This window comes from Streptomyces fagopyri (assembly GCF_009498275.1).
GTDB lineage: Bacteria > Actinomycetota > Actinomycetes > Streptomycetales > Streptomycetaceae > Streptomyces > Streptomyces fagopyri.
In genome coordinates this window covers 57,672-286,731 of record NZ_CP045643.1, presented here as the reverse complement: position 1 = coordinate 286,731, position 229,060 = coordinate 57,672, and the positions used below count along the sequence as shown (strand labels likewise).

General features: G+C 68.0%; 196 protein-coding genes and 16 pseudogenes (2 of these 212 only partly in view). 98 read left to right on the top strand and 114 right to left on the bottom strand.

What is annotated here, in order from left to right:
* The 4 genes in view from GFH48_RS01310 to GFH48_RS01295 are tightly spaced (at most 20 nt apart) and all read left to right on the top strand, a layout consistent with a single transcriptional unit that may run on beyond the window.
* Positions 1-456, top strand: partial view of an LLM class flavin-dependent oxidoreductase gene (locus GFH48_RS01310; protein ID WP_153286453.1) — the end only. Its footprint begins 762 nt before the window's first position; 456 of the gene's 1,218 nt are visible here — the last part of the coding sequence; its start codon lies beyond the left edge, outside the window; it ends in the stop codon at positions 454-456.
* Between the two features lie 20 nt (positions 457-476).
* A complete protein-coding gene (locus GFH48_RS01305) occupies positions 477-1,853 on the top strand; it encodes an NtaA/DmoA family FMN-dependent monooxygenase (protein ID WP_153286452.1) in 1,377 nt (458 codons plus the stop codon).
* The gene (locus GFH48_RS01300) at positions 1,850-2,941 is read left to right on the top strand and encodes an LLM class flavin-dependent oxidoreductase (protein ID WP_153286451.1); all 1,092 of its coding nucleotides are present in this window, start codon (positions 1,850-1,852) and stop codon (positions 2,939-2,941) included. Before GFH48_RS01305 ends, GFH48_RS01300 begins: the two co-directional genes overlap by 4 nt.
* A complete protein-coding gene (locus tag GFH48_RS01295) occupies positions 2,934-4,082 on the top strand; it encodes an LLM class flavin-dependent oxidoreductase (protein ID WP_153286450.1) in 1,149 nt (382 codons plus the stop codon). The genes GFH48_RS01300 and GFH48_RS01295 overlap by 8 nt, the downstream gene beginning before the upstream one ends.
* 166 nt (positions 4,083-4,248) lie before the next feature.
* Here the strand turns inward: GFH48_RS01295 and GFH48_RS01290 are convergent, their stop codons facing one another.
* The 5 genes from GFH48_RS01290 to GFH48_RS01270 all read right to left on the bottom strand — a co-directional run bounded on the left by GFH48_RS01290 (position 4,249) and on the right by GFH48_RS01270 (position 8,310).
* Positions 4,249-4,686, bottom strand: coding sequence for an AAA family ATPase (locus GFH48_RS01290; RefSeq protein WP_228120246.1), 438 nt, complete (start codon positions 4,684-4,686; stop codon positions 4,249-4,251).
* A gap of 398 nt (positions 4,687-5,084) precedes the next feature.
* Positions 5,085-5,411 (bottom strand): hypothetical protein, encoded by a 327-nt coding sequence (locus GFH48_RS01285; RefSeq protein ID WP_153286449.1) that lies wholly within the window; start codon positions 5,409-5,411, stop codon positions 5,085-5,087.
* Positions 5,412-5,804: 393 nt separating this feature from the next.
* Positions 5,805-6,248 carry a hypothetical protein gene (locus GFH48_RS01280; protein ID WP_153286448.1) on the bottom strand — a complete coding sequence of 148 codons (444 nt, stop codon included), beginning with the start codon at positions 6,246-6,248 and terminating at the stop codon, positions 5,805-5,807.
* A 7-nt stretch (positions 6,249-6,255) separates the two neighbouring features.
* Positions 6,256-6,867, bottom strand: coding sequence for a DUF6461 domain-containing protein (locus GFH48_RS01275; RefSeq protein ID WP_153286447.1), 612 nt, complete (start codon positions 6,865-6,867; stop codon positions 6,256-6,258).
* An 873-nt stretch (positions 6,868-7,740) separates the two neighbouring features.
* Complete coding sequence (locus GFH48_RS01270; protein ID WP_153286446.1) at positions 7,741-8,310, bottom strand: hypothetical protein; 570 nt, start codon at positions 8,308-8,310, stop codon at positions 7,741-7,743.
* Positions 8,311-8,860: 550 nt separating this feature from the next.
* Here GFH48_RS01270 and GFH48_RS01265 point away from each other — a divergent pair.
* The 3 genes from GFH48_RS01265 to GFH48_RS38875 all read left to right on the top strand — a co-directional run bounded on the left by GFH48_RS01265 (position 8,861) and on the right by GFH48_RS38875 (position 13,847).
* The gene (locus GFH48_RS01265; protein WP_228120244.1) at positions 8,861-12,496 is read left to right on the top strand and encodes a S8 family serine peptidase; all 3,636 of its coding nucleotides are present in this window, start codon (positions 8,861-8,863) and stop codon (positions 12,494-12,496) included.
* Between the two features lie 86 nt (positions 12,497-12,582).
* On the top strand, positions 12,583-12,867 hold the full coding sequence (locus tag GFH48_RS01260) for a hypothetical protein (RefSeq protein ID WP_153286444.1): 285 nt from the start codon (positions 12,583-12,585) through the stop codon (positions 12,865-12,867).
* Between the two features lie 608 nt (positions 12,868-13,475).
* On the top strand, positions 13,476-13,847 hold the full coding sequence (locus GFH48_RS38875; protein WP_228120242.1) for a hypothetical protein: 372 nt from the start codon (positions 13,476-13,478) through the stop codon (positions 13,845-13,847).
* Positions 13,848-14,325: 478 nt separating this feature from the next.
* Here the strand turns inward: GFH48_RS38875 and GFH48_RS38870 are convergent.
* The 3 genes and pseudogenes from GFH48_RS38870 to GFH48_RS01250 all read right to left on the bottom strand — a co-directional run.
* A pseudogene (locus GFH48_RS38870) lies at positions 14,326-14,720 on the bottom strand (transposase family protein); the annotation flags it as partial.
* Between the two features lie 125 nt (positions 14,721-14,845).
* Positions 14,846-15,640 (bottom strand): hypothetical protein, encoded by a 795-nt coding sequence (locus tag GFH48_RS01255; RefSeq protein ID WP_153286443.1) that lies wholly within the window; start codon positions 15,638-15,640, stop codon positions 14,846-14,848.
* Positions 15,641-15,795: 155 nt separating this feature from the next.
* Positions 15,796-15,999, bottom strand: a pseudogene (locus GFH48_RS01250) (transposase); the annotation flags it as partial.
* A gap of 56 nt (positions 16,000-16,055) precedes the next feature.
* Between GFH48_RS01250 and GFH48_RS01245 the strand changes: the two are divergent.
* Positions 16,056-16,430 (top strand): fic family toxin-antitoxin system, toxin component, encoded by a 375-nt coding sequence (locus GFH48_RS01245; protein ID WP_153286442.1) that lies wholly within the window; start codon positions 16,056-16,058, stop codon positions 16,428-16,430.
* 732 nt (positions 16,431-17,162) lie between these two features.
* On the opposite strand, the gene GFH48_RS01240 is transcribed toward GFH48_RS01245, so the two are convergent.
* A complete protein-coding gene (locus GFH48_RS01240) occupies positions 17,163-18,530 on the bottom strand; it encodes an MFS transporter (protein ID WP_228121252.1) in 1,368 nt (455 codons plus the stop codon).
* A gap of 395 nt (positions 18,531-18,925) precedes the next feature.
* Entirely contained in the window at positions 18,926-20,536 is a 1,611-nt protein-coding gene (locus tag GFH48_RS01235; RefSeq protein WP_194280451.1) for a M48 family metallopeptidase, read from the bottom strand.
* A 586-nt stretch (positions 20,537-21,122) separates the two neighbouring features.
* On the opposite strand from GFH48_RS01235, the gene GFH48_RS01230 reads away from it, so the two are divergent.
* A complete protein-coding gene (locus GFH48_RS01230; RefSeq protein WP_153286440.1) occupies positions 21,123-21,752 on the top strand; it encodes a hypothetical protein in 630 nt (209 codons plus the stop codon).
* Between the two features lie 217 nt (positions 21,753-21,969).
* On the opposite strand, the gene GFH48_RS01225 is transcribed toward GFH48_RS01230, so the two are convergent.
* On the bottom strand, positions 21,970-22,536 hold the full coding sequence (locus tag GFH48_RS01225) for a dihydrofolate reductase family protein (protein ID WP_153286439.1): 567 nt from the start codon (positions 22,534-22,536) through the stop codon (positions 21,970-21,972).
* A 1,369-nt stretch (positions 22,537-23,905) separates the two neighbouring features.
* Between GFH48_RS01225 and GFH48_RS01220 the strand changes: the two genes are divergently transcribed.
* The 3 genes from GFH48_RS01220 (at position 23,906) to GFH48_RS01210 (ending at position 31,048) form a co-directional block, all read left to right on the top strand.
* The gene (locus tag GFH48_RS01220; protein ID WP_153286438.1) at positions 23,906-26,164 is read left to right on the top strand and encodes a M4 family metallopeptidase; all 2,259 of its coding nucleotides are present in this window, start codon (positions 23,906-23,908) and stop codon (positions 26,162-26,164) included.
* A gap of 76 nt (positions 26,165-26,240) precedes the next feature.
* Positions 26,241-30,107, top strand: coding sequence for a S8 family serine peptidase (locus tag GFH48_RS01215; RefSeq protein WP_153286437.1), 3,867 nt, complete (start codon positions 26,241-26,243; stop codon positions 30,105-30,107).
* A 146-nt stretch (positions 30,108-30,253) separates the two neighbouring features.
* Positions 30,254-31,048: a hypothetical protein gene (locus GFH48_RS01210; RefSeq protein ID WP_153286436.1), complete on the top strand. Its 795-nt coding sequence runs from the start codon at positions 30,254-30,256 to the stop codon at positions 31,046-31,048.
* Positions 31,049-31,080: 32 nt separating this feature from the next.
* On the opposite strand, the gene GFH48_RS01205 is transcribed toward GFH48_RS01210, so the two are convergent.
* A complete protein-coding gene (locus tag GFH48_RS01205) occupies positions 31,081-32,544 on the bottom strand; it encodes a dihydrolipoyl dehydrogenase family protein (protein WP_153286435.1) in 1,464 nt (487 codons plus the stop codon).
* Positions 32,545-32,855: 311 nt separating this feature from the next.
* Positions 32,856-33,326, bottom strand: a complete 471-nt coding sequence (locus GFH48_RS01200; RefSeq protein WP_153286434.1) for a VOC family protein — start codon at positions 33,324-33,326, stop codon at positions 32,856-32,858.
* 704 nt (positions 33,327-34,030) lie between these two features.
* Here GFH48_RS01200 and GFH48_RS01195 point away from each other — a divergent pair.
* Complete coding sequence (locus GFH48_RS01195; protein ID WP_153286433.1) at positions 34,031-34,930, top strand: helix-turn-helix transcriptional regulator; 900 nt, start codon at positions 34,031-34,033, stop codon at positions 34,928-34,930.
* A gap of 81 nt (positions 34,931-35,011) precedes the next feature.
* Here GFH48_RS01195 and GFH48_RS01190 read toward each other — a convergent pair.
* The 4 genes and pseudogenes from GFH48_RS01190 to GFH48_RS01175 all read right to left on the bottom strand — a co-directional run.
* Positions 35,012-35,525, bottom strand: a pseudogene (locus GFH48_RS01190) (IS5 family transposase); the annotation flags it as partial.
* 39 nt (positions 35,526-35,564) lie between these two features.
* Complete coding sequence (locus tag GFH48_RS40025) at positions 35,565-35,879, bottom strand: transposase family protein (RefSeq protein ID WP_407698694.1); 315 nt, start codon at positions 35,877-35,879, stop codon at positions 35,565-35,567.
* Positions 35,880-36,151: 272 nt separating this feature from the next.
* The gene (locus GFH48_RS01180; protein WP_153286431.1) at positions 36,152-36,826 is read right to left on the bottom strand and encodes a hypothetical protein; all 675 of its coding nucleotides are present in this window, start codon (positions 36,824-36,826) and stop codon (positions 36,152-36,154) included.
* A gap of 1,147 nt (positions 36,827-37,973) precedes the next feature.
* Positions 37,974-38,195: pseudogene (locus GFH48_RS01175) on the bottom strand (ATP-binding protein); the annotation flags it as partial.
* Here GFH48_RS01175 and GFH48_RS40270 point away from each other — a divergent pair.
* A pseudogene (locus GFH48_RS40270) lies at positions 38,187-38,509 on the top strand (IS630 family transposase); the annotation flags it as partial. The pseudogenes GFH48_RS01175 and GFH48_RS40270 overlap by 9 nt on opposite strands.
* Positions 38,510-38,585: 76 nt before the next feature.
* Positions 38,586-39,221 carry an SMI1/KNR4 family protein gene (locus tag GFH48_RS01165; protein WP_153286430.1) on the top strand — a complete coding sequence of 212 codons (636 nt, stop codon included), beginning with the start codon at positions 38,586-38,588 and terminating at the stop codon, positions 39,219-39,221.
* A gap of 581 nt (positions 39,222-39,802) precedes the next feature.
* Here the strand turns inward: GFH48_RS01165 and GFH48_RS01160 are convergent.
* Positions 39,803-40,567 (bottom strand): MerR family transcriptional regulator, encoded by a 765-nt coding sequence (locus tag GFH48_RS01160; protein WP_228120240.1) that lies wholly within the window; start codon positions 40,565-40,567, stop codon positions 39,803-39,805.
* A gap of 338 nt (positions 40,568-40,905) precedes the next feature.
* Between GFH48_RS01160 and GFH48_RS40010 the strand changes: the two are divergent.
* Positions 40,906-41,061, top strand: a pseudogene (locus GFH48_RS40010) (fic family toxin-antitoxin system, toxin component); the annotation flags it as partial.
* 584 nt (positions 41,062-41,645) lie between these two features.
* A complete protein-coding gene (locus GFH48_RS01155) occupies positions 41,646-43,079 on the top strand; it encodes an FG-GAP repeat protein (RefSeq protein WP_153286429.1) in 1,434 nt (477 codons plus the stop codon).
* A 796-nt stretch (positions 43,080-43,875) separates the two neighbouring features.
* Here the strand turns inward: GFH48_RS01155 and GFH48_RS39670 are convergent.
* Entirely contained in the window at positions 43,876-44,004 is a 129-nt protein-coding gene (locus GFH48_RS39670; protein WP_265590166.1) for a hypothetical protein, read from the bottom strand.
* A gap of 370 nt (positions 44,005-44,374) precedes the next feature.
* A complete protein-coding gene (locus GFH48_RS01145; RefSeq protein WP_228120238.1) occupies positions 44,375-45,955 on the bottom strand; it encodes an ISL3 family transposase in 1,581 nt (526 codons plus the stop codon).
* A gap of 178 nt (positions 45,956-46,133) precedes the next feature.
* Here GFH48_RS01145 and GFH48_RS01140 point away from each other — a divergent pair.
* Positions 46,134-46,277 (top strand): annotated as a pseudogene (locus tag GFH48_RS01140) (ATP-binding protein); the annotation flags it as partial.
* 706 nt (positions 46,278-46,983) lie between these two features.
* Here GFH48_RS01140 and GFH48_RS01135 read toward each other — a convergent pair.
* The gene (locus tag GFH48_RS01135; protein ID WP_228120231.1) at positions 46,984-47,889 is read right to left on the bottom strand and encodes a helix-turn-helix domain-containing protein; all 906 of its coding nucleotides are present in this window, start codon (positions 47,887-47,889) and stop codon (positions 46,984-46,986) included.
* Positions 47,890-48,043: 154 nt separating this feature from the next.
* Between GFH48_RS01135 and GFH48_RS01130 the strand changes: the two genes are divergently transcribed.
* The 6 genes and pseudogenes from GFH48_RS01130 to GFH48_RS01105 all read left to right on the top strand — a co-directional run.
* Positions 48,044-48,784, top strand: coding sequence for an SDR family oxidoreductase (locus GFH48_RS01130; protein ID WP_153286426.1), 741 nt, complete (start codon positions 48,044-48,046; stop codon positions 48,782-48,784).
* A gap of 169 nt (positions 48,785-48,953) precedes the next feature.
* A complete protein-coding gene (locus GFH48_RS01125) occupies positions 48,954-49,112 on the top strand; it encodes an NAD(P)-binding domain-containing protein (RefSeq protein WP_153286425.1) in 159 nt (52 codons plus the stop codon).
* Between the two features lie 14 nt (positions 49,113-49,126).
* Positions 49,127-50,044 carry an alpha/beta fold hydrolase gene (locus tag GFH48_RS01120; protein WP_153286424.1) on the top strand — a complete coding sequence of 306 codons (918 nt, stop codon included), beginning with the start codon at positions 49,127-49,129 and terminating at the stop codon, positions 50,042-50,044.
* On the top strand, positions 49,930-50,304 hold the full coding sequence (locus GFH48_RS01115) for a TetR-like C-terminal domain-containing protein (RefSeq protein ID WP_153286423.1): 375 nt from the start codon (positions 49,930-49,932) through the stop codon (positions 50,302-50,304). The genes GFH48_RS01120 and GFH48_RS01115 overlap by 115 nt, the downstream gene beginning before the upstream one ends.
* Positions 50,301-50,669, top strand: a complete 369-nt coding sequence (locus GFH48_RS01110; protein ID WP_153286422.1) for a hypothetical protein — start codon at positions 50,301-50,303, stop codon at positions 50,667-50,669. Before GFH48_RS01115 ends, GFH48_RS01110 begins: the two co-directional genes overlap by 4 nt.
* Before the next feature lie 86 nt (positions 50,670-50,755).
* Positions 50,756-51,085, top strand: a pseudogene (locus GFH48_RS01105) (transposase); the annotation flags it as partial.
* A gap of 141 nt (positions 51,086-51,226) precedes the next feature.
* On the opposite strand, the gene GFH48_RS01100 reads toward GFH48_RS01105, so the two are convergent.
* Positions 51,227-52,090: a TetR/AcrR family transcriptional regulator gene (locus tag GFH48_RS01100; RefSeq protein WP_228120229.1), complete on the bottom strand. Its 864-nt coding sequence runs from the start codon at positions 52,088-52,090 to the stop codon at positions 51,227-51,229.
* 772 nt (positions 52,091-52,862) lie between these two features.
* Between GFH48_RS01100 and GFH48_RS01095 the strand changes: the two genes are divergently transcribed.
* Both GFH48_RS01095 and GFH48_RS01090 read left to right on the top strand, forming a co-directional pair.
* The gene (locus GFH48_RS01095) at positions 52,863-53,579 is read left to right on the top strand and encodes an MBL fold metallo-hydrolase (RefSeq protein ID WP_194280450.1); all 717 of its coding nucleotides are present in this window, start codon (positions 52,863-52,865) and stop codon (positions 53,577-53,579) included.
* A 152-nt stretch (positions 53,580-53,731) separates the two neighbouring features.
* Complete coding sequence (locus GFH48_RS01090) at positions 53,732-54,532, top strand: SDR family NAD(P)-dependent oxidoreductase (protein ID WP_153286420.1); 801 nt, start codon at positions 53,732-53,734, stop codon at positions 54,530-54,532.
* A 276-nt stretch (positions 54,533-54,808) separates the two neighbouring features.
* On the opposite strand, the pseudogene GFH48_RS40005 reads toward GFH48_RS01090, so the two are convergent.
* Positions 54,809-54,979, bottom strand: a pseudogene (locus GFH48_RS40005) (transposase); the annotation flags it as partial.
* A gap of 607 nt (positions 54,980-55,586) precedes the next feature.
* Between GFH48_RS40005 and GFH48_RS01080 the strand changes: the two are divergent.
* Positions 55,587-56,036: a peptidoglycan-binding domain-containing protein gene (locus GFH48_RS01080; RefSeq protein ID WP_153286419.1), complete on the top strand. Its 450-nt coding sequence runs from the start codon at positions 55,587-55,589 to the stop codon at positions 56,034-56,036.
* A 587-nt stretch (positions 56,037-56,623) separates the two neighbouring features.
* Here the strand turns inward: GFH48_RS01080 and GFH48_RS01075 are convergent.
* Positions 56,624-57,241, bottom strand: coding sequence for an ABATE domain-containing protein (locus tag GFH48_RS01075; protein WP_407698601.1), 618 nt, complete (start codon positions 57,239-57,241; stop codon positions 56,624-56,626).
* A gap of 87 nt (positions 57,242-57,328) precedes the next feature.
* Between GFH48_RS01075 and GFH48_RS01070 the strand changes: the two genes are divergently transcribed.
* Positions 57,329-58,117 (top strand): MBL fold metallo-hydrolase, encoded by a 789-nt coding sequence (locus GFH48_RS01070; RefSeq protein ID WP_153292657.1) that lies wholly within the window; start codon positions 57,329-57,331, stop codon positions 58,115-58,117.
* 73 nt (positions 58,118-58,190) lie between these two features.
* Here the strand turns inward: GFH48_RS01070 and GFH48_RS01065 are convergent, their stop codons facing one another.
* From GFH48_RS01065 to GFH48_RS01025, 9 genes are all read right to left on the bottom strand, one after another.
* On the bottom strand, positions 58,191-58,394 hold the full coding sequence (locus GFH48_RS01065) for a hypothetical protein (protein ID WP_153286417.1): 204 nt from the start codon (positions 58,392-58,394) through the stop codon (positions 58,191-58,193).
* A gap of 282 nt (positions 58,395-58,676) precedes the next feature.
* Positions 58,677-59,081, bottom strand: coding sequence for a hypothetical protein (locus GFH48_RS01060; RefSeq protein WP_153286416.1), 405 nt, complete (start codon positions 59,079-59,081; stop codon positions 58,677-58,679).
* Positions 59,082-59,265: 184 nt separating this feature from the next.
* Positions 59,266-59,931, bottom strand: coding sequence for a hypothetical protein (locus GFH48_RS01055; RefSeq protein WP_153286415.1), 666 nt, complete (start codon positions 59,929-59,931; stop codon positions 59,266-59,268).
* Positions 59,932-60,386: 455 nt separating this feature from the next.
* Positions 60,387-61,952: a carboxylesterase/lipase family protein gene (locus tag GFH48_RS01050; protein WP_153286414.1), complete on the bottom strand. Its 1,566-nt coding sequence runs from the start codon at positions 61,950-61,952 to the stop codon at positions 60,387-60,389.
* A 14-nt stretch (positions 61,953-61,966) separates the two neighbouring features.
* Complete coding sequence (locus tag GFH48_RS01045) at positions 61,967-62,602, bottom strand: GOLPH3/VPS74 family protein (protein ID WP_153286413.1); 636 nt, start codon at positions 62,600-62,602, stop codon at positions 61,967-61,969.
* A 112-nt stretch (positions 62,603-62,714) separates the two neighbouring features.
* A complete protein-coding gene (locus GFH48_RS01040; RefSeq protein ID WP_153286412.1) occupies positions 62,715-63,374 on the bottom strand; it encodes a response regulator in 660 nt (219 codons plus the stop codon).
* A complete protein-coding gene (locus GFH48_RS01035) occupies positions 63,371-64,540 on the bottom strand; it encodes a sensor histidine kinase (RefSeq protein WP_194280449.1) in 1,170 nt (389 codons plus the stop codon). The genes GFH48_RS01040 and GFH48_RS01035 overlap by 4 nt, the downstream gene beginning before the upstream one ends.
* Before the next feature lie 304 nt (positions 64,541-64,844).
* On the bottom strand, positions 64,845-65,645 hold the full coding sequence (locus GFH48_RS01030) for an alpha/beta hydrolase (RefSeq protein ID WP_153286411.1): 801 nt from the start codon (positions 65,643-65,645) through the stop codon (positions 64,845-64,847).
* The gene (locus tag GFH48_RS01025) at positions 65,642-66,502 is read right to left on the bottom strand and encodes an alpha/beta fold hydrolase (RefSeq protein WP_194280448.1); all 861 of its coding nucleotides are present in this window, start codon (positions 66,500-66,502) and stop codon (positions 65,642-65,644) included. Before GFH48_RS01025 ends, GFH48_RS01030 begins: the two co-directional genes overlap by 4 nt.
* Positions 66,503-66,648: 146 nt before the next feature.
* Here GFH48_RS01025 and GFH48_RS01020 point away from each other — a divergent pair, with 146 nt between their 5' ends.
* Positions 66,649-67,224, top strand: coding sequence for a TetR/AcrR family transcriptional regulator (locus GFH48_RS01020; RefSeq protein ID WP_153286410.1), 576 nt, complete (start codon positions 66,649-66,651; stop codon positions 67,222-67,224).
* Positions 67,225-67,482: 258 nt separating this feature from the next.
* Here GFH48_RS01020 and GFH48_RS01015 read toward each other — a convergent pair whose 3' ends face one another.
* From GFH48_RS01015 to GFH48_RS01005, 3 genes are all read right to left on the bottom strand, one after another.
* Positions 67,483-67,632 (bottom strand): hypothetical protein, encoded by a 150-nt coding sequence (locus GFH48_RS01015; protein ID WP_153286409.1) that lies wholly within the window; start codon positions 67,630-67,632, stop codon positions 67,483-67,485.
* 892 nt (positions 67,633-68,524) lie between these two features.
* Positions 68,525-68,821 (bottom strand): hypothetical protein, encoded by a 297-nt coding sequence (locus GFH48_RS01010; RefSeq protein WP_153286408.1) that lies wholly within the window; start codon positions 68,819-68,821, stop codon positions 68,525-68,527.
* A gap of 52 nt (positions 68,822-68,873) precedes the next feature.
* A complete protein-coding gene (locus GFH48_RS01005) occupies positions 68,874-69,491 on the bottom strand; it encodes a TetR/AcrR family transcriptional regulator (RefSeq protein ID WP_153286407.1) in 618 nt (205 codons plus the stop codon).
* 73 nt (positions 69,492-69,564) lie between these two features.
* Between GFH48_RS01005 and GFH48_RS01000 the strand changes: the two genes are divergently transcribed.
* The 3 genes from GFH48_RS01000 (at position 69,565) to GFH48_RS00990 (ending at position 71,837) form a co-directional block, all read left to right on the top strand.
* Complete coding sequence (locus GFH48_RS01000) at positions 69,565-70,212, top strand: hemerythrin domain-containing protein (protein ID WP_153286406.1); 648 nt, start codon at positions 69,565-69,567, stop codon at positions 70,210-70,212.
* Complete coding sequence (locus tag GFH48_RS00995; RefSeq protein ID WP_228120225.1) at positions 70,209-71,201, top strand: hypothetical protein; 993 nt, start codon at positions 70,209-70,211, stop codon at positions 71,199-71,201. The genes GFH48_RS01000 and GFH48_RS00995 overlap by 4 nt, the downstream gene beginning before the upstream one ends.
* Before the next feature lie 276 nt (positions 71,202-71,477).
* Positions 71,478-71,837, top strand: a complete 360-nt coding sequence (locus GFH48_RS00990) for a winged helix-turn-helix transcriptional regulator (RefSeq protein ID WP_153286405.1) — start codon at positions 71,478-71,480, stop codon at positions 71,835-71,837.
* A gap of 223 nt (positions 71,838-72,060) precedes the next feature.
* Here the strand turns inward: GFH48_RS00990 and GFH48_RS00985 are convergent, their stop codons facing one another.
* Positions 72,061-72,258, bottom strand: coding sequence for a hypothetical protein (locus GFH48_RS00985; RefSeq protein ID WP_153286404.1), 198 nt, complete (start codon positions 72,256-72,258; stop codon positions 72,061-72,063).
* A gap of 765 nt (positions 72,259-73,023) precedes the next feature.
* Positions 73,024-73,593, bottom strand: coding sequence for a hypothetical protein (locus GFH48_RS00980; protein ID WP_153286403.1), 570 nt, complete (start codon positions 73,591-73,593; stop codon positions 73,024-73,026).
* Positions 73,594-73,907: 314 nt separating this feature from the next.
* Here GFH48_RS00980 and GFH48_RS00975 point away from each other — a divergent pair, with 314 nt between their 5' ends.
* Entirely contained in the window at positions 73,908-74,735 is an 828-nt protein-coding gene (locus GFH48_RS00975) for an LLM class F420-dependent oxidoreductase (protein WP_153286402.1), read from the top strand.
* 163 nt (positions 74,736-74,898) lie between these two features.
* Here the strand turns inward: GFH48_RS00975 and GFH48_RS00970 are convergent, their stop codons facing one another.
* Positions 74,899-75,492: an AAA family ATPase gene (locus GFH48_RS00970; protein ID WP_153286401.1), complete on the bottom strand. Its 594-nt coding sequence runs from the start codon at positions 75,490-75,492 to the stop codon at positions 74,899-74,901.
* Between the two features lie 253 nt (positions 75,493-75,745).
* Here GFH48_RS00970 and GFH48_RS39665 point away from each other — a divergent pair, with 253 nt between their 5' ends.
* The gene (locus tag GFH48_RS39665; RefSeq protein WP_265590165.1) at positions 75,746-75,871 is read left to right on the top strand and encodes a hypothetical protein; all 126 of its coding nucleotides are present in this window, start codon (positions 75,746-75,748) and stop codon (positions 75,869-75,871) included.
* Positions 75,872-76,046: 175 nt separating this feature from the next.
* On the opposite strand, the gene GFH48_RS00965 is transcribed toward GFH48_RS39665, so the two are convergent.
* The 3 genes from GFH48_RS00965 to GFH48_RS00955 form a co-directional block, all read right to left on the bottom strand.
* Positions 76,047-76,358, bottom strand: coding sequence for a dihydrofolate reductase family protein (locus GFH48_RS00965; protein ID WP_228120223.1), 312 nt, complete (start codon positions 76,356-76,358; stop codon positions 76,047-76,049).
* Positions 76,359-76,463: 105 nt separating this feature from the next.
* Entirely contained in the window at positions 76,464-76,982 is a 519-nt protein-coding gene (locus GFH48_RS00960; RefSeq protein WP_228120221.1) for an SRPBCC family protein, read from the bottom strand.
* A complete protein-coding gene (locus GFH48_RS00955) occupies positions 76,969-77,280 on the bottom strand; it encodes an ArsR/SmtB family transcription factor (RefSeq protein WP_228120219.1) in 312 nt (103 codons plus the stop codon). The genes GFH48_RS00960 and GFH48_RS00955 overlap by 14 nt, the downstream gene beginning before the upstream one ends.
* Positions 77,281-77,579: 299 nt before the next feature.
* Between GFH48_RS00955 and GFH48_RS39855 the strand changes: the two genes are divergently transcribed.
* Together GFH48_RS39855 and GFH48_RS00945 are read left to right on the top strand one after the other, a co-directional pair.
* On the top strand, positions 77,580-77,858 hold the full coding sequence (locus tag GFH48_RS39855) for a hypothetical protein (protein ID WP_153286400.1): 279 nt from the start codon (positions 77,580-77,582) through the stop codon (positions 77,856-77,858).
* A 296-nt stretch (positions 77,859-78,154) separates the two neighbouring features.
* Positions 78,155-78,592 (top strand): hypothetical protein, encoded by a 438-nt coding sequence (locus GFH48_RS00945; protein ID WP_228120217.1) that lies wholly within the window; start codon positions 78,155-78,157, stop codon positions 78,590-78,592.
* A gap of 588 nt (positions 78,593-79,180) precedes the next feature.
* Here the strand turns inward: GFH48_RS00945 and GFH48_RS00940 are convergent.
* Positions 79,181-80,086 carry a S41 family peptidase gene (locus tag GFH48_RS00940; RefSeq protein ID WP_153286399.1) on the bottom strand — a complete coding sequence of 302 codons (906 nt, stop codon included), beginning with the start codon at positions 80,084-80,086 and terminating at the stop codon, positions 79,181-79,183.
* Between the two features lie 57 nt (positions 80,087-80,143).
* Between GFH48_RS00940 and GFH48_RS00935 the strand changes: the two genes are divergently transcribed.
* The 6 genes from GFH48_RS00935 to GFH48_RS00910 all read left to right on the top strand — a co-directional run bounded on the left by GFH48_RS00935 (position 80,144) and on the right by GFH48_RS00910 (position 84,442).
* Entirely contained in the window at positions 80,144-80,686 is a 543-nt protein-coding gene (locus GFH48_RS00935) for an ArsR/SmtB family transcription factor (protein WP_153286398.1), read from the top strand.
* A gap of 116 nt (positions 80,687-80,802) precedes the next feature.
* Positions 80,803-81,420 (top strand): nitroreductase/quinone reductase family protein, encoded by a 618-nt coding sequence (locus GFH48_RS40000; protein WP_153286397.1) that lies wholly within the window; start codon positions 80,803-80,805, stop codon positions 81,418-81,420.
* A gap of 135 nt (positions 81,421-81,555) precedes the next feature.
* Complete coding sequence (locus tag GFH48_RS00925) at positions 81,556-82,164, top strand: flavodoxin family protein (RefSeq protein ID WP_153286396.1); 609 nt, start codon at positions 81,556-81,558, stop codon at positions 82,162-82,164.
* A 96-nt stretch (positions 82,165-82,260) separates the two neighbouring features.
* The gene (locus GFH48_RS00920; RefSeq protein WP_153286395.1) at positions 82,261-82,707 is read left to right on the top strand and encodes a nitroreductase family deazaflavin-dependent oxidoreductase; all 447 of its coding nucleotides are present in this window, start codon (positions 82,261-82,263) and stop codon (positions 82,705-82,707) included.
* A gap of 560 nt (positions 82,708-83,267) precedes the next feature.
* Positions 83,268-83,918 (top strand): NADPH-dependent F420 reductase, encoded by a 651-nt coding sequence (gene npdG, locus GFH48_RS00915; protein ID WP_228121251.1) that lies wholly within the window; start codon positions 83,268-83,270, stop codon positions 83,916-83,918.
* Between the two features lie 110 nt (positions 83,919-84,028).
* A complete protein-coding gene (locus tag GFH48_RS00910) occupies positions 84,029-84,442 on the top strand; it encodes an SRPBCC family protein (RefSeq protein WP_194280446.1) in 414 nt (137 codons plus the stop codon).
* 42 nt (positions 84,443-84,484) lie between these two features.
* Here GFH48_RS00910 and GFH48_RS00905 read toward each other — a convergent pair whose 3' ends face one another.
* Entirely contained in the window at positions 84,485-84,916 is a 432-nt protein-coding gene (locus tag GFH48_RS00905; RefSeq protein WP_228120215.1) for a winged helix-turn-helix transcriptional regulator, read from the bottom strand.
* 127 nt (positions 84,917-85,043) lie between these two features.
* Here GFH48_RS00905 and GFH48_RS00900 point away from each other — a divergent pair, with 127 nt between their 5' ends.
* Positions 85,044-85,442 carry a ribosomal maturation YjgA family protein gene (locus GFH48_RS00900; protein ID WP_153286392.1) on the top strand — a complete coding sequence of 133 codons (399 nt, stop codon included), beginning with the start codon at positions 85,044-85,046 and terminating at the stop codon, positions 85,440-85,442.
* A gap of 284 nt (positions 85,443-85,726) precedes the next feature.
* Here GFH48_RS00900 and GFH48_RS00895 read toward each other — a convergent pair whose 3' ends face one another.
* Positions 85,727-86,569: a helix-turn-helix transcriptional regulator gene (locus GFH48_RS00895; protein WP_153286391.1), complete on the bottom strand. Its 843-nt coding sequence runs from the start codon at positions 86,567-86,569 to the stop codon at positions 85,727-85,729.
* A 142-nt stretch (positions 86,570-86,711) separates the two neighbouring features.
* Here GFH48_RS00895 and GFH48_RS00890 point away from each other — a divergent pair, with 142 nt between their 5' ends.
* Both GFH48_RS00890 and GFH48_RS00885 read left to right on the top strand, forming a co-directional pair.
* On the top strand, positions 86,712-87,560 hold the full coding sequence (locus tag GFH48_RS00890; protein ID WP_153286390.1) for an SDR family NAD(P)-dependent oxidoreductase: 849 nt from the start codon (positions 86,712-86,714) through the stop codon (positions 87,558-87,560).
* 120 nt (positions 87,561-87,680) lie between these two features.
* Positions 87,681-88,532 (top strand): IS5 family transposase, encoded by an 852-nt coding sequence (locus GFH48_RS00885; RefSeq protein WP_153286389.1) that lies wholly within the window; start codon positions 87,681-87,683, stop codon positions 88,530-88,532.
* 62 nt (positions 88,533-88,594) lie between these two features.
* Here the strand turns inward: GFH48_RS00885 and GFH48_RS38420 are convergent.
* The 3 genes and pseudogenes from GFH48_RS38420 to GFH48_RS00875 form a co-directional block, all read right to left on the bottom strand.
* Positions 88,595-88,836: pseudogene (locus GFH48_RS38420) on the bottom strand (HU family DNA-binding protein).
* A 79-nt stretch (positions 88,837-88,915) separates the two neighbouring features.
* Positions 88,916-89,623, bottom strand: a complete 708-nt coding sequence (locus GFH48_RS00880) for a SecDF P1 head subdomain-containing protein (protein WP_153286388.1) — start codon at positions 89,621-89,623, stop codon at positions 88,916-88,918.
* Complete coding sequence (locus GFH48_RS00875; protein WP_153286387.1) at positions 89,620-90,168, bottom strand: SigE family RNA polymerase sigma factor; 549 nt, start codon at positions 90,166-90,168, stop codon at positions 89,620-89,622. Before GFH48_RS00875 ends, GFH48_RS00880 begins: the two co-directional genes overlap by 4 nt.
* A 548-nt stretch (positions 90,169-90,716) precedes the next feature.
* On the opposite strand from GFH48_RS00875, the gene GFH48_RS00870 reads away from it, so the two are divergent.
* Positions 90,717-92,210, top strand: a complete 1,494-nt coding sequence (locus GFH48_RS00870) for an IMP dehydrogenase (RefSeq protein ID WP_153286386.1) — start codon at positions 90,717-90,719, stop codon at positions 92,208-92,210.
* A gap of 214 nt (positions 92,211-92,424) precedes the next feature.
* Positions 92,425-92,652, top strand: a complete 228-nt coding sequence (locus GFH48_RS00865) for a hypothetical protein (RefSeq protein ID WP_153286385.1) — start codon at positions 92,425-92,427, stop codon at positions 92,650-92,652.
* Between the two features lie 181 nt (positions 92,653-92,833).
* On the opposite strand, the gene GFH48_RS00860 is transcribed toward GFH48_RS00865, so the two are convergent.
* On the bottom strand, positions 92,834-93,685 hold the full coding sequence (locus GFH48_RS00860) for a hypothetical protein (RefSeq protein WP_153286384.1): 852 nt from the start codon (positions 93,683-93,685) through the stop codon (positions 92,834-92,836).
* A 433-nt stretch (positions 93,686-94,118) separates the two neighbouring features.
* Positions 94,119-95,486 (bottom strand): MFS transporter, encoded by a 1,368-nt coding sequence (locus GFH48_RS00855; RefSeq protein ID WP_265590164.1) that lies wholly within the window; start codon positions 95,484-95,486, stop codon positions 94,119-94,121.
* 99 nt (positions 95,487-95,585) lie between these two features.
* Here GFH48_RS00855 and GFH48_RS38850 point away from each other — a divergent pair.
* Both GFH48_RS38850 and GFH48_RS00850 read left to right on the top strand, forming a co-directional pair.
* Positions 95,586-95,803 (top strand): annotated as a pseudogene (locus tag GFH48_RS38850) (pyridoxamine 5'-phosphate oxidase family protein); the annotation flags it as partial.
* 830 nt (positions 95,804-96,633) lie between these two features.
* Positions 96,634-97,647: an eCIS core domain-containing protein gene (locus tag GFH48_RS00850; RefSeq protein ID WP_265590163.1), complete on the top strand. Its 1,014-nt coding sequence runs from the start codon at positions 96,634-96,636 to the stop codon at positions 97,645-97,647.
* A gap of 891 nt (positions 97,648-98,538) precedes the next feature.
* Here the strand turns inward: GFH48_RS00850 and mihF are convergent.
* Positions 98,539-98,853, bottom strand: coding sequence for an integration host factor, actinobacterial type (gene mihF / locus GFH48_RS00845; protein ID WP_153286382.1), 315 nt, complete (start codon positions 98,851-98,853; stop codon positions 98,539-98,541).
* 834 nt (positions 98,854-99,687) lie between these two features.
* On the opposite strand from mihF, the gene GFH48_RS38845 reads away from it, so the two are divergent.
* On the top strand, positions 99,688-100,107 hold the full coding sequence (locus GFH48_RS38845; protein WP_228120211.1) for a hypothetical protein: 420 nt from the start codon (positions 99,688-99,690) through the stop codon (positions 100,105-100,107).
* Between the two features lie 497 nt (positions 100,108-100,604).
* On the opposite strand, the gene GFH48_RS00835 is transcribed toward GFH48_RS38845, so the two are convergent.
* Both GFH48_RS00835 and GFH48_RS00830 read right to left on the bottom strand, forming a co-directional pair.
* The gene (locus GFH48_RS00835; RefSeq protein ID WP_153286381.1) at positions 100,605-101,267 is read right to left on the bottom strand and encodes a deoxynucleoside kinase; all 663 of its coding nucleotides are present in this window, start codon (positions 101,265-101,267) and stop codon (positions 100,605-100,607) included.
* 870 nt (positions 101,268-102,137) lie between these two features.
* Entirely contained in the window at positions 102,138-102,830 is a 693-nt protein-coding gene (locus GFH48_RS00830; RefSeq protein WP_153286380.1) for a TetR/AcrR family transcriptional regulator, read from the bottom strand.
* 53 nt (positions 102,831-102,883) lie between these two features.
* On the opposite strand from GFH48_RS00830, the gene GFH48_RS00825 reads away from it, so the two are divergent.
* Together GFH48_RS00825 and GFH48_RS00820 are read left to right on the top strand one after the other, a co-directional pair.
* Positions 102,884-104,002 carry an FAD-dependent oxidoreductase gene (locus GFH48_RS00825; RefSeq protein ID WP_153286379.1) on the top strand — a complete coding sequence of 373 codons (1,119 nt, stop codon included), beginning with the start codon at positions 102,884-102,886 and terminating at the stop codon, positions 104,000-104,002.
* A 267-nt stretch (positions 104,003-104,269) separates the two neighbouring features.
* The gene (locus tag GFH48_RS00820; protein WP_153286378.1) at positions 104,270-104,929 is read left to right on the top strand and encodes an MSMEG_1061 family FMN-dependent PPOX-type flavoprotein; all 660 of its coding nucleotides are present in this window, start codon (positions 104,270-104,272) and stop codon (positions 104,927-104,929) included.
* A 149-nt stretch (positions 104,930-105,078) separates the two neighbouring features.
* Here the strand turns inward: GFH48_RS00820 and GFH48_RS00815 are convergent, their stop codons facing one another.
* Positions 105,079-105,309 carry a DUF6479 family protein gene (locus tag GFH48_RS00815; protein WP_153286377.1) on the bottom strand — a complete coding sequence of 77 codons (231 nt, stop codon included), beginning with the start codon at positions 105,307-105,309 and terminating at the stop codon, positions 105,079-105,081.
* A 338-nt stretch (positions 105,310-105,647) separates the two neighbouring features.
* A complete protein-coding gene (locus GFH48_RS00810) occupies positions 105,648-108,251 on the bottom strand; it encodes a PA14 domain-containing protein (RefSeq protein ID WP_153286376.1) in 2,604 nt (867 codons plus the stop codon).
* A gap of 159 nt (positions 108,252-108,410) precedes the next feature.
* On the opposite strand from GFH48_RS00810, the gene GFH48_RS00805 reads away from it, so the two are divergent.
* From GFH48_RS00805 to GFH48_RS00785, 5 genes are all read left to right on the top strand, one after another.
* Complete coding sequence (locus GFH48_RS00805; RefSeq protein ID WP_153286375.1) at positions 108,411-109,424, top strand: LacI family DNA-binding transcriptional regulator; 1,014 nt, start codon at positions 108,411-108,413, stop codon at positions 109,422-109,424.
* 144 nt (positions 109,425-109,568) lie between these two features.
* Entirely contained in the window at positions 109,569-110,669 is a 1,101-nt protein-coding gene (locus GFH48_RS00800) for an ABC transporter substrate-binding protein (RefSeq protein WP_153286374.1), read from the top strand.
* A gap of 1 nt (position 110,670) precedes the next feature.
* The gene (locus GFH48_RS00795) at positions 110,671-112,212 is read left to right on the top strand and encodes a sugar ABC transporter ATP-binding protein (RefSeq protein WP_153286373.1); all 1,542 of its coding nucleotides are present in this window, start codon (positions 110,671-110,673) and stop codon (positions 112,210-112,212) included.
* Positions 112,205-113,167, top strand: coding sequence for an ABC transporter permease (locus GFH48_RS00790; protein ID WP_153286372.1), 963 nt, complete (start codon positions 112,205-112,207; stop codon positions 113,165-113,167). Before GFH48_RS00795 ends, GFH48_RS00790 begins: the two co-directional genes overlap by 8 nt.
* Positions 113,164-114,186 (top strand): ABC transporter permease, encoded by a 1,023-nt coding sequence (locus GFH48_RS00785; RefSeq protein ID WP_153286371.1) that lies wholly within the window; start codon positions 113,164-113,166, stop codon positions 114,184-114,186. The genes GFH48_RS00790 and GFH48_RS00785 overlap by 4 nt, the downstream gene beginning before the upstream one ends.
* Before the next feature lie 120 nt (positions 114,187-114,306).
* Here GFH48_RS00785 and GFH48_RS00780 read toward each other — a convergent pair whose 3' ends face one another.
* The 4 genes from GFH48_RS00780 to GFH48_RS00770 form a co-directional block, all read right to left on the bottom strand.
* Positions 114,307-115,182 (bottom strand): NmrA family NAD(P)-binding protein, encoded by an 876-nt coding sequence (locus tag GFH48_RS00780; protein WP_153286370.1) that lies wholly within the window; start codon positions 115,180-115,182, stop codon positions 114,307-114,309.
* A 232-nt stretch (positions 115,183-115,414) separates the two neighbouring features.
* Positions 115,415-116,080, bottom strand: a complete 666-nt coding sequence (locus GFH48_RS00775) for a winged helix-turn-helix transcriptional regulator (protein WP_194280444.1) — start codon at positions 116,078-116,080, stop codon at positions 115,415-115,417.
* Positions 116,077-116,385, bottom strand: coding sequence for a hypothetical protein (locus tag GFH48_RS38410; RefSeq protein ID WP_194280443.1), 309 nt, complete (start codon positions 116,383-116,385; stop codon positions 116,077-116,079). The genes GFH48_RS00775 and GFH48_RS38410 overlap by 4 nt, the downstream gene beginning before the upstream one ends.
* Positions 116,386-117,043: 658 nt before the next feature.
* On the bottom strand, positions 117,044-117,514 hold the full coding sequence (locus GFH48_RS00770; RefSeq protein ID WP_153286368.1) for a winged helix-turn-helix transcriptional regulator: 471 nt from the start codon (positions 117,512-117,514) through the stop codon (positions 117,044-117,046).
* Positions 117,515-117,743: 229 nt separating this feature from the next.
* On the opposite strand from GFH48_RS00770, the gene GFH48_RS00765 reads away from it, so the two are divergent.
* A complete protein-coding gene (locus GFH48_RS00765) occupies positions 117,744-118,724 on the top strand; it encodes a nitrilase-related carbon-nitrogen hydrolase (RefSeq protein ID WP_153286367.1) in 981 nt (326 codons plus the stop codon).
* A 149-nt stretch (positions 118,725-118,873) separates the two neighbouring features.
* On the opposite strand, the gene GFH48_RS00760 is transcribed toward GFH48_RS00765, so the two are convergent.
* The gene (locus tag GFH48_RS00760) at positions 118,874-119,722 is read right to left on the bottom strand and encodes a PIG-L deacetylase family protein (RefSeq protein WP_228121250.1); all 849 of its coding nucleotides are present in this window, start codon (positions 119,720-119,722) and stop codon (positions 118,874-118,876) included.
* Positions 119,723-120,060: 338 nt separating this feature from the next.
* Here GFH48_RS00760 and GFH48_RS00755 point away from each other — a divergent pair, with 338 nt between their 5' ends.
* On the top strand, positions 120,061-121,518 hold the full coding sequence (locus tag GFH48_RS00755) for an MFS transporter (protein WP_153286365.1): 1,458 nt from the start codon (positions 120,061-120,063) through the stop codon (positions 121,516-121,518).
* Between the two features lie 101 nt (positions 121,519-121,619).
* On the opposite strand, the gene GFH48_RS00750 is transcribed toward GFH48_RS00755, so the two are convergent.
* Complete coding sequence (locus tag GFH48_RS00750) at positions 121,620-122,036, bottom strand: VOC family protein (RefSeq protein WP_153286364.1); 417 nt, start codon at positions 122,034-122,036, stop codon at positions 121,620-121,622.
* 184 nt (positions 122,037-122,220) lie between these two features.
* Here GFH48_RS00750 and GFH48_RS00745 point away from each other — a divergent pair, with 184 nt between their 5' ends.
* Entirely contained in the window at positions 122,221-122,679 is a 459-nt protein-coding gene (locus GFH48_RS00745) for a winged helix-turn-helix transcriptional regulator (RefSeq protein WP_153286363.1), read from the top strand.
* Positions 122,680-123,090: 411 nt separating this feature from the next.
* Complete coding sequence (locus GFH48_RS00740; RefSeq protein ID WP_153286362.1) at positions 123,091-124,743, top strand: alpha-keto acid decarboxylase family protein; 1,653 nt, start codon at positions 123,091-123,093, stop codon at positions 124,741-124,743.
* A 68-nt stretch (positions 124,744-124,811) separates the two neighbouring features.
* On the opposite strand, the gene GFH48_RS00735 is transcribed toward GFH48_RS00740, so the two are convergent.
* From GFH48_RS00735 to GFH48_RS00715, 4 genes are all read right to left on the bottom strand, one after another.
* Entirely contained in the window at positions 124,812-125,636 is an 825-nt protein-coding gene (locus tag GFH48_RS00735; RefSeq protein WP_153286361.1) for a DUF1684 domain-containing protein, read from the bottom strand.
* Between the two features lie 899 nt (positions 125,637-126,535).
* Positions 126,536-127,072 (bottom strand): RICIN domain-containing protein, encoded by a 537-nt coding sequence (locus GFH48_RS00730; protein WP_153286360.1) that lies wholly within the window; start codon positions 127,070-127,072, stop codon positions 126,536-126,538.
* 447 nt (positions 127,073-127,519) lie between these two features.
* On the bottom strand, positions 127,520-129,193 hold the full coding sequence (locus tag GFH48_RS00720; RefSeq protein ID WP_153286358.1) for an outer membrane protein assembly factor BamB family protein: 1,674 nt from the start codon (positions 129,191-129,193) through the stop codon (positions 127,520-127,522).
* Between the two features lie 115 nt (positions 129,194-129,308).
* On the bottom strand, positions 129,309-130,313 hold the full coding sequence (locus GFH48_RS00715) for a glycoside hydrolase family 26 protein (protein ID WP_153286357.1): 1,005 nt from the start codon (positions 130,311-130,313) through the stop codon (positions 129,309-129,311).
* 217 nt (positions 130,314-130,530) lie between these two features.
* Between GFH48_RS00715 and GFH48_RS00710 the strand changes: the two genes are divergently transcribed.
* Genes GFH48_RS00710 through GFH48_RS00700 form a run of 3 tightly spaced genes read left to right on the top strand, consistent with a single transcriptional unit; the run spans position 130,531 to position 134,361 of the window.
* Positions 130,531-130,896: a hypothetical protein gene (locus tag GFH48_RS00710; protein WP_153286356.1), complete on the top strand. Its 366-nt coding sequence runs from the start codon at positions 130,531-130,533 to the stop codon at positions 130,894-130,896.
* 25 nt (positions 130,897-130,921) lie between these two features.
* Positions 130,922-133,096 (top strand): glycosyltransferase, encoded by a 2,175-nt coding sequence (locus GFH48_RS00705; protein ID WP_194280442.1) that lies wholly within the window; start codon positions 130,922-130,924, stop codon positions 133,094-133,096.
* Positions 133,093-134,361: an acyltransferase family protein gene (locus GFH48_RS00700; RefSeq protein ID WP_153286355.1), complete on the top strand. Its 1,269-nt coding sequence runs from the start codon at positions 133,093-133,095 to the stop codon at positions 134,359-134,361. Before GFH48_RS00705 ends, GFH48_RS00700 begins: the two co-directional genes overlap by 4 nt.
* A gap of 133 nt (positions 134,362-134,494) precedes the next feature.
* On the opposite strand, the gene GFH48_RS00695 is transcribed toward GFH48_RS00700, so the two are convergent.
* From GFH48_RS00695 to GFH48_RS00670, 6 genes are all read right to left on the bottom strand, one after another.
* Positions 134,495-135,703, bottom strand: a complete 1,209-nt coding sequence (locus tag GFH48_RS00695; protein WP_153286354.1) for an acyltransferase family protein — start codon at positions 135,701-135,703, stop codon at positions 134,495-134,497.
* Positions 135,704-136,210: 507 nt separating this feature from the next.
* Positions 136,211-136,561 carry a DUF1330 domain-containing protein gene (locus GFH48_RS00690; RefSeq protein WP_153292647.1) on the bottom strand — a complete coding sequence of 117 codons (351 nt, stop codon included), beginning with the start codon at positions 136,559-136,561 and terminating at the stop codon, positions 136,211-136,213.
* 492 nt (positions 136,562-137,053) lie between these two features.
* Entirely contained in the window at positions 137,054-139,312 is a 2,259-nt protein-coding gene (locus tag GFH48_RS00685) for a tectonin domain-containing protein (protein WP_194280441.1), read from the bottom strand.
* A 711-nt stretch (positions 139,313-140,023) separates the two neighbouring features.
* A complete protein-coding gene (locus GFH48_RS00680; RefSeq protein WP_153286352.1) occupies positions 140,024-140,569 on the bottom strand; it encodes a GNAT family N-acetyltransferase in 546 nt (181 codons plus the stop codon).
* Positions 140,570-140,741: 172 nt separating this feature from the next.
* Complete coding sequence (locus GFH48_RS00675; protein WP_153286351.1) at positions 140,742-140,963, bottom strand: helix-turn-helix domain-containing protein; 222 nt, start codon at positions 140,961-140,963, stop codon at positions 140,742-140,744.
* Positions 140,963-141,454 carry a DUF2975 domain-containing protein gene (locus GFH48_RS00670; RefSeq protein ID WP_153286350.1) on the bottom strand — a complete coding sequence of 164 codons (492 nt, stop codon included), beginning with the start codon at positions 141,452-141,454 and terminating at the stop codon, positions 140,963-140,965. Before GFH48_RS00670 ends, GFH48_RS00675 begins: the two co-directional genes overlap by 1 nt.
* Positions 141,455-141,893: 439 nt before the next feature.
* On the opposite strand from GFH48_RS00670, the gene GFH48_RS00665 reads away from it, so the two are divergent.
* Positions 141,894-142,217, top strand: coding sequence for a hypothetical protein (locus GFH48_RS00665; RefSeq protein WP_153286349.1), 324 nt, complete (start codon positions 141,894-141,896; stop codon positions 142,215-142,217).
* 366 nt (positions 142,218-142,583) lie between these two features.
* Here GFH48_RS00665 and GFH48_RS00660 read toward each other — a convergent pair whose 3' ends face one another.
* Positions 142,584-142,907 (bottom strand): TetR/AcrR family transcriptional regulator, encoded by a 324-nt coding sequence (locus GFH48_RS00660; protein ID WP_153286348.1) that lies wholly within the window; start codon positions 142,905-142,907, stop codon positions 142,584-142,586.
* A gap of 262 nt (positions 142,908-143,169) precedes the next feature.
* Here GFH48_RS00660 and GFH48_RS00655 point away from each other — a divergent pair, with 262 nt between their 5' ends.
* From GFH48_RS00655 to GFH48_RS00635, 5 genes are all read left to right on the top strand, one after another.
* Positions 143,170-143,586, top strand: a complete 417-nt coding sequence (locus tag GFH48_RS00655; protein WP_153286347.1) for a hypothetical protein — start codon at positions 143,170-143,172, stop codon at positions 143,584-143,586.
* Positions 143,587-144,466: 880 nt separating this feature from the next.
* Positions 144,467-144,913, top strand: a complete 447-nt coding sequence (locus tag GFH48_RS38840) for a phosphatase domain-containing protein (RefSeq protein ID WP_153286346.1) — start codon at positions 144,467-144,469, stop codon at positions 144,911-144,913.
* Positions 144,914-145,441: 528 nt separating this feature from the next.
* The gene (locus GFH48_RS00645; protein WP_407698600.1) at positions 145,442-146,098 is read left to right on the top strand and encodes an RNA polymerase sigma factor; all 657 of its coding nucleotides are present in this window, start codon (positions 145,442-145,444) and stop codon (positions 146,096-146,098) included.
* Complete coding sequence (locus GFH48_RS00640; protein ID WP_153286345.1) at positions 146,091-147,032, top strand: CU044_5270 family protein; 942 nt, start codon at positions 146,091-146,093, stop codon at positions 147,030-147,032. The genes GFH48_RS00645 and GFH48_RS00640 overlap by 8 nt, the downstream gene beginning before the upstream one ends.
* 87 nt (positions 147,033-147,119) lie before the next feature.
* A complete protein-coding gene (locus GFH48_RS00635) occupies positions 147,120-147,467 on the top strand; it encodes a VOC family protein (protein ID WP_153286344.1) in 348 nt (115 codons plus the stop codon).
* A 24-nt stretch (positions 147,468-147,491) separates the two neighbouring features.
* On the opposite strand, the gene GFH48_RS00630 is transcribed toward GFH48_RS00635, so the two are convergent.
* The 7 genes from GFH48_RS00630 to GFH48_RS00600 form a co-directional block, all read right to left on the bottom strand.
* Entirely contained in the window at positions 147,492-147,869 is a 378-nt protein-coding gene (locus tag GFH48_RS00630; RefSeq protein ID WP_153286343.1) for a toxin Doc, read from the bottom strand.
* 4 nt (positions 147,870-147,873) lie between these two features.
* Positions 147,874-148,125: a hypothetical protein gene (locus GFH48_RS00625; protein WP_228120210.1), complete on the bottom strand. Its 252-nt coding sequence runs from the start codon at positions 148,123-148,125 to the stop codon at positions 147,874-147,876.
* Positions 148,126-148,243: 118 nt separating this feature from the next.
* Complete coding sequence (locus GFH48_RS00620; protein WP_153286342.1) at positions 148,244-148,783, bottom strand: class I SAM-dependent methyltransferase; 540 nt, start codon at positions 148,781-148,783, stop codon at positions 148,244-148,246.
* 479 nt (positions 148,784-149,262) lie between these two features.
* Positions 149,263-149,529 carry a DUF4235 domain-containing protein gene (locus GFH48_RS00615; RefSeq protein WP_153286341.1) on the bottom strand — a complete coding sequence of 89 codons (267 nt, stop codon included), beginning with the start codon at positions 149,527-149,529 and terminating at the stop codon, positions 149,263-149,265.
* A gap of 5 nt (positions 149,530-149,534) precedes the next feature.
* On the bottom strand, positions 149,535-149,984 hold the full coding sequence (locus GFH48_RS00610) for a DUF3618 domain-containing protein (RefSeq protein ID WP_153286340.1): 450 nt from the start codon (positions 149,982-149,984) through the stop codon (positions 149,535-149,537).
* A complete protein-coding gene (locus GFH48_RS00605) occupies positions 149,981-150,352 on the bottom strand; it encodes a phage holin family protein (RefSeq protein ID WP_153286339.1) in 372 nt (123 codons plus the stop codon). The genes GFH48_RS00610 and GFH48_RS00605 overlap by 4 nt, the downstream gene beginning before the upstream one ends.
* 239 nt (positions 150,353-150,591) lie before the next feature.
* Positions 150,592-151,641 (bottom strand): YihY/virulence factor BrkB family protein, encoded by a 1,050-nt coding sequence (locus GFH48_RS00600; RefSeq protein WP_153286338.1) that lies wholly within the window; start codon positions 151,639-151,641, stop codon positions 150,592-150,594.
* A 158-nt stretch (positions 151,642-151,799) separates the two neighbouring features.
* On the opposite strand from GFH48_RS00600, the gene GFH48_RS00595 reads away from it, so the two are divergent.
* Positions 151,800-152,642, top strand: coding sequence for a DUF427 domain-containing protein (locus GFH48_RS00595; RefSeq protein ID WP_153286337.1), 843 nt, complete (start codon positions 151,800-151,802; stop codon positions 152,640-152,642).
* A 72-nt stretch (positions 152,643-152,714) separates the two neighbouring features.
* Here the strand turns inward: GFH48_RS00595 and GFH48_RS00590 are convergent, their stop codons facing one another.
* Complete coding sequence (locus tag GFH48_RS00590; protein ID WP_153286336.1) at positions 152,715-154,322, bottom strand: sensor histidine kinase; 1,608 nt, start codon at positions 154,320-154,322, stop codon at positions 152,715-152,717.
* Positions 154,323-154,434: 112 nt separating this feature from the next.
* Between GFH48_RS00590 and GFH48_RS00585 the strand changes: the two genes are divergently transcribed.
* Positions 154,435-155,211, top strand: a complete 777-nt coding sequence (locus tag GFH48_RS00585) for a response regulator (RefSeq protein WP_153286335.1) — start codon at positions 154,435-154,437, stop codon at positions 155,209-155,211.
* A gap of 583 nt (positions 155,212-155,794) precedes the next feature.
* On the opposite strand, the gene GFH48_RS00580 is transcribed toward GFH48_RS00585, so the two are convergent.
* On the bottom strand, positions 155,795-157,018 hold the full coding sequence (locus GFH48_RS00580; RefSeq protein ID WP_153286334.1) for a phospholipase D-like domain-containing protein: 1,224 nt from the start codon (positions 157,016-157,018) through the stop codon (positions 155,795-155,797).
* Between the two features lie 425 nt (positions 157,019-157,443).
* On the opposite strand from GFH48_RS00580, the gene GFH48_RS00575 reads away from it, so the two are divergent.
* The gene (locus GFH48_RS00575; protein ID WP_153286333.1) at positions 157,444-158,775 is read left to right on the top strand and encodes an epoxide hydrolase family protein; all 1,332 of its coding nucleotides are present in this window, start codon (positions 157,444-157,446) and stop codon (positions 158,773-158,775) included.
* Here GFH48_RS00575 and GFH48_RS00570 read toward each other — a convergent pair.
* From GFH48_RS00570 to GFH48_RS00560, 3 genes are all read right to left on the bottom strand, one after another.
* On the bottom strand, positions 158,711-159,148 hold the full coding sequence (locus GFH48_RS00570; RefSeq protein ID WP_153286332.1) for an enoyl-CoA hydratase-related protein: 438 nt from the start codon (positions 159,146-159,148) through the stop codon (positions 158,711-158,713). The genes GFH48_RS00575 and GFH48_RS00570 overlap by 65 nt on opposite strands.
* Positions 159,149-159,401: 253 nt before the next feature.
* Positions 159,402-160,520 carry a fatty acid desaturase family protein gene (locus tag GFH48_RS00565; RefSeq protein ID WP_153286331.1) on the bottom strand — a complete coding sequence of 373 codons (1,119 nt, stop codon included), beginning with the start codon at positions 160,518-160,520 and terminating at the stop codon, positions 159,402-159,404.
* Between the two features lie 7 nt (positions 160,521-160,527).
* Entirely contained in the window at positions 160,528-161,583 is a 1,056-nt protein-coding gene (locus tag GFH48_RS00560; protein WP_153286330.1) for a ferredoxin reductase, read from the bottom strand.
* An 86-nt stretch (positions 161,584-161,669) separates the two neighbouring features.
* Here GFH48_RS00560 and GFH48_RS00555 point away from each other — a divergent pair, with 86 nt between their 5' ends.
* Positions 161,670-162,809 (top strand): PucR family transcriptional regulator, encoded by a 1,140-nt coding sequence (locus GFH48_RS00555; protein WP_153286329.1) that lies wholly within the window; start codon positions 161,670-161,672, stop codon positions 162,807-162,809.
* Positions 162,810-163,147: 338 nt separating this feature from the next.
* Here the strand turns inward: GFH48_RS00555 and GFH48_RS00550 are convergent, their stop codons facing one another.
* Positions 163,148-163,435: a hypothetical protein gene (locus tag GFH48_RS00550; RefSeq protein WP_153286328.1), complete on the bottom strand. Its 288-nt coding sequence runs from the start codon at positions 163,433-163,435 to the stop codon at positions 163,148-163,150.
* Positions 163,436-163,756: 321 nt separating this feature from the next.
* Here GFH48_RS00550 and GFH48_RS00545 point away from each other — a divergent pair, with 321 nt between their 5' ends.
* The gene (locus GFH48_RS00545) at positions 163,757-164,122 is read left to right on the top strand and encodes a hypothetical protein (RefSeq protein WP_153286327.1); all 366 of its coding nucleotides are present in this window, start codon (positions 163,757-163,759) and stop codon (positions 164,120-164,122) included.
* A 120-nt stretch (positions 164,123-164,242) separates the two neighbouring features.
* Here the strand turns inward: GFH48_RS00545 and GFH48_RS00540 are convergent, their stop codons facing one another.
* The 3 genes from GFH48_RS00540 to GFH48_RS00530 form a co-directional block, all read right to left on the bottom strand.
* Positions 164,243-164,674, bottom strand: coding sequence for a peptidoglycan-binding domain-containing protein (locus tag GFH48_RS00540; protein ID WP_194280440.1), 432 nt, complete (start codon positions 164,672-164,674; stop codon positions 164,243-164,245).
* 657 nt (positions 164,675-165,331) lie between these two features.
* A complete protein-coding gene (locus GFH48_RS00535; protein ID WP_153286325.1) occupies positions 165,332-166,444 on the bottom strand; it encodes an SGNH/GDSL hydrolase family protein in 1,113 nt (370 codons plus the stop codon).
* A gap of 165 nt (positions 166,445-166,609) precedes the next feature.
* A complete protein-coding gene (locus GFH48_RS00530; protein WP_265590162.1) occupies positions 166,610-168,031 on the bottom strand; it encodes an MDR family MFS transporter in 1,422 nt (473 codons plus the stop codon).
* A 167-nt stretch (positions 168,032-168,198) separates the two neighbouring features.
* Here GFH48_RS00530 and GFH48_RS00525 point away from each other — a divergent pair, with 167 nt between their 5' ends.
* Positions 168,199-168,774 carry a TetR/AcrR family transcriptional regulator gene (locus GFH48_RS00525; protein ID WP_153286323.1) on the top strand — a complete coding sequence of 192 codons (576 nt, stop codon included), beginning with the start codon at positions 168,199-168,201 and terminating at the stop codon, positions 168,772-168,774.
* A 439-nt stretch (positions 168,775-169,213) separates the two neighbouring features.
* Entirely contained in the window at positions 169,214-170,431 is a 1,218-nt protein-coding gene (locus GFH48_RS00520; RefSeq protein ID WP_153286322.1) for a hypothetical protein, read from the top strand.
* A gap of 102 nt (positions 170,432-170,533) precedes the next feature.
* Here GFH48_RS00520 and GFH48_RS00515 read toward each other — a convergent pair whose 3' ends face one another.
* The 4 genes and pseudogenes from GFH48_RS00515 to GFH48_RS00495 form a co-directional block, all read right to left on the bottom strand.
* Positions 170,534-172,108: a COG1361 family protein gene (locus GFH48_RS00515; RefSeq protein WP_194280439.1), complete on the bottom strand. Its 1,575-nt coding sequence runs from the start codon at positions 172,106-172,108 to the stop codon at positions 170,534-170,536.
* 215 nt (positions 172,109-172,323) lie between these two features.
* Positions 172,324-172,611, bottom strand: a complete 288-nt coding sequence (locus GFH48_RS00505) for a DDE-type integrase/transposase/recombinase (protein WP_153286319.1) — start codon at positions 172,609-172,611, stop codon at positions 172,324-172,326.
* A gap of 13 nt (positions 172,612-172,624) precedes the next feature.
* Positions 172,625-172,711, bottom strand: a pseudogene (locus GFH48_RS00500) (IS5/IS1182 family transposase); the annotation flags it as partial.
* A gap of 430 nt (positions 172,712-173,141) precedes the next feature.
* Entirely contained in the window at positions 173,142-174,662 is a 1,521-nt protein-coding gene (locus tag GFH48_RS00495; RefSeq protein WP_407698693.1) for a dolichyl-phosphate-mannose--protein mannosyltransferase, read from the bottom strand.
* A 372-nt stretch (positions 174,663-175,034) separates the two neighbouring features.
* Here GFH48_RS00495 and GFH48_RS00490 point away from each other — a divergent pair.
* A pseudogene (locus GFH48_RS00490) lies at positions 175,035-175,178 on the top strand (IS701 family transposase); the annotation flags it as partial.
* A 142-nt stretch (positions 175,179-175,320) separates the two neighbouring features.
* Here GFH48_RS00490 and GFH48_RS00485 read toward each other — a convergent pair.
* Both GFH48_RS00485 and GFH48_RS00480 read right to left on the bottom strand, forming a co-directional pair.
* Positions 175,321-175,926: a GNAT family N-acetyltransferase gene (locus GFH48_RS00485; RefSeq protein ID WP_228120206.1), complete on the bottom strand. Its 606-nt coding sequence runs from the start codon at positions 175,924-175,926 to the stop codon at positions 175,321-175,323.
* 320 nt (positions 175,927-176,246) lie between these two features.
* A complete protein-coding gene (locus GFH48_RS00480; protein ID WP_228120204.1) occupies positions 176,247-177,467 on the bottom strand; it encodes a LysR family transcriptional regulator in 1,221 nt (406 codons plus the stop codon).
* On the opposite strand from GFH48_RS00480, the gene GFH48_RS00475 reads away from it, so the two are divergent.
* Entirely contained in the window at positions 177,348-178,430 is a 1,083-nt protein-coding gene (locus tag GFH48_RS00475; RefSeq protein WP_228121246.1) for a tartrate dehydrogenase, read from the top strand. The two genes, GFH48_RS00480 and GFH48_RS00475, sit on opposite strands and share 120 nt — an antisense overlap.
* Positions 178,405-179,373: an NAD(P)-dependent oxidoreductase gene (locus GFH48_RS00470; protein ID WP_153286316.1), complete on the top strand. Its 969-nt coding sequence runs from the start codon at positions 178,405-178,407 to the stop codon at positions 179,371-179,373. The genes GFH48_RS00475 and GFH48_RS00470 overlap by 26 nt, the downstream gene beginning before the upstream one ends.
* A gap of 68 nt (positions 179,374-179,441) precedes the next feature.
* On the opposite strand, the gene GFH48_RS00465 is transcribed toward GFH48_RS00470, so the two are convergent.
* The 7 genes from GFH48_RS00465 to GFH48_RS00435 all read right to left on the bottom strand — a co-directional run bounded on the left by GFH48_RS00465 (position 179,442) and on the right by GFH48_RS00435 (position 187,465).
* Positions 179,442-180,233, bottom strand: a complete 792-nt coding sequence (locus GFH48_RS00465; RefSeq protein ID WP_153292642.1) for a class II aldolase/adducin family protein — start codon at positions 180,231-180,233, stop codon at positions 179,442-179,444.
* A gap of 299 nt (positions 180,234-180,532) precedes the next feature.
* Positions 180,533-180,898: a DUF4387 domain-containing protein gene (locus GFH48_RS00460; RefSeq protein ID WP_153286315.1), complete on the bottom strand. Its 366-nt coding sequence runs from the start codon at positions 180,896-180,898 to the stop codon at positions 180,533-180,535.
* Entirely contained in the window at positions 180,891-182,282 is a 1,392-nt protein-coding gene (locus GFH48_RS00455; RefSeq protein ID WP_153286314.1) for an acyclic terpene utilization AtuA family protein, read from the bottom strand. Before GFH48_RS00455 ends, GFH48_RS00460 begins: the two co-directional genes overlap by 8 nt.
* A complete protein-coding gene (locus GFH48_RS00450; protein WP_153286313.1) occupies positions 182,266-183,378 on the bottom strand; it encodes an ABC transporter ATP-binding protein in 1,113 nt (370 codons plus the stop codon). Before GFH48_RS00450 ends, GFH48_RS00455 begins: the two co-directional genes overlap by 17 nt.
* Positions 183,371-185,110 (bottom strand): ABC transporter permease, encoded by a 1,740-nt coding sequence (locus tag GFH48_RS00445; protein ID WP_153286312.1) that lies wholly within the window; start codon positions 185,108-185,110, stop codon positions 183,371-183,373. The genes GFH48_RS00450 and GFH48_RS00445 overlap by 8 nt, the downstream gene beginning before the upstream one ends.
* A complete protein-coding gene (locus tag GFH48_RS00440) occupies positions 185,107-186,228 on the bottom strand; it encodes an ABC transporter substrate-binding protein (protein WP_194280438.1) in 1,122 nt (373 codons plus the stop codon). The genes GFH48_RS00445 and GFH48_RS00440 overlap by 4 nt, the downstream gene beginning before the upstream one ends.
* A 289-nt stretch (positions 186,229-186,517) precedes the next feature.
* Positions 186,518-187,465: an alpha/beta hydrolase gene (locus tag GFH48_RS00435; RefSeq protein WP_228120202.1), complete on the bottom strand. Its 948-nt coding sequence runs from the start codon at positions 187,463-187,465 to the stop codon at positions 186,518-186,520.
* Between the two features lie 391 nt (positions 187,466-187,856).
* Between GFH48_RS00435 and GFH48_RS00430 the strand changes: the two genes are divergently transcribed.
* The 3 genes from GFH48_RS00430 (at position 187,857) to GFH48_RS00420 (ending at position 190,949) form a co-directional block, all read left to right on the top strand.
* Positions 187,857-188,576, top strand: a complete 720-nt coding sequence (locus tag GFH48_RS00430) for a GntR family transcriptional regulator (protein ID WP_153286309.1) — start codon at positions 187,857-187,859, stop codon at positions 188,574-188,576.
* A gap of 71 nt (positions 188,577-188,647) precedes the next feature.
* Positions 188,648-190,102 carry an alpha/beta hydrolase family protein gene (locus tag GFH48_RS00425; protein WP_153286308.1) on the top strand — a complete coding sequence of 485 codons (1,455 nt, stop codon included), beginning with the start codon at positions 188,648-188,650 and terminating at the stop codon, positions 190,100-190,102.
* 334 nt (positions 190,103-190,436) lie between these two features.
* Positions 190,437-190,949, top strand: a complete 513-nt coding sequence (locus tag GFH48_RS00420; RefSeq protein WP_194280810.1) for a DUF6328 family protein — start codon at positions 190,437-190,439, stop codon at positions 190,947-190,949.
* A gap of 380 nt (positions 190,950-191,329) precedes the next feature.
* Here GFH48_RS00420 and GFH48_RS00415 read toward each other — a convergent pair whose 3' ends face one another.
* A complete protein-coding gene (locus tag GFH48_RS00415) occupies positions 191,330-191,890 on the bottom strand; it encodes a TetR/AcrR family transcriptional regulator C-terminal domain-containing protein (RefSeq protein ID WP_194280809.1) in 561 nt (186 codons plus the stop codon).
* Positions 191,891-191,962: 72 nt separating this feature from the next.
* On the opposite strand from GFH48_RS00415, the gene GFH48_RS00410 reads away from it, so the two are divergent.
* From GFH48_RS00410 to GFH48_RS38835, 4 genes and pseudogenes are all read left to right on the top strand, one after another.
* On the top strand, positions 191,963-193,219 hold the full coding sequence (locus GFH48_RS00410; protein ID WP_322746971.1) for an FAD-dependent monooxygenase: 1,257 nt from the start codon (positions 191,963-191,965) through the stop codon (positions 193,217-193,219).
* A gap of 957 nt (positions 193,220-194,176) precedes the next feature.
* Positions 194,177-195,274, top strand: coding sequence for a multiple monosaccharide ABC transporter substrate-binding protein (gene chvE / locus GFH48_RS00405; RefSeq protein WP_153286305.1), 1,098 nt, complete (start codon positions 194,177-194,179; stop codon positions 195,272-195,274).
* 141 nt (positions 195,275-195,415) lie between these two features.
* The gene (locus GFH48_RS00400; RefSeq protein ID WP_153286304.1) at positions 195,416-197,152 is read left to right on the top strand and encodes an IlvD/Edd family dehydratase; all 1,737 of its coding nucleotides are present in this window, start codon (positions 195,416-195,418) and stop codon (positions 197,150-197,152) included.
* Between the two features lie 46 nt (positions 197,153-197,198).
* Positions 197,199-197,563, top strand: a pseudogene (locus GFH48_RS38835) (fumarylacetoacetate hydrolase); the annotation flags it as partial.
* Between the two features lie 157 nt (positions 197,564-197,720).
* Here the strand turns inward: GFH48_RS38835 and GFH48_RS00390 are convergent.
* Positions 197,721-198,365 carry a LuxR C-terminal-related transcriptional regulator gene (locus GFH48_RS00390; RefSeq protein WP_153286303.1) on the bottom strand — a complete coding sequence of 215 codons (645 nt, stop codon included), beginning with the start codon at positions 198,363-198,365 and terminating at the stop codon, positions 197,721-197,723.
* Positions 198,350-199,687 (bottom strand): sensor histidine kinase, encoded by a 1,338-nt coding sequence (locus GFH48_RS00385; protein WP_153286302.1) that lies wholly within the window; start codon positions 199,685-199,687, stop codon positions 198,350-198,352. The genes GFH48_RS00390 and GFH48_RS00385 overlap by 16 nt, the downstream gene beginning before the upstream one ends.
* Before the next feature lie 394 nt (positions 199,688-200,081).
* Here GFH48_RS00385 and GFH48_RS00380 point away from each other — a divergent pair, with 394 nt between their 5' ends.
* The 3 genes from GFH48_RS00380 (at position 200,082) to GFH48_RS00370 (ending at position 204,586) form a co-directional block, all read left to right on the top strand.
* The gene (locus GFH48_RS00380; protein ID WP_153286301.1) at positions 200,082-202,715 is read left to right on the top strand and encodes an MMPL family transporter; all 2,634 of its coding nucleotides are present in this window, start codon (positions 200,082-200,084) and stop codon (positions 202,713-202,715) included.
* Positions 202,716-202,800: 85 nt separating this feature from the next.
* The gene (locus GFH48_RS00375; protein ID WP_228120201.1) at positions 202,801-203,148 is read left to right on the top strand and encodes a hypothetical protein; all 348 of its coding nucleotides are present in this window, start codon (positions 202,801-202,803) and stop codon (positions 203,146-203,148) included.
* Positions 203,149-203,716: 568 nt separating this feature from the next.
* Complete coding sequence (locus GFH48_RS00370) at positions 203,717-204,586, top strand: alpha/beta fold hydrolase (RefSeq protein WP_228120200.1); 870 nt, start codon at positions 203,717-203,719, stop codon at positions 204,584-204,586.
* A gap of 377 nt (positions 204,587-204,963) precedes the next feature.
* Here the strand turns inward: GFH48_RS00370 and GFH48_RS00365 are convergent, their stop codons facing one another.
* The 3 genes from GFH48_RS00365 to GFH48_RS00355 all read right to left on the bottom strand — a co-directional run bounded on the left by GFH48_RS00365 (position 204,964) and on the right by GFH48_RS00355 (position 212,178).
* Positions 204,964-208,260: a TIM-barrel domain-containing protein gene (locus GFH48_RS00365; protein ID WP_153286299.1), complete on the bottom strand. Its 3,297-nt coding sequence runs from the start codon at positions 208,258-208,260 to the stop codon at positions 204,964-204,966.
* A gap of 1,887 nt (positions 208,261-210,147) precedes the next feature.
* Positions 210,148-210,918 carry a crotonase/enoyl-CoA hydratase family protein gene (locus GFH48_RS00360; RefSeq protein WP_153286298.1) on the bottom strand — a complete coding sequence of 257 codons (771 nt, stop codon included), beginning with the start codon at positions 210,916-210,918 and terminating at the stop codon, positions 210,148-210,150.
* Positions 210,919-210,969: 51 nt separating this feature from the next.
* A complete protein-coding gene (locus tag GFH48_RS00355) occupies positions 210,970-212,178 on the bottom strand; it encodes a cytochrome P450 family protein (protein ID WP_194280437.1) in 1,209 nt (402 codons plus the stop codon).
* Positions 212,179-212,706: 528 nt separating this feature from the next.
* Between GFH48_RS00355 and GFH48_RS00350 the strand changes: the two genes are divergently transcribed.
* Entirely contained in the window at positions 212,707-212,916 is a 210-nt protein-coding gene (locus GFH48_RS00350; RefSeq protein WP_153286296.1) for a hypothetical protein, read from the top strand.
* A gap of 813 nt (positions 212,917-213,729) precedes the next feature.
* Here the strand turns inward: GFH48_RS00350 and GFH48_RS00340 are convergent.
* The 3 genes from GFH48_RS00340 to GFH48_RS00330 all read right to left on the bottom strand — a co-directional run bounded on the left by GFH48_RS00340 (position 213,730) and on the right by GFH48_RS00330 (position 217,057).
* Positions 213,730-214,059, bottom strand: a complete 330-nt coding sequence (locus GFH48_RS00340) for a hypothetical protein (RefSeq protein WP_153286295.1) — start codon at positions 214,057-214,059, stop codon at positions 213,730-213,732.
* Positions 214,060-214,310: 251 nt separating this feature from the next.
* Positions 214,311-215,798: an FAD-binding oxidoreductase gene (locus GFH48_RS00335; protein WP_153286294.1), complete on the bottom strand. Its 1,488-nt coding sequence runs from the start codon at positions 215,796-215,798 to the stop codon at positions 214,311-214,313.
* A gap of 227 nt (positions 215,799-216,025) precedes the next feature.
* Positions 216,026-217,057 (bottom strand): hypothetical protein, encoded by a 1,032-nt coding sequence (locus tag GFH48_RS00330; protein WP_153286293.1) that lies wholly within the window; start codon positions 217,055-217,057, stop codon positions 216,026-216,028.
* Positions 217,058-217,252: 195 nt separating this feature from the next.
* On the opposite strand from GFH48_RS00330, the gene GFH48_RS00325 reads away from it, so the two are divergent.
* Both GFH48_RS00325 and GFH48_RS40265 read left to right on the top strand, forming a co-directional pair.
* Entirely contained in the window at positions 217,253-218,320 is a 1,068-nt protein-coding gene (locus GFH48_RS00325) for a methyltransferase (protein ID WP_153286292.1), read from the top strand.
* Between the two features lie 299 nt (positions 218,321-218,619).
* Positions 218,620-218,715 (top strand): annotated as a pseudogene (locus tag GFH48_RS40265) (IS5 family transposase); the annotation flags it as partial.
* Between the two features lie 10 nt (positions 218,716-218,725).
* Here the strand turns inward: GFH48_RS40265 and GFH48_RS00315 are convergent.
* Positions 218,726-219,247 (bottom strand): hypothetical protein, encoded by a 522-nt coding sequence (locus GFH48_RS00315; protein WP_153286290.1) that lies wholly within the window; start codon positions 219,245-219,247, stop codon positions 218,726-218,728.
* 304 nt (positions 219,248-219,551) lie between these two features.
* Between GFH48_RS00315 and GFH48_RS00310 the strand changes: the two are divergent.
* Positions 219,552-219,743 (top strand): annotated as a pseudogene (locus GFH48_RS00310) (hypothetical protein); the annotation flags it as partial.
* Positions 219,744-220,114: 371 nt separating this feature from the next.
* On the opposite strand, the gene GFH48_RS40260 reads toward GFH48_RS00310, so the two are convergent.
* Positions 220,115-221,208 (bottom strand): IS630 family transposase gene (locus tag GFH48_RS40260; RefSeq protein ID WP_456114881.1). Its coding sequence is split into 2 segments (ribosomal slippage): positions 220,115-220,741 and positions 220,744-221,208, totalling 1,092 coding nucleotides; the frame shifts between segments, so codons are not numbered across the junction.
* A 77-nt stretch (positions 221,209-221,285) separates the two neighbouring features.
* On the opposite strand from GFH48_RS40260, the gene GFH48_RS00295 reads away from it, so the two are divergent.
* From GFH48_RS00295 to GFH48_RS00285, 3 genes are all read left to right on the top strand, one after another.
* Positions 221,286-222,053 carry a hypothetical protein gene (locus GFH48_RS00295; RefSeq protein ID WP_153286287.1) on the top strand — a complete coding sequence of 256 codons (768 nt, stop codon included), beginning with the start codon at positions 221,286-221,288 and terminating at the stop codon, positions 222,051-222,053.
* Positions 222,054-222,428: 375 nt separating this feature from the next.
* A complete protein-coding gene (locus tag GFH48_RS00290; protein ID WP_153286286.1) occupies positions 222,429-222,584 on the top strand; it encodes a hypothetical protein in 156 nt (51 codons plus the stop codon).
* A gap of 410 nt (positions 222,585-222,994) precedes the next feature.
* Positions 222,995-224,515 (top strand): integrin alpha, encoded by a 1,521-nt coding sequence (locus tag GFH48_RS00285; protein ID WP_153286285.1) that lies wholly within the window; start codon positions 222,995-222,997, stop codon positions 224,513-224,515.
* 412 nt (positions 224,516-224,927) lie between these two features.
* On the opposite strand, the gene GFH48_RS00280 is transcribed toward GFH48_RS00285, so the two are convergent.
* On the bottom strand, positions 224,928-225,356 hold the full coding sequence (locus tag GFH48_RS00280; protein ID WP_265590161.1) for an IS30 family transposase: 429 nt from the start codon (positions 225,354-225,356) through the stop codon (positions 224,928-224,930).
* Between the two features lie 245 nt (positions 225,357-225,601).
* On the opposite strand from GFH48_RS00280, the gene GFH48_RS00275 reads away from it, so the two are divergent.
* Complete coding sequence (locus GFH48_RS00275) at positions 225,602-228,508, top strand: AfsR/SARP family transcriptional regulator (RefSeq protein ID WP_153286284.1); 2,907 nt, start codon at positions 225,602-225,604, stop codon at positions 228,506-228,508.
* Positions 228,509-228,560: 52 nt separating this feature from the next.
* Here GFH48_RS00275 and GFH48_RS00270 read toward each other — a convergent pair whose 3' ends face one another.
* Positions 228,561-229,060, bottom strand: the 3' portion of a protein-coding gene (locus tag GFH48_RS00270) for a sigma-70 family RNA polymerase sigma factor (protein ID WP_153286283.1). 97 nt of this gene lie beyond the right edge of the window; only the last 500 of its 597 coding nucleotides appear in the window; its start codon lies beyond the right edge, outside the window — the gene reads right to left on this strand; the stop codon is at positions 228,561-228,563.

The following is a 229,060-nucleotide window of genomic DNA, read 5'->3' as shown; positions in this document are numbered from 1 at the left end:
GACATCGGCTACGTCACCCCGCACGACGCCGACCAGGCCCGCGCGATCGTCTCGGAGATCCGTGCCGAGCAGACGGCGGCCGGGCGGTCCGGCGAACTCCTGCACGTCTTCGGTGACTTGGTGGTCTTCCTCGACGACGACCAGGGCGCCGCCGAAGACCGGCGGGCACGGCTGGATGCTCTCGCCGGCGAGGCGTACACGAGTGACGCACGCATCTTCACCGGCACGCCCACCCAACTCGCCGATGTGCTTCATGAGTTGGGCGAAGCCGGCTTGAGCGGCTTCCGATTGCGCCCCGCGGTCGCAGGCCACGACCTGCCCGCCATCACCCGGGGCCTGGTCCCCGAGCTCCAGCGCCGGGGCGCCTTCCGCACCGCCTACGAAGCCGACACCCTGCGCGGCCTGCTGGGCCTGCACCGTCCCGCCAACCGCTACGCCGCAGCCGCCACCGCCTGAAGCGAAGGACCGCACCCACCATGAGCAAGCCCCTGAAGCAGATTCATCTGGCCGCGCACTTCCCGGGCGTCAACAACACGACTGTGTGGAGCGACCCGAAGGCCGGCAGCCACATCGAGTTCAGCTCCTTCGTGCACTTCGCGCGGACCGCCGAACGCGCCAAGTTCGACTTCCTGTTCCTCGCCGAGGGCCTGCGCCTGCGCGAGCAGGGCGGGAAGATCTACGACCTGGATGTCGTCGGACGGCCCGACACCTTCACGATCCTCACCGCCCTCGCCGCCGTCACCGAACACCTGGGTCTGACCGGCACCATCAACTCCACCTTCAACGAGCCCTACGAGGTGGCCCGCCAGTTCGCCAGCCTCGACCACCTCTCCGGCGGACGAGCCGCCTGGAACGTCGTCACCTCCTGGGACGCCTTCACCGGCGAGAACTTCCGCCGCGGCGGCTTCCTGCCACAGGAGGAGCGCTACTCCCGTGCCAAGGAATTCCTCGCCACCGCGAACGAACTCTTCGACTCCTGGCACGGCGACGAGATCGTCGCCGACCAGGCGGCCGGTGCGTTCCTGCGCGACACGAAGGCCGGCTCCTTCGTCCATCATGGGCAACACTTCGACATCCACGGCCAGTTCGATGTCCCACGCTCCCCGCAGGGCCGCCCGGTGATCTTCCAGGCCGGCGACTCCGACGAAGGCCGCGAGTTCGCCGCCTCCAGCGCCGACGCCATCTTCAGCCGGTACGCCACCCTGGAGGGAGGACGGGCCTTCTACAGGGATGTCAAGCAGCGCCTCGCCAAATACGGCCGCCGCCACGACGAACTGCTCATCCTGCCCGCCGCGAGCTTCGTCCTCGCCGACACGGACGAAGAGGCCGGGGAACTGGCCAAGGACGTGCGCCGCCTGCAGGTCAGCGGGGCCACCGCCATCAAGCACCTGGAGTTCGTCTGGAACCGGGACCTGTCCTCCTACGATCCCGAAGGTCCACTGCCCGACGTCGACCCGGATGTCAGCGCCGACCACATCTCCCAGGGCCGCGCCCAGGCCCGCATGTACCGCGACCCGATCGCCACTGCCCGCGAGTGGCGTGAGCTGGCCGCCGCCCACAACTGGTCCATCCGCGACCTGGTCATCGAGACGGGCAACCGCCAGAACTTCATCGGTTCGCCTGCGACCGTCGCCCACACCATCAACGAGTACGTCCAGGCCGACGCGAGTGACGGCTTCATCCTCGTCCCGCACATCACCCCCACCGGCCTGGACGACTTCGCCGACAAGGTCGTACCGCTCCTGCAGGAACGGGGTGTCTTCCGCACCGACTACGAGGGCCCGACCCTCCGCCACAACCTGGGCCTCGCCCTCCCTGACGATCTGCGGCGCGAGGAGCGGGTGGCGTCGTGAAATTCCTTGCCATCACACTCATCGTGCACCGCCCGGATCCCGTCACCGGAGTGCAGAAGCCGACCCACGCCCGTTTCCGCGAGGTCCTCGACAACGCCCTGTTCGCAGAGGAGTTGGGCTTCGACGGCTTCGGCGTGGGGGAGCGCCACGAGCGGCCGTTCATCTCCTCCTCACCGACCGTCGTACTGAGCCATGTGGCTGCCCTGACGAAGCGCATCCGCCTGTTCACTGCCGTCACCACGCTCAGCCTGCTGGACCCGGTCCGGGCGTACGAGGACTACGCCACCCTCGACCACCTGTCCAACGGGCGCCTCGACCTGATCATCGGCAAGGGCAACGGCGCTGCTCAGCGGGACCTGTTCCACGTCACGCCCGAGGACCAGTGGGACCGCAACGCCGAGAGCTACGAGGTCTTCCGAAAGATCTGGCGGCAGGACAAGGTCACGGCCGACACCCGCTTTCGTCCCCCGCTGACCGACGCCGAGGTGTGGCCGCGTCCGTATCAGCAGCCGGCCCGGGTCTGGCACGGCAGTGCGACCAGCAAGGAGTCCGTCGACCTGGCCGCCCGCTACGGCGACCCGCTCTTCTCCGCCAACGTCACCAACCCCATAGAGCCATATGCCGAGTTGATCCGCTACTACCGCGAGCGGTGGGAGCACTACGGGCACGACCCGGCGCAGATCGCCGTCGGCGCAGGCACCGCGGGCATCTACGTCGCCCCCACCTCGCAGGAGGCGCTGGCAGCCTATCGGCCGGTCTTCGAGTCCAACCTGGCGTTCTTCAAGAAGGCCGGCCTGCCGGTCGTCTTCGAGACCTTGGAGGACTTCGCCGAACACAGCTCCGCTCTGATCGGCAGCCCGCAACAGGTCATCGACAAGGTGCACCGGTACCACGAACAGTTCGGGCACACCGTGCTCCACCTGCACGCCGACGCCGGCGGGCTGACGGAGTCCCAGCACCGTGCTTCGCTCGAGCTGTTCCAGTCGAAGGCTGCCCCCGTACTGCGGCGCGAGATCCCGGACCCGCCGTTCGTGTGGGGACCCGTGCTTGCGGCGCCACCGCTCACCCAGGAGTCCGTCCATGTCTGATACGGCCCTCGGCGTGCTCGACCTGGTCCCGATCCCCTCCGGTTCGACGGCAGCCGATGCCCTGCGCAACTCCATCGACCTCGCACAGCAGGCCGAGCGCTTCGGATATGCCCGCTACTGGTTCGCCGAGCACCACCTCAATCCAGGTGTGGCCGGAACATCACCCGCGGTCGTCCTGGCCCTGACAGCATCCGCCACCTCCACCATCCGGCTCGGTTCCGGGGCCGTACAGCTCGGGCACCGCACAGCGCTGTCCACGGTGGAGGAGTTCGGCCTGCTCGACGCGCTGCACCCGGGCCGCTTCGATCTGGGCCTGGGCCGCTCGGGCGGCCGTCCGCCGGGACAGCTCGCCGCACCGCTGCCGACAGCGACCCCGGTCGTCGACGGCCGCACCCCGAACGGCGTGTTGATCCCGCCCCGCTTCTCCTTCGAGCATCTGCTCGGGTCACCCCGCATCGCGCTGCAGCGCAAGCTGCTCATGCTGCCGGGCGCCGAATCACAGGACTACGCCGAGCAGGTCGACGACATCCTCGCCCTGCTCGCCGGCACCTACCGCTCTCCGGAGGGCGTCGAGGCCCGCGTCGTGCCGGGGGAAGGTGCCGACGTAGAGGTATGGATCCTGGGTAGCAGCGGGGGGCAGAGTGCCGCTGTCGCGGGCCGCAACGGTCTGCGGTTCGCGGCGAACTACCACGTCAGCCCGGCGACGGTCCTGGAGGCGGTGGAAGGTTACCGGTCCTCCTTCCAGCCTTCCGAGTTCCGGGACAAGCCGTACATCAGCGTCTCGGCGGACGTCGTCGTCGCCGAGAATGACGACGCCGCCCGCGTACTCGCCACTGGATACGGCCCGTGGGTCCGCAGCATCCGCACAGCCGAGGGCGCCATCGAGTACCCGACGCCGGAGGAAGCACGCGCGCACCCATGGACGGACGAGGACCGGGCCCTCGTCCAGGACCGCCTCGACACCCAGTTCGTCGGCTCGCCGGGCCGGGTGGCCGACCAGTTGGAACAGCTCCAGGAGGCGACGGGCGCGGACGAGTTGCTCATCACGACGATCACCCACGACCACAAGGACCGGGTCCGCTCGTACGAACTCCTCGCGGGGGAATGGCGCCGACGGGATCACTCCTTCCAACGGAGCTGAAACTCGGGGGAACCTCATCGGCCGGCATCAGGCGACCGCTTCGGCGCGGTCCGCGGCCTCCCCGACGTCGGCCCCGGAGTCGGCCCCGGCGTCGAGGTGCTCGAACGCCGGACGTACGCGACGACTCGGCCGAGCCGGGCGGTTGCACGGTCGCCCGGCCTACCCGTCAGCCCGATGCCAGGCCGCGGTGGAGCGGAGCCAGTGACTGTTGTGGGCTCTGTCCCGCGGTATCGATGACGACGCGCTCGCGGATCCAAGGCTCGCGCTCCCGCTCCCGGGAGATGACCTGCTGCCAGTCCTGCAGTGGGAGGCCTGGAGTGTCGGTCGACCGCGAGGTCACGCGGCGTCGGTGCTCCGCCCGATCGGAGCACACCACCTCCACCTCGACGACACGCAAGCGCGCCTCGACGGCCGTTCTCCGCCAGGCGTCACGCGTCACACCCGGCGGATTGACCGATTCCGCGATCACGGTCAGCTCCTGCCGCAAATGCCCCCCGGCCAGGGCATATCCAACGACATAGCCCACGGGACCAACCGGATGCCGGGCCACCCCGGAACGGACGATCGCCTGCGCGATGGTGTCGACCCGCAGGTGCTTGTCCATCTCCGCGCCGTCGGTGGAGTGCGAGAAGGGCCCAGTCCGGCCGCGGAGCAGCCGGTGCAGGAAACGCTACAGCCGGAGCGCATCAGACCAGCGGCTCGGCCAGGATGCTGTCCGCGTCCCCCGCATCCACGGCCGCCAGCCGAGAAGGCTCCACGCCGACCCGCGCCTGATTCCCACGTCAGCACCACATCCCGGCCGTGCCGAAGCCGTCGCGAGCCGTCGCCCCCGAATGCCTGCGACGGAGCACCCCGGGGAGACGCATGTGCGCCATACCCCCGACAGCCCTGCCGACCTTCCGGAACAGGATCGGTTGTGACGCGCGCAGCGGCTACTACGCCGCGCCGAGGCGCTACCGACTTCACCCTCTTCTCGCCCGGCGCCGGCAAGGTGGCCCACCACTACGGCGACACCCGAACCAGCCTGGACTGGTCCCACGTCACCAACGACAAGACGAACTCGTCAACGTAGGCATCGAGGCTGCTTTCCAAGAAAGCGGGCCGGATATCGACGTGGATGTCGCTGACAATGGCGACTTTCAAGCCGGCCGCCTTGACCGCTGCGAGTGTGGGTTCGACATCGGAGGCAAGGGCGTTTCCGCGTGCATCGGACAGTGCCGTGTACATCTCGTCGGCCAGGACCGCGTCCGCTCCTGCGGCGTCGATCCACCGGTCGTAGCTGTCACGGTGTGCTGCGGCCGACAGGTCCGCTCCAGCCCAAACCTCCACGACGTGAGGGAGCTTGCCGGCTACGCTCAGGGCTGCGCTGATCCGCCCGCGCTTCCACATCGGACGAGTCGCGCTCGAGTTGCCGCAATGAGCGTCGGATCCACGAAGCACCCCTGGATGTCGTCTGGGCAGAACCCCACTTGGGGGCGGTGAGTGTTCCAACCCAGTCGAACAGAGCGGCCTTGAAGAGGGACATGTCTCCTCCGTGATCGTGGAGTTCACGATCGCTGGCGGGATGTCACCCGCCGATGGCCGTATTCCTCTCGCGAAGTCGCCTACAGCACACCGGTAATGATCTTGATTGAGGGAATGAGTGCTACGGACAAGGTCCGCGACATCGCCTGACAACGCCGAAGTAATCGTCGCCGCGGTCGCCGGCTCCCCGCATCCGCGTCACTCGCGGCAGCGGAACCGGTGACGGGGTTGTCCAGGTGTGTCCGTCAGCCCGAGCGCGACGCCATAGAACGCGATGCTGTCCTCCGGACCGTTGCGGAACCGTTTGATCACGCGCTGGACGGGCCAGATGATCGAACCGTCCGGCAGGTGGAGGGCGATGTTCATCTCGGCAGTCGGGCCGTCGCCGTCCGCCCCCCATGTACCGCCGCGGGTGCGTCGGACGGTCTCGCCGACGTAGGTGCCCAGAGCGAACAGTCTTGGCCCCACCTCTGTTGCGAGGAGTCCGCCGGCCAACGCAACCCCACGGTCGCTGTGCTCCACCATGAACCGCTCGACGTCTCGGAGGCTTCCGGGGGTGAAGTCGGCAGTGTATCCCGAGCTGTTGAGGGCGCAGGCGATCCACCGGGCGCTGGTCAGGATGTCGTCGAGGAGTGAGGTCATCACGCGCTCACCCGATCTTCGCGCTGCCGCAGACAAAGACGGTGTCCCGTAGAAGTCCCGGCGTGATGCGCACACCCGTCAGGTGGTCGGCAAGGGCGAATGCTGCCCCCGTGGCCAGGCATTCCGCGGTGTCGGAGGCCTCGTCCCAGAACTGGAAGCCGCTCTGGTGCATGGCGTCCAGAAGTTCGTCAGGAGTGGTTCCCCATCGGTGGTCGGGCAGCCCAGGCTCGAACGTCAGGCGCTTGACGCCGTCTTGGGCCCAGAGGAAACCGCTGATGCCGTTGATGTCGGCGAAATGCGAGACCCAGCGTGTTCCTGCGGATGTCGGCAGAGCGTTCTCTTCGGTGGCGCCGAGACAGCCCATGGGCTCAATCAGCAAAGTCCAGTCGCCAACGGTGGTCATGGCCATGAATCGCCGAGCGCGGTCGGAACGCGCCCAGAGGTCGACAGCCGCGTCGACTATCGCCGCCGTCCCCGTACGGGAGAGTTCGACCTGACCTCCAAGACGGGCCAGGAGCTCTGACGGCGACACCTGGTACACCAGAGTGAAGCAATACGCCTCCGCGAGGTCAGGGAAAAGCTTTTCGAGCCACACGTAATCGGCAGCAGTCGCAGTCATGGTCGAGATACTCGCCCACACCACTGACATCGGCCGGAACCATCCCTCATCTCATCGCGGCTCCGTCGGCAGCTCCGGGAATCTCCAGGTCAGAGGAGTGAACGAGAGATCGTTTCGGCAGAGTATGCCCCGGCAGGGTGAGCAAGACGGCACATACGTCAGCACCAGGACGGCTGGCGACCCGCCAGGCAAGGTGCTGCTTCCCTGCGCCCCGGGGGCCGGCACGGGCCGGATATCGTTCCACGACATGAAGATCGTGATCTGGTCCTTCCTCACGCTGGCTCTCATCGTCGGCGCCATCGGTGGCGTGCTCAGCGCCGCAAATGGACACGACACCCCAGGTATCGTCCGCGCCCTGGCCGCCAGTGCGTGGTTCTCCTGGGGAGCCTGGGGCAGTTGGAAGCGAGCATCACGTCCCCGGGCCCCGAAATTCTCCCCCGCTCGTGGACCGCGCCAGAGACTTTGGCGGCGACCATGATCCCCTCCCGCCCCGCACTGTCGTGGCATCCTCGGGTGCCATGTGATGTGCGTCCCAGGAAGGAGGATGGCTGACAGCACGAAGTCGGATTGTCACGCGGCCCAGACAGTACTTGCCCGAACAGCCGGTCATGCCCGGGCAGAAACCGGCTGGTCCAGCGGCTCCCTCCTCATCGATCTGCACCGGCCGCGAGAGGAAAGCCGTGCAGCGCGGTCCCTTCTTCCCTCCCGCCTGCCGGCGGGCTCGTGCGCCCGTGGGCCAGTCGGCTGCGCAGGTCGGTTCCGCGCTGGAGAAGGGCAGCGGAGTCGGCCACGAGGTGCGTCTTCCATAGGACTTGACCGGCCGATGACGTGACAGAGGCAGAGGGAGACAGCAGCCCTGCCTGTGCTGAGAGGTTACAGAGGCGCCAGCTCCACCCTTCCTGTGAATCGGCCACCCACTTGGCCGGCCAGCCAATGGACGCGGTCGATCTGGTCGCCGTTCCGGTTCCGCACGTGCACGTGGACGGTGTGGTCCTGCGACGGCTCATCCTGGTAGAGGTCCCGGGAGTTCACGGTCAGCGTGAGGTACGCGTACTTCTGCGAGATCGCCTCCAGTCCCGCTTCGGGAACCGCAGGCCATGCGTCCAGATCCCACCGAACTGCCGCGGAATCCGGCCCCAGGGCAGCGATGAAGGGCTCAGCGCGGTCCACCGGACGACACCAGTCGAACACTCGGATCGGCAGGCAGTCCGCAGGATCGTCGCCGGACTTCGACGAACCGTGCTCCTCGCCGGCCGACGCCCACCACTCGAGCCTGGGCAACACATGGCGTACGTGCGCCAGGACATCCTGCGACCTGATCACGGCTTCGAAGTCGACCTCGCCCTGCTCGATGTCTGCCAAGGCCACCAAAGTACGCACCGCACGTATCGCTTCAGACAGATCGCTGGTTGTGAGGACAGCAGCCGCAGCGGAGTTACTCATCCCCGAACCATAGGACGGCACTCCCAGAGTGTGCCGCGCGGGATCCACTACGCCGACGGCCACTGTTTCAACTGATCCTCCGATGAGGAAAAACGCCAGCTTTTCGAGGACGCTCCGACTCCCGAGAGCGGTCGCGCGCTCGACGTCTGCTGCGGCACCGGAGAACCTCGCTCCTCGCAACCAGCCTCAAATAGGCTCTCCATGATGGTTGTTCAGTGGGCTGCTGGTCGGCGACGGCAGGAGGTGTTCGCACCTACAGGCAGGTAGTCGGGAATTCAAGTACTTACATTTCTTCTGCAGAGGTGGTCGGATTCAGTCGATCACTGACTCTGGAGGGAATGTGCTGCACCCATTTGCCCGAAGATCTGCAGCGTCCGTCGCCGCAGTTCTTGTTGCCACACTGGCGACCCCAACGACGGCCCACGGCGCCACTCCTTTACGGCCGCCGCACGCCACGCCGGGCGAACACAGCAGTGCGCGGCGCGCGCCCGTCACGCTGACGCTGATCACCGGTGACAAGGTGACGGCAACTCAGGAACCGGATGGAACGGTGTCCGTCGACGATGTCACGCGTGCGCCGGGAGCCGAGGGATCGGTACGCGTTGCCATCGAGGGCCGGGACACCTTCGTGTACCCCGACAGCACCCTGCCCTACGTGGCGACCGGGCGGCTCGACAAACAGCTCTTCAACATCACCCAGTTGATGGCCCAGGGGTACGATGACGCCCACAAGAGCGCGCTCCCTTTGATCATCACTCGCTCTCCAGCCCTCTCCGCTCTCAAGAGCGGTGCCTCCGACGACGCGCTGCCGCCCAACTCGGCGCTGCCCGGGGCGAAGACCACGCTGGGCCTTCCGTCCGTCCACGGTGAGGCCGTCGAGACCCGGCGGTCGAAGGCCTCCGCGTTCTGGTCCGCCCTGACCCGCACCGACGGGATGGACCTCTCGCGGTCCACGGCAAGTGTCGGTACAAGCCGGAACGAGGTGACGGGTCCTTCCTTCGCAGCCGGTGTCGACAAGGTGTGGCTCGATGGCAAGGCGCAGGCGGACTTGGCGGACACCACGGCGCAGATCGGCGCCCCCAAGGCTTGGAAAGCAGGGGGCACCGGCGCAGGTGTTCGCGTCGCGGTACTCGATTCCGGAGCGGACACCACTCATCCGGATCTGGCCGGCCGCATCGTGGAGTCCCGCAGTTTCGTCGCGGGGGAGGGCGTCATCGACCGCAACGGACATGGGACGCACACCGCGTCCACCGTAGCCGGAACCGGCGCCGCCTCTGACGGAAAGGAACGGGGAGTCGCACCTGGCGCTGATCTGATCGTGGGCAAGGTTCTCGGTGACAACGGCTCCGGTCCGATATCCGGGATCATCGCGGGCATGGAGTGGGCGGCGCGGACCGAGCATGCCAAGGTGATCAACATGAGCCTGGGTACGCCCGCGTGGCACACCCAGGACGATCCTCTGAGCCAGGCGGTCAACCAACTGAGTGCGGAGACGGGCGCGCTCTTCGTCATCGCCGCGGGTAACGCGGGCAACAGCCCGTACAGCGTCAGTGCGCCGGGAACCGCGGACGCCGCTTTGACCGTAGGCGCGGTGGACGCCTCCGACCGCCTCGCCGACTTCTCCAGCGCCGGGCCGAGGATGAACGACGACGCCCTCAAGCCCGACTTGACCGCTCCGGGCGTGGACGTCCTGGCCGCGCGATCGCAGCAGATGAGCTGGGGCGAGGGCTATTACCGCTCGGACAGCGGCACGTCGATGGCTGCGCCACATGTCACGGGGGCGGCGGTGCTTTTGGCGCAGAAGCATCCGACGTGGACCGGGCAGCGCATCAAGGACGCCTTGATGAGCACCAGCGTCCTGACCCCGGACTACAGTCCCTACCAGGCCGGTGCCGGCCGGCTGGACGTGGGCGCCGCTTACCTCCAGGACCAGGTCGTCGCGACAGGGTCGGTGGACGCGGGGCTCGTCCCCTGGCCGAGCGGCCGTAAGCCGAAGCCGGTCACACGGCAAATCGTCTACACCAACACGACCGCCCGCCCGATCACGTTGGATCTCTCGGTTGATCGCGGCGGATCGCCCGCGGGGGTGTTCGCCCTGGCGGTCGACCATGTCACGGTGCCGGCGCGCGGAACCTCGTCGGTCGGGCTCGTGGCCGACCCGAAGAGCCTGGCGGCGGGTCAGTATGCCGCCCAGGTCGTCGCCCGCTCCGCAGTCGGCGCCGTGCACACTGCCGTGGGCCTGTCCGTCGAATCCGAGAAGTACGCTCTGACAGTCCGCCTGAAGGACCGGGCGGGCAAGCCCGTCAGCGGTGAGGTCGAGATCACCGGCGCCGACGGGAGGACCACCGTCATGTGGGTCCCGGACGGCACACTCACCAGCCGCTGGGCACCCGGCTCCTACACCGTCGTGTCCACACTGGACGTGGAAGGCCGCCACGGCCCGCACTCCCTGGGCTTCGCGGTCCTCACCGTTCCTGAACTCGAGCTGACATCGGACACGGACGTCGACCTGGACGCCTCGCGCATACGCCAGGTCAAGGTGGCCACTCCCAAGCCTTCGTCCGTCACCACCAGCAGAATCGACCTCTACCGCTCCTTCACCTCCAGCGAGCCCACGCCCGCCGACGGACAGGCACTGCACGAGATCCTCATGCCCTCCGCCGCTTACGACAGCCTGTGGGCCCTTCCCACCAAGGGGAAGGTGACCAAGGGCAGTTTTGTCTTCACCACCCGGATCCGTGCCAAGCAGACTCCGCTGGAGATCACCTACAGCGGGCACGAACTCGACGACACGCTGCTGGTGCAGCCAGGATCCGCTCACTTCCACGACGGCAGTACGCGCGTCGACGCAGTCTTCGCCGGAAGTGGTGCACCCGCCGACTACTCGGGCCTCAACGCCGCTGGCAGAGCGGTGATCGTCCGCAGTACGGCAAGTGTGTCCCCGGCGGACCAGGTGGCCGCGGCGCACGCCGCGTCGGCGGCCATGCTCCTGGTCGTCAACGACGGCGACGGGCGAAGGAACGACTGGTACGGCGACCCGGACGAGAAGACGACCGGGCCCCTCCCGGTCGCGTCGGTCACCAGGGACGACGGCGAGGCACTCATCAGGGCCATCGGGGCCGCGGGCAAGACCAGAGTCAAGTTGGCAGTCGAGGCCCATCCGGCGCCGGAGTACTTGTACGACCTGGCCGATTACCACCAGGGAGGGGTGCCGGCGGACCCGTCCGCGGCAACGGATCCCGGCAGCCTTGCCCGCATCGACAACACCTTCGCTCCGCCCGCCGGCAAGCAGATCCTCGAAAGCCGGGAGGACAGCCCGTCGTACGAGTACTGGCCGGCCGCCTACCCGTACTCCGTGTACGGCGGGACGCGTGTTCCCCCGTTCCCGAGAGAGCCCGTCACCCCCGGGCACCGCACCGACTGGGTCTCCGCCGGGAACGGCGTCAAGTGGCAGCAGTACGCGACCATCGACGGATGGTCGACCTTCACCGACATCGCGAGTCACCCGCCGCGCAGCGTGCAGAACGAACACTGGTTCGGCCCCATCACCCGCCCGCGCATGCTCAGCTTCGAGGTGCCGCACCGTGTCGGCAACGCCATGGGCGGAACCCTCGCGGGCTTCGGCGACGGAGGGTCCGCACACAGCGGTGACACCGGCCTGATGTCCCGGAGCTTCTCCCTCTACCAGGGTGACCGACTCCTGATGCGGAACGGCCCGCGACCCGACTTCGGTGTCGGCGACCTGGCCTCACAGAAGCTCCCCTACCGACTGGTCGCCGACACGAAGGGCAACACAGACCTCACCCCCTACTCCACCACCACGCACACCGAGTGGAGGTTCATCTCCGGCGACGTAGAGGATCAGGCCATCCCGCTGGTCCAACTCGACTACGGAACCGATCTGGACCTCGCCGGGCGCGCAGAGCGCGCGTCAGGTTTCTCGGTCAGGCCCGTAGTCGTCGGCAGCGACGCCGCTCAGGACGTGGTCACCTCGGTCGAGCTGGAGGTCTCCTACGACGACGGCGCGTCCTGGCACCGGCAGGCCCTGAAGGAGGACAAGGGCAACTGGCGGACGCAGCTCCACGCGCCGGTCCGCGCGAGCTACGTATCCCTCCGGGTCACCGTGGGGCAGCGCAACGGCGGCGGCATCAGCCAGACCATCCGCCGCGCCTTCGGACTCAAGTAGTCCTCACGAGTGGCCGGAGCCCACGCCTCTGACGGCAGCGGACTCCGGCCACTGTGGCCTGGCCGCAGCGTGGTACCCGACGACGTGTGCGGCGACGGCGTGGCCCACGACGCCACCACGACCACCCGCACCTTCACCGTGACCATGAACCCGAGGTCGACCACCAGGACAACACCACGGCCGGAACCTGGAAGGTGCAAGCCAGTGCGAGCGGCAACGACTGGGACTACGTCAGCAAGGACGTTGCCGCCACGGTGCAGGTCAAGCGTTACGCCAAGCTGACGGTCAACGCCTCGCAGGAGCCGGTCAAGAAGGGCAAGACCCTCACCGTCGGAAGCCACCTGACCCGCGCTACGTCGGCCAGCCGGTGAAATTGCGCTTCCGCAAGAAGGGCACCAGCGGCCGGTGTTCCGTGGCGGGACGTCCCCGTCGGGTTACGGGCCGTGGGTCCTACGAAACCGACGAGCGCGAGCAACTGTGCGCATCCCGGATGCAGTTGGTCGACGGCATACCCAGAACCCTCGTGGAGGCGGGAGACCGGACGAGGACCAGGTGCTCGACGACTCCGCCGCCGAGGAGCGCGGGCGCGCGAGCCCGCTGGCCTTGACCAGTGAAGAACCAGGTCAACAAGATCAGTGGCGTCAGCGCCAGTGCCGTCCCGTCGCCTGGCTCCGTCGCGGGCCCGTTCGTCGAGAGAGTCGCGCAGGACAACGTCGATCTACCGGTCATAGCCGAGCAGTTGGCGGCTTGGGTTCCCGTTTCCTGACGTTCGGCGTCATGGGGTCCGGGGCTGGACGAGGTCCGGAGGGCGAATGCCGACTCCCGGCCGTTCGCCTGAGGCCGTGTTCGAAGGCGCTCGCCGGATGTGGCGCGGTGAGTGTGGGCCGCCGAGGGTCGCTGCTGCCGAGGCTGTCGGCCGGCAGCGCGTGTGCCGGTCGATGACGGCGTGCACGCGGCGGCGGACGGGCAGGATGGGAACATGAGAAAAAGAACCTCCGCCGGATCCCAGCCGGACTCGCTGGGATCCGTGCTGTCTCTGTGGTCGAAGGACTCCATCCTGTCCATCGGTTCAGTGGGATCCGTGCTGTCCATCGGCTCCGTCGGTTCCGCTCTTTCAGTCGGGTCGATCGGAAGTTCCCTGTCCGTCGGTTCGATCGGATCATCACTGTCTCTGCTCTCGGCCGGATCGTGGCTGAGTACGGGATCGGTGCTCTCAGCTCAGTCGAAGTGGTCCGTGCTGTCTTGGCGCTCCACCCGGGCGTTCCTGTCCGTGGGGGCCGCTGCCTGCCTCGTCGGAGCGACCGTCGTGCACATCAGGGAATCCAAGGGTGCGGGCGACGTCGCGGCGTGAGCGACACTGTGGGGAGATCGGGCTGCCGTCGAGCACGGCTGCACTCGAACGCAGAGCGCGAACCGGCCCGGGACTGGGCCCGTCAGCGCTCCCGGGCGGCGGGCGGTCAGGTCATGAGGTTGCCGGATCTTCCGTCGGGCCGCACAGCCTTCGTGGGCTCGGCTGAAGGTGCAGCGAGCCGAACGAGTCGGGCGTCGTCGCGGTGGGCGGGTCAACGGACCGATACTCCGGGGGACTGATTCCGCGGCACGCAGAGGTAGACGTTCCTCATGTAGCCGCCGTACGACGGAAGATGGGCCCGCCCAGACGTTGACGTGGGGTTCCCGGTCGGAGAGATCCGCTGAGGTGGCGGAGCCGATACCCGCGCAAGGTGCCCACCTCTCCTTCGTATGCCACCTCACGCGGCCCCATCGAGACCGAAGCAGCCCGCCCTCCGCCTTCGATGCAGCAGCCGGCGAGGAAGACGTACCCACCCGAACCCGGCGTGTGCGGGCGAGGCCCACCGCAGCCGGCCGAACGAATCGGCGATGACCCGCACGTCCATGCCGTGCTTCTTTTGCTTGCCACGGTAATGGGGCCGGTCGGCGGCGATCCGCTCGATCGGCAGGAGTGTCCCGTCGAGCAACGTACGCCTTCGCTGATGTAGCGATGGGCCGTGCTCGTTCCGACCTCGAAACCTGCTGCGAGTTGGGCGTACGTGGCCCCAATACGCGGATGCGGCGGCGCCAGCCAAGCTCGACGGCCGGCAGAGGGCCGGCGCCTGTGGCTTCCCACCCGACGACGGTGTTCATGCGGGCGGGCGGCAAGGAAGGACAGGGAAGTGACTGGACACGTCCGTGGTCCTTGTTCTTCGAGACCGAACCTCTCCGGCAGGGGTCAGAGGCACGGATGGCCGGCCGCCGTGACCCAGTGCGTTGCTCGGCCATGCCGGCCAAGCAACGCACTGCTGCGCGGCATGCGTCGTCATCATGCGAGGGAAAGCGGTCCGGGCGCGTCGTCTACTTCACGGCGACGTAGTCTCCGGTCGAAGACTTCGCTCCGGAGGTGGAGTTCCCGTAGTACGTCCAGCGCCAGGTTCCCGGCTTGGTGGCCTTCACCGTGGTCTTGAGTGACCCGGTGCTGCTCGACGTCGTCTTCTTGACGGTCGTGTACGAGGAGGCGCCCGACGCCTTGAACTGCAGGCTCACCGTGCGGCCGCCGTACCCCTGGTACGTGTGGGTGTCCCAGTTCGCCCGTTCCACCCGCCCGGTGACGGTGATCGTTTTGCCTGCCGCCACCGGCTCCGGCGAGGCGTTGACGGTGACAGTGGTCGCCCGCTTGACCTGCAACGGAAGGTTCTTGTCGTCGGTGTCGTAGGCGTCACCGGCAAGAAAGACCCGCGCGGCCGTCTTCCAGGTACCGGCGTACGCGTTCCCGAAGTCGGAGTACCGCGGGTCGATGTACAGCCACTCCTCGAAGTCGCAGACACCCTTGGCCTTGTCCACCACCTGGCAGTCGGAAGTGATGACGGAACTGTGCAGCGTGTCCCCCGAGTCCGGCTTACCCCGGTAGGGGAACACGGTCGGCCCGTAGTCGTACTTGAGCTTGGTCGTCATCCGGAAGGACGCGGGCACGACGACCTCCTTGGTGGTTCCGATGACAATCGGCTTCCCGCTGTTCACCGTGACTCGACTGAAGGAGACCCCTCCCTCCGCCGCCCCGGCCGGCACTGCCGTCACCCCGGTGAACACGGCCACCGCTCCCGCGGCCACCGCCGTGCTCCTCATCGCCCAGCCCATCGTCGTCTTCTCCATCTACAAGCCGTCCTCTCCGCGCACCCCCGACGGGACGTATGCGCACCGGCCAGAGGATCATCCTCAGCGGCCAACTGTCGGACAGCGGAGAGCCCTACGCGGTTGTACGCGGTGCGGCAACGGTTTGATCACCACGGCACCGCCCCGACCCGGCTCTTGAGGACCTGGTCGGTGGTGGTGGAGATGGTCTGCCGGGTGATCTCGGCGCCATGGACCTCGGCCAGGTGTGCCCGGACCTCGCCGGTGGTCAGGCCCTTCGCGGCCAGCGAGATCGCCATCTGGTCGACGCCTGTCAGGCGCTTGTGCCTCTTGACGATCTTCGGCTCGAACGAGCCGTCCCGGTCACGAGGCACCGCAATCCCTTCACCGAGGAATTCGGGAGCGCGGCCGCCAACCGTGGGCCGGCGACCGCCGCGTGATCGTCCGCATCGACCGCGCCTGGCTCCTCGACCTCGCGCACCGCCACATCCCCGGAGACCCGGACGTCTCCGATTTCGGCACACTCGCGGCCGCGGCCGCACGGCACGCCGACACGGTCATGGACACGCTCGTCTACGCCGAGTCCCACCACCGGGCAGCGGCGCTCATGCACCAGCTCCTCCGCTGCCCGGCCCTCGACCACTCCAACGAATTGTTCAGCGCGGTCGTCGCCGCCTCCTACCTCTCGGTCAGCGGCGAGATCCTGGACGTCCAGCCCAAGCAGGCCGCCGGTCTTGCGACCCGTGTCAGTCGCGACGGTCTGGACGTGCGAAGCATCGCCTCCGAGATCAAGACGTGGATCGCCCACTGAGCCGAGGCAGCACCCTCACGGCCTGACCCCAACCACGGTCGTCCTCCGCCGCGGGTGCGCCAGGCCAGGGTGAGTCAGGGCAGGGTGAGTCCGGGGCCGTGCGCAGCCGTCCGGAGCGGAGTGGGTCGACGGCCACGCGCGGCTGGAAGCGTCCCGGGGTGGACAGGACACCGCTACGGATGCTGGCACACGGGACGGACCACCAGCTTGCGACGCCCGGCACCGACCTCCGTACCGAACGACGATGCACGGCGTGCCTGTCGCTGGCCGGCAGCCCGGAGAATTGCTCGCTGCCCGTGACGGGCTCGCGGGGAGAGCAGCAGCCTGGTGCGGATTCACCAGCCCACAGGACTTCCTCCCGTGTCCCTGGCAGCCCCGTCACGGGCAGCCAGTACGGGAGCCGACGCGCGACCAGAGACAGGCCGGGCCCGAGTGCGCTGGCCACCGCCTCCTGGCCGGCGTGCGCGGCGAGGGACGCCCGCGACCGCGTCCAGCACGTCCTCGGGCATCCCGCCGACGGTACGGGCCCGGTGGACGGCTTACTCCAGCAGGCAGCCCGGCGCCCGACGCTGCTCGGATCCGATCCGATCCGAGCAGCGTCGGCGCCTCCCCCGCGGGTCTCCAAGCAGCGGCGCGCCCGGGCCGCAGGTCGGGGCAGCGGAGGCGGCGGTCCCGTCCTTCGTCTCCGCGGCGGGCGGGCGGCGGGTCGCCGGTAACCCCCGGCGAGCGGCCTCACCCGATTTTCGGGCGGAGCCGTACCGCGACGCCGACGCCCGCGAGGGCAAGCGCGGCCAGCGGGAGGAGGACGGCCGCAAAGGCACCCTTGGCCCCGCCGAGGGCGGCGAAGACGGTACCCGCGGCAGCGACGAGGACAACGCTGGACAGAGCGTCGGAGACCTGGAGGGCGGCGGAGTTGGCGCCGGCCTCGGAGGGCGGCGAAAGCTTGAAGAGGATGACGCCCAGGGAGGAGATGACCAGGCCCGCGCCGAGCCCGCCCACGGCCCACGCGGCGGCCGCGCTCCAGGCGGGGGCGGCGTCCAGGAGCGGCAGGGCGGCGCCGGCGATCGCGGCAGCCATGAGGAATATGCCGAGGACGACCAGGCGCTCGCGGTGGGGCTCGAAGCGGGGCCGGCCCTGGATCCAGGAACCGATGCCCCAGGTGACGCCGCCGCTGGCCAGGGAGAACCCGGCGAGGGTCGGGGACATGTGCCGCTGAGTGACGAGCATCAGCGGGACGAAGCTCTCGGCGCCCAGGAACGTGCCGGAGGCCACACCGCGCAGCAGCACCACGGACGGCAGCCCGCGGGCCGCGCGGAAGGTGCCGGGGGGCAGCAGTCGCAGCGCGGCCGGGACGACGAGCGCGGCGCCCGCCGCCGCGAAGACCAGCGACAGCGGACGCAGGTCCTGTCCGGCGTACTGGAGCAGCCCGGCGCCGGCGGAGACGGCGAGCGCCAGGCCCAGCCGGCGGCGGTCGGGGGCCACACGGTCCTCCGGAGGCCGCTGCAGGGACGTGCGGCGCAGCGCGGGCACGCCGATCAGAAGGGGGAGCACGACGAGCACGGGGGTGGCGAGGAAGACCCAGCGCCAGCCGAACTGCTCGGTGACCGTGCCGGCCACGAGCGGGCCGACGATGGAGGGCAGCACCCAGGACGCGGCGAAGGCGGCCATCACGGCGGGCCGCAGGCGTTCGGGGTAGGCGAGGCCGACGACGACGTACAGGGCGACGATGACGAGCCCGCCGCCGATGCCCTGCACGGCACGGCCCAGCACGAACGGCCACATGGACTGGGCGGTGCCGGAGACGACCAGCCCGGCCGCGAAGGCGCCGATGCCGGTGACCAGCGGCGCCAGCGGGCCTGCGCGGTCGGACCACTGGCCGCTGACGACCATCGCGAAGAGCGAGGTGGTGAAGTACCCGGAGAAGGCGAAGGCGTACAGCGGCAGCCCGTCCAGCTCACGCGCGGCGACGGGCATGGCCGTGCCGACGGCGGTGGCTTCGAAGGCGATGAGCAGGACGACGGAGACCATCGCGAGGGTCAGCGCGCGGTAGCGGCTGCCCAGAACGGTGTCGGTTCCGGTGTCCTGCGCGGCGAGGGGCATGCCTGCATGGCCGGAAACCGGCTCGGTGTCTACGGTGGTCACCAGGAAAGGGTAAGGGGTCAATCAGGCCCTTACCCCTGGCAGGCCCGGTCGGCCTCTCGGCCTTGAGGGCCGGGAGAAGCCGGCCCGGGGCGCTTGCGGGATCGGGACGCAGCCGCTTGGTGTTGCGCGTGCCGGTCGGGCTCTCCGTAGCCCGCGCGATGCCGCTGCCGGCTTTCACCATCAGGTGCGCCGCGCGGGCGGGTCGTCGAGCGCACCATTTCCTGGTCGACCGGCTACCGCGTGCTCAACCATCGCTACCAAGGTCCTCCCCGTAAGGACCTGGCCTTGCTCGGACCGGCGGCCGAGCTCCGCCGCTACGAACGAATCCTCAAACTGACCGTGTGGGCAACCGTCTATGCGGAAGCGTGGTTGGGGCCGGCGAGCAGGGCACGCAGTGGTGTGGTGTCGGGCTGGTCGGCGATGGCGGCGTCGATGGCGTCGTCCATGGCCTTCTCCCATGCTTCGGGCAGAGCGAGTCCGGGCCGGCCCGACCAGGCGATGTCTGGTGTGGCGTCTCCGGTTTCGGCGAGGCGCAGGTGGACCATGCCCGCGAGTGCGTCGAAGACTTTGGGCCGAATGAAGTTGCGGGCTGAGGGCCCGGTCAGCCGTGCTGCCTGATCCGGCTTGGGTATGCGGTCGGCGATCGCCGTCCACAGCAGACCGCGGTCGAACGCGTCGAGGACCTCTTCCAGGGAGGGCAGCTCCTTGGCGGCCTGGGTCTCGGTGGCGACGGTCGGGTGTGCGGGCGTGGGGTTGTCTGCCTCTTGCGTCGTCGAGCGGAGCGTCCTTGCGACGGCGACCCGCAACGGCCGGGACCAGTTTTCGGCGTCGGCGGTCGCGCGGGCCATGACGAGGTCCTCCCAACTCATGCGCCGCCATCGCGCTGCCTCCATCGACAGGGTGCGTGCCTCCAACGCGGCGAACACGAGGTCCGCGTCACGCAGCAGGGTCAGCGCTGCCGGCTCGTCCACCGTCCCGTCCGGGCGTCCATCGGTGGGCAGTTCCTCTATCAGGGCGATGCGTTCGGCTGTCGGTGGGTGCGAGTCATAGGGGTGTGGCCGCGGTGGACGCTGCCCGGAGGAGACAAGAGCGAGCTGCTCGCCGGTCCGGGCGGCCAGTAGCCGACGGAAGCCTTGGTGCACCTCACCATGAGGCGGCAGTGCCTCCAGCGGACTGCCCATTGCGGGATACGTCTCGAGGTAGTAGGCGTGCGCGGCGGTGAGGACCGGGAGAGCGCGCAGTGCGGCGGCTGTTGCGTCACGGCCCGCGTGCCGGGCGGCCGTCCGATCCGCGGCGAGCTCTTGGTGGCGGGCCACGGACTGCGAGGTGCGGAGGTAGATCCGGGCGTAGCCGACGTACAGTGCGCCGATGGTGTGGTGCAGCGGGGTGCTGCCCTTCCCGAAGACCTCGACCGTGTGCAGGAGGGCCTGTCGTCCACGCATCGTGACAGCGCCGAACCGGGTGTCGAGGTTGGCGTAGTGCCCGAACTCGTGGGCGAGGACGGCACGCAGCCGCGGGACTGTCAGGCCGTCGAGCAGTGGCAGCCCCAGGAGCATGCGCCGCCGTCCGGGCAGGAGTCCCAGGAGACGGCTGTGTTCGGCGACCCCTGCGTTGACCTCGGCGACCAGGTAGAGCTCGTCCGGTGGCCGTTGCCCGGCAACTTTCGCGGCTGCTTGTATCTGCCCCCAGAGCTCGGGCTGGTCCTGTGGTGTGACGGGCACTCCGTGAGGCACAGGGCTGAGACGCCCGGCCCGCACGAAGGCGAAGAGACCCCGCACGATCGCGACCGCCAGCAGGACGCTGACGGTCAGGATCATGCCTTCGAACGAGGCCGCTCTCGCGCTGAACAGTCGTGTCACGAGCAGCCAGTCGACCGCCGCGATGGCCGACAGGAGAACGACTCCCATCAGATGGAAGCCAACCAGCAGCAGGAACGCGCGGATCGCGCGCAGCCGGAACGACATCAAGAATCTTCCCCACGGTGTTTGACCAGCCCGAACGGGCGAATGGCGTTGGCGGATAGTACCCCCGCAGATCAACTTCCGGGGCGGGAGCGGTTGATGGCTTGAGCATTGTCTCGGCGCGAGCTGAGACGTCATCCGCTGTCCGAACGTGATCGTTTGGTGACGCCGCGTCCCTCGGCGACGTCCTCTCCCGCGTCAACCGTCTGCTCACCGACCTCGACCCGGGCCTGTTCACCAACTGCCCTACGGCTCGCGTTGGCAGTGCCCGATGGCAGCATGCGTGGTTTGGCCCGCCGCACAAGGCAGATCGGGACGATTCAGGAACGAAGGTCTCGGCCGGCTCGAAGCTCAAGGAACCCGCCAAGGGCAAGTAAGCCCGCGGTACGCGGTGACCAGCGCACAGCTGACTGTCGGGCCGCTGGCGGGGTAGAACGGACGGCGGGCGCCGCGTCTCGACAGTTCAAGTGAATGATCTCCGCCCAGAGCTTGGCGTTGGTGTCAGCTCCTGACCAGCTGATCAGCACCCCCGCACGCCGGGGGAACCTCAACCCCGAAATCGATTGACGGCGGTTGCAGAATCTCTGTCATGGGGACGGACATCAGCGGGTTTGTCGAGTGCCGAGCATGGCACCTCAACGAGGAGGACGAGGGCTCGGTTTGGCGAGCGGCCATCGACCTCTTCTTCCTCAACATCACCCGGAACTATGACGCGTTCGGCTGCCTCTTTGGCGTCCGCAACCACGCGAACTTCCGACCGCTGGCCGCAGACCGAGGACTCCCAGTCGATGCGTCGGAGACTGTTCGTGCCGAACTCGATCAACTTGCCCAGTGGCCTGACCAGGCATACGGAACCACCTGGATCACCTGGACCGAGATCATGGAGGTCGATTGGGGTGAGCCAACTGCGAGTGCCGACAGCCGACTCCACCGATACCGGCGGACTCCGGATGGGCTCAGGTTGACGGGCAAGTTCACTTGGAGCTCTCGCTTCGCACAAACCGTCGGCCTCCCCGCACAAGTGCCGGGCGAGGCTCAAGAGTGGCCCGAGGGGAGCGAATGGGTCATCGGCGACAATCTCTACCGATCTGAGAAACTGCGCCGTCGAGATGCCGTTCCGGAGACCGGCGAGTGGAAACCGGTCTGGACGGTCATGGAGGCGCTCGCATCGCAGCACGGCGATGACAACGTGCGACTCGTCGTCTGGTTCGGCAACTGAGTGGGACCACCAGGCACGAACTCCAGCCGCGGCTCTCGCTGAGAAATGCCACCCGTCTTGAGACACGAGTGGTCGGCCACGTTCTGAGACAGCCGGAGAACTCACTGGTCAGCGCGATGCCCTGGGACATGAGCCGCGAGATCGTACACCTTGTGTGGGGTCTCGCGGCTCATGTCGTGTATGACACCACTGTGAGACAGCGTGTGGGTGCTGCTGCTCAGCGACTAGTCTCGTACCTGGTCAGGACCACGCCGCCGGGAAACGTCCGCGTCTCCACCAGGTTCAGGTTCACCCAGCTGTCCACCGCGGTGAAGAACGGTGTGCCGCTGCCCACCAGGACCGGATGGGCGACGACCGCGTACTCGTCGATCAGCCCGGCGCGCATGGCCGCCCCGGCGAGCGTTGCGCCGCCGATGTTCATCGGGCCGCCGCCCTCGGCCTTGAGCCGGGTGATCTCGGCGATCGCGTCGCCGGTGACCAGGCGGGTGTTCCAGTCGACCTTGTCGATCGTCGAGGAGAACACCACCTTCGGCGTGTCCCGCCAGTTCCGCGCGAACTCGATCTCCGCCGGGGTGGCGCCCGGCCGCTGGTCGCCGGTCGGCCAGTAGGAGCTCATCGCCTCCCACAGCTTGCGCCCGTACAGCGACAGGCCGCTGGTCTGCTCGTGGTCGAGCCACCACTGGAACAGCTCGTCGCTCGGTGGTCCGCTCCAGCCGATGTCGTCGCCGGCCGTGGCGATGTAGCCGTCCAGGGTCAGGTTCATGCCGTAGACCAGTTTCCGCATGGCGCAGCCTTCCGTCCGTGGGTGTCCGGCGTATAGACCAGCGCGGCGCGGGAAACTCATCGGTGCACGATCTGAGCTCGCCGGTAGTCCTCGTGCTCGGGGCTCAGCGTGGTGTACTCGGCCGATTCGGGCAAGCCGCCTGATCTCGCCCTCGCCCTCGCGAGGAAATGTCGCGGATCTGAGACTGATCATGGGTGACATGCCGTGAGACAGCCAAGAACGCCCAGGTCACGCACGATCGACAGGTCACGGGCGGCGAGACCCTGCATCTTGCGCCGCGATGCACCCGCAGAGTGCACCGAGTGTCCAGCAGAGCACGGATCGCCGGTCCGCGGCTGCCCGTTCCCTAATCCGGGCGGCTAAGACCGTGTCCTTCGAGGGCAACTTCCCCTGGGCTGCCCGGTGATCCAAACGAACCCGCCGCCCGTTCGCTGCGCGACGCAAGACGCACCAGCCGTGACAGTGCGGCGAAACCGGCGGGGAACACCAAGTCGTGCTCGAGGACCAGCCGGTACCCCAGTTCGTCCCACGCCTCCGCGCCTTCCTCGCGCTCGACCCGCAGCAGGAGCTCGGGGACAGTGGACGTCTCCGTGGCGGTCAAACATCCGCTCCCAGTTCACCACCCGAGCATTGAACCACCCGGGACCACCGACGACGAGCCCCATCCATTCAGGCCAGGACTCGACCGCTTCGCGAAGGACCCGCCCACGCGACCCTCAACTCTGCAATCCTGTAGGACAGTTGCTGGCCAAACTTGGCCCGGCGACGACGCTATTCAGTTCCTACGACATCGCAGCAAGCCGCCGAGAATCAGGTACGGGTAATTCCGAAATCACTACCAGCCCGACCAACGCGCTACGCCAACGGCCTGTATAGGTGCGGTGGTTTCGGGATCACGGTCCCGTCGGCCAGAGCATCTGTGTCAGCGAGGCATCGGGTCGTACGGAGACGCAGGCCCGTGACCCGGACCAGGCCGGATCAGGTGCCGGTCAGGTGGGGGCGGATCGCACCGGCGGGCGAGCCGAGCCCAGTCCGCCAGGACAGCTTCCTTCGGGAAGCGCCGCACGTATTCCTGACGGTCCGCGTCGCACGGGCGGCGATGCCGCAGCGTGCGGGCGACGCGTGTCGCCAATGCGACATGTCGCAGGTACGACACCTGATGCTAGTGACGCTTCAGGTTCTATTGGCCAATCCTTTCGAAGGGTTTCACCTCCAGCTGTGCGCACGGTGTTTTACAGCGCAGTAATCGCCTCCACAGCGGCCACAGACGGCGTATCCACGCCGCCAGTTCCAACCGGGCGGCGCCGCAAGCTCCCTGCCCGGGTTGTCCGTCGGCCGTCATCCACCGGCAGCCGCAGAAGGAGTCCGAGTGAGACGATCCCCTCGCAAGTCGGTCGCAGGCGCGCTGATAGCCGGCGCCACGGTGCTCGCCGTCACCGCCTCGTCCGGCACCGCGATGGCCCGTACGTCCCCGACACACGCCAGCGCGGTCCAGACGCAGCCGCGGGCGGGCGCTCTGCCCGTCCAGCTCTCCGCCGCGGAGCAGGCGAAGCTCCTCAAAGCGGCTCTGGCGGGCCGAGCGGCCACCGCCCGGTCACTGCGGCTGGGAGTCCAGGAGCAGTTGGTCCCCAAGTCGGTCGTCAAGGACGCCGACGGCTCCGTGCACACCCGCTACGAGCGCACCTTCGCGGGACTGCCCGTACTCGGTGGCGACTTGGTCGTGCACACTGCTGCCGACGGGGCCTCGGCAGGGGTCGACAAGGCCACGACCGCGCGCATCACCGTGCCGAGCACCACCGCGACCCGCTCCGCCGCCTCGGCGAGAACCCTCGCGATCGGCCGCGCCAAGGCCCAAGGGGCCACCGGCGCGACGGTGGACGGCTCCCGCAAGGTGGTCTGGGCGGCCTCCGGAGCCCCGGTCCTGGCCTGGGAGTCCGTGGTCGGCGGCCTGCAGGACGACGGCACCCCGAGCCGACTGCACGTCATCTCGGACGCGAGGACCGGCGCCAGGCTGTTCGAGTACCAGGGGATCGATACCGGCATCGGAAACAGTGAGTACAGCGGCAAGGTCACCCTGGGAACAAAGGTGTCCGGCTCGACCTACACCATGACCGACGACACCCGAGGCGGCCACAAGACGTACGACCTGAACCACGGCGACTCGGGTACCGGCACGCTGTTCACCAACTCCACCGACAGTTGGGGCGACGGCTCGCCGACCAACGCGGAGACCGCCGGTGTCGACGCCGCCTACGGCGCCCAGGTCACCTGGGACTTCTACAAGAACGTGATGGGGCGCAACGGAATCCGCAACGACGGTGTCGCTGCCTACTCCCGCACCCACTACGGCGTCGCCTACGACAACGCCTTCTGGGACGACGAGTGCTTCTGCATGACCTACGGCGACGGTGACGGCGACAAACACCCGCTGACCTCCGTCGACGTCGCCGGCCACGAGATGAGTCACGGCGTCACCGCCGCCACCGCGGGTCTGGTCTACGGGGACGAGTCCGGCGGCCTCAACGAGGCGACCTCGGACATCTTCGGCACATCGGTCGAGTTCTACGCCGACAACGCGAGCGACGTCGGCGACTACCTCATCGGCGAGAAGATCGACCTCTACGGTGACGGCACCCCGCTGCGCTACCAGGACAAGCCCTCGCGGGACGGCATCTCGCCCGACAACTGGTCCCCCGGCCTCGGCAATCTGGACGTGCACTACTCCTCCGGCCCGGCGAACCACTTCTTCTACCTGCTGTCCGAGGGAAGCGGCGCGAAGGTCATCAACGGCGTCAGCTACAACAGCCCCACCGCCGACGGAGTGGCGGTCCCCGGCATCGGCCGGGAGAACGCCGCCAAACTCTGGTACAAGGCCCTGACCGAGCGCTTCACCTCCACCACCGACTACCAGAGCGCCCGGACCCAGACCCTTCAGGCCGCCGCCGACCTCTGGGGCGCAGGCAGCACCACCTACAACACGGTCGCCAAGACCTGGGCCGCCATCGGCGTCGTCGCCCGCGTCACGGTCACCAAACCGGCTGACCAGAACACGGTCATCAAGACCCCCGTACGCGTGCAGGTCCAGGCCGGCAGCAACAACCCGGGAGCGCTCACCTACTCCGCCACCGGCCTGCCCGCGGGTCTGTCGATCAACGCGACCACGGGGCTGATCTCCGGCACCCCGACCGCCGTCGGTCTCAGCACCGTGACCGTCAAGGCCAAGGACTCCTCCAAGGTCACCGGTTCGGCGACCTTCGGCTGGGGCGTCATCAAGACCGGCGGCAACGTCTTCACCAACACCGCCGACGTATCCGTGCCGGACGCCGGCGCGGCCGTGTACTCACCCATCAAGGTCACTGGTCGCGCGGGCAACGCGCCCAGCACCCTGGCGGTCGGTGTCAACATCGTGCACCCCTACCGCGGTGACCTGGTCGTCGACCTCGTCGCCCCGGACGGCACCCTCTACCACCTGAAGAAGTCCAACGGCTTCGACTCCGCGGCCGACGTCATCGCCACCTACACCGTCGACGCCTCCGGTGAAACCGCCGCCGGCACCTGGAAGTTGAAGGTCCGGGACGCCTACCACCTGGACAGCGGCCACATCAACAGCTGGAAGCTCACCTTCTGACCGATGCCCCGTCCCGGCCGGACAGTGCGCGCTATCGCAGCCCGGCCACGCCAGCCCTACGAGAGGTATCTGACTGATGTCCACCATCCGCCCGGCGGCGGCGATAACCGCGGGCTTGATGCTGGTTGCCGTAGCCGTGCCCGCCGCGTTCGCGGCGCAGCCGGACCGAACCGAGCCCGCCACCCCGCCCGCCGCCGCTCGCCCGGCCCACTCCGCGACCGTACGGCTGGTGACCGGTGATCAGGTGACGGTGACGACGCTGCCCGGCGGCCGCCACACCGCGTCGGTTCAGCCCGCCCCAGGACGCGAGCACATTCCCTTCCGCACACTGGAGGGCGACGACAAGGCACTGACCGTGATGCCGTTCGACGCCCAGGGGCTGGTGTCCGCCGGCACCCTGGACCGGCGGCTGTTCGACGTGACGGCCCTGATCGCCGATGGCTATGACGAGGCCCACACCTCCGCGCTGCCTCTGATCATCTCCTCGCAGCCGGAGCCCTCACGGGCCGGAGCCAGGGTCACAGCGCAGGCGTCGAAGGCCGCCGCGGCCACCGCCGACCGGCTCGTGGCACTCAAGGCGGCCGGGACGTCCTCCCGTGAACTCAAGAGCGTCCACGCGCGATCGATGCGTGTCGCCGACCACGACCTCGGCAAATTCTGGAAGACGCTCACTCCCGGCGCGTCGTCGGACGCCGCCCGCGCGGCGGTCACTCCCCGGATCTCACTCGACGGCAAGGTCAAGGCGCTGCTGGACCGCAGCACCGCCCAGATCAACGCCCCCACCGCATGGAAGGCGGGCTACGAGGGCCAGGGCGTCAAGGTGGCCGTGCTGGACACCGGTGTCGACGCAAGCCATCCCGACCTCGCCGGGCGCATCGCGGAAGCCAAGGACTTCTCCGGCAGCGGGAACACCGGTGACCACTTCGGACACGGCACGCATGTCGCCTCGATCGTCGGCGGCAGCGGCGCGGCGTCCGGCGGGACCCGCCGCGGTGTCGCGCCCAAGGCCGACCTGCTGATCGGCAAGGTGCTGGACGACAGTGGTTACGGCGACGAGTCGGGCATCATCGCCGGCATGGAGTGGGCCACCGGCGAGCACGCCAAGGTCGTCAACATGAGCCTCGGCGCGTCCATCGAGACCGACGGCACCGACCCGCTGAGCGAGGCCGTCAACACCCTGACCGCCACCACCGGCACGCTGTTCGTCGTCGCGGCGGGCAACGACGGCCCGGGCACCTCCACCGTCGGCACGCCGGGAGCGGCCGATGCCGCACTGACCGTGGGGGCCGTCGACCGCGACGACTCCCTCGCTCCCTTCTCCAGCCGCGGCCCGCGCTTCGGGGACGGGGCGGTCAAGCCGGACGTGACAGCCCCCGGGGTCGGCATCGTCGCCGCCCGCGCCGCCGGTACCAGCCTGGGCGACCCGGTCGACGCCAACTACATCTCCCTGTCCGGGACCTCCATGGCCACCCCGCACGTCGCCGGAGCAGCCGCCCTACTGGCCCAGCAGCACCCCGACTGGCAGGCCCAGCAGCTCAAGGACGCCCTGACCAGCACCGCACACACGGTGCCCGGAACCAGGGTGACCGAGCAGGGCGGCGGCCGCATCGACCTGGCCACCGCCACCGGCCCGGTCACGGCCACCGGCTCCGTCACCCTCGCCCCGCTCCAGATCGGCGGGGCGGCGGGGCAGCGGCAGACGGCCACCGTCCACTACACCAACACAGGTGACCGCCCGATCACCCTCTCGCTGACGGCCGGCCTGGCCACCGACACCGGGAAGGCGCTCCCGGCCGGAGTGGTCAGCCTGGCCTCCGACACCGTGCAACTGGCCGCCGGAGCCACCGCCGACGTGCCGCTGCGCACCGACGCGGCGAAGGCCTTCCGCGGCAACTTCTACGGGTACGTCACCGCGAAGTCCTCGGCCGGCACCGTGGTGGCGCACACCACGGTCTCACTCGTCGTACACGCCCCGCAGCACCGGCTGACCGTCGTCTACCGAGACCGCAACGGCCAGGTCGTGCCGGGCGCGCTGCCGAACATCTGGGGTGCCGACGGCTGGGTGCAGTACACGGACAGGGACGCGGCCGTCGCCGTCGTGGAAGAGGGCACGTACTACCTCAACTCCGGCTTCTACGCCACCACATCGGACGGTGACCAGGTCGGCGACATCGTCGTCCCCGAGGTGAAGGTCACCAAGGACACGACGGTGACGCTCAACGCCGCCCATGTCACCGAGGTGAAGGTCCACACACCCCGCCCCGCCGAGCAGCACGGTGTCATCAGCACCATGCTGCACCGCCAGATCGACGGCCACGGCCTGCTCCAGGGTGCCCTGTACTTCGACACCGTCAATCATCTCTACATCAGCCCCACCGCTCCGGTCACCGACGGCTCCTTCGAATACCACTCGCGCTGGCAGATGGTGGCCCCGCAACTGCGCGCGAAGGTCTCCGGAACCTCGCAGGCGTTCACTCCGTACTACGAACCGCTCTCCCCGGTCTTCGGGGACCAGGGCGCACGGCTGACCGCCGTGGACGCCGGGTCCGTGACCGAGCCGAAACTGGGCAAGGTGCGCGGCAAGCTGGCCGTCGCCCGCTACGCCTGGCCCACCGGTGACTACGCCGGCTTCTCGCGGCTCGCCGCGGCGGCCGGGGCCAAGGCGGTGCTCTTCGCCTGGGAGCCGGCCGGGGGCGCCGCCTGGACCCGGTGGCAGCCGGACGGTGCCCGGTTGGCGCTGCCGTCGATGCGGACCAACTGGAAGAACGGGGGCGCCCTGCTGGACCGCATCGAGAAGGGCACCACGTCGCTGGAGTTCTCCGGCACGATCAACAGCCCGTACCTGTATGACGTGATGCCGGTCTCGAAGGGCTCCATCCCTCAGCAGATGGTCTACACCGTCTCGGATCGCAACACCGCGCGGGTCGACGCCACGTACACACGCACCGGTGCCTCCACCTGGGCCAGCGAGCAGCGGTTCGCATGGCGGCCCTACGAGGACACGGCGTGGAACCAGTACAGCCGGTACGTGCCGGTGGGCCGGGAACGCGTCGAGTACGTGAGCAGCGCCGAGGACACCCTGTGGAACCACGTCGTGCATCACAACGTGGTCTGGATCCCCGACTTCGCCCTGCAGGCCGGATCGCAGGACGCCCCGCACACCTACCGGCCCGGCCAGCACGCCACGGAGCAGTGGTTCAAAGCAGTGGTCCGGCCGTCGATCCCACGCGGCTTCGCCAAGAAGTCGGTACGCAACGGCGACACCCTGTCGGTGTACGTCCCGGAGTTCAACGACTCCGGCACCGGCCACTGGTCGTTCTCCGAACTGCCGGCCTTCGGCGGCGGTGTCGGTGGCGCCTCCGCGAAGGACAGCGGGCCCTTTCCCGTGCCGGACACGGCCACGGCGGTGCTGTACCGCAACGGCAAGCAGATCGCCGCGTCCGACAACGGCGCCTGGGGCAACCTGGAGGTGCCCCCGGGCAAGGCCACCTACGCTCTGGACCTGACGACGGCCCGCGATTCGGACGACTGGCGCTTCGGCACCGACACGCACACGTCGTGGACGTTCCACTCGGACACCACGACCGGCTCGACCATGCTGCCGCTGCTCCAGGTCGACTACAACGTACCGGTCGACGCCCAGAACCAGATGGGCCGGGAACGCGTGCACACCGTCGGCCTCAACGTCCGTATGCAGGACGGCATGCCCGCACCGCGCGGGGTGAAGCTGAAGGTCGAGGCGTCCTACGAGGACGGGAAGAACTGGATGACGGTGCATTCGGCCCGGTACCGCAACGACGGGCAGTTCATCGCCAGCCTGGCCCGGCCGTCATACATACACGGCGACGCGTACGTGACACTGCGCGTGACCGCGACGGACGCGGCCGGCGACAGCGTCCAGCAGACCGTGGTCCGCGCGTTCCTCCAGCGCGGGCCCAAGTGAGTCGCAGGCGGCCACCGGTGACGTAACCCGTCCCGGGCAAAGCGCGGCGGGTGCCAGGGCCTTCGGACCCTGGCACCCGTTCGGGTGCATCATCCGAGGTCATGGCCGTACTATCCCCTCTCACAGGTGCGATCCAGGAGTGGGCAGTGAAGAACGTCGTCATACGAAGATGGGCCGTCGTCGCCGCGGGCATGGTCCTGGGCCTCGGAGCGGTCGGCTGCGGTGCCGAGAAGAGCGGGGGCTCCACCGCGGACCACGCGCCGGGCGCCGAGATCGCCGCGCGAACGGCTTCGGCCGCGACGCCGACGCCGAAAAGCCCGGCACAGAGCCCCCTGACGCAGAATCAGCTCGAACGCGCGGTGGTCGACGAGCGGGACGTTCCGGGGTGGACCATCTCCAGGCTCGGCGACGGCACTGACGGCTTCGGCGACGGCACCGTCAGTGCCCTGCGCGAGGAGGCCACGCGCCCCGTGTCGTGCGCGCCGGTCGGCTCCGCCTTGTCGGGCGCCAGCAAGTACACCCCACTCGGCAGCGTGACGCGCATGGCCCAGAACGAGGACGGAATATCCGGCCTCCACCTCGTGTCCTATCGTGCGGCCGACGCCGCGCGGGTGATGGACGAACTGCGGTCGGCTCTGGCTGCCTGCACCGCCTACACGATGACGTTTCCGGCGGATACGACCTTCGAGAAGCTGCGTCGCACCGGCGATCCCCACCAGGGCGACGAGGGAGTCTCCTTCCGGCTCGACGTCGTGTCGCGCTCTCCCAGCGGTGACAGCGATCCCTACCGGTCGCTCCAGAGTTTCCAGGTCATTCGCTCGGGTTCCACCGTGGCCGTCTTCGACGCGGTCGACCTGGACGCCTACAGGGTCAAGAAGATCCCCGCCGCCCTCGTCACCGCCCAGATGAAGGTCCTGGAAACCGGCGGCCATCGGCGGTAGCGCCGGGGCCCCGTATGTGGGGTGGGGCGTGCTCAGCCGCGGTGGGTCTCGAGTAGTCGCAGCCAGACTTCGCCGAGGGTGGGGAAGGCGGGGACGGCGTGCCAGAGGCGGTCGAGGGGGACTTCGCCGGCGATCGCGATGGTGGCCGAGTGGACCAGTTCGCTGACGCCGGGGCCGGCGAAGGTGACGCCCACCACGGTGTTGCGGTCGGTGTCGACGAGCATGCGGGCCCGGCCGCGGTAGTCCTTGCCGTACTGGTGGGCGCCGGCGACCTGGGCGAGGTCGTAGTCGACGACTTCGATGCGGCGCTCGCTCCGCTCGGCCTCGCGGCTGGTGAGGCCGACGGAGGCGATCTCGGGGATGGTGAAGACGACCTGGGGGACGGCTGTGTGGTCGGCGGTGGCGACATGCGTGCCCCAGGGGGCGTCGTGGACGGGTTCTTCCTTGGCGCGGGCGCCGATGACGGTGCCGGCGATCCGGGCCTGGTACTTGCCCTGGTGTGTCATCAGGGCGCGGCGGTTGACGTCGCCGACGGCGTAGAGCCAGCCGTCGTCGATCCCGGTGACTTGGAAGGTGTCGTCGACGTTCAGCCAGTCGCCGGGGGTGAGTCCGACCGTTTGCAGGCCGATGTCCCGGGTCTGTGGGGTGCGGCCGGTCGCGAACAGGATCTCGTCCGCGGCCAGTTGTGTACCGTCGGAGAGGGTGATCCGCACCTCGCCGCCGTCGCGGTGCACGGAGGTGGCGGTGGTGTCGAAGCGGATGTCGACGCCTGCTTCGCGCAAGGCGTCGGTGACCAGTTCGCCGGCGAAGGGTTCCATCCGTTCGAGGAGACCGTTCTCGAGGACGAGCATGGTGACCTGGGAGCCGAGGGCTTGCCAGGCGGTGGCCATCTCGACAGCGACCACACCGCCTCCGACGACGGTGAGCCGGCCGGGTACCTTGCGGGCGGTGGTGGCCTCGCGGCTGGTCCAGGGGTGGACGGTGTCGAGTCCGGGGATGGGGGGCAGGGCGGCGCGGGTGCCGGTGGAGAGGGCGACGGCATGTCGGGCGGCCAGGGTGATGGTGTCGCCGTCGGGGGTTTGCACGGCCACCTGTCGGGGGCCGGTGAGGCGGCCGTGGCCGCGTAGGAGGTCGACGGAGACCGAGTTCAGCCAGTCGGCCTGGTCTTCGTCCTTCCAGTACGAGGACATCCTGTCGCGGTGTGCGAAGACCCGCTCGACGTCCAGCGGGCCGGCCACCGCCGGGTCGAGTCCGGGGACGCGGCTGGCGTCGGCACGTGCCACCACGGGTCGTAGCAGTGCCTTGCTCGGGTCGCAGGCCCAGAACGAGCATTCGCCGCCGAGGAGTTCGCGTTCCACGATCACGGTGCTGAGTCCTGCGGCGCGGGTGCGTTCGGCGACGTTCTCGCCGACCGGGCCCCCGCCGATGACGATCACGTCGTAGGTGCGGGTCGTCTCGTTCGTCACTGCTGTGTTCCTCACTGTCTCGTTCCTCATTGCTTCCGTGACCGGGTCGCGCGCTTCGGCGACCGCGGTCCGTTGCCGGCCGCGTCGGCCGATACCCGCAGCCGGACGGTGCCAGGGCGGCGGCACCGCGCATGGGTCGATCGGGCGGGGTCACGGGATGGGACGGCTCTTGTGGCAAGACCGGCTCTTGGCGCCGCATCGGCCGCCAAAGTTGTTGTGGCAGGGCGACGGCCGGGTGGCGGGGAGCACCCCTGTGTCGTCTGGTGGTCCGGCGCGGGCGCTCGTCCCGGGTGCGACCGTCGCTGGGCTGGAGCGGACGCCAGCTCTCGGGCGGTGGGTTGTCAGCGGCCGGGCTGGCGCTGCGTTATTTCCTGGAGCACCCAGCCGTTGCCGTCGGGGTCGCTGAAGGTGAGGAAGGAGCCGTAGGAGGCGCGCTCGGGGTGCGGGCCGGCCAGACGCTCCTGGCCGGGGGAGTGGTGGGTGACGTCCCCGTCCTGGTGGCCGTGGAAGAAGAGGTTGGCGTCGTGGAATATCTCGCTGACCTCGATGCCGCGGCCGACGAGTTCCGCGTGGGCCTTCTGGATGTCGGAGACGATGAGGTACAGGCCCTGGAGCGTGCCGGGTGCGATGGGTGTCATCCCCTCGCCGAAGATGATCGAGCACTCGGAGCCGGGCGGTGTGAAGTGCACGGCCCGGAAGTCGTCGCTGGCCGTGTGGTCGACGTCCAGGCGGAATCCGACCTTCTCGTAGAAGGCCTTCGCCCGGTCGATGTCGGAGACGGGCATCACGATCATTTCGAGCTTCAGTTCCATGGGGCTGTCCTTGTTTCTTGACTTCGGTGGAATGTTCCCCATGCGTCATCGGAGTGGCGAACGGGGTTTCGTGCCTTGGTCGGCGAGGTCGGTGAGGCCCGCGGGCTTCGTGGTGACCTGAGATCCAGAGAACCAGTCGGAAAGGCGCCCGTGGGTGGTCAAACAGGCCTATCTCGGTCATGGTCTGCTGGTACAGGTACTGGCAGCCCCCCCTTCCCTGTCACTGAGCAACCGCCCGTGCGTCAGGCATTTTGATCCTCGGCGGCGGAAACGACGAAAAGTCGTCGACGCGGCCACGGGCCGATGCCTGGAGGACAGCAAGGAATTCGGATCCAACGCGGGCCCCGCCTGCGTGGCCATACGGGCCCGCTACGTGCGCCCTGCGCGCAGAAGGTCTGGGGCCCCGCGCGTGTGGCCGGTACGGCAGCCCGCGGCGGCAGCAGTTGTCCGGTCGACAGTTCGGCCGTGACGGTAGATGCAGCCTCGGCCGACGCATTTCGGCATGTCCGGGAAGCGTGATCACATCCCGCGTAAATTAGGTATGGGCAGGTCACGGCCTGCCGGAAAGCGAGACGGTTCCGATTTCGCTTTTCTGAGGAACTGTTTCAGAGATCACCCTTTGTCGATGACACGGTTTGCTTAGGTGGTGTTATTGATCCACTGTGCGTTTGCCGGGGTGGTGCGTTGAGGGCTAGCCTCAATATATGGGCACAATGTCGTCCGGTTCAGATGACAACAAAGAGCTGAGTGATTTTCTGCGCTCGCGGCGAGCCCGGGTGACTCCTGAGGAGGTCGGGGTCACACCGGGGGCGAGTCGTCGTGTTCCGGGACTGCGGCGTGAGGAGGTTGCGCTCCTGGCCGGATTGAGCGCCGACTACTACATCCGCATGGAACGCGGGCGGGTGGCCAACGCATCGGAAGCGGTACTGGAGGCCGTAGCCCGTGCACTGAGGCTGGACGATGTCGAGCGTGCACATCTGTTCGCCCTGGCCAGGCCGCAGTCCGTGGCCAGAGTGAGCAGGCCCGCGGTTCCGTGGCGAGTGCGTCCAGGGGCACATGCGCTGCTTGAGGTTCTTCGGGACGTTCCCGCCATGATTCTGGACGGCCGCATGGACGTCCTTGCCGTGAACCGAATGGCTTGCGCGATGTATGTTGATTTCGATGCCCTGCCGGCCCGCAAGCGTAATCTGGCGCGTTTTATATTTCTCGACCCTACTGCGCGTGAGCTGTTTATTGAATGGGAAATGGCCGCGCGCATGGTCGTCACAGGTTTGCACCTGTATGCGGGTCGGCATCCGAACGATCCGCAACTGGCCGATCTGATTGATCAGCTGTCGGCCCTAGATGAAGACTTTCGCCGATGGTGGGCCGCGCAGGATGTGGAGGAATTCTCCCATGGCACGAGGAATTATCGGCATCCCCTGATTGGTGAAGTCACCTTGGACTATGAGTCCCTTGCTTTTCCCGGTGATCCGGACCAGTGGTTGTTCGTGAGTACAGCTCAAGCCGGCTCCCGGTCTTCTGAAGCCTTGAGGACCCTTGCCGACCGGATCGGTGTCCTGGACACCGCAGGAAAACCAGGTTCTGTGGGCAACCCTGAGTAACTGTCTGATCGGCATTTTGCGGAACGTGCAGGTGGCCGAGTTTGCCGGGCCGCGCGCGACGGGTTCAGCTGAGAAGTCATCTCATTTGGCGAGTCTGCGGTAGCAGATGAGGGTGCAGGCGATGCTCGTGAAGGCAAGGAAGCGCTCGGCCTTGCGCTCGTAGCGGCGGTGCGGCCGCCGGCATTCGGCGAGCCAGGACATCGTGCGCTCGATGGTCCACCGGTGACGGCCCAGGCGGGTCGATGACTCGACGCCCCTGCGGGCGATGCGGTGCCTGATGCCACGCTCGCGCAACCATCGCCGCAGGTGGTCGTAGCCGTATCCCTTGTCGGCGTGGAGCTTTGCCGGTCTGCGTCGCCGGCGTCCACGCCGCGAGCGGATCGGCGGTATCCCCTTCACCAGCGGGATCAGCGCCTGACTGTCGTGGAGGTTCGCCCCTGAGACTGCGACGGACAGGGGAAGATTGGTGCGCTCCGTGAGCAGGTGGATCTTCGAGCCGTACTTGCCCCTCTCGACAGGATTCGGACCGCGGTCATGCCTCTCTGTTCAGGGCCTGCGTGTTCACCGAGTCGATCGCGCACCGGGACCGGTCCAGCAGAGTGTTCCGGCTGACGGGTACCCCCCAAGACGTCCGTCATCTGGGCGCCAGCCCGACCCGGGAGCGAGAGACCGACGGGGACCAACGTCGATCGCAGCCGCTCGGTGCGTCGGCCGAACCGGCGAGTGAACCCCGGAACCTGTCGGCAAAGGTCTTGCGAGGACAGGAGCTCTCAGCGCAGACGAACCGTCGCACCCTTAACGACACCACGACGAACGTGCCAGCCGCCGGCAGATCACGAGGAAAGCGTAGACAGGAACCATGCTTTCGCCCCGACCACCGCCCGCAGCCCGGACAGGACGCCTGCCTGGCCGTGCTCCGGGCCTCGACTTGTACAACCGCGCTGGCCATGTCGACGGGCTCCACGGACAGGCCTTCCACTGAGGAGAACAACAGTCGTGCAGCTGCGGCCGTCTTCGTTCACAGCGCAGCGCTGTCGACCACGCGGCATTCCGGCCGGGCGATTTTCGGGCGATCTCAACTTCCGTCACACGAAGATCGACAGTCACCCTGTGTACACGACCACCACAACAAGTGGACCAGAGCCGAGGCTCATCGACAGACGTTATTGCTGAACGTGAACGAAGCCAGTCGATGAACTCGACGGAAGGTGTCGACGCAGGTCAACGGTCGGGCTCTGAGGACAAAGAGGGAAGGGTCTTCGACTTCGGGGGCGCTGAGATCGTCGGAACGACATCGTAGTCCTCCCACGTCGTGGTGAAGGATTGTTTCCCCGCGCGGCCCACCACCCGCAGGGGCACCGGTTCGCCGGTGGTGGCGAGGTACACGGTGCTCTTCACATCGCCCTGCTCTGCGTTCACCGCGAGAACCGGCCGCCCGTCCATGCGGGACTCGGCGCCCCTCGTGACGACGACGTGCTGCTCTTTCAGTGTGGAGAAACGCATATGGCAGCCCGCGCTGGTGTGTTGGGCCAGCGTGCCCGCGAATCCGGGCGAGCTGACCTCCACCGGCAGGTACCGGCCAGGCTCCACCTGCGCGCCTGTGCGGTCGGCCAGCTTCGCGCTGCTCCGCTGAGGAGTGACCCAGATCCGTTCGCCGAGGGTGGTGAAGTGCCAGGCGTAGCCGTCGTCATCGGTGAGGAGGCCCGTGCACCGGTCGCCGCCGTGAACCGCGTGGACGTCGCTGAGCTTGCGGCCGCCCGACACCTGCACGGTGTGCACCGACGTCGCGTCCAGCGCCTTGTCCACGCGGGTGAAGACGCGGTCGACCGACTGCCCCTCGATACCGTTGGGCTTGCCGGCCGAGCCGTCGCCGTGCGACGAGCAGCCGGCCGCCATCCCCAAAGCGGCCAGGCCGGCTCCGAGCCTCCACCACACGCGTCTGCCACGCCTCGACTCCGTCATAGCCCCCACCGTCCCCATGAATGTCCTACGACCTCCGCAGAGACTACAAGAGCGCCCGCTCATGGAAGATCACGCCGGCGGACCGGGGCTGACCTGGGCACCTGTGCCGTTCGCCCGACTCAGCCGTGCCCGCTGTCCGGACGTGGCCGGCCGACCGATGAGGGCTCGGTGAGAGCTCCATTTGAGAACCCGGACACGCGAGCTGTCCACTGCCGCATGGCCAGTGTCCAGCTGACCGGCCACCCGCAATTCCACAAGAAGGACGTCGCCGTGGGTGGCGCCGGTGAGCGGTCAGACCGCGGCCAGCGCGGCGAGGAGTCCGTTGCGCAGAGTATGTGTGGGCATGGATGGTCCCCTGGGTTTCCTGGATCGTCCCGCTGCGACGAGGTGTGCCGCGGTGGTCCGTACGAGCTGACGCGCGGCACCGTACGTCCGACGGGCGGGCGGCCATGCACGTTTCGAAGGGGATCGAAACGTGGGTGGCCGCGGGCGTCCTCGCGCCGCGAGGAATAGCGGAATAGCCGGGGTCCGGCTCCATGTTGCCGCTCGCATGACGAGGAGTGCGGCGGGGCCGTAGGTGTTGCCGTATACCGCTTTCTCGGGATTCCAGGACCGACCGAAATACGTGCGTTCGATATCCCGCCGGGGTCGTTGAGCCGCACAACCTCGATGGTCCTCAGTAGACGCGCTCCGCAGCCAGGTCAGGGTTCATGTACTGCGGATGGCTCGGATCACCGTCGCCTACGCGGGGACCACTTCTCGGGGCAGCCGACCGTCCGTCCTGATCACCCTCGCTGCGTGGGGAGCACGTTTTGCTCCTCCTCACGCCCCTCGCGATCCGTCTTCACATCACTTCGTGGACAGCGGGGTGGCGGCCGTCCTGCTGGACTCCATTGCCATGATGGCCCTGGGGGTCTCGTTGAACGCCTCACCACTGCGAATGCCTGGTCGACGCTCGCTGATGATCTGCAGCCCTGACTCCCCACTGCCTGAAGAGCCTGCTCGATCAGCTTGTCCAGGTCTTGATTTGAGCGGCGACCTCCCGGACCGGGAGTCCGTCGCGAGCCGCGCGGGCCAGTGGGAGAACGAACAGTCCGCGCCCGCCTTCGTCGAAGGTGCGGGCCCGGCGCAGGTGAGGGGCGGTGGTGGAGCCGTCGGACACCTCGCAGATCAGGGTGTCGTGCCGGATCAGGCGCAGCTGTACGAGGCTGGAGCCGTAGCGGATGGCGTTGGTAACCAGCTCGCTGACTACGAGTTCCGCGAGGAATGCCGCTTCCGGCAGCCCCCAGCGAGCCAGCTCGTCAAAGCGCCGATCGTGCCGGTGTGGGACCGCCTGAACACCCCCGTCTCCCACGCCATGCGTGAGCTGGTCGCCGAGCGCGAATGGCTGACGGGTTTCCTGCTACCCGCCTACCCGCCTACTCGTCCGACCTCAACCCCGTGGAGGGGGTATGGGCGCACGTCAAGCGCAGTCTGGCCAACCTCGCCGTGGTCGCCCTAGACCGGCTCGAGGCCCTCGTCCGAAACTGCCTCAAGCGACTTCAGTACCGGCACGGCACCCTCGACGGCTTCATAGCGGGCAACGGCCTGATCTCCGACAATCCAACGTCCACCTGACGAGCCGAATCCAGTATCGCCATCCGCAGGCGTCATCAGTGCATGACAGCGCCACCGTTACTCGTAGCGTTGTCGTATGACCGACGACCTTCATGTTGTCCTCGCCCGGATCGATGCCTGGCTGGAGGCCAACGCGCCTGCGGACCACGCCGCCCTGAACCCACCCGCCGCGCAGGACGACATCGACGCCATCGCCGACCGTCGGTTCCCTCTGCACCCTGATCTGGTGACGTGGCTGGGGCGTCACGACGGGGTCACCGCCACGAAGGGGCATGGCGGTCCGGGCGTGATCCTTTCCGCAGGGTTCATCCTGAGTGGCGCCGAGGGAATGCGTGCCGGTCAACGAACGATGGAGGAAGCAATAGCCGAGTGGGTCGACGAGAACGAGTCGGAAGACCCCGCCCTGCGGGACGTCTACGACGGAGTGTATGGGTACCTGTTCCACGTCCGATGGGTCCCGATCGCCACGGACATCACCGGAGGCAAGCTCATCCTCGACCACCGTGATGGAGAACGATTCGGGAACGTGCTGTACGGCCTGCATGCCGGGGACACGGAGGGTCCGGTGAAGGTGTGGGACAGCCTGTCGCACATGTTCCGGGACCTTCTCGTCGCCCTGAGTGCGGGGACGCAGATCCGCTTGCCTTATGCCGATCCGGTGACACCACATCTGGCCGTCACCGGCAGCGATGCCTTCGTGAGGTGGGAGTAGCGCAGAGCTGCGGTCCGAAGCGTGACGCGTCGGATCGCAGCTCTGCCGAGCGGGTCAGGAATCGCACCGCTCGCACGAAGCCGACATCAGGAAGTCCAGCGAAAGTCGCCCTAACGAGCCGAAGTCAGTAACGGCACTGGTGACACGCTCGGATTCCTCGTGTCGGCGAGCTACGGACCGGCCGGCGGACAGGGACGCGTCGTCTACTCCGACGGCACCAGTCAGAAGTACAGCCTGAGCGGCCCCGACTGATTCGGCGGTGACGGTGACGGTGACGCTTCCGGCGTTCCACGCGGAAGGCGAGGCGGTATCCGAAGCGGACACGTCGGTCGGCCCGGCCCCCACTCTGCGGAAGGCCGGGCCGGTCGGGGCGGCGGCCTGACCCAAGTACTGGTCAGATCAGGCCCGTTCAGCGGTGCCGATGTGCAGTGGGCTTCCCGGCTGGGCGGTGTCCATCTGGTCGACGGCCCGCAGCTGAGCCGGTGGGCGAGCGGTGATTCTCTGGACGACCTCGGCCTCCCCGGATGACGCTCCTCCGACTCCCTGTGCAGTTGGAGATGGAGACGCCGGTGAAAAGCGAGTCAGTGAGTGTCGCGGCGAGCCTGGTCCAGGTAGTCGGCGAGCTCGCGCCAGTCGTCGACCGGAGCGCCCGGGTCTCCGGACATGGCGGCTGGATCGTCGTGCCAGGCAGCTCGTACCCTGGCGGCGACACCGGCGTCACCGCCGGAGAACATCGCGCTGAGCTCATCCATGCGGGCCACCAGCCGACGGACCTCTTGATGTGTGGCGGGAGTTCCGGCCGTACGGAGCCGTTCGGCCCTGCGATACAGCTCAGGCCACTCGACCTCGATCAGGTAGTGCGTCGCAGGTCCCAGGGCGGCGGCACGACTTCGCAGTGCGCGTATCTGGTCGTCGTCCAAGTGGCGGCCCAGCGTGCGCAGTCCCCGGTCCCCTGCGCCGATCGCCCGCAGCGCGTCGAGCAGGGCTGGGGCGGTCGGGGTCTGTTCGGCGGACAGCTCGTCACCGAGTCGCACGAGCCGGTCTCGTAGGACACCGAGCGCGGCGATGGACGCCTCCACACCGGCCAGGTGGTCCCGTACCAGCCGCGCCGGGTCGACCCCGGCATCGAGGCAGGCGGCGACGGTGTCCAGGGCCAGCCCCAGATTGCGGAGCGCCAGCACCTGATACAGGCGGACGAGGTCGCCCTCGGTGTACTCTCGGTGCCCTCCCGCGGTGCGCTGCGAGGGGCTGAGCAGACCGATGGTGTCCCAGTGGTGGAGCGTGCGTACGGTCAGCCCACTTGCCTCGGCGAGCCGGCCAACCTTCCAGGTCGCAGAAGTGGTCATGGAGCAACGATGCATCCTCACACCGCGTGAGGTTCAAGACGTGGTACCACCCGACATCGCTGCGTGGGACCGTGGGCGGAGTGACTCGGCCGCGTCGGTGCGGTGACCGCTCCTGGTCCGTGGAACGGAGAGGGAGGCCCGAGGCGGTCGTGGAATCGTCCTCATGGGCCCGTCGATCGACCGTGCCCAGGGCTTCAGGTCCGGATCGCCCGCGCGGAGTCGCTTGCGGCGTCGTTCTCCGAAGAGGCCGGCGCGGCCGCCCCCGGTGCGGAGCAGCCCTCTGCGGAGTTGGAGGCGCGGCAGGACCTTGAGGAGCAGCAGAAGCGGGGCCACACCGCGTGACGTCGAACGAGCCGCCCCAGCCGCTTGAGGTGACGTTCTTGCTGCGCGCCGCGCAGTTGTTGCCTGGTGATCCGCAGGTTGACGACTACGGTCCGCTCTACGCAGCAGAATCCCGGGGCAACGCGCGGGCCATGGGCGTGGGACTGATCGGCCGGCACCTACGTGCTTGGAGTACTGCCCCCTGACCTCTCTGTGTGCCGAAAAGGACCCCCTCGCCGACGGCGAACCCGTCATCTCCGGCTGCTCCTCGCGCGCAGGCGCTCCCTCGACCGGACGCCCGATATCAGCAGGCCGAGACGGTGTCCTCGGTGGCCACGAACCAAGATCATTTCCCGGCCGGAATCCATGCCCTGATACACGCTTGGCGTGGAACCAGTCCACGGATACCGGACCGGCAGGCGCTGCGCCGATTCACGCCGGGACCGATTGCCCCAGAGGATGATCGAGGAGCCCGCCGAAGTGGCGAGAATGCTTCTTGAGGAGCAGGCTCACTGGAGACCGGCGGACGGCGCCTGGATCAACGACGGTGGGCAGTTCAGAGGTGGTTGCCCTACTTGGTCGGCATGACCGTCACCCAGGCCGTCCACCACACCCTGCAAGTCTCCCGCTTCCCTTTCGAGTGCCGCGGCCCAGGGGTGGAACCCCTGGGCTCCACCCCCATTCTCGTCATCTCCTGGCTTAACAATCCCAGCGTGATGTCGGCGCACGGTCGGTGCGCCGAGAAGGAGGGGGCTGTATGACACGTCAGAGGTTCAAGGGGAGATGGAGAGCCGTAGCCGTGATCGTCGTGCTGGGGACCACGGCCCTGGGACCGGTCACCCCTGCGGTGGCCGTGCACGGCGCGGTGCCGGGTGACTTCAACGGGGACGGCTACCGGGACGCGGTTGTGCCCGCACCGGGCGCGAATGTGGCGGGCAAGGACGGGGCCGGTGCCGTCGTCGTCCTGTACGGGTCGAAGTCGGGACTGTCGACGAGCAGGCGGCAGACCATCACGCAGAACAGTGCGGGCGTGCCGGACTCGGCCGAGGCGGGCGACGGGTTCGGGGCGGCCACTGCGACGGCCGACATCAATCGCGACGGCTTTGCCGACCTGGTGGTCGCCGCCCCCTACGAGGACACGTCCAAGGGCAACGACTCGGGCGCGGTCGTGGCGCTGTGGGGCAGCAAGAACGGGTTGACGAGCGCCACCGACCTGCCGAATCCCGCCAGGCCCCACGACGGGGCGAGCGAGTACGGGCGCGATGTCGCTGTGTTCGCCGGCGGCCCCGGAGCCAAGACGCAGGTCGCGGTCGCCGGTACCGGCGGGTCCGTCTACTTCACCGGGCCGTTCAGCCGTACCGGCACCTACGGGTCCAGGACGTACAACGAGAACACGCCCTCCGTCGCGAGCGTCGCGCTCGGCGACTTCAACCACGACGGTGCCCCCGACCCGGTCGCCATCACCGTCCGACTGGCCGGCCTCAGCGGCGGTGAGGTCTACCGGGGCCCTGGGATGATGTACGACGACTACATGACCCAGGGCAACGGCCTCATCGCCGCCACCGGTGACATCAACGGCGACTCGTACGCCGACCTGGTGATCGGCGACCCCGACGAGCCCGCCAAGGACGGCGTGGACGGGGCGCACGGCGGGCGTGTCCTGGTCTGGTACGGGGCGAAGCAGGGCATCCCCTTCGACGCCAAGCCGGTGCAACTGACCCAGAACACCGCCGGAGTGCCCGGCACGAGCGACAAGGGCGACGACTTCGGCGGCTCACTTGCCGTGGCCGACCTCAACCGGGACGGACTCGCCGACATCGTGGTCGGGACCCCGTACGAGGGCAGGTCCCACGCTGGGCAGGTCACCATCATTCCGGGCCGCCGCTCCGGTGCGCTCGGCGCCGGATCGTACTCCTTCACCCAGGACACGGCCGACGTCCCGGACACCTCGGAATCCGGCGATGCGTTCGGCACGACGGTCGCCGTCGGAGACGTGAACGGGGACGGCAGGCCAGAGCTGTTCGTCAGCGCGGCATTCGAGAACATGGGCCCGGGTGCGGTCTGGGTCTTCCCGGGCACTACCACCGGCCCGACGGCACGGGGCTGCCACGAGTTCACCCCGTCCTCCGTCGGCCTCAGCGACCGCAGTCCCAGTTATCTGGGCGGCGCGGGCCTGCTCTGGATGATCTGACGCATTCCGCACCGGGGAGCGAACGGGCCCGGAACCCTTCCGAAGGGGTTCCGGGCCCGTCGGCGTCCTCACTCGCTCTGTCCGTCAGTAACCATGACTCCCCGCCAGTTCCCGTTCGATCGGGTACGACAGGGGCACGGGCCCCTTCTGATCCGTAGTTCAAGAGAGACCGGTCAGTGGTGGTCATACAGGCCGCACTTCGGGTTCAGCAAGGTGCTATCAGACGGGATCGGTTGCTGTGGTTGCTGCACTTCCCGCTGTACAGCAACCAGTTGGGAAATCGTGCAACCGATTCAGGCCTGACTCCGCAAGAGGCTGAATGCCGGCTCTCTGCATGACCCATCGATATCCCTCGCCCGAGTCACCAGGACTCTGCCTCCAGGAACAGTACGATCACCTTCGCGAAGAACCAGATGGAGAACACCAGGCACGCAAGCCAGAGACCGCCTAAGATCACGCGTCGTGTGCGCATGAGCAGATCATCCCCCTCGTGGTCTCGGACAGGTTGCCACCCCGTTCCTCCCACTGCATACCCCAGCTCCCACCCCGGGCACGCCACCACGGGCCTCGGGTGGAAACGATCCCTCGCCGCCGAGATCCTGAAGGCGGCCCCATCCAGGCGTCCGGCGACCTGCACCAGCGTGCCGGAGCTCTCGCCGGACGCATCCCCGACCCGCTCTCGATCAGTCCTCTGCTCCAGAGGAACCGCGCCCATTTGAAATCGGCCATTCCTTGCTCGGGGTGGTTGCCACATCTGCTCAGTGGGCCTACCAGTAGAGCGAGAGTTGCTCCACGTTCAGGCGCTTCGCCAGCCGTCTTGTGCTGGCGGCGTCCAGCCCGACTTGACCATGTCGTCGAGGCTGGTGAAGCAGACCGAGTAGTCGGCCCGACAGAAGGTGCCCCACGGCGTCCTGGCGGTAGCCACTACCTCCCCTGGCTTGCCATCGTGACGCACCATCACGGTGTCCGGACTCGAGTCACCCACAAGCCGACCAGAGCACTCGACGTGGCTTCCCCCTCGCCCCCGCCTTCGAGCCGGCGCTGCGAAAGACGAACCCGGACTTCGTCCCCAGCCCGTCCCAGCCGCACGAGCCCGAGAGCCACGACCCACACCGTTGTCCCCACAAGCAGCACAGCGACCACGCTCCAGGCAACGGCCGCTATGCCCCACCCCATAGCTGCCATGGAGTCAGCATGGCCCACCAGGATCAGAAGCGGGTACCAACAGCTGGGGACGTTCACCTGTACGCGGCCGGGGAGAAAAGTGGCTCTGGCAAGATTTTCGTAGGCGGAGATCATCTCGGTGAGGCGGTCGGCCGGTCAGCAAAGCGTCGTCGGAGGTGGGCGATCAGGACGACGCGGTGTCTGAGGAGACGGACGCCGGCGCGTCCAGCCATGATGCGTTTCTGGAGCTTGACGTCGGTGATGCGGCCCTCGTTGACCCCGGAGTTGTAAGGGGTGGTAATGCCCTGGGCGACGGCATCTCTGTCTTCGCGGAGGGCTCTGGCAAGGCCGGTCAGCGGTGCGAGTCCGGTGTTCGCGAGGTCTTCCAGCCACTCTGGCAGGGATGTCGCGTCGCGGTTGTCGAGCATGGCGGCGAATCGGCGGACCAGGTCGTGGGCGGTCCTGAGGTCGGGGCAGCTTTCGAGTAGGCGAGGCATGCGATCGTTGATGTGCGGGGTGCGGCGGTGCGGGTGGGTGGTGATCCATCGGGCAGCTTCCCGTGGAGAGGGCGGCCGCTCGCGTGGCTCGTCCAGGGGCAGGCCCCGCCTGAGCGGTGCGACGGCCATTTTCACTCGCTGGTAGTGGCCGAGGTAGCCCTTGGCCTGCAGTTCTTCGTGCAGGATCTTCGCGCTGTGCTGTCCCTCGTCCCAGCGTTGTTGCAAGTAGTCGAGGTAGGGGTCCAGGGTGGAGAACTTGCGTGGAGGGCGTCGCACGACCTCCTGCCAAGTGCGGGCTCGGGCGTATTTGCTGACCGTGCGGCGGTTCAGGCCGAGCTCCCGGGCCACGGAGCTGTGGCTCCGGCCAGAACGGATCAAGGCCTGAACGGCTTCAAAGAGCCTTCGGGCGTGGCGCTCGGCTCGCGTGTCCGCGGTGGTGTTCTCGAGGGGCTCCTCGACCGACGCGGGGGCGGCATCGCTGATCGGAGGCAGTGCTGCGGGCAGGCAGCCGCGGTGGGCGGAGGCGATGTCCTGGACCCGGCGGGCGAGGGCCTGCCAGAGGTGAAAACGATCGCTGACCTGCACGGCATCCGGGGCGCCGGTGGCGATGCCCTGCCGGTAGGCGAGGGAACCGTCGCGGCAGGCGACCTCCACGCCAGGATGATCGCGGAGCCAGCGGCCGAGCCGTTCCGCGTCGCGTCCTTCCCAGAGGGTTAGCGGGAGCCGAGTGGTGGCGTCCACCAGGAGAGTTCCGTAGGTGCCGCCGTAGAGAGCGAAGTCGTCCACCCCCAGCACCCGGGGCGTGACCAGTGGCGGCAACGGCACACGCATCAGCTGGGACAGGACCGCGACCCGCGAGAGCCTGATGTTCAAGATCCGAAGCATCCGGGAACCGCCCCGGCCAGCCAGCACCACCGCGACGTCCTCCACCAGGCCTTGCAGTCGTGGTGTCCGCCGCTGGTAGCGCACAGTCAGCCCCGGCACTTGCTCCGTGAACGTCACCTTCGGGCACGTCGTGTTCTCGCAGTACAGACGGCGTACTGACAGATCGATGAGCAGAGGCCGGCCCGCGAGCGTGACGTCGGATAGGCATCGCGCATAGCGGCTGTGGCGCCACGTGCTGAGCTGTCCGCATCCCGTACATCCCGCAGGAACACCGGATCTGGTGCGGGCCCGGACCGTCACCACAGCATCAGAGACCTCGACCGAGATCACAACCACATCAGACAACTGCGGTAACAGACCGACCAGTTCAACAGGGCACAGTCACAGGCTGCCCGCCGCGCAGACCGAACGACCCTGCTGACGAGATGATCTCCGCCTACGAAAATCTTGCCAGAGCCAGAAAAGTCCGTACGCAGACAGCAGGGAACAAGTGCCGGCCCCAGTTGTGTGGACCAAGACCTTCACCGACCCCCGTCTCTGCGCGGCCATCGTCGACCGCCTCACCTTCGGCGGCAACATCATCGAAACCCGCACCGACTCCTACCGAATCTGCACCACCCGAGCACGCGCTGAACAGCGGCCCGTCAGCTGAGCCGACCCTGAGTACTTGATCTCTGCCGCCAACCAGTTCTAGGGTCGGGCCCCCAACGTCTTCCTACTGGAAGTGTTCATGCCTGGCCGGTCACCGGGCGAGATCAGAGCGTAGCTCCCGCGACGCCGAACGCACTATCGGCGGGCACCCGTGATCCGCGGACTGTCCGCCTCGGCGAACAGAGAGATCGCCGCCTTCGAACGGGGTCACGGCCTCCCTGCGGGCGAAGTCGCCCACGCGTTCCACCGCTGGAATGCGAATGTCTGACGGCCACGCGAGAACCACGATCGGTTCTACGAACGCGATGACACAGATCTCCGCGACGGCGACCATCACGCCCGCACCCTGCTGGAGATCACACTCCATGTCCTGAGGCCCACGGCACGACGCGAGTTGAGCGCAGCCATCGGTCCCGCAGACGCACGCGTCCCTGACGGCACGCTCAACAATCCCTTCACACCCTGAGACCTCCCATGGTGGATGCGTCGAATCGGCGTCTGAACCTCCAGCCGTTCCTGGTTCTGATCGCCATCTCCAGGCACCTCAGGCCAGAGGCGCCGCCAGCACTGACCGACATACGTTCTTCGTTTTCACCTACGCAGCCGCAGGACAAAGTGAGATCACGTCACCTGTCCCTGCCCGTGACACCGCACGCCCCGAAGTCTCCTGTGACCGCCTCCTCAGCACGGTCGGAGCGAGCAGGGCGTCACGGTCTGCGTCGGCCCCGACTGTCCTGCGATCGGTGGCAGGCGTCGACGTCGCGGCCTGCCGGAGGGGCGACGGCCGCAGCGGGCTGCTGCCCGCCGGCAGGGGCGAGGGAGGTCACCAGTTGGAGCTTCTCGGCGGCGTCGCTGTCCTGGTCCGGGTAGTAGAGCACGAGCAGCAGGTCTCCGACGGCGAGCTTCTCGCGGTTGAGGCGCAGTTCGCCCACGACCGGATGGTTGACTGTGCTGGTGTAGCCGAGCGCTTTGATGTCGTGCCGTGCCCACAGGGTGCGGAAGCGGTTGCTGGCCAGGGACAGCTCGCCGACGAGTTCGACGGAGCGCCGGTCGGCGACGCTGTCGTCCACCGAACGGCGAAAAGCCGCGACGGAGTCGACGACCGCCGCCTCCCAGTCGTGCTGGAAGTGGCGTTCCTCGGGGTCGAGCAGCAGGGAACGCAGCCGGTTCTCGCCAGGCCGGAGCCGCGGCGACAGGGCCATCGCGAGCTGGTTGGAGGCCAGGACGTCGAAGTGCCGGTCCTCGACGAACGCCGGTACGTCCACGGCCGCCAATAGATGGTGCAACCGGGCGGGCAGGCGCGGTGCGCGCTGCTTGTGGCGGGCTGGCGGGCGGGGCACGTTGAGCCCGAGCAGGTACTCGGTTTCCAGGTCGTCGAGGTACAGGACACGAGCGATGGCCTGGAGCACCTGCGGGGAGGGGTTGTGATCCCTGCCGCGCTCCAGCCGCAGGTAGTAGTCCGCACTGATACCGGCAAGCATCGCGACCTCCTCGCGGCGAAGCCCTGGGACGCGCCGGTTGGCGCCACCGGGGATGCCGGCCTGCTGCGGCGTGACCAGGTCGCGGCGGGCGTGCAGGTACTTGCCCAGCCGGTTCGCGTCGTCTCGAGGCATACCTACCACGGTAGCCGCGGCCGACGGTCGCAGAGGGGGTCCTGGCACACCCCGGATCGGCAGGGCCTGTCCAGTTCCAAAGCATGTGGGCGAGCCTGGTTGTGGAAGAGCAGGTAGTTGTCGGACGGCTACCGAACGTTATAGGGAGATTCTGGTGAGGCTCACCAATCGCACAGTGCTCATCGTCGGTGGCACTTCTGGCATCGGGCTCGAACTCGCGCACCGGTTCGCGAAGGACGGCAACACGGTCGTCGTCGGCGGGCGCAAGCCCGAGCCACAGGACGGCCTGCAGTCCGTTCGGATCGACGTCACCGACCCCACCTCGGTGCTGCGGGCCCGCGACGAAGTGCTCGCCGCGCACCCCGACCTCGACGTCGTCGTCACGATGTCCGGAGTCCTGCTCACCGAGGACCTGCGCGACCCCGCGCACATCACCGACGCCGAGAACATGGTCGCCACGAACCTGCTCGGTACCATCCGGGTGATCGACGTCTTCACGCCGCACCTGATCGGCCGCAGCGCCGGAACGATCATCACGGTGAGCTCGGGAATCGCGTTCCTGCCCTTCCCGCTCATGGCCACCTACGGCGCTACGAAGGCCGCGGTCCATTCCTACACCGAGTCGCTGCGGGCGCACCTGGCCGGGACCGGCGTGGAGGTGGCCGAGCTCGTGCCGCCGGCCGTCGCAACCCCGGCGATGGCGAAGCTCAACCCGGCGGCCGTGTCGGTCGACGATTACCTCGATGAGGTGATGGAGCTGCTGGCCGTAGAGCCTACGACCCGCGAGATCATTGCCGAGGCCGCGCTGCCGCTGCGCTGGGCCGAGCGGGACGGCACCTACGCCGAGCTCCTGGAGCGCCGCTCCGCGCCGCTGAAGACCCTGCCCGGCCGCTGATCGGCCCGGTTCCCGGCTCGGCTGCTGATTCCCCTGTCGTGGGGGCTCCGACCTGCCGCGACCGCCTGAACACGGTCTACGTCGTGGGCAGGGCAGCGTCGCCCCGCCCACCTGCCTCCTCGCAGCGGCCCGGCCTGCAATCTCCCGAACCGTCAGAAGGGATCCATCGATGACTACCCCCAGCAACAAACGATCGATTGTTGGCTTCATCGGCCTGGGCGATCAGGGACTGCCGATGACCGAGGCGATGGCCGAGGCCGGGTTCCCGGTCCACGCCTGGGCGCGGCGCCCGGAGGTGTGGGACGACCCACGCCGCTATCGAAATTGACTACGGAGGTCGACATGACTGAGTTCTTGAATGTGGAAGGCGGCACCCTCGCCTATGAGGTGATCGGCTCCGGGCCGCTGATGGTGCTTGCGCACGGGATCGGCCAGAGCCGCGACGCCTATCGGTTCATGGTCCCAGAGCTGGTGGCCACCGGTTACCGGGTCGCGGCCATGGACCTGCGAGGCAGCGGCGAGTCGACCGCGACGTGGCCGTCCTACACCCGCACCGACATCGCCGGCGACCTGATCGCACTGATCGAGCACCTCGGCGGCCCCGCAGTGCTGGTCGGCCACTCCATCTCCGGCGGTGCCGCGACGATCGCCGCAGCCAAGGCGCCGGCGCTCGTGAGCGCCGTCGTCGAACTGGCGCCGTTCACCCGCAAAGTGGAGTACTCGCTGAGCGCCCTGGGCGTGTCCCGCTACCGCAAGGCTGCGAAGGCGATCTCGGCCGTCGCGATGCTCGGCAGCCACAAGCAGTGGCGGAAATACCTGGAGATCGCGACCCCGGAGCCGCGCCCTGCGGACTGGGCCGCCAGCCTCGAGCGCACCGACGCGATGCTGCACGAGCCGGGCCGGATGAAGGCCCTGCGGAAGCAGATGAACAGCGCCGCCGACGCCGGTGCCCAACTCGGCAACGTGCACTGCCCGGTCCTCGTCGTCATGGGCACCCTCGATCCCGACTGGAGTGACCCGAAGGCCGAGGGCGAGGCCATCGTGGCCGCGCTGCCGGAGGGCGTCGGCCGGCTCGAGGTGCTCCCGGGGGCGGGCCACTACTCGCAGGTCCAGTTCCCTTCGGCAGTGAGCGGCCTGGTGCGCTCATTCCTGGAGACGCGATCGCCGAGGCATACCGGAAGTGGGCCCTCGACCACCCCGGACGGTACGCCGAAAGCGTTCGTGCCCCGCGCCCCGAAAACGACGAATACCAGGCCGTGACCTACGAAGCCGTACAGATCCTGTTCGACGCGGTCGCCGGCTTCGGGCTGACCGACGAGCGCGCCATCGACGCAGTCCGAGCCGTGCGCACCGTCATCCACGGCTTCGTCGGCCTCGAAAACGACGATGCCTTCCACGTGGAGCGCGACCCCGCCGACAGCTACCGGTTCGTCGTCGACACGCTCATCAACGGCATGCGGGCCGAGGCCGCCATCGGCGGGCCCGACACCGCACCGCTCCATGTCAGGGAGAGAGCATGACCCAGGCCGCGGACTCCCCGAACCGCACCAACGCCGCCTCCGGGCTGCGGTTCCTGACCGAACTGATCGGCTGGACGGCCACCCCGTGGGCGCTGCACCGGGTCGGCTGGGCGGTCGCGATCATCGCGCTGGTCCTACTGATCGGACTGCCGGCCGTCGTCGGGACACCTGGCGACCGCCCCTTCGACCCGCCGGTGGCGATCCCCGGCGCAGCGATGCTCCTGCTCGTGCTCCTCGAAGTGGCCGCCGCAGCGGTGGCGCCGTGGTTCGCGTGGCCCACGTGGACGGCGGTCGTCGCAACCGCGCTGGCTGCGGCGTCGGTCGTGCTCGAACAGCCGCGCTGGCGTTGGCTGTTGCGCCACTAGATCATGACTCGATACGCGCCCTGATACTGCAACGGTCTATGCCGTGACTGTTGGCCAGGTTGGCCAGGTTGGTCGTTGGTGTGGTTATGGGTGGGGACCCTGCTGATGTCAGGTTGTGGGCCGATGAGTTGGGCCGGTTGCAGGAGCGGTTCGTGCATCGGTTCAGCAGGACCGAGCCGCGGGAGACGGCGCTTGCGTATATGCGGGGACTGATCGCTCCGCTGGAGCGGAAGAACGGTTGGACACTTGTCGAACAGGCGGGTCACGGGGCTCCCGACCGTATCCATCGGTTGCTGAACCGGATCGAGTGGGACGCCGATGAGGTTTTGGACGACGTGCGTGAGTACGTCGTGGAACACCTCGGGGACCGGGACGCCGTGCTGATCGTCGATGACACCGGCTTCCTGAAGAAGGGAGAGGCGACCGGGAAACGGGCGGGCGGTGGCATCCACGCGGAGCTACCGGTGACCGGTGAAAGTGCAGGTCACCGTAGGAGCAATGACCGCGGCGTTCGGGTGGGCGCTGTACCGGCGCACTGTGTTGCGGTCGCCGCCGGGTCAGCCGTGCTTAGTGTCACTGGCGGCGTTGTCGTGCGGGGCGACGGCAGCAGTCCTGTGGACGACCGGCTCCAGCATCTCCGTGAGGAGAGCGGCGAGGCTGTCGTTGTCGGCCGTTGCGAGGGCGGTGGTTCCGACCACCGTGCGCAGCAGCCATGTTCCCGCCACCAGGGCGAGTCCGAGCTGTGCACGGACGTCCGGCGCCGAACCGTCGAGCAGGGCGGAGAAACGGGCGCCCACGTGGGCCTCGATGCCCTGCCGGAGAATGTCGGCGGCCTCGGGTTCCGCCGCGGAGCGAAGAAGAAGGAGGAACGGGTCGAGTTGCTCGGCGCCGGGAGCCGTGCGCTCGGCAAGGGCGCCGGCGATGGTGCTCGGCAGATCGGCCGGCAGGCCTCCGACGATGGTCGAGGGGCTGAAGGCACGGTCGACGGCGTGGGCGAAGAGGTTCTTCTTCGACCCGAAATAGCGGTTGATCATCATGGCCGTGACCCCGGCCCGCTCGGAGATCTGGCGGACCCCGGCCGCGGCGTAGCCGTGCTCCGTGAACTCCACGACCGCGGCGGCGAGAATCGCTTCGCGTGTCGCGGCGCTGTCGCGCTTGCGGGCGGGATGTGCGGCACTCATGAGGGTGAGCATACGGTGCGGCGCATGCTCACTCGGCGTCTGACCCAGGTGGTCGGCGGCGCCGATCGCCGTCGTCCTCAGGCGGCCGGCGTGCTTTCCCGCGTGAGAGGGGGCTTGGCCGGCGCGGGACGGGTCCTGTGTCGGCTTGAGGAGCAGGGCCAGGGCCGTGCCGACGAGGACCGAGGGGGCGAGCCAGAGGAAGGCGGCACCGATGGCACGGGCGAAGGCGTCGAGGACCACGGAGCGGACGGCGGCGGAGAGTGAACGAGGCCAGTGGGACGGTGATGACGACAAGGGCCATCACACACAAGCCCCAACTCCACGACGGGCCGTAGGGCGTGACGAGGATGATGCCCGTGGCGATCGCGGTGAGAAGGAGAGCGTCGAGGTAGTCGATGCGGGTGATGGTGCGGTGCGGGGGACACCGGCGGGCAGGACGCGGGGCGGCGATGGGGAGAGTGACCGTTCTGGCGGGCAGGTTGATGAAGGAGGTCCATCGCCAGGAGAGTTGGTCGGTGAAGGTGCCGCCGAGGAGCGGGCCGACGATGCCGGCGACTTCGTACACGGAGCCGAACGCCGCGGTCGAGGCCCAGGTCGACCGGCGTCCGTACCACCGGCGGGGAGCGGCGGCGCTGAGGTACTCACCTGAACTGGCCCTTCAGCCCACTCATTACTCGGCGCCGGTCCCGGGGAGGCCCGCGCACCGACAGCTGGCCGAAGGGGAATCGGATCGGCAACCTACCCCTGGGCTACGCCTCGGTCGATTCCGACAGTCCCTTCCACCGAACCGGATGCCGGAGCAACGCACCCAGGTTCCTCCACAGCACCCCGAGTTCGATCCGGGGCCTCCGTGAGGCGTTGCGAGGAAATCCGGGAGAGGTCCTTCCCGTCCTCAGCGGCGTGCGGTCACCGAAATCTCCGGGCCGTGACCCGTGGGCCCCAGGGGGCGCTCGCGACGGCCGACGGAGAGGTGAGGCCCAGCGCGGGGTTGTCCTTACCGTCCCGTATGTGGTTGAGCCAGCGTTCGTACCAGCTCAGAAAGTCCCGGGCCGAGGAGACGTTCGGCTGCCAGAAGCCGTCCGCGTTGCCGGTGACCACGGGGCCGGTGCTCGCAGCCGCAGCCGGTCTCGACCCCGCTCCCGCATCGATCGCGAACGGCGGTGCGCTCCCCGGAGCCCTGAGGGCGGCCGGCGTGGCGCCGGAGGACGTGACCACGGTGTTCCTCACCCACCTGCACGCGGACCACGTGGGCTGGGTCGCCCCCGGTGGGACGGTGTACTTCCCTCACGCCGGAGTCGTGTACGGCGCCGCCGACCGGGACGCTCTCATCACCCCCGCACCGGTCGACGACCCCGCCCGGATCGTCATGGAGGGTGCGAGGGGCGCAGGAGTCCTGCGCTGCGTCGATGCCCCCGCCGTGGAGATCGCTCCCGGACTCGTCGCTCACCACACACCCGGTCACACACCCGGCCACTACGTGGTGCGGATCACGGCCGGAGGTCAGGAGGCCCACCTGCTGGGAGACGCCGTGCATCACCCGCTCCAGATCAACGACACCGGCATCTCTTTCCTCTTCGACAGCGACGCGGCCCAGGCGCTGAGGACGCGCGAGGAACTCCTCGTCCGCCTGGCCGAGCACGACGTCGCGGTCGGGACAGCCCACTTCCCGAACCCGCGCTTCCGGCGCGTCCACCGGGCGCACGGCGAACGGTCCTGGATCGACGCCTGACCCCTGCGGGCGACGCCACGACCCTGAAGCCGGTCAGGAGAACCATCGCGCCGACCGCGACCTCCCGAGCTATAAGTATACGGGTGTAGACTTTTTCGTGTGGCGCGCTACCTGCGTGTTTACGACATCGGAATGCCCAGAGAGGGTAGGACATGGACCTCAAACTGACCGGCAAGCGGGCCCTCGTCACAGGTTCCAGCTCGGGACTCGGCGAGGCCGCCGCGAAACTGCTGGCGGCCGAAGGCGCGGCAGTCGTGGTGCACGGCCGGGACAAGGCGCGTACCGACGCGGTCGCCCAGGACATCCGCGCGGCGGGCGGAGTCGCCACCACTGTGGTGGGTGACCTGGCCGATGACCGGACCGCGGCCGAGGTCGCCCGCGCCGCGACGGAGGACGGGCCCGTCGACATCCTCGTCAACAACGCCGGCTTCTACCGGCACCTTTCGTGGGCGGAGGTGACCCCCGAGGAGTGGCTCGACACCTACAACGTCAACGTCGTCTCAGGTGTCAGGCTGATCCAGCGCCTGGTCCCGGCCATGCGTGAACGCGGCTGGGGCCGGGTCATCACGATCGGCGGTGGTCTTGCCTCGCAGCCGATGAACACCCATCCGCAGTACAACGCCACGCTGGCGGCCCGGCACAACCTGGCGGTATCCCTGGCCAGAGAGCTGAAAGGCAGCGGTGTCACCTCGAACGTCGTGTCGCCCGGAGCGATCCTCGTCGAGGCGACGAAGGAACTGGTCACTGAGATCGGACCCGCCCGGGGCTGGGGGCGGACGTGGGAAGAGATCCAGCCCAACGCCGTCAACGCTCTGATCCCCAACGACCAGGAGCGGTTCGGCGAACCGAACGAGATCGCGGCAGCGATCGCCTACCTGTGCAGCGAGTACGCCCAGTACGTCAGCGGAGCGACGATCCGCGTGGACGGTGGCCTCATTCGCTCGGCGTTCTAGGCCGAGCGGTTCTCCTGCGCCGGCGTGCACTGCTCCAACTCCGTTGACTGCAAGGTGCTTTGATTCGCTCCTGCGTGCGTGCCGCACCTGCCATGACCATGAGAGGTGGTGCCTACGGTTCGAGCGGGACCCTCGATGATCGGCCCCCGCAGCGTACGCGTCGCGGCAGACGTGGTGTTCGTGGGCGTCGAGGGTGCGCGCGCCTGACGCGTGGGTGGGTGATGCTGATGTCGGCCGACGCGGCCCTGCGAGTTGTCGTTGCAGCGTCCCGCCACATCAAGAACGAGACCGGAGTGACGCCTGCCGGGTAGGACGCGGCCGTCTTGACACCCCCATGGATGTCAACCGGCCAGGGAGGAGGGCAGAGTTGGCCCGCTGGTTTCCGCCCCGGTTGAGGCGTAGGCGCTTGGTCTTCCCTGAGGAAGCCTCGACCGGGCTCACGCCGCAGCGCCGAAGCCTGGGACTCGGGCGCCTCCGCCTGGAACGTCGCGCGCCACGAGGTGTACGCCAACGACCGCGGCCAAGAGACCGACTTGGTCGCGGTCACTGCCCGTACGAATCGGTCCAAGGCCGGCCAGGACCCCTCGACGTGGCTGCCAGCGTTGCCGGACGCGCTGTGCGACGGCGCTGATGGGACGCCACCAGAATCCGCTGGGGCCTGAGCGTCGACGAGGCCGGGAACAACGCGTCGCACGCCATCACGATGCGCCGCGACACCGTCGAGGTCACCTGCACCCCCGCCCCCTGATTCCCGGCACCTCACTACTGGGCCTTGGTGGTGCCCGTCGCGGACTCACCGCAAGCCTGACCTGACACCCGCCTGCGTCGCGCGCTCTCCACAAGGCCGTCACGTCTGCCACAGGCGTCGCATGGGACCGTCCCGTGCGGCCGCCCCGCCAGAGTTCGTCGGCCCAGGTCAGCTGCCCTGTCGTCCCGTGGAATCGCCAGTTGTGCGGCATTCGTGGCCGTGCTGCCCGGCGGCCCCGCATGGTGGTCCCGCCGCCTGCCCGCCGGGTAGGACAGGCGTCGACCCACGATCGAAAGAGGAACGCGCATGCGACCGAACGCTCTGGGCAAGACCCTCGCAGGCCTCGTCGCCATCGCCGGCCTGACCGCCGGCAGTGTGGTGACCGCGGGCGTCAGTTACGCGGCGCCCGCGAGCACAGCGAGTACGACGGCTGTCGCCCAACCCGCTGTCGCGGCCGCGACGCAGAATTTCGGTCTCACCACGGCCGAGGCCAAGAACGTCCAGCGGTTCCTCGCGCAGTACTGGGGCTACACCGACACCATCGACGGGCAGATGGGCACCAACAGTTGGAAGGCGATGCAGCGCTTCCTCTCGGGGATCTGGGGCTACACGGGCGCCATTGACGGAGACCCGGGCACCAACACCGTCAAGGCGCTCCAGCGCATGTTGGCCGCCCAGTGGGGCTACACGGGCGCGATCGACGGTGACGCCGGCTCGGGGACCAGGGCCGCGTTCAAGCGCTTCGCCGACGCCTGATCCAGGCGAGCTCCGGCCGCCGGGTGAGCGGCCCCGGCCTGCCCCCGCCTGTCCGGGGCGGGCCGGGACGCGCGCCCCACCCGTCGCGCCCGCGACCCACCGATCCCATCCCACTGACACCCGTCCGGCGTGTCCCGCCGCACGGACACGCCGGTGGAACCCGCCCGCAGACCCGTCGGCCCGCCGGACACGATCTGCCGCCGGCACCGGCGTTGTTGAACCGGAAGGCACGCAGCGGCAGGGGAGTGCCGCGCGGCGAGGCCGAGGGTCGTCGCGGCCGCGGCGTACAGACCTCCAGCCGGCACAAGTCGCCGCCGCATTCGTGCAGATGGGGCGAAGCGGTATGGCCGCGAAACGCGCAGCCGCGCATGGCACAGGTCCTCTACATGATCCGCCGACCTTGACCGGCGGCCGCGGTCGATCGCGAACGAACTCGGCGGCCGTCCCTGCGCGGTGGTGCTGCCTACGGATGGCCGCCGTCCGGAGCCGGCTGCTCAGGCCGCTGGTGGCGCCGGCGGTTCCGGACCCAGCGCCGAGCACACTGGTGGTGGCACCGGGTGGGTCACAAGGGGGCCTTGGGTGGTGTGTCAGTCCGAGGCGCCGCTGCGCCGGGCGTAGGCGCGGGCGGCGCGGGCGCGGTCGCCGCAGCGGGTGGAGCACCAGTGGCGGCGGCCGTGGGTGAGCAGGAGGAACCGGTCGCAGGGAGCGGAGCCGCAGGCGGCGAGGATATCGGCGTCGGGACCGGTGAGCAGGTCGGCGGCGTCGGCGGCGAGGGTCGCCAGTGCGTGGTTGACGGCCTGGTCGGTGGGGTGGGCTTGGACGCGGCGCAGTCCCTGGGTCCCGTCCCAGGCGAGGAGGGGTGCGGTGGGTACGGCCGTGAGTGCTTCGTTCACCGCGCGCAGGGACTCTTCGGGTGGGGGAGTGCCGTCGACGCGGGCGGAGAACAGGGCGCGTACGTGCGTGCGAAGCGTGCGCATTCGCTGTGCGCACACCTCGTACATCTGTACGTCCGGAGTGGTCAGGTCATGGTTGACGAGCCAGTGCGTGGCGGATTCGGGGGTGGCGAGCAGGTCGTAGCTCTGGCCGGCGGGCAGGGTCGCGGCGGCGTCGGCGAAGTCCAGGGAGCGGTACCGGTCGGCGCCCGGGGCCGGGGGTAGAGCGGCCTGCGCTATGCCGGTGGCCAGGGTGTCATCCATGACTGTCATGGTAACGCTTGCGTTTTTCCGTGATGCCCGCCTAGCCTGGCATCACGTTAAACGCAGATATTTTTCGTGAGAAACAAGGGTGACGTGATGTCCCAACTCGACGCTGATCAGTTCCCGGTCCGCACGTTCGGCGGCCCGACCGCCTTGTTCGAATATGGCGGCCTGCGATTCCTGACCGACCCGACCTTCGACGGCCCCGGCGACTACCCCTCGTCCGGTCCGACCCTGACCAAGACCGCACCCTCCACCGCCACCCCGGCAGACCTCGGCCCCATCGACGTGGTCCTGCTCTCCCACGACGAGCACGCCGACAACCTCGACATCTCCGGCCGGGCCCTACTCACCAACGTCCCCCTCACTCTGACCACTCCCGGCGGCGGCGAGCGCCTCGGGGAAAGGGCCGAGGGCCTGGCCGATTGGGAGACGGTCGAACTGGAGCGCCCGGGCGGCGGCACCATCACCGTCACCGCTGTTCCCGCCATCCACGGCCCCGGCCCGCGCGAGGAGGTTGAGCCCCTCACCGGCCAGGTCGTCGGCTTCGTCCTGACCGGAGAGGGCTTGCCGACGGTCTACGTCAGCGGCGACAACGCCTCCCTCGACGCCGTCAAGGAGATCGCCGAGCGCTTCACCCCGGTGGACACCGCCATCCTCTTCGCCGGCGCCCCGCGCTTCCCCATGCTCTTCGACGGCAACCTGATCGTCCTGGACAGCGCGCAGGCCGCCGAAGCCGCCCGGATTCTCGACGTCCGCCGCGTCGTCCCGGTCCACCACGACAGCTGGGCACACTTCACCGAGGGCCGCGACGAACTGGAGGCAGCTTTCACCGCCGCCGGCCTGGCCGACCGTCTGGACCAGGAATGGACGCAGCGCGCCTGAGCCTGAACCGCCGACCTCGGTTCACCGGCAGCGTGGCCTCCGGCAGCTCCACCGACCGACGGGCGAAGTCCCCCTATCTCCGCGACGTCCTCCACGCCGGGTAACACCCCATGCCCTGACCCGACTTCAGCAGCGACGCCAGCAGATGCTCATCGCCATCCGCGGCATCGGCCGCCCACGTCAGCTCATCGCGCGTCGGCGAGAAGAAGAGATGCAGCTCGTGCGCGGTGACCAGCCGCGTGAACCGCGGATACGCGGTCCGTTCGATCGAGGCCACAACCGACCTCGGGCCCCAGGACGACGGTCAACATCACCATCAATGACACGGGGTCGAGTGGGTGGAGGGCCGGACACTCAAGGCTTCAAGATCATCGCGTTGGGCTTTTGGCGCGTATATGGGTCGCACCCCTGGAGTCCCGTGAGTTCAGGGCAGCTGAAGTATCTCGGCGGGAACCCGAGCGGTGGGCGTCATGGTTCCCGGGCGGCCTCTTGGGTTCGTTGTGAACCCGTGCGTGTGGCCTCGCTGATGTCGGGGTGTGCGTTGTTGTCCGGGCTCGGTTCACGCTTCGTCGTGGTGCGTGAGGTGGCCGTCGGTGAGCCGCCAGCAGTGCTGGTGAGGCGTCATCTGCCAGGTCTCGTCGGCAGCGATCGCCTGCGTGATCCATTCGTGGAGTCGCGGGAGCGCGTGCGCCCGTAGAACAGCGCGGGTGGCAGCACGTTCAGTGGCATCGACCGGGTGGACGTCTATGCGGAAGCCGACCATGTCCGGATGCATGCTGCGGCCGTAGTTGTGGGGGATCGGAGCCATCCACTCAGCTCCCAGGACGATGGGCCCACTGTCATAGCCCGTGAGGAACCGCAAGTCCGTCACTCGGCTCATGTAGGGGCCGAGACACGCGTTGATGTCGGTGGTGGTCAGTGGCCAGGCGCGGTGCCGGGGCAGTCTTCGAATTCGTGCGGCCATGACACGCAGAATGGCAGAAGGCCACGGTCAGTTCTCACAGGTTTGTTCGACGGGCTGCGTTCACGAGATCCTCGAACGCCTCGTGGGCTACCTGAAGCGAGTTCCTCACTCAGGGCTCTGGGGGCGGGTGCGGGCACGAGGGCCGGCCCGAGGTGACCTACGCCAGTCGTCCGCGCCGACGGCGTCAGTGCCGCAAAGCTGGTGAGCCGGCGGGCGTACGCCGTGTGGCGCTGCGGTAGATGGAGACGCCCACGGCGAGCATCCAGTAGCTGAAGATCGCGCCCATCAGAGCCGTGGTGCCCCAGCCGTTCGCCGCGTAGAAGTGTTCGGGGGTGTTACCGAAGAACAGGGACGGCACGAAGATCAGGTTGACCGCTGCCAGGACGAAGGCGGAGCGGCCGGTCCAAAGCGGCAGCAGGTCCGTGCGGGAGATGGCAAAACCCACGGCGGTGAGGAAGAGCGCGAGCATGAGGCGGCCTATCGTCCCGTAGAGGACGTAGGTGCCGCTGACCGTGATGGTCGGGTCGATCGGATGGTCGGAGGCGATGACCGCGCCCGCTTCCAACCCGCTGGAGACGAGGGTGATCGTCGAGTAGACCAGTCCGACGGCGAAGGCCATCGTGCCGATCCATTCATGGGCGGGGTTCGTCACTTTGACCAGTTCACGGAAGGCTGTGGCGAAGACGATCAAAAACGCCAGCGCGAGGATGCCGATCAGTAGCCTGGCGAGGACGTTCGAGTCGGGTGGCGGACCAGAGTATATGAAATACAAGGGTACTTCGACGATGAAGGCGACCGCGGTGGCGATGCCGGCAAGGCCCGTCAGTCGCCTGACGACGATTTCATTCATGACTGTCCCCTCAGGGTCCGTGCAGATGGGTGTCTCATGGGTTCGGCGATGTGCGTTCGTCAGACCACACGGCTCCCCGTCGTTTGACTGAAAGCCGGTCGGTGAGATCACTGCCGAGGCCTTTGCCGGAAGATCGGTCCATGGCGCCCGCGGTCCGGGAGCAGCGATTTCAGCTCCCGCGGGCGGTTCGATGCGAACTGACCCTGTGTGGCCACGGATACGGGAGAGCCAGGGGTCATCGCGCAACTTCCGTTCGGTGCGGCCCGGGTCCGGTTCGTGCTCATCCTTCTGAGAGATCGTCACCGGTCGCGGTGGAGGCCCGCGCCAGTGGCATGCCGAGCCGACCCGGCGGTCGTCGCCGCGCTCGACGTGGCTGCTGAGGCGGTATCGAACTGGGCGGATCCGGGTAGTCCGACGGCCGAGCGGACCGCCCCTCACGACCGTCGTCCTCGTGGTCACCCGAGGGTTTCCCAGAACGTGCAGTGGTGACGGGACTTCGTCGTGTGGGTGGGAACGATGTGGTCCGGCGCCAGGGACAGAACCGTCCCGCCGGACCAATGCGGCAGGGACGGGCCGTTCGGGTCTGTCGTGCGGGCGAAGCGAGCCCAATAATCGATCATGGTGTCGGCCAACCGATGCTGGGCCGCAGTCAGGTTGCGGGGCCGGCCGCCGAGGTCGAACAGGTAGGGCAGTTCGCTCGCGTGGGGTGCGCCGAGTGGGAACGGTGGCGTGCCCGAGGTGAGCGGCGGAGCGTTCTCGTCGGCGAACTCGTAACGCCAGACCGGAACATCGGGAGCGAGCAGACTGGCGGTGAACGTCGTCGGGCACGCGAAGTTCGCGTCGCCGATGACCGCTCCGAACACCGGCCCGCCGTCGGTGCGGTGCACCGGGTACTCATGAACGATCGCCCTCGCCTGCCCCGGGAGAGGGAAGAAGGCGGCCACGACCTCGGGCCAGGTGCCGGGGGTGACGGGGTTGCCGGCCTGGATGATTCCGGCGGCCCAGCCGTTGCCCTCGTCGTGGTTGTTGCCGATGAGCAGGGGAACCCGGTGGAAGTGCCCCGCCGCGAGGACCGCCGCCGGGTCGCCGGGCAGCAACGGGGTGTCGTGAGCGGGTTGTTGATCGGCGTCCTGGGCCGTGAGCAGGCGGGAGACAGGTACGCGCCGCAGGCAGGCGGGAACATCGGGGGCGGAGCCGCAGCCGACCTCTGCCGCGAGGTCCGCGCCCGCGGTGCGAGCCGCCGACAGAGCGACGGAGGACGGCGCGAACGGCCTGTCGGGTCGGCCTGTGCAGGGACCGCTCTCGATGATCGCCCGCTCGAAGAGCCCGGTGGCGGCGGGTGAGGCGAGCTGAGCGCAGACGCTGTAGCCGCCCGCCGACTCTCCGGCCAGTGTCACGTCATGCGGATCACCGCCGAAGGCGCCGATCTCGGCGCGCACCCAGCGCAGTGCCGCCTGCTGATCGGCCAGGCCGAAGGTGCCGGAGCCGGGCAGCCCGCCGTGCGCGAGGAAACCGAGGACTCCGAGACGGTAGTCGACGGTGACGACCACGACGTCGCCACGGGTGGCCATGCGATGAGCGTCGTACGAGCTTCCCGCTCCGGTGGTGAAACCACCGCCGTGCAGCCATACGATCACCGGTCGCGCGCGTGCCCGTCCTGGTCCGTCAGGCATGGTGACGTTCAGATGGAGGCAGTCCTCGTCGGTGCTGCCGCCCGGCACCTCGCCGGCCGGCTGCGGGCAGGCGCTCGCGGGCCGGGTGGCGTCCCGCACCCCGGACCAGGGTGCCGCACGGTGGGGCGGCTCCCAGCGCAGCCTGCCGACGGGCGGTGACGCGTACGGGATGCCCTCGAAGGTGCGGTAGCCGTCGTGGACGGCGCCCCGCACCGGACCGTCGTGGGTGCGTACGGTCGTGGTGGCATCCTTGCGGACGGGTTCCCCGGGTGGTGCCGCGGTCCAGGCCGTCGCGAGCACCGCGAGCAGGGCGCAGCACAAGGTGATCAGAAGGCGGTGTCTACTCATCGTCTTCCCGTCGGTCAGCTGCCGCCCATGCCGCCCTGAGCGGCGATCATGGTCGTCGGCAGGGCACGTACAGCTTTCTCCAGTCCGGGCGCGAGGGCGCCGAGGCGCTCTGTGCAGGCGTCGATACGGGTCCGGAACGTCTTCTGGTCCTGCCGGGAGACGACCGAGCGGACACCGCCCGCCGCGGCCAGCGCGAGCAGCGCGGCGTCGGCGGCGGGGATCTCCCGCACAGCACCCTCTCCGTGCAGTGCCGTGGACACGCGGGCGCGGAGGGCGTCAGGCACGGCGTGGTCGGTCACGGTCACTCGCCTTGAGCCGAAGCGCGTACGGGGCTCCTTCACGGTGAGGACTCCCGCGCCCGCGAGCCGGTCCTCCACCTCGGTCAGGGTCCGCCGACGACGGCGGCGCACGAGCTGCTTCCAGCCGCGCCCGGCGGCGTCGCACAGAACGGCGTCCAGGACGGGGTCGCCGGTCGGTTCCGTGCTGGTCACGGTGACGGTGCCGCCGTCCTCCTTCAGCCGGCCACGCGACGCGAGGTCGATCAGGGTGGCGGCACGGACCAGGAGTTCGGTCCGGGCACGGTCGTAAGGGCCTTGGGTCGAGTCGTCGTAGGCGAGCAGATATACGAGGCTGGGCAGGTCGTCGGTCACATCTCGACGCTATGGTCGGGCGCCCCAGCCACGGATCGGCCCAGGGGATGGGCTGTCACTGGGAACCCGGGAGGGATCGTGGCCCGGCCTCCTCCTGGAGGAGGAGGCGCTTTCAGGGGCTGTGGGGTCGCACGAGGCCGTGGTCATAGGCGGCGACGACGGCCTGGACGCGGTCGCGCAGGCCGAGCTTGCGCAGCACCGCGGTGACATGGTTCTTCACGGTGGCCTCCGAGAGACACAGCCGGTCGGCGATCTCCGCGTTCGACAGCGCCTGCCCGATCAGGGTGAGCACCTCCCGCTCACGGACGGAGACGTCCGCGAGGGAAGGCGGCGGCGCGAGGTCGGGCGTGGTACGCAGGAACCGGTCGAGAACGCGGCTCAGCACGGCCGGCGCCAGCAGCGCGTCGCCCCGGGCGGTGACGCGGATCGCGTCGACGAGTTCACCGGGGCGCATGTCCTTGAGCAGGAAGCCGCTCGCCCCGGCCCGCAGGGCTGCGACCACGTGGGCATCGACGTCCCAGGTGGTGAGCACGAGCACCCGGGCTCCGCTGCCGCTCGCCGCGATCCGCCGGGTCGCCTCGATGCCGTCCACGACCGGCATGCGTACGTCCATCAGCACGACGTCGGGCGCCAGCTCGCGCGCGAGCCGCACCGCTTCCTGACCGTCGCAGGCCTCACCGACCACCTCCAGGTCGTCCCTGGCGTCGATGATCATGCGGAATCCGGTGCGGACCAGGGCCTGGTCGTCGGCGACCACCACGCGCAGCGTCATGACGCGCGCTCCACCGGCAGTCGCGCCGCCACCTCGAACCCGCCTCCGGGGAGCGCACCGGCGTGCAGGCTGCCTCCCACGAGCCGGGCGCGTTCCTTCATCCCCACAAGGCCGCGCCCCGCGCCCATGCCGCGCGAACCGACCTGCACGGTACGCCCGTTGTCGATCACCGTGACCTTCACGGACGCTCCGTCAGCGGTCACCCGCACGCTCACCTCGTCGGCGCCGGTCGCGTGGCGCAGCGTGTTGGTGAGGGCCTCCTGGACGATCCGGTACGCCGCCAGATCGACCGCGGCCGGCAGACCGACGGTCTCGCCCTCACGGTGCACGCGCACGGCCATGCCGGTCGCGCGCAGCGTATCGGCCAGTTCGTCCAGGCGAGCGAGCGAGGGACCCGGCCCGCGCTGCCCCTCGGGTCCGTCAGCCTCCATGTCGGGCCGGAACGCACGTAGCAGCAGCCGTAGTTCGTCCAGCGCCTCGCGGGCCCCCGTCTCGATGGCCCGAAGTGCCTGACGTGCCTGGTCGGGCCGTTCGGTGAACACATCGTCGGCCGCGCCGGCCTGAATGACCATCACCGACAAGGTGTGCGCGACGACGTCGTGCACCTCGCGCGCGATCCGCGCACGCTCCTCCACGACAGCCCGGCGCGCCTCCGCCCTCGCGCGCGCCTGCAGCGCCCGACGCCACTGACCCCCGGTCCACGCCAGTACCACCGCCAGCAGATAGACCGTCAGCCCGGGGCCACCACCCGCCCCGAACGCCAACGGCGCCGGCAGACACATGGCCGCGAGCGCCCACAGCGAGGCACGTCGCGATCCGGTGGCCGACAGCACACACAACCCGACCTGCGCGGCGAGCAGTGCCCCTGTCAGGGACACCGCGGGCAGCAGCGCCCACACCACGAGCCCCGCCGCCGCGTTCGCCGCCAGGACGAGGACCGGGGCGCGTACCTGCCACCTCAGGGCGCAGACCTGCACAAGGACGAGGGTCACGGCCACGGGCAGCCGAGGGCCGCGCTCCGCGCCGGCGACGAGTACCGCGGTGCCGAGGACGGCGAGCACCACACCGCCGGACCCCCACCACAGCGCACGGACCGCCCGGGACGACACCGCGCTCGGAGCGTCCCCGGCGAACGCGTCGTCCGGCTCTCCACGGCTGCGGTCCACGCCCCAACCGTATCGGCGGGGGGCACATACATCCATCAGGCCCGCGATGGTCAGCGGCAGAGCGCGTTGGCTCGGGCGGTCATTCGGTGGTCGATGACGCCGACCTTGTCGTTGCTGTCGGCGAGTTCGTCGTGCGCCCGCGCCGTACGCGGTGAGAGGCGACCGTACGTCCACCGGCCACGAGAGTGTTAGGCGTCGTCCGGTGGGTCTCGGCACGGCGACGTGTCGCGGGTACCGGCAACTCGCCGTCGGTACCCGCGACCAGATGTCTCGTACAGTCACCGCGCTTGTCCAGGAGCCTGTGTCAGCGTGCCGGGGAAGTGTCGTGCCGTCGCACCCAGTCGAGCACGACTTCGGCGACTTCACGCCACCCGCTGTCGAAGACCAGCGAGTGCCCACGCCCCGGGATCCGCCGGTATTCGGTGTTGGTTCCGGGCCGGTAGAGCTCGGCCGCCTGGCGTGCGACCACTTCGGGGATGGTGTGATCGCGCTCCCCGCCGAGGATCAGCAGAGGCCCGCGCGCGTGGTCGCTCAGGTCTACCTCGATGGGGGACTGCGGGTCCTTCTTGGCCGCCGTCAGGTCGAATATCGGCCGTCCCGGTCCGGGGATCACCCAGCGCCGGTACAACTCGTCGGACTCCTCGCGGCTGACCGCGTTGCCGAACCCGTAGCGGAACTGACGGCGGGTCGGCATCACGGCCTCATTGCGGTTGGCCTTACTGCGCAGCACCGGCAGCGCCGAGCGGATCTGGGGGATCGGCAGGGCCTTCACCCCCTTGATCGGCGCCGGGTCGATGGCGACGGCCGCTGAGGCGATGCCCGAGGCCAGAAGTTTCTGGGCGATCAGACCGCCGAACGAATGGCCGATCACCACGGGGCGCTCACCGAGCCCACCGATCTGGCGGGCGATGTGGTCGGTGATGTCCTGGACCCCGTAGCCCGCCACTCGCTGGGGGTTGCGCCGGGCTGCTTCGACCGTGTCGCCGTCACCGGGCCAGTCGGCCGAGCGTGCCTCGTAGCCGGCGTTCGTGAACAGATCGACCCACGGGTGCCACGCCGACGCGTGGACCCAGAGTCCGTGGACGAACACGACAGGGGAACTCATCGTGCACCGCCCGTGGAGGTGCCGGCCTCTTCGATCAGCTTCGTGACGGCGGACGGAACCTCGAGCATCGACAGGTGGTCCGCGTCGGCCGTCACGACCGTGCCATGTGCCCGCGCTGCCATGGCCCGCTGCTCGGCGGGCGGGAGGACCTCGTCCTTCGTTCCGACGAGGAACCAGCTCGGCACGGTCTTCCAGGCCGCCGGTCCTGACTGCTCGTTCAGGGCGCCGGCCGCGATCGGGGTCTGCGCGGCGGCAAGTTCGGCGCCGACACGGGCGGGCAGGCTGCCGGCGAACGCCTTCGGGAACAGGTCGCGCTTGACATACAGGTCCGGGTCGCCCTGCGGCTGGGATGGGTCCTGAACGGCGTCGAAGACGGTGCTCGGGTCGGCGACCGCGAGCAGGGATCCGGGCTTGGCACCGGTCAGCTGGGCCACGGACTCACCTTGCGCCGGGGCGTACGCGTCGATGTACGACAGGGCTCTGACCCGCGAGATGCCGGCTGCGGCATTGGTGATGACCGCGCCGCCATAGGAGTGGCCGACGAGTACGACAGAGCCGGTCGTGGCCTGGTTGACGAACGCGGCGACGGACGCGGAGTCGGCGGCGAGGCCACGCAGCGGGTTCGGCGCGTCGAGGACGGTGTATCCGTCGCGCTGGAGCTTGTGCGCCACCGGAGCGAAGCTCGAAGCATCCGCCCAGGCCCCGTGGACCAGGACGATGGTGGGCTTGGTGGTGGCGTGGTGAACGGCAGCGTGGGCGGGGACCGCGTCGGCGCTGCCGGCAGCGGCGAGGGCCACGGTCGTCGCCGCGGCGAGCGTGAGGACCAGGGAGCCGCGACGCTTGGGTGAGGTATGCACGGGCGTGTGCACCTTTCAGGAGGTAGAAAGAACGATCCTTCTCCCGACTTAAACATTCGACGTGGTCGATGTCAAGAGTGCTTTTGCCTGCCTGCGGCATAGCTCACAAACGAGAAAGAACGATCGGTACCCACTAAGATGTGGGCATGAGTGCAGACGCCAGGGCGCGGGGCGCGACACCGCGGGACCACCTGCTGGAGATCGCCGGCGACTTGTTCTACCGGGAGGGCATCAACACGGTCGGCGTGGACCGGATCCTGAGCGAAGCCGGTGTGACCCGGGCCACGATGTATCGCCACTTCGCGGGCAAGGAACAGCTCGTGATCGCCTACCTCCAGCGCGAGGACGGACTGGTCCGGGCGCAGTTCGAGGCCGCTGCCGAGCACGCGGTGTCGCCCGAGCACCTTCTGGAGCTCGCCGTCGAGGGCGTGGCGGACGACGCCAGCCGGCACCACACCCGCGGCTGTCCGTTCATCAACGCCACAGCGGAGTACTCCGACCCCGCGAGTCCGGTGCGCGGCGTGGTCGCCGAACACCGGGCGTGGTTCCGCGCGACTCTGCGCGAGTACCTCGTCGCGGTGGGCCGGGACGATCCGGACGACAGGGCGGACACGCTCGTCATGCTCCGTGACGCGGTCCTGGTGGGCAGCTACCTCGGCGACCCCGACAAGGTGCGCAAGACCTTTCTGCGCAACGCCCGCAAGGTCGCGGGGCTGCCCTGAGGGAGTACGGCCGGGTGCAGCGTGGCCGTCTTCCCATGACGTCACGCACGGCCGGCCCGTCGAGGGACATCTCCCTCATGAACCGGGGAGGCAACCGCGTTGCCGGCTCCGGTGGACCTTGCTTGCGGCAGGGCAGGGCAGGGCAGGGCAGGGCAGCGCTACGCGGAACGAGGGCGGGTCGCCCGGCATCGTCGGTCGGGTACGTCGTGTGACGCCTCTTTCGTTCGTGCCGGGCGCGTCGGCGTGCGCGGACGCCTCTCAGGCGAGGTGGTCGCGGAACCATTTGACGACAGCGCTGCTCGCCCTCTCGAACTGAGTGGTGTACAGGTCGAAGTGGGCGCCCGGGATCGTCCGCAGCCGCTTGGGCTCCGACACGCGCTCGTAGGCCGCGAGGGCCAGGTCGGTCACGGTGACGGTGTACGGCGAGCGGTGGACCCTTCTCGTCCCGCGCGAGGTCTTCGCCGGACCGCACCGTTTCGATGAGATCGCATCGGCGTCGACGTCAGAGGCGAGGAGACGAGTCCTTCGCCGTTGGGCAGCCGCTCGCCGCCGGCGCGGGGAGTCCCTTCCTGCCGCGCCGTATCACCAGAGCGCCTGGCCTACCGCACTCGTCGAATCAGAATCCCAACCGTCGCCCACCCTGAAATGTGCCGGTTTCCTGCTGGAGGGCAACCTCGTCGCGGCGGTCGAGGTCGGTATTCAGAGACTGCCCCGAATCGAGGGGACCGGCAGTGAGCGGCCGGCTGAATGGCCAGTTCCCGCAGCCCACGCCATCACTTGGCCGACGTCTTCCTGGCCCGCCGAATTGGGACCATGCCGGCCAGATGCGGGTCCCCGGGCGGTACGTCGATCTCACCACCGGTCAAGTCGCGTGTCCGTACGCAGAACGGCCGACCAGGTACAGCAGCAAGGCCCGGTGGGAACGTGTGGGGAACATGACGTGTTCCCCACGTCGTGCTGAGGGCGAGGAGGCAGCGGCCCGAAGTGGCGACGGTGTCGGCGGTTGTCGTGAGAAGGCCCGACGCCGCGTCGGTCACACCCACCGCCTGCGGGCTGAACCACTCGGAGGAGAAGTCCTTTCCAGGACGTCCGGTGCCCCGGTGTCTTGTGCCGGAGATCCGTCGGCAAAGAGGGCAACGGACGAACCTCAGCACCGTCGCATACCGAAACGATGCGGGCTCGCGCGGCCACTACCTGTGCGGATGACGCCGGGCCCAACGCTCCAGCACCACACCTTCATCAGGCGGCAACAGCAGGGCTTCCAGCTCAGGTGGTGGGGTCGTCAAGTGCCGCTCCCTGGTCAGACGAACACGACACTCTCGACATCGATCGTGACGAGTTCCATGTCCTTGTTCACCGTTCCGTCCTCCCCTCGCCGGTAGACGCGCCGCCGGGTCGGGACCATTATCCCGTCGAACTCCCTGTACTCGGAGGGGTGGTGCGCGGCAGGACCAGCGTTGATGACCTCGGGCGTGTCGTCGTGCCCGCGCAGCAACGCGTTCGAGTGGAAGTCGAGACTGGACTGATCGAGGTCGCCGCCCCGACCGCGAGGGCCGGGGAAAGCCGACCGACGGAGGGTGTCGGCGCAGCTGTGCACTGACGACCCCTCAACACCTCCTCGGCCCGGACTCGCGACAGCGCGGTGCGCCCTACTTGAGGAGTGCCTCGCAGGCCAGGTGGGCGATGCAGGTCTGTGTTCGGTCGAAGGACCACGAGCGTTCGCCGACCAGGGTCATCCAGGCGTGTGGCCCAAGGTGAAAGTAGAGAAGATCCACGGCCTCCGAGCGACTGATCTCCGGGCGCAGGGCATCAAGCGTCAGTAGGCGATCGGTCACGCGGGTCAGGGCTTGAACGTAGTCATCGGTACCCCTGTCCAGCACTGCCTTGACCGCCGGCTCGCCGGGAGGATCCCGGTAGAAGAGACCGTAGACAAGATCCCAGTGGCGTTCGTGGGTTGCTCGTGTGCCCTCGGCCGTGAGTGCGATGACGGCGTGGGGGTCATCGCTTGCCTCCACGGCGGCCATGGTCGCCGCGACGGCGGGGTCGGAGAGGGCGGGCTCCAGCAGAGCCGCCAGGATGCTGGGCTTGCTGCCGATGCTGCTGTAGACGGTGGGGACGGCCACCTGTGCCGCCTCCGCGACCTCGCCGACTGTCACGCCGGCATACCCGCGAGCCAGAAAGAGGGTGTGCGCGCTCTTGAGGATGGCTTCGCGGGTAGCCGCCGCTGAATTGGTTCTACGTGGCGAGTGGTACTTGCGAACGGTCACGGAGGCAGTCTACCTCCTTCACGGTAAGTAAATATATTGACAATAAGTATCTATAATGAATACGTTTGCTTGCATGAATCCCCCCACCAGCGAATCCGCCGCGGTCGTCGAGACTCGGCTCGCCCACGACGTGCATCGCCTCGCCACTGCCCTCCTGGTCACCTCGGCCGAACGCGCCACGGTGCCGCTGAGCGCTCTGGGTCAGCTCCGCGATTTCCTCGTCGTGAACCTGCGCCACCACCACGAGACCGAAGACCACGACCTCTGGCCGCGGATCCTGAAGACCGCGCCCGACCTCGTCCAGGGTCTCCACGGACTCACCGACGAGCACGAGCAGTTGGATGCCGCGCTCGCAAGGCTGGCCGCCGTTGTCATATCCGAGGGCGGTGAAGAGACCGGTGTCCGGAGTGCGCTGCGGTCGGCAGCCATCGCTGTGCGGGACACGGTCCTTGCCCACCTGGACCATGAAGAGCCGGTTCTCTTCCCGGCACTTCGCGACCACCTCAGCGCAGCGCAGTGGCGCGAGTTCGCGCGAGAGGTGATCGCGACCACTCCGCCCGTGGCCGGCCACCTCATGATCGGGTTCCTCGACGAGGTGGGCACCCCCGACGAGGTCGCTCTCGTTCTGGCGGGCCTGCCCGAGCCGGTACTGCCCCTCCTCCCGGCGATGCGTCACCAGGCAGAGGACGATCTGCGGACACTTCGCGGAAGTGGGTCGTGACGACGGAGCCGGTCATCTGGCCGGATGCGGCGGACTCGGCCATCAAGGGCGACCTGACTGTCGCGGTTTCCTATGTCACTCCGGCCGGCGGTGCAGTGATCACGAGCGTCTCGCCGACAGGCCTCGGAGATCGAGAACAGGGCCGGGTCGGCTTCACCACCTCGCTGGGATTTCCGAAGAAGCTCGAACGCATCCTGCGGGATCCTCACGTGGCCTTCGCCTACCACACACGTGAGCACGGGTTCGCTGACAGCACGGCGTACGTCCTGGCTCAGGGCAAGGCGTCGATAGATCTGCATCCTTCTCCGGAACGCCTCTCCGCGTTCATGAAGGCCTCCGAAGCGTTCCTGGGCGAGACCAGACGCGGGCCCGTCTGGGATTGGCTCCTGAGGGAGTACCACCAGCAACGGGTCTTCGTCGATGCGGACTTGGAGCGCGTATCCGTCTGGGAAGATCTCGGTGCCCAGGGCGGAAAGACGGTCGCGGGCGCGCCCTGGCCACAGGCTCCGGCTGCGCAGGCTGCACCGAAGAATGGCACGGGCCCGCGGGTGGACGTCGCCGGACTGATGCGGCAGATCGCCGGGTTGCCCCACCGCTTGGTCGCCTACAAGGGCGCGGACGGCTTCCCAGTGATCCTTCCCGTGCGGGTGACCGGCCACGACACCGCAGGCCTGCACCTGGAACTTCCATCCGGACTGCTGCCGCCGGGCGGCAGGCGGGCCGGCTTCCTGGCGCACAGCTTCCAGCCGCAATGTGTCGGACTCGGTATGCGTACCCTGACAGGGTGGCTGAAGGTCACCGACGAAGGTGCTGTCTACGCACCCCACACATCAAAGGGTCTGGCCGCGCCGCCGTACCGGACTCTGCTGACCGTTTCGAACGGCCTCATGGCCAAGTACGGGCTCTGGCGAGCACAGCGTGACGGCACAGCGGAGCGACTGCGCGACCTCGCCGCGCGAGCCACGAGTGATCTCGGGAAGACCCGGTAGAAGACCGACGGTCAGTCTGGACTGCAAGCAACAGGCCGGCCCAGGTTCTCAGCGCATGCGGGCGGCGGACGGCGGGCGAGGAGCGAGACCGAGCGGTCTCGCTGACGGCCCAACTGGATAAGCCGTTGGGCGCCGTTGGGTTCCCTCGCCCGTTGCTCGGTCGGCCCCTGCTCGCTTCCGACGGACCAATCGCACATCGCGGAGGGAGCGTTGTGCGGTGTGCTGGGGTCTGCCGGGCAGGCCACTTCTCGTCGGTAACAGGGAGGCGCGACATTCATGGAGGAGCTCGAAGACCGCGCGGTGGGGCCATGCCGCGAGGTCGACAGCGGCATGACTCGTGTGTTCGCCCTGCTCGGCAAACGCTGGACGGGTTTGGTTGTGGCGGTCCTGATGCAACACCCGGTCCACTTCACCGAGTTGCGTCGCGCGATCCCGGGCATCAGTGAACGAATGCTCTCTGACAGGCTCAGTGAACTTGTCGCGGCCGGGCTGGTCGCGCGAGAGGTGGACGAGGGGCCCCCACTACGGGTCGCGTACCGCTTGACGGAGGCAGGCGTGGCGTTGAGGCCCGCGTTCGAGGCGCTGGACCTATGGGCGCGCAACCATCTGTCCATAACCGGACCCGCGGTGCAGTAGTGATCGATCGCGGGGTACCGAACCGGCCCCGGCGGACTGAGTGTTGTTATGAACCCCGGTGTGACCTCGCAATCCGGTGCGCCCCGGCTTCGCACCGTCGTGACCTGGGGAGGTCGGGTGCGCAGCCGGAGTGCATGGACGGGCAGCTCGCGTGCGGCGGCCTGCGGTCCGGGGTCCCTTTCCCGCGCCGTCGCGGCGGGGGACATATGGTGCTGGGGGAGCGTCAGTGGCGCTTCGGCTGGCTCGAAGTGCTGCCCTTGTGGTCGACCTCGTGGGCTTCCTTGCCGGCGAGGCGATGAGCCGTGCCGTCCTCCTGGGCGGTGCGGCCCTCGCGCGACTCGGCCCCGCGCTGCTCCTCGGGGGTCCTGTCCGCCAGGTTCTTCTTGTCCGCGCGGCTGCGGTCGCTCTTGTGCTCGGCCATGGTGATGTCTCCTCGGAGAGGGTGGAAACTAGGTGTAATACGAGCGTCACACACCGTCGCGAGGGTCGCATCTCGGGTCGTTACCGTAGGTAGCGGCTCTCAGGGGCTGCCGCACCCGCGGCCTCGGCAACACCCGAGCGCGGACCCGAGCGCCGCTCCGGACCGCGGCGAGAGTGCACGAGACCCCTGAGGTCTGAGGCCCGGGATCTCTCCGTGCTGTGGGGTCTCCGGCCGGTTCGATCACCTGCCGACGGGAGTGTCACGCGCACTCCATGCCGAGTTCCCGCAGCGCACCGAATTGATACTGGGTGAGATCGTTCTGTCTCGATCCATCGTTCGCCGCCCTTTCGGATTGGCGGGGCGGTGACCACACTGGGTACATGATGGAACTGGGCTCCGAGTGGGACGCACGCATCCGTCAGACACCCGAGGCCGACGCCTACTACCGCCGTATCGACTCGTGGGTGCCACCGGTCGAGGAGCTTCTCTGGCGCACGGCGCGAGCCAGTACGCTCGTGCGGTTCTTCCCCTCCTCCAGTCACAACTCCTTGCGTCTTACGACGAGCTGTGATTTCGCGACTGCCGAGGACGTGGGCCCTTGCATCGTGTATCGCTATGACGACTGCACGAGCCCGGAGCGCATACCCGACGGTCCGCTGATCAGTCGGCGCTGGGCCGTTGTTCCTGAGGAGGCCCTCGGCGTCGTTCCCCCCTGCGCACGGAGCGGAACGGGCGCTTCGTGCGCACTATGTCCGAACCCCTTGTCTAGCGCTGCTGCCGGTGCGTCAGCCAGGCGGTGACTTCACGTCGGAACTCGCGATCCCTGTAGATGTCCTCCCGGGCGAGCCACTCCAAGGCGCACAGAACCCCTGGGGAGCGAGCGGGGTCGCGCACTGCGTACACACCGACACCCGACTCATACGTGCCGGCCGTGAGCCAGACGCTGTTGTCCAGGGCCAGCATGGCGAATCCGGGGTGGCCGGCGTTAATGCCGAGGAAGGTAGCCGCGCCGGCCCCCATGATGTCCCACCTGTCCAGCAGGCGGACCCGGTGCCAGACATGCATCCTGTGCCGCAGCCGGCGGTGGTCCACGGCCGTCCAGGTGCCCCTAGGCAACATGAGCAGGAATTCGCGGTTCTCATCGAGCAGACCGGCGGACATGGCGAGGTCGTACCAACCCGCGTTGAGTCGCTCCACCAGTCGTGGGTCGTCATACTCAACGAGGAAGCCGCCGAAATTCCGCTCGCGTTCGTACCCGAGGACATGAGGTATGGCCGACGCCGGAACCGCGTCGGGTATCACCTCGAGCCCGGCTCTCAGCAGCGGTCTGAGCACCTTGCGGTACCTCTCCCGACGCCCCAACCTCTCCCCTCATCCTCCCAGGACATGACCAACTGCGGATCCCCTCCGTCGAAGAGGGGATCCGCAGGCGGTCCTTGCTGATGCCACTGTAATTCGCAGGCCGAAGGGAAGGAAGTACGGGGGCAAGGGACGCGAATATTTATTAGGGCGCGTTGAGGAACCAGTGCTCTTTGAAAGATAGAGCCGCTCGTCGAGGGCCGGAAATCGCGGCCCGGGCGCACCGAAACGGCACTGACCCGGCCTGCTCCTTCAAGGAAAAGACGCACACGGCATGGTTCACTTGAGAGGTGAAGATTGGTGTCACCACATTCCTGGCGGACGAGGGAATCCGGCCTGCCTCGCTGGCTAAAGCCTTGGAGGAGCGAGCTTTCGAATCCCTTCTCCTGCACGAGCACAGTCATGTCGCGGCGAAGCAAGAGACGCCATTTCCCGGTGGTGGGGAACTACCCAGGATGTATTACCGCACGCTGGACCCGTTCGTCGCGCTGACGGCGGCCGCAACGGTGACCGACAACCTGGTCCTGGGCACCGGGGTGGCTTTGCTGGTTCAGCGCGATGTGATTCATACCGCCAAGCAGGTAGCCAGCCTGGACCTGGTGTCCGACGGGCGGGTGCTTTTCGGTGTGGGTACGGGCTGGAGTCGTGAGGAGATGCGTAATCACGGCACGGATCCGCGTACGCGGGGGAAGCTGCTGAACGAACAGTTGGCCGCGATCAAGGAGATCTGGACCAGCGAACAGGCCGAGTTCCACGGCGAGTACATCGACTTTGCCCCGATCTTCTGTTGGCCGAAGCCAGTACAACGCCCGCATCCCCCCATCTTCATCGGTGGCGATGGAGAGGCGGCATTGGCCAGAGTGGCGGCGCATGGTGATGGTTGGATGCCGCACTCGGTGGGCAACCCGGCCCGGGTCCGGGCCCAGTTGAACTGGGTGACCGAGGTCGCCGGAGATGTGCCGGTGACCGTGGCGTCCGTAGCACCCAGACCCGAACTCATCGCCGCATATGCCGAAGCGGGGGCTGACCGCGTAGCGCTTTCCCTGCCGACCCAGCCCGAGGCCGAGACTCTGCGGATGCTGGATATGCTCGCCGCGCTCGTCGGCGACTATAGGTAACCAGCGAACCTGTACCGCGCCTCAGCCATCCATCGGAATCGGCAGTTGCTCGAAGGGGCTACGGTTGGCGCCCTGTCCGGCAACGCACGGCGGACAGAGTGCCAAGCACCCAACTCGCACCATGCCGAGTGCTTGGGTACGGGGAAGGACGGCCAAGGCCAGGTCAGTGCCCGCAGACCACGAGGTGGGCCCTTTCCCGGGGACGGGTCAGGGCCAGGTAGTGCTCCTCGGCCAGGCGCCAGCGAGACTCCCAGTCGATCGGGCCGTGGTCGTCGCCGCGCTCTCGCAGGCGGCGCATGGATTCCACGCGGGGGGTGTCAACGTAGACGATGAGGTCGTAGTAGTCGGCGAGTTCGGGCCGGGCGGTGTACACGCCCTCCACGACGACGACGCCGGATGCAGAAACGGCATGGCTTTCGTCCGGGGCCAGAGCACCGGTCGCCCAGTCGTAGCGCCGATAGGCGGCATCACGGGCTGCTGCGAGCGGGACAAGCACTTCCTCCCGCAGCCGCTGCCAGTCGAAGTAGCGGTGGTAGCCCTCTTCGGGTTCCAGGCCGGCACGCTCCTCCGGGTCCATGGGTCGGTAGAAGTCGTCGCCGTGAACCACCACGGCGCCGCGCAACTCCGCGAGGGCCGTCGCCAGGGTCGACTTGCCCGAACCACCCATGCCATCGATCGCGACCAGGACCACTCCTCCGTGGCTTCGGGCGTCGATGGCAGTGGCAACCGCTTCAGCACCGATCGGGATCATCGTCATAGCAGCATTCTGATCACAGCTGGTGCCTCGGTAGAAGGGTATGGCTTAGCATTTCGATCCCGATGCCGAGCCCCCTGCGCCGCCGCCGCACCTGCCGCTCAGTCCACCACCGACCGTTCGAAGGACGCTGCTGTCGACAGCGGTGAACAGATGCTGCCCGGTTTCGGGTTCTGATCCAACTTCCGTGAGATGACTACTCCCGGTGACCGTCGGCCTTGCTCGTGAGTCATGCGAGAAGGTCTGGGAACTGCCAGTGCCAACCACCTTCTGGCTGTGGTTCTGGGCTGTGCGCGAGGTACTGCTCCGGTTGGAAGCGCTGCTCTTCCTGGCGGACCCGGGGATCAGGGTGGAGAGTCGGTTGAGGATGACGGCGACGTGATCCGAGTGGGTGTCAGGTGCCAAACGTCGAGCGCTCGGTGCCCAGGCTGCGGAAGCCGGGTCGGTGCCGGAGAAGGCTCCCGCTCCGCCAATGGCGCCCGTACTCGGCTGGGCCAACGCCCTACCCCTCACGACCGGGGCCGCGTGGCGGGGCGCCGGCCTGCGCGGTGCGCCGGCTACCGCTTCCCTACGGTGTAGGTCAGGTGCGTCACCCGGGATGACGCGTCCGTGCGGGTCTGGTCGAGGACGAGGCGGGTCGGGTCCACGCGGTCGAACAGGCGGATGCCGGTGCCGAAGAGCACGGGCGCGAGGGTGATCGAGAACTCGTCGATCAGGCCGCCGTCCAGGTACTCCTGGATCGTCTCGGCACCGCCGGCGATGCGGACGTCGCGGTCGCCGGCGGCCTCGCCGCCCTCGCCCAGCTTGAGGTTCTCCCGGAACCAACGCTGCGGGAACAGCCATGCCTGCAGTTCCGACCACTTCGTCATCCAGCGCCGGACCCTCGGGCGAGAAGACGTCCTCGACGGGCACGGCCTCCGGCGCCATGAAGCCGTCGAGCGACATCGTCACGCTGAAGAACACCTTCCCGGCCATCAGCCCTCGGCTCCCTTCGATGTGGTCTCGTTGCTGGTGAGTTCGGCGACGTAGGCCGCCAGGTTCCGCAGCGTCTGCTCGCCGCCCTCGATCGCGTGGTATTTCTCCACCGCCTGGTCGCGCAGTTCCTTCGTGGGGAACACCGTGCGCATCACGATGCGGGTATCCTCGCCGGCCGGCTCGAAGGTGAGGACCGACTCGAAGGCGTTGGGGTCGTCGCGGGACTCGCCGTGCACCAGCGCGATCCGATCCGGCGGGACGATCTCGGTCCAGGTGATCCACTCCTGGTAGTCGGTGCCGTCCGGCCCGTGCATCACGAAGTCCCAGGCCCCGCCCGCGTGGAACTCGAAGGACCGCGTCGTGGTCGAGAACCCTTCCGGTCCCCACCACCGCGACAGGTGCCGAACCTGAGTGAACGCCTGGAACACCAGCTCCCGTGGGGCGCCGATGGCCCGGGAGACCACGATCTCCCGGTCCGTGGTCATGCGGTCGGCCTCGCCGCCGCTACTCGTCGTCATCCGGTGGTTCCTCCTGCCTCGCCTGTTTGAGGTCTCGTACGTACTCGTCGAGCCGGTCGAAGGTCTCGTTCCAGAACTCTTCGAAGCCGCCCACCCACTCGTGGACCGGTCGCAGCCCGCGGGCGTCCAGGCCGTACAGTCGCTGCTTGCCCGCCTCGCGGACCCGCACCAGCCCGACCTCGCGGAGCACCCGCAGGTGCTTGGACGCCTGCGGCTGACTCATCCCCAGGTCCCGTGCCAGTTCGGTCACGGGCCGCTCGCCGAGCTTCGCCTTCACGCGGGACGGCCGTGGCGGCACGTCCGGCCTCCTCCAGCCTCCCGCGCGAACTCCTACAGAGTCCTGCTGCCTTCGTACTCGGCGAAGTCAACAGCCTCGTAGTCGTGTCCAGTCATCACGGTGAAGGCCGCGATTGCCCCGCCGCCCGCCGCCCGCCGCCCGCCTCGGGGCGAGATGCCGGCACGTCAGTGCTGCGCTCGATCCCCGTACACAGCTCCTCCAGCCGTTGCCGACTCACGGGCAGGGGCAACAGCTCCGGTCTCAGGTCTACTGCCTGAATCATGTCCCTCGGCGGGGACACCTCCCGGCAGTCTCCTGGAGTGCTGCCGGTTCTCACCAACATTTCAAGACACCTTGATCAAGAACTGATGCCAGACCTCATGGACACCTGGTCTCCGTTCTTACGTACTGCCGGCGAGGGGATCCGCGAGGGCGACCCTCTCTGCCCGATCGGCGACTCCGGCACCGGCAGGTCCCACCTGCTGATCTGCCCTGTCACGGCCACCGCCATGGCCGGCTACCGGGTCGATATACGGCTGAGTCACCCTTTCACCGGCGCCATCATCGAGCGCATCCGGGGGGCCAGAGGTGTTCGCTGAGGAGCCGTTCGCGGCACACGTCAACGGCGCTTCGAGGTGGTCCGAGGTGATCGTCGGGTTCGACTACGCTGCTCGCCTCCGGACCGTTCGCGGCGGAGCAGGGGCGGGTGCCGGGCGAGAGGAGGGAATTCACCCCTTCACCCTCTTCTACCAGCGATCCTTCGCCGCCTGGGTCAACCGCACCGGCCCCGTCCGTGGATGTTGTAGCCCTGTAACGTACGACCCTCTACCTACGCATCTGCCGCACCCCGCCTCGCGACATGATGTTCACTCAACTCGGATCCCATGGGGGGACCTTGAAGACCCGCGCCACCCTGCCCGCCGTCATCCTGCTCGCGACGGCCGCCGCGCTCACCGCCTGCGACGACGGCACCAGCAAGGCCGACGGCAAGCCCGACAAGGCAAGCACGGTGGCCAGCAAGCAGGCCACCGCTGCGGCCGCGACGTCGAGCGCCGACGCCCTCGCGAAGGCAACCGGCATCCCACCGAGGCCGACCGGTGCCGCCCGCGCCCGACTGCTCCGCGCCCTGGCCGCCGCTGCCCCGGCCGCCGCCCGCTACGAAGACAAGGTCATCGACGCCGCCCGGAACCAGTGCAGCGCCATCAACGGCGGTGCGCAGCGCCTCGACCACCTTGCCTCGCAACGCTTCACCTACAAAGACGCCACCACCACTGAGGCGGAGGGCAAGCAGATCAACCAGGCCCTCAAGAACACCGGTTTCTGCATCGTGTGACTCTCAGGCACGCCAACACCCCCAGGGCGAGGAGCACATACCCGCCAGACAACACAGTGCCGATGTCACAGCGGCCGCCGCCGTGATGAGAAGGGCGTGTCTGGTCTCGCCATCAGGATCACCGCGCGACGGGTCGCTCTGGTCAGGCCGGCGGAGTCGGCGTGGCCGTCAATGGCGAGGCGGACGCCGTCAGGCCGCGTACAGGTGACCTCACCGGTAAGCGAGGAGACGACACGCAGAGGGCGGACCGGCGCAGGCCCGGCCGCAGCGGCACGGGCTACGTGCCGTTTGGTACGAGCAGGACCACCTGTCCCTGTAGGTCATCGCGGACCAGGAAGGCACCAGCCTCGCCACTGGCCGACTCGCACACCTCAAGGACGGCACCCAGCTGCGCCCCGCCGGTCCTACCCAGGCCGTCCGAGGGGAAGGTGGCAGCGGCCCCAGCCCTTTCGGTTCTGTGACAGTGAACCTGATCGTGCGGGGTGAGCACGCGGGGGCCGCCGGAGGCTGGGGCCTCCGCCGTCCGATTCAGCCGTCGGCGTGGGCAGGGGGGCGCTGCGCGCAGTGCTGTCGATGACCTGGACCGGGTCAGCCTGCCAGCCGGGCGAGGGCCAGCGCGTGTGCGTGGGCGAGGGAGTCAGCAGCAGCGACGGGGATGTCCGGCTGCACACCGGTGCCTTCCCAGTTCGTGCCGGAGACGGGGTTGATGGCGCGCCCGACGGGGATGGTGGCTTCCAGGTGTGGGTGCACGGTCCAGCCGTTGCAGGGGTGTGCGCCGCCGCGGGTACGCTCGCCGACGACGATCGCGCGACCGAGCTGCTGGAGGTCGTAGGCCAGCTCTTCGGCGGCGGAGAAGGTGCTGTCGCTGGACAGCACATACAACGGCTTGGTGCCGCCGAAGCGTGCGCCGGGAACGTGCGGCAGGCTCCACGACTGCTCGGTGCGCTTGCCGCCGTGCCATTGCATGGTGTTGAGGTGGGTGCGCTCGTCGAGTAGGTAGCTGCAGACGAAGGCGACCGTGTCCGGGTCGCCGCCCCGGTTGGCACGAAGGTCGATGATCAGCGCCTGGGCGCTGGAGGCCAGGGTGAGCGCCGCGCTCAGCGGTTCGGCGGCCCACTCCAGCGGAAAGAGCATCGGTGCCAGCTCCACCACGGCGACCTCTCCGTCCAGCAACTGCACCCGGGGTGCACCGCCCAGCGAGGTTGCGAAGTCCCGGCGCATGGCGTCCAAGGTGGCCGCCCCCTCCTTCGGGGGGATCGGATCGGCGTGATGCTTCAGTCGCAGGTGGCGGTCGCCGTTGACGGACTGCAGGTCCGCGGTGACCAGACGGGCGAGTTCCTCGGCGTCGTCTACGTCGTAGGCGCCCTCGGTGAGGCGTCGTTGCAGCAGGCCGGCGAGCTGCTCGGCTATCTCGGGGAAAACGTAGTGCTCGATCAGGAGCCGGGCTGTCTCGTCGATGACAGGAGCCGGCGGAGGCTTCGTTGTAGTGGTCATGGCAGGGAGTAGAGCACCGCCCTTGCGAAAGCGTCAAAGAGTTTAGACACTTTTGGTATGCGTGATCACCTTCCCTCTTTGCCTCTCAATGAGGATGTTCTGGAGATCGTCGCGCCCGCGCAGTTCGCGGCACTCGCCAACCCGTTGCGTCAGCGGTTGCTCCTCGCTCTGGGCCGTCAGCCTGCCACCATCAGGCAGCTTGCGGCGCGACTCGACGCGAAGAAGGGCAACGTGGCCCACCACCTCAAAGTGCTCCGCGAAGCCGGGCTGGTACACGTCGCCGAGACCCGTCAGGTCCGCGGCGGTACCGAGCAGTACTACCAGCGCGTGGGCCGCCACATCGTCGTCGCCGAACCTCAAGTGGCAGGCAGCGCCGTGATGCTGGCCGCGGTCGCCCAGGAACTGGGCCTCTCACCCGCCGACACCCACCTGACACTGCGCCATCTGCGTCTCAGCCCCACGAAGGCAAGAGAACTCGGCGAAGCCCTCGCAAAACTGGTCGACGAGGCCGAGGAGGATGCAGAGGACCAGCCCCTGCACGCTGTGTTGGTAGCGCTCTGTCAGCAGGCTCTGCCGACCAGCGCCACCAGTTCCGCCTAGCGGCGCCAACCTCACGAGACAGCACGCCTGGCTCACTTGAGACCAGCCGCACCCATGGGCACCATTGGCATCCAACCAGTCGCCCGGGATCAGGCCGCCGCAGGCGACTGTCTTCGATGTCGAAGGACAACTGCCGAGTCCGGGCATATGTGGGATCTCGGATTCCGAGGCCCAATCTCACGCCCGATCGGCCACTCGATGGCCCCTCGGCCACGACTCCAGCGCCCCACGCCCCCGTGCGCTACCGTCCGCTGACGTCGCAGACGTACGAGCCACTTGCCCGCACTTCTTATGCTGGGCGGCCGATGCGAGGCGACCAGGGCCGCCCCGTGATCGTCCTGCCGGCAGTCGGTGCCAGGTCCAGCGAGCTGCCAAAGAGGCCCCTCATGGAAATCGATCGCGACGGTGTGTGCGCGGTCGTCGCCTCCAACGGGGGCGAGAGTGTGCCCACTTGGCACGGGAACGTGGCCGCTCACCCGCATGCCGAACTACGAGACGGCGGTGTGAAGCGGGACGTTCCCGTCCGTGAGTTCGACGGCGAGGAAGGGGCCGGCCGGTGGGAGTGCTCGGGCGCCGCGTACCCCAATCTTTTCCCTGACCGACGGGTGCGTCCGCCCGGCCAGAGCATTTCGCCGCCTCGGCACCCTCACTTCCTACGAGCCGACGAGCGCGGTGAACCTGCCGACCGAGGCGTCCCGCCCGGGGCGCCATCACCGGTTCCACCGGACCCGTAAACGCCACCGCTTCCGCTCCGGCGTGCTCTCGCCCCACTAGGCCGCACCCCAGTGGAAACACAGCCTCTTTTCCACGTATGGACACCTAAAAAGATGTGGTCTACTTTGGTAACCACACCTACTAAGGAGTCTTGAATGTCTCAGGCTGCATCCCCGGAAACACGCGTCGTCGTCGCCTACCACTCCGGATACGGTCACACCGCGGTTCTCGCCGAAGCGGTCGGCCGCGGAGCGGGAAAGGCCGCCGCACAGGTGGACCTCGTCGCGGTGGACACCATCACCGAGGATCAGTGGAGTCTGCTCGACACCGCGGACGCCGTGATCTTCGGGACCCCCACCTACATGGGCGGCGCGTCCGCCGGCTTCCATGCCTTCGCGGAAGCCAGCAGCGGCCGGTACCTCCGCGGAACATGGGCGGACAAGATCGCGGCCGGTTTCACCAACTCCGCCTCCAAAAGCGGCGACAAGCTCAACACGCTGAACTTCCTGGCCGCCTTCGCCGCGCAGCACCACATGATCTGGGTGGGGCTGGGCCTGGCTCCGGGCTGGAACGCCCTCCAGGCCGGCGAGAGTGACCTCAACCGTCTCGGCTTCTGGGTCGGCGCTGGAGCTCAGACCCCTCAGGACGGCGGCGTGGAGACGGTGCACGAAGCCGACATCGCCACCGCCGAACACCTCGGAGCACGCGTCGCCGCACAGGCCGCGGCGCTCGCTGCGGGCCACGCCGCACTGGCCACCGCCTGACCTGTACCGGCGCCCGACCGGTACCAAGAATTTAGCCGCCTCCGGGTCGTGAAGATCCTCACGGCCCGCGGTGAAGAACGACTAGGAGCACGATCAATGCCTCTGAACGGTGAGTACGAGCCGAGCGCCACCGAATGGGTGCGCGAACAGGTCGCGCAATACGAAGCCACCGACGGCGCGGAGGGCGGGACCTTCCTGGACCTGCCGGTCATCATCCTGACCACCAAGGGCGTGAAGTCCGGCAAGATCCGCAAGATGCCCCTCATGCGGGTGGAGCACGACGGCTCGTACGCGGTGGCCGCCTCCAACGGAGGCGCCGACACCCATCCGTCCTGGTACCGCAACGTCGTCTCGCACCCTCTCGTGGAGGTGCAGGACCATGCGGTCAAACGCGACATGATCGCGCGGGAGCTGCGGGGCGAGGAGAAGGCCGCCTGGTGGAAGCGTGCGGACGCCGCGTACCCGCCGTTCGTCGACTACCGGGCCGGGACCGAGCGTGACATCCCGCTCTTCGTCCTGGAACCCGTCGCGGACGAGGCCTGACCTCGGCCCGCTTCCCGAGTCGAGTGCGGCGGCCGACGCCGCCCGACCGGGACCCACGGTGAACCGGACCGGCGTCACGGCCGGCTCGGCGGGCACGGGACGACATGCGGGCGGACGGTGCCTCCGTGCCCCAGTGGCACCGCGCACATCGACGTACCCCCACGCATTCCCCGATCGGCTTGTTCGGACCGGCCGTGCGCCCTCCCCTCTCTTGCGAGTCGCTCGCAGATGACATCTGACCCCACAGGAAGTCCCGGAGCACCATGACCAGTTCGCCCGAAGCAGAGGCATCCGGCCGCTCGGCCGCCAACAGCGTGCGGCGCGCCCTGAAGAGGGCCGTCAACGAGACCTCCCGCGATGTCGGCGGAGCCACGGTGCTGTTGTCGGCCCGCGGCACCGACCTCGCCGACCTGAGGCAGCACCGCTGGACGGGTCAGGGACACAGTCCGGGAGGCCGCCCGCCGGCCGGGCGTGATGACGTACTCCCGCAAGGTCTTCATGCCACTGACGTCCCCCCGACGACAGCGCCGTCCGAGCAGCCGCTCCCCGGGACGCCCCCCTTGGATGTGTCCGGGCAGGTGGTCGCCGTCCTGGGCGGCACCGGACCGCAGGGCCGCGGACTCGCCTACCGGCTGGCTCTCGCCGGCCAGCAGGTGACCATCGGCTCGCGCACCACGGAACGTGCCGAGGCCGCGGCCGCCGAACTCGGCCTCGGAATCACCGGCTTCGACAACGCCCGGGCGGCCCGGGGGGCCGACATCGCGATCGTCACCGTGCCCTGGGAGGGGCACGCGGCCACCCTGGCGGCACTACGTGGGGAACTGGCGGGCAAACTCGTCATCGACTCGGTCAACCCGCTCGGCTTCGACGCCAAAGGCGCGTACGGCATCCGCCCGCAGGAGGGCAGCGCGGCCGAACAGGCCGCCGCGCTCCTGCCGGACTCACGAGTGACGGCCGCCTTCCACCACCTGTCGGCGGTGCTGCTCACCGATCCGGCGATCGAGACCATCGACACCGATGTCCTCGTCCTCGGGGACACCCGTTCCGACACCGACATCGTGCGGGCACTGACTGCCCGCATCCCCGGGCTGCGCGGCGTGTACGCCGGCCGGCTGCGCAACGCCCACCAGGTCGAGGCCCTGGTCGCCAACCTCATCTCGGTGAACCGCCGTTACAAGGCCCACGCGGGCCTCCGGATCACCGACATATGAGGAGACCCGGCCGCGGCAGCGGTGCATCACCGCGCCACCCGGACCGCACGACTCCACCGCTCGGCCCGGCCCCGTCCGGCTCACCCCACCATCGACCCGAGAACGAGCTCATGACGACCTTCAGCAAGAAGCAGCAGTACACAGCCTCCGCATCCACGGTGTGGGGTCTCATCGGAGACTTCTACTCCGTGGAGTCCTGGATGCCCGGCATCGCCGGGACCGTCGCGGACACCGGCCGCCGGACCCGCACCCTGACCCTGCACGACGGCGGACGGCTGGTCGAGCGGCTGCTCGACGAGGGGAAGCGGTTCCACCACTACCGCTTCGACGACCCCGGACCGCTCCCGGTCCGTGACTTCACGGCCCGGATCACGGTCGTCGAGGAGGGGCCGGACCGGTCGGCGATCGAGTGGACCGGGTCATTCGAGCCTGTCCCCGGCGTCCTCGGGGACGAGGCGGCAGCCGGTGTGGGCGGCTTCTACCAGGTGTGCCTGGACCGCATCACCGCTCTGCTCGGCACCTGACCGCACGCCGGAAGGTGCCGGAAACGGTCCCGGCCACCGCGCTCAGGAGTCGGCTCGGACCACCTGGTCGGCGCTGTGGCGCTCGTCGTAGGTGACGCGCGCGGCGTGGACCTGGGCCGCCCGCTTCTCGGTCCAGGCGCAGAGAGCCTTGGTCTCCTCGGCGATCTCGCCGCCGAGGTCGGTCAGCCCGTACATCACCAGGGGCGGGCTCGCCTGGGGGTCCACACTGCGCAGCACCAGTCCGTCGCGTTCCAGCGTGCGCAGGGTCTGGGACAGCATCTTCCGGCTGATCCCGCCGAGGGTGCGCTGCAGCCCGGAGTACCGCTGGGCCCCGAGCTCGCGCAGGCTCGCCAGCATCAGCAGCGCCCACTTGTCCGCCAGGTTCACGAACACGTCGCGACTCGGGCAGGCCGCATCGAGGATGTCCATCGGCCGATTCGGGTCGATGGCCACTGGCTCATCCTTTTCTGTCATGACCTCATTCTATACCAGGAAACCAAAGGCTACCTTAAACTCTTTTCGAGCCTCGGTATACGTGAGAGACTCGTGCGCCCGTATCCGGAACCCCCGGGGTTCGGCGCAGCGCGTAGAGTGCCGGTGAATGAACAGACGGTGGTGGGCTTTCGGTGCGGCGGGGGTGACCGTCGCGGCGGGTCTCGGCGTCCGGTCGTGGACCGGCGGCGACTTCGCGAAGTACACGGGGGACGCTCTCTATACGGTGCTGGCGTGTGCCGTTGTGGTCACGATGGCGCCGCGACTGCGGCCCGCTGTCGCCGCCGGTGTCGCGTTGGGATTCAGCTGGGCTGTGGAGCTGTCGCAGATCGCGGGGATCCCCACTGTTCTGCAACCGCTCTTCGGGGCGACCTTCAACGCGCCCGACCTGTTCTGGTACGTCGTGGGAGCCGTCCTGGGGTGGCTTCTCGCCCGGGGAGGGTGGCGCCGCGGTGTCGAGCAGCCGGCTGACCCCGGCCGTCGGCAGCGAGTTCGGATCAGTGACTGATCCTGCCCTGTTCGAGGCACTGGCTGCGCTGCACGACCACCATCGGGAGCGTGCTGTGCGGTGGCCGGTGCTGAAGCGGGTCAATCTGTCGGATCCACGGCGATCCTGACACGCATCAGGCGACCGTGGCCCGACGGATGATTTCGCCGGGTCCACCGTTTTCCGGTGCGCTGTCCGTCAGTTGGGGTCCTCCCACTGACGGAGCGGCCTCTGAGTGGTTGATGCGGGCTTTCAGACGGTGAAGTCGGCCGAGTTGTCGGCACCGCGCTTCGACTCCGCCTGTTTCACAAGGGACTTGGTTCTTGGAGTGCACCGATGACACCCAAGAGGGCGAGACGTTCGGCAGCGGGCGTGCCCGGGGCGGGAGCGAAGAGAGCGAGGACCTGGGTGCGGTCCTCGTCCACAAGTGCCTGGCAGTCCAGTTCGAGAAGGCCCACGTCGGGATGCCGAACACGTTTGCGGCGCCCGCGCAGCACACCGACATCCTGCAGGGGCCACAGCGCGGCGAATTCGGCACTGTCGCGCAGGAGACGGCGTACCAGCAGGCGGGCAGGCGCGTCATCGCGACGGACGACCGCGGCACGCAGGTCGGCGACCAGTACGCGCGATTCTCGGTCATGGTCCTGGAGGGGGTAGCCGGCCCTGGCCTCCGGATCAGTGAACCACCGGTGGATGACGCTGGCGGTCGGCCCGCCAAGACGGGTGAGATCGCCGAAGACCGCACGCGCGAGGTGGTTCTGGACGAGGGTGACGCCAAGGTCGGTCATGACCTGGGCGGGTACGTCGATCAGCCGGTCCAGGATGCTGAGCAGGACGGGCGAGACATGGTCGTCGGCACGGCGACGATCCGGTACCTCGTGCCCCGCGAGGCGGAAGAGGTGGTCGCGTTCGTCCAGCGTCAGGCGCAGCGCGCGGGTGAGCGCGCGCAGCACGGCCGGTGACGGCTGGGGTGCGCGGACCTGCTCCAGGCGGGTGTAGTAGTCGGTGGACATGTCGGCCAGCCGCGCGACCTCCTCACGCCGCAGACCAGGCGTGCGGCGCCTGCTCGTACCGGGCAGTCCGACGTCCTGCGGGCCCAGTGCCTCCCGTCGCACCCGGAGAAAATCGGCGAGCTGCTGCGTGTCCATGGTCCGAGTGTGCGCCCCCGCCACAGCCGCAGCCAGAGACTCCCGGTCCCTGGGTAAGCCGACTCTGGTTGCGTCGGCGCTGCGGAAGCACCCTGGTCAGGCATCGGGAACCACCCGATCAACGAGCCTTCGGAGATCTTCCATGAGCGCTTCTCAAAACCCCCGGACCTGGTTCCTCACGGGTGCTTCCCGTGGCCTGGGCGCGTATTGGGCCGAGGCGATCCTCGCCCGTGGCGACCGGCTCGCGGCCACCGCCCGCAACGCGCAGGCGCTGCGCCCCCTGGCCGACCGGTATGGCGACCAGGTCCTCGCGCTGGAGCTCGATGTCACGGACACGGTCGCCGTCACCGACGCCGTGAGCACCGCCGAGATCCGGTTCGGGGGCATCGACGTGCTCGTCAACAACGCCGGACACATGCTGGTCGGAGCCGTCGAGGAGGTTACCGACGACCAGGTCAGGGCCCAGATCGACGTCAACTACTTCGGCGCACTGTGGACCACCCGCGCCGTACTGCCCGGTATGCGCGAGCGCCGCGCCGGGCACATCATGCAGGTCTCCTCGATCGGTGGTCTGGTGGCCTACCCGTCGCTGGGCATCTACCAGTCCTCGAAATGGGCACTGGAGGCGATGAGCCAGTCACTCGCGGCCGAGGTCGCGGCATACGGGATCCATGTCACGCTCATCGAACCGATCATGTTCCCCACGGACCTGGCGTCCGCCTCTCCCCAGGCTCGGCAGGACCCCGCCTACCGACACGCGCGCGAGGCGCTCTACGCCGGTGCGCAGGCCGGCGGTTTCGTACCCGGAGATCCCGCCGCGACCGCCGACGCCGTCCTGGCTCTTGCCGACGCGCCCACCCCGCCGCTGCGCGTGGTGTTCGGTACGGGCGGCGTGGACGCTCTGCGCACCGAATTCGCCGGTCGGCTCGCCGCCCTAGAGGAGTGGGACCACCTCTCCCGCCTCGCCCAGGGCGATCCGGACGGCGAGTGAGCTTTGTGGCCGGTGTTCCGCCGTCCTGAGGACGAAATTCCTTAGAGAGCATCTGATCTAGGTAGCTGATGCTCTGGGGTGATTTTGTGACTGACGTCGTTGGTGGTCGTTGGATGAGGTGTGAGTGTTCGTCGCCCGTACCGCAGTGACGTGTCCGACGCCCGCTGGGCCTTGATCGAACCGGTCTTCACCGCTTGGCGGGCGAGACGGACGGGGCCTGGCACAGCGGCTCGGGTGCACGACTTGCGAGAGATCGTCAACGCAATCCTTTACGTCAACCGCACCGGCATCCCGTGGGAGTATCTGCCGCACGATTTCCCGCCCTACAAGACCGTGTACGACTACTACGCGAAGTGGGAAACCGACGGCACCACCCAGCAGGTCCACGACCTGTTACGTGACAAGACCCGCCGATTTCACGGACGCCGCGCGGAGCCCACCGCGGCCGTGGTTGACGCGCAGAGCGTGAAGACCTCTGCAAACGTCGCCGAGACCAGCCAGGGCATCGACGCCGGCAAGAAGATCAAAGGCCGCAAGCGACACCTGATCACGGACACGCTCGGTCTGGTCCTGGCCGTTGTGGTCACCGCCGCCAACGTGCACGACACCACCGGCGGCAAGGTCCTGCTCGATGACCTGGCCGCGGCACATCCCAGCGTCACCAAGGTCTGGGCCGACGGCGGTTATCAGAACAGCATCTTCAACCACGGCGCCGGACTCGGCATCGATGTCGAGGTCGTTCAGCGGCCGCGGGCGAAGGGGTTCGAGCCGCTGCCGAAGCGGTGGGTGATCGAGCGGACCTTCGGCTGGCTCATGCAGCACCGTCGCCTGGCGCGAGACTACGAAGCCCTCCCGCAGAGGTCGAAGGCGATGATCCACTGGGCGATGGCTAACAAAATGTCCCGCGAACTGACCGGAGAATCCGCACCAACCTGGCGAATCGAAACGGGCATCCCACTCACATCAGCGTGAATACTGATCAGATGCTCTCTTAGAGCCGGGACAACTGTTGTGCGGACGATGCGAGTTGGCGGTCAATTACCCTTGGCGGCTTCCTTGGGCTCGGAGCAGGGAGACCTTGATGCCGTACCCGGCCGGGATCTCAGGCGGTTCGCCGGTCTGCGGGTTGCGCGCGGTGCGCGATCTCGTTGCTGAGGAAGCCCGGGGTCGTCTCCTTCTCGTCGCACCCATCAACGACAACGCGGCGCCGCGACGGTGCGGAACACGCGGCGCCGGTCGACGCCGCGGCGGGAGTTCCGGTCGACGACGTGGACACGGCGGGCGCGTGGGGGAGTTGGGCGAGGCGCGAGGCATTGACGTGCCTCGACTGTCGGCGCGGTTCGCGACGTAGGGAATCACCCGCGGGGATCCAGCCTAAGGGCGAGATCATGGGCGGCGGCACTGGTGAGGTCGCCGTCGAAGGCCCCGACGATCTCAAGGCGGCCCCCGGTGATCGAGGCGGCCACGTAGGGCATGCCCCGGAGCCTGCCGTCGACGACGAGAGCGAGTCCGTTGCGTGGAGAGGGGGCCTTGGCGACGGACCCGGTGAGGGTGGCGAAACGAGTCCGGTCGGCAGCGCCGAGGTTCACCTCCACCTGCCAAGCGCCCTCGACGCTGCCTTTCTCGGCCTTCGCGGAGGCGACCCGGACGTCGGTCATGCCGCCGGCCCGGTCGGCGCGGATGCAGAGCGAGGAGTGGGTCGCGCTCGCGTGCACGGTGTAGCCGCCGCTGCCAGGGGCGCAGGCACGTTCCGTGGAGGAGGTGACCGGCAGGATCGACAGCAGGGCCACCTTCCCGGTGCCCCCCTCGGCGGGCTGAACCACGTGCGCGGGCCTGGCCGCGCCGTCGGCGACGGCCACCCAGGCGGTGGCGGCCACGGCGGCGACCGCGATGGCGGCCCCGGCGCGGGCCAGCCGCTGCCGCCGTCGTGCGGCCTTCAACGCGCCGTCGGCCAGGCCGACCAGATGGGAACCGGCGGCAGGTCCACCACTCTCCCGAACGTGGGTGTGCAAGGCATCGCGCAGGAACGTGTCGTCCAGCGGGTGTTCGGTCGAGTCGTTCATGCGCTGACGCCCTTTCCGGGGGTGGGGGAGGCGGTGGTCGACAGCCCCGCGTCGGCCAAGCCGGTACGCAGCGAGACGAGTGCCTTGTGGGTCTGGCTGCGGACCGTTCCCGGGGTGACGCCCAGGATCTCGGCGATCTCGCTGTCCGGCCGGTCCTCGAAGTAGCGCAGCACGATCACCGCGCGCTGGCGCTTGGGCAGCCGTCGCAGCGCGGCCATGATGTCCTGTCGCTGGACCACGGTGTCGGCCCAGTCCGCGGCCTGTGTGGACGGCTGGTCCGGCAGGGCGTCGGTGACCGTCTCCCGTCCCCAGCTGAGCAGGCGGAAGCGGTCCACCTGGGCGTGGTACAGCGCCCGGCGCACGTAGATCTCCGGCTGCTGCCGGTCCCGCAGGTGCGACCAACGCCGCGCGGTGGAGGCGAGCGCGGTCTGCAGCAGATCGCGGCCCTGTTCCCAGTCACCGGTCAGCAGGTATGCCGTGTGCAGCAGCGATCTCGACCGTGCCGCCACGAACTCGCGGAACTGGCGTTCTTCGTCGGCGTTCAACTGTGCCCTCCCTCGTTCCCCCGTAAAGACGGGTACGGAGGGGAGTTCGACTGCCTTGCCGGTCAGATTTCCTCGACTCCGTCGCGGCCGGGCTCCTTGCGGCGTCGCGACGGTCCGCGCTGTCTCGTCGTGCCGCTCGGCCAGGACACCGTTCTCGCACCCGGCGCGGTCCCGGCCGACGCGACCGGGACCGTCCGTACGCCTGTCGTGGTGACGATCACCGCATGCCGTCGTCGGCCGGCCAGGGGATGTTGTCGGCCGAGCAGATACCGCGGAAGTGGCGTACTCGTGGCCCTGGCCGATGAACCGAAGCGGCGACCCGGAGTTGCGGCTGTCGGTGTCGGCGCGATTGGTGCAGCGGCTGAGCGAATCGATAGGGTGCCAGGTCACGACCGCCCCCGGTTCGATCCACGGGCCGGTCAGGGCTCTGCCGCAGTTGAGGCATGACCACGACTGCTGTGCCGATCTCTGCCTGCCCGGGCCCTGGTACAGGGGGCGATCCTCACGGCGGGGCAGTCGGGCCCCGGCCGACGGGTCAGGAGGAACGAGTGGCACAGATCATCGCCGAGGTCTCGCGGACGTTCAACGAATTCCTGCTCTTGCCGAACCGGACGCGGACCGACTGCACCGCTGAGACGGTCGACCTGCGCACACCTTTGGTGCGGCATGTCGTGGGAGAGACGTCGGCGATCGAGCTGCGGTCCCCGCTCACGTCCGCGATCATGCAGGCCGTCAGCACCACTGATCTCGCGATCGCGCTCGCGCGCAACGGCGGTCTGAGTTTCCTGCACCACAACCAGCCGATCCGGGACCAGGCGGCCGCGATCCGGAAGGTGAAGAACTTCAAGGCCGGGTTCGTCACCAGCGACACCAACGTCTCTCCCGACGACAGCCTGAGCCTCCTGGTCGAGGTGATGCGCCGCACCGGTCACAGCACCGCCGCGGTCACCCATGACGGAACCGCCACCGGCCGGCTGCTCGGCCTGGTGACCTCCCGGGACTTCCACCCTCAGCGTCATGATCTGGACGGGCCGGTCAGTGGCCGGATGACCGCTGTCGCCGACCTGGCCCACGGCGGGCCGGACATCACGCTCTCTGAAGCCAATGCCCGGATGTGGGACGAACGGCTGGACTGCCTCCCGGTGCTGGATGGCGAGGGTCACCTGCACCATCTGGTGTTCCGTTCCGACTACGCGGACAACAAGCGGTTCCCGAACCAGGTCGTGGACGCTGCCAAGCGGCTGCGCGTGGGCGCGGGTATCAACACCCACGACTACGAAGAGCGCGTCCCGGCCCTGCTGGAGGCAGGCGTGGACGCGTTGTGCTTCGACTCGTCCGACGGCTACAGCGACTGGCAGGCGCGGGCTCTGTCCTGGGTGAAGAAGCACTATCCGGAGGTCCCGGTCGGCGGCGGCAACGTGGTCGACGGGGAGGCGTTCACTTTTCTCGCCGAGGCGGGAGCCGACTTCGTCAAGGTCGGGGTGGGCGGCGGCTCCATCTGCATCACCCGGGACCAGAAAGGCATCGGCCGAGGCCAGGCCAGCGCCGTGCTGGACGTCGCGGCCGCCCGAGACGCCTTCCGCGAGCGCACCGGCGAGTACGTGCCGGTCTGCTCCGACGGTGGACTGGTACACGACTACCACGTGGCCCTGGCGCTGGCGATGGGGGCCGACTTCGTGATGATGGGGCGTTACTTCGCACGCTTCGACCAGGCCGCCGGCGCGAAACTGCCCACCCGCGACGGCTTCGTGAAGGAGTACTGGGGGGAGGGCTCGAACCGGGCGCGTAACTGGCAGCGCTACGGCCAGGGAGGTCAGGGACTGGTATTCGAGGAAGGCGTGGACGGGTACGTCCCCTACGCGGGCGACCTGAACGAAGGGGTCGCCCTGACCCTCGCCAAGCTCAGGACCACAATGGTCTCCTGCGGCTCCACGACCCTGCCGGAGTTCCAGTCCACGGCCCGGCTGACCCTCGTTTCGGACCAGAGCTTCCAGGAGAGCCACGCCAACGTCACCGTGCGGGACACCCCGACGCCCGTCTGACCGCGCCGCGTTCCGCCGAAGTGCGTGACGACTCGGCTGACCTCCGCTGACCTGCTGTCCTTGTCGAGGCCATCCCGCCTCGGCCGGATCATCGGCTCGGGCGCGGGTGGTGGCGAAGCGGTGGGCACCTTACGGTTCCAAGAGGTCGAGCCGATGACGTGAGAGGCCATGTGGCCTTCTGGCTACTCGATTTCAGGCTGGAGTTGGGGATGCGATGGACGTAGCGCGGGTCATGGAGTCGTTGGCCGAGCAGGGTGTGACGGTGTTGTTCAAGGTCGACGCCGAGCGTATGCGCGAGGCGAAGCGACCCTGGACCTTCGTCGCGAGCGGCGCTCCGTTTCGGGATGATCTCCTGGTTCGCACCGACGCCGTCTCTCTGGAAGCGTGCCTGAAGGTCTGCCTTCCGCGACTGCGTGAGTTCGGCTTGGTGATTCTCGATTGAGGGTGCGGTTCAGGGCGGGCAAGCGGACGACGACCCACGGACCGCGACACACGGGCCATCGGCCCCGCCCGGCAGCATGGGGGGCCGCGAGATCGAACACGACCATCGTGCCGCCCACGCTCACAATGGCCCACCGTCCTCTGGCAGTTGCTCGCCGCGCTGGACATGAGCCGACGACACCTCACTGACAGCCCACCGTGCCCTTCGTCTCGGGCCACGCCTCCACCCCGTGCGGGGTACGGACGTAAGCCGTCGACTTGTCGACTGCCAGCCAGAGTACCCAGCCCTTGAAGCGGTAGCCCGTGTCCCGGGCATCGGCGGGCAGGTGCGCGTGCCCGTCGTACGCCGACGTCAGCAACGCGTCTCCGAGCACCCCGCGCGGATCGCGGGCGTACTGCTTTCCGCCCATGGCCCGGCCCGTTTGGAGGAAGTGGGCACTCTCCCAGTCGCAGTGCTCCGGCCCGGCCGAACTGCTCACCGTCGTGGTCGGCAGGCGCCGGCCGCTCCGGTCGGTCCAGATCTCGTACCTGGAGTCGGTGTAGCTTGCCGGGAGTTCCGCCGGGTCGCAGGAAGCGGCGGTGTCCGGGCCCCAGCCCGGACGGTGCGGCTGGTCCTCGGCGACGACCACGGCGACCTTGGTCCGGCCGTCGACGTCGTACGAGAACAGGACCCGGCCGTCTTCCTTGCGCTCGACACGGTATCCGCTGTCGGGCACCTCGGGCTGCTCGATGTCGAAGTACGCGCGCAGACCCTCCTCCGGCGTCGAGCCACCGTCCCCCTCGCTCCACCTCCCGCCGCCACTGCCCTCGTGGATCTCGCCGTCGCACTCCAGCGCCCGTCCGGCCGCGCCCGAAGCCTCCTCGGCCTCGTGTACTCCTTCGTCGGCGTTCTCCTTGAACGGCACGTCCAGCGGCCCGGCGTACGGCGTGGCCGGAGGTGTGCCCGTGATCACGACCCCGCCCCGGCTCCCGTCACCACACCCCACCGCCGTCAGCCCGACCAGCACCGCCAGCGCCACGATCCCCTTGCGCATCTCCGCCCCGTCCTCCGGTGTACGAGCACCGCACGCGGGTGCTCGCTCCTGTGACGCACGGGCCGCGGGGATCGTTCGAGGTTCGGTCAGCGCGACGCGCGCAACCCTCCCGCGGCGGGTTCTGCGTCGCACCGGCCCCTGCGCGATGTCGTCGCCGTCCATCAGTGACCCGGGTGTGACGTCAGGCAATGTCCAACTCGCCCGGAGCAGCCGCAAAGCCTCCCGTGGGGAGCCGGGAGGTGCGGCGGGCCCCGCCGGTCGCAGAAACCGGCAGGGCCCGACAAGGGCGCCTCACTCGGGGGATTGGCGCGACGCCCGCGTGCACACCATGCACCACAAACCGGCCACGGGGATAGATGTTGGCCGAAACTCGTTCGCTGTCAATTCCGAGCCGGTGGGCTTGCTGTCGTATCGGTGGCTGGTCCGCTGCGTTTCAGCCGGTGAGGTCGGGGGTCTCCCTCGGCGTGATGCAGCAGAGCGCGAGGGCGGCCGCTGCCAGGTAGGCGAGCGCGCCGATGGCCATACTGGTTCGCAGTCCCGCCGTGAAGTCACCGGTCGCGGCGAGCAGTGAGCCACCGAGTGCGACGCCCGCGGCGCTGCCCACTTGGCGAGTGGTGTTGAACAGGGCGGAAGCGGTGCCGGAGAAGCCTTCCGGTGCGGCTGTCATGACGGTGGTGGTCGAGCCGGTGAGGGCGAAGGACGTGCCGAATCCGGCTGCCATCATCGGTGCGACGAGCAGCGGGTAGGCCGGTTCGGCCCCGGCGGCGGCCCAGCCGGCCAGACCGGCCGCCGCCAGCAGCATGCCGGAGACGACGAGCGGGCGGTGTCCGGTACGTCGCGCGAGGCGCCCGGACAGGACGGAGGCGAACATCGTCATGGCGACTGCGGGGAAGAGGGCGAGCCCGGTGCGCAGGGCGCTCAGGCCGCGGTGCTGCTGGAAGTACAGGCTCGCGGTGAAGATCATGCCGTAGAAGCCGAAGTTGAACAGCAGGCCGATCACCGCCGCGCCGCTCAGCGCACGCGACCGCAGCAGACGCAGCGGCAGTACGGGAGTGCGGGCCAGGTGCTCGCGCAGGACGAAGAGAGCAGCGGCCAGCACGCACAGGCCGGCCCCGACGATGATCAGCGGGTCCGCCCAGCCGCGTCGTCCGGCCTCGTTCAGGACAGCGGTCAGCAGAGCCACCGTGGCGAAGATCGCACCTTGCGCCGGCCAGTCCAGGGAGCGGCCGCCGTGTCGAGGCGAGGGGGCCAGGTGGCGCAGTGTCAGCAGCAGACAGGCGCATCCGATGGGCAGGTTGATGAAGAACACCCATCGCCAGCCGACGGTGGTGACGAGCAGTCCGCCGAGGAGGGGGCCGGCGGACGCGGCGATGCCGGCCATCGCGCCCCAGAGTCCGAAGGCGTGGGAGCGCTCGGCGGGCGAGGGGTAGGCCTGCTGGAGGAGGGCGAGCGAGCCGGGCACGATCAGTGCCGCGCCGACTCCCTCCAGCAGCCGGGCGGCGACCAGGGTCCCGGTGTGGTGGGCCAGCCCGCAGCCGGCCGAAGCCACGGTGAACACCACGACCCCGGCACAGAAGATGCGACGGTTTCCCAGCCGGTCTCCGAGCGCGCCGCCGGTGAGCAGCAGGCCCGCGAAAGCCAGCGTGTAGCCGTCGGTGATCCACTGGATTTCCGTGAGCGAGGCCGACAACTCCCGACCCACGACGGGAACGGCGACGTTGATGATGGTCACGTCCAGGATGACCATGAAATAGCCCGCGCAGACCGCGAGCAGTTGCACCACGGACCGGGGCCTCGCCACCGCCACCACCTTCTCAGGAGAGAGTCACGACATCCCGTTCGAGGGAGGCACGGCACCCCGGTCCTGGTTGCGACAGGACGGTCTGCGACGCGGGAACTCTTGGGAATGCCCTACGAGAGCATCGACGGCAGGCTGCGGGAGTTCATCGGGAGCGAGCCGGTCTTCTTCACCGCCACGGCCCTGCTCGCTGCCGAGGGGTGCGTGAAACTGTCGCCCATGGGCCGGCCGGGCACTCTGGCGGCACCGGACGAGTCAACCCGGCCCGTCCGGACTTCGGCGGCAGCCACGCCGAGACCATCGCCCACCTGCGCGAGAACCCGGGCGTCTACCCTGCCAGGCAGGGAGCGAGTGGTCCCTTGGCGCACGGGGGAGTGGGCGCGGGAGAACGCAAGTGCGGGGGGCTGCGCGGGCGGTGGCGGCGGTACACGAGCCGCGAGGCGCTGGCCTCTGGTTTCGGCGAAGTGATGTTCGACCGCGCGTCGGCCGATCCTCTGTGGCTCCGCGAGCGCCTCGCGGAACTGGAGAGCGGTCGGCCGACGCGGGCAACGGGGTGGGACAGGGACGCGCTGCTTCGGGCAGATCTCCACGTGTGTTGCACCGTGACGAACAGGCGTCAGGAAGCCGTTGCCTTGGAGAACGAGGTGATGGCCCTTCATGGTGTGCGCGGGAGGTTCGGCATCGCGCGACGCGAACCGCTGTCTCAAGGTACCGCGTCTCGAAGGCTCTTCATGAGACTTGAGTCGAGCGTTCAAAGTGCACGACAAGAGCCCCGAAGGACATCTGACCCAGCGGGCGCCATTGTGTGCCCGAACGCGCACCAGGAGGTCCGACAGCCTGTCCGGACGGACCTTGCCGCAACCTCGGTGATGGCTTAGGAAGGGACGGAAGCTCCCTGCTCTCGGAGAGGACATGTGTGCATTCCCTAGGACACGGACACGCTCGTAGGAGCGAACACCCGTCACCCGCAGCGCGTGCCGACATACCGCGCACGGGCCTGACGAGCGCCTGGCTGACCCACCTGCAACGTGTCGCGGCCAAGGGGAGCGGTCCTGCCGAGCGTGAGGAGGAGAACGCGGACCACGCCCAGGTACAGCGTGTCGCGGTGGACAATGCCCTGCAGTCGGCGTCACGCCAGTTGGACCCCAGCTTGCAGACTGAGATGCAGGCACGTTTCAACGGCGCCGATTTCAGCCGTGTCAGGGTGCACGACGGACCTGCCGCGCGCGATGCGGCGGCCATCGTCGAGGCCAAGGCGTTCACCACCGGTCAGCACATCGTCGACGGCGGTGGGATGAGCCAGAAGGACTGGGCGCACGAGCTGGCACACACGCTGGACCAGGAGAAGGGGTCCGTACCGGGCGTGGACAATGGCGCCGGTCTGAGCATCTCGGAACCGGGGGACGCCGGCGAACGTCACGCTGTAGACACGGCTGAACGGGTCATGCAAGGGCCGACGCCCATCCAGAGGACCGTTTCAGGCGGGCGGACGAACGACGTCGAGCGGCACCGGCACAGCCATGGCTGTGGTCACAACGTGCAGCGCGTCGCGGCCGGCGCGGTGGCGGTGCAGCGCACCCGGCGGGCGACCCGCGAGGACATGGAGGCGTCCCGGTCCGCTGCGGCGCTCACGCGGACCGCTCAGCTGTTGCGGTCCCAGGGCAAGGACGCCATGGCCGCCAAGCTGGAGAACCAGCTGGACAAATCGCTTCCCCTTCCCATGGAGGGGACGGTCGCGTTCGCCAACGAGATGCTGGTCCAGCAGCGTCACGGCCGAAGGTACAAGCTCTCTCTGGACCTCTCGTCGATGCTGTACTACGCGGCGCCTCACGAGGGTCGCAAGCAGTACGGAACCCCTGAGCCGGCGAACGGGAAGTACAACTTCGTCATCCCCGTCCGGAAGCCGGGCAAGATCATGGCTTCGCAAGTCGGCACCGAGCACGAAGAGGGACATTCCGCGCTCGCCAAGGCCCAGAAAGCCGGGGACGGGCACGTGTACTGGGCGGGGACGGCCGTTTTCACCAACGGTGTCCTGGAAAAGTGGACGAACGACAGCGGGCACTACAGGCCCACGGGCGATGACGCAGGACAGGTCGCCGGCATCACGGGTGGATTCCCGGTCGACAAGTACAAGAACTTCGACGACCCGGGCGGGGCGGACTGAAGCCGGCACTGACGAAGTGGCTGGACGGCGACGGGCGATGAGCGCCGGCCAGCCCTTTGAGCTTTCTGCTCAAACCGCGCCTTCGTCACTGGCTTGACTGTCTTCTCGCTCCGCCGATGTCCTCGCCCCGCCCTCCGTGGGAGGGTTCAGAAAACGTACAACAGTGGCGTTTCCCGCCAGGCGCTGCAGAGTCGCCAGTCGGTCGAGGACGCTGCTTTCCGGTGCGGGCCGCGCCGACCCTCTGCCCGCGCCCGGGCGGCCTGGTGACTGCGCGTCGCCTGAGCCATCGCTGTCTTCGAGCGCTTCCCCTGCCGACCTTGCGGCTTGTGGCTGTTCAGGCATCGCCCACCTCGCACCGTGTAGTGCCACTCGCGCGTGGAACTGGCAGCGGCACGGCTCGTCGTGACACCAGTCATCGTACGGGGGGAGGACGGCGCGGAGAAGTTCAGATGAATGCCGATGAGGCGCAGTCTTGATCCACCCCGGGCAATCTGATCACGTTCCCTGACCACCCCTCACGACCACATGCCACAGCCCCGGCCGGGGACGCGTCCCGGCCGGGGCTGTTTCCTTCGACGTCGTAGGCCCCATCCGTGAGGAGGCCCGGAGTGCATCCGCGGCGGGCTCGACGAGACCGTCCTGAGGGGCCAAGCCGGCCGGTGGCGAGCTCGTACCCGGCGGGCCGTCAGCCGTCGGTGCGGAGGGCTGTCGATTCGGTCGCTCGGCACACATGGGTCGGGCTGCTTTGCGCGGTGGTGCGCGGTGTGGGCGGCGCGTGCGCGGCCCGCAGTGGCGCCGCGGGCAGAGGCCGTGGAGGGGGTGCCGTTCGAGGAGGCGTCATGGCTGCGCGGAGTGTGGCGGGTGTGCTTGTGTCGAGGACATCAGTTCGGTTCAGTCCGAGGGAGGGAACTGCTGGCAGAGGCGTTCGCGCTGTCGCGGGCCGAGGCCTTGGACCTTGCGTGTCTCGGCGATGCCGAGGTTTATGAGGAGCTCGCGGGCGCGTACTTTCCCGATACCGGGCAGCGACTCGAGGACGCGGCGGACGGATGTCTTGGCGATGACGTCGTCTTCGCGCTCCAGAAGCGCGGGCAGTGAAACGCCGCCAGTCTTGAGTGCTTTGAGCAGCGCGGCGCGTTCTTTTCGGGCGTGCAGGGCTTTGGTCAGCGCTTCGGCGCGGGCCTCGGGGGTGAGTTGGGGCAGTGGCATGAGAATCCTTCCGTGGTGCGGTAGTTGGACATCATGGCCCCTCTGCCTCCCGACGACCAACGGGCGTCCGTGGCCTGCCCGGGAGGTCACCCAAGCCGGAGGCCCGTGAGGTGTGTTGTTCCTGTCGACGGCGAGAAAGCCGGTGACTGGGGATTCCGCCGAGGAACTCCCCCCGCCGTGTTCGCCGCAGCTCACTCGCGTCCACTGATCCGGACGCGATCAATGGGGTGGCCGTTCAGGCCGAAAGTGCTACTGAACTGCACTGGTCGATCCCGACCAGGCGGTGCAGCAGCGTGGACTCGCGTAGCGTGTGCGGTTCGGCCCCGACCCGAACTCGGTCTCGCCGACTCGGGCCTTTTCGTCGCGGGGACACGGACCAGGGGCTGAGCAGACCTGCCTGGCCGCCGGCGACTGACCCCGGCCGAGGGGGCTTCGTAGTCGCGTTTGAGGTCGTAGGCGTGGCTCGATTCGCGTTCGGTTTTCGGGTGCTGCGAACGTTGGTGACGTCGTCGAGTCCGGAAGGCTCGCACTGCGCTCGTCGTACCTCTTCGGCATAGAAGTGCAGCATTGCGGTCACGCAGGGCTGCTTGGTCTGTGCTCTCGGCGACGGCGCGAAGCCGGTGGCATTCGGTGATTGCGGCTCCGACTCCCGGCTCGGAGGCACTCCGCGCAAACCCCTGCGCGGCGCGCTGAGCTGCAACCTACTGAGTCCGAGATGCGAAGCACGCGGAGAAGGGATCCAGAAAGTCCCAGTGTTGATGCACGCTCGCGCCCGTGGATGTTAGGGCTGGCCTACCGCGGGTAACCGCCGAGTAGAACCCGGAGGTGATCTGCATGCTCTTCCTCGGACTTCTCCTTGTCGCCGCTACGGCCGCCTTCACAGGACTGGCGATCTCCGACAACCTCGGCGGTGGCCCTGACTACACGGTGTCAGTACTCGGGAGCGACATCGCCACCATGAGTGCCCTGATGATCTTTTGCGCGGGGCTGGCCCTCGCGCTGCTCTTCTCACTCGGCCTGTGGATGGCCGCCGGGGGTGCTGTACACCGGCGCAACCGCACGATGCGCATCCGCAACGAGCGTGACGCCATGTCGGCCCAACTGTCGCAACGTGAGTCGACCGCGCGGCCACAGGGCCCCACGGACGCAGCCGCGGGTCAGGCGGGAGCGGCGGAGCCCACACCGCGGTCCACCGCGGTGACGTCCGAACCGCGCCGCCACCGCAGCAGGCGTATCCACCTCTTCGGCCACTGACGTCGAGTATTCGTGAGGGACGTCGTGGACCCGTCCGTTCCACGGGGCACTGGAACCCAGCACGTCGGAGAACTGCGTGTGACACCGAGCATCGAGAGCTGCTCCGACAATGAGGCGGGGTCCGTCGTGCCCCTGGCGCGACGGACCCCGCGCCCACGATGACGGCCGCCGCACACCCGATGAGGAAGACATGCGCGATGTGCCCCGCGGGGAGAATCCGGGGCCCGACGGATCCTCGTCGAGGAGCTCCCCCGCTGCTGCTGCGCATGGTGCCGGAATCCGCCGAGTTCATCGACGAGATGTTCCGCCGGACCGCGGAAGCGGCCGTCCTGACCGAGGACGCGGGGGTGATGCTGTACAAACTGCTCACCCGGACGCTTCACGGATCCGGTGCTGATGCCGCAGCTGAGGAGCGACAGCCCGGACACGGAGCTGCTGGCCCGGTGCTGGGACTTCGCGGAGGTCACCGAGCAGGCTCACCCCTCCACGGAAGCGTTTCAGGCTCGGTGCCCAGCCCCCGCGAGAGCGTCCTTGACCTGCCGCACCACGCGGGCCGCGTCCTCGGGGTTGTTCACGACATCCGTGCCGTTCATGTCGATGACGAGGACTTCGCTGGCCGAGTAATGCTTGTGCACCCACTCGTCGTAGCCGGACCACAGCGCTCGGTAGTACTCGACGAGGGCCTCGTCCTGTTCGAAATCGCGGCCTCGGAGTCCGATACGGTTCAGCACTGTCGCGAAGTCCGCCTTGAGGTAGACCATGAGGTCGGGCGCCTTGCGGTAGGGCAGGCCCTCGATCTCGTGCATCATCTCGTCGAGCAGCCCCTCGTACACCTGCATCTCCAGGGCGCTGATCCTGCCCAGGTCGTGATTGACCTTGGCGAAGTACCAGTCCTCGTAGATGGACCGGTCGAGAACGTTGTCGCCCTGCTTGTACGCCTCCTTGATCGAGGCGAACCGAGTCCGCAGGAAGTAGAGCTGAAGGAGGAAGGGGTAACGCTTCGCCTCGATCTCTTCGGGGCTCGCTGTGTAGAACAGCGGAAGGATCGGATTGTCGTCCACGCTTTCGTAGAAGACTTTGCTGCCCAGTTCCTCGGCAAGCAGTTCGGCAACGCTCGTCTTGCCGATTCCGATCATGCCGCCGACGACGATCACCGACATACCCCACTTCCCCTACGGGTCTCATGTCCGTGGGCGAGGTCCGCCGACGGCCCTCAACGAAACCATGGGCCGCCACCGAGCCATGAAGGCACCCCCGGTATTGCACGGCGAGGCTGTGATCTTTGTTGTACTCGGCGATGGCGACCACCTCGCGGACTGCTCCTCGGGAACGGGTTCATACAGGTCGATACGCCTTCCGGCGCTCTCCCCGGGCTCGGTCAGTCCGTCGCCGGGGCGTCGCTGCCGGGGAGTTTGGCGGACCGGGCCCCGGGCCGTGGCTTCGCCCTCGCCGATACCGGCGGAGGCGGTCGACTTCGTCGCGGGAGTGGCAGCGCGTCCGCCGCCGGCAGTTCGGCGCCCTCCGGTCCCCGCGGGTGCGAAGGTTTGAGCCAGAACTCGGGATTTCTCCTCACTGGCTCGCACGAACTGAAGCGGACGGCGTGAGCGTGGAACCACATCCCGAGCCGCAGCTCCGCGCCCCGTGCGTCTCAGCGAAGCCGCAGGTGGCACCAGTCGGGTCAACCGCTTGCCGCCACCCCGAACCACCGTCATCGAGGCCTTCAGCCGATGCCGCGTACCCGACCGTATGCCAGCTCTCGGATGGCGAGAGTCGGACCTCGCCAGTGATCAGACCGAAGCCTCGTCGGTCGGAGAAGGGACGACGCACGGGCGGAGGATCGTGAGCGGGTCCGAGGCCGATGGCCAGGTCGAGACACAAGAAGTCGGAGGACGCCCGCCGGTACGTCAGGCCGTCCTCGGTGGCCATCGCCGAACTCACCAGCCTGCTCGCCCCAGTTGACAGCCTGCGCTGAGCCGTACGAAGCGTGGACACCGCCCCCGACCGCGCTCCCCTGCGGCAAGAGCCGAGTGTCACGCCCGCGGCCGGGTGAGTTTGGCGGCCACGGCGTCGAGGACCCAGTCCAGGCCGGTCGAGAAGGAGGCCTCGGCATCCACGTCCGAACCGTCGTGCACGGCCTTGGACAGCGCCGGGAAGCGGCCCGTGGCCAACATCCTTGTTACATGGGGGCCGTTGGCGCGCTGCCAGTCGCGCTTGGACAGGCCCGTGGCGCGCTCGGCCCGCAGGTTCGCGACCTCGCGCCTGATCGCGCCGGTGAAGTAGGCGCTGACGGTCTCCACGGCGCGCATGACGGTGTCCATGTCGGCGAGGCCGTCGAGGGCGGCCAGCTTGGCCTCGGCCACGGCGAGGCCATTCGGGCCCAGGGTGGGGCGGCCGCCGAGCAGATCGGCCAGCCACTCGTGGCGGAGGGTGGCCTGTCTGGTGCGGTGGGCGAGGACGCGCAGTGCTTCCCGCCAGTCGCCGAGCTGTTCCTCGGGGAGGATCTCGGCCTGGACCTCGTCCACCATGAGGTCCAGCAACTCCTCCTTGGTGGAGATGTATCCGTACAGTCGCATCGGGCCGGCGTTCAGCCGGGCGGCTACCTTGCGCAACGACACCGCTTCCAGCCCGCCCTCGTCGGCCAGCGCGACGGCGGCGGCGACGATCCGCTCCCGGTCGAGCGGCACGGGGCGAGCTGGCGGCTCCGGCCGGTCCCACACAGTCATGGTCACACCGTACCGTTGCGATGCATCGCATCGACGAAATACAGTGTATCGATATGAGACACCGCATCGCAGTGGTCGGGAGCGGCCCTGCCGGTCTTACCTTCGCCCGCGTCCTGCAGCGCCATGGCTACCCCGTCGCCGTCCTCGAACGTGATCCCACCCCCGACGCCCGCCCCCCGGGCGGCACGCTGGACCTGCACGAAGGACTGGGCCAGCTCGCGCTGAGAAAGGCGGGGCTGCTGGCCGAGTTCCAGACCTTGTCCCGCCCGGAGGGGCAGGCCATGCGGATCCTGGACACGGCCGGGACTGTCCTGCGCGACTGGCAACCCCGTCCGGATGACCGGGCCAATCCCGAGATCGACCGTGGGCAACTCCGTGATCTGTTGCTCGGGTCTCTGGACGTCCAGTGGGGGCGGGCCGTGACGGAGGTGGTGCCGGGGACTCGGGACGGGGCACTGGTCCATTTCGTGGACGGGGGACAGGAGACGTTCGATCTCGTAGTCGGCGCGGACGGGGCATGGTCCCGGATCCGCCCGGCCGTCTCGTCCGCGACTCCGCACTACACCGGCGTCACCTCGGTCGAGACCTCCCTGGAAGACGTAGACACCCGCCACCCTGACCTCGCCCAGTTGATCGGCGACGGTTCCGTCGCCGTGTACGGCGTGAACCGAGCCCTCGTCGCCCAGCGGAACAGTGGCGGCCACGTCAAGGTGTACGCCCAGTTCCGCGCGCCGCTGGACTGGCACACGAACTTGGACCTGGCCGACGTCGAGGCCGTGCGATCGAGTCTGCTGGCGCTGTTCGACGGCTGGGCCGCTCCCGTCCTCGAACTCCTCCGCCACGGCGCCGCTTTCGTCCACCGGCCCCTCTACGTCCTGCCCGTGTCCCACACCTGGAGGCACGTCGCCGGGGTGACGCTGCTGGGCGACGCCGCCCATCTGATGCCCCCATTGGGGGCGGGCGCGAACCTCGCCATGTTGGAAGGCGCCGAACTCGCCGAGTCCATCGCCAACGACCCTGGAGATCTGGACGACGCCGTCCGCACCTTCGAGGAACAGATGTGGGAACGGGCCGGCAGGTGGGCGAAGATCACGACGGCCGGTCTGGAACGCCTCGTGAGCCCGGACCCCGCCGAAGCACTCGCCCTCTTTGATGAAGTCCAGCCATCCTGACTTCCAAGCGTGAGGGCACCGGCACCCTGGTGGGAGGCGAGGAGACCCGTCTGGCGGGCAAGATCCGGTGCTGGAGCCGTTGTTGTCGGTTGTGCTGCTGGGGCGGTCGCCGTTGGGCCGGCGGAAGCTGAGCGCGCAGAAGGCAGATGGGGGCACGCCCGCGTGGGCCTGCTTGATCGTCACACACCAGACGCCTCGCGCGGCCGTCTCCTGGCCTTCACGTGCCGACCAAGATCTGTCGCAGGTCGGCTCGTTAGGGTCGAGGGCATGACGACACCCCTTGCAGGCAGTGCCTTCGACTCGCTCCGCCTCGACGCCGTGCCCGACCAGGAGGCGTTGCGCCGGGCCTACGAATTCCCACGCGAAGCGGCCGTGCGCAAGCAGATGACCGAACTCACCGAGAAGACCCGGCGGTTGATCAGCTGTTCATCGCTGGTCCTGGTCGCCAGCGCGGACGCCGAGGGCAACTGCGACGTTTCCCCGCGCGGGGGCCCCGCCGGGTTCGTCGCGGTCCTGGACGCACGGACGGTGGCGATACCGGACGCGACCGGCAACAAGCGCCTGGACACCCTGCAGAACGTCGTCGCCACCGGACGGGCCGGGCTGCTGTTCGTCATCCCGGGTCGCACGACGACGCTCAGGGTGAACGGCCGGGCCTGCGTCTCCACCCGCCCGGAGCTGCTGTCGCAGCTGACCGCAGTGGGCAAGCCGCCCGCCAGTGCGCTGGTGCTGGGGATCGAGGAGGTCTACCCACACTGCCCCAAGTCGCTGCTGCGCAGCGCGGCCTGGAAGCCGGAGCAGTGGCTGCCGGCGGACGCCCAGCCGACCTCGGCCGAGGTGACGCTGGCCCAGCTGCGCATGCCGGAACTGTCGATCGCCGACATCGAGCGGGCGGAGGCGGACTCGCTGAAGTACCGCTACGAGTAGCGGGCCGATCCGCGATGGCTGGGCCACCAGCCGGCCGAACGTCCACGCCGGCATGCTCCGAGATCAATCGCGGGGCAACTCGGAGTGATCGCAGATGCCTTGGGCTACTCGTGGAAAGCCTTCGCTGAGTGACGAACGGTCGTCGAGAATCAATGGCGGGGCTGTCGGCCGGGGTCGTCGTCGGGGGTCTGCCAGGAGTCCCGACGGGTCGCTGCCCGCGGATTCTGGTCTGCTGGACCGGCACCGGGGTTCTCGCGGCGCGCGGTGCGCCGACTGCCGTACCAGAACGCGCCGATCAGGAGAGCCGCCAGTACCACCCCGGCGACGATCAGCGGGAGCGACGACGATCCGTCGGCTGCGAGAACGCGTGAAGAGATCATGGCAGCCGTCTACCCGCTCTCAGGAGTCCCTCACGGATGGCGAGCGCGTATTCCGATGAGGTCGGCCGTTTGGCGCGCATGGTGCGACGGGCCCAGGCACTTGGCAACTCGGTGCACGGGCCCGCCCGAGTCCGCTCGCACGCCGCGTTGCGCACCGACCGAACCGCCATGGCACCCGCGCCCCACGCCTTCCGGGCGGTGGGTGCGGGGCCGGTGCGACGGGCGAGGCACGGTCCGCTCCCCGGTCAGGTGGGGAGCGGACCGTGCCGGCGACCCGTCAGCGGGTCAGAACGGGACCACGGAGAGGCCGGTCGCTGTCGGCCGGGAGAGTTCCGTCGTCAGGAGCACCCTGCCGGCGTCGGCTGTGACGCGTCGTGGATCAGGGCGTCCTGGGCCGCCTTCAGCCGTTTCACATCGGGCTTGACCACCTTGCGGTCGTAGGTCATCAGTCCGTTCAGCTCGCCCTCCACGTCCGAGATCTGGGTGTAGACGGCGCCGTTGCCGCCCTTGCAGGCGAGTTTGTGGACCTCGTCCAGTCGGGCGAGGTAGTCGTCGGTGTAGGTCGCGGGGTCGACGTCCACGTAGGACTGCTGCACCGACCAGGCGTGGCCGGGTACCGCGAGGCCGAGACCGCCGTATTCACCGCTGACCAGGGCCCGTTTGCCGTCGGGGTTGGGGGGCAGTGCGGGGCTCGGGTAGCCGTGCTCGTCGATGATGTCGCCGGTGCCGCCGTCCACGCCGAGGTTGATGCCCGACATGGAGTTGACGAGGCGGGTGGGGTCCCAGGACTTGGCCTGGTCGGCGATGCGGGCCTCGTCGTACTGGCCCCAGCCCTCGTTGAAGGTCACCCACATGACGACCGAGGGGCTGCTGAGGTGTTCGTCGATCATCTGCTTCATCTCGCGCTCGTACTCGGCGCGGGACGCGGCGTCCGGGTTGACTCCGGCGGTCATGGCGGGCATGTCCTGCCAGACCATCAGGCCGAGCCGGTCCGCCCAGTAGAACCAGCGGTCGGGTTCCACCTTGATGTGCTTGCGGACCGCGTTGAAGCCCATCTGCTTGTGCATCTTCAGGTCGTACGCCAAGGCCTCGTCGGTCGGCGCGGTGTGCAGACCATCCGGCCAGAAGCCCTGGTCGAGGGTGGCCATCATGAAGACGGGTTTGCCGTTGAGGACGGTGCGCGGGGTTCCGTTCACCTGCTCCACGGCGATGGACCGCATTCCGAAGTAGCTGCCGACGCGGTCGGCGCCGACGGTCACCTTCAGGTCGTAGAGGAAGGGATCGTCGGGTGACCAGAGGTGCGGGTTGGTGATCTTGAGGACCAGTGGGTGTCCGGTGCGGCCGGTCACGGTGGCGACCTTGCGGTGTCCGGCGTACGCGGTGGCGGTGACCGGTACCCCGTCGCGGACGCCCTGCGGCTCGACGGTGAGCCGGCTGTTCTTCACATCGGGGGTGAGCTTGAGCGAGTCGACGTGGCCGGTGGCCACCGGCTCCATCCACACCGTCTGCCAGATGCCGGAGGACGGGGTGTACCAGATGCCGCTCGGGTCGAGCCGCTGCTTGCCCACCGGCGGGTTCTCGCCGCCCTGCGCGTCGGTCGGGTCGTAGACGCCGACGATCAGTTCCTGGGTGCGGCCCGGCTTCAGCGCCGCGGTGACGTCGGCGCTGAACTTGTCGTAGCCGCCCTGGTGTTCGGCCACCTTGGTGCCGTTGACGTAGACCTCGGCCCGCCAGTCGACGGCGCCGAAGTTGAGCTGGAGGCGCTTGCCGGAGCCGATCCGCCAGTCCTTCGGGACCGTGAAGGTGCGGCGGTACCACATCCGGTCCTCGTGCCGCTCGATGCCGGAGAGCTGGGACTCCACGGGGTAGGGCACGAGGATCTTCTCGGCGAGATTCCTGCCGACCGGCGGCTGGTCACCGGCCTTGGCCGCCGAGAACTGCCAGGAGCCGTTCAGGTTGCGCCAGTTGTCCCGGGTGAGCTGGGGACGGGGGTACTCGGGGTGGGCGTTGCGCGGCCCGACCTCGTCCGCCCACTTCGTACGCAGCTGGTAGGTCGAGTGGTTGGAGCCGCTGCTCCAGAAGGCGTTGACAACGTTGCCGTTCGTGCCGGAGAGGCCGCCCTTGCCGTCGTAGCGCAGGTCGGCGGTGCCTCGGGCGGTTCCGGTCCTGTTGCCGACGACGGGTTCCTTCAGGCGGACGAGCAGCGACTTCGGGTCCGCGGGATCCAGTTTCGCCGTGGACAGCGGCCACTTGGCGCCGCCGATGACGGCCTCGACATGGTCGGTGAGACCCGTCGGAGGTGCGGTCAGTGCCTGGGCGAAGTCGAGGCGCAGGGTACGGCCGTCCCCCTGGACCGTGGTGGCGATGGCCCCGTCGTAGGCGTACCCGTCGGGCAGCCGGAGCGCCGACTGCGGGACGGCGGTCTTGGTGCCGCCCGGCGGGGTCCAGCGCAGATGGAGGTTGGAGCCACCGAAGTGCTCGAAGTACTCCACCTTGATGTCGTAGGCCCGCCCGGCGGTCAGGTCGAGGGGCTGGGAGGTCTGTTCCCGGTCCCAGTCGTCGACCCAGTGGTCGATGGCGAGCTGCCCGTCGACCCACAGGCGGAAACCGTTGTCGCCGATGATCGAGAAGGTGTGGGCGCCGGTCTTCTCCGGGACGATCCGGCCCGTCCAGCGGACGTTGACGTCGTCCGACTGCCCGGTGGCGAAGGCGAGTCGCGGCTCCAGGTTGTCGAAGTCGAGGTTGGTGTCGAATCCTGTGGCCTTCAGCTCGTGGAAGTCGAAGGCGCCAGGGGCGGACTGGGTGTAGTACTCGCCTTTCAGGCCGTGGACCTCCACGGGGTCGCCGGCGGCTGTGGCGGCCGGGGCGGCGGTGAGCCCGGCCAGGCCGAGCACCGCGACGAGCAGGAGTGCCATTTGGGTTCGGAGTCTTCTGATGCGCACGGATCCTCCTTGGCTGAGGAAGGGTGGCGGCTCGTTGCTTCAGTCTGTACAACGTTGGAAGGAACGGGAGTTGGCATCACAGCACGGGTCCCGGCCTCTGTCCAGGGTCATGACAAACGTCCTGGTGACAGGGGCGCACATCGATGGAGAGGAGATCCCTTGCGGGTCAGCCTGAAGGACGTCGCGGAGCGCGCCGGCGTCTCGATCAAGACGGTTTCGAACGTCGTGAACAACTATCCGCACGTCACCCCGGCCATGCGGGCCCGCGTCCAGGAGGCCATCGACGAACTGGGGTACCGGCCGAACCTCACGGCGCGGCACCTGCGCAAGGGCCGCACGGGCATCATCGCCCTCGCCATCCCCGAGTTGGGCAACCCGTACTTCGCCGAGCTGGCCGGAGCCGTCGTCGACGCCGCCGCCGAGCATGAGTTCACCGTGCTCCTCGACCACACGCGCGGCGACCGGGAGCAGGAAGTGCTGGTCAGCCAGGGTTTCCGGGCCAATGTGATCGACGGCCTGATCCTCAGCCCGCTGGAGCTCGAGGCCGAGGACCTGCGCTCGCGCAACGACGACGTGCCGCTCGTCCTGCTCGGCGAGCGGGAGTACGAGCTGCCCTACGACCACATCGCGATCGACAATGTGGCGGCGGCGCGCAGTGCGGTACGCCATCTGCTGGGCCGCGGACGCTCGCGGATCGCCTATCTCGGGGCCCGTACGGATTCGGCCAACCGGCCGGCCCATCTGCGGCTGGCCGGCTGGCGCGAGGAGTTGACGGAGGCCGGGGTGCCCGCGCCCGACGACCTGGTGGTGCCGGTCGGCGGGTGGGACCGGGACGAGGGAGCGCGGGGGATGGCCCGGCTGCTGGATTCCGGGGTGCGCCCGGACGCCGTTTTCGCCTACAACGACCTGGTGGCGATCGGTGCGATGCGGGTCCTGCACGAGCGTGGTCTGCGGGTGCCGTGGGACGTGGCGGTGGTCGGTTTCGACGACATCGAGGAGGGGCGGTTCGGTGCTGTCACGCTGACGACGATCTCGCCTGACAAGCAGGCCATCGCACGGATGGCGGTGGCTTCCCTGCTGCGCAGTCTGTCGGGTCGTACGGAGCCCGGAGGACGTGAACTGACCGCGGATTTCAGGCTGGTGGAGCGCGAGAGCACCCTGGGGCGGCGCTGACGGGATTTCGGACCGAAGGCTTTACAGCCTCCTTCCAACGATGTAAAAACCTCCCCGGAACGACGTGTACACCGAGTTGACCGCAAGAGCCGATCATCCCCCGGGAGCGCTCTCAGCGCCGGGGCCGCGCCGTTTGGGGACTCCATGAAGCCGATCGCATCTCGTCACCGCACCTCCGTCAGGACCCTCCTCGCCACCGGCCTCATCACGAGCCTCGCGCTCGTCTCCGGATGCGCGAAATCGGAGAACGACTCCGCAGACAAGGACAAGAGCTCCACCAGCCAGGGCGACTCCGGGCAGGTCGTCGCCTCGCCGTCCACGGGCTCCGGCCCGACCTGCGCCATAGACGCCTATGGCGCCCAGAAGACCGACCTGAAGACGGCCACCGTCGGTTTCTCCCAGTCCGAGAAGGAGGCCAACCCCTTCCGGATCGCCGAGACCGCGTCGATCAAGGCCGAGGCGAAGCAACGAGGCGTTAAACTGCTGACGGCCAACGCCCAGTCACAGTTCTCCAAGCAGATCAGCGACGTCCAGGACCTCATCGCCAAGGGTGCCGACCTCCTGGTGATCGCGCCGCTCAACTCGGACGGCTGGGAACCGGTCCTGCGCTCGGCCTCGGCCAAGCACATCCCGATCATCACCATCGACCGCAAGATCAACGCCGCCGCCTGCAAGGACTACGTGAGCTTCATCGGCTCCGACTTCGTGGAGCAGGGCAAACGGGCCGCGGACCGCATGATCGAGGCGACCGGCGGCAAGGGCGAAATAGCCATCCTGCTGGGCGCCGCGGGCAACAACGTGACCACGGAACGCACCAAGGGCTTCGAGGAGCGCGTCAAGGAGAAGGCGCCCGGCCTCAAGATCGTCTTCAAGCAGACCGGTGAGTTCGCCCGGGAGAAGGGCCAGTCCGTCACCGAGAACCTCATCCAGTCCAAGCCCGGCATCACCGGCATCTACGCCGAGAACGACGAGATGGGACTGGGGGCGGTCAACGCCCTCAAGGGGGCCGGCAAGCAGCCGGGCGCGGTGAAGATCGTGACGATCGACGGCACCCGCAACGCCGTCCAGGGCATCGTCGACGGCTGGATCGACGGCGTCGTCGAGTCCAACCCCCGCTTCGGACCGCTCGCCTTCCAGACCCTGGACACCTTCACCAAGGGGGAGAAGGTCGCCCAGGACATCGTCATCCAGGACAGCGAGTACACCAAGGCCAACGCCAAGTCGGACCTGGGCAAGGCCTACTGACATGTTGTCAGTCACCGGTCTGTCGAAGACCTTCCCCGGCGTGAAGGCCCTGTCCCAGGTGGACTTCACGGCCCGCGCCGGGGAGGTGCACGCACTCATCGGCGAGAACGGCGCGGGCAAGTCGACCCTCATCAAGGTCCTCACCGGGGTCTACCAGCCCGACGAGGGCGAGGTGACCTACAACGGCGCCCCGGTCCGCTTCGCCACACCCCTGCACGCGCAGCACGCGGGAATCTCCACCATCTACCAGGAGGTCAACCTCGTCCCGCTGATGACCGTGGCCCGCAACCTCTTCCTCGGTCGCGAGCCCCGCAACCGGCTGGGCCTGATCGACTTCCGGCGCATGCACCGGGTCGCCGATGAGGCACTGCGCGAGCTCGGACTGCGCGTCGACGCACGCCGCCCGCTGCGCGAACTGGGCGTCGGCGCCCAGCAGATGGTGGCGCTCGCCCGAGCCGTCTCCGTCGACGCCCGTGTCGTCGTCATGGACGAACCGACCTCCTCGCTCGAACCGCGCGAGGTCCGCACCCTGTTCGGGGTGATCCGGATGCTGCGCGAGCGGGGCATCGCGGTGATCTACGTCAGCCACCGGCTCGACGAGCTGTACGAGATCTGCGACGCGGTCACCGTGCTGCGCGACGGCAAGGTCGTGCACACCGGCCGCATCGCCGAACTCGACCGGCTGAGGCTCGTGGCGCTGATGCTGGGGCGGGAGATCACCGACGTACGCCAGGACGGTCTCACCAAGTTCGCCGGCAGCCATCGGACCGAGACCGAACCCGTGCTCCAGGCAACGGAACTGACCGTACGACACCAACTGGACGCGGTGTCCGTCTCCGTGCGGCCCGGCGAGGTGGTGGGGCTCGGTGGCCTCCTCGGGTCGGGCCGCACCGAGACCGCCAAGGCCATCGCCGGCGCACTGCCCACCGATTCCGGCAGGGTCGTGGTCGCCGGCGTCCGCGTACGCACCGGCTCGACACCCGCCGCGATCCGGGCCGGCATCAGCCTGCTCCCCGAGGACCGCAAGGCCGAGGGGATCGTGCCGGGCCTCTCGGTCCGTGAGAACATCGCGCTCGCCGCGCTGCCGGGCCTCTCACGCTTCGGCCTGGTCGACGAGGCACGCATCGACCGGATCGTCGAGACCTTCATGAAGCGGCTGCGCATCAAGGCGGCGGGCCCCCACCAGAAGGTGGGCGAACTGTCCGGCGGCAACCAGCAGAAGGTCCTGCTGGCCCGCTGGCTGGCCATGCAGCCCAAGATCCTGCTGCTCGACGAGCCGACCCGGGGCATCGACGTCGGCGCCAAGGCGGAAGTGCAGAAACTGATCGACGAACTCGCCGACGACGGACTCGGCGTCCTCCTCATCTCCTCCGACCCGGAGGAACTGATCGAGGGCAGCGACCGAGTGATCGTCCTCAAGGACGGCGCGGTCGTCGAGGAACTGACCGGCGACGCCGTCACCGAGGACCGGCTGATGCGCGCCATAGCCGCCGCGCCCGCACACACGGGGGCCGGCACCGGCCCGGGAGGCCACGATGACTGACCTGACCCTGGGCCGGGTGACCGCGGACCGCGACCGACTGCTGCGCCTGCTCCAGGAGTACGGCGTCTACCTCGGCGTCGTGGTCCTCTTCCTCGTCAACACCGTCTTCACCCCGCACTTCATGTCCACCGAGAACTTCCGCACCCAGGCCGTCCAGGTCGCCCCGGTCCTGATCGTGGCACTCGGCATGGCGCTGGCGATCGGCAGCGAGGGCGTCGACCTGGCGGTCGGCTCGGTCATGGCCCTGTCCACCTCGCTGTTGTCCCTCTACCTCGGCTACGGGCCCTGGATCGCCATCCTGATCGCCCTCGTGGGCGGTGCCGTGATCGGCGTCGCGAACGGATCACTCATCGCGTTCGTGGGAGTCCAGCCCATCGTCGCGACCCTCGCCCTCATGGTCGCCGGCCGCGGACTGGCCCTGGTCCTCCTCCCTCAGCTCAAGGACGTCCACGACCCGGCCATGGCGTCACTCGGCTCGGGCGACGTCCTGGGCGTCCCGTATCTCGTGCTGATCGCCGCCGCCCTCGCGCTGCTCGTCGCCTTCGCCGTGCGCCGCACGACCTTCGGCCGCCAGCTCCTGGCCATCGGGGACAGCCGCCCGGCCGCCCGGCTCGCGGGACTGCCCGTACGACGCGTACTGATCCTGGTCTACGTCTGCTCCGGCGTCCTCGCCGCGATCGCGGGCGTGCTGGCCACCGCCCGCCTGACCGCGAGCGACCCGACCTCGCTCGGCAACCTGATGGAACTCTCCGCGATCACGGCGGTCGTGGTGGGCGGTACCCCGCTGAGCGGAGGCCGTGTCCGCATCGGAGGGACGGTCGCCGGAGCCGTCCTGATCCAGTTGCTCACCACCACGCTCATCAAGCACGATCTGCCGCCGTCGTGGACCCAGATCGCCCAGGCCGCGGTGATCGTCCTCGCCGTCTACGCGGCACGGGAACGAGGAAAGCGATGACGACAGACGTGGACACTCCGGTGAGCGCCAAGAGCACGGCCGAGGAAGAACCGCCCGGCGCCACCCGCTCCGAGCGGCTCAGCGTGCTCGCCCAGCAGCACGGCGCCCTGGTCACCCTCATCGTCGCGATGATCGCCGCGTCGCTGAGCTTCGACACCTTCCTGACCAGCGACAACCTCGAGAACATGGCACTCTCCTCGGCGTTCCTCGCCGTGGTGGCGCTCGGTATGACCTTCGTCATCGTCACCGGCGGCATCGATCTGTCGGTGGGTTCCCTCTTCGCCCTGGGCGGAGTGCTGGCGGCCTGGGGATCCCAGTACGGAACAGCGGTCGCACTGCTGCTGCCGCTCGCCGTGTGCGGACTGATCGGGCTGGTCAACGGCCTCCTGATAGCGCGCTCGCGACTGGCTCCGTTCATCGTCACGCTCGCGGCGATGCTGGGCGCCCGGGGCATCCTGCTCTCCGTCACCGACGAGGGCTCGAAGACGTATCTCGTGGACAAGAACTCGTTCTTCGCGAAACTCGGCCAGGACACCGTGCTCGGTGTCGGCGCGCCCGTGTGGATCACCCTCGTACTGTTCGTGCTCGGCGCGGTCGTACTGAGGCGCACCCGCTTCGGCCAGTACGTCTACGCGGTCGGGGGCAACGAGGACGCGGCGGCACTCATGGGTGCCCCCGTGGCCCGTACGAAGATCTCCGTCTACACGCTCTCCGGGCTCTGCGCCGGGCTCGCCGGGGCCCTCAACGCGGCCTGGCTGGTGTCGGGAGTGACCATCCTCGGATCCGGCATGGAACTGGAGGCGATCTCCGCGGTGGTGATCGGCGGCACGCTGCTCACCGGAGGGTTCGGCTTCATCAGCGGCTCGCTGGTGGGGGTCCTGCTGTTGAAGGTCATCCAGAACGTGATCAATCAGATCGGCTCACTGGACTCGGCATACCAACAGGTGGTCAGCGGAGCCTTCTTGGCCGTGGTCGTCATCGCGCAGACGTGGCTGGGACGTAGGCGGCGAGTGCTGTGAGGGCCTCCGCCCGAGGGCCGGCCTTCGCGGACCCTACGCGGGCGGGAGGTCCGGTACCGCGGCCGCCCGACGGCGGTACCACCGACCTCACCGCGAATCCCTGTCGGCTGGGGCGGGTTCTCAGGCGGAGTGGCTGTCGAAGAAGGCCCGGTTCTGGGCGATGAAGCTCTCGACGTCGAGCGGGTCGTCGCCGCCGATCTCCTTCACCACGTCGTTCATGCCGGAGAAGACGCCGTTGCGGTAGTCGATCGCGACGGCGCGAAGGTGCTGGATGAGATGGGGTGAGGCACCTCGCTTCTCCAGGACGGCGGTGAATTCGTCGAGTTCGACGGGCACATAGGTGACCTCGCGGCCGAGGGTGCGTGACATCGCCTCGGCGATCTCGTGGTGGTTCAACTCGACCGCTCCGTAGAGCGGGTAGATCTTGCCCGCGTGCGGGGCGGGGTCTTCGAGGATGGCCGCGATCACCTTCGCCTGGTCGACAGCGGCGATCGGCGCGTGCCGGGCGTCGGCGAAGGGGAGGCGGAGTTCGCCTGTCCCGTCCCACATGTTGATCAGCCACTCGGCGAAGAACGTGGGGCGGAGGTGGGTGACCGCGGTCCCGGAGCGGTCCAGCAGCCTCTCGGCCACCCAGTGTTGGAGTGCCGCGTTGCTCTCGGACTCTCGTCGGGCCGAGATCTGCGACATGTTGACGATCGCGTCCACGCCGTTCTCCTCCGCCGCCTGGGCGAGGTTCGCCGTGGCGTCCATGAGACCGGGCAGGATCGGGTAGGTGAAGTAGGCGGCGTCGATCCCTTCGGTGGCGCCGGCCAGGGAGTTGAGGTCGTGGACATCCCCGACCACGACCTCCGCACCGAGATCGGCGAGCCTGCGGGAGCGCTCGTCGATCGTGCGGACGAGCGCGCGTACGCGTCGGCCACGCTGGAGCAGCAGCTCGGTGGTGTGCCTGCCGGTCTGGCCGGTGGCTCCGATCACCAGGAGGTTGCCGTTCGTCATGATGATTTCCTCTTCTCGAACTGGTCCGTCGCCCTTGCTGCGCGACGGGAGGCGATGCGCCTGGTACACGGGTGTCCGTTCAACGCGGCGCGTCGCGGACACGGAGGTGCGAACTGGCCCTGATCATGCGGTTCATGCCCATCAGGGGTTCTGCGTCGGTCGGAATCGGGATCCGGCGGGGGAGTGGGCCCACTTCGGCATGGATACGCGGCCGTGGAGGCCGGGAGGCGCGTCAACGACTGTTCGTGCGCGCGCTGTTCGGCAGGTTGAACAGTTCGAAGAACAACCGGGCACGGTCGGGATCGCCCTCCACGACGAGTTCTCCGGAGGCCACGGCGTCATCGACGGTCATCCGGCCCTGCGCAAGGGCGTAAAGGGTCGCCTTCCCGCAGGTCAACCGCAGGCCCGGCTTCACCGGGGCGGGTCCGGTCTCCAGCCGCACGCGCTCGCCGTCGCCCTGCAGCCACAGCGTCTCCTCCTGCACGACCAGCTCTGTGACCGTGTCGAAGTCGGCTGCCTCCCCTGGGGACGTCAGGCGCATGGCCAGCACACTCCACGCGGCCCGGTCGGTGTATTCGGGCGGTGGAGGACCTATGCCCTCGCCCCAGTCGACGAGGGAGGCCAGGAGCGGCGTCAGTGCCGTACCACGGTCCCCGAGCTCGTAGGCGGCGGCGCGCCCGGGGCCGGGCAGCACCGTACGGCGTACTACGTCGTACTGCTCCAAGTGCTTCAGACGTGCGGCGAGCAGGCTCGTGCCCATGCCGGGGAGGGAGCTGAGGAGGTCACCGTAACGGCGTGGCCCCAAAGCGAGTTCCCGCACGATCAGGAGGGTCCATCGTTCGCCCAGTACGTCGAGCGCGCGGGCGATGTGACACGTCTGCTCGTAGGAGCGGCTCATGATGTTCCCTCGGTGAGCGGGGCCACTGGGCCTCGGCGCGGTGCGGCGCCCCCGTGGGGCAGCGGAGCGGACAGTGTGATCCGGCCCAGCGGATCGTGCACCACCCGCTGCACCTGCACCCATGAATCGTCCGGGTCGGTGCCGACGCGATCCGCCATTCCTGGGGTGCCCGCCATCCGGCTGACGGCGGTACTGCGCGCTTCGGTGCCGCTGACCGTTCCGTCCACCAGGCAGAAGTAGCTGACGGGCCTTCCCGCGGCGGAACGGAGTCGGACTCCCACCATCCACTGGATGTCACTGCTCACGGTCCTCTCCCTTCCGGGCGCGGTCGGTGTCTCAGACCTGAGATCCGATGCCGACTTCGAGATCACGTAGTCGATGCTACCTATTTTAGAACCACTCGCCACTCGGCATTCTTCCCGAGCGGGCCCACGAGTTTTCGCCGTGACTGTCTCTCTTGATCGGCGGCGACCGTTTCTCCCCACATCAAAGGCGAGCCGTCGTGGTGAGGCGCCTGAGCGCGGTGCGCGGGTACGTGGGTGGTCGCCAGGTGGGCCGTCGCCGGGGCCACCTGGGGCGTCGGTCGCGCTGATGTGGATGTCGTTGCAGGTCCGCGGCACGGGGCCGGTCGGGGGCGCGGCGCGGTGTTCCGGTGTCCGGGGCTCGCCGGGCGCCGTGGAAGCGGTCGGCGGCGCCGCCGGGTGGCTGGTGCCGGGAGGGGGAGGGCTGTCAGGGGGTCGGCTGTCTCCGCCACGCGGCTCGCAGGAGGTGGGTCCGAGGTCGCGCCCGGCACCTGGTGGTGACCATCCACGGTTGTGGAAGCCGTCTGGGGGCGTGCCCGGACGTAGCGGGGCAGGGCGGCGGCGGAAGGAGCGGAGCGTGGACAGGCGGTCGCGCGTACTCCCCGGGGCAGGCAGCGGCGCGCGTCCGCGGACCGGCGCCGCCCTGGGCGGCCGGACGGCGTCAGCAGTCCTGGGACGCGTGATGGACGGAGAATTCCCCCGACCGGACCGGTTTTCCGCAGGCATGACAGCGGACCTCGGCCACGAACACCTCGCCGCACACGGCATGGACGAAGTCGACCTGAGGTACGGCTTCCCCGCCATGGGTGTCGCCCCAGCGTTTGAGTACCAGGATGACCTGTCCGAGATCGCGGCCCTTCTGAGTCAGTTCGTACCCGGCCGGCTGTCCCTTCCCGGGCGAGCGCGGCCGGAGGATTCCGGACTCGGTGAGCTTCCGGAGCCTGGAGGACAGGACGTCTCTCGGAGCTCCCACCGCTCGCAGGATGTCCGTGTATCGCGACGCGCCGAAGGCCAGGGCGCGCACGATGTGCAGGGACCATCGGTCGCTGACGGCATCCAGCGCGACCGCCAGCGAGTCCCGATCCGGTTTGTTTTTCAAACCTGGATGTGTATGCTGCGTTTGGTTTGACATTCAAACCATAGTAATCGGGGAAGTCGCCTTGTCACCACCGTCCGTTCCGGGAACCCCTGGTTCGCCGCCCTGACAGAACCACCCGTCGCGGTCGTGATCGCCGCCATGTCGGCCCGCGGCATCGCCCCGCGATCGTCCGATCTCCGGCACCGGGTAGGGCCCCTCCCTTCTGAACAGGCCCAAGTGCGCTCACAAGTGACGACCCCTCATATGAATGAGGAGCAGCGCCATGACCGTCGTAAAGGCTGCCGCAGTCCAGATCAGCCCCGTGCTCTACAGCCGCGCGGGGACCGTCGAGAAGGTCGTTCGGAAGATTCATGAACTGGGCACGAAGGGTGTTCAGTACGCGGTCTTCCCCGAGACCGTCATTCCTTACTACCCCTACTTCTCCTTCGTGCAGGCGCCGTACGCCATGGCCAAGGAGCCCCTGCGTCTGCTCGAGGAAGCGGTGACGGTGCCGTCCGCCGAGACCGACGCCATCGCCCAGGCGGCCCGAGAGGCGCGGATGGTCGTCTCGATCGGTGCCAATGAGCGTGACGGTGGGACGATCTACAACACACAACTGCTGTTCGACGCGGATGGCACGCTGATCCAGCGCCGCCGCAAGATCACCCCGACGTATCACGAGAGGCTCGTCTGGGGACAGGGCGACGCCTCCGGTCTGCGTGCCGTGGACAGCGCCGTCGGTCGCATCGGCCAGCTCGCCTGCTGGGAGCACAACCAGCCGCTGGCGCGCTACGCCCTGATCGCCGACGGCGAGCAGATCCACGCCGCGATGTACCCCGGCTCCTTCGGTGGCGCGCTGTTCGCGGAGCAGATCGAGGTGAACATTCGTCAGCACGCCCTGGAATCGGCCTGTTTCGTCGTCTGCGCGACCGCGTGGCTCGACAAGGACCAGGTGGGGCGGATCGCCGAGGACACCGGCGGGCCCGCGTTGTCCGGGGGGTTCTTCACCGCGATCGTCGATCCCGAAGGACGCGTCGTCGGAGAGCCGCTCACCTCTGGCGAGGGCGAGATCATCGCTGACCTGGACTTCGCACTGATCGACCAGCGCAAGCGCCTGATGGACGCGCGCGGTCACTACAGCCGCCCTGAACTGCTCAGTCTGCAGATCGACCGTACGCCGACAGCCCACCTCCACGAGCGTGGTGCTCAGGTTCCGGTCCAGCGTGTCCGTGCCGTGGACGAGGACCGTTCCGCCGAGGCGTGAGCCGTTCCCGGTCGTGCCGCATTCGTCCCCTGCCGCGTCACAGCCGCGCTCGCCGCGGGGTGGCACGGCCGGCCCCGCGGAGGGGGCCGGCAGCGACGAGGGCGGCCGTCGACGTGCTGCCGCCGGACCTGCGAGGGACGGGGGCGAAATCAACTGGCCCGCACGACGCCCTGGAACAGGTCGCTCTCCCGCTCCCCGCCGGTCCACGGCGGGTCGGCTCGCACATACTCCTCGACGGGGTTCTCCTGGCCGGTCAGGCTCAATATCCGTAGCAGGGCTTGAGCGTCCGACTGGCTGGCGTGTGCCGCCAGAGCCCGAAGCTTGTGGTGCCAGAACCCGGAGATGTCCACGGTTGTGGTGACGTCGTCGTCATCGATGCCCATCTCCAGCGGGGGAGTCCAGACATCAGAACCGAGCGATGCTTCCGCCCGCGTTCGTACCGCCCTGAGGCGGGAGACGGAGAGCGCGATGTAGTACAGCTTCGGCAAACGTCGGCCGGGGCGGGTGCCGGCCTCTCCCCGAACCGGAAAGCCGCCGACCGCCCGAAGACGCGCGAACGCGGCCATCGTGAGCTCGTGCGTACGGACATGATCCGGGTGGTACGAAAGCCCGTTGGGAGGATAGGTCACCACCACATCCGGCTGGTACTCGTGCATGAGCGCTTCGAGCTGCCGGACGATCGGCTCGCCGTCGGCTCTGCTGAACGCACGAGGATCGACGTCGTCGGGGGACGCGGGCAGGCCGGAGTCGGCGTGGTCGAGGCGGACGATCCGGCTCAGACCGAGCGCCACTCCTGACATCGTGAGCTCGTGGGCCCGCCGCTCGGCGACCTCCGCCGGCCGGTGGTGATGATGGCCGGGCTTGAGGCCGTCGGCTGCGTCACCCTGCGCACCGTCGGTGCACGTGACAAGTACCGTTCGGACGCCCGCGGCCGCGTATCGCGCGAGGGTGCCGCCCGTCTGGCTGGCCTCGTCGTCAGGGTGGGCGTGGACGACCATCAGCGTCGGTCGACGGATCTCCGTTGTATTCAAGGTGAGCTCTTCTCTCGGTAGCGGCAGGACGGCATCGAGACGTGTCGCTTCGGCTGACCTTTGTCACCGAACCGCCGGGTGTCGTGCCGTCGGACGCGGCGGCGACATGACCGCGGGCGGGATGTCGCGGGGACTTGTGCCGGGCGACGAATTGTGTGACCCCGCCCGTCGATCGGGGAGGTCCTTCCGGTATCTCCTCGTGCGGCATCGCGGGTTCACCTTGCATGGTTTGAGTTTCAAACCGTGCGCTGTTACCGTACCTGAGCAAGTTGCAGCTCACAAACAGACTTGAGGAGTCGTCCACGATGAACAATGCGCAGCGCGCCCCTGTCGGGGAAATCCCGAACGCTGTCGATGGCAGCCCTCTGGACAAGGCACCCGCGGACAACAGGCGGGCTGGTTGGGTGTTGGCCCTGGGCAGCCTCGGCGCTTTCGTGGTTTTCCTGGACACCACGATTGTGAACATCGCCTTCGACACCATCAGCCACAGCTTCAACACCACTGCCGGTCACCTGGCGTGGGTTCTCAACGCATACAGCCTGGTGTTCGCGGCCATGCTGATTCCGGCGGGCCGAGTGGCCGACCGGTACGGGCGCAAGAACATATTCATCGTGGGAATTGCTGGATTCGCGCTCATGAGCGCACTGTGCGGGCTGGCGCCGGGTGTGGGCGTACTGATCACCGCCCGTGCGCTGCAAGCGGTCTTCGCCGCGCTGGTCGTGCCGTCTTCGCTGGCGCTCGTCCTGCACGAGTTCCACGCGGCCCGCCGGCACGTGGCGATAGGAGTCTGGGGTGCGATGGCCGCCGCGGCGGCAGCGGTCGGCCCCACCCTGGGTGCGCTTCTCACCGAGTACGTGACATGGCGATGGATCTTCCTGGTCAACGTCCCGATCGCGGCGGTGATCGTGGTCCTCGGCAAGCGCCTGCTCCACGAGTCGCGTGACCCGCAGGCCTCTGGTCTTCCCGATCCCCTCGGTGCGCTCCTCGTGGCGGCGATCCCCGCGCTTCTCAGCTTCTCCATCATCGAGGGACCGTCTCGTGGATGGTCGGACTCATGGGTGGTGGTCGGTTTCGTCGGAGCGGCTCTGGCTCTTCCCGTCTTCCTGTGGCGTACATCCAAGGCCGCGCGGCCGGTGATGGATCTCGCTCTCTTCAAGGACCGCCAGTTCTCGGAGATAAACGCCGCGAGCCTCCTGTTCTCGACAGCGTTCTTCGGTCTGCTGCTGGCCAATTTGATTTTTCTTCAGACGGAGTGGCACTACTCGGTACTGCGCGCGGCGCTCGCAAGCTCCGCCGGGCCGGTTGTCGTTACCCTCATCGCGCGCTCCACGACCAAACTGGCCACCGTTGTCGGACACCGACGAGTTCTTCTCGCCGGCGCCGTCACCTGGACCCTCGGCTGCCTCGGATTCGCTCTGTTCGTCGACTCCTCTCCGCACTGGGTCACTCACTGGCTTCCGTGGACGCTCCTCACGGGCCTGGGTATCGGCCTTACCCTGCCCGTGCAATCCGGTGCCGCTGTCGCGAAACTTCCCCCGGCGCAGTTCGCCATCGGATCAGCGATCAACTCCAGTTTCAGACAGCTCGGGGCGGTCCTGGGCGTCAGTATCTTCGTCGCTCTCCTGGGCACTTCGAAAATGGGCCCGGGAGTGGACAATTTCCAGCACATCTGGTGGGTCTTCGCGGCCCTCGGCCTCGCCGCGGGTGTTGTCCAGGCGCTGCCGCGTCTGAGGGCGGCGGGTTCCGCGCCCTCCGCGCGCTGAGGCTTCCGCCGTACGCACCGGGAAATCCTCCTGCCCGAGATCTTGGATTCGGATCTCGGGCAGGAGGGTCGACCGCGCGGTGAAGGTGAGTTGACGGAGTCTCAGGAAAAGGCGCCCGTTGTCACGTTCATCAGCCAGGTGGTCCCGAACTTGTCGACGCACTGCCCGTGAAGAGCGCCCCAAGAGGACTTGGCGAAGGGCACCGTCACGGTTCCGCCCTCGGAGAGCAGGCGCCAGTATCCGGTGAGGTGTGCTTCGTCGCCTCCGAGCGCCACCGAGAAGGAACCGCCGGGCCGGTGTGCGTCCGGGGTCGGGGTGTCCGATGCCATGAGGACGACGCCGGCCGCCCCTTTCAGCATCGAGTGAGCTACCAGGTTCTCCTGCCCGGCGTCCCGCGCCCCGTGCAGGTCCGCGAACGTGGTGATGTCCAGTGTGCCGTCGAAGACCGAGTGGTAGAACTCCATCGCTTCACGTGCGTTACCGCCGAAGTTGAGATAGGGGGTGACCCGAGCGGGCATGGTCCGTCCTCCAGTTTGGTTTGAATGTCAAACCATACCAGTGTGAGCCGACCGCCCCGGGTGGATCCGTGGCGTTCCGCCGAAGCTCGGGCGCGGCGTGAGGGTGGAAGCGGCTCGCCGCGTGCGGGGTCGTGGTCCGCAATGAACGGTTTGATACACAAACCGTAAGTTGATATGCTGAAACATGCCCGATTTTCCTGTAGTCCCCGGAAGGCCCTGCGCGGTCGCAGCCACACTGGAACTGGTCGGCGACCGTTGGTCGTTGCTGATCGCCCGCGAGATCATGTTCGGCAACCGGCGCTTCAGTCAGATCGCCCGCAACACCGGTGCGCCGCGCGACCGGCTCGCCGCGCGACTCAAATCTCTCGTCGCCGAAGGCATCCTCGAGAAGCGCGAGTATCAGGCCACGCGATTCGAGTACCACCTCACCGAGTCGGGCAGGGAGCTCCTGCCGCTCCTCGTCAGCCTCCTGGCCTGGGGCGACCGCTGGGCCGTCGCCGAGCCACCCATGATCCTGGAGCACCACGGCCACCGGGTCCGGCCGACTACGGTGTGTGGCGATTGCGGGGAACCGATCGACAGCGGAGGGCTTCACTGGACGCCGAATACGCCCGGCTGGTCGATGGCGGGACCCGAAGCGTGACCGGACGGGCCGCCGCGGGGGATTCCATCGTCACCGGTTGCGGGCCGAGCGGGATGCGCACAGCATGTTGCGGGAGCGGAACACACGGCTCGCCCATCCTGCACAGCGGCATCAGCTACTCTCCGTGACGATTGATATGTCGAACGCGACCGGACGCTGCTCCCGAACGTGAGGACACCGTCGCCGAACGTGGACGAGAGCGGCCATCCCTCCCCGGATGCCGACGATCGCCCCGGTCGACCGCGGCCGAGACACGAGGCGTGACGGCGGAGGAAGCCCACGAAGCGTCGAGGAAGCCCACGGAGCGCTTTCGAAGGGGCGCCCGCGTCCTCCCGTCGCCGAGCTCCACGAAGGTCTCCTCGTGGTCGCGCCCCGGAGCGGTGGTGCCACCACGAGGAAAGGATCTTCCTGATGTCCACCACCGTGATCCAACACGTGCTGAACAGGCTGCGGGACATCGGCGTGAGCCATGTCTTCGGCGTCCCAGGCGACTACGCCTTCCCCGTCGACGACGCCATCGCCGAACACCCGGACATCCAGTGGATCGGCAGCTGCAACGAGCTCAACGCGGCCTACAGCGCCGACGGCTACGCCCGCGTGCACGGCATCGGCGCCGTGTGCACCACCTACGGGGTCGGAGAACTCAGCGCCATCAACGGCATCGCCGGCGCCTACACCGAACATCTCCCGGTGTTCCACCTGGTCGGCATGCCGAAGATGCCCGTCCAGGCCCACCACACGCTCGTCCACCACACCCTGGGAAACGGCGAGTTCGACCTGTTCCGGAAGATGTCCGACTCCGTGGTGTGCGCGAGCGCCATCATGACACCGCAGAACACCGCGGCCGAGACCGAACGTCTCATCGCGGCTGCGCTCTACCACCGCCGCCCGGTCTACATGGCCTTCCCCGCGGACCTTGCGGAGATGCCGGTGGTCGGCAAGGCGCAGCCCATCCCCGCGCCGGCCAGCGACCCCGCGCAGGTGGAGGCAGCCGTCCAGGCCGTCATCGACATGCTCGGCCGCGCGAACAGCGCCTGCGTCCTGCCCGGGATCCTCACCGCACGCTCCGGCCTCGGCGCGGAACTCCAGCAGTTCCTCGACGCCACGGCGCTGCCCTTCGCCACGATGATGGCCGACAAGGGAGTCCTGGAGGAGGACCAGCCCGCGTACATCGGCATGTACGACGGCAAGCTCATGAACGAGAGCGTCCGCCGCTTCGTGGAGGACGGTGACGTCGTCGTCCTGGTCGGCGCGATGATGCACGACTTCAACAGCGGCGCGTTCACCGCCAACCTCGACCCCGGCCGTACGATCGACATCCGCCACCACCACGTCAGCGTCGACGGTATGACCTACCAGAGCGTGGAGATGAAGGACCTCCTCGACGCTCTCGCCCAAAAACTCCCCCGCAAGCAGTGGCCGCGCCCGTCGGCCGAGGTGACCCGGATGGCCTCCGCGGCCGGCAACGGCGACGACCTCATCACCGCAGAGAACCTCTACCCCCGCTGGGAAGACTTCCTCAAGGCCGACGACATCCTGGTCGCGGAGACCGGCACCGCCTCCATGGGCATGGCCTTCGCCCGACTGCCCCACGGCGCCACCTTCCAGAACCAGTCCCTGTGGGGATCGATCGGCTGGGCCACCCCCGCCGCGGTCGGCGCGGCCGTCGCCGCCACGGACGGACAGCGCGTCGTACTGGTCACCGGTGACGGCTCTCACCAGCTCACCGCCCAGGAGATCAGCCAGTTCGGGCGATTCGGCCTGCGCCCCGTGGTGTTCGTCCTCAACAACCACGGCTATCTGATCGAGCGACTGCTCTGCAAGGACCCGGACATCGCGTACAACGACCTGGCCAACTGGCGCTACTCGGAACTGCCGAAGGCCCTGGGCTGTGAGGACTGGTTCACCGCGCGTGTGTCGACCCTCGCCGAACTCGACCAGGCCATGGAGACCGCGGCGAAGGCCAACACCGGTTGCTACATCGAGGTATTGACCGACACCTACGCGGCCCCGCCCCTGGCCAACCAACTGCACGAGAACATCGACACGCTCTACTCCGCGTAGGCCCACCGGCGCACACACGCCGGTACGGCACTACGCCGAGCCGCCGCGGTGCCTGAGCGGTGAACCGCTCAGGCACCGCCCCGCTCGCGGGGGATCTTCTGGCCGGCCTCGATCGCCACCGGCAACCGGTTCTCCGCCGGAGGCAACGGGCACGTGGCCAGATCCGTGTAGGCGCACGGCAAGTTCACCGCACGGTTGAAGTCCACGACCACCGAGCCGTCCGCGGCGGGCGCGTCCACCGTGAGCGCACGGTTGGCGGCATACGTGGTGACACCCGAGGTCGAGTCCGTGAACAGCACCATCAGCCGACCCGCGCCGTGTCCGGGGAACGCGGTCAGGGACAGCGCCCGTCCGTCCAGTTCGAACTCGATCCGGCCCGGAGCGTCATACACATGCTCCAGGCCCTCGACCGCTGCGCCCACCGTGGTCGGCCGCGGCTCGTCGAACGCGACGTAGCGGCCCTTCGACACCCAGCGCGGATGCGGCGCGTAGGCGGGCGTCCCGGCGAAGGCGGCACGCAGCGGCGCGTCAGGGTGCCGGGGACGCACGATGTCGTTTCCGCCACGCTTGGCCACCTCGATCACGGCATCCCCCCAGACAGCGTCGACGCCACCGCGTTCGGGAATCACACCGAAATGGTGCTCGCCACGAACGGGGGATCCCTCCACGACCAGTTCCTCGCCGTCATCGAGGGCCACGGTGACCCCGTCGGCGGCGGTCGACCACGCACCCGGGGCATCCGGGAAGCGCCGCGGCCGGTCGTCGAGCCAGTGCAGGCCGGTGATCGCGAGGAACCCGTGCGGGCCGGCGAGCCGTTCCTCCTGAGCGCGGTACCAGTCCAGCCAGTCCTCGGTGAAGGCCCGCAGGTCCGTCGCAGTGATCTGAGTGGTCATCAGAACTCCTTCGTCCTCGTCGTCTTTGTGTCGCGAGGTTCGGTTCCGCACCTACATGCGGGTCATCCGCCGAGGCCTCTGCCCTCGGAGAATCGCTCAGCCGGCCGGTTCGCGTAGGAGAGGCCAGGAGCACCGCCGGTCCGCTGCTCCTGCGACCGCGGCCTTCGTGGCTCCCGTACCCGGGAGGACGGGCCCCGTCCCTCTGGCATCCCGGTGGCGCCGTACCTCGGCGGCGTCAGTCTCCTCGTCGCCGATCACGGGCACGTCCGCTGCCAGAAAGGTGGATGACCCGCACGTGGGACGGGGTGAGTCCACGCCGAAGGCCTGCCCGGACCAGGACGACCGCGAGGCCGTCGTCGAGGCCTCGCGGGCCGGCCGCACGGAGGCGTCGGCCCGGTTCTCCACGTGGGACGCGTGGAGCGCTGCTCCTACAGTCATGTCATGGAAAACCGCCGAGACCCGGCCGCGCATTCCGCTCCTGTGTGACAGCTTCTTGTCAGTCGTGTGTACGACGACGGCCTCACACCGGGCTCACGGGCCCAAGACACCTGGGCTCCGTGCGCGCCGGCGTGAGGCCGCTGCGTACTTTCAGTGGACTTCGTCGAGCTTGCCGGTGGCGACGTCGAGGACGAAGCCCCGGATCCGGTGGTTGAGGACGATGAAGGGGCCTTGTCGATCCGCGCGCGATGACCGCCTGACGGATGTCCGCGTCCGGATGGCCGAAGGCCTCCGCCGGACATGGTGGACGGATTTCTGGTGCCTACCCTGGAGCGGTCCTTGAAGCCTTCACCGGTAATGGTCCGCGTGCCGCTGCCGCTGTGGTGCACGAAGAGGACCTCGCCGCTGTCCAGGAGCGGTCCGCTGCCGGCGACCGGGCGAGCGGGCCCTCGCCCCCACGGTCAGACGTTGATGATCCGCCAGCGCTCCTCGTCGGCGTTCTTCCACTGCCGGGTGACGACCTGGAAGTCCTGGGAAGGCAGCTCGTAGGCGTCGAGATACCGGCTGTTGCTGGCCTCCTGGATCGTGAAGGTCCCGTTGGTGGACGGAAGAATGATCCACGCCTGGGTGGCGTCGTTCTCCGCGGTGCGGGTGACGACGCGGAAGTCGTCGCCGGAGCCCTGGTAGGCGTCGAGATACCGGCCCGTGCTCACCTGCTGGATCGTGGAGAGACCGTTGCTCAGGTCGGTCAGCAGCCAGTGCTGGGTGTCGTTGTTCTGGAACGGCCGGGTGACCACCCGGAAGTCGAGACTGTCGATCTCGTGGGCGTCCAGGAACCGGTGGGTGTCCGCCTGGTCGATGGTGACGACACGCTGCGCCACGATCGTCGGCGCGGTCGCCGGCGAGGCGTTGGCTCCGGCAGCCGTACCGAGCAGCGAGACGGCCGCCATGACCATCGCCAGGACGCCGCCCGGGACCACTCTCTTGCGAACGTTCATCAGTGATTGCCTTTCTGCAACGGTGTCCGCCGTGTTCTGGCAAGCAGCGTGCTGGGCCGGCCCCCGCCTGTCGTGGCGTGTGCCGCTCAGCGGACCGGAGTGCCGACGTCCGTTCCACGGCGATGTCCTGGAGGCTCCCCCCGAGCCGAGTCGGCGCGATCGGGCGAGGCCCGGCGCGGCGCGGGCCGGGGAGCCCGGAACCGTCCGGGGGCATGCGTGATCGTGGGTCTCACGAGGACCCGTCGGCCTTCAATCCTCGTGAGAGGGCAGATGATCAGCGTCGTGTCGGACGCAGCGCGAAAGGACATCGCCCATGGTGAAGAGCCGCGTCGAGGCCAGGGTGAGGCGCCCCGGGCTGCGCGATCCGCGCAACACGCCCTTGCGCGCCCACACTCTGGCTCCCCGCGTGGCCGGCCCGGCACGCCTCATCCCGGTCAGCGGGAGGCCCTACCGGTAGAGCCGCGCTCCGCCGTTCGTCCCGAGGGCGTTGAGTTCCAGCACGGCGCCGTCCGAGGTGACGTACACCGTGCCGGAGGTGAAGCTCCACTTGCCGGTCCCCATCGGCAGGTCCGCCACCGGGACAGTGCGACCGGTGCGTGGGTCGATGGTGATGAGCTGGGGGGAGCCCGACGTGGTGACGGCGTACACCTTGTCGTCCGCGCCTGACGCCGGGATGGCGAGCGCGGCGGCGTGGTGGGTCCAGAGTTTGGCGCCGGTGGTGGTGTCGAAGCCGTCGATCACCGCGCTGCCGGAGGCCGAGGCCGGGGTGACCAGGACGTTGCCGTAGAGCCGGACGGAGTGGTCGGCGCCGGTGTCGTTGCCGGTCGTCAGCTCGTCGTCGCCCACGGCCAGTTTGCGTCCCGTCCCGGTGGTGCCAAGAACCCGCACGACGTCCTGGCGCGCCGTGTGGACGGCGGCGACCAGCGGCGAGCCGGACAGGATGTGCGTCACGTCGGAGTGGGCGCTTTCGGGCTTCCGCCAGATCGCTTTTCCGGTCCTGCCGTTGAAGGCGGTGAGGGTGAACCTGGTCTTCTGGTCGAGGCAGAAGTCGGCCACCAGTACGGTGCCGTTGGTGCCCCAGTCGTAGGCGTTGCAGTAGTGACCGCGGGCTTTGTAGCTCCAGACGCGGCTACCGGTGCGAATGTCCACACCGCCGAGAAAGTTCTCGCCGACGATGGTGGCGACATCACCCTGCAGGTAGGTCGAGGTGGTCGCCGCGGTGGGGTGCTTGGCGTTGGTCAGCGGCGTGGACCAGAGGATCTTTCCGGTGGACGCCTTGACAGCGGCCAGCCAGGTGCAAGTGCTGCCGTCCTTTCCGAAGGCGACCGTGCCGATGCCGTGGGCGCTGAGCGTCGGGGACATCGCGCAAGGGACGGTGCCGCGTCCGGCGGGGCCGGTGAAGTCCGCGGCGTTCCATGCCTGCTTGCCGTCGGTGAGGTGGTAGGCCTGTAGGCCGCCTCGGCTGGAGGCCCGGATGAGCAGTTTGTCGGTGAGCCAGCTGCCGATCAGCGCGTCGTCGGCGGCGGGCGCCGGTATCTGCCACACCTGCGTCAGCTCCTTGGAGGCGCTGGTGGCCGTGGCCTCCTGCTTGAGCAGGACGGCGGCGGCCCCGCCCGCGGCGGCGAGGACGGCAAGGGCGAGTGCGATCCTGCCCGCGGACCTGGTCTTCCTGGGCCGTTTGCCGCCCGCGCCCGCGGGCGGGTTCGACTGTGCGGAGACAGGCGCCTGTGCGGAGACAGGCGCCTGTGCGGCGACAGGCTCAGGGTGGTGCGGGGTCACGGGGGCGAGGACGGCGGTGGCCGGTGACGTGTACCCGGTCTCATGGTCCGATGTTTCGTTGCCGCGCCGGGAGTGCGGGGGTGTCCAGGCAGCCGGCGTGCGCGTGGCCTCGTGGGCACCGGTGCGGGGCTCGGGGAACCGCAGCGGCATGGTGGCATCCCACCGTGTGCCGGAGGATCTGTCGTGCGGCTCGGCCGGCGGCCGGCCGTCCCCGGGTGCGGCCGGATCCGTCTGTCGCGGCTCCGCGTACGGGTGCGGGTCGGCAGCAGGATTGCGGGGCCGGAAGGCCCAGCCGTACTCGTCCCGCGGAGCCCCCTGGCCCGGTGACGGTTCCGTCGTCATCTTCGTGATCCCCCCTGGTCGGGTGTCCGTACCCGTGTGTTTCGGTCGCACCGATGCGCGACGATAAAGGTCGTTCCTTGCGAGCTTGTGCCCGACTTGCGCTGTTCGCCGCGGATCAGCCGTTTTTGAGCGAATGACCGAAGTCGTTGCGGGCCGACTCCACTTGGAACGCGGCCAGCGCACCCACCGAGGTGCTGATCCGCCAGTCCATCAGCTGCTTGCCGCCCGGCCAGTCCTTGCGCTGGTCGTACCAGATGAGCCCGATGACGCCGGCCTTCGCGGCGCCCTGGAACAGGTCGCGGATGTGAGCCTGTTTGTCGTCGCTCTCTGCCACCCCGGTCTCCGCGATGAGCACCGGCTTGGCGGAGAAGCCCGCGATCTCGCGCAGGGTGGGAGTGAACAGGCTGGAGAAGGCGATGCCGTCGATCGGCCCGTAGTAACCGATGAGGCCGACCCAGTCGACGTAGGCACTGCCCGGGTAGTAGGGCCGGAGCTCGGCGGTGGTGCCCGAGTCGACCACGTGCGGAGTCCACACCCAGATCACGTTGGTGACGCCCCGCGCGGTGAAGATGTCGTGTGCGCGTCTCCATGACGCGACGAAGTCGCGGGGTTTGGCGTGTTGGGGGCCCCAGGAGTTCCACGGACCGTTCATCTCGCCGGCGAAGGAGAGGGCCAAGGGGCCGTCGTAGGAGGCGATCTGGTCCGCCAGCCGACCGATGTAGGCGTCGTCCTTGCCCTTCGCGATGTCGGCGAGCGAGGTGTCGGAGGGGACCAGCGCCATCATCGGCAGTTGGCCGTGCCGCCACAAGAAGGCATTGCCCTCCGCGTCGAAGTCGTCGCCCCAGGAGCTGTAGTACTCGCGGATGTCAGGAGCCCGGCCTGCTTCTTTGGTGAAGGCGGTGACGATGCCGTACTGCCAGGGCGTCTTGTCGTCGACCACGCCCAGCGTGCGGCCGGACGGCTTGAGCATGGACGAGACCTGGAAGTGCGCGGCCGATGCGGTGGCCGTGCCCGCGTTGGCGCCGCCCTTGCTCCCCGCGCCGCCGCAGGCGTCCACCAGGAAGAAGACGGCGACGACGAGGAGCGCGGCGGCGGTCAGGCGGCTGCGGGCTATGACCATGCGGGGAGGTCCGATCAGGCTGGAGGCGGGCTGGATAGCAGGGACCTTACGAGACCCGCGTGACATTCACTGAATCTCCATACTAATCTTGCAGCAAGATCGGAAGCGGGGTGGATCACTCCACTTCCCCGCGCATGGATCATTTTTCGCGCCACTCCCTACTTTCGGCAGCGCCGAGCTGGCAGTTGCAACACGACGAGAAAGCTCGAGGCTGTCGATGACCAGTGCCTCCACGGAGGTCGAGTCAGCTCCCGTCTTTGTGGACCAGACCGGTCTGCGGGGCCGCCGCCTACGCGGTTTCGGCTGGCTGCTGGGCCTCATCTGTACGGGGTTTGTGGCGGCGATGGTCTCCGGCCTCGCCGGAACCCAGTCACAGGCACCCGCCCTGACCGTCCCCGGCACCGCGAACACCACGCCACCCAGCCAGTACCTGAACGCGCCGCTGCCCGCGGCTCCCGGCGTCGCCAAGCCCGAACCGAGCACCACCACCACAGCGACCACGTCCGACGCCACCGCGTCAGGCACCGCGACGACGGCGGTCCGTACGGCAGCGTCAAGCTCCGTGACCACCGCCGCACCGTAGCCAGACGCCACTGACCAGGAAGTCCATGTCCCGCTCCCGCCGTCAACGCCCCCGGCAGTCCATCGCGCGACCCCGCCGGTTTGCCGCACCTCCCCTGCGTTTCTTCCTGCCAGTGACCGTACTGGCGACCCTGCTGGCGCTGATGGTGCTCCGGGGCATGGCGAACAACGAGGTCTTCCACGACGAGCGCATCGCCGTCTCGGTGGACAAAGGCACCGTCCCGACCAGCGTGCTGGAGGGCGGCCCGGTCGTCGACGCGCGCGGCGACAAGAACAGCAAGCCGGTCAACTACACGATCCCGGAGAAGACCGTCGTCCTCTCCTTCGACGACGGACCGTCCGCCCAGTGGACGCCGAAGATCCTCAAAGTGCTCGAAGAGGAGAACGTCCGTGCCGACTTCTTCGTCACCGGCTCGATGGTCACCCGCAACCCGGCACTGATCCGCCAGATCGTCGCCGACGACCATGAGATCGGTCTGCACACCTTCACCCACCCCGACCTCGCGCTGCACTCCGGCACCCGACTCACCTGGGAGCTGGGTGAGACCCAACTCGCGCTGGCCGGTGTCGCCGGCATCCACTCGAGCCTCTTCCGCCCGCCCTACTCCTCCACTGTGGACGCGCTCGACGACTGGTCGTGGCCGGTGACCAGACAGGCCGGGTCGGAGGGATACCTGACCGCCTTCATCGACAAGGACACCGACGACTGGAAGCGCCCCGGCGTCGACTCCATCGTCAAGGCCGCCATGCCCGACCTCCCCGGCCAGGGCGAGATGATCCTGCTCCATGACGCGGGCGGCAACCGGGCGCAGACACTGGCCGCGCTGCCGGTCATCATCGACAAACTCAAGGCCCAGGGCTACACCTTCAAGACCATCGGCGAGGCCCTCGGCACCGGCTCCGCCAACACCAAGGTCACCAGCTACAACCTGTGGGTCGGCAAGGCGTTCCTGTGGTGCACCGCCTTCTCGGTACGGCTGCTGCCATGGCTGGTCGGCCTGCTCGCGGTCGTCGGGGTGCTGGTCATGGCGCGGTTCGTGCTGATGCTGGTGCTCTCGACCATCCACGTCCGGCGCGTCCGCAGACCGGGGTTCTCCTGGGGTGATCCCGTCACCGCACCGGTCACGGTGGTGGTACCGGCGTACAACGAGCAGGAGTGCATCACCAACACCGTGCTCTCACTCACCAGAAGCGACCATCCCATCGAGGTGATCGTGGTCGACGACGGGTCGACCGACGACACGGCCGGCATCGTGGAGGAACTCAACCTGCCGATGGTCCGGCTGATCCGGCAGCCGAACAGCGGCAAGCCGGCCGCCCTCAACACCGGTGTGGCCGCCGCCTCGTACGACCTGATCGTCATGATGGACGGCGACACGGTCTTCGAGCCCGCCACCGTCCGGGAACTGGTGCAGCCCTTCGGCACCCCAGGCGTCGGCGCGGTGGCCGGCAACGCCAAGGTCGGCAACCGCGACACACTGATCGGCGCCTGGCAGCACATCGAGTACGTCATGGGATTCAACCTCGACCGCCGGATGTACGACGTACTCAACTGCATGCCGACCATCCCCGGCGCCGTGGGCGCCTTCCGCCGCACGGCGCTGCAACAGGTGGGCGGCATGAGCGAGGACACCCTCGCCGAGGACACCGACGTGACCATGGCGCTGCACCGGGCAGGTTGGAAAATCGTCTACGCCGAGAACGCCCGCGCCTGGACCGAGGCGCCCGACAGCATGAAGCAGCTGTGGTCACAGCGATACCGCTGGAGCTACGGCACCATGCAGGCGATGTGGAAGCACCGGCACGCGGTGCTGGAGCGCGGCGCGGCAGGCCGCTTCGGCCGGGTGGGTCTGCCGTTCGTCGCCCTGTTCATGGTGCTCACCCCGATGCTCGCGCCCGCCATCGACATCGGCATGGTCTACGGCGTGGTCTTCGTCGACGCGTACAGGACCCTGGCTGCCTGGTTCGCGGTGATGGCCCTGCAGGCCGTCTGCGCCTGGTGGTCCTTCCGCCTGGACAGGGAGAGGGCGTGGCATCTGATCACGCTGCCGGCCCAGCAAGTGGTCTACCGGGTGCTCATGTACATGGTGCTGCTGCAGTCCTTCATCACCGCGGTGACCGGGGGCCGGTTGCGCTGGCAGAAGCTGCGGCGCACCGGTGAGGTAGGGCTCGACGTCACAACGGGGGCGATTTCTTCATGAGTACCGCGGAACGGGGTGCCTTCGGCATCCAGGACGCCTCCACCGTCGCCCTGCGGGTGACGGACCCTGCCGTGTTGCCCGCCCCGCGGGTCCCGCGGCCCGAGGAGGCGTCCCCTGCCCCCGCGAGCAGACCCGGCCGCGACCGCTACCTCGACCTGTTGAGGGCGCTCGCCCTGGTCCGCGTGGTGGTCTACCACAACTTCAGCTGGACCTGGCTTCCGATCGTCTTTCCCTCCATGGGCGTCATGTTCGCGCTGGCCGGATCGCTGATGGTGCGCTCCCTCAAGCGGCCGGCACTGAGTGTGATCCGCGGCCGGCTGCGCCGTCTGCTGCCACCGATGTGGTTGTTCGGCGCGGTCGTGGTGCCGCTGATGGTCCTGGAGGGCTGGGGGCCCGACTCCCACCACCCCGCCAACTGGTGGTGGGGCGAACTGGCCTACTGGGTCCTGCCACTCAGCGAGCCTCCGTTCGGAGCGTCGCTGCACACCTTCGGCGGACATCTGCCGAGCTCCTGGGCCGAACAGATCTGCGTGCCGCTGTGGTACCTGCGCGCCTACCTCTGGTACGTACTGCTGTCGCCGTTGATGCTCAAGGCGATGCGGAAACTTCCCTGGGTCACCCTGCTGGTGCCGTTGGCGCTCGCGTTCTTCATCAACTCCGGACTGGTCGATCAGTCCGGCCGGCTGATGGAGGCCGCGACCGACTTCACCACCTTCGGCGCCTGCTGGCTGCTGGGTATGGCCCACCAGGAGGGTCTGCTCCGCAAGATCCCGCGGTACATCGTGCCCTCCCTCGCACCGCTGGTGCTCATGTTCGGCTACTGGTGGCTGCTGCGGTCGCCGGTGGACAACCCACGACTCGGGCACGATCTGGAAGCGGTGCCGGTAGCCCAGGCGATCTGGTCGTTCGGCGCGGTGATGCTGTTGCTCCACCTGAGCCCCTCCTGGGAACAGTGGCCCAAGCCGCTCGAACGGTTCAACGGCGTGATCAGCCTGCTCAACTCCCGCGCCGTCACCGTCTACCTGTGGCACTCCTTCGCCTTGGTGCTGACCGAGCCGCTGATCGACCCGCTGTGGAGCAACTCCTTCTTCTACAACCACGCCCAATGGCTGCTGGCGAGCCAGTGGACGCCGCTGGTGATCTCCGTTCCGCTGATCTGCCTGGCGATCCTGCTCTTCGGCTGGATCGAGGACGTAGCCGCCCGGCGTCGTCCACGGCTCTTCCCCTACCCTCGCCGCGCCAAGAGCCGTCGACGCGGTCGCTAGGCCGTGGATCGGAAGTACGCCGAGCGCCCCCGTCTGGTGTCTCGCATGTCGGTGGCATTCTTGACGGGTGTTCTCTTCCGACCATGCTGGCGGCTGTCAACGAATGGCTGTGACCAGCACGTTCGAGACGCTTCTAGGGTCGCATCCCGAACAGGAAGCGGGTCGCCCGCGTGCGGCGGACCAGGAGCTCGTACGCGGTGAGGGTGAGGATGAGGGCGATCACCACGAGCAGGGCGTACTCGACGGGGATCGGCGCGGACCAGCCGATCACGAAATACGCGACGGCGACCACGATCGGCTGGTGCAGGACGTACAGCGGCAGCACGGCTGCGGCGAGATAGCCGTAGAGGCGCCGACGCGTCGTCGGGGTCGGGTTCGGCGCCGCACGCGGTTGCTCCAGCCGCCGGCGGTCGAGGAGGCCCGGGATGGCGACCACCAGGCACCATCCGGCCGCACCGAACAGCGCCCGTGAGGCGGTGGCCAGGACGGTCATCTCCGTGAAGGGCTCGTCGGCCAGGGCAAAGCCGGGGCCGGCTGCCGCGAACAGCAGGGCGCCGAGCCAGGCTGCGGTCCCGCCATCGCGCCGCATCACGGTGCGGAAGCGGTCGTCACCGGCGAGCGCGAAGCCGGCAACGAAGAACAGCAGGTACGACCAGCGGTGCCAGCCAGCGTAGTCCTCCTCCAGCCGTGCGAAGGCACAGATCGCCGCGAAGGCGAGGGCCGGCAGGAACACGACGTCCCGCCGGTGCAGGGTCGCCTCCGCCACCCGGTCGTCGATGCGGCGGACGCGTTCGCGCGGCAACCACCGGTGGAACGGCACCAGCATGAGGGAGAACGCCAGGAGGAGCACGACGAACCAGAGATGGCCGGTCTCGAAGTACTGGCCCTGGACGAGGAAGGGGAACTCTTCGGGCTCCAGGTGCACGTCGTAGAAACGGGGCAGGAAGCCGAGGTACGACTCATGATAGTCGGCGTCGGCCGAGCGCAGCCGCAGCCACTGCGGCAGCGGGTTCAGCACGAGGGTCGCGAAGACCAGCGGAACGCCGAGCCGCAGCAGCCGCTCGCCGGCGAAGCCCCACGCGCCGCGACGCTGAAGCGAGTGCCAGGCACCGAGGCCGGAGATGAGGAAGAGCAGCGGCATGGCCCAGACGACCCCGAACCCGGCGATGATCACGATGGCTTCGGTGGTCTCGGCGTTCTTGACGTAGAAGTCGTCGTCGGCAGCGAATACGAGCGCCGAATGGAAGAAGACCAGCCCGATCACGACCAGCATCCGGACCGCGTCCAGCTCCGGCCGCCGCTCCGGTAGCGGTGCCTGCGCCGGTTCTGTGCGCGTCGCCATGTCTGTGCCCCCCGTCGCCTGTACGTCACCAGTGTTGGAAAGGCGGCCGCCGGGCGCCACCCCCGCAACGGATGCCGTCCACATCGAAAATCGACTTTCGATACACGCCCTGGTGCCGTGACCGCAACGGACCCCTCAGGTGGACGGCGCGGACTCCCCAGCGACCTGGTCGTATCGGGACACGCGCAGACGGCCGCCCACCGTTGCCGAATGCGACCATGCGCCACCCTGAGCCGTCCGCGCTCGTCCCCTTCGTCGACCAACTCGGCTACGCAGAAGGCAACGCCGGCCTCCAGGTACGGCGGCCGGCATCACCCTGGCGCGCCCTCCCGCCCGACCTCGTCGATCGGGGAACCGCCTCGCGTCGCCCCGCCCCGGGTAACTACCGTGCGCTGAGGGGGGCTTCACAGCCGACGGGCCAACGTCGGACTACGCGATTCCAGTCAGTCAATGACTCGAGGAAGGTTGCTCTTCGCATCCAACCCACCGCAGATCCATGGGCGTTGATCAGCGCTCTCGGCCGCCCTCACTTCGCAACTTGCGAGCCCGCTCGGCCGGGTCATAGTTCGGACCGACGCCCTCGATCAGCACCAAGTCGCCCTCCACGTGGTCGGTACGCAAGTGGAGAATGGCGCGGTAGGCGGGAGAGTCGTACCAGGCACGGGCTTCGGCCAGGCCGGGGAACTCGATCAGTACCATGCTGCCGGGCCACGCACCCTCTACGACTTCGACCGGCTGACCGTGGATGACGAAGCGGCCCGCGAAAGGGTCGAGGGTTGCCTGGATGCGCTCCAGGTACTCGATGATGTCGGAGTGATCTCGGCGGCTGCGGAGGTGAGCGAAGCCGTAAGCGGGCACCATGGGGCTCCTTTCGTTCCGGGGGAGGGTGTGACGATGACCCGAACGTAGCCGAGGGTCGTTGGGCGGTGCGATTACCTCAGAGGTAATCGCCGGGCCCCACATCGAGGACACGCAGGTGTCGGTAGTCGTCCCGGGGGTGGTCGTTCATTCCTCCTGAAGGACCGCCTCGACCGACTCCAGCGGCACGACGGCCGTCAGCTCGCCCCGGTCACCGGTAGTGGAATTCCCCGTTGCCAGGTGTCCGCCCAGGCAATGAGCATCACCTGGGCGGACCGGACATGATGAGGCGGCATCGGAGGCTTCGGGAACAAGCTGCCATGGCCGAGTGCCTCCGCCGACGAGCTCCGTTGTTCCGCGTCGGAAGTGATTCAAGGGGCTCGAACAATCCGGGAAGACGCTGACAACGCGGCCGTGGGGAAGGGCCCTGGCCGTCGTGCGACGCCCCTACGTGGACGCCGACGTGTCAGTTCGCCGCATCGCCGGGACGGATCAGGTGGCGCGCGCTTTGGTGCCGTTGATCAGGCTCCACCCGTAATCGCCGCCGATGAACCCGCCCCCGATTTCGTTGATCTCGGTCTTTCCGTCGTCGGTGACGCCGATGAGGAGCACGTCAGTGCCGCACCGCTGCGCGGCGACGTTGCGCATGCCGCCGCCATACGTGAGGGCGTGCCATCCGCCGGTGTTGTAGCCACCCCATGACACCTCGGTGTTCTGGTACGCCGCGTCACCGAAGACACCGAAGAACGCGAACTCCTGGTAATAGGTGGGGGCTACGGAGATGTCCGTGAGCACCCCCTGATTCGTGAACATCTGAGCCCAGGGCGACCAGCCGGACCCGGGGCTGGTGGCGTTGACGGTGGTCTGCCGGCGGTGGAACGGGGTGCCGTTGAAGTTGAAGCCGTCGACCTCGATCGTCCCGTCCGCGTGGGTTCCCGCGACGATCTTGTTCAGGAGGCCGTCCATCTGCTGCCAGCCGTTCCAGTTGTCGACCGAAGGCTGCTGCTGGGAGCGGGTCCAGATCGTACCGGCGGAGTTGGTGCCGAAGATCTGGAGGGTTCCGTTCTGGTTGCGCGCCACGGAGATCGAATTGAGGATGCCGTCGAGGTTCCTCCATGCCGACCACGTGCTCGACCCGGGACTCGTCTGCGCGCGTGAGTAGATCAGCCCGTTCCGGTCGAGGGCGAACAGTTCGATCCGCCCGTCGGCGTTGGTCGCCGCCGCCACGGACGTCAGCGGTGCGGGGGTGTCGTAGTCGGCGGTCCAGTCCGGGGCGGGCTGCCCCGGGACGATGTGGGTGGTGTGCAGCCCGCCTTGCGCGTCGACGGCGAACGCCTGGACCCCCTTCGCGGAGTCCGTCTCGTCCTGGGAGGCCATGGCGACCGAGGAGCCGGGGACGGGGGCGACCACGGGCATTCCGTTGCTGGGACGTACCGAGTCGTCGGTCTGGCGGTGGGTGTAATAGACCTTGCCGGTGTTGACCGAGGTTGCGTCGCACAGGCCGTCGCCGTTGACGTCGCGGAACCGGAGGTCGGCGATGCGCTCGTTCGACTGGTTGAGGTAGACCCAGTGCTGGTCGCCGGCGCTGGTGGCGTACCACCAGGTCAGGCCGGTGGTCATGAAGGGGTCGGCGACGCCGTCACCGTCGAAGTCGCACGTGCGCTGATTGTCCCGGTTCGCACCCAGGATGTTCCCGCCGTTGTCGTGCAGACCTGTCTCGGTCTGGTCCAGCGCGCCGTTGGTGAACGTGGTGGACCAGCGGACCGTGTGGGCGAAGACGTTGTTCTCGACGTTGAAGCCGTCCGTCGGCGTGCCGCGCAGCTTGATCTCGGTCGAGTTGGTGGACGGGAAGGAGTTGTAGGCGATGTCCGCGTACTCGCCGGCCGGCCCGCACTGGTAGTTGGAGCAGTCCCCGCGGCCGTGCATGTCGATGAGGTGCTCGTAGTGGTCCCAGCCCAGGAGTGAGAAGCCGAGCCCGGGTGACTCCATGAGGTTGCGGTACACCAGGTACCCGGTGCCCGGCCGGCCGTCACCGGTGACCGAGTGGCGGTTGGCCTGGAACTCGTTCTTCTCGATCAGCGCGTAGGCGCCGTTGTTGAGGGCCACGCCGTAGCCGGCGCCGTGGTGGCTGCCGAACGCGTCCTCGATGCCGTCCATGGTGGGGTGCTGGTTGTCATGGATGTAGTTGTCGTGCACCCACACCGTGTCGGCGTTGGCACGGTTGATCCGGTTGCCCGGATCCTGCACGTTGATCGCCGCGCCGCGCCACCGGGCGAACTCGTCGTGGTCGATCTCCACGTTCTGGCTGGACCAGATGTCGATCCCGTTGGCGTCCGTGGTGCCCACCGACGCCCCGGGGTCCATCGGCTCCCCGCCGTCGAATCTGATCCCGCTGATCCGGACGTTGTCCGCGGTCCCGCCGTTGCTGTCCCCGATGGTGAGCAGCGTGCGCGGGAACGTCGTCGTGAAGATCCGCGGCCCCTTCGCGACGACCGTGCGATCGCCGGTGATCCGAACCCCGGGCGCCACCGGTATGGCCGACAGGCCGCTCAGGTCCAGATTCACGGTGCCCGCGATCACCACCGTCGCATTGGGGGTGCCGACCGCCTGGACGAACTGGTTCTGCTGGTTGTCGGAAGTGATGCTGAAACTCTGCGAGTTCGCCGCGCGGTCCGCGGCCCCTGCGGGCGTGGTGGCCGACGCGGTGCCCCCGGACACGGCCAGCGAGGCCACCAAGGCCCCGACCGCCACGAACAGTTGGCTTTTCCTCGAAATATTCATCCCTGTCCCGGTTCTCGGCCCATGCGCTGATTCGGTGGAGCCGGCCCGTTCGAGGCCGCGCACCCCCAGGGTGCGCGGACTGTGCGACCCCGCGTGACCACCCGAGGGTTGGGCGTTCCACTCCGTTCCGCGCCGTTCCACGCGTCGTCGGATCCTCGCGGTCGGGGGCGGATGCGGCCGCAGTCGAGGCGCGGCCCGACACGGTGCTGACCGTGTGGGCGGACCACCACCGTGTGCGATGTCCGGGCCCACGTCCTTGGGCGTGGTGTTCGGTGGCGCCGGCTACCGAGGGGGCGCGCTTGACCGGGGTCCCAAGGTGCCCAGTCCACCTTGAGGTCGCCCGGCAGCGTGCGACCGGGCGTGGTGCGGGAGTTCACCGGGCAGAAGCTCGGGGAGAGGCCTGCTCTCGGGGGAGTACACGCCACCGCGGCGGTCACGGCAGGCGAGCAAGACCTCGTTGGAGCCCTGCACAGGCCGAACGCGGCGAGTTGTCATGGTGAGGGTCTGCTCGCGGGTTGTTGCCGGAGGGGCAGTGGATGCTCAGGGGAGCGCATGGTGCCGTCCGCTCAGGGTGACGCGTTGACGTGTGTGCGAAGTTCCTCGCCTACGGCGAGGCGGAGCAGTCGTCGCGTCACCGCGGTCGCGTCGGAGCCCCCACCGGGTGGGGGACGTTGTAGTCGATCAGCCAGTTGCCTTGTGAACTCGGCGGGCGCTGAAGTGGTGTTCCCAGGTGCGTAGTTCGTACGTCCGTCCTTTGTCGGTAACGGTCTCGGGCGCTAGGTCGGAGGGGTGGAAACCGGCGGATCGTGCGACGGCGATGCTGGGGTGATTGTCGGGTTCGATTTCGAGGATCACGCGCGGCAGGGCGATGGTGGTGTGCGCGTACTCGGTCATCACTCGAAGCGCGCGCGTCGCCAGTCGCTTTCCTCGGTGAGCTGTGCCCACGATGTAGCCGATGCTGCCGGTGACCTGGTTGAGCAGGATTTCTCCCAGCGCCTGATGCCCATCGGTGGTGACAGCCAGGTGGATCCGTTCGTTGCCCTGTCGTGCCTGGTGTGCGTTGTTCAGGTATCGCAATGCGGCAGCAGGGTCGAACGGTGATTCCAAGGGGGTCCGGTAGGCGACGTCGGGGTCGTCGAACACTTTCTGCATAGCGGGGAGGTCCTGGCTCGTCCATTCGCGAAGCAGCAGGCCGTGGGCGGTGAGGCGGAGGGGATACGTATCCATGAGGACCTCATTCTGTCCTGAGGCCGGTCTCTACGGTCCGACGTGAAACTCCCGTGAACCGCTCTGAGGGTTCCGGCCGGTGCTGTAGGTGACCGGCGATCCACGGCGATGCGGTACCCGTCACGATGGGGTCCGGTGGTGCCGGACGTTCTCACGTTCGCCCTGGGGTGCGTCATCCGTCCGCGGGGTCCTCGGTCTCCCAGCGCAGCAGGTCGCCCGGCTGGCATTCGAGTGCCTCGCAGAGCGCGGCGAGTGTGGCGAAGCGCACTGCCTTGGCGCGGCCGTTCTTGAGTACCGCCAGGTTGGCGGGTGTGATTCCGACGCGTTCCGCGAGCTCACCCACGGACATCTTCCGTCTGGCCAGCATCACATCGATGTCGACGGCGATCGGCATCAGATGACCTCGTCCAACTCGGCCTGCATCCGCGCGGCTTCGACATCGCGCGACACCGCCTGGGCGAGCAGCATCCGCAGCACGAGCACGATGAGCGCGACCCCCAGGATGGCCACGCCGACGCCGCCCATGATGAGGGTGACACCCGGGTCGTCCCGCTGGCCCGGCGCGTTGACGGCCGTGACCGCGAACCACAGGAGACCGGCCGCCACGATCGCGCCGATCACACCGTCCACGTACCGGAAGGCACGATGGGAGAACACGGTTCCGCGTCGCACCATCGCCACCAGCCGCCACACGCAGACCGACGCGACCTGGGCCGACACCATGCCCGCGATCGTGATCACGCGCAGCGCCGTCAGCGGGACAGAACCGTCCTCCGGGTCCCTCCCGCTGATCAACGTCCACACCATCGACGCCTGTACGAACACGGTGCCGACGAGCACCACCGCGAGTACACCGCGCAACGCGCGCACTGCCAACTTTCCCACGACCTGCCCTTCCATCGAATAACGATGGGAATCTATCGAATTACGATAGGTGACGCAAGGGCCGGAACGAAGGGTGGGTAGCGGCATCGCACCGCGGCGGGACCCCACCCCCGCGTAGTGGGTCTCGCCGACTCCTCACCTGCCGAGACAGGTACGGCCATGGCTGGAGGGGGTCGTGCACACCGCGCCCGACGGTCTGTGGCGCGCCGCGTCCGGGTTGAGTAGCAACTACTCGTGACCTGAGGGGCCGTCGCGGGCACGATCTGAGGCAGCGCGATCCACCTCCCACCGGCCCGGACACGACGGAGGGCGTAACCCGGGCGCGGCGGGTCGCCGGTCCGGTCTGAAGAACAGACACGCAAACCAGCCCCGAACGGGGCTCTCTCACTCGGCAGCCGGACGTTGAGTGCCGGCGACGCACAGGGAACGGGGACCCTTCATGCTCACACTCGCCCGTCTGGCCAGGCTCGGCCTGGCGGTTGGCGCGGCGGCCGTTCTGGCCGCCGGCCTGTCCACCAGCGCTCAGGCCGCCACGGGAGCGCTTCGGTACTTCTCGATCAGCGGTCAGGAGTTCCGGATCACCAACCCGTCGGACAACGTCTGCATCAACCTTCAGGTCCGGCCGGATCTGATCGCCAACCAGACGGACAAGACGATGAGCGTCTACTCCGGCGCCGACTGCACCGCCTTTGTCCTGAACCTGGAACCCGGCCGCTCGGTGGCCCATATCGGAGGCCCGCGCTCGGTGCGATTCATCGGCTGATCGGGTCACAAGAACCGGCTTCCCGACGTATCACCGAGCGGGAGCCGTCTGAGAACGCCGCACATGAAGCGGCCGGTCCGGGGCGACCCGGATCGGCCGCTTCGTATTCGGGTCACCCGAGCCGGCTGTTCTCATGACATGCCCCGTGGCTCCCGGGGCTGGTGAGCTGCTGGAGCTTCTCTCTGCTCAGCTCCGCGCGCCTGCTCTTGGTGTTCGACAGGGGAGAGGTGGAGGGGGTGCGGGAGCGCCTCGGGCGATCGGGCGCCGGCGGGTCCGGTCGTGCGTCGGATGCGGTCGCAGCCTCGATGCCGTGACATACCGGAGTGATGCGCGGCAGTTCTCCGCGGCCACTCACTTCTCGTCTGGTCAGGACTGCTCGCGGCAGCCCTCGTCGGTGAATCCTTCCCAGGCGTCGTCCATGGCGGCTGCTTCTTCGGCGGTGGCGAGCAGTTCCGTGTACTTCGCGTCGAAGAGTGTCTCGACGAGGTCGAGGCGGGTGGGGGAGTGGCGGTAGAGCGTGCCGATCGCGACGCCGGCTTCCCGGGCGACGCCTTCGAGTGACGCTCCGAGGCCCTGTTCGGAGAAGGCGGTGCGGGCGGCGGCCACGATCGCGTCCCGGTTGCGCTGTGCGTCACGGCGCAGGGGTTTCGCCGGTGTCTCGCTCGCGGTCGGGGCGTGGTGGTGGCTCACGGCTGGAGCGTGACATGAGGGCCCTCTCGAATTCCCCTGTCGACGTGTTTCCGGTCGCAATCCCGCACCTGTGACGTGGCGTGATGATGCTCACTGCAAACATGAGGCGCCCCTCGGGTACTGTGGCGGAGTCGAACGTGAGGTACCCCTCCGGATGACCTTGAAGCCAGCCGACCGATCCGGGATCCCCGGATCGCGGTTCACATGGAAGCGGCGCCCGCCGGACCGGCGAAGCCGCGGCAGTTTTGTAAGGGAAATGACCATGAGCAGCATGACGAAGCGCCTCTCGATCGCACTCGCCTCCACGGCGCTGGCCGGTGGAGCGCTTCTCGGGGCCGGCGGCTCTGCGTCGGCAGCGACGGCCTCGGTGACCGCGCAGCCCGTGCAGCAGGCCCAGTACGTGTCCGTGCAGGCCGCGGACCACAAGAGCGAAGCGACCTCGGCGCACGGCGTCACCGCCGCGCGCTGGTATCAGGGCCAGGTCGACGAAGCGGCCTCGTCCCACGGCATCACTGCCGCGCGCTGGTACCAGGACCAGGTCGAGGAAGCTACCTCGGCGCACAGCGTCACCGCCGCCCGTTGGTATCAGGACCAGGTCGAGGAAGCGACCTCGTCCTATCACGTCAGTGCCGCCCGCTGGTACCAGGACCAGGTCGCCTGGTCCCTGAACCACAGCTGACGCGGCCCGAGCCCTCCCGCACGGCAACACCGGCACCCGCCCGGACAGCATCACGGCCGCCATCCAGACCAACCCGGATCCCGGCTCGCGCCCCCACCTCGGTCCGCACCCGCACCGCGACGAACGCCACACGCAAGGCGAAGGCATCCTGGCCCTCAGCGCCCGCCGCGCCGACCACGGCCAGGCCCCCACCGACACCTGAACCCCGTCGACCGCTTCCCTCGCCGGCCGCTTCTCCACACTCCGTGACACCCCGCCGGACCGGACAGGTCCTCTCCGCGCCGGGACGGTCACCCCACGCGCACACCGAGAACACCACCCCAGGCCATCGATCGGCCGAGGGCCGGATCCGGGGCCGCGGTGCTTGCTGATGGCCGTCGTGTTCGTGCCCAGTGAGAGGCTCGCCCGCCGTCTGCGTCAGCTGATCCAGGTCCTGCGCGACCCAGCCGGGAACACCACGCGCTCTGGGCGCGCCCGTACACGTAGCACCTCGCACCGGACATCGGGCAACTGAACTCGGCTGCCCGCCCTGGACAGCGGACGCGAACACGGTGGTCCCCGGTCACCTCGCCGCTCGCGGTGTAGGAGGCCAAGCCAGGACGGCACCCTGCAGGCGGCCTCGCTTGAATCCGCCGGTTCTCCATCGTGCCTGCGAAGCGATGGTAAAGGTGGAAAACTACCGCTGATCCGCAGACGTAGGTGCGCTGCGGCGTCTTCGAAACATCAGCTCCGTCCGCGCCTCGGTTTGCGCGGTCTCCCCGGCCGCATGTCGCCCGGCACGGCGGCCGACATGCTGCGACCGCAGCCCCGACTACTCCTGAACCCCGCCTCCCGAGCCTGGACGCCCGAGATCGCATCGACTGAAAGCTAGTCTGAGTACGTGACCAGGACGTGGGAACCGACAGGCAAGGGAGTGCTCCAGCTTCCGTCCGGCCGCTCGGTCCGTGGTCGCGGACTGCGCCAACTGCTCCCGGAAGGGCCCGTACCTCACTACGGCGTCTACCTGCTCGGCGCGCCGCCTCCGACGGTTCCCTGGGTAGCTCAATGGCTGCTCTGGAGGGACTTCCGACTGCCCAGCAACCACTCTCAGGCACGAGAGGTCCTCCGGATGGCATGGGCCCGCGCCGACGCTGAGCGCGTCGAGATCGCGTGCGGCGGAGGCCGGGGCCGAACAGGAACAGCCCTGGCCTGCCTCGCCGTTCTGGATGGGGTACCCGCTGGTGAGGCGGTGGACTTCGTGCGTCACCACTATCATGCGCGCGCAGTTGAGACCCCTTGGCAGCGTCGCTACGTGCTCCGCTTCGCGGCTGACTGCACAGCCGCCTGACACGACTGAGAACCGTCAGAAGCTGCGCTTCCTGGGCAGGCAGGCAGACATGGCAGCCACAGCGACCGCGCGTAGCAAGCCGCTCCACACCATGCCCCGGGGCGACGATTCCACCATTGAGCACCGACTCCGGGGCCGGTCGGAAGGACTTGGCCGTCGACTGCGCCCCGTTCAGCCCGGCCACTCGATGTCACAGACCTCGGACGCATCGGGCGGCGACAAGAACGGGGCAGCACCGTTGTCCGAAGGCTTCCGGCGCTCCGCCACGGGGCCGGGACCGCTTCCTCGATGAGTGGGGTGCTTGATCGCGGTTACGCCCCTGGCGGTGCGTCGGAGGCAGACGGCCCCGGCGAATGGGTGGGCGAATCGGCTGCACGCGCAGCGGGGGAGGTGGTCGTGCGGGAGCGGTCTCGTGACTGCGTCGCGCGGACGTGGGATCCCGGATGGAACTCGATCGCGGGCATCGGCGAACAACGGGTGACCATGCCCACATCATCAAAGGGACCACATGAAACTTGGAGGCGACCAGTGACCGCCTCACCGGGCGTCGGAGTGGGCCGTGTCGCGGTGATGGAGGGATCGGCCGACTCCGATGCCTCGGTCATCGAACGGTCCTGGGACGACCCTGACGTGTTCGCCGTCCTGTTCGACCGCTACGCCGACAGCATTCATCGGTACGCGGCCAGGCGGTTGGGGAGCGAGGCGGCCGACGATCTGATGGCCGAGACGTTCGTGATCGCGTTTCAGCGACGCCGGCGTTACGACCTGTCGAGGTCGCAGGCGGTGCCGTGGCTGTACGGGATCACCACCAACCTCATCGGCCGGCACAGGCGTGCCGAGGCCCGCCGGCTGCGCGCACTGTCGCGTGCCGCCTCCACTGCTCCGGCCGAGGGAAGCGGCGAGGGCGAGGCGATGGAGGACCGGGTGGTGGCCCGGGTCAGCGCCGAGGACACCCGGGGCAGGCTGGCTGGGGCCCTGGCGGGGCTGTCCGCCCGTAACCGGGACGTCCTGCTGCTGATCGCCTGGGGCGACCTGGACTACGCGGAGGCCGCGGAGGCCCTGGGCATACCGGTGGGCACCGTGCGCTCGCGGTTGCACAGGGCCCGCAGCGGAGTTCGCGAGGCGCTGGGCGGGTCGGATCCCACAACGAGTCGAGAGGACCAGGAGGAGCCGGATCATGGATGACCTCACACGGGTGCGGGAGTGGGAGGCCGACGTGCCGCCACCGACCGACGAAGCCCGCTCGGCCGCCCGCGTTCGGTTGCAGAGCGAGATCCACCGCGAGAACCGCGTGACCGGGTCGGCAACCCCGTCCCGGCGGCTGGTCTTCCGGGTGGCGGCCGCTGCGGCGGTGGCGGCGGTGGGGGGAACCGTCGTCGTCGCCTCGGCGAACCGCGACGGCAACGCCGTACCGCGGACGTCGCTCACCGCGGCGCAGGTGTTGCGCAAGGCCGCGGACAGGTCACGGTCCGACAGTTCCGGGCTGCCGATCCCGCGCAACGACCAGTATTTCTACACCAGGACGTACAGCACACGGACGCCTCTGAAGGGCGGCAGGGCCAAGACGTGGACGGACGAGAGCTGGCTGTCGGTGGACGGCTCGCGGCCCTCACGGCGACAGGAGCACGGCAAGATCCACCATGATCCTCCGCTGGGAAAGCACGAGGTGGCGTGGCCGCCCACTTCGTACGCGAAGCTCGAGACGATGCCCACGGACCCGGACAGGCTCCTCAAGGAACTCTCGCTCGGGGGTGCGGGCACCCCGGACGGAGACAGGAACGCGTTCTTCGAGATCTGCATGTTGATGCGGGGGCCGCGCGTGATGCCTCCCGGTTTGCAGGCCGCCGCCTTCGAGGCACTCGCGAAGATCCGCGGCGTTGAACTGGACCACGACCAGGTGGACGCCATCGGCCGGCACGGGATCGGCGTCTCGTACCCCAAGACCAGCTTCACGTTCGTCTTCGACAGTGAGACCTACGACTACCTCGGTCTGCGTTTCAAGGGCAGTGGCCTCAAGCGCGTCAACGGGAAATGGCAGACGGCCGGCTGGTACTTCGAGATGACCAGCATGGAGAAATTGGCCGTTGTCGACCGCGTCGGCCAACGCCCCCAGGGTTAGGGCTCGTTACGAAAGCGTGAGCGGCGACCGTTGTGTTGTCAGACTGGGTGGGCCCAGGCACATGATTGCTTGCTCATGGAGGCGTTGATGGCTGTTCGCCGTGTCGTGCCCAATATCCAGTCCGGCACCATGCAGGAGAGCCGGGATTTCTACGGTCTGCTGGGCTTCGAGGAAGTCATGAACCACGGCTGGATCATGACACTTGCCTCTCCGTCCACGCCGGCGGCACAGGTCAGCGTCATGACGTACGACGAGACCGCACCGGTGATCCCTGACATGAGCGTCGAGGTGGACGATGTCGACGCCGTCTACGCGACCGTGCGCGAGAGCGGCGCCGAGATCCTGCATCCGTTGCGGGACGAGGAGTGGGGAGTGCGCCGGTTCTTCGTTCGGGATCCCAACGGCCGAGTGGTCAACGTGTTGGGCCACCAGTAGCCGGCTTCAGAGAGATGGTGACGGTCATATGCGCCAGGAACGGATCCGGTCGGCGGCGCCGAAGACGGTGTCCTTGCCCGCGATGAGGTCCTTGCACAGTTCGACCAGTTCGCCGTACGGGACGTCGAGGCCCTCATGGCCGGCGTGCATGTAGGCGATGGTGACCGCGCACGCGAACCGTACGTTGAGCGAGGGCAGCGGCTTGAGCAGCAGCAGCGTGTGCAGTAGCGCGGCCGCGCGCCAGGACGCGTCGGGGTCGATGCCGAGGCGGGGAGGGTCGACGCGGTGCCGGGCCACGGCGGCAACGAGCGCTGAGAAGTCGGAGATGTGGGGCTGTCCGGGAAGGGCCGTCTCATGCTGCTGCAGGAGCCAGCGGACGTCGATATGGATGGTGGGTGCCATTGGTTCAGGCGACCCTGCCCGCCGTGTGCGCCATCGGGCCGTCGTCGATGCCCGCCGCTTCGATGGCGGCGGCCAGCTCGGGGTCCGCGAAGACCCTCTGGAACTCCGCCCCTGCCTCCTTCAGCATCCGCTGATGGGCGATCGCGTCGGTGGTCGAGGCTCTCACGAACGCCTTCAGCGTCATCCCGTGCTCTTGGGCGGCCGCTCGCAGGTCTTCGAGCTCCGCGTCGGAGAATTCCACGTTGAGTGCTGCCATGCCGCCAGAGTACCGCCGGGGTACCTGGACCTCAATCATTGCAGGTCAGAGAGATCGCATCGGGTACCTGGTCTGGAGGCCACCGCGAACGGCGAGCCGCTGGGTGGCGGGCAGGCGGTCACGCGTACGAGTCGGCCGTACCGATCGGGAGGCGCTTCGCACGGCGCTGGTCGACGTCGCCGCGGGGCGGCGACCAGTCCGTGTCCTGCAGCCACAACGGTGTTCCGTCGGCCACCACCGCGACACCGCCTCCGGCGCGGCACAACGGCCGCAGCGCGGGGAAGAGGCCGCGATAATCCATGCAGTGGATCGCGTTGGCTATCACCGTCATCGCCAGCGAGCCTTTCCCCACAAGGGCGCCCAGCGTCGGCACATCCGTGTCTGATCCCAGCACCCAGGTCACGTTCTGTTCTGACTGGCGCGCGGCAGATTCTCTGGCCGGCCGGAGCATGTCCGGTTCCGGATCCATTCCGATGACCGAGCGGACCCGGGAGGCGAGCGGAAGAGCGAGTTGACCGGTGCCGCACCCCAGATCGAGTACGACATCGTCCGTGTCCAGCTCCCATGCTGCCTGGAGGGCGTCCAGGACTTGCCGCGAGTAGCCCCGGCGGTACTTCGCGTAATACTCGGCGACCTCACCGCTGAACCCCGGAGTCATGAGCCCACCCTGCCAAGCACGAGCAGACCACGACAGACCTCTTGCGCGCTGATCGCTACGGGCTGAAGGTGCTCCTCTCCCGCGCCCCCCTACGCCTACAACTCATCGACGTGTGGGTGCTCTGTGGCCAGCAGAGAGACCTGTCCCGTACTGCCGACATCGAGCGCTTCAGTTGACGCGAGTTCCTGCGCACTGACACGAGCGCGCCGCGTTCGACAGGAGCAACACGCCTTGTTCCAGGGTCGGTCGAAGGACTCCGGGTGTAGGTGATGTCATATGTCCCGAGGGAAGGTCGTTGAGGCTGTCCATTCGCCTTCGGCCGGACACACCCTGCCACCGATCCCGTCCAACCCGGCGGAAGCCCCCGCACCGCGTTGAGTTGCAGCGGTCGGGGGCTTCCATGTGCTGGTGCTGGTGCTGGTGCTGACGCTCAGGTCGGCGAACGCTTCCGGTGATCCGACCGTCGTCGGCGCGGGCCGTCAGCCCGGCCAGGTACCGGTCACGCGACGCGTGGCGGTGGCACCGGCGCGGTCGACGGCCGCTTTCACCCCGGCGAAGATCGCACCCTGCAACGTGGCAGCGAGCAGGATCTCACCCCAAGTACGGTTCTCGTCGGTGGCGTTGGGGGCGTCCTCGGCGTGGGTGAGAATCTTCCACGCCTGCCTGAAGGCCATGCCGGCGAGCAGTCCGCCCGCGGCGCCCAGGGCGAGGCCGACCGGTTTGTAGGCGACCTTCGAGGCTCTCATCGACTTCAGCCCTTCTTGCGGCGGAACATCAGCCACGCGAGGGCCGTCGCGCCTCCGGCCGCCACCAACATCTTGCGGTTGTCCCGTACAGCACGGACCCCCTCAGCGGCCTGCACCCGTACCGGCTCGGGAGCCTTCTTCTCCCAGACGCCTCCGGCCTTCGCGGCCTTCTCCCGGACCTGGGCGGCGGTCTGGGCCGCCTTCTCCTTGACCTGGTCGGGCAGCTTGTCCTGGACCTGATGCGCGGCCTGGGCGGCCTTGGCCTTCAGCTCTCCGGCCTTCGCCACGGTCTGCTCCTTGACCTCGGCGGTCTTCTCCTTGGCCCGGGCCTTGACGTCGGTCTTGTCGGCCAGTGCCTGCACCGTCTCACCGAGCTCGGCACGGGTCTGCTCGACCTGCTCACGCAGTTCATCGGGGGTCGCGGCGGTCTGCTCGTGGTCGGACGGGTTGCTCATCGGTGGGCACTCCTCTTGATCTCGGCCACATCGGCCTTCACATGGTCGATGGTCTGCTCGGGCACGGGCGGCGCCGCCTGGCTGATCTGCTTCTTCCCGGTCAGGGCCAGGACCGCGGCGATCACACCCAGCACCGCGGTGACGATCAGTGCCGCGGCCCACACCGGCAGCGGCACGGCCAGGGCGGCGATCGCGGAGACCACCAGAGCCTCCAGCATCAGGAAGCCCACGATCCCGGCGCCGCCGAACAGTCCGCCGCTCTTGCCGTAGTGCCTACCCTTCTCCTTCATCTCCGCCTGCGCCAGCCGGAGTTCGCCCCGGACCAGTTCGGTCAGCTGCTGCGAAGCCCGGTGCACCAGCTCACCCACCTGGTCCGATCCGGCCCCCTGTGCCTGCCCATCGGGCGCCTCTGTGCGCGACCGCACACTCGACACGGCAATCACCTCCTGCCAGATTCCTCGGCCACCGCCGGGCTCTGTGGCGAGCCGCGGCAGTCCGTGAACAGGCGGGTACCCCCGACAGAGCGGTTCAGGGCAGGGACTGCGAATCGGCCGGCTCTGCCTGCGGCGGCCGTCGCGGCCGGCGCCGTACCGGCCGTGAGACGCGGTCAGAAGTCGCCGAGCCGGCGGCGGTCCTCCTCGTCCCACGTGCGGGTGTCGCGGGGCTGGGTGTAGGGCTCCGCCTTCGGCGGGTGGCCACCGGCGATGGCCCGCTGGCGGATCGTCTCGGCGTCGAACTCCAGCCCCAGCAGGATCGCCAGATTGCTGATCCACAGCCACACCAGGAAGACGATGACCCCGGCCATCGTGCCGTAGGTCTTGTTGTAGGACGCGAAGTTCGCCACATAGAAGGCGAATCCGGCGGAGGCGATCATCCAGATCATGAGGGCGAGGAGGCTGCCCGGCGTGATCCACCGGAACCCCTTCACCTTGGCGTTCGGGGTCGCCCAGTACAGGATCGCGATCATGACGGTGACCAGCACGACCAGTACGGGCCACTTCGCGACCGACCACACCGCCAGCGCCGTGTCTCCCACACCCAGCGCGCTCCCGGCCTGCCGGGCCACGCCGCCGGAGAACACCACGATCACGGAGCCGGCGACCGCGAGAACCATCAGCACGACGGTCACGCCCACGCGCACCGGCAGGATCTTCCACACCGGACGCCCCTCGGGCATGTCGTAGACGGCGTTCGCCGCACGGATGAACGCCGCCACGTACCCGGACGCCGACCACACCGCCAGGACGATGCCGATGACCGCCACGACCGAGCCCGCGCCGGAGTTGTTCCGCAACTGCTCCACGGACCTGGTGATGATGTCGTGGGCCGCTCCGGGCGTGAGCTGCCTGAGATTGGCCAGCACCTTGTCCGTGGCCGACCTGCCGATGACGCCCAGCAGGGAGACGAGCACCAGCAGTGCCGGGAACAGCGCCAGCACTCCGTAGTACGTCAGCGCGGCCGCCCGGTCGGCCAGCTCGTCGTCCTTGAACTCGCGCAGGGCACCCCTCAGCGCCGCGCCCCACGCACGCTTCGGCAGCTTCACCGGACTGTCCGGTGCCGCTCGCTCCACCGCCGGCTCCGGGCCGACCTCCTCCGGCGGCAGCACCCCGTCCCTGCCGTGATGATCGTTTCGCCGTGGAAGGTGCAGTTTCGCCATGACGGCCGGGTACCCCCTGAGCCGCCCGAGATGTGCTTGGCTCGCTCTGGACACCGAGGACACCCCTCGCGAGGTGAGACGCGCCTCGACGGCCGGTCGCCGTCGCACGAGGACGTACCGAAGTCACCGTGTGTGAGCAAGTCGAAGGAGAGCCGGGCATGAGTACGTTCCCCACCGCGCCGGACGTCAGAAGCACCCCCGAAGGCCTCCTGTGGGAGCCGAGCGAACGCTGGGTGCGCGGCCGTACCGGAGACGTCACCGTCGTCGACAGCAGACATCCCGTCCTCGTATGGGAGCCCGGGGTGCCGGTACCGCTGTACGCCTTCCCGCGCGAGGAGGTCCGCGAGGACCTGCTCCGCCCCGCGAGGAACCCCCCGACCGGTACGCACACCGGATCGCGGATCTTCTACGACCTCGAGGTCGGCGGGGAACCACCGGAGAACCCGGAGATCCTGGAGAACGCGGCCTGGACGTTTCCGGCCGACGACCTGGCCGGCCACATCGCCTTCGAGTGGTTCCGGCGCGTCGGCCGGGGCCTGGACCACTGGTACGAGGAGGAGGAAGAGATCTTCGTCCACCCCCGCGACCCGCACAAACGGGTCGACGCCCTGCCCAGCGGCCGCCACGTCCGGGTCGAGATCGGCGGCACGGTCGTCGCCGACACCCACCACCCGGTGCTGCTCTTCGAGACCGGGCTGCCGACGCGGTACTACATCCCGCGCGAGGACGTCCGGCTGGAACTGTTCGAACCGACCGACCACAGCACCGGCTGCCCCTACAAGGGGACCGCCGCGTACTGGTCGTGGCGGGGTGAGGCCGACGTGCCCGGGATCCCGCCGAACATCGTCTGGAGCTACCCGGAGCCGCTGCCCGCGGTGGGCGCCGTCAAGGACCTCGTGGCCTTCTACAACGAGGCGGTCGACATCACCGTGGACGGGGCTCGCCTGGAGCGCCCGGTCACCGGATTCACCAAGACGCTCTCGGCGCGGCCGTCCCGGTGACGGCCGCAGGCGCGGCACAGGCGGAGTCACCGGTGGGGGTGATCACGGGTGCCGCCCCTTCCACGGCCGTGCTCAAGAGGTCGGCTGCGCGCCGGAACGGGTCTCCTCCGAAGCGGTGGACGGGAGTTCAGCCTCCGGGAGGCCGCCGGCCAGGGTGAAGGTGATGCGGGTGCCGCCCGTGTACTCCGGGTCGACGACGATGGTCCCGCCGTGGAATTCGACGATCTTCCGGCACATCGCCAGGCCGATCCCGCTGCCGTTGTACGCGTCCTTGGTGTGGAGCCGCTGGAAGATCACGAACACCTTCTCGGCGTACTCGGGAGCGATGCCGATGCCGTTGTCGGTGACCGTGAACCGCCACAGCGCACCGTCCCGTACGGCGGACACGTGGATCTGCGGTGTCTCCTGCGGCCGGCGGAACTTGACGGCGTTGCCGATCAGGTTCTGCCACAGCATGCCCATCTGGGTGGGGTCGGCGACCAGGGTCGGCAGCTCGTCCTGGGTGATCACGGCGCCCGCCTCCTCGATGCTGACGCTCAGCGCGGAAAGGCTCCGCTTCATCACCGAGTTGAGGTCGACGCTCTGGTGGGCGTGGTGGACGCGGCCCACACGGGAGAAGTCGAGCAGGTCGTTGATGAGCGTCTGCATGCGATTCGCCCCGTCGACCGCGAAGTCGATGTACTGGTCGGCACGCTCGTCCAGTTGACCTCCGTAGCGCCGCTGGAGCAGCTGGGTGAAGCTGGAGACCTTGCGCAGAGGTTCCTGCAGGTCGTGGGAGGCGACGTAGGCGAACTGCTCCAGCTCGGCGTTGGACCGCTGGAGCTCCGTGGACTGCTCGTCGAGGCGCAGCCGTGCCTCCTCGCTGAAGTCCAGTTCCTGTACGAGCCGTTGGCGCATGACGTCGATCTCGCCGCTCAGCCGTTGCAGGTCCGCCGGACCGGTCGGCGTGATGGAATGACCGAAGTCGCCGTCGGCGACGGCACGGGCGTCCGCCCCGAGCCGCTCCAGCGGCGTGGTGATGCCACGGCGCAGCGCCTCGAAGACCACTCCCGCGAGGACGGCGATGAGTACGGCGATCGCGGTGAACACCCAGTTCCGCAGTCTCATCGTGTCGGCCAGGTCCGCTCTCGATCGCACGCGGTCGGCACGCAGCCCGTCCTGCTGGGTGGCCATGGCCGTGCGGACCCTGTCGAAGGACGTCTTGCCTTCCGTGGCGCGTTCGGTGGCCAGCGGCGACGGTGCCCCGGCCGGTGAGGCGGCGATCGGGCGGGCGATCCGCTCCTGCCATCTCTCCACGGAGTCCTGTACGGCCTTGAGATCACGAAGGCCCGCGCTGTCGCCCTGGAGCAGCGCCGAGAGTACCGCGATGTCCTTCTTCTGCTCGGCGAGCCCCTGCTGATAGGGCTTGAGGAAGTCCGCCGTCCCCGTGAGCCCGTAGCCGCGGATGCCGGTCTCCTGGTTGAGCAGGGCGGATTCCAGGCGGATGGAGGTGGTCAGCGCCGGGGATTTCACGTCCACGAGACTGTCGCTGATCGAGGCCGTCCGTCCCAGGACCCATGCTCCGGTCGCCCCGAGCAGGGTCAGGACGGTCAAAGACACGGTCACCCCGACGCGAAGCCATCGCCGGGTCGTCCACGTGGAAAGCCCCCGCACACGCGGCAGCCTCTCGTCGCCGGTCATTCCCTGACTCCTCCGCTGTGACGGCCGCCGTCAAAGCGGCGCAGCGCACACTGTAGAGGGCAACCGACAACGGTTGTTGTCGCGGGGGCGGTCCTGGGCCTAGTGTGCGGGTGTGCCTGGCAAGAACTTCGTCGTGCGGACCACCCCGCAGGAGACGGCCGCGGTCGCGGATGCGGCGGTCGACGATCTCGCGCGGCGCATCGCCCTCGAACTACTGGAAGAATCCCCACGCCCCCCGTCGGCGGACGATCCGACGCGGGCCCTGACCCTGCTGCACGTACTGACCCACCTCCAGCGGGCCGCGGAACGGCTCCAGCGGGACGCGGCCCTGGAAGCCGCCCGCGCGGGCGCCGGATACCCGCAGATCGGCGAGGCATGCGACATGACTCGCCAAGGCGCCCGACGCCGCTGGCCGGGACTCTTCCACCACTCCAACGAAGCACCCACGGAGCATCCGATGATGACCACCCCCGCCCGCCCCTTCGACGTCCTGCTCGTCGAGGACGACGTCGCCGACGCCATGCTCATCGAGGAAGCCCTCTCCGAGCGCGGGGCGCGCAACCTGGTCCAGGTCACCGACGGAGTCGCCGCGCTGGAATACCTGCGCACCGCGGACAACGCGCGTCCCGATCTCATCGTGCTCGACCTCAACATGCCGCGCATGAACGGCCGTGATCTGCTTCGGGTCCTGAAGGCCGACGAGGAGCTGCAGACCATCCCCGTGGTCGTCCTCACCACCTCCTCGGCGCCGGACGACGTCGTCGGGGCCTACAACAGCCACGCCAACGCCTACGTGACCAAGCCCGTGAACCTCGCGGAGTTCGAGCAGGCCGTCCAGAGCATCGACGCGTTCTACCTGGAGACCGCGACCCGCCCGCCTCGCGGCTGACGGCGGCGCAACGCGGTTCCGCCCGCCCGGGGTGGTAGTGGTTCCGGCGTCTCGCCGGTCTCCGGTGGCGGACACCGCTCGGGCAGGGCGCGCTCACCACGGGTGCGACGGTTCCTTGTCGTGGCGGTGCGACGGTTCGCCGAGCGGCCGTCACGGATCGTGTCACGTGACCGGACCCATCGGGTGCTGCCACGGAGCACGGCGTACGGAGCACGGCGTACGGAGCACGGCTTCTGGAATTGTCGGACGGTGCTACCAAGTCGGGCCGCCGAGCGCGGAGAGTCACCGGCGGCCCGCCCGCCCACGCCAGGCTGCGGCGGTGCGGGAGCGGCGGCCGACGTCGCAGTCGCCCTCCACCACCGGCCCGAATAACCGCGGGCGCGGCAGAGGCTTCGACCAGCGTGGCCGTGCCCGCACGCACCTCGCGGACGGCGAAGCGGAATCCGAGGCCGAAGGGAACGCCCGCTTCCCGCGCACACGGAGAGTCTCGGTGACCACTCCTCGAGCGGCCGGACCTCGGATCGGGTGCCGCCGCACATCCGACTGCCACTACCAACCGCCCGGCGACCAGACGGTGGCAGCACTAGAGAAAGCGGCGGATGGGGACGACGGCAACCTCGCGTGCCCGCTGCAGCAGGGAGCGTCGCTTCCAACGCCCTTCCTGGATCAACGTCGCGGCCTCCAGGTCCTCGTCGAAGTGGCCGTCGAGGGTGGCGGTGAACTTCTGTTCCAGCACCGCGAGCATGATCTCCTCGTCGTGATCGAGGGACCGTCGGTTGAAGTTGGTGGAGCCGACCAGGGCGGCGACACCGTCCACGGTGATGACCTTGGCGTGCATCATCGTCGGCTGGTACTGGTAGATCTTCACGCCGCAGGCGGTGAGGTCTTCGTAGTAGTGCTGGCCTGCCAACTGGCACACGCGCTTGTCCGTGTGCGGGCCGGGCAGCAGGATCTCCACCTCGACGCCCCGGCGGGCGGCGGCACAGAGCAGTTCGACGAAGTAGGCGTCCGGCGAGAAGTAGGCGGTCGCCAGCCGGAAGCGGTCCTCGGCCGACTCCAGCATCACCCGGATCAGGGTCTGCATGTCCTGCCAGCCGAAGCTGGCCGAGCCGCGCACGACCTGCACCACGGCGTCGCCCTGCGGACGGTGCGGGATGAACCGGTCACGATCGTCGAAGAGTTCGTCGTGGCACTCGGCCCAGTTCTGGGCGAACGCGGCGGCGATACCGTCCACGGCCGGTCCGCGGACCTCGACATGGGTGTCCCGCCACTCGTGCTCGGTGCGCGCGTCGCCACACCACTCCTTGGCGATGCCCACCCCGCCGGTGAAGGCCGTCTGCTCGTCCACGACGAGGACCTTGCGATGGCAACGGTGGTTCTGCTTCAACGGCGAAAGAGCCAACGGCTTGCGGAACCAGGCCACTTGCACTCCGGCCCGTTCCATCTCCCGCAGGAGATCCTTCTCGATCAGCCTGCTGCCGAACCCGTCCAGCAACAGGCGCACCCGCACGCCGGCTCGCGCCCTTTCCGCCAGCGCCTGCGCGAACTCGCCGGCGATGTCGCCCTTCCAGTACACGAACGTCATCATGTCCACGGTGTGTTCGGCGGCCCTGATGGCGGCCAGCATCGCCGGAAAGATCTCGTTGCCGTTGCGCAAGGCCGTGAGCGCGTTGCCTTCGGTCGCCGCGATGCCGATCAGGCGCTCCAGGCGGCGCCGTATGCGTGCCGCTCGTTCCTGGACGGTCGCGGGGGCCGACGCGTCGACGTCGGGAGTCGTCGACTTCGGCTGGTCCTGCGTGCTGGTCATGCCGTCACCTGGCCCGGGAAGCTCGCGTGCGGTGCTCTCCACACTTCCGGAGCCGTCACCGGATCACGCGGGAGTGGGCCCGCTCCAAGGGGTCTGTCCGGCTGCAGCATCCGCATGGTCGAGCGCCGCCTTTCTGGATCGTCGAGGACTTCTCTCGAAGACCTGTTGCCCGGAAACCGCAGGTCACACGTGCATCGGAGCCACAAGTTGCGCCATCACGGAGGGATAAATATCGTTACATTCAGTAATGATGCGCTAGGGCGTGAACATCGACAGTCAAATGCCGTCGGCCTCGGGCTCGGCCCCGGGAAGGAAGTTACCCGGACCGCAGGAAATCCGTGCCGGACTTCTGGTGCCGACGATGAGACGTATGGCTATTGACGGTGTGCTTCCGGAAACGATGAAATGACCCGAGGAGATCCACGATGCCTGAAAATCTCCGGTTGCAGTCCCGGCGAATGTTCATCTCCAGCTCGGCCGCCGTGATGACCGCAGCGGCAACCGGGGTTTTCGGTCCGCACGTCAATGAATACTCAGGGAAGCCCGCCGCAATGAGCGAGAGGGAGAGGGAGAGCATACGCCCCTTCCGCGTGAAGATACCGGAGAGGGATCTTACCGACCTGCGGCGACGGATCGTCGCGACTCGGTGGCCCGACCGGGAAACGGTCCACGATCAGTCCCAAGGCGTCCAGCTGGCGACGATGAAAGAACTCGCCCACTACTGGGGGACGCGCTACAACTGGCGGCATATCGAGGAGAAGCTGAACTCCTTGCCGCAGTTCAAGACAGAGATCGACGGACTCGACATCCACTTCATCCATGTGCGCTCCCGGCATGCGAACGCCCTGCCGATGATCCTGACCCATGGCTGGCCGGGTTCCATCCTGGAATTCCTCAAGGTGATCGATCCGCTCAGCAACCCCACGGCTCACGGGGGACGCGCGGAGGACGCCTTCCATCTCGTCATACCGTCCATTCCCGGGTATGGCTTCTCCGAAAGGCCGACCAGCACCGGCTGGGGCCCCGACCGGATCGCACGCGCCTGGAGCGTGCTGATGGAACGTCTGGGGTACGGGCACTACGTCTCCCAGGGCGGCGACTGGGGCGCCGTCATCTCGGACAAGATGGCGGTACAGCAGCCGCCGGGACTTCTTGGTATCCACGTCAACTTCCCGGCCACCGTCCCCGCGGATATCGCGAAGAAACTCGAGTGTGGTGACCCCGTCCCGGCGGGCCTGGACGCCGTCGAGAAGACCGCGTACCAGAAGCTTGCCACCTTCTACAAGACCGGCTCGGGTTACTCCGCCATGATGGTCACCCGCCCTCAGACCGAAGGGTACGGTCTGACGGACTCTCCCGTCGGACTGGCCGCCTGGATGTACGACAAGTTCGCCGCATGGACCTACAGCGGCGGCGATCCCGAACGAGTGCTCACCAAGGACGAGATGCTCGACGACATCACGCTCTACTGGGTCACGAACACCGCCGTTTCGTCCTCGCGTCTCTACTGGGAGAACAACGCCAACAACTTCGACGCCGTGTCGGTCTCCATCCCGGCCGCCATCACGGTGTTCCCCGGCGAGATCTACCAGGCACCACGGAGCTGGGCCTCACGCAGCTATCACAAACTCTTCTACTTCCACGAAGCCCGCAAGGGCGGCCACTTCGCTGCCTGGGAAGTTCCTGACATCTTCACCGATGAACTCCGGGCTGCTTTCGGAACGCTGCGCAACTCCCGCGGAGCCGTAGGTAAATAGCGTGTCCACGGTCCCGGGCGGATCTGATGGCTCTGGGGCGCGTGACTGTGGATGACAGGGCGCCGACCGTGTCCCGGTGGCGCACCGGCCCTCTGGGGAACGACTCGGACAGTGCTGCTGCCACCACTGAGGCCGGATGGCGGATGATTCGCTCGGCCGGCGCCCTGGCGCCGTCCAGCAGGATGTCAGCGGGGACGACGCGGTTGACCAGGCTGAGGTCCGCCGACCTGGCGGCTTCGATCGGGTCGCCGGTGAGGGTCAGCTCCAGGCTGCGCCTGCGGCCGATGTGGCGGGGCAGGCGCTGGGAGCCGCCGAAGGGCGGCGGGAAGCCGAGGGTGATCGCTCTTCCAGCCCTGCGTAGCCGTCGACCCACTCCGCTCTGGACGGTTGCGCACGGCCCTGCCTCACCTGGCCTGCCTCACCCGCGGCGGAAGACGACCGTGGTTGAGGTCAGTCCGTGAGGTGGACGGGGGTCTCGCGCACGTCCAGGCAGCGCAGCCGGACACCGGGCTGCCCGGATCCCGTGTCGTACGGTCTGGTGTCGCGGTCGCTCACCGTTCGCAACGGATCTCACCTGACCCGGCGGTGCCGCCGGTGCGGCCGAAGGATCTGAACCAGTACCGGGATCAGGCCGCGACGAGCTCCTGCTCGCGGTCCGGTGTCTTGACCCGGGGCTTCTTGTTCGGCAGCGAGAGCCGGAAGACCTTGTGCCACGCCGAGAACACCTGCTTAGGCAGCGGCCCGGTGACGTACTCCAGCTCGTACTTCTCGAAGAGCGCGCGCACCTTCACCGCGACCTCGGCGTACCGGTTGCTCGGCAGGTCCGGGAAGAGGTGGTGCTCGATCTGGTGCGACAGGTTGCCGGTCATGAAGTGCATGGCCTTGCTGCCGCTGATGTTCGCCGAGCCCATCATCTGGCGCAGGTACCACTGGCCGCGGGTCTCGCCCCTGATCGACCGGCGCTCGAAGACCTGCACGCCCTCGGGGAAGTGCCCGCACATGATCACCGAGTGGGTCCAGATATTGCGGACCAGGTTCGCGGTGAACGTGGCGGCAAGCGTGGGGAGGAACGAGGGGCCCGACAGCAGCGGGTGGATCACGTAGTCCTTGAGTACCTGCTTGCGGATCTTGCGGCCCACGGCCCTGGCCCGCTCGCGGAACTCCGGGCTCTTGCGGCGGCGCTTGGACAGGTTCTTGCCGAGCTCCAGGTCGTAGGCCGCGATGCCGTACTCGAAGAAGCAGGCGTTGAGGAAGTTCCACAGCGGCTGGCCGAGGTGGAAGGGGTGCCACTTCTGGTCCTCGTCGACGCGCATGATGCCGTAGCCGAGGTCGTTGTCCTTGCCGATCACGTTGGTGTACGTGTGGTGCAGCTCGTTGTGCGAGTGCTTCCACTGCTCGGACGGCGAGACGTGATCCCACTCCCAGGTGGTGGAGTGGATCTTCGGGTCCCGCATCCAGTCCCACTGGCCGTGCAGGATGTTGTGGCCGATCTCCATGTTGTCCATGATCTTCGCCACGGACAGACCGGCGGTGCCGAGCACCCACGCGGGCGGGAAGAGCGAGAACAGCAGCACTCCTCTGCTGACCAGTTCGAGCTTGCGCTGCGCCGAGATGACCTTGCGGATGTAGGCGGCGTCCTTCTCGCCGCGGCCGGCGATCACCTCGTCGCGGATCGCGTCCAGCTCGCGGCCGAGCTCCTCGATCTGCTCCGCGGTCAGGTGGGCGGTGGGGTCGATGGCGGTCAAGGTGCTCCTACCGTTCGATGTCGCAGGGGCCCGCCGCGGCGGACACGCAGGTCTGGATGAGGACGCCCGGCTCGGCCTCGGTGATCTCGCCGGTGCGCAGGTCGCGGACGGCGCCCGCCTTGAGCGGGGTGACGCAGCCGAAGCAGATGCCCATGCGGCACCCGGAGGGCATGAGCACGCCGGCCGCCTCACCGATGTCCAGCAACGGCGTGGCGCCGTCCGCGTCGACGCTCTTGCCGGTGGCGCTGAACGTGACCTCGCCGCCGTCGCCGGCGACGACGATGCTGGGGCGGAAGCGTTCGGTGTGCAGGCGCTCCGGTAGGCCGTGCCCGCTCCAGTGCTTCTCGGCGGCGTCGAGCAGGCCCGCGGGCCCGCAGGCCCAGGTCTCGCGCTCGGCCCAGTCGGGCACGAGTTCGTCGAGACGGGTGATGTCGAGCATGCCGTCGATGTCGGTGTGCACCTCGGTGAGTCGCAGCCTCTCGTCCGCGACCAGTTCGTGCAGTTCGTCGCGGAAGATGACGTCGTGCGGCTGTGGTGCGCAGTGGATCATGACAACGTCGTCGAACTCGATGTCGCGCAGCATGCCCATGACGGGCGTGATGCCGCTGCCGGCCGTCAGGTAGAGCACCTTGGCCGGCTTGGCCTGCGGCAGCACGAAGTCACCGGTCGGCTGGTCGAGCTGGATCAGCGTGCCCGGTTTGGCCCTGCGGACCAGGTGGTTGCTGACCTTGCCGTCCGGGATCGCCTTCACGGTGATCGTGACGCGGCCGTCCTGACGGTTCGTCGGTGAGGTGATGGAGTAGGCACGCCACAGGCGCACCCCGTCGACGTCGACCCCGATCCGCACGTACTGACCGGCCGTGTGGCCGCGCCAGCCCCGTCCCGGCCTGATCACGATGGTCGCGGCGTCACCCGTCTCGGGGTGCACGGCCTCGATGCGCCCCCGCAGGTCGGCGCCCGCGCGCAGCGGGCTGACCAGGTCGAGGTAGTCCGACGGCAGCAGCGGCGTCGTGACCATCTCCAGCAGTTTCCACGCCCTGCTGCGGAGGGCTGCACTCGTCATGGCCCCAGCTTGCTGTGCCTCAGGGCGTAAAGTCCTGACCGCAGGACGTAAATCTGGTCGGCAGAATTGTGCGCAGGGAACAAAACGTGAGCCATGCAATCCGCAACGCCAGCGAACTGGCCCTGGACGAGACGACGGTCACCGCAGTTCGGGCCGAACTGAAGACCACCGCCGACGAGGTCGTCCAGGCGATCATCGACGAGGTCCCTCCCTACGCCAACGCCCTTTCGGGCCGCATGGGCGGCACCATCCGCCGAGCCGTCCGCACCGCCCTCGGGCACTACCTGGACCTCGCGAGCGGGAACGCCACGGGCCCCGACGCCGGTGACGCCGCCTACGAGCTGGGCCGCGGCGAGGTGCGCGACGGCCGTTCGATGGACGCCCTGCTCGGCGCCTACCGCGTCGGCGCCCGCGTGGCCTGGCGATGCCTGGCGGCGGGTGCCGTACCCGCGGGTCTGCCCGCCGCCGAGGTCGCCAAGTTCGCCGAGCTGACCTTCGCCTACATCGACGAACTGTCCGCCGCGAGCGCCGCGGGCCACGCCGACGAACTGGCCGCCCGGGGCCGGGCCCAGGAGCGCCACCTGGAACACCTGGCCCGCGACCTTCTCGCCGGCGCGAGCCCGGACATACTGCTGGCCTCTGTTCAACGGGCCGGGTGGCAGCCTCCGGTTTCGCTGACCGCGGTCCTGCTGCCCGCCGCCCAGGCCCGGCCCGCCTACCGCGTGCTCGACCCGAACACCCTCGTCCTCGACGATCTTCCGGACGCCACCGGTGTGCTGCTCGTCCCCGATGCCGACCGGTCACATCTCCTGCGGCAGCTGACCGACCGCACCGCCGTGGTCGGCCCGGCCCGGCCATGGACCCGTGCGTCCGCCTCGTACGCACGAGCCGTACGCGCGCGCTCCCTCTCCTCCGATATCCGCGACACCGAGGAGCACCTGCCCGATCTGGTGCTGAGCGCCGACGTGGACGCGTTCGCGGACCTGCGCGCCCGAGCCCTCGCACCACTGCGGACCTTGCCTGTCACGACCGCACGGCGGCTGGAGGAGACGCTGCGAGCGTGGCTGCTGCACCAGGGCAGACGGGACGAGGTGGCGGCGGCGTTGTTCGTCCATCCCCAGACGGTCCGGTACCGGATGTCGCAGTTGCGGGAGCTGTTTCCGGATCTCGCATCGCCACACCGGGTCCTTGAACTGATGCTGGCGGTCGGTCTTCGGGCCGGCTGACACGTACTTCGACCGTCCACGACCGCGTCCGCGAGCGGTTCAGGAATCGTGCCTCGTTCTCGGTGCCGTCAGCTGGCTCACGCGGCCGGGGGAGGAGCGGTATCAGCCAGCTGGGACCGGGGGTTGATGTGAAGAGCAGACAAGGCGTCGGGAAGCCCGTCGGGTGCTGACTGTGAGAAGCGGGGTGGCGGATACGGCTCGACTGGATCCGGTGGACGATGCGCACCGGCCCGCTCGTCGACGCGCTCATCGAGCATCTGGTCGGTGATCTGGGCGGCTATGCCTTGGAAAACGGCTTTCAAGTCGTCGTGGAGGGCACTGTCCTGACACGAGCTGACCTACGGGCGCGCGGCGGGCTGCAGCCGGGTGACCGGCGGGGCGCCTGGCTGGGCGCCCGGCTTCCGGTTTCCTGATCGGTTGTACTGCTTCATGTTGCTCTGGGTCATCATCTGCCAGCCTCGCCGTAGATCCTGGACGACTTCCTCCCAGCCCGGGTCGTCCATGGGCTCGTAGCCGGCGCGGATGTGTTCGGCGAAGGTCCACCAGTTCTCGAAGTTCGGTGGGGCGGGGTCCAACGTGCTGTCGTGGTTGGTCTGCAGGTCGAAGGGCCGGGTCGGACCGGGCAATCTGGCGGCTGGAGTTGCAGCGCCGGCCGAACAACCCGGAGGAGTTCCGCCTCAGGATGCGGACCGAGCCCAATGGTGTGGTTGAAGACCCGGCGCAGCCTCTCGCAGATGGCCTCGCTGAGGTAATTGGCGAACCAGTGGGCGTCGCCTTCGTAGTACTGCCGGTCGATGCCGATCAGGACCGCGTCGGTGTCGTACACCAGACAGAAACCGAGGCTATCGATGTCGTGGCTCTCCGACTTGCGGGGGTAGCAGGCACGGAGCCGGCCGAGCGGCAGGTGCTCGACCCGTCTGCGGCGCCAGGGCGTCCCACGTCGGGTGATGGCCAACGACCGGCCGTCGACTGCGAAGGTCCACCCCGAGCACCGCATGACCATCACATCAGACATCTGTTCCATTGATCGAATTCACCGGCATGCGACAACGAAAGCGTCACGGCACGGCGGGGTGACGGACGACCGGACCCCACTTGGGATCTGCGTGAGCCACTCTGGCATCTCGAAGGGCGCTGAGGCTGACAACGGCGAATGGGGCGCCGGTTTGTTGTCCGCGGACAACAAACCGGCGCCCCTCGCTGCCGGTAACGGCAGCGCCGACAGCTATGGCTGGGAGTACAAGGAGACAGACGGCGACGACAGCCGCGCGCAGGCCGTCACACTCATCGACGTCGAATGGCTCGGCGGATAGTGTCCGAAACGCGAAGTTCGTCGAATCGTTGGCCGAACGGTCGCAGTGACCGTTCGGCCAACGGCCGAGCCCGCCAGTCCGGGGGCTTGCAAACAGGTTTTGAACGTTCCAGTCGCGCTCTCAGAAGCAGCCGTTTGTGTGGGTGCCGTCCTGCTTGTATTGCTTGAAAGAGAACCAGGAGCTGGTGACGGGGCCGAAACGGCCGTCCACGCTCAGCCCCGCGTTCCACCTCCCGTTGATTATTGTCTGGGCGTTCTTTACCGCCTGCTCGGTGGCGGGGCCGAAGTCCATATCCGGCTGGATGTTCTGCGAGTAGCAGGTGATCAGGGTCTCCTGCAAGGCCAGTACGGCGTAGTTGTGGTCCCCCCGGGTCACGACGCAGTTGTAGTTTCCTGAGTTCGCGGTCGTCGACGGCTTGTGGAGGTAATAAGACCCGTCAGACACCGACCCGCCCGCCTGCACCCAGGTGAAGGAGGCGCAGTGGACCTCGGCAGCGGAAGCTGACGTGGCGCCCAGGCCGAGGGTGGTGGCGACGGTGAGTGCACCGACCACGCCTGCGACAACCTTGATTTTTTAGTCCGCAATTGCACATTCCCTCCCTTTTCCCCATGGCCCTTTGTCGTGACCACATCACTAAGACGGGTCAAAGCATTGGAAGGTTGCATTCCTCATGCGGCGTGTCCTGCATGGTCATTTTGAGGAACCGTTCGCAGCAGTGGAGAGGGGCTGCCGGCCCGAGAAAGGCGCGGTAGTCGCGGGGATGGCGCTTGTAGCGGCGGCCAACTGTTCCTGACAAAGCCGTTGGACGTGGCGATGGGTGATCAGGCAGACGGCGAGTCCGAGGAACGAGCAAGGCTGGCACTGGATCGGCCCTGATCCGGACGCGTACACCTCCATCCCTGGCATCGAGCACGATGAAGCAGTTGCCCGAAATCTCATGAACCCCGGTACAGGCGGAGACCTCTCCGAGGTGGGACAACTCCAGCAAGAACGCGCCGCCTTGTGCGCAGAGATGGCCGGTGCCGGCGCCGAGGAACGTCCGCTCCTGCAGTCGCGCATACGGGACCTCGTCAGGCATCGTGCGTCGACAACGTCCCTGGACGATTGTGTGGAGGACAGCGCCGCAGTGGACAGGGCAACGGGCTGCCGACCGGATCGTCGCCGCGCGGGATCTGGACTCATCGACCGTGTGGGCGGGTTCGGTGTCGGTCACAGCTGGGGGTGCAGGAGCAGCCGGGCGGCGCGTTCGCCCATGCGGAGGTGTGCGGCGGGGTCGGGGTGCAGGCCGTCGGGCAGCGACTTGGCCTCGTCCGGTCCGAGGAGCTGGCGCCCGTCGAAGTAGTGCAGTGCCGGGTCCGCGCGGACGTCAACGACCTTGGCGAGCAGTGTGCGGACGCCCGTCAGGGTCAGCGCACCGGCGTCCGGGGACTGCGGGGTGTGTCGGCGTCCGGTTTCCGGGTCGGAGGTGATGGGCCCGGCCGTGGTCTCCAGTTCGGCGAAAGGGGTCGGTGAGATGAGCACGACCGGAGTGTCCGGGTGGCCTTCGCGGATGGTGTCCAGGAACCCGTGCACGGCAGGGACGAAGGTACGCTCTCGCATCGACGCCGGCCCGACGATGTTGATGCCGACCTTGAGTGTGATCAGGTCGGCAGGGGTGTCCCGGATGGCGCGGGCGACCTCTGGGTCGAGCATCGCGTTGCCTGCGAACCCGAGGTTGGTCAGCGAGGCACCGGTTGTCAGAGCCGCGACGGCGGGCCAGGTCAGAGTCGGGGCGGGGGCCTCCAGGCCGTGGCTGATCGACGAGCCGTAGTGCACCCATGCCAAGCCGGGTGGCGGGGTCGGTGCGAGCAGGGGCGCATCGGAGCCGAGCGTGCGCAGCTCGACCGTCGCGCTGTGCGGCAGCCAGATCTCGACGTCCTTCACTCCGGCGGGCAGATCGTCGAAGCGCACGGTTTCGGCGGGCCCCGGGCTCAGCCGGACGTCGGCGAGGTCGACGGCGAGGCTCAGCACGTCTCCCGCTGTGGCCGGTACGCGGGTGAGTACGGTGCCGTCGACGGCGAGGTCGAACGATGCCGGCAGCGGGCTCGCATTCATTTCCGACACGGTGACGTGTACGCCGAGGGTCAGCGTCCGTGCCGCCGTGCGCAAGCGCAGGCGGACCGCGGCCGCGTGCGAGACGACCAGGTTCATCCAGCCGTCGTGCAGGCGCGGCCGGGTCCAGGCCGGGAGCCGTCGCGGGCGGACCCCGTCCGGGGTGCGCTCCAGATCGAGCGCGCCGAGGATCGCGACTCGGTCGTCGGGCAGGGAGATGTGGTGGGTCATGCGGGGTGTGCTCCTTGTCGTGGTCGGAGGTGATCGTCGACGGGATGCCCGGGGAGGTTGGCTGCACGAGCTCGCCGAGGGTGAGCCGCTACGGGAGGTCCACGAGCGGTTCGGGCGTGCGGTGTGGTCCAGTGAGCCGTCCTCGCCAGTGCGTCGGACGCGTGCTCACTTCGTGGCCGGGCCCGTCTTCTCGCTGATCTGCTCTGCCTTGTCGTCGGCGGGGGCCGCAGGCTCGGTCCGGCTGGGCAGGAGCAGGCAGAGCGGGACGGCAGCGATGGTGAGGGCGACGGACCACCGGAACGCGTGGCTGAAGCCGCCTGCCAGGGCACCGGAGGTATCGGCGTCGCCGATGTGCTGCTGAAGGATGACGATGAGGACGGCGATGCCCACCGCGCCGCCGATCTGCTGGGCGACGCGGGTGATGATGCTGGCGTCGGGGATCTCCTCGTGCTCCAGTCCTACGTAGGCGGCGCCCATGGGCGCGATCATGGCAGCGCCCAGGGCGATGCCGCGGATGAACAGCGCGGCCATGAGCAGGATTTCGCTGGTGTTGGCGGTGACGAAGGCGAATGGCACGGTGGACGCGGCGACGAGGACGAAGGCTACGAGGGCCACCGCGCGGGGGCCGACGCGGTCCATGTAAGTGCCGACCAGACCGCGGGCGACGAGGGCGCCGAGCCCCTGGGGGATGAGCAGCAGTCCGGCACCGAGAGGGGTCGCGCCGCGGACCTGCTGAAAGTACAGGGGCAGCAGCATCATCGACCCGAACAGGGAGATGCCGCCGAGGAAGAGCAGGGTGGAGGACGAGGACACCGAGCGGTGTCGGAACATGCGCACGTCGATCAGTGAGCCGCTGTCGCGGGCGAGCGCCCAGGGGATGAAGCCCCCGACGAGAGCGAGCCCGGCGAGCAGCGGGATGAGGACCTGGGCGTCGGCGAAGTCCGCGGTGCCGTCGACTTGGGAGAGGCCGTAGAGGAGGGCCGCGCAACCCGGGCACAGCAGGAGCAGGCCGACGGTGTCCAGGCGGGTGCGGGGGCTGTCGGGTGCGGGTCGGTCGTCGGGCAGGTTGCGCCGGGCGAGCCACATGCCGACGAGGCAGAAGGGGATGTTGATGAAGAACAGACAGCGCCAGTCGGCCAGATGGAGGATGAGACCGCCCAGGACGGGGCCGAGGATCGGGCCGAGTGCCGTGGGCACGGTGATGATGGCCATGACCTTGCCGATGTTGCGGCCCTTCGCGGCCTGCATGAGCAGGGTGTACATCAGCGGCATCATTATGCCGCCCGCCAGGCCCTGCACTATGCGGAAGACGATCAGACTGGTCGCGTTCCATGCCAGGGCGCTCAGGATCGAGCCAGCCAGGAAGCCGCCCAGGGCGGAGATCCACAGGTGCCGGCCGCCGAGGCGTGACTGGGCCCGTCCGGCGAGCGGGATGGTGATGAAGACGGCCAGCATGTACCCGGTGCTGACCCATTGAATGGTCGACAGTGGGGCATCGAGGTCTTCGGTCAGGCCGTTGAGGGCGACGCTGATGATGGTGGTGTCGAAAACGACACCGAGGGCGCCGACGATGAGGGTGATCGCCATGCGTAATACGGCGGGGTCCACGCGGCCGGGGTCTGAGGGGACGGGCCTGGCCTGACGACGGGAAGTGCGCATGATCAGGACCTTAAGATAGACGACTCTTTCTTGTCCCAAGCAAGGTAGGCTGACGCCCTAAGAAAGGCAAGTCTATCTACGCTGGAGAACGAGCGATGACTCAGCGACGCCATGGAGCAGCACTGGAGAAGGCACTCCTCGATGCGGCCTGGGAGGAACTCACCGACAGCGGATACGCCAGATTCACCATGGATGCCGTCGTCAAGCGCGCGGGCACCAGCCCTCCCGTGCTCTACCGCCGCTGGTCCGACCGCGACGAACTCATCCGGGCCACCATCGTCCACATCCTCAAGAAGACCCGCCCCGATCTTCCCGACACGGGAAGTCTGCGGGAGGACGTCCTCACCCTCATGCGGGAGATCGGCACATCGCATGTGCAGCAGGTCACCGTGATGTACGCGCACCTGGCCAGCTACCACCGGGAAACCGGAAGAAGCCCCAGCGACCTGTTCGATCCCGTCGCGACGGGCCGCAAGGAAGAGCTCGATACGATCTTCGACCGCGCCGCCGACCGCGGCGAGATCAAACCGGAGCACCTTACCGAGCGCATCAAGACCCTCCCCTTCGTACTGCTGCGCCACGAGATCCTTTCGACCTTCGCTCCGGTGCCCGATCACGTCATCGAGGAGATCGTCGACACGATCTTCCTGCCCCTTGTGCGTTGCCCGTAGCAGCCCACGATCAATGAGTTCCATTCATCCTGAACGTGCAGGTCATGGGGGTGAAGTGGGCAGGTGACGCCGTGCTCGTACCGGTCGTCGAGGCCTGTCTGGTGGGCAGACCGCTTGTCACCGGGTGATCTCGTGCAGGTTGAGGACCATCAGCGCCCGGACGGTGTGAGGGCGCCAGGCGGCTCCCCCTGGTCTAGCGGCAGTTCGACGCCGCATGTCGGTTCCTGCGCGGGTTCCCGATCTTGCGACGTCCCTTGGAATCAGAGACCGCTGTCCCGCATCGCGGACACCTCCGCGGAACACGCCCGTCGCTCCCGTCTCCGACGCATCCCGATGCCCAGTGCAACCATCCGACGCACAGACAGGTCTCACGTGACAGAACTCGCGTTCCCGCACCGTTCGTTCGCCTGTCACCGATGGTTCACCAGAGGACCCCCACATGCTCCAGAGCTCTCCCCGCCTCCGCCCACGCCGCCAGACCGCCAGCGCAGTCGGGGCCGTCGCCCTGATCGCACTGGGTGCCGCGCCGGCTGTCGCCGACGACGGCTCCTCGGCCGCGATGACACTGGGCAAGATCGCGCCCATCGACGGCGTCAAGCCGGGCAGCACCTTCGACGCGCCGGTCACCTTCACGAACACCGGTACCGCGGCCGCGAACAAGGTCTGGCTCTCGTACACCGTCACCCGCGGCCTGAGCCATACCGAACTGCCCTCCAACTGCATTGGCTACGAGATCCCGTCGTTCGACGAGGCACCGAGCAAGTCCGTGGCGGTCTGCAAGTTCGACCAGACCGTGAAGCCGGGCACGGTCTACGCCGCCGAGAAAGCGCTGACCCTGAAGGCCCTCGGCCACGCGCTCTACGACCGGCTGCGTGTGACGGTGGAGACCAGCGAGCCCTCCCCCGGCGACAACGCGAGCGAGCCGGTGCGCGGAACGGGCCCCGCGGTCAAGCTTGTCGAGCAGCCCGGCGCCACCCCGGCCGGTCCCCGCGACGACCCTCACCCGGACTGGGACGCCGCCGACATGAAGGTGACCGCGGACAACACCGCCGACTTCGAGGTGGCGGGCGCCCGGGCCAAGGGCGCCGTCGGCGACACGGTCCCCCTGTCCGTGAAGTTCACGGACGCGGGCCCGGGTTGGGTGCTGCGGGACGGCGACGTCTCGGTGACCAAGGTCAGGATCAAGATGCCTGCCGGTACGACGGTGACCAAGGCCCACGGCTTCTGCGACAAGGTGGCCACCGGCACCTACGAGTGCGGCACCAGCGAGTCCTGGGTTGACGAGGGCAAGGGCGAGACCTACACCTTCAATCTGAGGATCGACAAGGCGGTGCCGGGGGCGAAGGGTTCGGTGGCGCTGGCCGGTGAGTCCCGGCCGTTCGACAAGAACACGGCGAACGACACGGCCTCCATCACGCTCAGCCTGACCGGCAGCGGTGGCTCGACGACGGCCGGCCCCGGCTCGACGAGCGGCTCGGCCACCCCCACTTCGACCGCTCACGACACCACCGACCGCTCGAACTCCCCCACCGCGGACGGCGATCTGGCGAGCACCGGCTCCGGTGCGACGCTCTCCATCGCCGGTGCCGCGGCCGCGGCCGTCGCCGCGGGCACGGGTGCCGTCCTGGTGGCCCGCCGCCGCGCCACCCGCCGATAGTCAGCCGCCCCACCGAACGGCGCGGGCCGGCCAGGAGTTGGGGCCCCGGCTGGCCTTCGTATGTCGACGACCCACACGGCCGAGCCGTCGCGTTCGTCGTGCTCAGCGTGAGCGTCGGCGCCTCCAACTGGCCAGAGCCGTGACGAGGGCGAGCACGCCGAGGGCGATCCCGGCAGTCGCATAGAGGCCAGGGGTGGCCCAGGCCGGGCCCGGCCACACGGACACCGCGACATCGGCGCTGTCGTTGGCGGTCTTCGGGTCGTTGCTCGGGTGGTGGCTGTCGCCGTCGGCGACGGTGACCCGCCCGCCACGATGCGCCATGTCCTTGTCGATACGGAGGGTGAAGGGGAAGGTCGTGGTGGCTCCCGCCTTCCCCGCCTGTGCCGTACACACGTACCGGCGGGCGCTCGGCTGACTCACGGACGCTTCGGCAAGGGGCGAGCCGTCGGCGGCGAGGGCTCGGCAGGCCTGGTCGAGCAGTTCCTCGTCCCGCTCGAACTTGTATGGCGACGACACGACGGTGGTGCCGGCCGGCACCGCGAACTCGACCCTGACCTTGGCCGGAAGCGCGCCCGGGCCGTCGTTGCGCACACCGATGCGCACGTCCGCCCGACTACCGACGGGCCCCCTCGCGGTGCCGGCGAGCGCGACCAGGTCGCTGGTGCTGCGCACGGCGAACTCGAGCTGTGCTGCGCTGTCGTTCCTGGCGTGCGGCGCTCCCGTGTCCTTGCCCTCGTTCCGGGCGGCCCCGGGGACGTAGCGGAGTGCGGGTCCCTGTCCGGACTCGTACTGCGAGGCCCACGCCTTCGGCGGGATGTAGTCCGTCCCGAGGCCGGCGGCCTCGAAGACGACGACCGGGTAGGTGGCGTCGTCGGTGAGCGTGAAAGCCTCGGGAGCGGCGAGGTGGTAGGACGCTCCGGGCGGGATGACGACATCGTCGTCGAGCAGTCGGCACCAGGCCGATGTGGCGCCGCTATAGCGGCAGTTGCAGTGCTTGACTGCCATCCGCAGACCGTCACCGGCATTGATGAAGAGCGAGACTCCGTGAGCGGGGACGTCCCCGGTGTTGCGCAGGGTCAGCGAGACGGCGACCCGTCCGCCCGGCGTCACGCCCTCCCGGTCCGCCCGTGCCTCGACGGCCAGCGCCGGTCTGCCGACGACGATGCGGGTGCTGGCCGTGATGCTCGGTAGGCCCGGCGAGGTCAATCGGTAACGCAGCACTGCCGAGTCGCCCGCCTGGGCACCGTCCGCGGGATTCACGCGGAAGGAGTGTCCACTCCCGCCGTACTGGTGATCGAGGAGGTCGCCGCCGCAGCGGAAAGTGGTCAGCCTGACAGGGCAGTCGTCCTGATCCGATTTCAGGACGGCGACACCCTTGAGGTCCGTCGCGTCGAAGGCGACCGTGTAATGGCCCGATTCTCGCTCCGCGAATTTCTGGTCGATGCCGATCCTCAACATCGAGCTGTTCTCGGCATGGCGCGGGACGTACAAGACGGAGGGCGCGTCGAGCTCGGCAGGGAAGGTTTCCCACGAGGCCGAGCAGCCGAGGAGCCCCGCCGGCACGCTGAGGGCGAGGACCACCAGCGCGACCGCCGCCCTGAGGGACCGGATCGGGTGAGAGGAGCCTCCGCCCGGTATTCGCTGAGACTTGGTGGTGACGCGCTTCGACGTGTGCACGACGGTTACTCTGCCATGGCGCCAGAGGGATGCCGACCGTGTCCAGGAGCCACTGTTGGGCGGGCGTCAGCGCTCCCACCCGGCCCGCCGCCCGGCGGTTCATGCTGGGTCACCAGACGCACAGCCTGGCTCTGAAGCGCGGGATCAATCTCCTTGGGCACGTGTCTCATCCTCTGTGCTACCTCACCACGAGGCGGCAGAAAGGCCAGGACGGTTCAGAGGCCGGCGAAGGCGCTCGATCCGTATTGAGCTCCGTGGTAGGTGTGGAACGCGGCGCCGTCCAGGCCGCCGCGGGTCGCGGCGGCCGTCCGCAGTGCGTCGGCGCCCAGGCCGGTGCGCATGTGGTCGGCGATGAACCAGCCGACGACCTTGCGGCTGAAGCAGTCCAGCACGGTCACGAGATGGAGGAACTCCTCGCCTGCGAACGGGAGATACGTGATGTCGCCCACGAATTTCCGCCCAGGCTCGGTGGCGGTGAAGTCCGGCTGGAACAGGTCCACCACTCAGGGGGAGGCCCCGGTCACCCTCACGGGTGAGGACAAGCATGGTGACCCACTCCACGAGCGCATGGGGCAGGTCGAGTGCGGCAGGATGGATGACCAACGAGGCCCCCGAGCAGTGTGGTTGAGACGTCAGACATCTCGATCAACAGCCCGGGAGCCTCGCTTGTCGCGCTTCGTGGACAGTTGCCTGATCGATGGCCAGCTCGAAGAGGCTCACTGGTCGGCGCGATCGGCCGCGCCGCCCTGGCGAACGTGATCCCGCAGCAACGCCGGTGACGGGTGAAATCACGGATGCTGAAGAGGTACAGCAAGTACCCCTTCAACCGGAACCGCCCCCCCGTGCTCAGCCCAGAAATACGCCATCCACACCGAAGTGATCCACGACGCGTGGGCCCCTTGACAGCAACGCCACCTCCAAAAGCAATGGTGTTGCACCTGGTGGGACGCCATCGAGTCGCATCCGAGCCCGGACACACTCTGGCTTGCACGTTGGAATGACCTTGACCTCCACCGTGCAGGTGCGCGAGGCCTCAAACCCACGTGGTGAACCACATCCTGGCTTGCCAGCCTGAGTACGGAATCACCTGCGCCGTGTAAATCGGGAAGAAATAGATGAAATTCCAGAGGATTAGGAGCGTAAGGACACCCGCGGCCACAGCCCCCACCGCACGTCGATTGCTCGTTGCACCCGGCGGCCCCAGGATTGCACCCACCATCATCGTCACGGCCAGACACAGGTACGGTACAAAAACGACCGCGTAGAACTGAAAGATCGTGCGGTCCTGGTAGAGAAACCAGGGGAGATAGCCGGCACTCACCGCACAAAGGACGGCACCAGCACGCCAATCACGGCGCAGCGCCCACCGGTAGAGCAAATAGACCAGGGCGCAGCATGCGGACCACCACAATAGAGGGGTACCGAGCGCTAGGATCGTCTGTGCGCAACCTGTCGCCTCATGGCATCCGCCCTGCCCGAGTTTTGGTGACTCGTACTGGAACAGCACAGGGCGACCCAGTACCAGCCAACTCCATGGATTTGACTGATATTTATGTGGGGCGTGAAGCCCCACATTGAACTGGTAGACCCCGTACTCGTAGTGCCACAGGCTCCGCAGTGGTGCAGGAATCCACGACCAGGTGCCGCCTCGGCCGTCGGCCCAGTGGCGTCCGTAGCCGTTGTCGGACAGGAACCAGCCTGTCCACGTCGCCAGATAGGTCACGCAGGCGACCGGGATCAACGAAAGGACCGACCAACCGAGGTCCTTGCGAAGCACGGCCCGGTACGGGCGTTGAGCCCCTGCTGCGCGACGAGCCCCAACGTCCCACAGCGCCGTCAAGATCACGAAAAAGACAAGGAAATACAGACCGTTCCATTTCGTAGAGGCTGCCAGCCCCAGCGAAAGCCCGGCCGCAAGCCGCCAGAAGCGCACCGCCATTCCAGCACGGTCACCAATGCACGCATCCGGCCGTGCGCGACCGTCTGAGCCAATCGGCAGGGCTGCGGCAAGCCGCGCCCGTGCGCGATCCCGGTCGATCAGAAGACATCCAAACGCGCAGAGAACGAAGAACATGACGACAAGGTCGAGGAGAGCGGAGCGGCTCATCACCACATGCAGACCATCGACCGCCATCAACGTGCCGGCCAGGCAGCCGAGCAGTGTCGAACGGAAGAGGCGACGGCCTATTCGGCACAGCATGAGCACCGACAGCGTGCCCAGGACCGCTGACATGAAGCGCCAACCAAATGGATCTAGACCGAACATCCACTCGCCAAGGGCGATCACCCACTTACCCGTTGGTGGGTGCGCGACGAAGGAACCCGAGTCGGAAAGCGAAATCACCTGAGGATCGGCAAGCATGTGCATGTCCGCGACCCTGCGCTCCGGCCAAGTACCCTCGTAGCCGAGCCGCAGAAGAGACCACGCATCCTTGGCGTAGTAGGTCTCGTCGAAGATGACTGCCCGAGGCTGGCCAAGGCGCCAGAAGCGGATTGCTCCCGCTACAGCGCCGACGAATATCGGCCCAAGCCAGCTCGACGCGACGACGTTCACCCGTGAGGCGTTGAAGCGTGCGAACTTTCCGAGGAAAAGTAGATCTCTGCGGAAATCAGGCACAAGGCGTTCACGCACGTCGACCCCGGGGGGTGCCACGTACCCGAATCGGCGAAGTCGCTCCGGCCAGATACTGGGCTCCGCGCTTGGAGGGACGCCGTCGAGGACATCGGTACGAGTCACGTCACTTCCTGTCACCAAGCATCCTTACAGTAGAAGATGTTCCGCAATGCGCGGACGTGTGGGACTGTCCATCGGGCGAGGACGCGGGCGATGCCCGTCTCCGGCATCTGTGACCTTCGGTTGGCCGTCGCCTGCGGGAGCCGGGTGTGGCCGCGGCATGATGGAAAAGTACAACACCAGCCATCGGGCCTTGATCCGAAGAGCGGCTGGACACTTGGCGAAGAGGCAAGTCATGCGGCTCCGGACCGTATCCATCGGTTGCTGAACCGGATCGAGTGGGACGCCGATGAAGTCCTGGACGTTGAGCGTGAGTACGTCGTGGAACACCTCGGTGGTCAGGGCCCGACCGTGGGCTCACCCCACAGGAGACTCTCCGGACGCCCCACCGGTTGCACGCCGAGCCGGGGCGCGGTCCGGGTGAGGACACAACGCGACGACGGGGCCGGCGGCTGATATCGCTTGCCGGGATGTTCCGTCAGGGCTTCTTCAGCAGGGACCAGGAGCGGGGTCCGTTGTCGGGGATGTCGACGGTAGCCCTTGTCGCAAAACCGAGGGATTCGTAAAAGGGCACGTTGCCGGCGGCCGAGGTCTCGGCGAAAGCGGCGTACCCGTCCTGCTCCGCGGCTGTGATGCCGGGGGCGAGGACGGCTCTGCCCAAGCCGCCGCGTTGGGCATCAGGATGTACTCCGACGACCCCCAGGAACCAGACAGGCTGTGTGGGTCTGTGTTGTGCCATGGCCTGGCGGGCCCGAGCTGCTTGGGGTGCGCGGTCGCCGGCCAGGTCGGCGAATAGCGGTGCAAGTTCCGTGAAGAGGGCTCGGGTTCGCTCTGGGGCGTGCGGTGTGGTCCATACCGCGACGGCCGACGCGTCGTCAGTGACCCAGACACGGCCCTGCTCCAGGCCGATGCGTCTCACGAACAGGTCGTTCGTTGCTCGCAGTCGATCCAGGAAGTTCGTTGCGCTGACTGTGTGTTGTGTCCAGGTGTAGTGAGCAAAGGCTTGGGTCAGCGTTTCTACGGCCTGGGGGATGTCGGCAGGCGTTGCCGGACGAACGGGGGGAAGTTTCGGACGGTTGGACATCGAATATCCTGGTGTCATCGAGTGGGTGGTTGCTGTATGTGCGTCGGCGGGACGGAAGCCCGCATCAGCCGCCTCAGCATCTGGGTTGCCGATCATATTGCTGGCGAACCGTCATGAGCGCCGTCGCCGATTCCTCGCGATCGCATCGAGGACCTTCGCGTTGAGTTTGGGTACGTGCACTGCAGTCCCCTCGGCGACGCCGTGAGGGGGTCCGACTGAGCTCCCGCCAGGGACAGCCCTGGTTGTCCGCCGGATTCTCGGTGACGATCGTTCTCTCTGCCTCGGCCAAGCTCGCTACTCCCACTCGACAACAGCTTGCGTCAAGCCGAGCCTTCCAGCCGTCCCGGCAGACGGACGGCGAGGTGGTCGATCAGTTTGGCCACGCGGCGAGGGACATGTCCGTCGTCCTCGAACAGGGCGTAGATGTCGGCCGCGGGTGTCGTGATGTGAGGGAGTACGCGGACTAGCTCCCCGCGTTCGATGAGAGGGCGGACATGCCATTCGGAGCGCATGATGACTCCGTGGCCCTCCAGTGCCCAGCCGGTCACGATGTCGCCGTCGTTGCTGGACAGCAGACCGCGAACCCGCACGTGCCGCGGGTCGCCCGCATCGCCGAATCGCCAGAGCGCGTAGTCACCCTCGTTCTCGCGTAGCACGATGCAGTCGTGCTGCGCGAGATCCTCCAGGTCGGTCGGGGCGCCGCACCGGTCCAGGTAGGAGGGTGCCGCGCAGGGGACTCGGCGGTTCCGCGCGAGCCGGCGCATCCTGAGGGAAGAGTCCGGCGGATTTCCCACATGGACGGCGACGTCGAAATTCGTCCGGTGGGGACGGAGTGGCAGGGCCGAGGTCTGCAACTGCAGATGCAGTTGGGGATGAGAGGCAGCGAACTCCGCCAGCAGCGGGGCCACATGTGCGCGCCCGAGGCCAGGGGTTGCCTGGACGACCAAGGCGCCGCGCAGCGCCGCGGAGTGGTCAGTGACCTGGTCTTCCAGCGCGTGGAGCTGGTCGAGGATCGAGTCGAGGCCGCCTGCATAGAGGGCGCCTTCCGAGGTCAGTACGAGTTGGCGCGTGCTCCGCTGGACGAGGCGGACGTGGAGGCGGCTCTCCAGTGTGCTCAGTCGTTTGCTGACGGCGGGCAGCGACCAGCCGAGCTGGCGCGAGGCTGCGGTCAGCGTCTCGCTGGCCGCGACGACCTGGAAGAACCTCAGGTCGTCGATGGACATTTTCACGAGGCCCGTCCGTCTGGGAGCGCTGCTGTGGACTGTCACGGCTTTCTGCAGGAGAAAGCATAGGTTGCCGTGAGAGCTGTTGTGGCCGCTCTCGTCGCGGCCCAGAGTGAGTGGGGTGCCGTACGAGAGGCCGAGCAAGGAGTAATAGTTGTGCCACAGCGCTATCGCATTGCGGCGGTTCCAGGAGACGGAATAGGCCGGGAAGTTGTTCCCGAAGGGCTTCGGTGTCTGCGTGCCGCGGCTGAGGCGTATGGCTTCGTCCTTGACGTGGTGGAGTTCGACTTCGCCAGCGCCGACTACTGGGTGCGCCATGGCGAGATGATGCCGAAGGACTGGCGCGGCGTGTTGGGCGGTTTCGACGCCATCTTCTTCGGTGCGGTCGGGTGGCCCGAGGTTGTGCCCGACCACGTGTCTCTGTGGGGAAGCCTCCTGCAGATGCGTCGTGGCTTTGACCAGTACGTCAATCTGCGGCCGGTCCGACTGTTGCGGGGCGTGCGCGCTCCGCTGTGCGACTACGGTCCGGGAGACATCGACTTCTGGGTGGTGCGCGAGAACACCGAGGGCGAGTATTCCAGTATCGGCGGCCGCATTTTCGAGGGCACCGAGCGAGAGACGGTACTGCAAGAGACGGTGATGACCCGCACTGGTGTCGACCGGGTGCTGCGGTACGCCTTCGAGCTCGCCGCGTCACGACCAAGTAGACACCTGACCTGGGCCACGAAGAGCAACGGCATCTCGATCTCCATGCCCTACTGGGACGAGCGGGCTGGCGAGATGGCGTTGCGGTACCCCGGGGTGCGTGCCGACAAGGACCATATCGACATCCTGGCGGCCAAGTTCGTCCTGCAGCCTGACCGGTACGACGTAGTGGTGGCGAGCAATTTGTTCGGCGACATCCTGTCCGATCTGGGGCCGGCTTGCACGGGCACGATCGGGATAGCACCGAGTGCGAACATCAATCCGGAACGGGACTACCCGAGCCTTTTCGAGCCCGTGCACGGATCCGCTCCCGACATTGCGGGGCGGGGCATCGCCAACCCGGTCGGACAGATCTGGAGCGGGGCAATGATGCTGGAGCACCTGGGCGAGGCGGTGGCCGCGGCGGGCACTGTCGCCGCCATCGAGTCGGTCCTGGAGCGGCAGCCGGAGGTGCTGACGCCGGACCTGGGCGGGACGGGGACGACGGCGGCTCTGGGAGCGGCAATCGCAGGGCGGATCGGGCACGGTGTTGCGGCGGAGGAGGAAGAGCGTGCCACGCGTCCTGATCACCACTGACTATCTGCGCCCCGGCGACGAGGTGGACAACTACCTGAGTGCGGCCGGTTTGGAGACGCGTCACTTGCCCATGGTCGGGCGCCGCGATCCTGAAGAACTTGTGTCCGCGCTTGCCGGGGTCGACGCGGCGCTCATCGCGAATGAGCCTTTGAGTGCCGAGCTGCTCGCGCGTGCACCGCAGTTGCGCGTGGTGGTGCGTACAGGAGTCGGCTACGACTCGGTGGACGTCGAGGCTGCGAGCCGGCTCGGGATCAGCGTGAGCAACCTGCCTGGAATCAACGCAAACGCCGTTGCCGAATACACGCTCGGCCTGCTCCTGTCCGGGGCGCGGCGCCTCGGACACAGTGCCATGGGGGTGCGTGCGGGCGGATGGCCGCGTGAGGACGGTTACGAACTGCGCGGGGCGACGCTCGGCCTGGTCGGCCACGGTGCGGCCGCTCGTGCTGTGGTCCCCCTTGCCCAGGCGTTCGGGATGGACGTGCTGTGTACCACCGGCGTTGCCGGTGAACGACGCGACGCTGCCGACGGTTCGGTACGGTTCGTTCCCTTCGTCGAGTTGCTGGCTGCGTCCGACTATGTGTCGATCCATACGGCCCTCACCGACCGGACGCGTGGGTTGTTCGACGCGTCCGCCTTCGCGCGGATGAAATCGACCGCGGTGCTGGTCAACACCGCGCGAGGTGCCCTTGTTGACGAACGGGCGCTCGCGAACGCGGTCCACACCGGTGTCATTCGGGGTGCGGAACTCGACGTGGTGGCTCAAGAACCGCTTCCGCCGGACAGCCCGCTGAGGGGCGTCGACGGAATCACCGTCTACTCCCATCTCGCAGGCCAGACCGCGCAGGCCCGGCGGGCGGCAGGCTTCGCGGGCGCTGAAGAACTGGTCGCGGCACTTGAGGGGCGGGCCCGCTTCGCCGTCAACGGCGTGCCGACGGAGCACTGACTGCTAGTCACGGGCGGAGGCGGTGATGGGCCTCGGAATTCCAAGGGCACATCACCGACTCCGCGCGGCTAGTCGAAGAGGTCGGGGTCAGTGCGGGAGATCTGGTCGAAGAGAGGCTGAAACTGGAACCAGCCCGCCAGGTCGAAGCCCACTTGCGCGTAGGTGACCTTTGCCTCCTCGTGCGGGATCTGGATGGTCGGCCCCGCCGCCTTGGCGGCCAACTGGGCCTGCGCGGATCGTTCCATCGTGATGAACCAGTAGGCCGCGGCGTCGACAGACCCAGCCGCTGTGAGCAGCCCGTGGTTGCGCAGGATGACCGCCTTGTGGCCGCCGAGCGCCTCAGCGATCCGCCGGCCTTCCTCTGGATCATTCGCCACGCCCGAGTAGTTCTCATAGCAGCCGTGATCCTCGTAGAACGCGCAGGCGTCCTGGGTGAGGGGTTCGAGCCGTTGGCCTGTCGCCGACAGGGCCTTCCCGTACACCGAATGGCTGTGGGCTGCGCCGACGGCGTCAGGGCGTGCCGCGTGCACAGCCGAGTGGATGGCGAAAGCAGCCCGGTTGACCCGGTGACGTCCTTGGACGACATGCCCGTTGTGGTTGACGAGCAGAAGGTCGCTGACCTTGACGTGCTTGAAGGACATTCCGAACGGGTTCACCCAGAAGTGGTCAGGGAACTCAGGATCGCGGGCGGTGATGTGTCCGGCGACGCCTTCTTCGAACCCGAAGCGGCCGAACAGACGCAGCGCGGCCGCGAGCCGCTCCTTTCGGTGCCGTCGCTCGATGGCAGGGTCGGTGAACGGGACAGGGAGCCGGAAGATCAGTTCCTCTTCCGGGATGGGCACCAGATCCTCTCGGCTCAGAGGATCGGTGGTGGGATTCTCGATCGGGGCCACTTCTTGTGTCACTGCCTTCTCCTTCACGTCGTGGTGTCCCTGATGTCCACCTCCGGCACCAGGGGTTCACTGCCCAGGTCTTCTCGTGTCGCGGCCGCTTCCTCCGCGATCGGTGCCGCCATCGCATCGAGCGCTCGGTGGCGGATGCGCCCGGTCGACGAAGGCGACATGGAATCGCCGGCAGCTCTGGCCGGGTTGACGGGGCTTGGCCTCCGGGCCGGGGTGTGTCGACCCATTCCGGAGATGAGGGTGTCAGGGACTCAGGTCTATGACACCGGCTGCGCTTCGTCGGTGAGTGGGTGGTGGGGGACTCGCAGGCAGGCCAGTGGTACGTGGTGCTGTCCGGCGTGTATGTCGCGGTCGCGGAGGCTGGCCTGTGTGACGGGCCGAGGGAAGGAGATCTTTACGGCGTTGAGCGCGGGGATGCGGAATATCTGCACCTGCGTTGCGTCCACTCGGTAGAGATCGGCGATCACCTGCTCGTTGAGGAACGAGTCGTCGGCTGCGATGGCGTATCCGGCGCTGTCCTTCATGAACGTTTCCATGGTGACCCAGAAGGGGCCCGCGTTCTTGGACCGGATCTCGATCGCGTAGTCGCTGAGCTGGGGCGCAGGGGTGGGGTGCTCAGGCACGGGAGACCTCGCGGGAGTAGTGGGTACGGAACATGCCGGTGGCCGATTCGACGTCGACGACGTGGTTGAGTACGAATTCGTAGGCCGGGCCGCGTTCGGTCTCCGCGGGGGAGGTGGCGAACGCGAAGCTCGGCAGGTAGTGCATTTCGGGCAGCGGGAGGTGCAGCATCAGGGGGTTGGCGACCTTGGCGATCGCCGTGGCGGTGGCCTGGGACGGTGCGTTGACCAGGAGCATGACGCCGACCTCGCGCGCGGTGGAGGGGTCGGGGTCGATGTCCTGCAGGATGGCGTTGTGGCCGTAGAGGCGGATGTCCAGGCCGTAGTCGTCGTCGGTCAGTTTGAGGGTCTGGTTGATGCGCTCGGTGACGATGTTGCGCAGCAGAGCGGCCCAGCGGTCGATGTTGGCGACGATGTATGGGTCGCGGATGCCGCTGAAGGAGAGTGTTTCGTAGCCGGTGACGCGGGCGCCCTCGAGTTTGATGGTGTGTTGCTCCGCGGGCTCGAAGCGGGATCCTTCGACGCGTACGCGGCGTTCATCGAGTGGGGCGTAGGTGGCGTCGGAGACGTCGAGGGTGCCCGCGGGTTCGCGCATGCGGTAGGGGTTGGCCGTCTCGTACAGCATGTGTGCCGCTACCGAGATGGGGGTGCAGGCGTTGGCCGGGTCGAGGGGCTCGATGACGAAGCCGTTGTGGTCGATGGTGGCGAAGACACCGCCGGCGCGTGGGTCCGTGGTGCACTGTCCGCCGCATTCGACGATCTTGGCGGCGTGCCAGGTGGGTCCGGCCGGCATGCCGAGCATCAGGGGTACTGCGGCGGCGAGAGCGGTGTCGGTGGCCCGCCCCGCCAGTATGACCTGCGCGCCGGCCTGGATGGCTTCGACGAAGGGCTCGTGGCCCATCATGCCCACGATGTGGGTGCAGCTGTCGAGGGTTTCCGGGGCGAGAGGTCCGTGCGGTGCCAGGGGATGCACCCGTCCCGCGTCAAGTTCTTTCTTGAGGAAGCCGGCGTCCTGTTCGCTGTAGATGCGGGCGATCTTCAGGTCGAGGCCTTCCTCGGCCATGATCTGGTCTGCGATCCCGGCGACCCAGTCGACGCCGGAGTCGGTGCCGCTGGTGCCGCAGGAGCCGACGATCAGGGGGATGTCGGCGGTGGCTGCTGCTCTGAGGAGGAGTCGCAGGTCGCGGCTCACGGCGGAGGCGGTGGTCTTGGCGACACCGGCGCCGAGGTAGTGGGGTCCGGAGTCGGTGGATCCGCCGTCGATTGCGATGACGTCGGGCCCGAGGGCGAGGCCGTAGTCGATGGTCTCCGGGGCGAAGCCGGCGCCGAGCATGCCGGACGGGGTGAGGATTCCGACCCGTGCGGCGGCTTCAGTGGACGGAGGCATGGTGGGTCTCCTGGTTGGAGTTGGCTTCGTCGTGGAAGATGCGGATGTCTTCCGGGGGGAGGCTGATGGTGAGCTCGCTCGCGGCGGCCGGCTGTGTGGTGGTCACGACCACGGGGGTGGGGCCGATGCGGAGGGTGTAGCGGTAGTGGTCACCGAGGTAGGCCTGGTTGTCGATCTTGGTGGTGATGGCACCGGGCGGCGGAGTCGTGTGGCCGTCGCGGTGGATGGTTAGGTTCTCGGGCCGGATGCTGATGCGCACTGGGCCAGGGCGTCTGTCGGTGTGCGGCACGATCAGCGGCTTGCCGAGGCCCTCGATGCTCACGAGGGCGTGGGTTCCGTCGGCCCGCAGGACCTCGGCGGGCATGATGTTGGCGGTGCCCACGAAGTCGGCGACGAACAGGTCGGCCGGGTGTTCGTAGATCTCGGCGGGTGTGCCGACCTGCCGTATCCTGCCGCGGTCCATGACGGCGACACGGTCGCTGACGGACAGGGCTTCGTCCTGGTCGTGCGTCACGAAGACCGTGGTGACTCCGACCTGTGACTGCAGTGTCTTGAGCCACTGCCTTGACCGGTCGCGGAGTTTGGCGTCCAGGTTCGAGAAGGGTTCGTCCAGGAGCAGTATGTCGGGCGGGTGGGCCAGGGCGCGTGCCAGTGCGACCCGTTGCTGCTGACCGCCGGACAGTTCGTGTGGGTATCGGCGGGCGTGGTGGCTCAGTTCGACGAGTTCGAGGACTTCCTGTACGCGCCGGTCGCGTTCCGCCTTGGGTGTCTTGCGGAGCTTGAGCGGATAGCCAACGTTCTGTGCGACCGACAGGTGCGGCCAGATCGCGTACGACTGGAACACGACGCCGCAATTGCGGTGTTCGGGTTCGACGTTGACGCGTCCGTGGTCGAAGACGGTGCGGTCGCCGATAGCGATGCTTCCCGAGTCGGGCCGGTGCAGGCCGGCGATCGACCACAAGGTGGTGGATTTTCCGCAGCCGCTGGGGCCGAGCAGGGTAAAGATCTCGCCGTCCTCGACGGTCAGTGACACGTCGTGCAGAGCGGTGTGCTGGGTGAACTGCTTGGTGATCTTGTTCAGGTGCAGGTCAGGCACGTGGACGCACCCCCAGCAGGGCGCGGCCCGCGCCGAGGACGAGTGAGGTGATGACCATCTGGATGACTCCCAACGCGGCGACGGTCCCGCCGATGCTTGTCGCTGCGAGCTGCAGCATGGTGAGGCCGAGCACGGGGGTCTTGTCGGTGACGAGGAACACCGCCGGTTCGGCGTCGTTGAGCATGGCGACGAAGAGCAGTACGAACGAGGCGCCCATGGCGGGTGTGACGAGGCGGAAGACGATGGTGCGCATCGTTTTCCACCAGGTGGCGCCGGAGGTGCGGGCGGCGTTGTCAAGGTCGGCGCCGATGCCGGCGAGCGCCGGGTAGAAGGCGCTGTAGCCGAGTGCGAGGCTTCGTACGGCGAAGGCGATGCCGATGCCCCACAGGCTGGTGCGTAGGGCACCGGATCTGTCGAGGAGGGCGAAGCTCCAGAAGAACGCCATGCCGGTGACGAGCGCCGGCATCATGCGCGGCCACAGCATGCCTTGTTGGAGGGATCCGCGGAAGCGGAAGGCCGAGCGGTGGGCGACGACCGAGAGGACCGCGATGACGATGGTTGTCACTGCGCCGCCGATGCCGGCGATGAGCAGGCTGTTGGTGATCGAGTTGGTGTAGAGGGAGTTGTCGAGGACGGCGGAGAAGTTGTCGAGGGTCAGCACGCTCCACGGCGAGATGAAGGGCGACAGGATGGAGGTGAAGGCCGTCATGACGACTCCGGCCAGCGGTACGGCCACGAAGACCAGCAGGAAGAGCGTGATCGCTGCCGTGGCGGCCCAGCGCCAGGCGCCGAGCCTGAGGGTGCGGACACTGGTGGGCTTTCCCGTGGTGGTGGTGAACCTGGCGGTGTCGCCCACCAGTCGGTTGCGCAGGACGAGGAGTCCGGAGACGGCGACGAGGAGGAACACCGCGCCGGCGGAGACCAGGCCCTGCTGTGAGTCGTTCACCCAGTGGTCGTAGAGGTATGTGGAGATCAGGCTGATCTTGCTTGAGAATCCGAGGATGAGTGGCAGGCCGAGGACCTCAATGGAGAGGGCGAAGACCAGCAGCGCGGCGTTGGTGATGGCGGGGCGCATCAGCGGCAGGCTGACGGTGAGCAGGCTGCGCAGGGGGCTCGCGCCGGCGGTGCGGGCGGCGTCCTCCAGGGACGGGTCGATCGACAGCAGGGTGCCGCGGCACAGCAGGAAGACGGTGGGGGATGCCACGCTCATTGCAACCATGGCCATACCGGGAATGCTGTAGAGGTTGACCGGCATGTTCAGGGGGGTGTTGGTCTGCAGCCATGAGGAGGCGAATCCTGCCGGGGTCCACATTGCGGCCCAGCCGATGATGAGGACGAGTCCGGGCAGGGCGATCGGGACGAGCAGCAACGTCGTCAGGACACGGCGGCCGGGGATGTCGGTGCGGGTCAGGAACACCGCGCAGGCCACGCCGACCACGATCGAGCCGATGGTGTTGAGTGCGGCGAACAGGATCGAGTTGCTGACCGCGGTCCACCAGCCGCGGTCTGTGAGCAGTGTCCGGAAATTGTCCCAGGTGAGGTGTCCGCCTGTTTCGTACAGCGGGGTCGACCACAGTGAGGCGGCTGCGACAGGGACGACCGACCCGACGATGACGATGAGCGAGAGTGCCCACAGGATGTAGTGGCTCGCGTTGGTCGTGGGCCGTCGCCGTCGACGTTGCTGCGGCGGGGGAGTGCGTGGCAGTGCGGGCTGCAGCCGGGTGACGCTCATCGGCCGTAGGCCTTTTTCCAGCGTTCCACGATCGACGGTTTGTTCTTGACGATGTCCTTCGGGTAGCCGCCGAGCATCATGTTGTCCTTGCCGACGACCGCCTCGATCGCCGGCAGTCCATAAGGGCACTTCACACCGTCGCGGTACGGCGTGAAGCCGCCCTTGCACGCGGCCTGCTGTCCCTCGACCGAGAGAAGGAAGTTCACGAAGAGCTTGCCGGCGTCGGGTGACTTTGCCTTCTTGGTGACGGCGACGGCTCTGGGAAGCAGCGGTGTGCCATCGGTCAGATAGGTGTAGTTGAGGATTTTCGCTGCCTTCTCGCCCTCGATCAGGGCCCGGACCGAGCCGGCGACGAAGTATGTGGCCCGGTACTGGCCCTGGGCCAGTTTCTGTATCAGATTGCCGTTGCCCGACTCGACACCCGAGTTCGGTCCCAGGGCTTCGATGTTCTTCCATCCCGCTTCGCCGTGCTTGGCGGTGTAGTTGCTGACCGCGCCGAAGGACTGGGGATTGCTGATGTCTGTGGTGCCGACTTTGCCCTTGATGGATTTCGACAGCTCGGCCAGGGATTTGAGGTCCTTGGGCTGTTCGTCCTTGGAGATGAGTGCGGTGTTGTACACAGCGACGAGGGGGTCCTCGGACATGGCGAACACGCCGGGGGCGAGTTTCGCGTAACTCGGCAGGTGCGCGAGGTTGGGGTCGTCGTAGTCGACGACGCTGCCCTTGTCGACGAAGTTCAGCATGTCGACGGCGTCGGTGGCCATGACGACGTCCGCGGTGCGCACGCCTGTTGCGGTCTCTGTGGCGTAGCGCTGGAAGGTCTGCGTGTCGTTCATGTTCAGCACGCGCACCTTGATGCCGGCGTACTTCGCTTCAAAGGCCTTGGTGAGCGGCGCCATCTGGTCGGCGTCCGCGTTGGTGTAGAGGAGGAGGGACCCCTGATCTTTGGCCCTGGCGATCGTCTTCGGGTCGAGGGGCGTGGCGGGTGCCGCCTTGCCCACGTCGACCGCGGACGTCGGCTTCGCCGAGCCGTTTGTGTCCGTGGAGCCTCCGCATGCGGTCAGAACGACCGTGCAAGCGGCCGCCAAGGCGCAAGCCCGGGGGAGTGTGATCACCATTGATCCTCCGCTATTTGCTATAGCATGAATATTGTGGAGTGACGCAGCGCTTCTCGGGGAGTGGTGAGGGCGGCGGGGCATGCCAGGCGGCAGCTGGGTCCTGCCTCGGGTGGTGTCGTAGGCCTATGGGATCGGTGGCGGTGTCGGCCTGGAACTGTGTCTGTGCCCGCTGTGGAGTGAGGCGAGAGTGTGGCTCGTGCGAGGTGCCTCGCGCCGTAGGCGAACGAGCGTGCGTCCCGACCGCTCCATAGCGAGGATGGTATTTGCTACAGCAGGATTGTCAACCAGCTCAACCGGACCACTGCGCCGACGGGGAGGGCCGGCCGGAGGGCTGCGCGAACAGCGCCCGTCGCAGGGCGCCGAGCCGGTACGAACGCACTCTCGCACTAAGATCGGCCTCGGGCGCGAGGGTTTCCCCGCCGTGAATACCGCCGGGATGGACGTGCAGTTCCACCGGGACACCGGCGCGCATCATCCGATGTGCGAAGTCCACGGCCTCGTCGCGGAACAGGTCGAGGTCACCGACGTCCACGTAGGTCGGCGGGAGTCCCGCGAGGTCGTCGGCGCGTGCCGGAGCCGCGTAAGCCGGCACCCTGTCCGTCCCGAAGACCTTGCCCAGGTAGGCCTGCCAGGCCTGTATGTTCGCCCCGCGGCTCCATGCCCTGAATCCGGTGTTGGTCCCGTGCGACGCCGTCGGGCAACGGTCGTCCAGCATGGGTGAGATGAGCATCAGGTGGGCGATTGCGGGACCACCGCGGTCGCGGGCGAGGAGCGCGGTGGCCGCTGCCAGGCAACCGCCCGCGCTGGACCCGTGAAGGGCGATGCGGTCAGGATCGATGCCCAGCTCATGGGGGCTGCCCGCCAGCCACCGAAGACCGGCGAAACGGTCGTCGACAGCGGCGGGGTACGGGTTCTCGGGGGCGAGCCGGTACTCAGCCGAGACGACGACACAGCCGACCGCCTGGGCGAGCCAGGACGCTTTCGCATCGTCGCTCCCGGCGCTGCCCGGTACCAATCCGTCGCCGTGGATGTAATAGAGGCACGGGGACGGCGCGCCGCTGCCCGCGGGTCGATACACCCGTACCCGCACCTTGGGGTCCGTCCCGGGCCAGGCCGAGTAGGCAATGACTTCGATGTCCGGTGGTGCGGTGCGCCCCGGTCGGGGCGCGGCCAACTCAGCCTGGTTCCGGCGCCGTTGCGAGATGTCCTCGATGTCGCTCAGCCTCTGAGAACCCACGATGTCGAGGTACTGCTCAAGACGGCCCCGCACCCGGGGCCCTCCAGCTTCAGACACGGCGCGCTCTTGCCGCGCTGCGCATCGAGGTTGCACGCAGGGGAGCCTGGGAGTCTTGATTGTCTGAGGGACGTCGGATTCACGGCGGGCCGCCAGAGGACTCGGCCAGCCCGGTTCCTTCCCCCATCGGGATTTCGGCCCTCGCGAAGGGGTGCCCGATCTCTGGCGCGAGGCATGCCCCATCGAGAGCCTTGAGATCCCACCCCCGGTGGACTCGAGAGCTCAGGCAGGGATCTGGGCTATTCGCCCGTCCGGTGCGGCGGTTCACCTGAAGCCAGGCACTTCCCCGGCCGGTCCGAGTTGACAATCATGCTGTAGCAAATAACATGCCACCATGGCCTTGCTCCCCCAGCTCCCGTCACCGGTCACCCTCGGCGATCAGGCGTACGCCGCCATTCGCGAGGCTATTGTGACCGGAGCTCTCAAGCGCGGGGAGAAAGTGACAGAGCGGGGCCTGGCCGAGTCTCTCAGCATCAGTGCGACACCCGTCCGCGAGGCACTGCGGCGCTTGGAGCAGGACCGTCTGGTGGAGCGCACCGGGCCTCGATCGGTCCGTATCGCGCAGTTCGGGATGGACGAGCTTCGCGAGTTCACCATGATGGAGGATGTGCTGCGAGCGCTCGCGGCCCGTCTGGCCGCCGAGAAGTCGACGGCAGCCCAACGCCGGGAGATGTCTGACTGCCTGGACGGGGCCGACGCACTACGGGGCCGGCTGCATGAGACGGACGCGGGGAGCGACGCCGAGCGGGACCTTGTGCTCGAGATCCAGGAACTCATGCGGCATTTCCATCAGCTCGTGGACCAGGCCAGCGGCAACGCGACTCTTGTCCAGATGCTGCGCACCGTCGACGCGTTCGGGACGGAGGAGCGGCGAGCCGGCGTCCTGTCCGAGGTGCGCAGCGAGCGCGCGAAGGTCGTCGACGAGAGATACAGGCAGCACCGTGTCATTTTTGAAGCTGTCGCGGCCGGCAATGGTGAGCTGGCCGAGGAACTGATGCGGGCTCACAGTCACACCTCCAACACCTCCCGGATCGCGACGCGCTTCTCGAACTGACGGGCCGGCGATTCGGGAAATCCACTCGACATGCATGCTATAGCATATTGCAAAAGTCAGGAGCGTACACCTTGCCCCGAGCCGATGCGGCAATACGCAGCCTCCGACGACTCGCGCCCCGCCGGCGGACCGCCGCTCTGACAGCGGTTCTGGCCACAACGATCCTCGGAACGCTCGCCAATCCGACCGCTCAGTCTGCGGGTTGGCCGCAGCCCGGGCCTATCGCCTGCCCGCCTGGGCTCGCGGCGAAAGCCACTTGCTACGCCGGCCGGGATCCGGCCGGCGCCTACTACACGATGGCCGTCCCCACGCACTGGAACGGTTCCCTGGTCGTTCACGCCCACGGCGGCCCCGACTTCTCCTACGACTCGTCGAGTCCCACCGAGGACTTGGAGCGCTGGGAGGTGATGGTGGACGAGGGATACGCCTGGGCCGGGTCCTCATACCGCCGAGGCGGTTACGGCGTCAGGATGGCCGCCGCCGACACCGAGAACGTACGCCGCCTGTTCACCGACCGCTTCGGCCGCCCCGACCGGACCTATCTGCACGGTCAGTCCTACGGCGGCAACGTCGCCGCCAAGGTCGCCGAGACCTACGGCAGGAAACACGGAGCCTACGACGGGGTACTGCTGACCAACGGCCTCCTGGCCGGCGGATCGCGCGGCTACGACCACCGGGTCGACCTGCGGGCGCTCTACCAGTACTACTGCAAGAACCTTCCCCGTCCCACCGAAGCGCAGTACCCGCTGTGGCAGGGGCTGCCCGCCGACTCCGCCCTGACCCCCGCCGACGTCCAGGAGCGCCTGCAGGAGTGCACCGGCATCGAAACCGAACCAGCCGCCCGCACCACCGCTCAGCAGCGCAACCTCGACGACATAGTGGCTGCCACCCGTATCCCGGAAGCCTCGCTCGCAACGAATCTGCAGTACGCAACGTTCCTCTTCCAGGACATCGTGACCAAACGGCTCGACGGCCGCAACCCGTTCAGCAACCGCGGCGTCCGCTACGACGGCTCCCACGACGACAAGGCACTCAACGCAGGGGTGGCCCGCTTCTCCGCCGACCCCAGCGCACAGCGTGACTACTCCTACGACAGTGATCTGACAGGCCGCGTCACCCTCCCCGTTCTCACCCTCCACGCGATCGACGACCCGCAGGTCTACGTAGAACACGAGGCGGCCTACCGAGCCGTCCTGCGCAGCTCGGGTCAGGACGGACACCTCGTACAGACCTTCACCACGGAGAACACGCACAGTGAGCTGAGTGACTCCGAATACGCCAACTCGCTGTCCGCGCTGGACACATGGGTGCGCTCAGGCCGTAAGCCGACGCCCAGCTCGATCGCACGCTCCTGCGGAGACTTCGACAACACATACGGCACGGGATGCTTCTACGATCCGACGTACCGCCCCGCTCCGTATGCAACCCAGGTACGCCCGCGGCCCGGCGGACGGCACTGGCCTGTCATGACCGCAGCTCAGGAACGCGCGTGGAGTCGCATCGACGGTGTGGGGATCGCCCCCTGACTCACCACGTCCTGCGTGTCGAGGGTCCTCGGACGCCGACCGGTACGGGCGGGGAGATCTGACGGTGGAGCTGGACGGTGCGCGCGGACCGTCCGGGCGTACCGCACCGGGCTCGGGCTTCCCCGTCCTGACCGTGCCCGCGGTCGACCTTGCCACCCTCGCGCAAGCAGTGGGTGCCCGTTGACGCACACGCTTTTGCAGGGCACGCCCCAACGAGAGGTCAACAGATGGCCAACTCGAGGTGCACGATCGCGGCGATCGGGGGTATGTGCCGACACGGGCGACTACACCGGGAGGGTCTGTGGCGGACGGCAGGGTTGCGGAAGCGATACCAGTGGGTGGGGCGTCAGAAGGAGCCGAGCAGGCGCGTCGCCAGGAGTCCGAGGCTGAGCGCGCCGACCGGCAGTGGAACGAACTGATGCAGGAGGTTCGAGTCGCGCAGACTGGCGTCCAGATCCTCTTCGGTTTCCTGCTGAGTGTGGCCTTCACGCCGGCCTTCGGGCAGCTGTCCGACACAGACCGGATCATTTACATCACCACAGTGGTGCTCGGCGCGACTGCGACCGGTGCCCTCATCGCGCCGGTTCCGTTTCACCGGTGGGTGTCTGGCCGCAGTATCAAGGCGCAGGCAGTCCGCTGGGCCGCTCGGCTTACCTTCCTCGGTCTGGCGCTCCTGATTGCCACGCTCACCTCGGCCCTGTTTCTGATCTTGCGGGTGGCCACGCATGACGCCTTCGTACCGTGGCTTGTGGGCGGGGTGGTGGCCTGGTACCTCGCGTGCTGGGTGGTGCTGCCGCTGTGGGCACGACAGCGGTATACGACCGTGGCCGAGGAGGACGTCGACTGATGACATGCTGCGGATCGAGGCTTTCGCTGAATGGGGCGGGTTTGTAGGCGCCGGTACCTGCCGAAGCGACCCGTACCGACCGACACCCCGTGCCAGTCCCCCTCTCACCCCCGTCTCTGAGCTTCCCGTGGCAGGCCGACGCCCTCGGATAGCGGCTCAGGGAGGCTGGGGGAGCGGGGTGTGCCCAGGATGGGCCGGCCTCCGCTTCCACCCTTAACCGGCCGGCGCACCTCGGGCCAGACAGTGTTGACGTGGCGTAGTGGACCACGTGCGAGCCGGTACGAGCGTGGAACCTGGTGCTGCTCCGCCGGCCGTGACATCTCCGGCGCAGCCGGCGCACTCTGTGCTGTGTCCACGCTGACGGGGCAGCCGAATGCGGCCTATACCTCGGTGCGGTGCACTAGCCCGTTCAGGATGAGGGCGAGACCTGCCTCGAACGCCGATGTGTGATCGATCCCGGGCATGTCGGCCGGGAGATCGATGCGGCCGCTGGGGTTGGTTTCCGCTTGCTCTTCCAGCACGCTGCCGACTGTGAAGCGGCCGGCAGCGAGCATGGCCATTTGCGCGTCCCGTTCGGGGACGCCGGAGGCGACGAGAAAGTGGATCTTGTGCCGGATCCGGTCGAGGTCGCTGGTGGGGGTGGTGCCGGCGTGGAGCCGGGCGCCGTCCCGGCACATCAGCAGGGTGCGTCTGAAGCTGCGGGTGTTGTCCAGGAACCACTCGCGCCAGTCGTCCTCGGGCGCGGGCAGGGGTGCGGTCGCGTGCGGTGTCATCGCGGCCTGTGCCATAGCGGCGAGGAGGTCCTTTTTGGTGCGGAAGTACCAGTAGAGCGATGGCTGTTCCACGTTCAGTCGCTTTGCCAGCCGTCTGGTGCTGACGGCGTCGAGTCCGACCTCGTCGAGCAGGCCGAGCGCCTCGGCGACGACGGCCTCACGGTTCATCTTGGTCACATTGACAATCTATCGCTGATAGGCGACCTTGAGGGGAATCTTTCACTGATAGATTTTGGGGTGATGGGTATGACCAAATTTTCGGGAGCACCGTCCTTGAGGGTCCTCATGGCCGGCGGGGGAGTCGCAGGCCACGCCCTGGCTTTCTGGCTCACGCGAGGCGGCCACCGGGTGACTGTGGCGGAACGCTTCCCCGCGCTCCGGGCTGCCGGGGCCCAAGTCGACCTGCGCGGGCAGGGAATCCAGGCCGTCCAGCGGATGGGGCTTCTCGACGCAGTCCGCGGCAAGCTCGTGGACGAGGCGGGCGTCGCCTTCGTCGATGCGCGCGGCAAGGCCAGGGCGACGATCATGGCCAACACCTCCGGGCAGGGCCGACAGACCCTCACGTCGGAGTACGAGATCATGCGAGGCGACCTGATACGCATACTCAACGACGCCACGAAGGACGATGCCGAGTTCGTTTTCGGCAAGAGCGTCGCGGGCTTCGAGCAAGACGACCACAGGGTCGTCGCGCACTTCTCCGACGGCTCCTGCGGCGAATTCGACCTCCTGGTCGGTGCGGACGGACAGGGATCACGCATCCGGCGGGCGGTCCTCCCGGACGCTCCCGACCCGTACTGGCGGGTGGGCATCCACATGGCCTACTGGTTCGTCCCACGCATCGCGTCGGACAGCAACATCCGGGACACCTATATGGTCCCGGGTGGGCGTCAGATCATGCGCCGCAGCCACAACCCCACCGAGACACAGGCGTATTTCGTACTGCGGGAGGAATCCGAGGAAGCCTCGGCGATCCACCGGGCGCCCGTCGAGCGTCAACAGGAGTTCTGGGCAAACAGGTTCGCCGACGCAGGGTGGCAGACCGAGCGGTTCACCGAGGGCATGAGAACAAGCCCGTTCTTCTACTCACAGGAAATCGCCCAGGTCCGCACGGACACCTGGTCCAAAGGCCGTGTGGTCCTGGCCGGAGACGCCGCTCACTGCGCCTCCCCGTACAGCGGTATGGGGATTTCGGGTGGCCTGGTGGGCGCCCATGTCCTGGCCGGTGAGATCAACCGGCACCCGACCGACCTGCCGACAGCACTGGCGAATTACGACCATGTGCTGCGGCCCTTCATCAACGAGATCCAGGGCCAGGTCACCCCGCGTCTTCTGCGTCTGGGCCTGCCGATGACCCAGCGAGCAATCGACGTCTTCCAGGCCACCACCGCACTCGCCTGCTTCCTGCGCGTCCCCGACCTGGCCGCACGGCTCTCGAAGGAGGACCGCGGCGGCAACTGGCAGCTCCCTGAGGATCCCGTACCGACCGGCACCGTCTGAGAACGACCGCGCAGCGGAAACCGACGCCACCCTGCTGGCGGTGCGAAGGGTTCTTGAGGCTTACAGACCGGCGCCGCCGCGCGGTGCGCCTGCCCAGGAAACCGTCCGCGGCATGTCTCGTCAGCCGCCGATGCCTGCTGCGCAGCAGACGACGAAGTCGTGGACCCGTGTGGGCAGTCAGTCAGGTTCGGGCTCTGGCTGCGGCTTGGCTGCGGCAGGTTCCTCAGCGGTGATGGCGGTGTGCAAGACGGACGATCTCTGCTTGTTGCGCTGGGCATGATTGTTGGCGATCAGACCTTCGAGGGTGGTGGCACGACGGTGGTGTGAGGTTCGCAGCTGGCGCGTCCGCCCATCAGCTGGGTGTCCGTGTACTTCCGGCGCCACAGGGCTGTTGAGCCTTCTGGATCAAGTTCTTCGTCACGAGCCTCGGGCCATGGAGCCGTGGCGCGTGAAATGCGAGCCCAGTTCAGGGCATCTGAGTGGGCGAGCGTCGGATGCGGCCAGGCGACAGTCCACATTGACCACTTGTCCCGGAAGGACCTCGCCGTGTCCCCGACCGCCAAATCTCTGGGATCCGCTGTGGAGTACAGGGTGGCGAGCAGGGGGTGGTCTCATCGGACGAAGGCTCAGCGGCGGTGAAGGGGAGGGCGGCCGGGGCGAGTTCGTGGCCGCGCCTCTGCAGGAAGAGGTAGGACAGAGACTGAGATTCCTTGAAAAATTTGTGCTGCGCAGTCGGTTGACACCCTAAAAGCCCTCTTCTACTGTTCGCACCACCCGTCGAACGAATGTCGATATATCGAACGTGAAGTATCGGCAAGATCCTTTCGCCTGAGCGCACCTTGATCCAACCTGACGACTCTGCGCCAGGCGTTGTTCATGGTTTCGGCTCTGCGGAATGCGAAACCGCCTGTAGCGGCGGCGACATCACCCGGCAACGACACAGAGGGAAGTGCACATATGAACAATCGCAAGAGTGTTCCTGCGGCTGCCTTTCTCGCGCTTACTCTGGCGGCTTGCGGGCAGGGGGGCGGCGGAGACGACCAGGACAAAAATAATGCCAAAGGTGCAACCATCGGCATCGCGATGCCTACGAAGTCGTCGGAGCGCTGGATAGCTGATGGGGCAAATGTCAAGAAGGAACTGGAGGCGAAGGGGTACAAGACCAAATTGGTATTCGGCGAAGATGACCCTGATCAGCAAGTATCTCAGCTCGAAAACCTGATCACCCAGGGAGTCAAGGCTCTGGTAATCGCCGCAATTGACAATAAGTCACTGAACAATGTCGTTCAGCAAGCCGCCGACGCAGACATACCCGTGATCGCGTATGACCGGCTCATTTTAGGGACAAAGAACGTCGATTACTATGCCTCATTCGACAATGAGAAAGTCGGCGAACTGCAGGGAGGGTACATCGCTGAAAAGCTCGGCCTGAAAGACGGGTCGAAGAAGGGGCCATTCAATATCGAACTGTTTGCAGGGTCGAACGACGACAATAATACGCGATATTTCTTCAGTGGAGCGATGAAGGTCCTACAACCCTACATCGACAAGAAGCAGCTCATTGTCCGGTCGGGGCAGACCCAACTGAACCGCATCACCACCCTTCGGTGGGATGGTGCAACCGCACAGAAGCGCATGGAAGACATACTTACATCTTCCTACAAGAGTGAGAAGGTAGATACAGTTCTATCGCCGTACGACGGCATCTCTATCGGCATAATATCGGCTCTGAGATCCGATGGATATGGCTCGAATGGCAAGCCGTGGCCGATCATCACAGGCCAAGATGCTGAACTTGCCTCCGTAAAATCGATCATAGCCGGGGAGCAGACTCAAACAGTATTCAAGGATTTGCGAAAACTGGCGAAAGTTGCCGCGGGTATGGTCGACTCGTCACTCAAAGGCCGGAAGCCTCAAATAAACGACACGAAAAGCTATGATAACGGCGTGAGGGTCGTTCCTGCCTACCTCCTCCCGCCGGTCAGTGTCGACAAGTCGAATTATGAAAGCGTCCTCGTCGGCGGTGGTTGGTACACGCAGGACCAGCTCCGATGAGGTGCCGGGAGCAGTCGCCGCCACTGTGGGCGCGGAATGTGGCAATTCTCGAATGACTGCGTTGCAGGGTACGCCCTGAGGGTGCTCACCTGACAACGCCTCATCTCGAAGCGGACGACGCCAAAGCCACGGGAGTGCCACATGACCGACGGTCACAAGACGAGCGGCCGCAGCCAGGCATGGTTTGGGGCGCAGGGCCGCAGCGGGATGGTGTACCGCTCCTGGATGCGCAACCAGGGATTCGGGCACGAGGTGTTCGATGGGCGTCCGGTCATCGGCATCGCAACGAGCGCCTCCGAGCTCGCACCGTGCAACGCTCATCTGACACGCGTCGCGGAAGCCGTCAAGCGTGGCGTGTGGCAGGCGGGCGGCCTGCCGCTTCAGTTCCCCACCATGGCCACCGGCGAGACTTTGATGCGCCCGACCGCCATGTTGTACCGCAACCTCATGGCCATGGAGGTGGAGGAGCTGATCCGTGCCAATCCGCTCGATGGTGTCGTGCTGCTGTCCGGCTGCGACAAGACGACCCCCGCCATGTTGATGGGCGCCGCCAGCGTCGACCTGCCCGCCGTCATGGTCACCGGCGGGCCGATGCTCAACGGCAAGTACCGGGGCCAGGACGTGGGGTCCGGCACCCACGTGTGGAAGTTCGAGGAGGACCTGAAGACGGGCCGGATGACTCAGGAGGAGTGCTTCTTCGCAGAAGGGTGCATGGCCCGTTCCAACGGGCACTGCATGACGATGGGTACCGCCTCGACCATGGCTTGCATGGCTGAAGCGCTCGGCATGCAGCTGCCGGGTTCGGCGGCTTGGCCCGCGGTCGACTCACGGCGGATGGAAACCGCGCAGGCGGCGGGCCAGCGCATCGTACGGATGGTGGAAGAGGAGCTGCGTCCCTCCCACATACTGACCCGGGAGGCGTTCGAGAACGCCATCCGGGTAAATGCGGCCATCGGCGGCTCCACGAACGCCGTCATCCATCTCACCGCCATCGCCGGACGCGTCGGAGTCGATCTGAACCTGCAGGACTTCGACGACCTGGTCCGTGCGGTGCCGACCCTGGTCAATCTGATGCCCAGCGGCACGTACCTCATGGAGGACTTCTGCTACGCGGGCGGCCTGCCCGCCGTCATGAGCGAGCTGCTCAACGGCAAACTGTTGCACGGGGACCAGATCACGGTCAACGGACGCACCATTGCCGAGAACACGGAGAACGCTGAACGTTTCGGCTCCGACGTCATCACCGGCCTCGACGCCCCCTTTCAGCCGGCCGGCACCGGTATCGCCGTCCTCCGGGGAAACCTGTGCCCCGACGGTGCCGTGCTCAAGCAGTCTGCCGCGTCACCGCATCTGCTCACCCACCGCGGTCCCGCGCGCGTCTTCGACTCCCCGGAGGCCTACCACGAGGTGGCCGACGACCCGGAACTCGATATCGACGCCACCACCGTTATCGTCATCCGCAACGCTGGCCCCAGAGGGTATCCCGGCATGCCCGAGGTCTCCAACGTTCCACTGCCCGCCAAGCTCTTGAAGGCCGGCGTCACGGATATGGTGCGCGTCTGCGACGGGCGGATGAGTGGTACCGGGTACGGGACGGTGGTCTTGCACGTGACGCCCGAGGCCGCTGTCGGCGGACCTCTCGCCTTGGTGCGGGACGGGGACCCCGTTGTCCTGGACGTCCCGAACCGTATTTTGCGCATGGATGTGGATGACGCCGAACTTGCGCGACGCGGGCAGGAATGGAGGGCACCCGTTGAGCGGCATACAAGCGGATACGCTTGGCTCTACACCCAGAACGTGGAGCAGGCCGATCTGGGTGCCGACTTCGGGTTCCTGCGTGGCAGCCGTGGCCACGAGGTGCCCCGCGACTCCCACTGAGTCCGCCTAGGCGACCACACCCGTCGACGTCGGGAGAGCATCGATCGTGGAATCGGCAGCAGCGTGCCTTGGCCTGGTCCTCACCGCCAGTTCCGTCCTGCCGGAGGAAGCCGACCGTGCCGCTCTCGTCACGCGCGTCTACAACCCGCGATGGGAGGGGCCGTGTGTGGCCGCGGTCCGCGGCGAGCAGGTCGTCGACCTGACAGGCATCGCACCCACCGTCTCCGATCTGCTGGAACGCGACGACGCAGTGGCAGTCGTCCGCGAGGCCGACGGAGGCCACGTCTGGAGCCTTGAGACCCTGCTTGACTGTGGTCGCAGTACCTGGAAGCGGCGATCGGGCCGGACCCGGAAGTGTTCACGAAGGCCCCCGTACTGTCCGCGGTCGGCACCGGCGCCGACATCTTCGTGGACCACATCCTCGATGCCCGGCGGGGAAAGACCCGAAAATGGCTTCTGCACAGGCTCGTTGACATCCTTCGGGTGAATGCCGACGACCCTCACAATTCTCCGTCACCACCCAAAGCGAGACAGAGCCGTTGGATTCACACTCCGTCCGGAAGTCGACTCAGCCTTCCAAGTAGGCAAGTACTGCCAGGATCCGACGATTGTCGTCCTCGGATTGCTCGAGTCCGAGTTTGATGAAGATGTTGTATGTGTGCTTACTGACGGTCTTCTCGCTGACGAACATCCGGCCGGCGATGGCCGCATTGGAGCGGCCTTGCGCCATCAAGGAGAGCACTTCGTGCTCACGCGGTGTCAACTCCTGCAGATGAGGATCTGCCGAGCGGTGGTTGAGGAGGGCGCTGACCACGTTGGGGTCCATGACCGTACTGCCGGCAGCGACCTGCCGGACGTTGGCGACGAACTGGCCGACGTCCAGCACTCGGTCCTTCAGCAGGTAGCCCACTGCGCCGGCACGGTCCGACATGAGTTCCCTGGCGTACAGCTGCTCGACGTATTGCGAGAGCACAACGATGGGCAGTCCGGGAATCTGCTTGCGTACGTCGATCACGGCCCGCAGGCCTTCGTCGGTGAAGGTCGGGGGCAGCCGCACATCGACGATTGCGACGTCTGGTCGAAGGGTTGTCAGCGCCCGGATCAGCGAGGGTCCATTGTCGACTGCGTCGACGACCTCGAAGTCGTTGGCCTGGAAGATCCTGATCAGACCTTCCCGCAGTAGGGCGAGGTCTTCGGCTATGACGATGCGCACGGCAGCGACATCCTTATCTCGGTGGGCCCGCCTGGCGGACTGTCGACAAGCAGGGTGCCGTCGAAGGCTCCCAGGCGGCGTACGACGCCCCGCAGGCCGCTGCCGCCGTCGAGGCTGGCGCCTCCGCGGCCGTCGTCGGACACCCTCATCGCCAGCACTCCCGCCGTGGTACTGGGATGGGCGGTGAACTCCACGGTGATCTCGATGTGCTGGGCATGGGCGTGCTTGATGGCGTTTGCCAGAACCTCGGCTACGGCAAAGTAGGCCGCGGACTCGACCGGCGCGGGCAAACGCCCGGGCAGGCGGGTGACCACCGACGTGGGGATCGGGTTGGCCAGGGCCAGAGCCCTCAGAGCCCCGTCCAGGCCGCGATCCGCGAGTACCGGCGGATGAATGCCGTGGACGAGGTCACGTAGTTCGGCCAGAGCGCTGGAGGTTGTTGCGCGGGCTTCCGCCAACAGCTGCTGTACGGCATGGGGGTCGTCAGGCAGAAGCTGTTCGGCCAGGCCCAGGCTCATGCCCAACGAGACGAGCCTGGCCTGTGCGCCGTCGTGGAGGTCTCGTTCGATGCGGCGTAGTTCGCCCGCTTGGGTATCGACCGTGTCAGCCCGTGAGGCAGCGAGCTGGGCGATGCGGTTGCGAAGTTGTGCCTGCGCGGTGGGCGCCAGCAGGGAACGGATGATCAGGGCGTTGAGTTTCGCCAATCGAGAGGCGGTGGTGTACCAGAGCAGGAGGAACAACGGTCCGAGCGGAACCAGAGCGAACGATTCCTGGACGCTGTGCAGGCGGAACGCGTTGCCCAGCGGCGTGCGGAACACCTGCGACGGCGTCAGCGCGTATACGAGCGGATAGCTCAGGTAAAAGACGCCGCACAGAAAGAGCAGGAACGACAGTCCATAGGTAAACCACCCAGTGATCGAATTGGCCACCAGCCAGGCCCAGTCTCGCCAGGTCGCTGGGTCGCGCAGGATCGTCCACAGCCCCTTGAGCCAGCCGGCGTCGGGTGCAGGCAGGTAAGGCCGTGCCACCGGTTCGCTCAGCTGGTCGGCAGCCCACTGCCGATGCAGGTCGGCGAACCAGCGCACCATTGCGGTCGAGACCAGCACTAGCGGTACACCGACCCCAAGCGCGACGACTGTCAGCGAGGTCGTCCAAAGCGTGAGCAGGCCGAAGCCCAGTAGTCCCCCGAGAAGTAGCAGAAGCGACCAGCCCAGCAGGCCTATCCGCAGAGTGAGCCCAGCTCGTAGACCTGCTCCGCCTGCGGAGTGCTTCTCCGACCGTGGGCGGCCACTGGAGGAGTGCCGCCCGCGCGAGTAAGTCATCACGCTCCATCATCATGCATCGCCGCGTCGATCAGCGGGCTGACCGACGCCAGGCGCGATCTCCCGTCAGAGGTCGATGATGACCGGCTCGCCCGTGTTGACGCAGTGGGGATTCCTCCACCATCACATGGCTCCAGCCCCCGTGTCCTTCGCTCGCGGCTCCGGGAGGCTGGACCGGTTGGAAACGCCTGGTGCGGCAGCCCCACGTGAGTGCCGCCTCGGGATCCGCCGCAGCTCCAGGATCTACGTGCAGGAGTCCACCGTCATGGCCCGGAACACTCTTTACTCGCGGTGCGCAAGGCAGGGAGGCCTGGCGGATGGACTCTGGCACGCCGGCAAGTGTGCCGTCCGCCCTCTTTTTTGACTCTCCGCCCTGAAAAGAAAGTTGTTCAGCATGTCCGCACTAGCCACATGGTGCTTCCGGCACCGCTTCCTCGTCATCGGGATGTGGGCCGCCGTACTGGTCGCGCTCGCGGTGCCGTACGCGTCGCACAGCGCTGCCTACTCTGACGCGCTCAGCTTGCCGGGGGCCGAGTCGTCGAAGGCGCAGGCACGACTCGAGGCGACTGAGCCCAAGCAGTCCGGAGACAGCGACCAGATCGTGGTGCACGTGCGTGGCGACGGGTCGATCCGCGACGCCGCCGTGCGGAGCAGGGTGATCCCGATGCTGCATCGAGTGGCGAAACTGCCTGCGGTCGCGTCGGTGACCAGCATGTACGGTCCTGCAGGAGAGGCTCAGGTAAGCGAAGACGGAAAAACTTCCTATGCGACGGTGACGTTCGACTCGCGGGCCGACCGGATACCGGTTGCCGCTGTCACCCGGGTCATCGATACCGCTCAGGCCGCCCGTGACAAAACCCTTCAGGTGGAGCTCGGTGGCGAGGCGATCGGCATTGTGGCCCAGGGGAAGGCGAAGAGCACCGAGGCGATCGGGCTGGTCGCAGCGGGCATCATCCTCTTCGTCGCCTTCGGTTCCCTGCTCGGCATGGCCTTGCCCCTCCTCGTCGCAGTCGCTGCGCTCGGTGCAGGACTGATCACCGTCGGCCTCGCCTCGCACGTGATCACGGTAGGGAGCGACGATCCGACGGTCGCTGCCCTCATCGGGCTCGGAGTCGGAATCGACTACGCCCTGTTCATCGTCACCCGCTACCGGACTGGCCTGCAGAGTGGTCTGGCGCCAGAGCCGGCTGCGGTACGCGCACTGGACACCTCAGGCCGGGCAGTTCTCTTCGCCGGCCTTACCGTCGTCACCGCTCTCCTCGGCCTGCTTGTCCTGCGAATCGGTCCCGCTTCCTCGATGGGAATCAGCGCTGCGACGGCCGTCCTGTTCACCGTGATCGCGGCAGTGACCCTGCTGCCGGCACTGCTTGGCATCTTCGGGAACAAGCTCCTCAGCCGGCGGCAGCGGCGAGCCATGGCCAACCGGGAACCGGGCACCGCGCACCCGACCCTGAACAACCACGGACAGGGAAAACGTATGTCCAAGGGCCGCTGGGCCGTGCGGGTCGAGCGCCACAAAACACTATTCACCGTAGTAGCGCTTCTCGCCGTCACGGTCCTCTCGCTGCCCACACTGTCGATGCGCCTGGGGACGCTGGACGCCGGAAACGACCCGAAGGGCACCACCACCAGAGCCGCCTACGACCTGCTCGCGCAGGGATTCGGGGCAGGCTCGAACGGCCCCCTGGTGCTGGTCGCGCAGCAGGCCGCGCCCAGCGACGCGTCGGCCCTGGAGAAGCTGGTCGCGACCGTCCGCAGCACCCGCGGAGTTGCCTCGGCCACGGCGCGACCGGTCACCGCTGCGAAAGGACTGTCCATCATCGACGTGGTGCCGACCAGCGCACCACAGGACAAAGCCACCAGCACCCTGATCAGTCACCTGCGCAAGGATGTCGTCCCTGCTGCGGAACAGGGGAGCAGCCTGACGGTCCATGTCGGTGGCAGGACAGCGGCTTCCGCCGACCTCGCCGACGTGCTGGCAAGCAAGCTGCCACTGTTCCTCGGAGTGATCGTCGCACTCGGCTGCCTGCTGCTGATGGTCGCCTTCCGCAGTATCGTCGTGCCGCTGACCGCCGCTGTGATGAATCTGCTTGCCTCGGCCGGATCGTTCGGAGTGGTGGTCGCCGTATTCCAGTGGGGATGGGGTTGCGAACTGCTGGGCCTCGGGAAGGCCGGGCCGGTGGCGGCCGAGCTTCCGGTGATCATGCTCGCTATCCTGTTCGGTCTGTCTATGGATTACCAGGTCTTCCTCGTCAGCCGCATCCACGAGGAGTGGGAGCACACTCGGGACAGCCACCGTGCCATTCGCATCGGCCAGGCTGAGACCGGGCGCCTGATCAACGCAGCCGCCCTGATCATGATCTGTGTCTTCACCGCCTTCGTTTTCGGCGGCCAGCGTGTCATCGCTGAATACGGCGTCGGACTGGCCGCAGCTGTGACCATCGACGCGTTCATCTTGCGCACCGTGCTCGTTCCGGCGCTCATGCACCTTCTGGGACGAGCGAACTGGTGGCTCCCCGCCTGGCTCGAGCGGATCCTGCCCAGGGTATCCATCGAGGGCTCGCCCTCTCGCCGGCCCGTCCGGGCTGGCTCGATGTCCACCTCACCCGTCCCTGGTGGACCTGCTGCGGCAGAGTGGACGGCGGCCCGCCATCGCGACCTGGCGACGACCGCGGTTCGGCCCGCGGTGGCGTCTGCGCAGCCCGAGCCGGCGATGCAGCATCGGGCCGCTCTGTCGGGCCCGCAGCCACCGCAGACCAGCACACTGCGCACACCGAAGTCGGTCCTCGCGGCGTACGTCTGGTGGTTCTTCCTCGGCGTCTTCGGCATCCACCACCTTTATCTCGGCAGGAAGAATTGGGGGCTCTTGTATCTGTTCACCCTCGGTATCTGCGGGCTGGGCTGGCTGGTCGATGGCGTGACCCTGCCCTGCCAGGTCCGGAGCGCGAATGCCCGGCTCGCTCTGTGTGAAGCTGAAACCTCAGCCGAGTGGACCAGGGCCGGCCGGGCAGGCACCATGCCCCGGTGAGCATCATCGTCAAGTTCTTCGTGGCGCCGACTCACTAGGTGCCGCCGCGGTCGTGGTTGGCGGACCAAACGGGTCTTTCGAGTCTTTGTCGTACCGCAACTTCGATGGTGAAGAGGCGCTGATCGAGTGGGAGTGCATCTTCACCGGTCGGAGTTTTGACGAGGTCGTTGCTGCTGATGAGCCCGGAGTTGCCGCGGATCCAGATGATGGCGAGGGCCCCATGGTCCTCGCCGTCTCTGAAGCTCTTCAGGATGCGCTTGCCGCTGCCGGCCAGCCCCGGCTGGTAGAAGTCGGTCGGCTGTGGGCTCTGGAGCGGATGGCGGAGGGCGAAGTGTTTGACCAGGAGATCGCGACTCAGCTCCTGAGCGGCCTGTCCCGGCTTGCTCAGGGCCTCCGGGAGCGGGATCGCCGCCTGTACTGCTGGACGGCGTGAAAGCGGGGACGGACGCCGTTCCCTCGCCAGTTGCTTCGACAAATGAAGGACGGCTGCGGCCCGCAGCGCAGATTTTGGCCGCTGGCTCGTGGCATTCGAGTCGTTGATGGCGCGGATAGCACGCGGCCGCTCTGCGCGGGTCGAACTCCGCCATCGTGTGGGGGACTTGGTGCTGGGGTCGCTGTCGGATCTGACACGCGAAAGCTGTCGGACGATCGCGGAGCGTGTCGAGGGACCAGTCCTGATGGTGTTGAGCACCTGCTTGCCCGGCCCAGGCGGGGTACAGACCGTGAGTTGTGGCGACGTGTTGGAGACCTCACCGATGACCAAGAGGCGCTCACGAGTGCAGCGACCGGTGATCGCTTGCGGGGGTTGTCTCCACCATGCTCATGCGATTCAGCTGGACCACTGACATGCGCGCTAGCCGGATTCTGCGATGACCCGATTCAGCAAAGGATGGGCATCACAGATTCCACAGCAGCCCTAGTTCAAAGGATCAGTAATGTCCCCCACCTCGCCCAACCGACGGTCTGTTGACCGGGCACTGTCTGCCCTCGCGCTAGTGGTCGTGGGTATCGGCACCGTCGCGGCCTGCAACGACGATGACTCAGCCGCCCAGCAGCCGACCCCACAGAATGCCACCGCCTCCGTGTTGCCGGAGACCGGCCACGCTGCCAAATCGAAGCTGCACATGATCGAGAATGGAGGCCATCGTCTGGCCTTTTACGTTACTGAGGGCAGCAGCTCAACCATCGTCCTGGACTCGGGCGGCGGCGAGTATTCGTCGCAATGGAATGAGATCGTCCCCAAGCTGCATGCCGCCACTGGCGCTACCGTCATCACCTACGACCGAGCCGGTCTCGGCAAGAGTGACGTAGTGCCCGGCCCATGGAAAGTCGAGAGTGCTGTCAGCGACCTCAAGGCGGGGCTTGAGCAACTGGGCGTCACCAGGGGCGTGACCCTGGTGTCCCACTCCCAGGCCGGAGAGATTGCAAACTACATGGCACAGGACAACCCAGAGATGCTCTCCGGCGCGCTCCTGGTCGACGCCAATCTCCCACCGTTCTTCACGGACGAGGAGATCCCCCGCCTCGTGGCCGCGGTCCAGCCGGAGGTTGACGCGGCCAGGCAGAACCCCGAGAAGCCGGCGAACCGGCAGCTCATCTCCACGTCAGAGGGCTTCGCCGCGGCGCACAGGGCGTTTCACAAGGTGGTGTGGCCGGACTCGGTGCCGGCAAGGGTCATGATCTCGGAGAAGACTCCGTTCGAAGGATCACCCGAGGACGCTCGGCGATGGCGTGAGGCCGCTGCTTCGTTTGCCCACGCAGCGTCCAACCGATCACTTGTCACCGCCAAGGGGACTTCCCACGAGGTGCCGACAGACCGTCCCGACCTCGTACTCAAGGAGATCGAAAACGTCTTTGCTGCACAGCACTGACCTCACGCGCCCGGCGGGCACCTGAATCCTCCGCGACGTCAAAACGATTCCACCGCCGAAACGGAAGGGCCTCGGTGGACCGCCTCGACGATGGCGCGGGCGGGTGGACGTACTCCCATGCGCGACGACCGCACAGTGTTTATCACCGGTGGTTCAACGATCCGGATGAGCGCGGCCTGTACCCGGCGGACGATCATGCGATGGACCGCCGGACGTCGTGATGCGGCAGATTCATTCCCGCACGGCCTTCGTACTGGTCAAGTGCCTCTTTCGTCGGAGCACAGGATCAGAACGAAGGCCGTGTTCACGTCCCCGGAATCCTCGTACGAGCGAGCACGTTCGGCACCTCGTTCGAGGTCAGACCGTAAGGAACAGGCTTAGCGGAAGGTGACTGTCAGTGGGGTGTGGACGGAGTGGTGGGGAAGGGTGATCGTCAGTGTGTCCGTGGCGGCATCCCAGGTGTAGGCGTGGGCGGACAGGGTGGTGCCGGCGGCTGTGACGCGGGTCGGTGCCTTCGTCCCGCGGACCGACACGGTCCAGGTGCGCTGTCGGGGCTGGCCGTGGAACGTTCCCTTGGCCCCGCCGATGGACAGGGTGCGGACGCCGCCGGACTCCTTGTAACGGATGGCGGTGGTGGCACTGCGGGCTCTGCCGACGGCCTTGCCGTCGTCCTCGTAGAGGCTGGTGGAGCCGGAGGCCCCGGCAGCGACGGTGAGGGTGACGTCGGTCAGAGGGCTGAGATCGTCCGCGGCCACGTCGTGCGTCCGTGTGGGCAGGATGCCGCCGGCCTTGACGAAGACGGGCATCGAGTCGAGACCGGTCGTGACGTCCTGGGTCGTACCGCCGGTGTAGGTCTTGCCGGTGAAGTAGTCCGTCCACTGGCCCGGCGGGAACCACACCGAGGTGGTGGCCGAAGTACCGCCGGTGGTGACGGGAGCGACCAGGACGTCGGAGCCGTAGAGGTACTCGCTGTCGGCGGTCGTGTACGCCTTCGCCTCGTCCGGGTACTCCAGGTACATGGGGCGGACGATCGGCAGGCCCGTGCTGTTCGCCTCCTCGGCCAGTGTGTACGTGTACGGGACCAGCGCCTCACGCAGGTTGAGGAACTTGTCCGCCGACTTCCGGGCCGCCGTGCCGTACTGCCAGGGCAGCCGGTCGCTGTGGTTGCTGTGCAGGCGGTCGATCGGCTGGAAGGTGCCCAGCTGGACCCAGCGGGCGTAGAGGTCGTCGGGGAGCTTGTGCGTGGTGTAGGTCCTGCCGTCCGACGTGTAGGTCTCCGAGCCAGTCAGGCCGGTGGTGTCGTTGTGGCCGCCGATGTCGTGGGTGATGGCCGCCATGCCGGTCGCCGCCGACTCCCCCGGTGTGTAGCCGACTTCGAGCTTCAGCGTGCCCCAGGTGGACGACGTGTCGCCGGTGAAGTGGACCGTCGTGCGCTTGTCCGCCCACGGTCCGGTGGGCAGCCCCTGCTGACCGCTGTAGCCGCCTGCCTGGAGCGATCCGTAGGCCCGGGAGAGGACGAACCCACGCCCGATCCGCTGCGCGGTGGCGGTGGCGTACTGCTGGTTGATCCACGCGTCCGGGGTGACACCGGGCAGGGACGAACGGGCCGCGTCGCAGCACCAGTCGAGCCACCAGAAGTCATTGCCCTGATCGTCCATCGTGCGATGCAGGTCCATGTACGCCTTGAGCTGGTCGGGGTCGCCGAAGTCGAAGGTGTAGCAGTCGTCGCCGGCGCCCGAGGCGCAACCGCCCTTCGTCAGCTTGCCCTTGGCCGTGGCCTGCGCCTTGGCGAACTGCGGGTCGGACGCGAGGATGCTGGGGTGCACGTTGAGTGTGTTGTGCAGGCCCTCGGTGGCGGACCAGTCGAAGAAGCCCTTGGGGTCCGGGAACTTCGCCGGATCCATCTCCCAGCCGCTCCAGCTATTGACCGCCTTGAAGTCCGTGTCGGTGACCAGTACGTCGAGTGGGACTCCCTCGGAGCGGAACGCCGGCAAGATCGCGTTCCGGTAGTCGGTCGCGGTGCGGTCGATGTACTCCGAGTACCAGACGCCGTAGGCCCATTGGGGAAGGAGCGCGGGGGGCCCGGTGAGCGTGGACAGGTCGGCGAGGCCCTGCTTGTAGTCGTGCCCGTACGCGAAGAGGTAACCGTCCTGGTACGGGGCCCCGCTGTGTCCGGGACGCGGGGTCACCTTCTGCGTGCCGGTGTCGTAGAGCGCCGAGGACGTGTCGTCGAGCAGGTACCAGCCGTCGCGGTTGAGCAGACCCGGTGTGGTGACGAGGGGTCCTCCGTTACCGGTCACGCCGTCGAGCCCGCGGCGGTAGCCGCCGAGGGCGATGTGCGGGGGCGGGGCGGCGCCGGTGGGCGTGGTGACCGCGAGGGTGTCCGCGTTCACGTGGCAGCTCGTGGCCTCGGGGCAGCTGAGCGTGATGTCGCCGGCTCCGGCCTTCAGGGTGACGGGGACGGAGGCGCTGTCCCACGTGTCCCAGTCCGCGGTGGCGGGAAGCGACAGCGTGCGGCTCGCGCCGCCCGCGGAGACCGTGGCGGTACGTGTCCGGTGCTCGCCGTCGCCGCCGGTGCCGTTGGCATAGCGCACGTGCAGGGTGTAGTTGCCGTCTGCGGGGACGCCCACCACGTGGGTGGTCAGGGTCGATCCCTGGTTCAGCTCGGCGACGAAACCGCCGCCGGCGTACCCCTTGTGGTCGGTGGCGCTGACGGCGGTGCCGCCGGTACGAGCGGCCTCCGCCTCACAGCTCACTGCGAACCGGCAGTCGGCCACGGCCGTGCTGGATACGGGCGGGTACGGGTCGCCGGGGCGTACGACGGCGACGCTGTCGACGTTGACGTTCCCGGAGTCCGTGGCGGTCCGGGTGAGGGCGAGCGTGTGATGTCCGGCTTCGAGGCGCAGGGAGGCGGTCGTGAGCTTCCAGGTGTCCCAGTCCGCGGTGGCCGGCAGGCTGACCGGCTGCGGGCTACCGCCGTCAACGGTGACGGACAGCGTGCGGGTCTGCGTCTGCCCGTCGCCGCCGCGGGAGTTGGCGTAACGCAGGCCGAACTGGTAGTCCCCCGCGGTGCTGACATCGATGTCAGAAGTGATGGAGCCGCCGGTGCTCTGGAATCCCGCGGCGAAGCCCGTACCGGTGTAGCCGGTGTGGTCGGTCGCGACGGAGACCCCGTCGAGCCGGAGGTTCTCCGCCTCGCACAACTCGCCGGTCCTGCAGGTGAGATGCTGCCAGGGACTAGCGGTCACCGGGAGGCTGCCCGCTGTCGTCGCGACGGAGAGGTTACCGGTGTCGAACTGTCCCGAGCCGAGCCGATAGCGCAGGGTCATTGCGCTGGTCCGGACGGTCAGCCAGCCGTCGGACCTGTCCGTCGTGTAGGAGGCAGGGGTGAATCCGGCGCGTCCGATGGCGTTGAAGGTCGGGGCGTCGGTGAACTTGCCGTCGCCCGCGTACTCGGTGCGGATCAGCGTCGGCGAGAGTATCTCGAAGCGCGCGTCCCCGGCGGTGACGGACGGGATCCGCAGCCGGGGGCTGCCGGCCGTGCCCGTTGCGCCCTGGGCCGACGCGGCCGACGTACCGGAGAGGGTGACGACGGCGGCCGTGCCCAGAGCAGCGGTGATCCCTGTCCACCGACGTAGGGATCTCGGCCGCCGTCTCCTCTGAAGGGACCTCATGAGCGACTCCGTTCTCAGAGTGACCGGTGAAGGGCCCCCACAGCACCCGTGCGGGTGCGTCCCCTCTGGTTACAACGATGCAAAAAGCGCAGAGGCATCACAGCACACCACCCGTTGATACATCTAGTGCTGCGTCAGCCACGCTCGCCCCGGGGTCTCCCCGCCTCCGCACCGTTCTGTGCACCGGCAAGCTACCGGTGCCTGCCGGGAGTTGGAGGGAGGGCTCGGAAGACTTCGGCTGAGATCCCGACCCCTCAAGTATCCAGGTCAGGAAAGACGCCGGATCGCGGAGCACGTGCCGCCTTTCGGCCAGGCCATTGGCGATCACCCGGAAGCGCCCGTCCCGTCCGTCGAAGCCTATGAACCCCGTGACTACGTAGCCGTCTTCGTTACAGTGCGAGGTCATGAACTGAGCGGCTCCAGCGAGACGAACGACCGCCTGGACGACCTGGTGAAGGGGTTCCGGGGGTGCTGGGGGATGGGCCCGCGCAGACTCCTGGTGGGCTGGGTATCACCGTCGGGCAGGTGACGTCCGGGCTGGAACGGTGGGTGAGTTCCCTGACCGAGAAGACCCGTAGGTTGCCGCGTGCGCTGTCGGGCTCGCTCTGCAGCCTGCACCAGTTCCAAGCCTCGGTCGAAAGGTGATTTCTTGCACTTCTTGCTGTCGTTTGTCGCGCTGAACAGTGTGTAGCCGTAAGCGGATCCGCCGAGGTGGATTCCGAGGGCGCTGCTGTTGCGCATGCTCCTGTTGACCAGCCGTTCCGTTACGCGGACATCGGCACTGCCGTACGGCACCGCTGGTCTCTGGGCCCGAGAGGGTGAGGCAGGCTGGGACCGGCCATGGAGCAGGCACGGAAGGTCGGAACGACCGACGGGCCGAAGACCACCACGAGGTCGGCAGACCGGGTGCGCGGACAGCACAGTCCCCGTGGCACTCCTGACTGCGCTTGCGCAAGAGCGCCCCGCGGCGAGTTGCCGCGGGGCGCCTTGTGGAGCTCTAGTCGATCGCCTCCCCATTGCGCGTACCGCCATTGCAGGTGTTGCTGACGAGATCGGGCATTCCTCCGCCCTGCTTGCATTCAGAAGGGGTTACATAGGATCGGGCGCCCTGCGCGGTGGCAGTGGCGGCGCTTGTGAGGCCGAGTCCAGCGAAGGCTGCTGTGGCGATGACGGCGGCGAGTGTTCGTCGAATGCGCATGTGGTTTCCCTTTCGCGGATTACCTCGATTGGGGCACTTGCCAGTTTGATCTTCGCCCATGTGGGTGGCACGCCATGTTGAGCCATTCGGGTGACGGTGCTGTCGGGTGGCGCCGGTGATGCGACCCGCCCGGACGAGCTCCGATGCGCGGGGGCGACGCGTCGTGGGGTGGAAGGGGCGCCATTGGTCGCAGCACACCCCTGCCGGCGGGCGGGGAGGACGCCCGCACAGCGGTGTCCTTCGACTCCAGCATCGGAGCACCCTCGCCTGTGTGGGGAAGATTCCTCCGCGCGCACTTGGTGGAGTCGAGTGAGCTTCCGGGAAGCGCGGTGCCTCGGGCGCGTATGCCGGAAACGGACAAAGGTCCCTTGAGAGATCCCCGGACTTGAGCCGGCGAGGACCACCGCCCTATATAAGGTCTCATCCGATAAACTGTCGGCCCGTTGTCTACGGTTTTGGTGTACCTGCCACAAGTTATGCGCGTTCCCTCATGGCCTTCTGCGCTTCGTCCTTCCACTGCCGCTTCTCGCGGGCCCGCTGCGCCTTCTTGTCCGCCGCATCGTTCGGGCAGTCCGGACCGGCGGGCCCACCGGCGCCAGCAAGGTATGCATCGACACGGCGGTCGAACTCTGACCAGAGTGCCGGCTGCGCGAGCCGGTCGCTGAATGCAGGGAGGTGGCCGCCGGATGTCATTGGTGCCAGGCGGGAGGGCGCTTTTCGGTGAATGCGTGGGCGCCTTCGGTGGCGGTGGTGGTGGTGAAGACGGGTGTGCTGAGGGGGTCTTGGACGGTGTAGGCGGTGTGGTCGTCGAGGCCGCGGGTTTCGCGGACGATCTGTTTTGTGGTGCGGACAGCGTTGTGGGAGTGGGTCTGGAGGAGTTCGGCCAGGGTGAGGGCCGCGTGGAGTGCTTCGCCTTTGTGGGTGAGCCGGTTGACGAGTCCGTAGCGGGCAGCGTCGGGGGCCGGCAGGGGAGCCGCGGTCAGGAGCATCTCCATGGCCACGTGGTAGGGGAGGCGGGCGGGGAGACGGATGGCTCCGCCCTCGGCGGCGATGAGGCCGCGGGCGACTTCGGGCAGGGCGAAGAACGCGGTGTCGGAGGCGGTGATGAGGTCGCAGGCGAGGGCGAGTTCGAAGCCGCCGGCGACCGCCGCGCCCTCGACAGCGGCGATGAGGGGCTTGTGGAGTCGTGCGCGCGTCAGCCCCGCGAGCCCTCGGTCGGCGACGACCGGGACGCCTTCGGTGGGGAAGGCTTTGAGGTCCATGCCCGAGCAGAAGTGGTCGCCTGCGCCGGTCAGGATGCCGACGGTCAGCGCCGGGTCGGTTTCCAACCGGGTGAGGGCGGTGTCCATGGCCTTGGCCAGTGATTGGTCGATGGCGTTGCGGACGCGGGGTCTGTTGAGGGTGATGAGCAGGACGCCGGGGTGTGGTTCGGTTACGGCCACGGGGTTTTGAGTGTCCATCGGGGGTGCTCCTGGGTGAGGGCTGTCGTGGAGGGGTGGCCTGCGGAAGCTTCAGTTCCGTACGACGGGCAGCGCGGCCAGTCCGCGCATCACCCGGGCCGGCCTCCAGGGCAGCTCGTCGGCCGGTTTGGCCAGTGTCACGGGACCCAGGCGTTGGAGCAGCAGGGGGAAGGCGACGGTGCCTTCGAGGCGGGCCAGGGCGGCGCCGATGCAGTAATGGGGCCCGAAGCCGAAGGCGAGGTGGTCGTTGGGCCCTCGGCTCAGATCGAGCTGGTCCGCGTCCGTGAAGTGGGTCTCGTCGCGGTTCGCGGAGCCGATCAGGAGACTGACGATGTCCCCCGTGCCGATCGACTGGCCGTGGAGACTGACCGGCTCCGCCGCACACCGGAACGTGGCGTCACGCACGGGGGAGTCGTAGCGCAACAGTTCTTCGACGGCAGTGGCGATCAGGCCGGTTTCGGCCTCGGGTCCGGTGAGCCGGGCGGCCTGGCCGGGATGGCGCAGCAGGGCGAGCATGCCGTTGCCGATGAGGTTCATGGTGGTGTCGTGGCCCACCAGCAGCAGGAGGTAGGCCGTGGAGCGTAGTTCCTCCTCGCTCATTGCCCTGCTGTCGTCACTGGCCCGTACGAGAGCGCCCAGCAGGTCCACTCCGCTGTGCTCGGCGCCTGCACGTTTGCCGGCGATCAGGGTGTCCAGCAGGGCATGCAGATCGGCCGCCATCCGCGCTGAGTCCAGGCCCGGAGTGGGGGCGATGGTGGCCATCAGGGTCTTCCGGGTCGCTGCGTTATCGAGTTCGTCGGGGACTCCGAGGATCGCGCAGATCATCCGGAAGGTCACAGGTGCCGCGAAATCCGCGATCACGTCCACGTGCGTATGCTGCTCGATCCGGTCGAGCAGCCGGTTCGCGGTGTCCGCAATGAAGGGTTCCAGTTGCGCGATGCGCCGGGGCACGAACGCGGCGTTCACCAGCGTCCGCAGTCGGGAGTGGTCCGGGGGATCGGCGTGGACCAGGTGTCGGTTCAGCCCGGCCGGCCCCGCAACATAGCCGGGCGCCCGGCCGGGGTCCTTGCTCAGCCGCCCGTCGCTCAGCAGGGCGCGGACATCGTCGTAGCGGGAGATCTGCCACACGGTGGTCCGCCCGGGTCTGCGGTCGGCGTGGGCGGGCGCATGTCGACGCAGCCACGCGAAGTAGGGATAGGGGTCTCGTACCCGAACGGACAGCAGCTCGGGTGGTGGGGACGGCACTACGGGAGCGGGCACGATAGCTCCGGGCTCGAAAACCGATGGGGACATCGCACCAACGATCAGTGGCGCCCGGAGGATGCGGAACTCGTCATTCCGATGGACCGGAAAACGCGAGCGCTCCGATGGAACGAGAGGCGGAGACAAGGTGTTGACGGGTGTCTTGCCCGGCCCGTCACACGGACCCCCGCCCCACCAACCCGTTGGCCCTCCGTCCCGGAGGAGTGTGAGGGGGTCTCACGCGACGCCTCGCTTCGCCGCGCCGGTGTATCGAAGGACAGGCGCGGTCTGGTCTGTGGTCGCGCGCCGGCGGGGTCCTCATGTTCGCTGTTTGCGACGAACCTGCTCACGGATACGGGGAGGCGGTGCGTGACCGGGAGGCGTTTCGAGGGGGTTGAACGCTTGCCTGCGGTGAGCCTGGCCGGCCCGGCTGCCGTGCTGTGCGCGGGGGCGCGTGTTGTGTGCTCTGTTCGGAGGACACCGGGTTGCTCTACTTTCCGGTATGCGAGGTGCTGAGGCCAGTGGCATCGGAGGAGAGGTGGCGGTGTGCGGAGCGTTCTGCGGGCCGGCAAGGTGATTTCGTTCGACCCCGCGCAGGGGCTGGGGGTCATCGTGCCCTGTGGCGGTGAAGAACACGTTCCGTTCCAGACGGAGGCGGTGAGGTTCGTGGACGTGGTCGCGGAGGGGCAGATGGTCATCTACGCGATCGAGCGTGCGGATGCCGCCGTACGGGCCGTGGAGGTACGCCCCGCCTAGCAGGTTCCCGGTCCCAGGCTCAGTGGAGCCCGCTGGGACTTGAGCTCCTTTTGCCCGGGCGCCCTCGCCCCGACATTCGACGCGATCGAATCCGGGGACCGAGGCGGAAGGGCGGCAGGTCGTGTAGGGATCATGCTGCCCTGCTCCCTGTGGCGACCTCGTCCTTCTCCGTCGGAGGCGTCATCGAGCACCTGCTCGTGGACGAGGCCGGCCAGATCTGGGTCGGGCACTTCGACTGGGAGACATGGTCTCGGCGGACTCCTCCCGCCCGGTCTCGCCGGCTACCACGACGGGGCCGAGGTCTCCCTTCCGGTCGCGTTGGGACTGGTCCGGGTCATGCTCCGCGACCAAGGTGCATGGTGCCGTCTGGAAGCGGGGGATGTGTTCACCGTGCATGTCGGGTGGGACCAGTACGTGTACGTGGGCGGCGACCGGTTCTGCGCGGACGCCGTGGCCCGTACACGGGAACTCGGTCTCTTCCCGGAACCGATGGCGCCCCCCCTACGCGGTGGAGCTGGAGGAGCCGGACGTGACGTGGGCGGCCGACGTGTGGTTCACAACTGGATCCGCGTACCCAGCAGAAGGTCCGACGCCACGGCCACTGTCCGGGCGCCAGGCAATTCCCCTACCTCGCCGGCACCTTCTGACGGAAATGGCGGACACAGACCACCGCCAACCCGTCTGGATCCGAGGTGAACGGGTGAGAGTTCGGACGTATCGCACCACGGTCCAGCTCGAGATCTGACGAACCCACTGGCGCCGACCACCACGTCAGCCATGTCCCAAAGCCTAGTTGGAGAATAAACAGGCGGGTCAGGGCGGTGGTGGGTCGGGTTGTGCCCAGCCTGCGCGGTAGGGGTGGGTGCCGAAGTGGTCGGCGAAGTCCTGGTCGGCGCGCAAGCTGTTGTGTCCGTCCTGGATTCGCGCGGACGCCCAGGCGAGTGCCTGCGCCCACAGGCGGCTGTCGGGGTGCGGCGACCGGTCGACGGCGGTACTGAAGTCGTGCAGTACCTGTGAGGAGTTGAGTTCGCGGGCGGTGACGGCGGCGCGGATCTCGCGGTACTCGGCCTCGGTGCGGAGGCGGTGGCAAGGGCAGCAAGGATCTGCTGGGCCCTCCCGCATGGCCTGACGGCTGAGCTGCATGCGGCCGGGCCGGTGCATTCGGTCGGATCGCCGTCGGAGCACGCGCATCTGAGGAACGTGCGGACGGTGTGCCACTCGGGGTGTGTCCGGTCGCTGCGGCAGAGGCGAAGGGAGCGCTCCATGGACTGCGGTCTCTTGGTCGTACTCGGTGATCTAAGTGGACCGATCGGCTGCCAGGGCCGGTGTCCGCTGTGACGGCGCTTGTGTGCTGAGTGGTGTGGTGAGTGCGGCCGGCCGGATGGTTCAGGGGCTCAGTGGCGGCCTCGGGCAAGCACGCCGTGCGGGTCCAGAGCGCGCTCGAGTCGGTCGCGGAGTACGGCCTCCGGCCCCGTTCCGACTGGCGTCAATGGATGGTCGATGTCGGTGCGGTAGACGGTGAATCCTTCGCGTGCGAAAGCGTCGTGCAGGCGGTCGAGGGTGCGATGGGCGTCCCGTACCGCTGTCGGGTTCTCGGGTGGGAAGCCGAGGGTGACGACGTGGTCGAGGGCATCGGAGTCGAGCACGTTCATCGTGATCCCCGGCGGCGTTGTCGCTCCCACGAGGCACTCGCGGGTCAGGGCGGCCGCCCTGCGTACCGCGGTGCCCTCGAACGGAACGATGGGCAGGAAGAGCAGCAGCCCGCGGGCCCGGTCGATGCAGCGAGCACAGTGGCCGGTTTTCCGCAGGAAGAGCGTGTCGTGAGGGTCGGCCTCACCCGCGTAGGCCTGCTGTACCCATCGGTCGGCGGCCGCTTCCGGGCCCAGGGTCAGCCCAGCCTTCGTATCGCCCAGTCGGCCGGTGATGATCTCTGTCGCTGCCCGCACCAGGTCCTGGTCCCCGGCGAGACAGACGTGGGCGAGGTAGCGGCCTGGCGTCCCGTATGTCCGTGCGGCCACCGGGTCGTAGATCTTCGCGTTCGGGCAGATAAGTCCCTTTTCGGTCCACTCTCGCAAAGTGTCCACACCTCGCTCGGGTCGCTGCTCGTCCAGGAGCATGGGCAGGACCCGGACGGCAGCTGGGCGGGGCAGGAGGCGAACGACGGCCGCGGTGACGACCGCCCAGGAAGACTGGGTGAACAGATGGTTCAGGGAGGGGCCCCGCCCGTGCGGACGCACCACCGTCCCTGCCGTGCCGGGCCACCAGCCCGTGCGTGTGGTGGTGCCGTCGGCGAGGACGAGTTCGAGGCCGGCCAGGTCATCCGTCCGTCCCCGCTGCAGGCCGACGCCGCGCTCCAGCAGGCCACCGATCACCGACGTGTGCTGGGAGGAACCGGTGAGGTTGACGATCCGGGAGGTTCCGGCGAGGTGCGCGGCGAGCCGGCCCTGGGTGACGCCCGGTTCCACGATCGCGTACCCGCGGCGGATATCGGACTCCCGGATCCGGTCCAGACCCGAAAGATCCAGCACGGTGGCGCCGTCGAGAACCGGGCTGCGTGAGCCCAGTCCCCAGTTGAGGCCGGTCGAGACAGGGTGCAGTGCCGAGCCATCGGTGCCGGCAGCCCGCACCGCCGCCGTCACCTGTGCGACGGTCGTGGCCCGGACCACCTTCGCGATCGTCCTGGTCCTGAACCGTCCTGCCTCAACACCGGGCTTCGGCTGGGGAGAGAGCGCGCCCTGGTCCTGGCGGCTGACTTCGGAGCCGGTGAGGCAGACGGCGCACGCTGCAGCCTGTGCCGGCACGGGCGGGTGCATCTGGGGAACGTCGGTGGGACGTGGCTCGTCCGCGACGCGGACGCGGGGGTCGGGCTCAGAGAAGGACACCGGGGTCTCCTGGATCGTGAGAAATTGCTCCCAGCCGTCCGCAGGCCGGAGCCAGGTGCTGAGCCCTTGGCCCGGGCCCGGGCCCGGACCTTGGCGAGAACTGTGCACACACGGGCAGGTGGCGGCAGAAGCTAAGCCTGTTCACGAGCGAGCCGGTCACTCCGGCCCCTCGCGCGCACCGCTGCGCCAGCCCTCAGCCTGCGGGGGCGCACCCGTCTCAGAAGGCGTCAGCGCGCGCACTCCTGGTCGGGCACGAGTTGCCGCAGCCGCTGGTCTGCGAGTTTGCGTGCCGCTACGACCCCGCTCTCGGGGCCCGCAACGTCTGCTGCCTGCGTATGCGGAATCGGGGCCTCGGCCTGCATGGGCGGTACGGCCGTCCGCGTGCGAGAATCCGGTGCTGAGGGGTCTTGGCCGACGGCGGGCCGTCCGACGCCATGCCGGGACTGGGCCATCAGGAGGCTGGGTTCGGTGGAGCCGCCGAAACGGTCGCAGACCCATACGTGAGCGTCGTAGAGCTGGCTCACGCCCGCGTGAACGGCTTCGGCCGACCGCAGCGCTAGACGGTCCAGTCCGCCACCGTTCTTCAGCGCGCGCATGACGGACACGAGATGCTGGTGGTCGCGGGTCTGCAGGCCGCTGAATCCGGCGTTCACGGCGGGCGGCACCATCGTGTCCCGCACCTCGCCGTACCGGTGCGGAGGGAAGTCGGCGGCGTAGCGCATGCAGGTCGAGGCGCTGCGGCACAGCCAGGTGAATTCCCGCACCGCCTCTTCCTCCTGCGCGGTGCCGGCCGCCTGGTCCACCCCCGACAGGGCCGAGCTCAGCAACTGCAGTACGACGAAGAAGCGCTGATGTCCAATCAGCCAGCGCAGATGTGCTGCCGCGGAGGCATCGGAGGGTGCCCACTCGCGGCTCTTGACGGGCAACGACAAGCCCCCGGTGAGGAAGGCGGTGACTCCCAGCAGCTCTTCGGGTTCGCCGCCGAGTGTGGTTCCGGCTGCCGCCAGGTCCATCCGTACCAGCAGATCGCTGACGAGGACAGCCGTGGCGAGGAGAGCGGCGCTGTCCCCTTGAACCCGCTCCACCGCGAAGTGCCGGTCATGGATGCGGCTGCCGGTCGGAGGCTCGAGGACAACCTGGCCGCCGACGCTGTGTCCCGTCGCCCAGTCCAGCAGCCTTCGCCGGGCTTTCGCTGCACTTGTGTCGTCGCTCATGGCCGCTTCGTAGGTCATGGGCGCCCGTTCCAGCAGGGCGGTCAAGGACCGTCCGACGGCGGCTGTGCCGGCGGGAAGTTCGTCGGGGAGCGGGAGGCGGAGCGTGGTCGACTCGTCAAATTTTGTACCTTGAGGCACGGAATCTCCCACAACAGAGTGTTACGTTACGCATTGACGGCACTACTGTAAGTGGTCGCACGGAGTGCTTTGATCCACCCCCTTCCTTGATCGGAAACCACGATGTCGACCACGCCCCTGGTGCCCGGCCCCGCCCCGTCCGCCACCACACCCGTACCCACCCCCATCCCGCTGATGGAACTCACCACCGGGTTCTGGCGGTTCAAAGCGCTGGCCGCCGCTGTCGACCTCGGCCTGTTCACCACCCTGTCCGGGCTTCGCGACGCCAGCGGCCCCGAACTGACCGCGGCCCTGGATCTCGACGCCCGGCCGGCCCGCATGCTCCTGGCGAGCTGCACCTCTCTCGGCCTACTGGTGCGCGAGAACGACCGCTACCGCAACAGCGACACGGCGGAGCACTTCCTCGTCGAGGGCCGCCCGCACTGGTTCGGCGGATTCGTCCGATACTCCGACCGGCACGCCTATCCCGCCTGGCACCAGCTTCAGGCAGCCCTGCGCACCAACCGCCCCACCACCTGGGACCCCGACACCCAGGCGTCCGCCTTCGTCACGGCAGACCCCGCGATCCTCGAGGACTTCTGGGGCGCGATGTTCACACTCTCCTCCTTCACCGCCGACGCCCTCGCCGACGCCCACGACTTCACGCCGCACCAGCGTCTCCTCGACGTGGGCGGCGGCACAGGCGCTTTCCCGATCGGCCTGTGCCGCCGCCATTCGCACCTCAAAGCAACCGTCCTGGACCTCCCACGCATCACTGCGATGGCCCGCGAGAAGATCGCCACCAGCGGCCTCAGTCACGCTGTCGCCACGCACGACGGCGACTTCCTCACCGACCCGGCCCTCCCGACAGGCCACGACGTGATCCTGCTCAGCATGATCCTGCACGACTGGGACGAGGCCACCGGCCGCGCCCTCCTCGCCAAATGCCACGCGGCCCTGCCGCCGGGCGGTGCGGTCATCATCTGCGAACTCGTCCTCGACGACGACGAGACCGGACCGGCTCCTGCCGCGCTGATGGGCCTGAACATGCTGATCGAGACCCGATCCGGCCACAACTACACCCACGGCGAATACACCGACTGGCTGACCGGTGCGGGATTCACCGACACCACCACCGTGCCGCTCGTCGCGGCCGGGGCGAACGCCGCCATCATCGCCCGCAAGCCGTAGCGGGCCTGACAATTCGTGGACTCGCGCAGCGCCCTGACGCCAACGTGGTGACGGGCGCCCGCGATGCGGTGGGTAGGTCCATTTTTTGACTCATGCGATGACAGCCGGGAGTTGTGATGCCGCGCCCGACTGACTCGGCCAAACGGCGTGACCTGCTGGTCAGGGTCCGTGAATACATGATCCGCAACGGTGTGGCGGGTCCGTCCCTCCGCCTGCCCGCCCGGGGCCTTGGGACCAGCGATCGCATGCTCCTCCACTACTTTGGAAGCAAGGAGCGCATGGTCGCCGAGGCAGTTGCCGTCAAAGGACACCGCGCTGTCGCCACGCGCTTCGAAAGGCTCGCCGTTCGCTACGAGGCGACCGTCCTCGTCGCTGCCATCAACGAGTGGCTATGACCCTCGACCGTCACGCGGTGGGATCCACGTTCCATACCGCGGGAAGATCGCTGCCGCAGAAGACGCAGACGAAGTCGTCCTCGCGCACGATGTTGTGCTCCTGGCAGTCGGGGCACCGCCGGAACACCACCTCGTGGGTGAAGCCGGAGGGCCGCCGGATCCCTACCGCGTCCAGAGCGCGGGCCACCTCCACCCAGGAGGCCACATCCGGGCAATAGCCGGTGGACTGGTTGCTGACCTCGCTCACGGTCCACCGGTCCGCCTCGCGTACGAAGCTGATCTCGCCGGCACTCAGAACCACGTCTCCGCCGGCACAGGCCACGTGCTCGCTTCGCCGCGGCGCCAGCCGAAGCACACCGTCCATACCGACCACGAAGGTGAACGGCTCGACCAGCTCCACCGCCGATTGCTCCACGATCCAGCCACCGAAGTCAGCCGCCGAACCGATCCGACGACCGCCGTCGCCATGCCGGACCGCAGCCTTCAGCTCGACCGGCCCGACATATCGATAACTCCGCTCCCGCCCACTCACGTCAGTCAACCTAGAGCACTTCCGACACACGCCCCAGGCGCCCAGGAGCGCGGACGGCGTCCGCACCGTGGCGGTCTTGGCCTCGATCGTGCCCGAGCCGGCGACGGCGCAGCGATCTCTGCCGTCAGCACGCTCCACCAGCCGGGTCGGGGCGATCCTGTGGTGATCAGATCATTGCCGCACCGCATACAACTGCCTGCAGCCCTCCCCTGCCGGACAGTTGGCCGCTGAGGATGATCCTCCGGCCGGTGCGCCCACACGTCCGGTGCGGGCCGTGGGGGAGAGGACGGGCTTGCAGATGGGAACGACGAGCCTGCAGTTCAAGGCGTCGGGCGTCTCCTCGTACACGACCGTCAAGAAGACGACGTCGAGCAGCACCGGGTCACTCAAGACCACGGTGAAGGTCACCAAGTCGGGGACCTGGCGCTGGACGTACTTCGGGAACTCCACCTCCGGAGCGAAGTCCTCGTCCGGAGATTATGTCGCCGTGAAGTAGACGGTGCGCCTGGCCTGCTTCCCCACGCATCGTGACGGCGTGCGCGGCGCGGCAGCGCGCTGCTTGGCCAGGTAGGTGAACTGGCCGCTTGCGCCTGGGCGCGGAGCGCGCCGACCGCGGGGGACGGTCACCGCACCATCGAACTCGCAGCCCACACGTCTGCGCCTGTGGAGGGAGCGGCGGTTGAAGGAAGGTTCAGCAGGCCGGGTCGGCGGACATCTGGGCCTTCTTGAGAGGATGGATGGTTCAGCAGCGACGGTGTAGCCCGGGTTATCGCTCACCCATGCCTGACGAGGTGCTGCGGGTGTCATATCCTCAGCCGACCTGCCATGCCTGCGGCCGGGGGGATTCACGGCCGCGGCAGGCCCTAACTACTGATCTGTTCGGGGTGTTGTCGGGCTGTGGGTGAGGCTGAAGCCGGTGCTCGCGAGGCAGCCGTCGATGAGCTCGGGGTGACGCTGGATGCGACGGAGTCCGCGGCGTAAGACGCGCTCGAGGTGTTCGTGATCAGTGAATGCGACGTTAGCCAGGGGGCCGCGCCGCAGCAGTGACCACACGCTTTCCACCGGGTTCAGATCTGGTGCGTAGGAGGGAAGTTGCACGATGGTGAGCCAGTCGTGTTCGACAGCGTACTGGCGCATCCCGGCGGTCCGGTGGGTGTTGAGGTTGTCCCAGATCAGGACGATCGGGGCGCCGAGCTGCAGGTGGGCGCGCACGATCAGGTCGCGGTAGTCGGTCCAGGCGAAGCTCTTCCGTTCTTGGCCGGGATGCTTGCGGTGACGGTAGGGACGGTAGATCAGCCGCGATGTCTCGCCGGGCTTGTAGCAGCACAGGGCGGCGATCGAGAAACGGCGCCAAGAGCGTCCTCGCACCCGCACGACCGGCGTGTGTCCCCGCCGGCTCCAGGTGCGGGCGACGGACGGTGTCATCGAGAACCCTGCCTCGTCCTCGAACACCACATAGGCCCCGAGCGCCGCCGCAGTCATTCCACGTGCGGCCAGACCTCCCTCTTCCACAACCCCACCGCGTCCTCGTCCCGCTCCAGCGCCCGGCGAGCGGGCGACTGCCAGGACCAGCCGTGCCGGTGCAGTAGCCGCCATACCGCTGCCGAGGAGCAGTCCAGCTCGAACTTCCGCCAGATCAACGCCCGGATCCTGGCCAGCGTCCAGCGCTGGTCCTCCCAGCCGTGCTCGGCCGGCCCCCGTGCCAACTCCCGCTCCAGCTCGGCGAACCGCTCATCGGACACTGTCGGCATCTTTGCAGGACCCGACGACGCCAGCGCATCCATACCGCCCGCCCGCCAGACACGCCTCCAGCGCTCCACCGACCGCGCACTGACCCGCAAATCCTTCGCGATGACCACGTTCTTCTCGCCCCGCGCGAACCGCTCACCAGCCTCGAAACGGATCCGCTCCCGAGCCTGCTGCCCCTCGGCGGTCAACCCGCCACCCTGCGCATACCGCATTCCATCGGCGTACCGCAGGGATCATCCGCCGTCACGCTCCACGACAACACTCCGAAGAGATCAGTAATTGGGGATCCATGCTCATAAGATCAGTAGGTGCCGTCTTCACCGGCGCCCTGGCGCTTTCCGCTTCCGCAGTCTCCGCTCCGGTCGCCCATGCGACGGAGACCGGCGTCATCATCCAGAAGCTGTCCGTGAACGGTGGCAAGCCCATCGTTCTTGGCACGTCCCAGACCGAGTCGTTCACCATCTCGGTGACTGCCTCGGACGATTCGGGGATCAGTAAGGATCTCGCATTCCTCGGGATCGACCGGGAGGTCGGCAACGACTACTGGTCGTACCACGGGACCCCGAAGTGCACCGCGGTGAACGCCACCACCTCCACCTGCACGCTCACCTTCAAGCTCGACTCCGGCTGGGGTGTGCCCCGCAACGCCCTCGCGGGCAAGTGGGACGTGACCGTTCAACTGCAGTCCAAGGACGGCGACTTCTACAACAACGGCGGCGCCACCAAGCACTCGGTCCTGCGGCGCTCCACGCTCAGCGTCAACGCTGCGCCGGAGCCAGTGTCCAAGGGCAAGCCGATCACCGTCACGGGCAAGCTGGCCCGTGCCAACTGGGACAAGCGCGTCTACGCCGGTTACACCAACCAGCCCGTGAAGCTGCAGTTCCGCAAGGCGGGTACCACGACCTACAAGACCGTCAAGACGGTCAACACCAACTCGACAGGCAACCTGTCGACGAAGGTCACGGCAGCGGCCGACGGCTACTGGCGCTGGTCCTTCGCGGGCACGTCCACCACACCGGCAGTCAACGCCGCGGGTGACTACGTCGACGTGCGCTGATAGCTCGCTCCGCCAGGCGCGCCCGCTGGAGATGGATCTCGTACGCATTCGGTACGGCCGTTTCCGGCTGGCAGCCTGGCGGTTCGAAGGTGGTGCATCAACTCGGTCCACACAACCTTGAGTCGGCTCCGAACCGTGACGGGGGACCGGCGAACAGGATGTTCTCAGCGGCGTCGGGGCGATTCTGGCAATGGTGATGCGGTCGCGCGGGCGGCGGCGAGCATGATCTTCGCGTGCGGGCATTCAGCTTCCTGAAGGATCCTGGTGGGACTGGGACGTGGTTGCCTGGAACGCCGGGCAGCTCCGGCTCACAGCCGGTCATGATCTGACCTACCACCATGACCCCAGCGCCACCGGGAAGCGAGGGTACCCACCATGGAGTACGTGAACTACACGCCGCCGGTCGGCAGGCTGAAGCACCACCATCCCGAGTTGACCGACCACCGCCTCCCGGATGGGAGGGAGACCTTCGTCGAGCACGATTACACCGCCAACGGACCGTGCCGTCGATACGGCGCCTCCGAGGAGTGAGCACTGCACGCTCGTCCACCCCGGAACCCGCCTGACTTACCCCGCGGTCCTGACCGCAGCAGCCTCGGCGACCAAGAGCCCCGGCAGTACGTCTACCTCACCGAACATGTCGGCGCCTGCCCGAACACCTGATCAGCCACCCCTGCCGAACCGCTGTCATGCACCAACTCGCCTAACGGCTGGGAAAGTTGCGGTAAACCTCAGCGCAACCAACCGCCACTCCAGTGAGTCGTACTGGGCGGTGTGAGAACGGGTACGCCGGAGCCGTAAAGTGTTCCGCTCTGAGTTCGCCGGTTTCGTGGCCAAGGGTTTCGCCCACTTCGACGTCCGCGCTCTCAGCACGGTCGGGAGAGTGGCCTGGCTCGGCGACGCGTTCCCGCACCTTGTTCTCCGCCTACGTCAGGACAACCATGACTTCCCGTTCCCTTCCTCGGCGTCGCAGGCGGCTTGTCGTCGCCAGTGGAATCGCCCTGGTCAGCGGTGCCGTGCTGGCGCCCGTCGTCAACGCCGCCACCCCGGCCGCGACGACCACGGCGACGACCGTCACCACGCCCAGCACCAAGCGCCTGCACGACGACTTCAACGGCGACGGCTACCCCGATCTGGCGATCGGCGCGCCGGGCACCCCGTTGAACGGGCAGGCGAAGGCGGGGGCCGTCAGCGTGCTGTACGGCTCGTCCGGCGGGCTGTCGACCTCGCGCAAGCAGACGCTGACCTGGGCGAGCCGGTCGACGGCGCCGCAACAGACGGGCTACGGCAGCAACCTGCAGAGCGGCGACCTCGACCGGGACGGCTACGCTGACCTGCTGTCGCTTGTGGACATGTCTCCGATCAGCGGTTACGACGGACGTTTCCTGGCCGTCAACTGGGGTGGTTCCAAGGGGCTGTCTGCCACGCCGACCCTGCTGGGGAACGTGCCGGCGAGCTCCCGCGGCGTCTTCGTGGTCGCCGATGTCGACGGGGACAGGAATCCTGACGTGGCGGCGTGGGGTGACGACTACGGCGATGAGAACGCGCCGGGCGACGGCTCCGTGCTGCACGGCCCGTTCAAGCGCGACGGCAGCAGCGCGAGGACGACCCGGTTCACCCTGTTCCCCGGCGAGGAGTGGTACGCCATCGCGATGGCCGCCGGTGACGTGACCGGCGACGGCGTTGCCGATCTGGCCGTCAGCGTCAGGCAGCAGGACGCCGAGGCCGGTACCGGTGGGGTCGCCCTTCTGACGGGCGGTCCTTCCGGGTTCACCTACAAGGGCCTTCTCAAGGACTCCCAGGGCCGGCTCATCCGCGGCGATGATGTCGCGATCGGTGACCTCGACAAAGACGGTCACGCTGACATCGTCGCCGGCCACTCGGTCGACGGCACCGACTACGACATCGGCCTCCCGGTCAAGGGCGGTGCCATCGCCGTCGTCTACGGCGGCCGGAACGGCGTGTCCACCACCCGCAAGCCGGTGTGGATCAACCAGGACACCGCAGGCGTACCGGGAGTGGGGGAGTGGGGTGACGGCATGGGCGCGGGCCTGTCGATCGGCGACACCAACGGCGACGGCTACCCCGACGTGGCAACCGGCCTGCCCGGCGAGGACTTCGACGGCCTCACCGACGCCGGCACCGTGCTCGTGCTGCGCGGCAGCGCGAACGGTCTGACCACCACCGATATCAAGTCGTTCAGTCAGAACACCGCCGGGGTACCTGGCACCGCGGAGAAGCTGGACCGTTTCGGCGGCGAGACCGCCCTCGTCGACGCCAACGGCGACAAGAAGGACGGTCTCGTCGTCGGCGACTGGTCGGAGAACGCGAACAACGGTGCCGCGTGGGTCTTCTCGGCCGCCTCCGGCGGGATCACCGCGAGCGGTTCCTTCTCGTTCGGCTCGTCCACCATGGGCCTGCCCGCCACCGGGGCCCTGTTCGGAGGCTCGGTGGGCGACTGACGGCGACACACCGCCTACGCCACGCATTCACTGTCGTCGAAATCGCGGTGGGAACCACCCGGCACGCCATCACGATCGCACGTCGCATCATGGGAGTTGTGTGAAGTACAGGATCGCTCTCCTGGCGTTCTTCGTGGTGCCGGCGCTGTGGGGACTGAACGACCCCGTGAGTGCCCTCACAGCGTCGACGCAGATCGTGTGTTCCGGGGAGAACGTGGGCAAGGACGGAGAGGGGCGCCCTGGCCCGGGAGGGGAGCGCCCTGGCCCGATGAGACCAGAGGACACGCAGTGTGCCGTGCTGAAAGGGGACCTCGGTGTGGCGACCCGCACCTACGAGCAACAGCAACGTGGAGATGGCCGAATGGCAGAACCGGCCGCTCGACCGCGGGAGGTTTCCACTGATCGTTGCGCATCAGCGGTAGGCGAGTTCTCTCGACCAGCGTCTCATGGCCTCGGCTGGGGTGCGGACTGCGAGGACTCGGCGTGGGCGATCGTTGCGTTGTCGTTCGACTTGCGCAAGGTCGCTGGCCGTGTCGTGCGCGAGGCTGGTGCCCTGGGGGAAGTATTCCCTCAGTAACCCGTTCGTGTTTTCGTTGGTTCCGCGATGCCAGGGTGAGTGCGGGTCGCAGAAGTGGATCCGAAATCCCGTCGAGCCTTCGATCTGCTCGTGGTAGTAGAGCTCGCGGCCCTGGTCCCAGGCGAGCGTGCGCCGTAGGCTCGATGGCTGGCCGCGCCGCTGCGACTGACGTTCCTCCTGCTGTTGCAGGGCCTGTTGCTTGGCGTACTCGGACCGCAGCGCGAGAAAACCCGTCAGACAGCTACCGATCAGAGTTCCGGTCATTCCCGTGCGCGAGAGGAGCACAGGACCGGCCACATCCCATGTCTGCGCAGGCGGACCCGTGATCACTCCTGTCGCCCGGCGGTCCGGTACCTATACAACCCGGGACGCCATGGAGTCCGGTTCCTTCGTCGGCACTGTGGTGGGAGGTCGGCGGATTTCCATAGTGACGTCGTCCATGCGAACGTCTCGCCGTAATCTTCGATTCGGTCTGACGTTCGGCGTCTCGGCCATTACTGTTCTGGACCGTGGAGGAAAGCGGTCTAGAGGCCCTCCGGTTCTCCCTGCTCGGCCCATTGCGTGCCTGGCGTGGGTCCGACGAACTGGCGCTCGGATCCCCTCAGCAGCGTGCGGTGCTCGCGATGCTGCTGGTGAGCCGGGGGCGGGCGATCGGGGTGGCCGATCTCGTGGACGGGGTGTGGGGCGCGCGGCCACCCCGGGGCGCTGTCGCGGTGGTGCGTACCTACATTTCACGCCTCCGCAAGCTGTTCGAGCCCGAGCGGACGCCGGGGCGGCCGTCCGGGCTGCTGGTCTCCATCGGGGACGGATACGCCCTGCGGACCGACTCGATCTCCAGTGACCTGGCTGATTTCGAGGAGGCGGTGACGCGGGCCGAGCGCCGTCGTGTCGCCGGTGACGGAGCAGGCGCGGTCCGGTTGCTGCGTACCGTGCCGGCTACCGGGAACGGTGCGGCACTGGCGGGCGTGCCCGGTCCGTACGCCGAGTCCGCGCGGACCGATCTGGCCGAACGGCAGCTGGGCGCCTTGGAGTTGAGGCTTTCCCTGGAGTTGGAGTTGGATCGGCACGAGGCGGCGGTGCCGGAGCTGCTGGCGCTGCGTAACGCGCATCCGCTGCGTGAGGCAGTGGTCGAGCTGCTGCTGACCGCCCTGTATCAGTGCGGGCGGCAGGCCGAGGCGTTGGATGTCTACGCGAGCACGCGTCGCGTGCTCGTCGACGAGCTGGGCATCGAGCCGGGCCCGTCCCTACGAGCCGTACACGCCCGGATCCTGGCGGGAGACCCCGCGCTCGCCCGGCTGACTTTCCACGGACCGACCGGTGACGCCCGTGCTCCGCACAGCTCCGAGGCCGTCCCTTCTCCGGAGCCGGACGGTCCGTCGCCCGGCCGGCGTGCCAAAGCCGTTAACCCGGCCCAACTCCCGGCCGATCACGCCTTGTTCATCGGCCGTCGCATGGAACTCGATTACTTGGCAACCCTGTTGCCCGAGGGAAATGGCCCGCCCAGCGCCGCGGTCATCGCGGTCATCGACGGAATGGCGGGGACCGGTAAAACCACTCTCGCCGTGCACTGGGCGCACCGGATCGCCCACCGATTCCCCGACGGCAGCCTCTACGTCAACCTGCGCGGCTTCGACCCGCACGGCTCCCGGCTGCTTCCGGGCTCGGCGATCGAGATGTTCCTCGTGGCGCTCGGCGTGGGCCCGCAGGCTGTTCCGGAGGGACTCGACGCCCAGGCCGCCCTCTACCGCAGTATCCTCGCCGACCGGCGCGTCCTGATCGTGCTGGACAACGCCCGCGATGCGGAGCAGGTAAGGCCGTTGCTGCCCGGCACGCCCGGCAGCCTCGTCATCGTCACCAGCCGCAACCGTCTCGGAGGCCTCGTCGCCGGGCACGGTGCCCATCCGCTCACGCCAGGTCTGCTGAGCGCCGAGGAATCGTACGAGTTGCTGTCCCGGCGGCTGGGCGACACCCGTGTCGACGCTGAACCGCAGGCCGTCGCCGCGATCACCGAACTGTGCGCCCGACTTCCGCTGGCCCTGGCCATTGTGGCGGCCCGCGCGGCCCACCATCCCGGCTTCAAGCTCGCCGATGTCGCCCAGGAACTCCGGTCCCACCACGGCAGTCTCGACGCGTTCGTCGGGGACGACGCCGGCACTGATGCCCGTGCCGTGTTCTCCTGGTCGTACCAGGCCCTGTCGTCCGAGGCCGCCGGGCTCTTCCGCCGTCTCGCCCTGCATCCGGGCCCGGACATCACCACCGTCGCGGCGACCGCGCTGGCAGGCGCGCCACCCCGTCGGGTCCGTGTCCTGCTGACCGAACTCACTGGGGCGAGCCTGCTCATCGAACACGCTCCGGGCCGGTTCGTCTTCCACGACCTGTTGCGCACCTACTCCGGCGAACTCGCCGAGACGGAGGACAGCGAGAGCAGCCGCGGCGCGGCTCTGCTGCGGATGCACGACCACTTCCTGCGAACCGCCCACAATGCCTCCTCGGTTCTCGATCCTTTCCGTGAAACCATCGACCTGCCGCCGAGCGCAACGGGCAGCGAACCCCGTCGGTTCAACGACCGCGCGCAGGCGAGCACTTGGCTGCGTACAGAGCGGTACGTCCTGAGCGCGATCGTCGAACACGCCGCCGCACACGGCTTTGACGAACACGCCTGGCGCACCGCCGCGGGCCTGGACGTCTACTTCAACCGGCTCGGTTTCTGGCACGACCTCCTGAAGATCAACAGCGTTGCGCTCGCATCGGCGCGGAAGATCGGTGATCCCATCGGTCAGGCGTACGCCCTGTGCGGTCTGGGCGTGGCCCACTCGCAACTCAACCACGCGGAGCCCGCGTTGGAGTACCTCGAACGTTCGCTGGAACTGTTCCGTTCCGCTGGCAACCCGTTCGGTCAGGCCCGGGGCCATCGTGCCCTCGCCTATCTCGCCAACCGGACGGACGGACGCGGCGTCGCCCTCGAACACTACGCACAGGCCCGCGCGCTGTTCCGGGCCGAGGCCGACCGCAACGGCGAAGCCGGAGTACTCAATCAGGTGGCCTGGACGTACATCCTCATCGGTGACCACGAGGTGGCCCTCAACTGCTGTCGGGAGAGTCTGGCCCTCTATGAGACGATGGATGATCCGTACGGCGTGGCTTCGACGCAGGACACCCTCGGCTATGCGTATCACCACCTCGGCCAGTACCCAGAAGCCATCGTGCAGTTCGAGCGGTCGGCGCGCCTGTTCGCTGAGATCGGAGACCGCTATCTCGAATCCGACGTCCTGCGTCACCTCGCGGATACCCACCGCGCCACCGGCGACAAGGGCGCGGCTCGTGCGGCGCTGCGGTCGGCACTCGCGCTGCTGGAGGAGGTGGGCCACTCGGACGCCGAGGGCGTGAGCGCGGTCCTGAGTGATCTGGACGCCTAGGAGGCGGAGGCGCCGACAGGCCTTGACGCCTTCATGGATTCAAGGCCGTCGATCAGCAAGTCACGTCCGTCTCCGTGTCCGGCTTCTCCTCCCGCAGCTCGTCCACCACTACTCCGTGTTCCCGCAGGGCCAGGCGCAGGCTGCGCAGCGCGTAGTACACGCGGGACTTCACGGTGCCCCGCGGAATCCCCAGGTCTTCCGCGACCTGCTGGGTGGTGCGGTCCGCGAAGAACGTAGCCCAGAGCACCTCACGGTGTGCGGGCGTGAGCGTCTGCAGTGCCTTGTGCAGCACCATGGACGACAGCAGCCGTTCTACGTCGTCCACCTCGGAGTGCACGTCGACCAGCCAGTTGGTGCCGCTGATCTCCGACGGACGCGCCATCCGGGTCCGGTGGGCGTCGATGACGAGGTTGCGGGCGACCCGGAACATCCAGGGGCGTACGGCCATTCCCTCGGCGTCGGTCAGGTTGCCCTTGTTCCAGCAGCGCAGCAGCGTCTCCTGGAGGACGTCCTCAGCGCGGTGCGTGTCCCAGTCCAGCATGCGCAGCACGT

What these genes read in the sequence shown, in the direction of transcription:
- GFH48_RS01050 (WP_153286414.1), bottom strand. Translation starts at nt 61,952, where the DNA reads ATGAGTAGACACCGCCTTCTGATCACCTTGTGCTGCGCCCTGCTCGCG.
- GFH48_RS00895 (WP_153286391.1), bottom strand. Translation starts at nt 86,569, where the DNA reads ATGGACACGCAGCAGCTCGCCGATTTTCTCCGGGTGCGACGGGAGGCA.
- GFH48_RS01225 (WP_153286439.1), bottom strand. Translation starts at nt 22,536, where the DNA reads ATGCGGAAACTGGTCTACGGCATGAACCTGACCCTGGACGGCTACATC.
- GFH48_RS00595 (WP_153286337.1), top strand. Translation starts at nt 151,800, where the DNA reads ATGAGTACGTTCCCCACCGCGCCGGACGTCAGAAGCACCCCCGAAGGC.
- GFH48_RS00525 (WP_153286323.1), top strand. Translation starts at nt 168,199, where the DNA reads ATGACTCAGCGACGCCATGGAGCAGCACTGGAGAAGGCACTCCTCGAT.
- GFH48_RS00835 (WP_153286381.1), bottom strand. Translation starts at nt 101,267, where the DNA reads ATGTCGGTGATCGTCGTCGGCGGCATGATCGGAATCGGCAAGACGAGC.
- GFH48_RS00530 (WP_265590162.1), bottom strand. Translation starts at nt 168,031, where the DNA reads ATGGCGATCACCCTCATCGTCGGCGCCCTCGGTGTCGTTTTCGACACC.
- GFH48_RS01135 (WP_228120231.1), bottom strand. Translation starts at nt 47,889, where the DNA reads ATGCCTCGAGACGACGCGAACCGGCTGGGCAAGTACCTGCACGCCCGC.
- GFH48_RS00535 (WP_153286325.1), bottom strand. Translation starts at nt 166,444, where the DNA reads ATGACCCACCACATCTCCCTGCCCGACGACCGAGTCGCGATCCTCGGC.
- GFH48_RS00825 (WP_153286379.1), top strand. Translation starts at nt 102,884, where the DNA reads ATGAGACACCGCATCGCAGTGGTCGGGAGCGGCCCTGCCGGTCTTACC.
- GFH48_RS01030 (WP_153286411.1), bottom strand. Translation starts at nt 65,645, where the DNA reads ATGAGTTCCCCTGTCGTGTTCGTCCACGGACTCTGGGTCCACGCGTCG.
- GFH48_RS00715 (WP_153286357.1), bottom strand. Translation starts at nt 130,313, where the DNA reads ATGGTCATAGCCCGCAGCCGCCTGACCGCCGCCGCGCTCCTCGTCGTC.
- GFH48_RS00865 (WP_153286385.1), top strand. Translation starts at nt 92,425, where the DNA reads ATGGACGTAGCGCGGGTCATGGAGTCGTTGGCCGAGCAGGGTGTGACG.
- GFH48_RS00680 (WP_153286352.1), bottom strand. Translation starts at nt 140,569, where the DNA reads ATGGATACGTATCCCCTCCGCCTCACCGCCCACGGCCTGCTGCTTCGC.
- GFH48_RS00430 (WP_153286309.1), top strand. Translation starts at nt 187,857, where the DNA reads ATGGCCTTGCTCCCCCAGCTCCCGTCACCGGTCACCCTCGGCGATCAG.
- GFH48_RS00575 (WP_153286333.1), top strand. Translation starts at nt 157,444, where the DNA reads ATGCCTGAAAATCTCCGGTTGCAGTCCCGGCGAATGTTCATCTCCAGC.
- GFH48_RS00925 (WP_153286396.1), top strand. Translation starts at nt 81,556, where the DNA reads ATGTCTCAGGCTGCATCCCCGGAAACACGCGTCGTCGTCGCCTACCAC.
- GFH48_RS00720 (WP_153286358.1), bottom strand. Translation starts at nt 129,193, where the DNA reads ATGACGACGGAACCGTCACCGGGCCAGGGGGCTCCGCGGGACGAGTAC.
- GFH48_RS00730 (WP_153286360.1), bottom strand. Translation starts at nt 127,072, where the DNA reads ATGAACGTTCGCAAGAGAGTGGTCCCGGGCGGCGTCCTGGCGATGGTC.
- GFH48_RS01235 (WP_194280451.1), bottom strand. Translation starts at nt 20,536, where the DNA reads ATGTCGTTCCGGCTGCGCGCGATCCGCGCGTTCCTGCTGCTGGTTGGC.
- GFH48_RS00745 (WP_153286363.1), top strand. Translation starts at nt 122,221, where the DNA reads ATGCCCGATTTTCCTGTAGTCCCCGGAAGGCCCTGCGCGGTCGCAGCC.
- GFH48_RS40025 (WP_407698694.1), bottom strand. Translation starts at nt 35,879, where the DNA reads ATGGCCAGCGCGGTTGTACAAGTCGAGGCCCGGAGCACGGCCAGGCAG.
- GFH48_RS01055 (WP_153286415.1), bottom strand. Translation starts at nt 59,931, where the DNA reads ATGAATGAAATCGTCGTCAGGCGACTGACGGGCCTTGCCGGCATCGCC.
- GFH48_RS01275 (WP_153286447.1), bottom strand. Translation starts at nt 6,867, where the DNA reads ATGACTGCGACTGCTGCCGATTACGTGTGGCTCGAAAAGCTTTTCCCT.
- GFH48_RS01075 (WP_407698601.1), bottom strand. Translation starts at nt 57,241, where the DNA reads ATGACAGTCATGGATGACACCCTGGCCACCGGCATAGCGCAGGCCGCT.
- GFH48_RS01230 (WP_153286440.1), top strand. Translation starts at nt 21,123, where the DNA reads ATGGGGACGGACATCAGCGGGTTTGTCGAGTGCCGAGCATGGCACCTC.
- GFH48_RS00325 (WP_153286292.1), top strand. Translation starts at nt 217,253, where the DNA reads ATGTCGACCACGCCCCTGGTGCCCGGCCCCGCCCCGTCCGCCACCACA.
- GFH48_RS00820 (WP_153286378.1), top strand. Translation starts at nt 104,270, where the DNA reads ATGACGACACCCCTTGCAGGCAGTGCCTTCGACTCGCTCCGCCTCGAC.
- GFH48_RS00755 (WP_153286365.1), top strand. Translation starts at nt 120,061, where the DNA reads ATGAACAATGCGCAGCGCGCCCCTGTCGGGGAAATCCCGAACGCTGTC.
- GFH48_RS38845 (WP_228120211.1), top strand. Translation starts at nt 99,688, where the DNA reads ATGCTCTTCCTCGGACTTCTCCTTGTCGCCGCTACGGCCGCCTTCACA.
- GFH48_RS00590 (WP_153286336.1), bottom strand. Translation starts at nt 154,322, where the DNA reads ATGACCGGCGACGAGAGGCTGCCGCGTGTGCGGGGGCTTTCCACGTGG.
- GFH48_RS01090 (WP_153286420.1), top strand. Translation starts at nt 53,732, where the DNA reads ATGGACCTCAAACTGACCGGCAAGCGGGCCCTCGTCACAGGTTCCAGC.
- GFH48_RS01165 (WP_153286430.1), top strand. Translation starts at nt 38,586, where the DNA reads ATGACCGACGACCTTCATGTTGTCCTCGCCCGGATCGATGCCTGGCTG.
- GFH48_RS01110 (WP_153286422.1), top strand. Translation starts at nt 50,301, where the DNA reads ATGACCCAGGCCGCGGACTCCCCGAACCGCACCAACGCCGCCTCCGGG.
- GFH48_RS00400 (WP_153286304.1), top strand. Translation starts at nt 195,416, where the DNA reads ATGACCGACGGTCACAAGACGAGCGGCCGCAGCCAGGCATGGTTTGGG.
- GFH48_RS00480 (WP_228120204.1), bottom strand. Translation starts at nt 177,467, where the DNA reads ATGGCGCACCCAGTAGTCGGCGCTGGCGAAGTCGAACTCCACCACGTC.
- GFH48_RS40000 (WP_153286397.1), top strand. Translation starts at nt 80,803, where the DNA reads ATGTCGAAGGACAACTGCCGAGTCCGGGCATATGTGGGATCTCGGATT.
- GFH48_RS00960 (WP_228120221.1), bottom strand. Translation starts at nt 76,982, where the DNA reads ATGACGACGAGTAGCGGCGGCGAGGCCGACCGCATGACCACGGACCGG.
- GFH48_RS00295 (WP_153286287.1), top strand. Translation starts at nt 221,286, where the DNA reads ATGCTCATAAGATCAGTAGGTGCCGTCTTCACCGGCGCCCTGGCGCTT.
- GFH48_RS01240 (WP_228121252.1), bottom strand. Translation starts at nt 18,530, where the DNA reads ATGCCCCTCGCCGCGCAGGACACCGGAACCGACACCGTTCTGGGCAGC.
- GFH48_RS00985 (WP_153286404.1), bottom strand. Translation starts at nt 72,258, where the DNA reads ATGGCCGAGCACAAGAGCGACCGCAGCCGCGCGGACAAGAAGAACCTG.
- GFH48_RS00770 (WP_153286368.1), bottom strand. Translation starts at nt 117,514, where the DNA reads ATGTCAAACCAAACGCAGCATACACATCCAGGTTTGAAAAACAAACCG.
- GFH48_RS01290 (WP_228120246.1), bottom strand. Translation starts at nt 4,686, where the DNA reads ATGGACAAGCACCTGCGGGTCGACACCATCGCGCAGGCGATCGTCCGT.
- GFH48_RS00410 (WP_322746971.1), top strand. Translation starts at nt 191,963, where the DNA reads ATGGGTATGACCAAATTTTCGGGAGCACCGTCCTTGAGGGTCCTCATG.
- GFH48_RS01125 (WP_153286425.1), top strand. Translation starts at nt 48,954, where the DNA reads ATGACTACCCCCAGCAACAAACGATCGATTGTTGGCTTCATCGGCCTG.
- GFH48_RS00740 (WP_153286362.1), top strand. Translation starts at nt 123,091, where the DNA reads ATGTCCACCACCGTGATCCAACACGTGCTGAACAGGCTGCGGGACATC.
- mihF (WP_153286382.1), bottom strand. Translation starts at nt 98,853, where the DNA reads ATGCCACTGCCCCAACTCACCCCCGAGGCCCGCGCCGAAGCGCTGACC.
- GFH48_RS00800 (WP_153286374.1), top strand. Translation starts at nt 109,569, where the DNA reads ATGAAGCCGATCGCATCTCGTCACCGCACCTCCGTCAGGACCCTCCTC.
- GFH48_RS01155 (WP_153286429.1), top strand. Translation starts at nt 41,646, where the DNA reads ATGACACGTCAGAGGTTCAAGGGGAGATGGAGAGCCGTAGCCGTGATC.
- GFH48_RS00545 (WP_153286327.1), top strand. Translation starts at nt 163,757, where the DNA reads ATGGCCAACGACCGGCCGTCGACTGCGAAGGTCCACCCCGAGCACCGC.
- GFH48_RS00380 (WP_153286301.1), top strand. Translation starts at nt 200,082, where the DNA reads ATGTCCGCACTAGCCACATGGTGCTTCCGGCACCGCTTCCTCGTCATC.
- GFH48_RS00750 (WP_153286364.1), bottom strand. Translation starts at nt 122,036, where the DNA reads ATGCCCGCTCGGGTCACCCCCTATCTCAACTTCGGCGGTAACGCACGT.
- GFH48_RS01305 (WP_153286452.1), top strand. Translation starts at nt 477, where the DNA reads ATGAGCAAGCCCCTGAAGCAGATTCATCTGGCCGCGCACTTCCCGGGC.
- GFH48_RS00675 (WP_153286351.1), bottom strand. Translation starts at nt 140,963, where the DNA reads ATGCCGATCGCCGTCGACATCGATGTGATGCTGGCCAGACGGAAGATG.
- GFH48_RS00935 (WP_153286398.1), top strand. Translation starts at nt 80,144, where the DNA reads ATGCGTGATCACCTTCCCTCTTTGCCTCTCAATGAGGATGTTCTGGAG.
- GFH48_RS00765 (WP_153286367.1), top strand. Translation starts at nt 117,744, where the DNA reads ATGACCGTCGTAAAGGCTGCCGCAGTCCAGATCAGCCCCGTGCTCTAC.
- GFH48_RS00965 (WP_228120223.1), bottom strand. Translation starts at nt 76,358, where the DNA reads ATGACGAAGTGGTCGGAACTGCAGGCATGGCTGTTCCCGCAGCGTTGG.
- GFH48_RS00635 (WP_153286344.1), top strand. Translation starts at nt 147,120, where the DNA reads ATGGCTGTTCGCCGTGTCGTGCCCAATATCCAGTCCGGCACCATGCAG.
- GFH48_RS00900 (WP_153286392.1), top strand. Translation starts at nt 85,044, where the DNA reads ATGAACAGACGGTGGTGGGCTTTCGGTGCGGCGGGGGTGACCGTCGCG.
- GFH48_RS01195 (WP_153286433.1), top strand. Translation starts at nt 34,031, where the DNA reads ATGGGCACAATGTCGTCCGGTTCAGATGACAACAAAGAGCTGAGTGAT.
- GFH48_RS00970 (WP_153286401.1), bottom strand. Translation starts at nt 75,492, where the DNA reads ATGACGATGATCCCGATCGGTGCTGAAGCGGTTGCCACTGCCATCGAC.
- GFH48_RS00485 (WP_228120206.1), bottom strand. Translation starts at nt 175,926, where the DNA reads ATGTCCAACCGTCCGAAACTTCCCCCCGTTCGTCCGGCAACGCCTGCC.
- GFH48_RS00695 (WP_153286354.1), bottom strand. Translation starts at nt 135,703, where the DNA reads ATGGCGACGCGCACAGAACCGGCGCAGGCACCGCTACCGGAGCGGCGG.
- GFH48_RS01040 (WP_153286412.1), bottom strand. Translation starts at nt 63,374, where the DNA reads ATGACGCTGCGCGTGGTGGTCGCCGACGACCAGGCCCTGGTCCGCACC.
- GFH48_RS00990 (WP_153286405.1), top strand. Translation starts at nt 71,478, where the DNA reads ATGGAGGAGCTCGAAGACCGCGCGGTGGGGCCATGCCGCGAGGTCGAC.
- GFH48_RS00610 (WP_153286340.1), bottom strand. Translation starts at nt 149,984, where the DNA reads ATGAGCAACCCGTCCGACCACGAGCAGACCGCCGCGACCCCCGATGAA.
- GFH48_RS01060 (WP_153286416.1), bottom strand. Translation starts at nt 59,081, where the DNA reads ATGGCCGCACGAATTCGAAGACTGCCCCGGCACCGCGCCTGGCCACTG.
- GFH48_RS00920 (WP_153286395.1), top strand. Translation starts at nt 82,261, where the DNA reads ATGCCTCTGAACGGTGAGTACGAGCCGAGCGCCACCGAATGGGTGCGC.
- GFH48_RS01280 (WP_153286448.1), bottom strand. Translation starts at nt 6,248, where the DNA reads ATGACCTCACTCCTCGACGACATCCTGACCAGCGCCCGGTGGATCGCC.
- GFH48_RS01270 (WP_153286446.1), bottom strand. Translation starts at nt 8,310, where the DNA reads ATGAGTAACTCCGCTGCGGCTGCTGTCCTCACAACCAGCGATCTGTCT.
- GFH48_RS00815 (WP_153286377.1), bottom strand. Translation starts at nt 105,309, where the DNA reads ATGATCTCTTCACGCGTTCTCGCAGCCGACGGATCGTCGTCGCTCCCG.
- GFH48_RS01215 (WP_153286437.1), top strand. Translation starts at nt 26,241, where the DNA reads ATGTCCACCATCCGCCCGGCGGCGGCGATAACCGCGGGCTTGATGCTG.
- GFH48_RS00735 (WP_153286361.1), bottom strand. Translation starts at nt 125,636, where the DNA reads ATGACCACTCAGATCACTGCGACGGACCTGCGGGCCTTCACCGAGGAC.
- GFH48_RS00880 (WP_153286388.1), bottom strand. Translation starts at nt 89,623, where the DNA reads ATGAACGACTCGACCGAACACCCGCTGGACGACACGTTCCTGCGCGAT.
- GFH48_RS00785 (WP_153286371.1), top strand. Translation starts at nt 113,164, where the DNA reads ATGACGACAGACGTGGACACTCCGGTGAGCGCCAAGAGCACGGCCGAG.
- GFH48_RS00655 (WP_153286347.1), top strand. Translation starts at nt 143,170, where the DNA reads ATGAGCAGCATGACGAAGCGCCTCTCGATCGCACTCGCCTCCACGGCG.
- GFH48_RS00940 (WP_153286399.1), bottom strand. Translation starts at nt 80,086, where the DNA reads ATGACCACTACAACGAAGCCTCCGCCGGCTCCTGTCATCGACGAGACA.
- GFH48_RS00415 (WP_194280809.1), bottom strand. Translation starts at nt 191,890, where the DNA reads ATGAACCGTGAGGCCGTCGTCGCCGAGGCGCTCGGCCTGCTCGACGAG.
- GFH48_RS01295 (WP_153286450.1), top strand. Translation starts at nt 2,934, where the DNA reads ATGTCTGATACGGCCCTCGGCGTGCTCGACCTGGTCCCGATCCCCTCC.
- GFH48_RS00640 (WP_153286345.1), top strand. Translation starts at nt 146,091, where the DNA reads ATGGATGACCTCACACGGGTGCGGGAGTGGGAGGCCGACGTGCCGCCA.
- GFH48_RS01205 (WP_153286435.1), bottom strand. Translation starts at nt 32,544, where the DNA reads ATGAGGAACGAGACAGTGAGGAACACAGCAGTGACGAACGAGACGACC.
- GFH48_RS00910 (WP_194280446.1), top strand. Translation starts at nt 84,029, where the DNA reads ATGACGACCTTCAGCAAGAAGCAGCAGTACACAGCCTCCGCATCCACG.
- GFH48_RS01070 (WP_153292657.1), top strand. Translation starts at nt 57,329, where the DNA reads ATGTCCCAACTCGACGCTGATCAGTTCCCGGTCCGCACGTTCGGCGGC.
- GFH48_RS00830 (WP_153286380.1), bottom strand. Translation starts at nt 102,830, where the DNA reads ATGACTGTGTGGGACCGGCCGGAGCCGCCAGCTCGCCCCGTGCCGCTC.
- GFH48_RS00710 (WP_153286356.1), top strand. Translation starts at nt 130,531, where the DNA reads ATGACCAGTGCCTCCACGGAGGTCGAGTCAGCTCCCGTCTTTGTGGAC.
- GFH48_RS00280 (WP_265590161.1), bottom strand. Translation starts at nt 225,356, where the DNA reads ATGACCGGAACTCTGATCGGTAGCTGTCTGACGGGTTTTCTCGCGCTG.
- GFH48_RS00290 (WP_153286286.1), top strand. Translation starts at nt 222,429, where the DNA reads ATGGAGTACGTGAACTACACGCCGCCGGTCGGCAGGCTGAAGCACCAC.
- GFH48_RS00600 (WP_153286338.1), bottom strand. Translation starts at nt 151,641, where the DNA reads ATGGCGAAACTGCACCTTCCACGGCGAAACGATCATCACGGCAGGGAC.
- GFH48_RS00790 (WP_153286372.1), top strand. Translation starts at nt 112,205, where the DNA reads ATGACTGACCTGACCCTGGGCCGGGTGACCGCGGACCGCGACCGACTG.
- GFH48_RS00445 (WP_153286312.1), bottom strand. Translation starts at nt 185,110, where the DNA reads ATGAGCGTCACCCGGCTGCAGCCCGCACTGCCACGCACTCCCCCGCCG.
- GFH48_RS01255 (WP_153286443.1), bottom strand. Translation starts at nt 15,640, where the DNA reads ATGGAGAAGACGACGATGGGCTGGGCGATGAGGAGCACGGCGGTGGCC.
- GFH48_RS00705 (WP_194280442.1), top strand. Translation starts at nt 130,922, where the DNA reads ATGTCCCGCTCCCGCCGTCAACGCCCCCGGCAGTCCATCGCGCGACCC.
- GFH48_RS00860 (WP_153286384.1), bottom strand. Translation starts at nt 93,685, where the DNA reads ATGCGCAAGGGGATCGTGGCGCTGGCGGTGCTGGTCGGGCTGACGGCG.
- GFH48_RS00520 (WP_153286322.1), top strand. Translation starts at nt 169,214, where the DNA reads ATGCTCCAGAGCTCTCCCCGCCTCCGCCCACGCCGCCAGACCGCCAGC.
- GFH48_RS00620 (WP_153286342.1), bottom strand. Translation starts at nt 148,783, where the DNA reads ATGACTCCGGGGTTCAGCGGTGAGGTCGCCGAGTATTACGCGAAGTAC.
- GFH48_RS00780 (WP_153286370.1), bottom strand. Translation starts at nt 115,182, where the DNA reads ATGACGAACGGCAACCTCCTGGTGATCGGAGCCACCGGCCAGACCGGC.
- GFH48_RS00580 (WP_153286334.1), bottom strand. Translation starts at nt 157,018, where the DNA reads ATGACCAGCACGCAGGACCAGCCGAAGTCGACGACTCCCGACGTCGAC.
- GFH48_RS00360 (WP_153286298.1), bottom strand. Translation starts at nt 210,918, where the DNA reads ATGGACACTCAAAACCCCGTGGCCGTAACCGAACCACACCCCGGCGTC.
- GFH48_RS00665 (WP_153286349.1), top strand. Translation starts at nt 141,894, where the DNA reads ATGCTCACACTCGCCCGTCTGGCCAGGCTCGGCCTGGCGGTTGGCGCG.
- GFH48_RS00700 (WP_153286355.1), top strand. Translation starts at nt 133,093, where the DNA reads ATGAGTACCGCGGAACGGGGTGCCTTCGGCATCCAGGACGCCTCCACC.
- GFH48_RS00905 (WP_228120215.1), bottom strand. Translation starts at nt 84,916, where the DNA reads ATGACAGAAAAGGATGAGCCAGTGGCCATCGACCCGAATCGGCCGATG.
- GFH48_RS00560 (WP_153286330.1), bottom strand. Translation starts at nt 161,583, where the DNA reads ATGACGAGTGCAGCCCTCCGCAGCAGGGCGTGGAAACTGCTGGAGATG.
- GFH48_RS00890 (WP_153286390.1), top strand. Translation starts at nt 86,712, where the DNA reads ATGAGCGCTTCTCAAAACCCCCGGACCTGGTTCCTCACGGGTGCTTCC.
- GFH48_RS00455 (WP_153286314.1), bottom strand. Translation starts at nt 182,282, where the DNA reads ATGCCTCCGTCCACTGAAGCCGCCGCACGGGTCGGAATCCTCACCCCG.
- GFH48_RS00340 (WP_153286295.1), bottom strand. Translation starts at nt 214,059, where the DNA reads ATGCAGCTCAGCCGTCAGGCCATGCGGGAGGGCCCAGCAGATCCTTGC.
- GFH48_RS01000 (WP_153286406.1), top strand. Translation starts at nt 69,565, where the DNA reads ATGAATCCCCCCACCAGCGAATCCGCCGCGGTCGTCGAGACTCGGCTC.
- GFH48_RS01120 (WP_153286424.1), top strand. Translation starts at nt 49,127, where the DNA reads ATGACTGAGTTCTTGAATGTGGAAGGCGGCACCCTCGCCTATGAGGTG.
- GFH48_RS01180 (WP_153286431.1), bottom strand. Translation starts at nt 36,826, where the DNA reads ATGGCGGCCGGCTGCTCGTCGCACGGCGACGGCTCGGCCGGCAAGCCC.
- GFH48_RS38875 (WP_228120242.1), top strand. Translation starts at nt 13,476, where the DNA reads ATGAGAAAAAGAACCTCCGCCGGATCCCAGCCGGACTCGCTGGGATCC.
- GFH48_RS00615 (WP_153286341.1), bottom strand. Translation starts at nt 149,529, where the DNA reads ATGAGAGCCTCGAAGGTCGCCTACAAACCGGTCGGCCTCGCCCTGGGC.
- GFH48_RS01020 (WP_153286410.1), top strand. Translation starts at nt 66,649, where the DNA reads ATGAGTGCAGACGCCAGGGCGCGGGGCGCGACACCGCGGGACCACCTG.
- GFH48_RS00625 (WP_228120210.1), bottom strand. Translation starts at nt 148,125, where the DNA reads ATGGCAGCACTCAACGTGGAATTCTCCGACGCGGAGCTCGAAGACCTG.
- GFH48_RS00365 (WP_153286299.1), bottom strand. Translation starts at nt 208,260, where the DNA reads ATGAGGTCCCTTCAGAGGAGACGGCGGCCGAGATCCCTACGTCGGTGG.
- GFH48_RS00775 (WP_194280444.1), bottom strand. Translation starts at nt 116,080, where the DNA reads ATGAGCCGCTCCTACGAGCAGACGTGTCACATCGCCCGCGCGCTCGAC.
- GFH48_RS01160 (WP_228120240.1), bottom strand. Translation starts at nt 40,567, where the DNA reads ATGACCACTTCTGCGACCTGGAAGGTTGGCCGGCTCGCCGAGGCAAGT.
- GFH48_RS00760 (WP_228121250.1), bottom strand. Translation starts at nt 119,722, where the DNA reads ATGGTCGTCCACGCCCACCCTGACGACGAGGCCAGCCAGACGGGCGGC.
- GFH48_RS00630 (WP_153286343.1), bottom strand. Translation starts at nt 147,869, where the DNA reads ATGGCACCCACCATCCATATCGACGTCCGCTGGCTCCTGCAGCAGCAT.
- GFH48_RS01080 (WP_153286419.1), top strand. Translation starts at nt 55,587, where the DNA reads ATGCGACCGAACGCTCTGGGCAAGACCCTCGCAGGCCTCGTCGCCATC.
- GFH48_RS00285 (WP_153286285.1), top strand. Translation starts at nt 222,995, where the DNA reads ATGACTTCCCGTTCCCTTCCTCGGCGTCGCAGGCGGCTTGTCGTCGCC.
- GFH48_RS00440 (WP_194280438.1), bottom strand. Translation starts at nt 186,228, where the DNA reads ATGGTGATCACACTCCCCCGGGCTTGCGCCTTGGCGGCCGCTTGCACG.
- chvE (WP_153286305.1), top strand. Translation starts at nt 194,177, where the DNA reads ATGAACAATCGCAAGAGTGTTCCTGCGGCTGCCTTTCTCGCGCTTACT.
- GFH48_RS00385 (WP_153286302.1), bottom strand. Translation starts at nt 199,687, where the DNA reads ATGACTTACTCGCGCGGGCGGCACTCCTCCAGTGGCCGCCCACGGTCG.
- GFH48_RS00795 (WP_153286373.1), top strand. Translation starts at nt 110,671, where the DNA reads ATGTTGTCAGTCACCGGTCTGTCGAAGACCTTCCCCGGCGTGAAGGCC.
- GFH48_RS01200 (WP_153286434.1), bottom strand. Translation starts at nt 33,326, where the DNA reads ATGGAACTGAAGCTCGAAATGATCGTGATGCCCGTCTCCGACATCGAC.